Origin of the sequence: Pseudomonas sp. JDS08PS003 (assembly GCF_045013505.1) — a bacterium.
In the GTDB taxonomy this organism is placed as follows: domain Bacteria; phylum Pseudomonadota; class Gammaproteobacteria; order Pseudomonadales; family Pseudomonadaceae; genus Aquipseudomonas; species Aquipseudomonas protegens_B.
Genome location: NZ_CP120724.1, coordinates 6,329,217 through 6,525,000 on the forward strand (window position 1 = coordinate 6,329,217; position 195,784 = coordinate 6,525,000).

The following is a 195,784-nucleotide window of genomic DNA, read 5'->3' on the forward strand; positions in this document are numbered from 1 at the left end:
CCAGGCCGCTGCGGCGAACAGCAGCAAGGCGGCGCCCAGCGGACTCGATTGCAGGTTGGAACCGAGGTTGAGCATGCCGATACCGATCATCCCGAGGATGATCCCGGCCCACTCCAGACGCGTGTTGCGTGCGCCCCAGAAATAGCCGCAGAGCAAGGTGAACAAAGGCACCGTGGCCACCGCCAGCGCCGCCACTCCGGAGGTCACCCCGGAATGTTCGGCCAGCGTTACCGCACCGTTGCCGCAGCTCAGCAGCAACACGCCGATAATCCCCGCGGCCTTCCACTGCGCCCAGGTCGGTGCCGGGACGCCGCGCCAGCGCAGGAAGGCATACATCAGGCTGCCGGCGATGATGAAACGCACACCGCCGAGCATCAGCGGTGGCCAGTATTCGACGCCGATACGGATCACCAGATAGGTCGAACCCCAGATCACGTACAGAGCAAAAAAGGCGGCGATCAACGGCAACGGAAAACGGCTTTGGCCAGGCATGGGAGGCAGCTCGGAGACAGGCAGGGGGAGCACTATTCTAAAAAGCCGCCGCAGGGAATTTAAGTTACAAAACCTGTTTATAACGGCAGTACACTTTCCAAAACATGGAGTTCAGGGCTATATGCCGTGCTTTCGAAAGTCGTACCTAACAGAGGCCTTCCATGGACAAATATGATCGTATGCTCCTAGCCAGCTTGCTGGAAAACGGCCGAGCGAGTTATGCCGATCTGGCGCGCAAGGTCAACCTATCGGCGCCGGCGGTGGCCGAGCGCGTGGCCAAGCTCGAAGCCAGCGGGGTGATTACCGGCTATCAGGCCAAGGTCGACATGGCCAAGGTGGGGCTACCGATCCAGTGCGTGATCGAGTTGCGTCTGGCCCAGCACGGCAACCAGAAGAACTATGACGAACTGATCAAGATCCCCCAGCTCACCGAGTGTCATCGGGTGACGGGGGACCCTTGCGTGATCATGCAAGCTGCCGTGGGCTCGATGCCGGAGCTGGAGGAACTGATCAACCGCGTGGCCCAGTTCGGTTTCAGCAAGACCTCCATCGTGCTTTCCAGCGCCATCGAACGGCGTGTCCCCCTGGGGCAACTGGAAAACAATGGCAAGTGAGCCGGACCGGCCCCTCAGAAACCGCGCTGGCGCTTGAGGTGCTCGGGAATCTTGGCGGCTGGGACCTTCTGCAACTTGCAGAGGAAGTCGTGGGACAGTTCACGCAAGCCATGCTTGTGGCGTAGCTCGCCGGCCAGGTGCGCCACCAGGTTGGCGGCCATTTCCGCATCGGCCATGGCTCGGTGAGCCTGGCCGGTGTGGGGCAAGCCGGCAAACGAGGTCAGGGTGCCCAGCTTGTGGTTCGGAGCCGCGGGCATCAGGCGCCGGGCCAGCAGCAAGGAACAGGCAAAATTCTGCAGACGGGTACGCTTGATCCGCCCCAGCTCAAAATCCCAGAACTTCTGGTCGAACGCCGCGTTGTGCGCCAGCAACGGCGTGGTGCCGACGAACTCGTTGACCTCGTTCATCACCTGCTCCGCCGGCGGGGCGCTGCGCAGCATGGCATTGCTGATGCCCGTCAGTTGTTCGATAAAGCCCGGCACCCGCACGCCAGCGTTCATCAGGCTCTGGTAACGCTCGACGATGCGCCCCTGTTCTAGGATCACCACGGCGATTTCCGTGGCCCGGCAACTGCTGCTCGGGGAGATCCCGGTGGTTTCAAAGTCGATGACGGCAATACGTTCCAAACCTGTGCAGCTCCGTATAAAAATTGATCAGCTTTTCAGCAGCAAGGCGCCTTCGATCGGCACATAGCGCGTGGCCGCGCGAATCAGCGAATTGGCAGTCAGGCCCGGCACGCCATAGGCCACCGCGCTGACCCCGTGCTTGTGGATGATGCGCTCGAGCAGCAGGTCGAAGTCGCCGTCGCCGGAGGCCAGCACCACTTCGTCGACCTGGGCGGCGGCATCCATGATGTCGATGGTGATGCCCACGTCCCAGTCGCCCTTGGCCGAGCCGTCGCTGCGCTGAATGTAGGGTTTGAGTTTTACCGTGAAGCCCAGGTTGCGCAGGATCTGCTGAAACTGCTGCTGCTTGCTGTCACCGCGATCGATGGCATAGGCATAGGCTTCGACGATCTGCCCCTCCTTACTGATATCCGCCCACAGCGCCGCGTAGTTGAAGTGACAACCATAGGCTTGGCGGACGGTGTAATAGAGGTTCTGGACGTCGGCGAACACAGCGATTTTCTTCACCGCTAATCCTCATGGCGCAGCAGCGCAAGGGCTGGAACGGGGCTCAAGACCCGAAAAGTCGCCCAGTATGCCAGTCACAAGGAATGTTCCGCGAATAATCGGTCCTGGGCAGGCGCCTGCCCCGGACCGACGGAGCGTCAGACGAAGGAATCGTCGTCGGAGAAGAACGAGCTGTCGTCGTTGTCGTAGTCGGCGTTGCTGAAGCCGCCCTGGTCGTTGTTGCCCCAGGAGTCGTTGTTGGCCATCCGCTGATCGTCATTGCCCCAGCCGCTGTTGTCGCTCGCCGGCGCCGGTTCTTCCTTGATGACTTCGACGACTTCCTGAGGCTGCTGGTTGCTGTGGAACAGGCTGCTGATGCCCTGGGCCAGCATCACCCCGCCCGCCACGCCGGCTGCGGTTTTCAAGGCCCCACCGAGGAAGCTGCTGCCGGCCGCCGCCGGTGCCGGTTGCGGCGCATAGCTCTGCTGCGGGGCGCCGAAATTCTGCTGCGGGGGCGCGCCGAAGGACGAGCGGGATGGCTCACGCCAGCCACCGCCCGAGGACGGCGCCACACTCGGGGCCTGCGCGGGAGCCGGTTGCGGCTCGCGGCCCCCCCCGAAGATGCTCGACAGGAAGCCGCCACTCGCCGCCGGAGCTGGAGCCGCAGCGGCGGCCTGGGAACGGGCCTGTTGCAGTTCGGCCTGCAACTGCTGCACTTGCTGGCTCAGTTGTTTGTTCTGCTCGTCGAGGCTCTTGAGGGCAGCCTCCTGCACCAGGATCGCCTGGGTCATGAAATACCCGGCCGCAGGCTGGCGGATCAGATGTTCCTTGATCCGCGCTTCGGCCTGGGCGTCACGTGGAGCTGAGTCCGTCTCGGCTTGTTGCAACCGTGAAAACAGTCCATCGATCAGGGTTTGCTCTTCGCTGTTCATGGCGACCTCTTTAGATTGCCGGTAAAAATCTGGTCCGTGCCCCCATAGGGCCGCGGTACGCACCAGTTATGGGGCTGGGGCGACGAGTTTCAATGGTCTTTACTCAAGGTTTACGTTTGCTCCCGGGGGGCCTGCTTCGGTTAAAGTGTTCAACCGCTTCGTCAACTGCGATCCCCATCGATGAATCCGTTAGATGTTCTCCGCGACTCCCTGTATTTCTTCCAGCGCAACCTCGGCCGGATCGCACAGCTGTGCCTGCCCCTGGTGATTCTCGAAGCGCTGCTGCAACAGGGCGTCAGCAGCGCCCTGGGCGAGAATGCCTTTCCTGGCTCCAGCGTGGTGGTGGGACTGTTGCTGTATCCGTTGTATACCGGCGCACTGATCCTGTTTCTCGACGCCCGCACCCGGGGGGAATCGCCCCGCAACCGTGATCTTTGGGCCATGGCCCTGAGCCTGTGGCCGCGCTTCGCCCTGCTGACCGCGGTCAGCACGCTGTTGATTCTGCTGGGGCTGTCGCTGTATTTCCTGCCTGGGCTGTGGCTGATGGTGGTGCTGGCATTCGCCGAATACCTGCTGGTGCTCAAAGGCCAGGCGCCCCTGGCGGCCATCAAGGAAAGCCTGCGCCTGAGCCGCGGACACTTCCTGCGCATCCTGTTGTGCATCCTGGCGGTCATGGCACCTTTGTGGCTGCTCAAGGGGGCGAGCGAAGCCGCGTATCCCGAACCGCACAACCCGATCCTGTCCCTGGCCATCGACAGCGCCTACAGCTTCCTGCAGCTGTTCACCAGCGTGGTGCTGTTCCGCCTGTTCATGCTGATCAGCGAGCAGCCGGACAAACGCTGATTCACCTTGCGGCCGCTCTACCCCTTGGGTGACGGCCGCGCACTCGGTTATGCTCCGGCCCATCCTGCAACGCCATAAGCCGAGCCGATGACCCGTCTACTGCGCATCACCCTGTTGAGCCTGCTACTGATCGGCCTGGTGCTGACCGGCCTGATCTACAGCCTGACCTGGCGCCCACAGCCCAAGGAAACCCTGACGGTCAGTTGCAGTGCCCAGGCCACGCCGCTGGTGCCGGGCCAGGCACTCAAGGTCATGACCTGGAACCTGCAGTACCTGGCGGGCAAGCGTTACGTGTTCTGGAACGACCAGGCCCGGGGCGAAGACGAACGTCCGACCCTGGAAGACATGGCCTTCAGCCTCGACGAAGTGGCCCGAGTCATCCGCGACGAACAGCCGGATCTGGTGCTGCTGCAGGAAGTGGACAATGGCGCCAAGGCCAGCGCCTACCAGGATCAACTCAAACTGCTGCAGGAGCGGGTCGCCGATCTCTACCCCTGCAGCACCCAGGCTTACGACTGGAAGGCGGATTTCGTGCCCTCCCTGCACATCTTCGGCAGCGTCGGCCGGCAACTGGTGACCCTCAGCCGCTACCGCATCGATCACGCCGAACGCTTGCAACTGCCGGTTGCCCCGCGCCCGCTCATCAGCCGGCAGTTCCAGCCCAAGGACGCTCTGCTGCTGAGCTACCTGCCCCTGAGCGATGGCGGCCAGTTGGTGGTGCTGAACACCCATCTGGAACGTGCGCAGCGCGCCGATGACACTCAGCAGAAGCAGATGGTGGCCATTGCCAAGGTGCTGGACAAACTGGAGAGCCGCGGCACCCCGTGGCTGATTGGCGGCGATTTCAACCTGCTGCCCCTGGGCCAGTACCAACGCCTGAGCGAAGAACAGCGCGCGCCCTACAACGCTGACAGCCCACTGCACCTGCTGTGGGACAAGTACCCGATGATCCCCAGCAACACACAGGCCAGTGGCGTCGATCGTGCTCGCTGGCTGACCCACTACCCCAACGACCCGAGCCTCGACGGCCCGGATCGCACGGTGGACTACCTGTTCTACAGCCCACGGCTGAAACGGGTTGAATCCCGAGTACGTCAAGACGACACCCAACGCATCTCCGACCACCTGCCGGTGCTTGCACGCTTCCTGTTGCCGGCGTTGTAACCCCGCTCTACTTGCGGGGTTTGATCCGCGCCGTGGCCTCGGCGATCAGCGGATCGTCCGGCCAGTAATGCTTGGGGTAGCGGCCCTTGAGATCCTTCTTCACCTCGGCGTAAGTGCTGCGCCAGAAGTTCGCCAGATCCTGGGTGACCTGCACCGGACGCCGCGCCGGCGACAGCAAGTGCAGCTTGACCGCTTGGCGGCCACCGGCAATCCGCGGGGTGTCCGACAGACCAAACAGCTCCTGCAGGCGCACCGCCAGAATCGGCGGCTGCTCGCTGTAGTCCAGTCGGATCGAGGAACCCGAGGGCACTGTCAGATGATGCGGAGCCAGCTCGTCCAGACGCTGGGGCAGCGGCCAGGGCAACAGGTTGTGGACGATGCCGGCCAGCTCCAGGTTGGCAAAGTGGCTGAGTCGCGACACCTTGCCCAAGTAGGGCTGTAGCCACTGCTCCAGCCCTGCGAGCAAGGCGCCATCGCTGACATCCGGCCATTGGCTCTCGCCCTTGTCCGCCAGATCCAGCTGCCGCAGCAGGGTCACCCGAGCCTGCCACTGGCGCAGCTCCGGGGTCCAGGGCAGCAGTTCCAGGCCCTTGCGCCGCACCAGGTTGACCAGGGCCCGGCTACGGGCCGACTCGTCCAGGCCGGTGAGCGGTTCACGGCTGAGTACCAGCTCGCCGACCTTGCGTTGACGCTCGGCCCGCAGCACGCCTTCGCGCTCGTCCCAATCCAGCTGGTCGACGTTGCGCACCTGCTCTGCCAGCACCGTATCGAACAGGCTCGGATCAAAATCCGCTGCCAGGTAGATGCGCTCCTCACGCTGGCCCTGGCGGCTGCCCAGGTCGGCGATCACCAGCCAGGGCTGTTTCATCAGGTTGTCGGTTTCGCTGAACAGCGCCGCACGACCGTTGGCCAGTCGATACTCGGCGCCACCGGGACGGCGCTGCTGGGCTACCCGGTCGGGATAGGCCAGGGCCAGCAAGGCACCCAGCCAGCGCGGATGCTCGGGATCGGCGACGGCTGCCTCGGACTGCCCTCGCAGGTAGCCACGGTACTGCCGCGCCAGTTGCCGCGCACGCTGGACGCCACCCTGTGCACCACGGGCTGCGCGCTCCTCCCCGGAAAGCAGCACCAGGCGGCTGTGCAGGTCGGCGCCGGCCCCGCGCAAAATATCCCGTTCCCCCAGCAGGGCCGCGACGTCGCAGGCCATCTGCGCCAGCCCCAGGGACTGGCCGCGCAACAGCAAGTGGGCAATGCGCGGATGGGCCGGCAACTCGGCCATGGCCTGGCCATGGCGGGTCAGCGTGCCGTCGTCGTTGAGCGCTCCCAGGCGCAGTAACAGGTCCTGAGCCTGTGCATAAGCGGCGCTGGGAGGCGGGTCCAGCCAGGCCAGCTGATTCGGGGTCACGCCCCAGCGCGCCAGTTGCAGGGCCAGGCTGGCCAGGTCAGCCTGAAGGATCTCCGCGCCGGCATAGGCGGCCAGTTGTTCCTGCTGATCCGCCGACCACAAGCGATAGCACACGCCGGGCTCCAGGCGCCCTGCCCGCCCGGCGCGCTGGGTGGCACTGGCCCGGGAAATGCGCTGAGTGTCGAGACGGGTCATGCCGCTGCCGGGATCGAAGCGCGGCACTCTGGCCAGCCCGGCGTCCACCACCACCCGCACGCCATTGATGGTCAGGCTGGTTTCGGCAATGTTGGTGGCCAGCACCACTTTGCGCTGGCCCGCCGGTGCCGGGTCGATGGCGGCGCGCTGAGCGGCCAGGTCCAGCTCGCCGTGCAGTGGGCAGAGCAGGATCTCGCTGCGTTGCCCCAAGGACTCGGCCAACTGCTGATGCACTCGACGAATCTCGGCCTGCCCAGGGAGGAACACCAGCAGGCTGCCGCTTTCATCGTTGATGGCTTCAAGAATGGTCTGTACCACCCGCGGCTCGATGAACTCACCGGGCTGGAAAGGCCGGCCCCAGCGCTGGGTCACCGGGAACATGCGCCCCTCACTGCGCAGGATCGGCGCGTCGTCCAGCAACGCGGACAAGCGCTCGCCCTCCAGGGTCGCCGACATCAACAGAATCTTCAGGGGCTGTTCGTCACGAAACAGTTCCCGGCCATTGAGGCTCAGGGCCAGGGCCAGATCGGCATCCAGGCTGCGCTCGTGAAACTCGTCGAATATCAGCAGGCCAACCCCTTCCAGGGCTGGGTCGTCCTGCAGGCGTCGGGTGAGGATGCCTTCGGTGACCACTTCGATACGGGTACGCGGGCCGACCTTACTGTCCAGGCGGATGCGGTAACCCACGGTTTCACCGACTTTCTCCCCCAGTTCGCTGGCCAGGCGCTCTGCCGCAGCCCGGGCCGCCAAGCGCCGGGGCTCGAGCATGAGGATGGTCTGTCCGGCCAGCCAGTCCTGATCCAGAAGCGCCAGAGGCACGCGGGTGGTCTTGCCGGCACCGGGCGGGGCTTCGAGCACCGCTTCATGGCGCGCCGCCAAGGCTTCGCGCAGTGCAGGCAAAACTTCATCAATTGGCAAAGAATTCATGCTGGCTCCAAAACAGAGGCGCGAGTATAACGGCGAACTGCCTGGGGTTAATCATGGTCTGAGTGCTGATCGACAAGACTCAATGCCCCGCTCCATTTCGCTTTGTCTGCATATTTACCAGGAGATATCCATGCGTATTCCCCACCGTGTCATTGGCGGCGTTCTGGTGACCACCCTGCTGACCCAACTCACCGCCTGCGGCTCGATCTTCTTTCCCGACCGCCGCGGCCAGATCGACGGCAAGATCGATCCAGTGGTGGTGGTGCTCGATGCCGTGGGCCTGCTGTTCTATGTGATCCCTGGGCTGATCGCCTTTGGCGTCGACTTCGCCACCGGGGCGATTTACCTGGAGCCGGGCAAGACCGCACAAATCGCGCCGGAAAAACTCCAGCAGGCCATTGGCGCCGACGGTAAAGTCGACAACCGCAAACTGCAGGCCATTCTGGAAAGCGAACTGGGGGGCAGCTTCCCTCTGGATGACCCGCGCCTGATCCAGCACAAGGGCAGCGTGCAGCAATTGGCCTTGTACGGCCTGCAACCTGCGGCCTGATCCCCACACTCAAGGAACCCGCCGTCGATGATTGGCAACCCGGAACACGCTCGCCTCCTGCGCCTGGCCACCCGCGCCTCGGTCACGGTGGCAGGCATCCTGATTGTGACCAAGGCCATCGCCTGGTGGCTCAGCGGCTCGGTGAGCATGCTGGCGGGGCTGACCGACTCCGTGCTCGACGGCTTCACCTCGCTGCTCAACCTGCTGGCGGTGCACTACGCCCTGCGCCCGGCCGATGACGATCACCGCTACGGCCACGGCAAGGCGGAGTCTCTCGCGGGCATGGCCCAGGCGCTGTTCATCGCCGGCAGTGCGGTGCTGATTGCGTTTCAGGCATTCGAGCGGCTGCAGAATCCTGAACCTGTGGGCGCGCCCTGGCTGAGCATCGGGGTGATCGGGTTGTCATTGGTGCTGACCGTGGCGCTGCTGAGCCTGCAGCATCGGGTGATCCGCGAAACCGGTTCCAACGCGGTACGGGCCGATTCACTGCACTACCGCTCCGACCTGTTGCTCAACGGCAGCATCCTCCTGGCCCTGGTATTGGCGGCCTTCGGCTGGCATCAGGTGGACGCCTGGTTCGGCCTGGGGATCGCTGTCTACATTCTCTGGAGCGCGATCCAGATCGCCCGGGAAAGCTTCTCGGTGCTGATGGACGAGGAACTGCCCGCCGATGTCAGCCAGCACATGCTGGAACTGGCCTGCAGTGTGCCCGGCGTGCTGGGTGCCCACGACCTGCGCACGCGAATTTCCGGCAGCCACTGGTTCGTCCAACTGCATCTGGAACTGCCTGGCGACCTGACCCTCTCGGTAGCCCATGGCATCAGCGATCAGGCTGCCGAGGCGATCCAGCAGGCGTACCCGCGGGCCGAAGTGCTGGTACACGCCGACCCACAGGAAGTGGTCGAGGCCGCCAGGGCTCAGTAAGTGACCTGGTAGCCCCGCGAGCTCAGGCAGTTGCCCTGGGCCTGACGGTAGGCCTGAACCACTTCCGGGGCCGGCTGATAGGTCGCGCTGGCCGGATCGAAACCACTCTGCTGCACCGCCCAGCGATAGCAGTCGTAGCGATCCTGATCGATCTGCTGCGGCGACTGGCCGTTGACCGGGTACGCCAGCACATCATAGCCATTGCCACTGGGCTGACTGGGCGGCGGCGCCGCTACCGGCGGCTCCACCACGACATACTGCTGGGTGTTGGCTTCATAGGTGTAATAGGCCCCGGCGGCGAGGAAGAATAGCGCGCTGCCGATCCACACTTCCCGGGCATAGTCGGGCAGATAGGCCACTCGAATCCCATAAGGCGGGCGCACCACCACATACCGCGGACCTTGTGGGCGATACCAGTAGCCCCCCGAGAAAAAGTAATCCTGACCACGGTATGGCACCCGGTAGTTGCGCTCGGGGAAACGATCAATCACGTAGCCTGGGCGATATTGCGGACCAGGCCCCCAGCCGTTGCCATGCCCGTCGGGACGACCCGGCCAGCGATAGTCGTTGGGGCGACCATTGTCGGGGCGCGAGCCTGGACCACCGGCCTGCCAATGCTGGTTGTAATCGTTGCGCCGGGGAATGTCCTGGTAATAGCCGCGCTGGGGCTCCTGGGTCTGGCGCACGGTATCGGGCCGGCTCTGGATGGGCAGTCCTGGGGCAGGCTGCGGCTGCTGAGGAGCCGGTCGCCCCTGCTGATTGGGATCATGCTGGGGGCGGTTTTGCCACTGCCCACCCGGATTCTGGCCGTTGTGTTCGAACTGCCGGCTGTTATCGCCACGAATGATTTCATTCTGCCCACGCGGCTGCTGCGGGGCAGGTTGCGCACGTTCGGGCGAGTTCGCCGGACGGCCCTGATTACCCTCGCCACGCCCTTCGGGGGCATGCTCACGCTGCCCGCCCGAAGGCGCTCCCTGCTGGGGTGGGCGTCTCTCGTCTCGCTCATCGGCGAGCACTTGCGCGCTGACGCTCACGCACAACACACCAACACCTGCCAAACGCCAGATGCGCGACTTCATGCTATTCCTCACTGCGGATTGGGGCCTGTACATCAGACTGAAAAAGCCTGGAGCGGTTCTGCAGCAGATTATCAGTCACGAGACTTATTTCGCAGGCAATAAAAAAGGGCGGCCCGTCGGCCACCCTTTGAGATTTTGTCCGTGCTCGACGCTTTTGGCGCCGGCTCACCTCACTCCGTCTTCTGGACAGGGTGTAGCCCGGGGGCCGGATCAACCCTGTGGGGTTGGCGGCCGCGGCAGGCCTGATTCGGCGGGCCGCAGTGGACTCTATGTCCGGGCAGTGATTCTGGTGATAAGAATAGGCCTGGGCCGGCGACAGAGGATTGCGAAGATTGCTTGCAAAAACACCTCTTGCGCAATTTTTAACTCAAGATAGATAATTAAACGCAATACTTATGACAAAGGCCTGATTGATGAGCAAACTCGACCGCTATGACCTGAGTATTTTGGCCGAATTGCAACGCGATGCCCGCATCTCCAACCAGGAACTGGCCGAGCGCATCGGACTGTCGCCCTCGCCCTGCTCGCGCCGGGTCAAGCAACTGGAAGACGACGGTTATATTTCCCGCCAGGTCGCCCTGCTGGACCGCAAGATGCTCGGCCTGAGCCTCACCGCCTACGTACTGATCGGCATGGACCGGCACACACCGGAACGCTTCGAGAATTTCGAAGCGGCCATCCGCAGCCTGCCCCAGGTACTGGAGTGCAGCCTGGTGACCGGTGTGGACGCCGACTACCAGCTCAAGGTGGTGGTGCCGGACATGGATCACTACCAGAAGTTGCTGCTGGGCCACCTGACCCGCATCGACGGCGTGACCAGTGTGCGCTCCAGTTTCGTGCTCAATCAGGTGCTCAACAGCACTGAACTGCCCCTGACCCATCTGCGCAGCTGAAAAGCGGCTGTGGCGACGTAACGCAGGCAGATCAATGCTCGGCCAGTATCCCTTGGCGTATACTCGCCCGGCATTTTTTGCCCTGTCTGCAATGGAGATGATCGATGGACCCAGCAGTATTCGAAGAGTGGATGATGACCGGTCTGGTCAGCATCCTGATCATATTCATGGGTTTCATCGTCTGGGACCTGGCCAAGAAGTCCAAAGCCGGACGCTTTGGCTCCTTTATCCTGTTCTTCGTGCTGGGCCTGGGCGTAGCCGCCTTCATCATCAAGAGTGTGGTGATCGGCCTGATCGAGTCCGGCGCTCTATAAGCGCGCCGGCACCTCCTTCCACTGGCCCTGATCCAAGCCATCCAGGGTCCAGTCGCCAATCCTGACCCGCACCAGTCGCAAGGTCGGCAGGCCGACGGCCGCGGTCATGCGCCGCACCTGGCGATTGCGCCCTTCTCGAATCACCAACTCCAGCCAACTGGTGGGCACGCTCTTGCGAAAGCGCACTGGCGGATTGCGCGGCCACAGCTCTGGTTCTTCCAGCTGCCGTGCCTCGGCCGGCAGGGTCATGCCGTCGTTCAACTCCACCCCGTCACGCAGGCGCTGTAACTGCTCAGCGCAGGGTTCGCCTTCAACCTGCACCCAATACGTCTTGGCCAACTTGTGCTTGGGATCGGCGATTCGCGCCTGCAACTGCCCGTCATTGGTCAACAGCAGCAACCCTTCGCTATCGCGGTCCAGGCGCCCGGCCGGGTAGACCCCGGGAATGGCGATGAAATCCTTGAGCGTCGCTCGTCCCTCGCCATCACTGAACTGGGTCAGCACGTCGAAAGGCTTGTTGAACAGGATCAGCTTCGGCTCGGCCGGTGGCGCCTTGGCCACGCGCTTGGAGGGGGAAACGGAAAACGGCTTCGCGCCAGGGCGACGGGAAGCAGGACGGGACGGACGGGACATGGGATCAGGAACATTCAGCGATCAGGACCGACAATGCTAGTGGCCTGATCGCCAAATGGCCATGGATTAAACGCTTAGCGGAAAGGCGGCTCGTCGAAGCTGCGCAGTTTGCGCGAGTGCAGGGAGTTGAGCTCACTGCGCATCAGGTCCACGGCTTCGATACCGATCTTCAAATGCTGGCTGACCGCCCGCTCGTAGAAGGCATTGGCCGCCCCCGGCAACTTGATCTCGCTGTGCAGGGGTTTGTCCGAGACACACAGCAAGGTGCCGTAGGGCACCCGCAGGCGATAACCCTGGGCCGCGATAGTGCCGCTTTCCATGTCCACCGCCACGGCCCGGGACAGGTTGATCAACGGACGCTCCTCGGCCCAGCGCAGCTCCCAGTTGCGATCGTCGTAAGTCAGGACCGTGCCGGTGCGCAGGCGCTTCTTCAGTTGCTCGCCCTTCTCCCCGGTGACATTGGCCGCCGCTTGCTGCAACGCCAGCTGGACCTCGGCCAGGGCCGGGATCGGAATGTTCGGCGGCACTACGCGATCAAGAATGCCGTCGCGACGCATGTAGGCGTGAGCAAGGACGTAATCGCCGATGGTCTGGGACTGTCGCAGCCCGCCGCAGTGGCCAATCATCAGCCAGCAATGAGGGCGCAGCACCGCCAAGTGGTCGGTGATGTTCTTCGCATTGGACGGGCCGACGCCGATATTCACCAGGGTCACACCGTGGCCATCGCTGGCCTGCAGGTGATACGCCGGCATCTGGTAACGATGCCAGACCACACCGGCGGCGATTGCCGAAGCCTCGCCGTGATCCATGCTCTTTTCAATGATCACGTTGCCCGGCAGGACCATGCGCACAAAACGCGGATCGCTGCGCAGTTGCTCCAGGCCATGGACGATGAACTGGTCGACATAACGGTGATAGTTGGTCAACAGGATCCACGGCTGCACATGACGCCAGTCGCTGCCGGTGTAATGCACCAGGCGCCGCAGAGAGAAATCGACCCGCGCCGCATCGAACAGCGCCAACGGCAGCGGGTGAGTGTTTTCCCAGTCGTAGAGGCCATCGGCGATACCGTCGGTGGCAGCCGACAGGTCGGTGCTGGGGAACACCCGGGCCAGCGCCGCAGCCGTCACACCGGAACCGGCCAGCTCGTCGCCTTGCTCCACCACGTAGGGATAGGGGATGTTCTGTTCGCTGACGCCCACTTCCACCGTGACGGTGAAGTCGTGCATCAGGGGGACCAACTGCTCGAGCAGGTAGTTACGGAAGGCGGCGGGATGAGTGACGGTAATACTGTAGGTGCCCGGCAGCTGAACCTTGGCATAGGCTCGGGTGGTCTGCGGGACTTCGCCGTGGCACTGGTAGGTCAGGCGCAGTTCGGGGTAGCGAAACAGCGCTCTTTGCGCGGCATCCGGCTCGACCCGGTCCTTGAGGTAACGCTTGAGCGCCTGGCTCAGCGCCGTGGTGGCCCGCTCATGCAAAGCGGCAAGCCGATCCACGGCTTGCTCGGCGGTTTGAACGACAATAAAAGCTTCGGTCACGATAAGCATCCTGTGTTCTGATCTTGCAGGCGTTCATCTTGCCTGCAACACCGTCCCACGGGAACAGCGGAGTTGTAGGAGCCGGCGTGCCGACGATCGCGGCGGCAAGGCCTCTTCGCCGGCAAGCCGGCTCCTACAAAAGGTCAGAAGCCTTGAGGCGTGGAGCGGGCAACAATGGCGGCCACGTCCAACCCGCGAGGCAAGGTACCGTAGACCCGACCGCTCTGCCCCCCAAGACGGCTGGCGATAAAGGCGTCGCTGACCACCTCGTTACCAGCCTCCAGCAACAGCTTGGCCTGCAGACCCAGGGCAATGTCCTCGGTCAGTTGGCGGGCTCGGTACTGGATGTCGCCGGTGTCCTTGAAGCTGTCCTTGAGCGCCGCAATATGCGCCGCCAGACGCCGCTCGCCATGCCCATCCCCCAGCTCGGCAAACAACACATCCAGCACCCCGGGTTCTTTCGACAGGGCTCGCAACACATCCAGACATTGCACGTTACCGGAGCCCTCCCAGGTGGAGTTCACCGGCGCCTCGCGGTACAGCCGCGGCAGGATGCTGTCTTCGACATATCCGGCGCCACCCATGCATTCGGCGGCCTCGTTGATCATGGCCGGGGCGCGCTTGCAGATCCAATACTTGCCCACTGCCGTCACTAGCCGAGAGAACTTCGCTTCCTGGGCATCGTTCTGATGATCCAGGGCTCGTCCCATGCGCATGCTCAAGGCCAGGGCCGCTTCACTTTCCAAGGCCAGGTCGGCCAGCACGTTCTGCATCAGCGGCTGCTCACTAAGCACCCGCCCGCCGACGCTGCGATGGGCACAATGATGGCTGGCCTGGGTCAGAGCCTGGCGCATCAGCGAACTGGAGCCGACCATGCAGTCGAAGCGCGTCATGGCGACCATTTCGATAATGGTGGGTACGCCGCGCCCTTCTTCACCGATCATCCAGGCCAGCGCGCCACGGAACTCCACTTCGCTGGAAGCATTGGAGTGGTTGCCCAGCTTGTTCTTCAAGCGCTGGATATAGAACTGGTTGCGGCTGTCATCCGGGCGATGACGGGGCAGGAGGAAACAGGTCAGGCCCTTGTCGGTCTGAGCCAGGGTCAGGAAGGCATCGCACATTGGCGCCGAGCAGAACCACTTGTGTCCCACCAGTTCATAAGCCTGCCCCGGCCCCGGAGCCCCCACCGGATAGGCTCGGGTGGTGTTGGCGCGAACGTCAGTCCCGCCCTGCTTCTCGGTCATGGCCATGCCAATCGTCAGCCCGGTCTTGTGCTGCATGCCAACATTACGCGGGTCGTACTGGGTGGCGAGGATCTTCGGCAGCCACTGCTCGGCGATGTCCGGCTGCAGTTTCAGCGCCGGCACGCAGGCAAACGTCATGGTCAACGGGCAACCGCTGCCAGCCTCGGCCTGACTGTGCAGATAGGTCATGGCGGCGCGGGCTACATGAGCGCCCGCTTGTGCTTCGGTCCAGGGCAGCGAGGTCAGCCCACCCTCGATGGCCGCCTGCATCAACTGGTGATACGCCGGGTGAAACTCCACCAGATCGATCCGGTGACCAAAGCGGTCGTGACTGGAAAATACCGGCTTGTTCTGATTGGCCAGGAACCCCGCCTCCATCAACGGACCACCCGCCAGGGCGCCATAGGCGTCGACCCGGGATTCGGCCCAGCCGGCATCGAAGCGCCGCATCCATTGCTGCAGCGGCAGGTCGATCCGATAGAGGTTGGCGCCGTCCAGGGCGGGCGGCTGGTTGGTGACTTCGTGGGTTTCAGCGAACTGGTGGAGGTTCATTGCAGGACTCCTTCAGGGTGTGCCAAGACCCCAGTTAAGCACCCGCTCCACCCCGAACAAAGTGGCATATCCGCCTAAATGTCGGCACTTTCGCCCTGCTCAACACAAAATACCCACTTCAACAGCGCCGCTTGCAGTGCCTCGAATTTCACCGGTTTGCCAAGACAGTCGGCCCCTGCTGTCGCCGCACAACCTTCAGTACCAGGAACGCAGGCCAGCAAGATGGGCAGGTGGGCGTATCCGGGCATTGCCTGGGCCTGAAGACGAAATGCCCCCAGTTGCGCTGCAGTGATCTGGCCATCGATCAGCACCGCGCTGACGAGTTCACGCCCCAGCAGTTGCAGCGCATCCGTGGGGCTGCCAACGGTGCGCACTCGGTATCCCAGCTTGAGCAGCATGCCTCGTACCACAAGTTGATCAACGTCGTTATCGTCCATCAACAGCACGGTACAGTCCTGGGGCGCACGCCGATGAAGGGTTACCGGCGCCCGAGGAATCGGCTCCTGGGCATCGAACTCCACCAGCAAGCGGAAACAACTGCCCTGGCCAGGCGTGGACTCATGAGTCAACTGCCCGCCCAGCAAGTCCACCAATTGCCGGCAGATCGCCAGGCCGATGCCCAATCCGCCGTATTCACGCGTCATGGAGCCGTCAAGCTGGAAGAAACGCTGATACAGCGTTGCCTCGTCCAGATTGACGAAACCTATCCCGCTGTCGATCACCTCGAAGCTCAGACTCACCCGCTCGGTCGAAACAGACCGGGTGACCACCCGTAACACCACGCCACCGGAATGGGTGAACTTGACGGCGTTTTCCAGCAGGCACTCCAGGCAATGGCTGAGCTTGCAGCGATCCCCCTGCAAGCGGTCGGGCAACCCGGCGCTGAGGTCGACCTGAAAGGACAGGGACTTGGCCGCAGCGCTGGCGCCGAACTGGGTTTGCAGTGCACTCAGCAACGAACGCAGGCTGAACGGCTGGCGCTGGGCGCTGAGCTTGCCGGCTTGCAGTTCGGTCAGGGTGAGGATGCCGTTGACCATGCGCATCATGTCCCGCGCCGAGCCAGCGGCGGTCTGCTGGTACTGCTCCATCTCTGGGTCCAGTTCCAGGGTCTGCATCAGTTCAAGCGAGCCAATGACACCGTTCATCGGCGTGCGCAGCTCGTGGGTCAGGGTGGCCAGGAACTCGTCCTTGAGACGGTTGCTGTGAGCCAATTGCTGGTTCAGCACTTCAAGCTTCTGCCCGGCCTCAAGCAGAGTCTGGGCCTGTTGCTCGCGCATCGAATTGATCCGGTCGGCCAGAGCCAGGGACAGCAGCGCCACCTCGATCGCCGAGCCGATCTGGCTGGCGTACATGGTCAGGAATACGTTCGGCAGGTAACCCAGCACCATCAAAGTGTTGATCACCCCTCCAAACAAAAAAGCCGACCAGGCAATGATGAAGTAACGCGCCACCCGCAATCCGCGACACCAGGCGACGATCCCCGCCACATAGATCACCACGGTAAACAGCAGCGCCAGAGTGGTGGCCAGGCGCAAGGCCAGGGCGTAGCTGGTCATCAGTGACAAGGCCATGACCAGCGCCCCAAAAGCCATCAGCGCCAGCAACACGCGATCAACCCAGGGACTGTGCCGGGAGGTCTGCAGGAAACTGCGAGCGAACTGACTGCCGAACAGTCCTGCGGCGCCGATGAAGAAGGGTGTCGCCGCATTGGCCCACCATGGACTGTTGGGCCAGAAGTACTCCACTGCGGCACCGTTGACCGACAGTTGATAGAGACCGAACGATGCGATGTAGACGATGTAGTAGAGGTAGCTGGTGTCGCGCACGCTGAGGTAGATGAACAGGTTGTACACCAGCATGCCCAGCAACACCCCGTAGATCAGCCCCAGCACGTAGAGGCGCACTGGCTGCGCCTCGAGGTAGGCCGTGTTGGACCAGAGGCTCAGCGGTGCCTGGATCGAACCTTCACTGGCCAGGCGCAGATACAGGGTCTTGTGTTCATGGGGGGAGAAACTCAGGTTGAACAGGTAGTTGTTCTGGCGGATCTGCCGACTGTCGAACGGCAAGGCATCGCCGGTGCGCTCCGCCAGACGAAAACCACCGGTTTCATCGGGGACGTACAGGTCCAGGTGGTCCAGGGGCGGATAGGCCAGCTCCAGCAACCAGTTGCGCTGCGCCGTGGGATTGCCGGGGTGATATTGGAGGTCGATCTTCAGCCAGAAGGCCGAACGTGAATAGCCGGCATTGAGGGTATCTTTATCGTGGGGTTTGAAGTGCTCAGCCAGAGGCCCCGAACTGACATCGGCAATTGTCGCTTCGCCACCCACGTCTTCGAGTACTTGCATCACTCGGCCCAAGGGCAGGCGTTGAGTGAACTCGTCGAACTCGACGGCGCCAGCCAGCATCGGCAAGCTCAACAGCAACATCAGCAAATAGCGCATAAAGCCCCAGCGTGGCTTGTCCGGTGGTGTCAGGAAGTCCCCCATTTCCCTTGAGCAGACGCAAGACCGGCATGACCTGTTATTGGTTTGAATGCACTCTAGCATAGCCGCTGATGGCCAATGAACACCATTGAAAATTTTAGTCTAAAGGCTCTAGAACGGGCCTTTCAGCGCAATCCAGCGAGCTAGAGCTGTTGCATCGGTCAAGAAGATCGAACACGGCAAAGCGACAACTTGCATTGCGCGCCAGCCGCCGCGAAAAAAAGCTTTTGGTGGTAAGCTCGCCGCCCATGAATATCTACAGCTCTCGCCCCGTTGTCCTCTGTCTCTCCGGCCACGACCCTAGTGGTGGCGCCGGCTTGCAGGCAGATATCGAAGCCCTGCTGGCTCAGGGTTGTCACGCAGCTCCGGCTGTCACCGCCCTGACCGTGCAAGACACCGTCAACGTCAGCGATTTCCGCGTTCTGGATCGCGAGTGGGTATTGGCCCAAGCCAATGCCGTGCTCAACGACTCCACTGTCGCCGCGGTCAAGCTGGGCATGCTGGGCTCCCTGGAGATGGTCGACACCGTGGTCGAACTGCTCCAGGCGCACCCGCACCTGCCCCTGGTGTGCGATCCGGTGCTGCGCGCCGGCGGCGGCGGCCGACTGGGCAAGGATGAAGTGGGCTACGCCATGCGCGAACGCCTGCTGCCCCTGGCCACCATTGCCACTCCCAACCTTCCCGAAGCCCGAATTCTTGCGGAACTGCCCGAAGGCAGCGCCGACCAATGCGCCGAAAAACTCCTGCCGTTCGTCAAGCACCTGCTGATTACCGGCGGCCATGGCGATGAACACGAAGTGCACAATCGTCTGTACAGCCGCGACGGCCTGCGCGAGACGTACACCTGCCAGCGCCTGCCCGGCAGCTACCACGGCTCCGGTTGTACCCTGGCCAGTGCCCTGGCCGGGCGCCTGGCACAAGGCGAACACTTGGCCAGTGCGGTGAAGTCTGCCCTGGATTACACCTGGCGCACCCTGCGCGACGCCGAGCAACTGGGCCGTGGCCAGTTCGTGCCGCGCCGCTTGCCGTTGGATTTCTGCTCGTAATGTCATGAGGCCCGCTCAATGAAACTACGTGGTCTGTACGCCATCACCGACAGCCAGCTGTTGGCCGGCAAGTTCCTGAAGTACGTGGAGGCGGCGCTGGAAGGCGGCGTCACCCTGTTGCAGTACCGCGATAAAAGCGACGACCAGGCCCGCCGCCTGCGGGAAGCTGAAACCCTGCTGACCCTGTGCGAACGCTACAAGACCCGCCTGATCATCAACGATGACGCCGAGCTGGCGGCACGCATCGGTGCCGGCGTGCACCTGGGCCAGACCGACGGCCCCCTGACGCCGGCCCGCGCCCTGCTGGGGCGCCAGGCAATCATCGGCTCCACCTGCCATGACCAGTTGCCGCTGGCCGAGCAAGCGGCCAAGGAAGGCGCCAGTTATGTCGCCTTCGGCCGCTTCTTCAACTCAACCACCAAACCCGGCGCGCCCACTGCCAGCCTGGAGTTGCTGGATCAGGCCCGGGCCAGCCTGCATCTGCCGATTTGCGTGATTGGCGGCATCACCCTGGAAAACGCCGCCCCCCTGGTGAGCCACGGCGCTGATCTGCTGGCGGTGGTCCACGGCCTGTTCGGCGCCGAGAGCGCTGCAGAAGTGACACGCCGCGCCCGCGCCTTTAACGCCCTGTTTAATCTTTGAATAGCCCACTGCCGATTTTTGAGAGCCCGATCATGTCCCGTTCCGAAACCCTGTTTGCCAACGCCCAGAAACACATCCCTGGTGGCGTCAACTCGCCGGTCCGCGCCTTCAAGAGCGTGGGCGGCACCCCGCTGTTCTTCAAGCACGCCGAAGGTGCCTACGTCACTGACGAAGACGACAAGCGCTATGTCGACTATGTCGGCTCCTGGGGCCCGATGATTCTCGGCCACAGTCACCCGGACGTGCTGGACGCGGTACGTAAGCAACTGGAGCATGGCCTGTCCTACGGCGCCCCCACCGCCATGGAAACCGAAATGGCCGATCTGGTGTGCTCCATCGTTCCCTCCATGGAAATGGTGCGCATGGTCAGCTCCGGCACCGAAGCCACCATGAGCGCAATTCGCCTGGCCCGGGGCTTTACCGGCCGCGACAGCATCATCAAGTTCGAAGGCTGCTACCACGGCCACTCCGACAGCCTGCTGGTCAAGGCCGGTTCCGGCGCTCTGACTCAGGGCGTCCCCAGCTCTGCCGGTGTACCTGCGGCTTTCGCCAAACACACCCTGACCCTGCCCTTCAACGACATCGCCGCAGTGCAAAAGATGCTGGCTGAAGTAGGCCAGGAAGTGGCCTGCATCATCGTCGAGCCAGTGGCCGGCAACATGAATTGTGTACCACCGGCGCCAGGCTTCCTCGAGGGGCTGCGCTCCCTCTGCGACCAACACGGCGTAGTGCTGATCTTCGACGAAGTGATGACGGGGTTCCGTGTCGCTCTCGGCGGCGCCCAGGCCCATTACGGTGTGACTCCAGACTTGTCCACCTTCGGCAAGATCATCGGCGGCGGCATGCCGGTGGGCTGCTTCGGCGGCAAGCGCAAGATCATGGAGCATATCGCGCCCCTGGGTCCGGTCTACCAGGCAGGCACCCTCTCCGGCAACCCGCTGGCCATGGCTGCCGGCCTGACCACCCTGCGTCTGATCAGCCGCCCGGGCTTCCACGCCGAACTGAGCGACTACACCAGCCGCTTGCTCGAAGGCTTGCAGCAACGCGCCGATGCCGCGGGCATTCCGTTCGTCACCACTCAGGCCGGCGGCATGTTCGGCCTGTACTTCAGTGGCGCCGACGACATCGTCACCTTCGACGACGTGATGGCCAGCGATGCCAACCTGTTCAAGCGCTTCTTCCACCTGATGCTGGAAGGCGGTGTTTACCTGGCGCCAAGTGCCTTCGAAGCCGGTTTCACCTCGATCGCCCACGGCGAGGCCGAGCTGCAACTGACTTTGGATGCAGCAGAACGCGCATTTGCCGCCTTGAAGTAAGCGCTGTAAGGCTGGCGTGGTGATCAACCATGCCAGCTTCGTGCTTTACTCGAACTTTCCCTTGGCAAAGGGGGAAATACTCAGCAAACCGGCGGATATCGCGGCCACGCAGCAGAAAAACGAGTAAAGACTTTGTAAGGTTGGCCCTGCTTATTTCATAATGCGCGCTTATTGGACCCCTCGCCGGGTCCGCGCGCCCCTCAGAGGTAAGTCGATTCCCATGAACCGCACCGGCCGCGCCCTGACATTGGGCTGCCTGTTGCTCCTTCAGCCCCTGCTCGCGCACGCACAAGCAGGCGGCAACTCGTTGTTGATCCCAGCGATGGGTCGCTGCACCCTCGATCCCCAGGCACAGGAACAGGCCGAGGCGCTAGCCGCGTGCCAGAAAGCCGCCGATGAAGGGGATGCACAGGCGCAATACGAGTTGGGTGAGTTCTACTACGAGGGCAAAGGCACGCCGCGAGACCTCAATCAAGCCCTGAGCTATTTCGAAAAGGCCTCCTTGCAAGGCCACGCCCAGGCGCAGTTCAAGCTCGGCACCATGTTCTTCCACGGCGAAGGCGTGCCGGCCAACAACGTTCAAGCCTACATCGTGCTGAAGATGGCTGCGGTCAACGGTGCCGAAGACGCCCTGGACACCGCCGACGAAGTCGCCGAGCACATGCAGCGTGACGAACTGGAAGTCGCGACCCAGGTGCTGGGACAGATTTTCCGCAAGTACCTGATGGAACTGCAGAGCGCCGATGGGCGTTCGCCTTTCTCGCCACTGCCGTAACACCTTCGTGCCATTCGCCGGCAAGCCGGCTCCTACGCAAACCAGGCTTATTTTTCGGGCATTGGCATTGGGAACGGCATGACGTTGCTCACGCCACGGGCTTCGCTGATCTTCGGCGTGCCCAGGCGCTCCACTTCGTCGATACGCACAATCGAATGCATCGGCACAAAACTGCGCACAACGCCTTCGAACTGAGCCTTGAGCTTTTCTTCACTCGGATCGACGACCACTTGCGTGCGCTCGCCAAAGACGAACTCTTCCACTTCCAGGAAACCCCACAGATCACTTTGATAGATCTGCTTGGCGTACATTTCGAACACCTGGCCCTGGTTGAGGAAAATCACCTTATAGATTGGGGCTTCACGTTTGGTCATGGTGGGCGGGCAACACATCGGGGGACAAAAATAGGGCGCGAACTATAGCATAGCTACCCGATGCGCAACGCTAGGAACCTGTGGGCATGGACCCTATAATGCGCGGTTCTTTGAATCACGTGAGACCGAGGTCCATGGCCAAGAAGCTTTACATCGAAACCCACGGCTGCCAGATGAACGAGTACGACAGCTCGCGCATGGTGGATCTGCTGGGTGAACATCAGGCCCTGGAAGTCACCGCTCGTGCCGAAGACGCTGACGTCATCCTGCTCAATACCTGCTCCATTCGCGAACGCGCCCAGGACCGGGTGTACTCCCAACTGGGGCGCTGGCGCGAGCTGAAGCTGGCCAACCCGGACATGGTGATCGCCGTCGGGGGTTGCGTGGCCAGTCAGGAAGGCGCAGCCATCCGTGATCGGGCGCCCTATGTGGACGTGGTCTTCGGCCCGCAGACGCTGCACCGCCTGCCGGAAATGATCGACGTCGCCCGCGCCACCAAGCTGCCGCAAGTGGATGTCTCGTTCCCGGAAATCGAAAAATTCGACCACCTGCCCGAGCCGCGCATCGACGGCCCCAGCGCCTATGTTTCGGTGATGGAAGGCTGCAGCAAGTACTGCACCTTCTGCGTGGTGCCCTATACCCGCGGCGAAGAAGTCAGCCGCCCATTTGACGACGTGATCGCCGAGATCATCCACCTGGCGGAAAACGGTGTTCGTGAAGTCACCTTGCTGGGCCAGAACGTCAACGGCTACCGGGGTCAGACCCACGACGGACGTATGGCGGACCTGGCCGAGCTGATCCGCGTAGTCGCCGCGGTCGATGGTATCGAACGAATTCGCTACACCACATCGCACCCTCTGGAATTCTCCGACAGCCTGATCCAGGCTCATGCCGAAGTACCAGAGCTGGTGAAACACCTGCACCTGCCGGTGCAATCGGGCTCGGACCGCATTCTGGCGGCGATGAAACGCAACCACACGGCTCTGGAATACAAATCCAAACTGCGCAAGCTACGGGCGGCAGTTCCGGGCATCTGCATCAGTTCGGACTTCATCGTCGGCTTCCCGGGCGAGACAGAGAAAGACTTCCAGCAGACCATGAAGCTGATCGAGGACGTAGGTTTCGACTTCTCCTACTCCTTTGTCTACAGCCAGCGCCCAGGCACCCCCGCCGCCGACCTGGCCGACGACACACCGGAAGCGCTGAAGAAGGAGCGCCTGAATGCGCTGCAGCATCGCCTGAACCAGCAAGGGTTCGAGATCAGCCGACAAATGGTCGGCTCGACCCAACGTATTCTGGTCACCGATTACTCCAAGAAAGACCCTGGCGAATTGCAGGGCCGTACCGAGAACAACCGGATCGTCAACTTCCGTTGCGACAATCCCACACTGATCGGCCAGTTCGCCGACGTGCACATTGACTCGGCGCAGCCCCATTCGCTGCGCGGCTCGCTGTTATCGTAAGAACTGAACTTGTGTAGGCACTGGCTTGTGTAGGAGCCGGCTTGCCAGCGAAGAGCCCCTCAAGAGCACCTTCGCCGACAAGTCGGCTCCCACGAAGAAAGCACCACCGGCCATTGCTCCGTATAAGAGCTTTCGCACCCAGGCCGCTGGCGTTATCCTTGAATTCATCTTAATTGCCGTTGGGCGGCTAAAAAACGACCTTGAACGCACCCATAGAACCTCATCGTTTCATCCTCGAGCCATTCGAGGCTCGCCGCTTCGCCAATCTGTGCGGGCAATTCGACGAGCATTTGCGCTTGATCGAGCAGCGCCTGACGATCGAGATCCGCAACCGCGGCAATCAGTTCGAACTGATCGGCGAACCCAAGCACACCACCTCCGCGGAAAATCTTCTGCGCCGTCTCTACCGGGAAACCAAGGGCACCGAGCTATCGCCGGACCTGGTGCACCTGTTCCTCCAGGAATCCGCCGTGGAAGAGTTGGACAACCCATCGGTGGCCGATGCCGCCGTAGCCCTGCGCACCAAGAAGGGCATGATTCGCCCTCGCGGCCTGAATCAGCAGCGCTATGTGAAAGAAATTCTCGGCAATGACATCAACTTCGGCATTGGCCCGGCCGGTACCGGCAAGACCTACCTCGCCGTGGCCTGCGCCGTAGATGCCCTGGAGCGTGAGCAAGTGCGGCGCATCCTGTTGGTGCGGCCAGCCGTGGAAGCGGGCGAGAAGCTCGGCTTCCTGCCCGGCGATCTGGCACAAAAAATCGACCCGTACCTGCGCCCGCTATATGACGCGCTGTATGAAATGCTCGGTTTCGAACAAGTGGCCAAGTTGATCGAGCGCCAGGTCATCGAGATCGCGCCCCTGGCCTACATGCGCGGCCGGACCCTGAACAACAGTTTCATCATCCTCGACGAAAGTCAGAACACCACCGTGGAACAGATGAAAATGTTCCTCACCCGGATCGGTTTCGGCTCCACCGCAGTGATCACCGGCGACATCACCCAGGTCGACCTGCCCAAGGGCACCAAATCGGGCCTGGCCCAAGTGATCAACGTGCTCAAGGATGTACCCGGCATCAGCTTCACTCACTTCATGCCCAAGGACGTGGTGCGCCATCCACTGGTGCAACGCATTGTCGAAGCCTATGAGCGCTTCGAGCTGCGAGCCGACGATGAGGCCGCCAAGGCTTCCGCCGACAGGGGCAACCGCCGCGATGCTTGAGCTTGACCTGCAACGCGCCAGCCAGCAGCCGGCCCCCAGCGATGAAGAGTTCCGCCAGTGGTGCGAGCTGGCTCTGCGCCAGCGCACGGCCGACTCGGAACTGACCATCCGCCTGGTGGACGAAGACGAAGGCCGTGAGCTGAATCACACCTGGCGTCACAAAGATTACGCAACCAATGTGTTGTCATTTCCTGCCGACGTGCCAGATGAGCTGCTGGATATCCCTTTGCTGGGGGATTTAGTGATCTGCATTGCGGTGGTCGAACGCGAGGCCGCCGAACAAGGCAAGGAACTTAAGGCCCATTGGGCCCATCTGGTCATTCACGGCTGCTTGCATCTGTTGGGTTACGACCATATAGATGATGACGAAGCCGAAGAAATGGAAGCGCTGGAACGAACGTTGCTTGCTGAACTGGGTCATCCCGACCCTTATGCAGACGACGAAAGCTGATCAACAACATCCACCTGTAATAACCAAGGATTCAGAGCAATCGCTATGAGCGAAGATCGATCGAGCAACGGGCAAAAGTCATGGCTGGGCAAACTGACCCAGGCTTTTGCCCATGAGCCGAAAAACCGCCAGGAGCTGCTGGAGCTGCTGCGCGAAGCCCATCAGAACAAATTGCTGGACAGCGAAGCGCTGGCCATCGTCGAAGGCGCCATCCAGGTAGCTGACCTGCAAGTCCGGGACATCATGGTTCCGCGCTCGCAGATGATCAGCATCAAGGCGACCCAGACACCACGGGAGTTCCTGCCTGCGGTCATCGATTCGGCGCACTCGCGCTACCCGGTGATCGGTGAAAGCCATGACGACGTGATGGGCGTCCTGCTGGCCAAGGACCTGCTGCCGCTGATCCTCAAGGAGAACGGCGACAGCTTCAACATCAAGGATCTGCTGCGCCCGGCGACCTTCGTCCCCGAGTCCAAGCGCCTGAACGTGCTGCTGCGCGAGTTCCGCGCCAACCACAACCACATGGCCATCGTCATCGACGAATACGGCGGAGTGGCAGGCCTGGTGACCATCGAAGACGTGCTGGAACAGATCGTCGGCGACATCGAGGACGAGCACGACGTCGAGGAAGACAGTTACATCAAACCGCTTCCCAGCGGCGACTTCCTGATCAAGGCGCTGACGCCGATCGAGAACTTCAACGAGTTTTTCGACAGCGACTTCTCCGATGACGAATTCGATACCGTCGGCGGCCTGGTGATGAGTGCTTTCGGCCACTTGCCAAAACGCAACGAAATCACTGAAATCGGCGCCTATCGCTTCCGCGTGCTCAACGCCGACAGCCGGCGGATTCATCTGCTGCGCCTGACCCCCATCTCCCGCTAGGGACAAGGGTCATCAGCCCTCCCCCGCACAGAATCATCGTCCCAAGGCCAACCACCAGGCCCCGGGACGACAGATCTCGGGGGCGGACTGTCAAACAGCGCCGCAGGGTTCGCCACTCATCTGAATCCACCCACCCCATCTCCTCGCGCCCCGCCCGGTGCGAAACAGGAAAGAGCTGATGAAACGCCTCTTGCAGCGCTCAACCCGACCCGGCTGGCCCGGCAACCTGCTGGCCGTTGCAGCCGGCGCCATCACCACCCTGGCCTTGGCGCCCTACGACATCTGGCCCCTGGCGCTGCTGGCAGTGGGACTGTTCTATGCCGGTCTGCGGGAGCTCACGCCCCGCCAGGCTCTGGGCCGTGGCTGGTGCTTCGGTTTCGGTCTGTTCGGCGCCGGCACCAGCTGGATCTACGTCAGCATCCACACCTACGGCGGTGCGTCCGCGCTGCTTGCCGGCCTGCTGATGCTGGCCTTCATCGCCGCCATTGCCTGGTTTTTCGCCCTGCCTGCCTGGCTTTGGGCCCGCTGGCTGCGGCGCAACGAAGCCCCTCTGGCGGACGCTCTGGCATTCGCCGCCCTGTGGCTGGGACAGGAAGCGTTTCGCGGCTGGTTCCTCACCGGCTTCCCCTGGCTCTACTCCGGCTACAGCCAGCTCGACGGTCCCCTGGCAGGACTCGCACCTGTGGGCGGCATCTGGCTGATTTCCTTCTCCCTGGCGTTGACCGCTGCGTTGCTCTACAACCTGCCGCGCCTGATCAAGGCCGGACGCAAGGGGTTTATCGCCGCCGGCCTGTTGCTGCTGGCTGCGCCCTGGGTAGTTGGCCTGGCACTCAAAGGTCACGCCTGGACCAGCCCTTCGGGTGATCCGCTTTCGGTCGCCGCCATCCAGGGCAATATCGAACAAAGCATGAAATGGGACCCGGCCGAGCTCAATGCCCAGTTGGCCCTGTACCGCGACATGAGTTTCAGCAGCAAGCGCGTGGACTTGCTGGTCTGGCCGGAAACCGCCGTCCCGGTGCTCAAGGAGTCAGCCGAGGGCTACCTGACGATGATGGGCAACTTTGCCGCCGATCGTCATTCAGCGCTGATTACCGGAGTTCCGGTGCGCCAGTTGGTGCACCATGAAAAACGCTACTTCAACGGCATCACCGTAACCGGCGAAGGCGACGGCACCTACCTGAAACAGAAACTGGTGCCCTTTGGCGAGTACGTGCCCCTGCAAGAGCTGCTGCGCGGCCTGATCGACTTCTTCAACCTGCCGATGTCGGACTTTGCCCGCGGTCCGGCCGACCAGCCACTGCTGCAAGCCAAGGGGTATCGGATTGCGCCGTTCATTTGCTACGAAGTGGTCTACCCTGAGTTCGCCGCCGGCCTCTCGGCCCGCAGCGACCTACTGCTGACCATCAGCAACGACACCTGGTTCGGCACCTCCATCGGCCCTCTGCAGCATTTGCAGATGGCTCAGATGCGCGCCCTGGAAGCCGGGCGCTGGATGATCCGCGCCACCAATAACGGAGTCACCGGGCTGATCGATCCGTTCGGCAAGATCACCGTGCAGATTCCACAGTTCGAGCGTGGCATTCTCTATGGCGAAGTGGTGCCCATGCACAACCTGACGCCGTACTTGCAGTGGCGCTCATGGCCGCTGGCAGTGCTCTGCGCCCTGCTATTTGGCTGGGCCTTGCTGGCCAGCCGTATTGCCAAGACCGTCTAGAAACCGTCGCCCGCAAGCCGGCTCCTGTTGGAGTCGGCGCGGTGATCAGCGATAAAAGAGGCGATAGCCTAACTGGCCCACCGCCTCGTTCAGCAACTGGCCGCTCTGCCAGATCGACTTGAACTCCGGCATCCAGCCTCCCAACGGGCGGGCGTTGTCCACCCCCAGAAAACCTACCGGTGCCGGCACTACGACAAATCCTGCGCGCTCAAAACTCCAGACGGAACGGGGCATGTGCCAGGCCTGGGTCACTACCACCACGCGCTTGATACCCAATGGCTGCAAGACTTCGGCGCTGAACTGGGCGTTTTCCCATGTGGTGCGGCTGCGACCTTCCTGCCAACGCACGTGCACACCAAAGTCATTGAGCAGTGATTCGGCCATCAGTGCAGCCTCGGTGGGCGGCGTGCCGTAATGCAGGCCGCCACTGGTCAACAGGGGCAATTCGGAAGCCTTGGCCAGCCGAGCAGCATAACGCTCGCGCTCCAAACCCACGCCGGTGGGCTGGTCAGAACCCCAAGCCGGGTCACCCCGCTCACGGCCGGAACCCAGGACTACGATCGCATCCGCCTGCTCTGCCAGGCTGGCCCATTGACTCTGTGGCAAGGGCGGTAACCGTTCAAGCCCACGAGCTCCCCACTCCACCATTACCGGCAGGCTCATCAACCAGAAGCCACCCAACCCCAGAACAAAGCACCCTCGCGCCAATCGAGGCCTGGAACGACGCAGGCTCCAGGCGAGCAGAAGCAACAGCAAGAGAATGCCGGGCGGCAGCAGTAACTGTTTGATGAAATAGCGAAAAGGCATCGAGCATCTCCAAAAGATGCTCGAAGCCTAATGGGGATACCCATGCGGCAACAACCGCTGCCAGGCACTTTTGCTTTCGAGGTCCTCGGACACGACCTCGCTCAACCCAATAAAGGGCTCGGGACCTACTTGAACTGCTGGGACCGGACGTTTACCGAATCCCTGTGGGGCGCCTGATCCTTCAACCAAATGACCTTGGCCGAACGGGGCATTTCCTGGTGTTGCAGACTGCTCGATACATTGACCTGCATTTCATGCTGACTGCGGGCCAGGTAGACCCTGATCAATTCGAACTCAGCAGGGCTCAACCCCCGCAACTCCAACTCGGCCGGCCGTTCATTGCGCAATCGATCCGCAGTTTTTGCCGCATCCAGGGCCAGAGCCAGTCGATTCAGCAGCCTTTCATACACCTGCGGTTCTGTTACTTTTCGCTGCGATTCAAGCATCCGTTCACCTCATCGAAGATAAGAATCACTCCCCTTTTTGAGCTTAGTCGGACAGCTGAAAGCGACGCGCCGCCGCGACCAACGGCCCGCGCGAACAATCAGGGTTTCCCTCCGCAGAGTGCGGTCATGTATGCTACGGCGCTTCCTGTAACTCCACTTCCAGCTCCACCGGGCACTGAAAAACGCCGTATTTGGCGCCATCACCACCCGAGGTTGCGTTGAAGAGGATTAGGCCACCCCTATTCAGTACAAAAGTAGCCATGCACGAACACTATCAGCCCCGTGAAATCGAAGCCGCCGCCCAGTCGTTTTGGGATGAGCAAAAGTCCTTTGAAGTCAGTGAACAGCCAGGCAAGGAAACTTACTACTGCCTATCGATGTTCCCTTACCCCAGCGGCAAGCTACACATGGGGCACGTGCGCAACTACACCATCGGCGACGTGATTTCCCGCTACCAGCGCATGCAAGGCAAGAACGTCCTGCAACCCATGGGTTGGGACGCCTTCGGCATGCCGGCGGAAAACGCTGCGATGAAGAACAACGTCGCACCAGCCAAATGGACCTACGAAAACATCGCCTACATGAAGACCCAGCTGCGCAGCCTGGGCCTGGCGGTGGATTGGTCTCGTGAGGTCACCACCTGCAAGCCGGACTACTACCGCTGGGAACAGTGGCTGTTCACCCGCCTGTTCGAAAAAGGCGTGATCTACCGTAAGAACGGCACCGTGAACTGGGACCCGGTCGACCAGACCGTCCTGGCCAACGAACAGGTAATCGATGGCCGCGGCTGGCGCTCCGGCGCGCTGATCGAGAAGCGCGAAATTCCGATGTACTACTTCAAGATCACTGCTTACGCGGATGAGCTGCTGGAGAGTCTCGACGAGCTGCCGGGCTGGCCCGAGCAGGTCAAGACCATGCAACGCAACTGGATCGGCAAGTCCCGTGGCATGGAAGTGCAGTTCCCCTACGACCAGGCGTCGATCGGCGAAACCGGCACCCTGAAAGTCTTTACCACCCGTCCGGACACCCTGATGGGCGCGACTTACGTCGCCGTCGCGGCCGAACACCCGCTGGCCACCCTGGCCGCCCGGAACAACCCCGAGCTGCAGGCATTCATTGCCGAATGCAAAGGCGGCAGCGTTGCCGAAGCCGACATGGCCACCCAGGAGAAAAAAGGTCTGCCGACCTCGCTGTTCGTCGAGCACCCACTGACTGGCGAGAAGCTCCCGGTCTGGGTCGCCAACTACGTGCTGATGCACTATGGCGATGGCGCAGTAATGGCGGTGCCGGCCCACGATGAGCGCGACTTCGAATTCGCCAGCAAGTACAGCCTGCCGATCAAGGCCGTGGTGCGCACCAGTGCCGGCGATGAGACCCCTGCTCCATGGCAGGATGCTTACGGCGAACACGGTGAACTGATCAATTCCGGCGAATTCAACGGCCTGGACTTCCCTGGCGCGTTCGACGCAATCGAAGTGGCCCTGCTGAAGAAGAACCTCGGCCAATCGCGCACCCAGTTCCGCCTGCGGGACTGGGGCATCAGCCGTCAGCGTTACTGGGGCTGCCCGATCCCGATCATCCACTGCGACAGCTGCGGCGATGTGCCGGTGCCGGAAGACCAATTGCCGGTCGTGTTGCCGGAAGATGTGGTGCCGGACGGAGCCGGTTCGCCCCTGGCACGCATGCCCGAGTTCTACGAGTGCAGTTGCCCGAAATGCGGCGCACCGGCCAAGCGTGAAACCGACACCATGGACACCTTCGTCGAATCGTCGTGGTACTACGCCCGCTACGCCTCGCCGCACTATGAAGGCGGCCTGGTGGAAAAATCGGCTGCCGACCATTGGCTGCCAGTGGACCAGTACATCGGCGGTATCGAACACGCCATCCTGCACCTGCTCTACGCGCGCTTCTTCCACAAACTGATGCGTGACGAAGGCCTGGTGAGCTCCAACGAGCCATTCAAGAACCTGCTGACCCAAGGCATGGTGATCGCCGAGACCTACTACCGTCGCGAAGCCAACGGTGCCTACACCTGGTTCAACCCGGCGGACGTCGAACTCGAACGCGACAGCAAGGCCAAGGTCATCAGCGCCAAGCTGATCGCGGACGGCCTGCCGGTGGAAATCGGCGGCACCGAGAAGATGGCCAAGTCGAAGAACAACGGCGTCGACCCACAGTCGATGATTGACCAGTTCGGCGCAGACACCTGCCGCCTGTTCATGATGTTCGCTTCGCCACCTGACATGAGTGCCGAATGGTCGGACTCCGGCGTTGAAGGCTCGCACCGTTTCCTCAAGCGCGTCTGGCGTCTGGCTCAAGCCCACGTCACCCAGGGCCTGCCGGGCACACTGGATATCGCCAGCCTGAACGACGAGCAGAAAGCCATTCGCCGCTCGATCCACCAAGCCATCAAGCAGGCCAGCCACGACGTGGGCCAGAACCACAAATTCAACACCGCCATCGCCCAGGTGATGACGCTGATGAACGTGTTGGAAAAAGCCCCACAAGGTACCGAGCAGGATCGCGCACTGGTTCAGGAAGGTCTGGAAACCGTGACCTTGCTGCTGGCGCCGATCACTCCGCACATCAGCCACGAACTGTGGAATCGCCTGGGTCACGCCGACCCGGTGATCGACGCCGGCTGGCCGGTATTGGACGAAAGCGCACTGGTTCAGGACAGCCTGCAACTGGTCATCCAGGTCAACGGCAAGCTGCGCGGCCAGATCGACATGCCGGCCAGCGCCAGCCGTGAAGAAGTCGAGGCCGCGGCGCGCAGCAACGAGAACGTGCTGCGCTTCACCGAAGGTCTGACCATCCGCAAGGTCATCGTGGTGCCTGGCAAACTGGTCAACATCGTCGCCAGCTAATTGGATCAGGCGCCCGGTCCGGGACCGGGCGCCGAACAAAACCTTCAGGGCCACAAGGTTGGCCCATATGGTTTCAAGGGGAGCAATACATGATCAAACGTAACCTGCTGGTGATGGGCCTGGCTGTACTGCTGAGCGCCTGTGGCTTCCAGTTGCGCGGCACGGGAACCCAGGAGCTGACCATCAAGGAGCTCGACCTGAGTGCTCGTGACGCCTACGGCACCACCGTGAAAATGCTCCAGCAGCAACTGGAAAACAGTGGCGTACGGGTCCATGCCGGCGCGCCCTACAAGCTGGTGCTGCTGAATGAAGAAAACTCCCAGCGCACGCTCAGCTACACCGGCGGTGGCAGCTCGGCCGAATACGAGATCAGCACAACGCTCAGGTACGAGATCCTGACTCATGACAACCTGCGCCTGCTCAATGACAAGCTGGAAGTGCAGAAAGTCTTCCTGCACGACGGCAACAACATCACTGGCTCGGATCAGGAATCGTCTGAAACCCGCAAGGAAATGCGTCGCGACCTGATTCAGCGGATGCTGATCCGTCTGCAACTGCTGACCCCGGAACAGCTTGCTCAACTGCAGGCTACCGCCGAGGCCAAAGCCAAGGCAGAAGCCGAGGCCCTGGAAGCTGCACGCAAGGCTGAGGCGGAAACTCCGCAACAGTCTCCCTTGGAACTGCCGAACCAGTAAGCCTTGCGGGGCGCTCAGGCGCCCCTCTGGCCCCCGCCTATGAAACTCGCTCCCGCCCAACTCGGCAAACACCTGCAAGGCACTCTAGCGCCGGTCTACGTGATCAGCGGCGACGATCCCTTGCTGTGCCAGGAAGCCGCCGACGCCATTCGCTCTGCCGTACGCCAGCAGGGGTTCGACGAGCGCCAGGTCTTCAGCGCCGATGCCAGCTTCGACTGGGGCACCCTGCTGCAAGCAGGGGCCAGCATGTCGCTGTTCGCAGAAAAGCGCCTGCTGGAGTTGCGCTTGCCTTCGGGCAAGCCTGGGGACAAGGGCGCGGCAGCACTGATCGAATACTGCTCGCGTCCGGCCGAAGACACGGTACTGTTGATCAGCCTGCCCAAGCTCGATGGCAGCGCGCAGAAGACCAAGTGGGGCAAGGCCCTGGTCGAAGGTGCCCAGACTCAGTTCGTGCAGATCTGGCCAGTGGACGCCAACCAGCTTCCACAGTGGATTCGCCAGCGCCTGTCCCAGGCCGGCCTGTCCGCCAGCCAGGACGCCGTGGAGCTGATCGCCGCCCGGGTAGAAGGCAACCTGCTGGCGGCCGCCCAGGAAATCGAAAAGCTCAAGCTGATGGCCGAAGGCGGGCAGATCACCGTCGAAACGGTACAGGCCGCCGTGGCCGATAGTGCTCGCTTCGACGTGTTTGGGCTGGTGGATGCGATTCTCAACGGCGAGGCCGCTCATGCTTTACGCATGCTTGAAGGACTGCGAGGCGAAGGCGTCGAACCACCGGTCATTCTCTGGGCCCTGTCCCGGGAACTGCGACTGCTGGCCAACCTGGCACTGCAATTCAGTCAGGGCGTACCGCTGGACAAGGTCTTCAGTCAGGCTCGCCCTCCTGTCTGGGACAAGCGCAAACCCTTGATGAGCAAAGCCTTGCAGCGCTATTCGGCGCAACGTTGGGGCCAATTGCTCCTGGATGCCCAGCGTATCGATGCACAGATCAAGGGCCAAGCCAGCGGCTCGCCCTGGAGCAGCCTGAGCCGTCTGTCGCTGCTGATGGCCGGCCAACGCCTGGCATTGCCTGCCGAATAATCGCGCCACTAATCTTTTGCTTGCACTAGACAGCAGAGCCACTCTGGCCGATGATTCGCGCCGCAACACTTTTCCTCCTGAAAAAGCGAGCATTCACCATGAGCAAGCCATCCAAGCATGGCCCCAACAAGGCCAAGTCCATCATCGCCCAGCCACTGTTCCGCAGCCGTCAGGAACGCCCGGCCAAGGGCAAAGGCAGCTACCGCCGCGAAGCCTTCCAGTCTAAAAGCTGGGAGGCTTCTTACTTTCTGGCCGCCTGAAGCCCTGAACCCCGTTGGCATGATAAGGTCTGCACCTGATTGTTATTCTCTCTGGACCTGTGCATGCCCTTTTGTCTTTTTCGTCGTTGGCACATGCGCCAACTGATCGCTGCCTCCAGCCTTGTTCTGCTAGTCGCCTGCGCGGAGAAACCCACTGCCGCCGACGCCCAGCCGCTACCCAACCTCCAGGCAGCCCCCCTTGCCGCACCTGCTACTGTCGCGCCACTCGCCGTCGACAATCTGGACATCCAGCCCACTCAGACCTTCGATGAATGGTTGAACGCCTTCCGCGCCGAAGCCTTGGGCGCCGGAGTCCGCGCGGATGTATTCGACCGCGCCTTCGCTGGGGTCACCCCGGACATGAGCGTGATCAAGGCCGACCGCAGCCAGCCGGAGTTCACCCGCCCCGTCTGGGAATACCTGGATGGCGCACTGTCGCCGGTACGGGTACGCAAGGGCCAGGCACTGCTGGTCCAATACAGCGACATCCTGCAACGAATCGAACAGCGCTATGGCGTTGATCGCCAGGCCTTGGTGGCCGTCTGGGGCATGGAGAGTAATTTCGGCGACTTCCAGGGCAACAAGTCGGTGATCCGCTCCCTGGCCACCCTGGCGTATGAAGGACGACGCCCGGCCTTTGCCAACAGTCAGCTGATTGCTGCCTTGCAGATCATTCAACACGGCGACATTCAGCCAGAGAAGATGCTGGGCTCCTGGGCCGGCGCCATGGGCCAGACCCAGTTCATTCCGACCACCTACAACACTCACGCCGTGGACTTCGACGGCGATGGTCGTCGCGACATCTGGAACAGCCCGGCTGACGCCCTGGCTTCCACCGCTCACTATCTGCAGAGCTCAGGATGGCAAAAAGGCCAGCCCTGGGGTGTTGAAGTCCAGCTCAACAGCGGCTTCGACTATGCCCTGGCCGATGCTTCCACTCGCAAGACCGTGACCGAGTGGATGCGCCTGGGGATGACAACCGCCAATGGCAAGGCGCTGCCTTACGGCTCTGAGCAATTGTCCGCATCCTTACTGCTGCCTGCGGGTTATCGGGGGCCGGCGTTCCTGATCCTGGATAACTTCCGAGCGGTGCTCAAGTACAACAACTCATCGTCCTACGCCCTGGCAGTCAACCTGCTGTCCGAACGCTTCGGCGGCGCCGGTCTGATCAGTGGCAACTGGCCCAAGGACGACCTGCCTCTGAGCCGCTCCGAGCGCATCGAACTGCAGACCCTGCTCAGCACCAACAACTACGACGCCGGCAACCCCGACGGCATCATCGGAGCCAACACCCGCAAAGCCATTCGTAGCGCCCAGCAAGCACTGGGCTGGCCCGCAGACGGCTACCCGACTCACAAGTTGCTGGACAGACTGCGCAACCGCTAAGCCCAGAACTGGCGAAGTGGGTCTTCCTTCGCCAGGACCAGCCCTACTTGAACACCACGTCCTGCGCCAGGGTCAGCTCCCTGGCCCCTGCATCTAACCTGACCAGAGCACCCATGGGCAAAGTCAGGTTGGGGTCACAATGGCCACTGCGCCATCCCGCCAGCACCGGAATCCGCAGCGGCTCGAAAGTCTGCTTGAGCAGGCGGCACAAGGCGCTGAAGTCCACACCGGCCACATCCCCGACCAAGACGCCACGCAGGCTGTCCAACTTGCCGGCCAGCCGCAGGTGATTGAGCAGGCGATCTATGCGATACAGCGGTTCGTTGACGTCCTCAATGAACAGGATGATGCCGTCGGTATTGATCTCATACGGGGTGCCGAGGGTACTGGCGATCATCGACAGGTTCCCGCCCAGCAAAGAGCCTAAGGCGATACCCGGCTCGATGGTGGTCAAAGGGAACGCCACCGGATGGGGCAGCAGACTGCCCGCCTTCACCTGGCCCCGGAGCAGATTGAAAAAGCACGCCTCGGTTGGCGGTTGCTTGTCACCTAGCAGGTCGGCATTGAGCATCGGCCCGTGAAAGCTCACAAATCCTGCATAGCGGTTGATCGCCAGGTGCAGGGCAGTGATATCGCTGTAGCCGACAAAGGGTTTTGGATTGCGCCGCAGCAACTCAAAGTCGATTTTGTCCAGCAAACGCGGGCTGCCGTAACCCCCGCGCAGGCACAGAATGGCATCGATGTCGCTATCGGCAAACGCGCTGTGCAAGTCATCGAGACGCACCTCGTCGCTGCCGGCCAGGTATCCCTCTTGCTGCCCAACACCGGGAAAAATCCGCAGCGTATAACCCCGGGAACGCATCCATTGAAAGGCTTTTTCGGTATCCAGCGCTGCGGGACCGGCAGGGGCGATAAGGCCGATGACGCCTTCCGCAGCCAGTGCCGGCACCGGCAGGTGAGCATGAAGGGCAGCAGTCGGTTGGATGGGCATGCAGATTCTCCCTGTGTGAGTTCACTCAAGCACAGTAGCCATGAATCTCGTTAAACAGAAGAGGAGGAGGCGACCGGGTGGACGAAAAAACAACTGAGACGGAAGAGGTGCTCGAAAGAGCCGGGAAACTGCCCGCAAGACCCAAGCCTTGCGGGCAGCAAATCAGGAAACCAGGCCTTCTCGGGCCAGTTTCGCTTGTTCGTCGGCGTGATACGAGGAACGTACCAGCGGGCCCGAAGCGACATTCTTGAAGCCCATCTTGTAGCCTTCCTCGGCGAACCAGGCGAAGGTATCCGGGTGCACGAAGCGCTGAACCGGCAAGTGGTTGCGGGACGGCTGCAGGTACTGGCCAAGGGTCAGCATATCGATGTCGTGCTCACGCATGCGCTTCATGACTTCGATGACTTCGTCGTCGGTTTCGCCCAGGCCCAGCATCAAGCCAGACTTGGTCGGTACATGGGGCACCAGTTGCTTGAACTTCTGCAGCAAAGTCAGCGACCACTGGTAGTCCGAGCCCGGACGCGCAGCCTTGTACAGGCGCGGCACGGTTTCCAGGTTGTGGTTGAACACATCCGGAGGCGTGGCAGCGGTGATTTCCAGGGCTACATCCATGCGACCGCGGTAGTCGGGCACCAGGGTTTCCAACTGTACGTTCGGCGACAGCTTGCGGATCTCGCGAATGCAGTCGGCAAAGTGCTGAGCACCGCCGTCACGCAGGTCGTCGCGGTCCACCGAAGTGATCACCACATACTTCAGGCGCAGGTCGGCGATGGCCACTGCCAGATTCATCGGCTCGTCAACATCCAGAGGTTTCGGACGGCCGTGGCCAACGTCACAGAACGGGCAGCGACGGGTGCAGATGTCGCCCATGATCATGAAGGTCGCGGTACCGCCGGAGAAACATTCGCCCAGGTTCGGGCAGGATGCTTCTTCGCAGACGCTGTGCAGTTTGTGCTTGCGCAGCAGTTGCTTGATCCGGTCGACTTCCGGGGATACCGGAATCCGCACCCGGATCCAGTCCGGTTTCTTCGGCAGTTCGGTGGTCGGAATGATCTTCACCGGAATGCGCGCAACCTTTTCCGCACCGCGCAATTTGACGCCGGCTTCAACTTTCGGACGTGGCGCCCGCTCGGAGACATCCACCGTCGGGATCAGGGTTTGAACAGCGTCTTGCGCAGTAGTCATATCAGTCGATTCCGCCCGTTAGGGTCGTCTGCTCAGCATAGTCGAGGTGTTTGACGAGCTGCGCACGCAGCCGGGCACTTACCTCGGCAAATTCAATCGGCCCTGCATGGTCGCTTAGCTGGGTCATCGCCAACCCGGCATAACCACAGGGGTTAATCCGTCGAAACGGCTGCAAATCCATATCCACGTTCAAGGCCAGACCGTGAAAGGAGCATCCGTGACGGATACGCAGGCCCAGGGAAGCGATTTTCGCCCCATTGACGTAGACACCCGGTGCATCGGGCTTGGCCGCTGCCGCTACGCCATAACTGGCCAGCAGCTCCACCAGGCACTGTTCCATGCGACTGACCAGATCTCGTACACCGAATCCCAGCCTGCGCACGTCCAGCAACAGATAGGCGACCAATTGGCCCGGCCCGTGATAGGTCACCTGACCGCCACGATCCACCTGCACCACCGGGATATCCCCCGGAAGCAAAAGGTGCTCGGCCTTGCCCGCCTGGCCCTGAGTGAATACCTGTGGATGCTGCACCAGCCAGACCTCGTCCGGTGCACTGGTGCCGCGTTCATTGGTAAAACGCTGCATGGCATGCCAGACCGGCTCGTAAGCCATCAGGCCAAGCTCACGAAAGCCCAGCGTTTGCGGCATCACAGCACCATGTGGACGACACCGGTAGCACGCAGGGCACTATTGATATCACGCAGTTGGTCTTCACCGGTGGCGGTGATGTGCAGTTGTACCGTGGTGTACTTGCCGTTGCTACTCTGACGCTCGGCCAGGGACTTGATGTCCAGGGTGGCGTACTTGGCAAGGATCTCGATCACGGTGTCCTTGAAGCCGACAACCGTGTCACCGATCACCTTGATCGGATAGTCATCGACGGGGAATTCAATCTTGTGCGACTTAACGTCAGTGTCTGTCATGGCAGTAACGGCCTCGTAAGCCGTGGCGACGGACATGACCCCCACTCTACTTAAGAGCGAGGGCCACGCGGGTCGACAATATCAGTTGAACAAGCCGTAGAAGAATAGACGGATGCTATCCCACATGCGGCGGAAGATACCACCTTCGTCGACCGCTTCCAGGGCGATCAGGTCAGCGCTGTGCACCACCTTGTCGTCCAGTTTCACTTCGACTTTACCAATCACGTCGCCCTTGGCGATCGGCGCAACCAGTTGCGGGTTCATGGTCATGCTGGCGGCGAGCTTTTTCAACTGGCCTTTAGGCATGGTCATGGTCAGATCTTCAGCCAGACCGGCCTTGACCTGATGAGTGGTGCCCTTCCACACCGGCGCCTGAGCCAGCTCGGTGCCTTTCTGGTAGAAGGTCTGGGTTTCGAAGAAACGGAAACCGTAGGTCAGCAGCTTCTGGGTTTCGGCGGCACGAGCCTGTTCGCTGTTGGTGCCGAACACCACGGCGATCAGACGCATGCCATCACGTACTGCCGAAGACACCATGCAATAGCCGGCTTCATCGGTGTGACCGGTTTTCAGACCATCGACAGTCTTGTCGCGCCACAGCAGCAGGTTACGGTTAGGTTGCTTGATGCCGTTCCAGAAGAACTCCTTCTGCGAGTAGATCGCATAGTGGGCAGGGTCTTCGTGGATGATCGCGCGAGCCAGCACGGCCATGTCGTGGGCCGACGAGTAGTGCTCAGGGTTCGGCAGACCGGTCGGGTTCATGAAGTGGCTGTTGCTCATGCCCAGATCGGTAGCCGTCTTGTTCATCATGTCGGCAAACGCGTCTTCGCTGCCGGCAATGTGCTCGGAAACCGCAACGCTGGCGTCGTTACCGGACTGAATGATGATGCCGTGCAGCAAGTCGCTGACGGTGACTTGCGAACCCACCTTGATGAACATCCGCGACCCGCCGGTACGCCAGGCGTTCTCGCTGACGGTCACCGGATCGTTCTCGCCGATCTGGCCGCGACGGATTTCCAGGGTCGCGATGTAGGCTGTCATCAGCTTGGTCAGACTGGCCGGCGGCAGGCGCTGGTCACCATTGTTCTCCACCAGCACGTTACCGCTGCTGGCGTCCATGAGCACATAGGATTTGGCGGCCAGTTGCGGTGGCGACGGCATCGCTTCGACCGCCCAGGCGGCGGGCGTGATGATCAGCGGGACAAGCAGGCACAGGCGTTTGGCAAAGGTGGTGATGTTCATCCGTCTCTCGAAGTTGCTAATGGAAACTTGCCCGAGGGCAAAACTAATTCAGACAGCCTTCTAAAGGGCTGTCGCGTATTCAGTTGTTCACTCACTGACCCTTGCCGGGCTTTTGTTGTTCGACGAGCCAACAACCAGGGTCCGCCCCCCAAAACCGCAAGCGGACCTTCAATCTTCTTACTCGGCAGTGACCACGCTGGGCTGGCCAAGGTTAGCCAGCCGCACACTGTTCTGCGCTTGCTGAGCCTCACCCGGCGTGCCGAATGGCCCCAGTCGCACTCGATGCAGCGTCTGCTGATTACGTACGATCGAGCTGATGAACACCGGGGCGCTCACCATTCCGCTCAATTTCGACCGCAGCAACTCGGCAGCGTCCGGGTTGGCGAAAGCACCCACCTGCAGATACTGGCCAGAGGCCGCTGCAGCAGTGTTTTTCACTTGTACGGGAACCACTGCGGCAGCGTGTTGCTGGGGCGGCGGCGTCCATTGTTCGACAGTACCGGCCGAAGCCGTGATCACCGGCGCGCTATTCTGCGCCACTTGCGGCTCATTGAGCATCAACGGCGCCGGACGGCCACGCTGGGCCCACCATTGCTGCGGATCGATGCCTTCGACCTTGACCCGAGCGGTGCCTGTCTCGGCGTAGCCGAGCTTCTTTGCCGCAGCGTAGGACAGGTCGATGATGCGGTCGGAGTAGAACGGACCGCGATCGTTGACCCGCAGGATCACGCTACGATTGTTGTCCAGGTTGGTGACCTTCACGTAACTGGGCAACGGCAGGGTCTTGTGTGCAGCGCTCATGCCGTAAAGGTCATAGACCTCGCCATTGGCGGTATTCTGACCATGGAACTTGGTGCCGTACCAAGACGCCGTGCCAGAGGCCACGTAGTTCTTGGATTCCTGGATGGGGAAATAGGTCTTGCCCAGCACCGTATAGGGATTGGCCTTGTACGGGCCGGTGTGCAGGGTCGGGGTCGCATCGGGAATGCGCGAGACATCGACGTCCCACCAGGGTGCGCCATCCTTGTGGGCGCGATTGACGTCCAGGCCAGGCATGGAACGCACGCCACTCGAGGACTTCTGTTGCGGCGAGCGACTCGTCGAGCAACTGACCAACAACAAGGACAACGCGGCAAAAGCCAACAGCTTCAGGGGTTTGCGGATTGGCATTGCCAGCATTACTTGACGCCCCGTGCTTGGACCAGCTGTTCAGACAACTGATGTACGGCCATGGCATACATCACGCTGCGGTTATAGCGAGTGATCGCATAAAAGTTCTTCAGGCCCATCCAGTACTCCGGGCCACTGTCACCTTCCAGACGGAAAGCGGTGACCGGCATATCATCGCGCAGCGCATCATGACTCGACCAACCCAGGGCCCGCAACTCCCCGACCGTCTTGGTCGGCTCGATCCCTGTGGTCAATCCTTCGTCCACGCGATCGCCACGCACATCGGCACGACTCACCACCGGTTCACCGGCCACCCAGCCATGACGCTTGAAGTAACTGGCGACACTGCCAATGGCATCGTCCGGGTTGGTCCAGATATTGATGTGGCCATCACCGTCGAAATCCACCGCATAGGCGCGGAAACTGCTCGGCATGAACTGCGGCAGGCCCATGGCTCCTGCGTAGGAGCCCTTGAGGCTCAGCGGATCGAGCTGCTCTTCACGGGCCAGCAGCAGGAACTCGCGCAGCTCCTTGCGGAAGAATTCGGCACGGGGCGGATAATCGAAACCCAGGGTAGATAAAGCATCGATCACCCGGTAATTACCGGTATTACGCCCAAAAAAGGTCTCAACGCCGATAATCGACACGATGACCTGGGCCGGCACGCCATATTCCTGCTCGGCGCGAGCCAGAACCGCTTCATGCTGGCGCCAGAAATCCACACCGCGAGCAATGCGCGCGTCGGTAATGAACATCGGCCGGTATTCTTTCCACTGCTTGACCCGCTCGGCAGGCCGGGAGATGGCATCAAGAATCGATTGCTTGCGCTCGGCCTCGCGGAACACGCCCATCAGCTGTTCCCCGGCGAAACCATAGTCCCGAGTCATTTCGCCAACGAATTCGGCCACTTGCGGCGAACCTTCGTAATCACCGGCGAACGCGGGTTGCGCTGCACCAAGGATGCTTACCAGACCGACCCACGGCGCATGCCGAGCAGCCCAGCCACGCATTACTTGCATTGAATTCTTCACCTTAATCAAACCTGCGCGATCCACTTGCGATGGGTATGGATCGACATCAAAACCCCAAACGCTGACAGTAGCGTCACCAGCGAAGTTCCTCCGTAGCTAATGAACGGCAACGGAACCCCCACTACCGGCAACAAGCCACTGACCATACCGATGTTGACGAAAACGTAAACAAAAAACGTCATGGTCAGGCTGCCGGCGAGCAACTTGCCGAACAAGGTCTGCGCCTGGGCAGTGATCACCAACCCGCGCCCGATCAGCAGCAGGTAGATCAGCAACAGCGCGCAGATGCCCACCAGACCGAACTCCTCGCCCATGACCGCAATAATGAAGTCAGTGTGGCTCTCCGGCAAAAAGTCCAGGTGCGACTGCGTACCCAGCAGCCAGCCCTTGCCGAAAACCCCGCCGGAACCGATGGCCGCCTTGGACTGGATAATGTTCCAGCCCGTGCCCAGAGGATCGCTCTCGGGGTCGAGAAAAGTCAGGATTCGCTGTTTCTGGTAGTCATGCATGATGAAGAACCACATGGCGATCGCCACCGGTACTGCGGCTGCCAGCACACTCAGAATCCAGCGCCAGCGCAACCCGCCCATGAACAGCACGAAGGTGCCACCGGCCAGGATCAGCAGAGCGGTGCCCAGGTCCGGCTGGCGTACGATCAGGATGAATGGAATACCGATCAATACCAGGCTGATCCCCACATGCTTGAGATGGGGCGGCAAGGTGCGCTTGGACAGGTACCAGGCGATGGTCGCCGGCATGATGATCTTCATGAACTCCGACGGCTGGAAGCGAATCACCCCAGGAATGTTGATCCAGCGGGTCGCGCCCATGGCGTTGTGACCCATGACGTCCACCACCACCAGCAACACCACACCGAACACGTAGCCCAGGGGCACCCAGCGCGCCATGAAACGCGGTTCGAATTGAGCGATGACAATCATCGACACCAAGCCGATGCCGAAGGACGTGGCCTGCTTGGCCAGCAGGTCCCAACTCTTGCCACTGGCCGAATACAGCACGAACAGGCTGCCGGCGGCCAGGGTCAGCAATAGCACCAATAGCGGGCCGTCGATATGCAGGCGCTGCAACAGCGTCGCGCGACGGCGCATCACATCCTCACTGGAGAGGATGCGGTCAAAATTACTCTTCACGGGCCGTAGCCTCCGCGCTGATAGGGCTGGCGAACTCAGGCTTGAGCTGGCCGTCCTGGCCGAGAAGCCAGGCATCCATCACCTGACGCACCACGGGAGCCGCGACACCGGAGCCCGACTCACCGTTCTCGACCATGACCGAGACCACGATCTTCGGATTTTCCGCCGGGGCGAAGCCGACAAACAGGGCGTGGTCGCGATGCCGCTCTTGAACCTTGGAGCGGTCGTATTTCTCGCCCTGCTTGATCGCCACCACCTGGGCGGTACCGCTCTTGCCGGCGATCCGGTACTGCGAACCGACCGCGGCCTTGCGCGCAGTGCCTCGGGCGCCGTGCATCACCTGCTGCATGCCGTGATTGACCTTCATCCAGTCCGACGGGTCGCGCAGGACGATGTCCGGCATCGGGTTGTGATCCACCGGTTTCTCGCCTTCGATGCTCTTGGCCAAGTGCGGCCGGTTCCACTTACCTTTACTGGCAACCAGGGCGGTAGCCTGGGCCAGCTGCAACGGCGTCGACTGCATGTAACCCTGGCCGATCCCGAGAATCAGGGTTTCTCCAGGGAACCAGGCCTGACGCCGGGTGGCGCGCTTCCACTCGCGGGTCGGCATCAACCCGGGGGACTCCTCGAACATGTCCAGTGAGACCTTCTGGCCGATGCCGAACTTGGTCATGTAGGCCGAGAGCCGATCGATCCCCAGCTTGTGGGCCAGGTCATAGAAATAGGTGTCGTTGGACCGCATGATCGCGGTGTCCAGGTCGACATAACCGTCACCGGTACGGTTCCAGTTGCGGTACTTGTGATCGTAGTTGGGCAGTTGGTAGTAGCCCGGGTCGTAGACGCGAGACGAGGCCGTCACCACCCCGGCGTCCAACCCGGCAATCGCCACCGCCGGCTTGATGGTCGAACCCGGCGGATACAGGCCGCGCAGCACCCGGTTGAACAGCGGCCGATCAATGGAATCACGCAATTCGGCGTAAGCCTTGAAGCTGATACCGGTGACGAACAGGTTCGGATCGAAACTCGGCTGGCTGACCATCGCCAGGACTTCACCGGTGCTCGGGTCCAGCGCCACCACCGCACCGCGGCGGCCGCCCAGAGCCAGCTCCGCGGCCTCCTGCAACTTGATATCCAGGCTCAGGACAATGTCCTTGCCGGGAATCGGGTCGGTGCGCTTGAGCACCCGCAGCACTCGACCACGTGCGTTGGTTTCAACTTCTTCGTAACCCACCTGCCCATGCAGTTCCGGCTCATAGAAGCGTTCGATGCCAGTCTTGCCGATATGGTGGGTACCGCTGTAGTTCACCGGATCAAGGGACTTCAGCTCTTTCTCGTTGATCCGTCCCATATAGCCCACGGAGTGCGCAAAATGCGCTCCCTGAGGGTAATGCCGGACCAGTTGAGCAACCACCTCCACCCCGGGCAAACGGAACTGGTTCACCGCAATGCGGGCAATCTGCTCTTCCGTCAACTCGAAGAGGATCGGCACCGGCTCGAAGGGACGCCGCCCCTGCTTCATGCGCTTTTCGAACAGCACCCGGTCTTCAGGGGTCAGTTCCAGCACCTCGACAATCACATCGAGGACCTGCTGCCAGTCACCGGAACGTTCGCGGGTCATGCTCAGGCTGAAGCTGGGCCGGTTATCAGCCACTACCACGCCATTACGGTCGAAAATAAGTCCGCGAGTCGGGGGAATCGGCTGCACATGCACCCGATTGTTCTCCGACAGCGTGGAGTGATAGTCGTACTGGATCACCTGCAGGTAATACAGCCGGGCAATCAGCACGCCAATCAGGCAGACCACCATGATGGCGCCGAACACGACCCGGCCACGCACCAGACGGGCGTCTTTTTCGTGGTCCTTGATACGGATCGGCTGGGACATTAGGGGCGCGGGCTACTTGTGGTAAGGGTGCCCGGACAACACGGTCCAGGCGCGATACAGCTGTTCACCGATGAGAATCCGCACCAGCGGGTGCGGCAAGGTCAGCGGCGACAGCGACCAGCGCTGATCCGCTCGCGCGCAGACTTCCGGCGCCAGCCCTTCCGGGCCGCCGACCATGAAATTCACGGTGCGCGAATCGAGGCGCCAGCGATCCAGTTCCACCGCCAACTGCTCGGTGCTCCAGGGTTTGCCGTGCACCTCAAGAGTGACGATGCGCTCGTTATGCCCGACCTTGGCCAGCATGGCTTCGCCTTCCTGACGGATGAAGCGAGCCACGTCGGCGTTCTTGCCTCGGGTATTGAGCGGAATTTCCACCAGTTCCAGCGCCAGCTCGGATGGCAGACGCTTGGCATATTCGTGCCAACCCTCTTCCACCCACTTGGGCATGCGTGAACCGACAGCGATCAGACGCAGGCGCACAGCCGTCCCTTATTGCTGGTCTTTGTTGAGCTTGGTGAAGTGCTCGTGACCATGCTCCGGGCTGTGGTGCTTGCCGTCAGCCGCGCGGCTCTGCTCGGCGCCCTGCCACAGACGCTCCAGGTCGTAGAACTGGCGGGCCGAGGCGGTCATCATGTGCACGATCACGTCGTCCAGGTCCAGCAGCACCCAGTCGCTGTCGCCCTTGCCTTCTTCACCCAACGGGCGCACGCCCTGGGCCTTGACCATTTCGCGGACCTTTTCCAGCATCGCGCTGATCTGGCGATTGGAGGTACCGGTGGCGATGATCATGTAGTCAGTGATGCTCTGCTTGTCGCGAACATCGATCACCAGGATGTCCTGGGCTTTGACGTCTTCCAGCGCGGCAACAGCCACCTTGACCAGATCTTCGCCTTTCATTACTTGGTTAGTCATATAAAACTCGTTCAGCTCGTATGTTTGGAGCGCCGCTCAGCACAGGCCGGCAGCGTTCCTTCAGTTCGGCGCACGGTAAAGTCCGTGAGCATCGATATAGGCCAGGACCGCGTCAGGCACCAGGAAACGTACCGACTTACCGCTGGCCAGCAGTTGACGGATCTGGGTGGCGGACACCGCAAGCGGCGTCTGCCAGACGAATGCAATGTGTCCCCCCGGCCCTTGCAGGGCCAGCGGGTCGCTCACCGAGCGCGCCGCCAACAGGTTGCGCAAGGCATCCGGTGGCTCGCTGTCGGCATCCGGGCGTTGCAGCACCAGGATGTGGCAATGCTGGAGTAATTCTTCCCAACGATGCCAGGTGGGCAGGCCGCAAAACGCGTCCCAGCCCAGTAACAGAAACAACTGGTCATCCGCGGCCAGCTCGGCCCGCATCTGTTCCAGGGTGTCGATGGTGTAGGACGGCTTGTCCCGCTTCAGCTCACGGTCGTCCACCACCAGGGGGGAAACGCCCGCCACCGCACATTCGACCATTGCCAGACGATCGAGCGCCGACACTTGCGGTGTATCCCGATGAGGCGGCCTGGCACTGGGTGTCAGGCGCAACTCATCGAGTTGCATGGATTCCGCCACCTCCAGCGCACCACGCAAGTGGCCGATATGCACTGGATCGAAGGTGCCGCCCAGCAGACCGATACGTTTGCCCATCAAGTGCGCACGTGACCGTCGCCGAAAACCACATACTTCTCGCTGGTCAAGCCTTCCAGCCCAACCGGGCCACGGGCGTGCAGCTTGTCGGTGGAAATGCCGATCTCCGCCCCCAGGCCATATTCAAAACCGTCGGCAAAGCGCGTAGAGGCGTTGACCATGACCGAACTGGAATCCACTTCGTTGAGGAAGCGCCGAGCGTCACTGAAGTTCTCGGTGACGATGGAGTCGGTGTGGTGCGAACCGTAGGTATTGATGTGCTCGATCGCCTGCTCCAGGCTGTCCAGCACCCGGATCGAGAGGATCGGCGCGGTGTACTCGGTGCGCCAGTCTTCTTCAGTCGCTTGCAGCACATCGGCGCCGAGAATTCCTCGGGTTTGCTCGCAGCCACGCAGCTCGACGCCCTTGTCGCGATAGATCGCAGCCAATGGCGGCAGCACACGGTCAGCGATGGCGGCATGAACCAGCAGGGTTTCCATGGTGTTGCACGGCGCGTAGCGCTGGGTCTTGGCGTTATCGGCAATACGAATCGCCTTGTCCAGGTCCGCCGCCACGTCGATGAACACATGACAGACGCCGTCCAGGTGCTTGATCACCGGCACTTTGGCATCGCGGCTGACCCGCTCGATCAGGCTCTTGCCGCCACGAGGCACTATCACGTCGACAAACTCGGGCATGGTGATCAGCGCGCCCACCGCAGCACGATCGGTGGTTTCCACCACTTGCACCACATGAGGCGGCAGATCGGCAGCCGCCAATCCCTGCTGAATGCAGGTGGCAATGGCACGGTTGGAATGAATGGCCTCGGAACCGCCCCGCAGGATAGTGGCGTTGCCAGACTTCAGGCACAGGCTGGCAGCATCGATGGTCACGTTCGGACGGGACTCGTAGATGATGCCGATCACGCCCAGGGGCACGCGCATCTTGCCCACCTGAATGCCCGAAGGCAGGTAGCGCATATCGCGGATTTCACCGATGGGGTCGGGCAGTTTGGCCACCTGACGCAGGCCTTCGATCATTTCGTCGATGCGTGCGGGAGTCAGCGCCAGACGATCCAGCAGAGCGGGTTCCAGACCATTGGCCCGGCCGCTTGCCAGGTCCTGCTCGTTGGCTGCGGTCAGCTCCGGTCGCGCAGCGTCCAGGGCATCGGCAGCCGCCAGCAGCGCACGGTTCTTCTGCGCAGTGGTGGCACGGGCGATCACCCGGGAAGCTTGGCGGGCAGCGCGACCCAAACGGGTCATGTAGTCAAGAACGGACTCAGTCATGGTCTGGTGTGGTCTTGGCAAAGAGGAAAGCGGCTGATTATAGCTGTCGCGCCCGTTCACGGACAGCGGTCACAGGCGGATGGTCGAAATGGAGTGTAAATACTCGTGCTTCAGCCTGAATTAAGCCTGGAGTTGTTACCATTACGTCACTTTTTCCGCCATAACCCTCGCCACCATGTCCATCCTGACCTCTGCGAACCTGCCCAAAGCCTTGCCTGACGGCTTTTTCGACCGTGATGCTCAGCTCTTGGCCCGTGAGCTGCTGGGCAAAGTCATTCGCCATAAAGTCGGCGAGCTGTGGTTGTCCGCGCGCATTATCGAAACCGAAGCCTATTACTGCGAGGAAAAAGGCAGCCACGCCTCCCTCGGCTACACAGAAAAACGTAAGGCTTTGTTTCTCGATGGCGGGCACATCTATATGTACTACGCCCGCGGCGGCGACTCGCTTAACTTCAGCGCCCAGGGCCCTGGCAATGCGGTACTGATCAAGTCCGCCTATCCCTGGGTCGACGCCGTCTCCGGCCCGGCCAGCCTGGCGCAAATGCTGCTGAACAACCCGGACGCCCGTGGCCGCCCGCGCCCCTCGCAGAAGCTCTGCGCTGGCCAGACCCTGCTGTGCAAGGCCATGGGCTTGAAAGTCCCGATCTGGGATGCAAAACGCTTCGATCACGAAACCCTCTTCGTCGAGGACGTCGGCAGCGCCGTGCCGCACATCATCCAGACCACGCGCCTGGGCATCCCCCACGGTCGTGACGAACACCTGATGTACCGCTTCGTCGATGCCGCCTATGCACCCCACTGCACAAGGAACCCGCTGCGCCGTGGCCAAGTCGAAGGTCGCGACTACCTGATCCTCGACTGATTACCGCAGCCCGTACCCGCCAGACACTGACAATGGAGTTGAATTTATGGGCCCATGGCTCGACAGCGTGACCGCCTGGCTGACCAGCAACCCGCAATGGCTGGCCGCCGCCGTATTTATTGTGGCCTGCGTGGAGTGCCTGGCCATTGCCGGCCTGATCGTTCCGGGAACGGTGCTGCTGTTCGCGATTGCCGTGCTGGCCGGCAACGGCGCGCTGTCACTGGGAGAAACCCTGCTCCTGGGGTTGTTCGGCGGTTTGCTCGGGGACGTGGTGTCCTACCTGCTGGGGCGACACTTTCACCAGAGTATCCGTCGCCTGCCAGGACTGCGCCATCATCCGGAATGGATCAACGGCGCCGAAGCCTATTTCCAGCGTTACGGCATCGCCAGTCTGTTGGTAGGGCGCTTCATCGGCCCGTTGCGGCCGATGCTGCCAATGGTTGCCGGCATGTTCGACATGCCATTTGCACGATTTTTCGCCGTCAGCCTCTTGGCTGCAGCAGGCTGGTCAGTGGCTTACCTGCTGCCAGGCTGGGCCACTGGCGCGGCGATTCGCCTGCCGCTGCCCGAAGGCTTCTGGCCACAAGCCGGTGTCGTAGTCGGCAGCCTCGCGGTGCTGATCGGCTTGAGCGTCGCCAGCAGCCTGCGTCGTCATCGCCGGGCGACCCTGCTGATGTCCGGCCTGAGCCTGTTGATCCTGGCAGGGCTGTTCATCGGCTACCCCTATCTCACGCAGTTCGACCAGGGCCTGATCGCCCTGGTACAGGAACACCGGAACCCGACCCTGGACAAGATCATGGTGATGGTCACCCAGATCGGCGAATTTCGCGCCATGTTCATCATCAGCGCGGTACTGACCCTGCTACTCCTGGCCCTGCGCCAATGGCGCCAAGCCGTATTCGCCGGCGCGACCCTGATGTGCACTGCACTGGCCAACACCGGCAGCAAATGGTTTTTCGCACGGGTACGTCCCGAGGTTCTGACCGAGCCCCTCACCAGTTTCAGTATGCCTAGCGGCCACTCTTCTGGCTCCTTCGCCCTGTTCCTGACCCTGGCGGTACTGGCAGGCCGTGGCCAGCCACCACGAATGCGCCTGACCTGGCTGTTGCTGGGCTGCCTGCCGGCGGCGTCCATTGCCTTGTCCCGGGTCTACCTGGGTGCCCATTGGCCAACCGACATTCTCGCCGGTGCCATGCTCGCAACCTGTGTCTGTGCCGCCAGCCTGACCCTGATTCAATGGCAAGGCCCGCTCAAGCCGATGTCGGCCAAGGTCTGGTGGCTGCTACTGCCGGTCATGCTGTTGATGTGCGGGTTCATGGCGACACGGCATCTGCCTCACGCCCTGCTGCGATATGCCTATTAAGAGTGCAAGCGGCAAGCTGTAGCTGCCGCTAGAGGTTCAGGGCTCAGGCGAAGAGTTCGCCTTGCAGCTCATCCAGCAGTTGCTGGATGGCATCGAGACGCTGCTGCGGGTCATCCAGTTGCAGCAGGTCGATCTTGTCCTGTTCGGAAAAAGGCAGCAGGTAGGCCAGTTGATTAGCCAGGGACAACTGCCCCGCCGCCTCGCTGCCCATGTCCAGGGCCTCCACCATCGGATGCTCGGCCAGGGCCTTGAGCAGCGCGATCAGGTCTGCGTCCTCATCCTGCAGTGGTTGCTCCGCAGCCTCCGGCAGCCACTGGACCTGGGCCACCGTCAGTTGGTCTTTCTGCACTTCGCTCTCGAGCACGCGGAAACGCCGACCACCCTTGACCCTGATTCCCAGGAGCCCATTGTCCTGCTGGTGAAAGTCGGTAATCAGTGCCTCGCAGCCCACCAGGGCATAGCCCGACGCGGCACTACCGACCTCCTCACCCTCCAGGATGCACACCACCCCGAAGCCGCAGCCCTGCTTCATGCAGCGGCCAATCATGTCCAGGTAGCGCGCCTCGAAAATCTGCAGATCGAGGATGCAGTCAGGGAACAGCACGGTATTCAGGGGAAACAGCGCTAGGCTCATACATCAATCCTTAAACCAGCAAAGACACCGCCAACGGCAGCAGTACCGCCGTGGCCACGCCCATCAGACTCATGGCCAGCGCCGCGAAGGCGCCGCACTCCTCACTCTCCTGCAAGGCCACCGAGGTGCCCACCGCATGAGCGGTCATGCCCAAGGCCATGCCTCGCGCCTCAGGCCCATGAACGCCCAGGCGGTTGAGGATGCTCGGGCCGAAAATCGCCCCGATCACTCCGGTAATCAGCACGAACACCGCAGCCAGGGCCGCGACGCCACCAATCTGCTCGGCCACCAGCATGGCGATCGGCGAGGTCACCGACTTGGGCGCCATGGTCATGAGGATCATGTGCTCAGCACCGAACCACCATCCCAACAGCACCCCCAGACTGGTGGCCAGCACCCCGCCCACCACCAGCGTAGTCAATATCGGCCAGAACAATTGGCGGATGCGCCGCAGGTTGAGGTACAAGGGCACTGCCAGGGCCACAGTGGCCGGGCCCAGCAGAATGCTCAGAATCTCGGTGCTCTTGCGATACTCGGCATAACTCAAGCCACAGCCAAGCAACACACCAATCACCAGCAGCATGGACACCAGTACCGGCTGCAGGAACATCCAGCGAGTTTTCTCAAAAGCTGCCAACACCAGTTGATAGGCACCCAGGGTGATGCCGATACCGAACAGCGGATGGTGAATCACCGCCGCCCAGGCGCCCTGCCAATCGACATTCATTGGCTGTCCTCCCGGCGGGACTGGCGCTTGACCAGGCGCTGCATCAGCACGCCGACAAAAGCCATGGAGATCACCAGCGACAGCACCAGCGCTCCGGTGATTGCCCAGAAGTCCGCGGCGATATCCCGGGCATAGACCATCACCCCGACGGCAGGCGGCACCAACAGCAGTGGCAGGTAACGCAACAGACTGCTGGCCGCCAGGTTCAGCGGCTCGCCCACTTCGCCACGCACCACCAGAAAAACCAGCAGCAGCAACAGGCCGATGATCGGCCCTGGCAGTACGGGTAACAGCAGATGATTGAGCGCCGTGCCGAGCAATTGGAACAGCACCAACCATGTCAAACCGCGTAACAACATACCGCCTCTCCAGCCAGATCCCGTGGCGCATTATAAGCACGCAGGCGCTATGAACCGGCATTCGCCAAAAGCATGGATGTTTACCGGGAAGGATCGCCATGATGATCTAAAGTGGATACTTCAGACCACAAAGCACTGGGTCTAACACTAAAAAAATCGTTGAACCAAGGAGAGTCTCAATGCCCTATGTTCCTGTTGCAGAGCTCAAAGATTATGTCGGGAAGGAACTCGGACGTTCCGCGTGGCTCACCATTGACCAGGAGCGTATCAACCTGTTTGCCGAAGCCACTGGCGACTTCCAGTTCATTCACGTTGACCCGGCCAAGGCCGCGAAAACCCCGTTCGGCACCACCATCGCCCACGGGTTCCTGACCCTGTCGCTGATCCCCAAACTGATGGAAGACATCCTCGTGCTGCCCGAAGGCCTGAAGATGGTGGTCAACTATGGCCTGGACAGCGTGCGCTTCATCCAGCCGGTGAAAGTCGACTCCAAGGTGCGTCTCAAGGTCGAGCTGACCGACGTCACCGAGAAGAAACCCGGCCAGTGGCTGCTCAAGGCCACTGCCACCCTGGAGATCGACGGCGAGGAAAAACCTGCCTATATCGCTGAACCGCTGTCGCTCTGCTTCGTCTGAAATGCCCCTGATGCGAAACAGCTCACGCTGTTTCGCTCAACCTCTCTATATATAAGTCACACCGCTGCGGCATACTCGGTCCCCTAATTATCCGGAACCCGTTATGCGCCCACTTGTACCCCTGGTCTTGACCCTCTTGCTCAGCGCTTGCGGAGACGGCGAATCGCTGTTGCCGCCCGATGCCCGACTGCCCGACGGCGGGCGCTATCGCGGTGATCTGGTCAATGGCCTGCTCCAGGGACAGGGGCGCATCGATTACCCCAACGGCAGCTGGTACGCCGGCCAGTTCGACAAGGGCCAATGGCATGGCCAGGGCGAATGGCACGGCAGCAATGGCGAGGTCTACCGCGGCGAGTTCCAGCAAGGGCTGTTCCATGGCCAAGGCATCCTGACCACCAAGGACAGCAGCTACAGCGGCGGCTTCAAACTCGGGCGCCGGGACGGCGAAGGCACCCTCAAAGAAGACGGCATGACCTATCGCGGCGAGTTCAAGGCCGACCTGTACTCGGGTCTGGGCCGCCTGGAACTGGAGGACGGCAGCCAGTATCAGGGGCAATTCGCCAAGGGCAAGCCCAATGGCGAAGGCCAGCGCAGCGATGGCAGCGGCAACCAGTTCAGCGGTAACTTCGTCAACGGCCAACTGGAAGGCAACGGCACCTTCAACAGCGCCGAAGGCGACATCTATGTCGGTGGTTTCAAACACAACCAGCTCAATGGCAAGGGCCGCTACGAAAACTCCGACGGCGACGTCTGGATCGGCCAGTTCAAGGAAGGTGCCCTGGGTGGCAAGGGCGAGCTGATCGGCGCCGATGGCAGCCATTATGTCGGCACCTTCAGCGACTGGCGCTTCAGCGGCGAAGGACGACTGAACCTCAGTGACGGCAGCTTCTACATCGGCGGCTTCGACAGCGACAACTACCAGGGCCACGGTGTGCTGGTGCTGCGCGATGGCAGTGTGCAAAGCGGTGTCTGGAACAATGGCATGCGGGTTCGCGACGCCGACGGCAAACTACTGCCGGACCCATTGGAGACTGCCCTGCTGGTCCAGGGCCGCCTGCTCAAGGAGGCCCTCGATGCGGTGCCTGTCTCCACTCCGACCATCGAACTCTATAGCCTGACCCTGGCCGGCGACGGCAAGCAGAGCGTCTTCCTGCGTGAAGCCGACTACGTCAGCAACATGCTCGCGAGCCGCTTCGGCGCCTACGGTCAGATCCGTCTGGTCAACCACCGCGACCACCTGATGAATCGGCCGATGGCCACCCGGGAAAACCTGCGCCGCGCCGCACAGACCCTGGCCGAACGCAGCGGCCCCGAGGACCTGGTGTTCATCTACCTCACCAGCCATGGCACCAGCGAGCACGAACTGGTGCTGGATCAGCCGCGCCTGGAGTTGGCCGACCTGCCGGCCGATGAACTGGCCATCGCCTTGGCGCCCTTGAAAAACCGCGACAAGATCATCGTTATCTCGTCCTGCTACTCGGGTGGTTTCATCCCTGCGCTCAAGGACGAACGAACCCTGATCATGACCGCCTCCCAAGCCGACCGGGTGTCTTTCGGCTGCTCCGAAGAGGCCGACTTCACCTACTTCGGCGATGCTTTGTTCGCCCAGGCACTGAACCAGACCGACGACCTGGAACATGCCTTCAAACTGGCCAGGGCCACGGTGGCCGAGCGTGAACAGGCAGATGGCTTCGAAGCCTCAGAACCACAGATCTGGGCCCCCAAAGGCGTCATCGCGCATTGGCAACAATTGCGCAAACAGCAGGCACGAAAAGCGCTGCAAAGTGTCTCTATAGGCAGCAAGGAAGCACAGAGCAACTAAGCTGAAACAGTATCAAGGGGGAATGACTATGTACTTGACGCCTCAGCACATCCTGCTCGCCGGCGCCTCCGGACTGACCGGAGAGCAACTGCTCGATCGCCTGCTCAACGAGCCCACCATCATTCGTGTTCTGGCACCCAGCAGACGCCCGCTCAGCAAGCACCCACGCCTGGAAAACCCCGTCGGCGATCCAGCGGTGTTCCTGCCGCAACTGAGCGGCAAGGTGGAGATCGCCTTCTGCTGCCTGGGCACCACGATCAAACAGGCCGGCTCCGAAGCGGCCTTTCGCGCCGTGGACCTGGACATGGTGGTGGCCTTCGGCAAACGTGCCCTGGAAATTGGCGCGCGGCACCTGATAGTGATCAGCGCCCTGGGCGCTGATCCCAAGTCGTCGATTTTCTACAACCGGGTCAAAGGTGAAATGGAAGAGGCCCTGAAACAGCAGGGCTGGCCACAGTTGACCATTTGCCGGCCGTCACTGCTGCTGGGAGATCGGATCGAACCGCGTCTGACCGAACAACTGGCCGGCCCGTTGTCGCGACTGATCCCGGGCAAGTACCACGGTATCGAAGCCTGCCAGTTGGCTCGTGCAATGTGGCGGCTGGCCCTGGAAGAGCAAAGCGGCACCCGGGTCGTCGAGTCCGACGAACTACGCAAACTGGGTAAATGAAAAATTCGCCAACAAGCCGGTTCTTGCATACACCTGCAGGAGCCGGCTTGCCGGCGAAGTGCTACAACCCACCCGTAGCCTGAAACCCCACACCCAATACCGTCAGCACCGACAACGGCAGCAGCAGGGTATCGAGCAGGGCACTGGCCGGCAGATCCACCCCTGGGTAGCTCGGTGCCTCGGCGCCAAAGCGGTCCATGGCGCAGCACCCACCCTGCATCGCATACAAGTCCAGGCGCGTTCCCGAATACACCACCGGAGCCCCGGGCTGGGCGGCATTCAAGGTGCGGACCGTGGCGCAGCCGCCCAGTTGCAGGGCGGCCAGCATAATCAGCAGCAGCTTATTCATCGCTGCTCAAATGGTGCTCGCCCCAGCGCGGCAACATGTCCTGCGGGATATTCAACAGATTGAGAATCCGCGCCACGACGAAATCCACCAGGTCATCGATGGTTTGCGGCTGATGATAGAAGCCCGGCGACGCCGGCAGGATAGTCACGCCCATATTCGACAACTTGAGCATGTGTTCCAGATGAATGCTGGAATAGGGTGCCTCGCGAGGCACCAGAATCAACTGCCGGCGCTCCTTGAGGGTGACGTCCGCCGCCCGCTCGATCAGGTTGTTGCAGGCACCGGTGGCGATGGCCGACAAGGTGCCAGTGGAACACGGCACCACCACCATCGCCGCCGGCGAGCCGGAACCCGAGGCCACCGGCGACATCCAGTCTTCCTTGCCATAGACACGGATCTGCCCCGCCGCCGCGCCGGTGTACTCGGTGAGGAAGGCCTGCATCATCTGCGGTTTGGGCGGCAGGGTCACATCGGTTTCCGTGGCCATGACCAACTGCGCGGCCTTGGAGATCAGGAAGTGCACTTCCCGATCCTCACGCACCAGGCAATCCAGCAGGCGCAAACCGTACTGGGCGCCCGAGGCACCGGTCATGGCCAGGGTGATGCGTTCCGGGCCGTTGCTCATTGCAGTGCCTCGGCCAGTTTGCCGTGCAGGCCGCCGAAGCCGCCGTTGCTCATGATCACCACCTGGGTGCCCGGCTTGGCCTGGCTTTTCACCCGTTCGATGATGCCCTCAAGGGAGTCGCTGACAATCGACGGCACCGTACACAAGGCCGCCGTAGCCGCCAGATCCCAGCCCAGGTTGGCCGGTGCATACCAGATCACCTGATCGGCCTGATTGACGCTTTCCGGCAGCCCGTCACGGTGGGCGCCAAGCTTCATGGAGTTGGAGCGCGGCTCGATGATGGCGATCACCGGTGCGTCGCCGACCCGCTTGCGCAGACCGTCCAGGGTGGTGGCAATGGCCGTTGGGTGGTGGGCGAAGTCATCGTAGATGGTCACGCCATGCACTTCGGCAACCTTCTCCATGCGGCGCTTCACGCTCTTGAACGCACTCAGGCCGGCAATGCCCATGGACGGCACCACGCCGACATGACGAGCAGCGGCCAGAGTCGCCAGGGCGTTGGCCACGTTGTGCTGCCCGGTCAGCTCCCACTCCACCACGCCCTGGCTCACACCCTCGAACATCACTTCAAAGGCCGAACCGTCGGCACTGAGCAACTTGACCTGCCACTGGCCACCGGCGCCGGTGGTCTGCACCGGCGTCCAACAGCCCATCTCGATGACCCGCTGCAAGGCGGGCTCGGTGGTGGGATGAATCACCAGGCCTTCACTGGGGATGGTCCGCACCAGGTGGTGGAACTGCCGCTCGATGGCCGCCAGGTCAGGGAAGATATCCGCATGATCGAACTCAAGGTTATTGAGGATCGCCGTGCGCGGGCGGTAGTGGACAAACTTCGAGCGCTTGTCGAAGAACGCACTGTCGTACTCATCGGCCTCGATCACGAAGAACGGTGTGCCGCCCAGGCGGGCCGAAACGGCGAAATTCTGCGGCACCCCACCGATCAGGAAGCCCGGGCTCATGCCCGCATGCTCCAGTACCCAGGCCAGCATGCTGCTGGTGGTGGTCTTGCCATGGGTGCCGGCTACCGCCAAGACCCAGCGCCCTTGCAGGACATGGTCCGCCAGCCACTGCGGGCCGGAAACATAGGGCAGGCCTTTGTTCAGCACATATTCCACGGCCGGGTTGCCCCGGGACATGGCATTGCCGATGACCACCAGATCCGGAGCAGGGTCCAGCTGGGCCGTGTCATAGCCTTGAGTCAGCTCGATGCCCTGGGCTTGCAGCTGGGTGCTCATGGGGGGATAGACGTTAGCGTCGGAGCCGGTGACGTGATGGCCCAGTTCTTTAGCCAGAACCGCCATCGAGCCCATGAAAGTGCCGCAGATACCGAGAATATGGATGTGCATAGTCGACCTCATAAAACATCGGCGCAGGTTAGCCTAGAGGGCTGCAAATCGCACCCATTAGCTGACCGGGAGGCTGTTGCGTTTGCCGCCGCTGGCACAAGGCGCGTGGCCCTGCACAAGCGACTACAGAGGCGGCTTAACGCGCGATACCGTGTTTGCGCAGCTTTCTATAGAGGGTGTTGCGGCTGACCCCCAACTGTTCGGCGGTATGGGTCATGTGCCAGCGCTGTTGCTCCAGGGCTGCCAGTAGCGCAACCCGCTCGGCGTCCTCCAGGGGTCGCTCCTGCGCCTCGGCAACCGGCTCGCTAACCGGCGCCGGGCGGTTATTGCGGATCAACGGTGGCAGATCTTCCAGACCAATGCGGCCGTTTTCACACAAGGCCGCCAGGGTCCGCAGCACATTGCGCAATTGCCGCACGTTTCCCGGCCAGGAATAACTCAACAGGCTTTGACGCACCGCTTCGTCCAGCACCACCGGTTGCCCACCCGCTTCTTCGGCCAGGAGAAAGTCCAGCAACTGGGATTTGTCGCTGCGATCGCGCAGGGCCGGCAGCGCGATTTCCAGGCCATTGAGCCGGTAGTACAGATCCTCGCGAAAACTGCCGTCGCGTACCCGCTCCAGCAGATCCCGGTGGGTCGCGCTGATGATTCGCACGTTGACCGATTGCGGCTCACCGCCAATCGGCACCACCAGCCGATCCTCCAGCACCCGCAACAAACGCGTCTGCAGGGCCAGGGGCATATCGCCGATTTCATCGAGGAACAAGGTGCCGCCATCGGCCTGTTGCAACTTGCCGCGCATACCCTCCTTGCGAGCCCCGGTAAAGCTGCCGCCGCGATAACCGAAGAGCTCGCTCTCGATCAGGCTCTCCGGGATCGCCGCGCAATTGATGGCGACAAAGGTTTTATCAGAGCGGGCACTGCCCTGATGCACAGCCTTGGCGAAAGCCTCCTTGCCGGAGCCGGTTTCGCCATTGATCAACAGCGGCACATCACGCTCGAACACCCGAGAGGCCCGGCGAAAATCATTCTGCAGCCCTTCGTCCCCAAGGCAGATGCTTGAAGTGCGCGGCAGCGCAACGCCAGCCGGCACCCGCGGAGCTGGTTGCGATACCGGGTGGGGCTGACCACGCAACAAGGCGAACAGGCGACGCCCATCCCGGGTGCGCAAGGGCCAACTGGCGCTGGCATTGATGCTGGCGCGACTGAGCAATTCATCCAGGGAACAGTCGAAAAAGCTGTCCACCGGCTTGCCCAGCAAGCCACCGCGAATATGCCCCAGCAGATTCAGGGCGCTCTGGTTCACCGCACAGATCCGCCCCTCGCCGTCAAACGCCAGCAAGCCCTCACTGAACAGCCCCACAGACTCCGCCTGCAGATGAAAGCGCAGCAGCCACTGGTTCTCGAAATAACGCAGGAAATAGCAGCTCTCGATCATTTTCGCCGAGAGATTGACCAGGGCCATGGTGTGGAACTGACTCTGCCGGGAAACGTCCTGACGCGCCGAGGACACATCCAGTACCGCCAGCAATTCGCCATGGGGATCGAACACCGGGCTCGCCGAGCAGGTCAGGCCGGTGTGCCGGCCACGGAAGTGCTCGCCCTGGTGAATGGTCAGCGACTGGCGCTCCACCAGGCAGGTGCCGATGCCGTTGGTGCCTTCCCGAGCCTCGCTCCAGTCGGCGCCCAGCCAGAGACCGGCATGCTCGAAAATCTTGCGCTCGCTGGGGGCAGTGATGCAGTTGAGGATCACCCCCCGGGCATCGGTCAGCAGCACCGCATGACCCGCGCCGGACAATTGCTGATGCAGGTTGGCCATCTCGGTGCCGGCTATTTGCAGCACATCCTGCAGGCGTTCGCGACTTTCCAGCAGACGACCATGCTCCAGCACTGTGGGTGCCATGGCCAGGGCCGGATCCAGATGATAGTCCTCAAGGCAGCGCAGCCAGGAGCGGGCGATGGAAGGATCGCTGCCGGGCCCCTGCAAATGGGCTTTACCCTGGGCCACCGTCAGCACCTGCTGGGCATGTCGACTCAGATGATTACTACTGTGCATTTCTTATTATTCTCCTGATGCGCTGTCACGCTCAGACGGACCACTGGCGCCGCTGCCGGCTGCATCGGCCATAAAAGAAGGACAGACCATCAGATCTATCCGACAAAATTCGACACGCGAACCAGCATCCTCCAGCCGCTGTTTCATTGCAATGCCGGCTTGACCCATGAGTCACAGCCTGTGCCATTCAGGTTACAAACTGTCACTCGGGGTCGTACCAGATTTGTAACACCCTGCCGTTGGCACCGCTTCGAAACATCCTCAAACCCTTGATTCACATGGCTCGCACCCCACTGGCCCGACCTTTGCTCTACGCTTGGTATGCGCTATAGCGCGTCCTCCCCCATAAGCATAAAAGCCAGGAGATACCCACCATGCGTTACGCACACCCCGGTACTGAAGGCGCTATCGTTTCGTTCAAGAGCAAGTACGGTAACTACATCGGCGGCGAATTCGTCGCGCCTGTCAAAGGCCAGTACTTCACCAACACCTCGCCGGTCAACGGCCAGCCAATTGCCGAATTCCCCCGTTCCACCGCCGAAGACATCGACAAGGCGCTGGACGCTGCCCATGCCGCCGCCGACGCCTGGGGCGCCACCTCGGTGCAGGCCCGCTCGCTGATCCTGCTGAAGATCGCCGACCGTATCGAACAGAACCTGGAACTGCTGGCCATCACCGAAACCTGGGACAACGGCAAGGCGGTACGCGAAACCCTGAACGCCGACATTCCCCTGGCCGCCGACCACTTCCGCTACTTCGCCGGTTGCCTGCGGGCCCAGGAAGGCAGCGCCGCGGAAATCGACGGCAACACTGTGGCCTACCACATCCATGAACCCCTGGGCGTGGTCGGGCAGATCATCCCGTGGAACTTCCCGATCCTGATGGCCGCCTGGAAACTCGCCCCAGCCCTGGCCGCTGGCAACTGCGTGGTACTCAAGCCGGCCGAGCAGACCCCGCTGGGCATCACCGTGCTCATGGAAGTGATCGGCGACCTGCTGCCACCGGGCGTGCTCAACGTGGTGCAAGGTTTCGGCCGCGAAGCCGGCGAAGCCCTGGCCACCAGCAAGCGCATCGCCAAGATCGCCTTCACCGGCTCGACCCCGGTGGGCTCGCACATCATGAAATGCGCCGCCGAGAACATCATTCCGTCCACCGTGGAACTGGGCGGCAAGTCGCCGAACATCTTCTTCGAAGACATCATGCAGGCCGAGCCAAAATTCATCGAAAAGGCCGCCGAAGGCCTGGTGCTGGCGTTCTTCAACCAGGGTGAAGTCTGCACCTGCCCATCCCGTGCCCTGGTACAGGAATCGATCTACGACGAATTCATGCAAGTGGTGATGAAGAAGATCGAGCAGATCAAGCGCGGCGACCCGCTGGACACCGACACCATGGTCGGCGCCCAGGCTTCCGAGCAGCAGTTCGACAAGATCCTCTCCTACCTCGACATCGCCAAGAACGAAGGCGCGCAGCTGCTCACCGGCGGCAAGGTGGAGAAACTCGAAGGCGACCTGTCCAGCGGCTACTACATCCAGCCGACCCTGCTCAAGGGCACCAACAAGATGCGCGTGTTCCAGGAAGAAATCTTTGGCCCGGTGGTCAGCGTCACCACCTTCAAGGACGAAGCCGAAGCCCTGGCCATCGCCAACGACACCGAGTTCGGCCTGGGTGCCGGGGTCTGGACCCGCGACATCAACCGCGCCTATCGCATGGGCCGCGGGATCAAGGCCGGCCGCGTCTGGACCAACTGCTACCACCTGTACCCGGCTCACGCCGCGTTCGGTGGCTACAAGAAATCCGGCGTCGGCCGCGAGACCCACAAGATGATGCTCGACCACTACCAGCAGACCAAGAACCTGCTGGTGAGCTACGACATCAACCCTCTGGGCTTCTTCTGATCGACCCTCCCGGCGACCCAGGTCGCCGGGAGACCTTTTCGCGGCCTCGCCGCGCCAGTTCACCTGCTCTGATCCGGTGCCGAAGGCTTGCCGGACGGGACACTGCTGTCGGAAGTTCTGCGCCAAACCAGTCGTGCACAGACCCTGCTTGAAAAACAATAACAAGGGACAAACGCAATGGATCAGATCGGCAACTACGTGCTCTACCTCATCATGCTCTGCGCCGTACTCGGTGCCTTCGCCGCCATCTATGACAGCGAGCGAGGATTGGGCAAAGAATTCATGGAAGGCATCCATGCCACCGGTTACATCTTCGTGCCGGCCGCGGGGATCATGGCTTCCATCCCCTACCTGACCGTGGTCATCGAGACGGTCTTCGGCCCGTTCTTCAACTCCCTCGGAGCCGACCCGGCCCTGGCGGCGACCATGATCATTGCCTCGGACATGGGCGGCTATCAGCTGGCCTCGGCCCTGGCCGCCAGCAAGGAAGCCCTGGTGATGGCCCTGATCACCGGCTTCATGGGCGGTGCGACCATCGTCTTCTCGATTCCCATGGGCCTGGCAATGCTCGACAAGCGCGACCACAAGTACATGGCCCTGGGGATCATGTCCGGCATCCTGACCATCCCCGTCGGGGTGATGATCGCCAGCCTGATCCTGGCTTTCAGCAACCCGGTGGTACGCGAACTGGTCAGCACCAACGGTGAAGCCAGCTACCAACTGGCCCTGGGCCTGGGCAGCATCTTCGCCAACCTGCTGCCGATCCTGATCTTCGTCGTGGCCCTGGCCCTGGGCCTGCGCTTTTTGCCGGACATGATGATCAAGGGCTTCATCATCTTCGGCCGCGCCATGGACGCAGCCATCAAACTGGTGCTGGTGTTCTCCATCGTCGAATACTTCACCGGGGTCTTCTCCGCGGTATTTGGCGGCTGGGGCTTCCACCCGATCATCGCCGACGCCCAGGACCAGACCCGCGCCCTGGAAACCGCCGGCTACATCGGCATCATGCTGGCCGGCGCCTTCCCCATGGTCTATCTGCTGCGCAAATACCTGGGCAAGCCTCTGGAAAACCTCGGCGGCAAGATCGGCCTGAGTGCGGTAGGCAGCGCCGGCATGCTGGCAACCATCGCCAACATCCTCGCCATGTTCCGCCTGGTACGCCTCATGCCGCCCAAGGACAAAGTGGTCAATATCGCCTTTGGTGTCTGCGCCGCGTTCCTGCTGGGGGATCACCTGTCCTTCACCGCCAACTTCCAGCCCACCATCATCCTGCCGGTACTGATCGGCAAGATCAGCGCCGGCTTCGTCGCCGTCGGCCTGGCCTACTGGCTGTCGGTGCCCAAGGCGCTGCAACTGGAAGCCCAGGATCGGGCAGCGGGGATCATCGCCCCGGGCGAGTACCTGGGCGGCACCGCGCTGGACACTCCGGAACCTACAGGCCAGAAGGCCACCGCCTGACCCCGGCGCGGCGAGGAACGCCTGCATGCAAGCCATCACGGGCGGCGCATCGGTACTGTTGCTGGGGCTGGACTTCGGGTCCACCACCAGCAGCGCGCTGATCGCCCAGGCCAGCCTGAGCAGCCACTGCATCACTGGGCGCATGGCCCTCAACGAGCCCCGGGTGCTGTTTCGTGGCGAACCGGTGTTCACCCCGTTCAAGGACCAGGTCATCGATGAAGCCGCGATCCGGGCCCTGATCCAAACCTGGCTCGCACAGGCCGGGGTGACCCCGGAGCAGCTGTTCTCCGGTGGCGTGATCATCACCGGCCTGGCGGCGCGGCGGCACAACGCCCAGGCCCTGGCGCAACTGGTCGGCCAATTGATCGGTAACGCCCTGATCACTCGCGCCGACGACGGTGGACTGGAGTCCTGGCTGGCGTTCATGGGCAGTTGTTCGGCGCTGAGCCGCTTCCACGCTCGGCAACCGATACTCAACCTGGATATCGGCGGGGGCACCACCAACGCCGCCTGGGGCCTGGATGGCAATGTCCTGGCCAGCGGCTGCCATTTCATCGGTGCCCGGCACGTGCAGTTCGAACCGGGCAGTTATCGTCTCAGCGGCGTATCGGAGTTCGGCCAGGCACTGTTCGATCACCTGGCAATCCGCAAGAGTTCCGGACAGGTCCTCGACCGTTCCGAGCTGGACGCGGTGGTCAATTGGTACATCGATGCCCTGGTCGCCATTGCCGAAGGTGATCGCAACTTCTTTGCCAGCCGGCTGGGCCAACTGACCGAGCAACTGCCGCTGATCCTCCCTCACCACAATGCCGACCCGGCCCTGACTTTTTCCGGTGGCGTGGGCGAACTGCTCTATCGCCACCTGCAAGGCGAACCCATGCCCGGCACCACCTACTACGGCGATCTGGGCATCGATCTGGCCCTGGCCATTGCCCGCCACCCGCGACTGGTGCGGGCGGCCACCCGGCTGGTGCCGGAAAACCGCGGCCGAGCCACGGTCTACGGCCTGACCCTGCACAACACCGAGATTTCCGGCAGCACCCTGTTTCTGCCCCAGCCCGAGGTGCTGCCCCTCAAGGACCTGCCCATCGTCGCCCGGTTGCCCATGGGTGCCACCCAGCAGCAACTGGACGACGCCCTGGCCCTGGCACTGAGCAGCTGCGACGGCGCTTGCCTGCAATTGCTCGACAACGGCCAGGCGCCACGACTGGAAGACCTCCGCCAGCTGGGCGCACGCCTGGCCCGGGCCCTGGACCAGGCGCGCCCCGCCCCGCAGTGGCCGCTGGTGCTGCTGCTGGAAAGCAACGTCGGCAAGGTCCTGGGCAACTACGCCACGGATTGGGGGCGCAGTTCTTGCAACCTGATCGTCATCGATGAAGTACGCGAGCGTTCGGCACACTTCATCAACCTGGGAAAACCCCACCAGCACATCGTGCCCGTCGCCTTCTACGGCGTGCACTGAGCCGATGCCGGCCAAGGAGAGTCTTGCCATGTCACTCACCGCACTGCAGCACATCCGCCTTCCCGAAGTGCTTGCCGAACAGGCCTACAGCACCCGGGTGCTGGACCGCGAAATAGGCTTCGCCAGCCTCAAGGCGGTGCTCGGCGCCGCCGACATCAGCAAGGCCGGGGACCGGGTGGCGGGGCTCGCGGCTGCAGATGAAATCACCCGCGAGGCGGCGCGCAAGGTGCTCTCCGAGCTGACCCTGGATCACTATTTCCAGCATCCGCTGACAGACCGCCACGGCCGCATCGACAGTGTCATGCAGGTCAACTACGACATCGACCCCAGCGTCTTTGGCGAGATCGCCGACCTGACCCTGGGCGCCCTGAAAGATCGCCTGTTGCGCAGCCATGGCACCGAAATACGCCGCATCGGCACGGCCCTGACCGGGGTCATGGTGGCTGCCCTGGCCAAGCTGCTGGATGTCCACGAACTGATCCTGCTGTCGAAAAAGCTCAAGAGCGGCGCGGCGGCCAAGGCCAGGACCCTGGTGGGCCTGCCCGGTACTCTGTCGTCGCGGCTGCAGCCCAACCATCCCACCGACAACCTCAGCGGCATCACCCTACTGGTCTACACCGGCCTGAGCATGGGCTCGGGGGACGCGTTGATCGGCCTCAACCCGGCCATCGACACCGTGGACAACATCAGCGCCACCCTGCACCACCTGGACAAGTTACGCCGGGAAACCGGAGCACCGACGCAGATCTGCGTGCTCTCCCACATCAAGACCCAGTTGGCCTGCCTCGACCAGGGCGCCCCGGTGGAAATCATGTTCCAGAGCCTGGCCGGGACCGAGCGCACCCTGACCGACGAGTTCGACGTCACCGTGCAGCTGCTGGATCAGGCCTGGCAGACCATGACCGAACGTGGCCCGCTGCGCGATGTTGCGGAAAACTTCATGTACTTCGAGACCGGCCAGGGCAGCGAGCTGACCTACGGCAAGCACGAAGGCATCGACATGACCACGTGCGAAGCCCTGTGCTACGGGCTGGCCCGGCGCTATCGGCCATACATGGTGAATAACGTCACCGGTTTCATCGGCCCGGAAACCCACCTCGACAACTTCGAGATGACCTATTCCTGCCTGCAGGACCAGTTCATGGGCAAGCTGCTGGGCCTGCCCATGGGCATGGCGCCCTGCTACACCCTGCATTCCCAGGTGACCCTGGAAGGCCAGCAGATGGCCACTGAATTGCTGACTGCCGCAGGCGCCAACTTCTTCATGGACGTGTACCTGAGCACCGACCGCATGCTCGCCTACTTCGACACCAGCGCCCACGACAACCAGACCCTGCGAGAAGTCCACGACCTGGCGCCGGCCCCGGAATACTTGCGCTGGGCCCTGGGCAAGGGGATTTTCCAGGAGGACGCCCACGGCAACGTGGAGCGCGGGCCGAACTGGGGCAATCCGCGGATCTTCTGCGCATCGGACATCGACTTCCAGCGCCTGCTGGAATCCACCCCGGCCACCTACGGCTTCGACAATGCCGGCCCACGCCCGGCCAACACGGTGTCGCGGACCGTGCGCGCCAACCTCGCGGTGGCCCGAGAGGCGATCTACGTCGACCTGCGCCCCAGCGAAATCGGCGCCATTGCCCTGCGCGAGCTGCGTACCGCTGCCCCGGACAAGCTGGCTCACCTGCAAGACCCGGAGCTGGGCGCGCGACTGACCGAGGAAGTGCTGCGGCGCCTTAAACCGGAATACAACGACGTGCAGATCGTGATTTCCGACGGCCTCAGTGCCGAGGCCATCCACCACAACATTCCCGAGTTGCTGCCGGTGCTGATGGACGGCCTGCAGAGTCGCGAACTGCGCATCGGCCAGCCGATCCTCGCGCCCTATGGCCGGGTCAAGCTGGCGGAGTCGGTGGGCGAAGCCCTGCAACCGCAACTGATCATCGTGCTGATCGGCGAGCGTCCCGGCGGCGATGCCCTGGCCTCGCGCAGCATGTCCGCCTACCTGGGCTACCGCCTGCCGGACGACCAGGCCCGCCGCGCCGCCGCCCAGTTCAGCGGCAACCCGGACATTCGCTATGAATACACCGTGATCTCGAACATCTACAGCGGTGGCCTGCCACCGCTGGAAGGCGGCAGTCTGGTGGCGGAAAAGGCCTTTGCCATCCTCCACCACCGGGCTGCCGGAAACCGTCTGGAAAACCTGCTGAAGAAGGTGGCATCCTGATGATCCGCCAGCACTCGGCAACGCCCCTACATCGTTGAAACGGAGACTGAGATGGCCCAATTTTCCCACAGCGTAGGTTCTCAGACCTATCGCTTCGACAGCCTCAAGGAAGTCATGGCCAAGGCCAGCCCGGCCCGTTCCGGAGATTTTCTGGCCGGGGTCGCCGCCCTCAACGACGGCGAACGTGTCGCTGCCCAGATGACCCTGGCGGATATCCCCCTCAAGCACTTTCTCGAAGAAGTGCTGATTCCCTATGAGTCCGACGAAGTCACCCGACTGATCATCGACAGCCATGACAAGCAGGCTTTTGCCACCGTCAGCCACCTCACCGTTGGCGGTTTTCGCGACTGGCTGCTCAGTGACGCCGCCGACGAGCAGAGCCTGCGGGCACTGGCGCCGGGCCTGACCCCGGAAATGGCCGCCGCGGTGTCGAAGATCATGCGCGTGCAGGACCTGATCCTGGTGGCGCAGAAGATTCGCGTGGTGACAAAGTTTCGCGGCACCCTGGGCCTGCGCGGGCGCCTGTCCACCCGCCTGCAACCCAACCACCCCACCGACGAGCCGGCCGGCATCGCCGCGAGCATTCTCGACGGCCTGCTGTACGGCAACGGCGATGCGATGATCGGCATCAACCCGGCCACCGACAGCATCGCCTCGATCTGCGCCATGCTGGAAATGCTCGACGCCATCATCCAGCGCTACGAGATCCCCACCCAGGCCTGCGTGCTGACCCACGTCACCACCTCCATCGAAGCGATCAATCGCGGTGTCCCCCTGGATCTGGTGTTCCAGTCGATTGCCGGCACTGAAGCCGCCAACGCCAGCTTCGGTATCAACCTCAACGTGCTCCAGGAGGGCTATGAGGCAGGCCTGAGCCTGAACCGCGGCACCCTCGGGCAGAACCTGATGTACTTCGAGACCGGCCAGGGCAGCGCCTTGTCGGCCAACGCCCACTTCGGCATCGACCAGCAGACCTGTGAAACCCGCGCCTATGCCGTGGCCCGGCACTTCAAGCCGTTCCTGGTGAATACCGTGGTGGGGTTCATCGGTCCCGAGTACCTGTACAACGGCAAGCAGATCATCCGCGCCGGCCTTGAGGACCACTTCTGCGGCAAGTTGCTGGGCGTGCCCATGGGTTGCGACATCTGCTACACCAACCACGCCGAAGCCGATCAGGACGACATGGATAACCTGCTGACCCTGCTGGGCGTGGCCGGAATCAACTTCATCATGGGCATCCCCGGCTCCGACGACATCATGCTCAACTACCAGACCACGTCCTTCCACGACGCGCTCTATGCTCGCCAGACCCTGGGCCTGAAACCTGCACCCGAGTTCGAGCAATGGCTGGCCAAGACCGGCATCTTCACCCAGGCCGACGGCAAGGTGCATTTCGGCAACAACCTGCCACCGGCTTTCCGCCAGGCACTGGCCCAGTTGGGATAAGGAACAGGCTCATGCAAAAACATCCGACCGACTCGCAAAACCCCTGGCTGGAATTGCGTCGCCTGACCCCCGCGCGCATTGCCCTGGGCCGCACCGGCACCAGCCTGCCGACCGGCGCCCAGCTGGACTTCCAGTTCGCCCACGCTCAGGCCCGGGATGCCGTGCACCTGCCCTTCGACCACGCCGGCCTGAGCACCCAGTTGGCCGAGCGTGGACGTGACAGCCTGCTGGTCCACAGCGCCGCCACCGATCGCCACAGCTACCTGCAACGGCCCGACCTGGGACGTCGGCTCAGCGATGACTCGGCCCAGGCCCTGCGGGACTATGCCAGCGCTCATCCCGGCGGAGTCGACCTGGCGGTGGTGGTGGCCGATGGCCTGTCGGCCCTGGCGGTGCATCGCCACACCCTGCCCTTTCTGGCGCGCATGGAAGAACAGACCGCAGCCGAAGGCTGGTCGCTGTCGCCGGTAATCCTGGTGGAACAGGGTCGCGTAGCGGTAGCCGACGAGATTGGCGAGCTGCTGGGGGCGAAAATGACCGTGATCCTGATCGGTGAGCGTCCTGGGCTCAGTTCTCCCGACAGCCTGGGGCTGTACTTCACCTACCAGCCGAAAGTCGGGCTCACCGACGCCTATCGCAACTGCATCTCCAACGTGCGCCTGGAAGGCCTGAGTTATGGCATGGCCGCCCACCGCCTGCTGTACTTGATGCGTGAAGCCTGCCGCCGGCAATTGTCGGGGGTGAACCTCAAAGACGAAGCGCAAGTGCAGACCCTGGACAGCGACTCAACGGCGGACATGAAGGGCAACTTCCTTCTGGGACCACCCCAAGCGTGATTTTGCAAGACGATTGCGCTTTTTCGCCGCTTTGGGCAGCATCGGAACACGGCTGCCCGAGTCATCCAACCTGTGCCGTCACATCCACTTGAAGTTGAGAGCCACCATGCGGATTACTCAAGCAACCCTCGAGCACCTGGATCTGTTGACCCCGTTATTCGTCAAGTACCGCGAATTCTATGGCGCCCTGCCTTACCCGGACTCGTCCCGGGCCTTTCTGGAAAAGCGCCTGCGACGCAAGGAATCGGTGATCTACCTGGCCCTGGCCGATGATGACAGCAGCAAATTGCTGGGTTTTTGCCAGCTGTACCCGAGCTTTTCTTCCCTGTCTCTGAAGCGTGTATGGATTCTCAACGACATCTACGTCGCTGAAGATGCTCGGCGTCAGCTGGTGGCCGACAACCTGATGCGTACCGCGAAGAAGATGGCCAAGGAAACCAACGCTGTTCGCCTGCGAGTGTCCACCAGTAGCAACAACGCCGTGGCGCAGAAAACCTACGAGTCCATGGGCTTTCGCGAAGACAGCGAGTTCAAGAACTACATCCTGCCCCTCAGCGATAGCTGATCTCACTGACGGCGGCCTAAGGGCCGCCTTATCCCCTCAGGCCAGGGAAAATCCCAGGCAGCCTGCCACGCTGAGCGCGCCGAAACGCCCCGCTACAATCTGAACACGCATTTCACCTATCAGCCTTTATAATGCCGACCCTTTCGAGTCGTAAGAAAATCTACACATCCTTGTAGTCCCTTTCTCCGAGTCATCGCACAGGCCTGCCAAGCCAGGCTGTCACCACAGGTGCCCCCATGGATTTCAACCCGATCGACCTAATCCTTCATCTCGATGTTTATCTCGACATGCTGGTGACCAACTACGGGCCCTGGATCTACGCCATCCTGTTTCTGGTGATTTTCTGTGAAACCGGCCTGGTGGTGACCCCGTTCCTGCCCGGGGACTCCCTGCTGTTCATCGCCGGCGCAGTAGCCGCAGGCGGCGGCATGGACCCAGTGCTGCTGGGCGGCCTGCTGATGCTGGCGGCGATCCTCGGTGACAGCACCAACTATGTGATCGGGCGAACAGCGGGCGAACGGCTGTTCAGCAACCCCAATTCGAAGATCTTCCGTCGCGACTACCTGCAGAAAACCCACGATTTCTATGAAAAGCACGGTGGCAAGACCGTAACCCTGGCGCGCTTCCTGCCGATCATCCGTACCTTTGCCCCCTTCGTTGCCGGCGTGGCCCGCATGCCCTACCCACGATTCTTCGCTTTCAGCGTGATCGGCACCATTCTCTGGGTCGGCGGTCTGGTGACCCTGGGCTACTTCTTCGGCAATGTGCCGTTCATCAAGAAGAATCTGTCGTTGCTAGTGGTGGCCATCATCCTCCTGTCCCTGGTGCCGATGATCATTGGCGTGCTGCGCAGCCGCTTCGGCCGTAGCGCTGAAAAAGCCGAAACCCGCTAAACACCATGTGGTCCCTCAGTGCCTGGCGCCGCAAGCGCCGGCTGGCCAAGCACCCGGTCAGCGATGAAACCTGGCAGCGGGTGCGCCAGCACCTACCCTTCCTCGACGGCATCAGCGTCGCCGAGGACCAGTGGCTACGAGAGGCCAGCGTGCTGTTTCTCGACGACAAGCACCTCACCGCCTTGCCCGGGGTCGAACTGCACCAGGAACAGCGCCTGCTGCTGGCCGCCCAGGCGCAGCTACCGCTGCTGCACCTGGGCGACCTGAACTGGTATCAGGGCTTTCACGAAATCATTCTTTACCCCGACGATTTCCTCAGCCCTCAACGTCATCGCGACGCCAGCGGTATCGAGCACGAATGGGATGGCGAACACAGCGGTGAAGCCTGGCAGCAGGGCCCGATCATCCTCGCCTGGCCCGGGGTGCTGGCCAGTGGCGGTTGGGAAGCCTACAACCTGGTGATCCACGAACTGGCCCACAAGCTGGACATGCTCAACGGCGACGCCAATGGCCTGCCGCCGCTGCACAGCGACATGCGGGTCAGCGACTGGGCGCAGGTGATGCAAAGTGCCTACGACGATCTCAACCGTCAGCTCGACCATGACCCGGACACAGAAACCGCCATCGATCCCTACGCGGCGGAAAACCCTGCGGAGTTCTTCGCCGTCACCAGCGAATACTTCTTCAGTGCCCCGGATTTGCTCGTGGCGGCCTATCCAAAAGTCTATGAACAGTTGCAGCTGTTTTATCGGCAGAATCCATTGGCCCGACTGCAGCAACTTCAAGCTGAAGATCCGGTCTATCAAACGCACCATTAATGTCCTGTCGCGCTGATACGTTGTTCATCTGAAGGCCGGTTGAAAGACCACTGCCACGCCTGCCGACCGATGGCAAAACCGCCGGTCGCACGGTCCGCCCGAACACGTCTGCGAGACAGTACAACCAAGGTTCTACGACCCTTGGCACGTAGCAACGGTTGCGGAGTATGTCTATAATCGCCGCCACTTTTTGGTCAATCCGGCCAAGTCACTTGGTCAACTAACGGGGGCAACGCCCAATGAGCTACAGCAAGATTCCGGCGGGCAAAGACCTGCCGAACGACATCTACGTCGCTATCGAAATCCCGGCCAACCACGCGCCGATCAAGTACGAAATCGACAAAGACAGCGACTGCCTGTTCGTTGACCGTTTCATGGCCACCCCCATGTTCTACCCGGCCAACTACGGCTTCATCCCCAACACCCTGGCTGACGACGGCGACCCCCTCGACGTGCTGGTCGTGACCCCGTACCCAGTAGCGCCAGGCTCGGTGATCCGCGCCCGCCCAGTGGGCATCCTGAACATGACCGACGACGGCGGCGGCGACGCCAAGGTCATCGCAGTACCACACGACAAGCTGTCCCAGCTGTACGTCGATGTGAAGGAATACACCGACCTGCCAGCCCTGCTGCTGGAACAGATCAAGCACTTCTTCGAGAACTACAAAGACCTCGAAAAAGGCAAGTGGGTGAAGATCGACGGTTGGGGCAATGCCGATGCAGCCCGCGCCGAGATCCTGAAGTCGGTTGCCGCCTATAAAGGCTAAGAAGCCGCTGCAAGCTTCGAGCAACACGCCTCAAGAAAGAACCCCGGTTATCCGGGGTTTTTTTATGCCCGCACACCGCAGCATCGCCTGCAGGAGCCGGCTTGCCGGTGAAAAGCCTCTTCCGGCAACCACGCATCCAGCAACACATTCCCCACACTTTTTACCGCCTCAAGGCCTCTGGATAGCGCTTCGCACTGGGAATTGCCGACGAATATGCGTATGCTGCGCCCCACATTTGCGCATCGACCCCTCAGGCGGTCAGATCGCCCGACGAAGCGGATGACTTTCCTGCCCAGTCCCACAGCCAGCCGCAAGAGCTGGGTGTACGTTTTGAAGGCTGGTGCGGTTTACCAAAAATGAACCAAGCCAGTCCCCGAGAAGCCGGCCACAAGCCGGCTTTTTAATGCCTGAAACCCGGGGACGGGAAGGCTCGGCCACTTCGACAACAGGTGCAGGATGCACGACCTACGCAGCTTTGCCGCCCCCCTGGAATCCAAGCCCGAAGCACCGGCCATGAACCCCAGCCTGGTCCTCCAGCAGCCCGTGCGGCGGACCATGAAAAGCGCAATGGTTGCCACGTTTGCAGCCCTTGGCCTCAGCGGCTGCGTGGGCGCCTGGGTGGATATGCCCTACATGCAAGTGTCGAAAACCGAGGCTCACCAAAGGCTCATCGGCAACTCCATGAAGCCGGTTGTCACCCACACGCAAAAGAGCACGCCCGAACGCCAGTGGTGTGGCACCACCCTCTTGGTCGTGATCCTGCCAATTCCACTCAAGCTGCCAGTCTGCGAGTCCTACAGCGCCACCGCCTATGGCGACGATATCAATGGCGTCGAAGTGCCGCTGCTGTACACAAATCGGAAAATCAGTTCGGATTTCTACGCTTGTGGTCCGTTCATGTTTCTCGGACCGATCGCGCACGGCTACCAGGGCAACGCGGTCTGCGGCGTATTTCGCTAGACCGGGCACTTCCTGCAGCAACATCCACCAAGGCCCGGAAGTTCTCGCTACAATCGCGCCCACTGATGGCAATTCGCCCGCTTCCGGCCGCGGCTTTGCTTCCCCGCCCTTGAACGCGACATCACGAGAACCCCGGACATGGCCCTGCATATCCCCACCCTGCTGGTCGTCTCGGTGTTCATTTTCTTCCTCATGAGCCTGCTGACCTTCCACGCCTGGCGGCAGGAACCCCGCGAGCGCCCGCTGGCCTACCTCGGCGGCATGATGCTGCTGGCCGCGGCAGGGATGGTGCTGGTGAGCCTGCGCGACATGGGCATGGACTGCGTACCGAAAGTGCTCGGCAACGTGGTCCTGCTGCTGAGCGCCGGTCTCAACTGGACGGCGATGCGAGTGTTCGCCGGGCGTTCGCCCCATGCTCCGGGCATGCTCGCCGGGGCCGGCATCTGGCTGGTCCTGTGCATGGTGCCTGCGTTCTATCAGTCGATGACGGTTCGGGTGTCGGTGTATTCGCTGCTGACGGCCAGTTATGGCCTGCTGACCATGCTGGAGTTCTGGCGCAGCCGCCGGCAGTTGGAAGTCGCCTATATGCCTGCCCTGGCCCTGACCCTGCTGCACACCACGTTCTACAGCGTGCGTGCCGTCATTGACCAGGGCCTGGCGATGGATCAGGCGCTGAAAGGCTACGGCGCCGGAGTGCCACTGTTCTCGTTCATGTTGTTCGAGTCGATGCTGTATGTGATCGGCATTGCCTACGTCACCCTGTGCATGGTCAAGGAGCGGGTGGAGTTGCGCTTCAAGGCGGCGGCCTTCAGCGACGCCCTGACGGGCATTGGTAACCGCCGGGCGTTCATGGTCCATGGCGAGCAGATGCTGCTCGAATGCCAGCGCCGAGGCGCGCCAATGGCCTTGTTGCTGTGCGACCTTGATCATTTCAAGCGCCTGAACGACGCCTTCGGCCATCAGACCGGGGACCAGGCGCTGATCGCCTTCAGCCGGGTGCTCTCAGAAACCCTGCGCGAGAAAGACGTGTTTGCCCGCATCGGCGGTGAAGAGTTCGCTTGCCTCCTGGAGTCGACCGATGAGCAGTCCGCCGTGCTGGTGGCCGAACGGATTCGCCAAGCATTTGCACGATTGCCTCTGCTGAAGCCAGGGCTACTCAGTGTCAGCATCGGCGTGGTAACCAGTGAAACCCAGGGCTACGACCTGCCGCGCTTGCTCTCCCTGGCCGATGAAGCGCTGTATGGCGCCAAAGACCGAGGGCGCAACCGGGTGCAAACGGCATCGCGCAGCGCCCTTGAGTTACAGCCCGGCTGAATGGTTGAGGCCTCCTTTGCCGGCTTTGACTCAGCGCGGTTTTACCGGTCAGAACGATAACTGTGATGCGCTCCCCAAAGCCCGAAAATAAGGCACTTAGCCAGTATTTCCGGCGCCCCTGCGCAAGCATAAACTCGCCGCTCTCCAGGACTCTCGGATGACAAGGAATGTGGAATAAACAAGCCGCTATCAGTCACTTGAACGCGCACGCTCACGCCGGCAGTACCGGACGCTGCGCGGCCTACACCCGCCAGGCGATCGAAGCCGGTGGCGGTGGGGTGATTTTGCACAGGAAGCACTCGGCCAAGGATTTCGGCTCATCATTGACCTCCGCCGGGTTTATCGAGCAACCGGCCGGCCAGACGCCTGCAGCAGGCGACGTGGTCATCATCCAGCCCATTGCCGGGCATCCCCACGGCCACATGGCGATGTTCAACGGCAAGCTCTGGGTGTCAGACTTCAAGCAACTGCACGGTTTTTACCCGGGACATTCCTATCGGGTGCACAAGCCTGCCTACAAAATCTATCGCCATCCGTAAGGGGTTCCCCATGAGAATGCTGTTCTGCTCGCTGCTGGCAGCGGTCGCCATGCATCAGTCGGTCGCCCTGGCCGACTGCGCCAGCTCGCCAAAAACCGCCACTCAGGCGTTCTACAGCTGGTACCTGCAAACCTTCAGCGAAGACAAGGACCCTCTGACCGACAACGTCCCAGAGATGAAGAAGTACGTCTCTGACTCGCTGATCGCCAAGATCAAGAAACAGATGGCCAGCCCCGACGGCCTGGAAGAGGACTACTTCCTCAAGGCCCAGGACTACATGGACGAGTGGCTGACCCAGATCAAGGTCAGCGAACCGCAGATCCAGGGCTCCAGCGCCAAGGAGCAGGTAACGCTGGGCAGTACCCCGGATACCACACAGATCGTCGATGTACGGATGATCAAGGACAAGGGTTGCTGGAAGATTGATGAAGTGATTTCCACGACTGACCAGAGCGACTGATTCTGGTGAACGTACAGGCCGTGGAATTTCACGGCCTGGTATCCTAAACGGGCGAGTGCTTCAGGCAGCTAGTCATCATCCATCTATCACTCCACCGAGCAACTCAATTATCAGGGTTAATGGGCTACTCAGTATCACTTACAAAATAAATGCTCAGAACACCAACCCCCTTGGCCAGCTCATAGCATCTCAGTGTGTAGCGTCCCTGAAAACACTGGCATAAGCAGCCACCATCTCATTAAAAGTTGTCATCTGCGATATGATCTGCAAGGAGTTTTCGGCCATTCGCAAACGTTGCTTGTCATCATCTACTAACAGTTCGATTTGCTTTGCCAACAAACTCGTATCGCCCGGTGAATAGAACAGCGCATTTAGGCCCTCAACTACTTGTTCCAACACCCCGAATACGGGGGTAGTGATAATTGGCAACCCAAAAAGCATGGCTTCAAGCACCACACGAGGAAAACTTTCAACCCTTGAACTAAGAACAAAAATATCAGCCGCCGCGTAGAAAGAGTCTATCGACTCAGTCGCAGGAATAGTCAGAATACAACTACGAAGTCCGCTGGGAAGTGCATTGCAAGCGCTTTTAATAGCATCGGCATAGCCACCACGATCATCTCCGACTAACACTATCTTAACCCGGTTAGAAACTGTATCTGATAACTGGGAAAGAGCCTCGACCAAATCCATCTGGCCCTTCCTTTCGCACAATGTGCCCACACACAAAATCACTATAGAGTTGGCACTCAAACCTAAAGCATCACGGCAACGCGCTTTCTCAGCAAGATCCCTGCAACGATCAAAACGATTGGGATTTATTCCATTATGAATGACTGTAAAACTATTCTGCTCATCAAAATCCGACCAGACCTTTCGCGTGGCATGCGCAACAAATACGACGCGTCTAGGCAGTCCGATCGCAGCAATCGCACGCTGCGCAACCGGGTCAGGCAAAAAGCGGAAGTAACTGTTCCAAGGTTCACTCTCGCGAGGGTTCCATACTGAAGGTACGCCAGCATGTTCTGCGGCCAGAATCGCCGGAAAGTTTAAAAGAGTATTTACAAAAACCAAGTCAGTCTCGCGCTCACTGATAAGTAAAGCTAGGCGCTCGACTTCAACGTTCAACTTTTTAAACGTTGAAATTTTATGCAGTATTCCTGGAAGCACTGTTACCTTAATCCCGTGCGAAATATATTCAGCACGCAGCGGGCCGTCCTCGAAGGCAAAAACCTCTGGAATGATTTCTTGGCAATGAAACAAACCAATAACAAGTTCCTTTAAACTTATTGACGCTCCCTCATAGCAAAGATTATGAGAAAACACTATGACTTTTATTGGTACTTTTTGACCCGAAAACCTGCTATATCGCTGGCTAGCTGGCCGAACCTTCGTCACTAACATACTGGGGCGAGGGACTACTCCACGCCACCCTAGCGACAACTTTAAACGATGAATCAACCAAGTTATATCAGCGGAAATCAAACGCAGCATTAACCGAACTATCCGTGACTCGCTCAAGCGCAATACCTCAAAACGCCTATTTAGGGTGAACTACATAAATCACACAGGCGCTACCAAGAAATTTGGAAAGCACTTGCCGCAGGCTTAATGATAGCTTTGTCCCTAACACCATATGCCCAGTATAGAAAAGTCCCGCAGAAGTAGCCTCTTGAATTGAGAAACCTTGGCTCAGGAAATGCTTAACCCAGTGACTTGAACTAAAAGTTACTATTTCGCTAACAGCATTACCGGTCTCACCGTGACGCGGAACGATTGCATAGTGTTTCACTGTCCCGGCCATCAATCGTGCCACACTCATTGCATCAGAAAGTGCACGCCTTGAAAGGCCTCTGGGAAACAAACGAGGAGCCAAACAGCATAGCCGCTGAAAAAGCTCTATGTAGTGTGCAATATTAGTCCAAAAACGCCATGCGCCCGTTGGCATGAGATGCACACAAATACCATTAGGCTTCAAAACCCTCTTAATCTCTGCTTGGAGATATGGCAAATCAAGAACATGCTCTAGAACATTTGAAGAGAACACCACATCAAAGTTATTCTCTGGAAAAGGAATATTCCGACCATCGTAAGGCTGAACCGGAAACTCACCTTGGCCCGCATAGTTCGAGTCAGGTATATCAATTGAGTCAACGATAAAGCCATCCTCAGCCAAACGTTTTGCCTGATATCCCGTACCCCCGCCAATCTCGAGCACTCGACTCCCCGGAGGGAGTCGGGCGACAATCTTGTTATACTCGTATTCGCGTATTACATGTAAAAATTCAATGCTAAACATTAGCTAACAGCCTTTAAGTTATAGTTCAGCAGTATGTACTGCTACCTCAGCATATACACCAATACCAGAGCCCAACCAAGGCGACGACTTGAAAACACTGAAAAGCCCGATTCTCATATTTTTCGACCTACATAAACAATGGTCGTCTCTCGCCCAATACGCAAATTGATACCGTCTGGCGCATCAACCAATGGAGATTCGTCATTGTTCTCCAGTACCGTCCCGAGCACTCTAATTGTATCTGTAGATATTTCATTAAGACGATAGGACATGGCGTGTGCGATTGAATGTAATTCGGAAACTTTTTTTCGAAACTGAAACAATAGCTTTATACGAATTTTTATTTTCTGCCAAACACTTAGATTGACACGACTGCCCAAGAAATCATCAATCTTATCAAGCTCTTGCCGTTGTAGGTCGCACTCTTTAACAGCTAATTTAACAGCCTCATTCAATTGCGCTAATTGCGCCTTGGATACCACGCCAGCCTTTTGTAACTTTAAAGCTTCTGCGTCAGCTGAAAAATCTGCCAAAGCAATAAACTCCGAGGTAAACCCAAAACCAGCGAGGCATCCAGAAAGTTTATCCGGAGTAAAACTACGAACATGTTGCCAAGGATGAAAAAAAGTATCTGAGACAGGGCAATAGACACTTGCAGCCTCTAAATTTTCATTATTAGGAGTTGATACAATTAAACTCCCTCCTGGTTTGACAAACATTGCAACTCGCTCTAGCACCTGTTGAAAGTCATCGTCCAATATATGCTCAATAACTTCCATCAAGAGAACGACATCATATTGCTCGTTAGAGTCGGCACCTTGAACACCCAAAAAGTTCTGGTGCCCACCTATTTTATCTAACAACAGTGCTTGACGATCTGGTGATGGATCAAATCCAGCGGCATTTAGCCCACGATCCAAAAGAATTTGAAGTACATGACCACTACCTGCCCCAAAATCCAGGTGACGACCGCCTGGAACAAGAAACTTACTAATGAGCTCAATAAAGTCTGGTCCTGCAACTTTACCGAAAGACAGGTTATCAAGTTCTGTTTGCGCCACCCCATCCCAAAATGTGCTGACTAATTGGGGAGTCCAGTGAATTCTTTTAACCATACCCACCTCCTCAAAATTCGTTGAAACTGGTTCTGCATGCTCGCTTAATGAAATAGGCTCCAAAATTGTAGGGTAGCGATTTTATTCGATAAGGTAGATCATTACTTGATAGATAGTCGTGTGTGGCCCGCGCGCATCCATCCCAAGCATAATAATCATCAACAACGACAACACCCTGTTCAACTGTAATAGGGCAAAGATATCTCAATGCAACATCTGTGGAAGAATACCAATCTCCATCAAGCCTAAGAACAGCAAGACCTTGAGCTGAAAGCTCCGATGCAACAACTGGAATAGTATTATCAAACCAGCCTCTAACCACCTTATAATCAGCAGAAGAAAAATTATGCAATTGCAATAAGCTTTCAAGATCATTCTGTGCTGCTTTACAATTATCGAAGAATTTTTCCTTATCTGCACCTGCTTGCCATTCCGCCGCGAGAGGACCATCTCTATGATCAACACTAGGCAAACCTTCGAAACTGTCCAACATGTAGACAGGCTTTACTACTTTCCCGAACAGTTCACGCTGAATCAACAACATAGCAACCGAACATCCTCCCCTCCAAGTTCCGCATTCTAGAATCGCTCCTGGGAGCTTATTCTTTATTGCATAGACGACAGCCCCCATACTAAATACGATACCTGTCTCATGAACCATGCTATAGGGAGAAACAGCATCGAGAATTTTCTTTACAGCCGGATTAGTCATCTCATCAGCTATGCCAAGCTGCTGAAAAGTTATAAGATTATCCATTTTTAGAGCTCGCTATATTTGGTATCGTGCGGACCAGATCAAACCGAAACTTCGGGTTCAGGTTAACAATTGATGTGGTAAACAATACAGGTGTATTAATGACTACAAAATGCAGAGCGTCGATCCTACAGTCATATTGAACTCCGTCATCGCCAGCATTTGCCGCCTGCAAGAAATAATCACCCGCAGCCAACCATGTATCAATCTCAATGCTGACCAGTAAAGTCTGACCGGTTTCTATTGGGGAAAAATCCACACCCGCTGTTTTATTGGTCACTCCAAAAATATCAATCCCTCTTTTGTTTCTGATTATAAAACCGGAAGACAGATCAACAATGGGAGCATGAGCTATGATTGTTTGAGTAATTGTATAACGAGCACCAGAAACAAGGACTTCAGTCTGATTGCCATCCTGATCAAAAATAGCAATTTTTAGTATTTCAACCTTACGATTCCCGAAACGGTAATCATCCGATTGCTTTACTTTCCCATCCTCATCTTCAATAGCAGTTTGATCAGATGATTCGAAATCCAGAGTATTCTCGACGGATAGGTTTTCACTCACCTCATCTACACGGTTGGCTGGAGAGTCGCTGTATAAGGTTTCGATAAAAGCCTTTGAAACGTCGACAGGCTTGCCAGAACTAATCAATCGTCCAGACTCGAATAGTAGAGCACGGTCACAAAAACTGGTTACCGCGTTAATGTCATGGGAAACAAAAAGAATACTCGTACCATCATCTCTAAGGCTTCTGAGCTTACGAAAACACTTTTCCTGAAACTTTACGTCGCCAACAGATAAGGCCTCATCGACAATTAAAACATCTGGATCCAAAACTGTCTGGACAGCAAAAGCAAGCCGCATCATCATTCCGGAACTATACGTCTTTACCGGCTGCTCAATAAAACTGCCTATGTCTGCGAAGCTGGCTATATCATCAAAGCGAGTAACAACGTCTTCATTCGACATACCCAAGATCTGCGCATTAAGAAAGACATTCTCTCGCCCCGTAAACTCAGGATTGAAGCCACTACCCAATTCCAACAAAGCAGTTATCCGTCCCCTCGACTGCACCACACCCGAGGTAGGCTCCAAGGTCCCTGCTATGATCTGTAACAGAGTGCTCTTACCTGCACCATTACGACCAAGAATACCAACAGCCTCTCCCGCTTGAAGCTCAAAACTAACATCGCGTAATGCCCAGTGCTCACGATAAAGATAAGATGGGCTCTTTCTACCTAGCCCCCTCTGAAATCGATCGAGCAAAGCTTGTTTAAGTCTGTCTTTCGGATTCTTATAAATTCGATAACATTTACTGATAGAGTCAAGTTGAATCGGCCGTTCCATTGATGTGCTCATATCAAATTACATCCGCAAATACAGGGCGAACTTTCTGAAACACCCAAAGACCGGCTATAGCCACTAAAACAGAAACAGAAGAATACGCCACCCAAGAAATCCAGTCTGGTTGCTCTCCCAAAATCAACACTGCTCGAAATTGCTCGATCGGAAAAGTCAGTGGATTAAGATAGATTATTTTTTGTGCCAACGGTGGTGCGGCAGAGGATGCATAAAACACCGGACTTAGAAATAAAAGTACCGACATCATCACTCCAATCATTTGCCCAACATCACGAAAAAAGACACCTATCGCGGCGAGAAACCAGGCGAGACCCGCCGTGAGTAACAACAAAGGAAGAAACACCAACGGCACATATAAAGCCGTTAGCGAAATCGTTTTATGCTCGATAAGCAAGAACACGCCTAGCAATCCAATACCAATCAACGCATTGAATGCCGCCGATGCTAGATGGCAGACAGGTAATAATTCAAGAGGGAAAACCACCTTCTTAACATAACTAGGATTGGCGACAATTGCTGAAGGCGACCGCGTTAGGGTCTCGGAAAACACAGCATGTATGATTAAGCCGCAGTACAACATCAGCACAAAATCCTTCATGCCCCCACCGCTTGCCCATCGTGCATTAAATACTCCACCAAAAACAAAGGTGTAGACAGCAAGCATCATCAGTGGATAAACCACAGCCCACAGAAAACCAAGCATCGTACCGCGATATCGCGATGCGACATCGCGAGTAACGAGTGAGTGAAGCAAGCTACGGTTTGTATAGAGGCCTTTAATAGCTGAAGTAATGCTGTACCTACTCAAGTAATCACCTTTTTTCTGTAGGTGACCCTGTCACCGAGTTCAATACCAGCTCGCTTGGTAGAAAGCCATAGAGCTTGATAGTTTCTTCAATCATCCGCGCGACACCAAACTTTCGCTCAACAAAGATCGGTCCTTGTTTTTTTGAGTCGGCTCGCATAATCGGGCTTGTTAGATACTTTGCGACCAATGCTGCAATATCTTCTGCTGTTGCGTTAGTAGCTAATAATCCAGTCACACCATGTTCAAATGATTCACGAGCGCCACCTGCATCAGTTGAAACAATCGGAAGTCCCAACCACTGAGCCTCAAGAACTACATTAGGGGTTCCTTCGAACTCCGATGCCAAGACAAAAAAGTTCATGGCGGACAGCGGGGTCGAGACCTCCGGACGAGCTCCCGGAAGGTGTACACGGCCACGTAATCCATTGCTATTGATATATGACTCCATTTCTTGACGCATCGGACCTTCTCCGATAACTAAGAAATGCACATCGGGATAACGTCCTGCTAGTAACGCTGCCGCTTGCAACCAGAGCATCGGTCGCTTTTCCGCCCAAAACCGAAAAATAGAACCCACTACTAGAGCACTTTCAGGAATACCAAGAGATTGTCGATACTCCTGAACTGCTTCTGCTTCCGATTTCTTTAAGTAACCAAGATCCACGCCGTTACGAACAACTACAAATCGATCTTTAGGAAGCTCAAGCCATTTCGTATAGTCGACTGCACCGGCCTCACTATTATTTAGAAACGTTACACACTCCAGTGAGGCCAGAGCCCGATATGCTGGATGCATGTAATCTTGATAGTAACTAAAATTTACTGGCGTTATATTTCGACTGGCCAAAATAATACGCGGTACACCAGCAATGACTGCGGCAATACCTGCCTTGATACTGCTCGAGTCTTGCCAAGCATGGACAACTTCTGGTCGTCTAGAGCGAAACTCTTCGACGAGATTCAGTATTTCTTCGATCAATGCAGGTGCAATATCTGCTAGTAGCTCGGCCACCTCTGGGGTTACTGAGGAGAGGCCATCGTCACTTAATGATATGGCATGTCGTACCTGACTCACTTCAATTTTCGCTATTTGTAACTCATGCAAGAAGAAATCAAGGTTTGGTGCATATTCAATATATTCGGCGAGCAACGCAATCGATTCACATTGCCCTGAAGCCTTTAGACCAATTAGCGTATTTACAATCTGACGCTCGGCTCCTCCAGCAGCCAGCCCGGCATTAACGAGAATTACCCGCCGTGGAATGGCGGTGTAATCCATACGAGAAACGGACTCAACAGCGCGCTGTAGCAACTCCTGATAAAGCACATCTGAAGTAAGGCCACTATTATTCGATTGCTCATTACCCGACTTTGTCAACAGTAAGTCTTCACGTTTGAACGTTCTTCGCCAAACCGTTCGAAGCCCGGGAATTTTTTTCGCGACGGCTACAATCTTTCTCAATATATTATTTTCTGAGCTCTTATTAATACTCAGAATAAGTTTTTCTCCAGCGCGCCATATAAAAAATCGGCAAATAGATAGCCTATGATACACACCACTATTTTTGCATATAATGCTTACTCTGTGACTCTTAACAATTTGCATTGCCATCTGCCGAGTCAGCATAAGCTGAGAACCGATAAAAATAACTGGCGCCCGCACAGTAGGTAACTGCCAACTGTTATTTTCAAAAAAACCCAACTTTTCGCTAGTAACGCCTGCTGTTATTTCCGGCAAAGGTGTGCGTAGGACCACCCCTTTACACAGTGGATGATCGCACAACGCAAGTACATCTTTACTCTCGATAGTAAATGGTATCGCAAATATTGCACCGTTCGGCTCAAGCTCCTTAATATACTCAAGAGCCTCTACTACTTTCTTATTCATGCAGGCTTACTCGCCAAGACAAAAATGCCGGCTGTTTGAAAGTCACTCTCGGAAATAAGCCGAAAACGACTTGCTAACTGCTCACGGGCAATACCAAAATTTCCGGGTTGTTTTATTTCTGCACGCAGGCTAAATCCTGTCTGCTTAAGCAGACCAAGGTGAGCCGAGCACGGTTGCCGGTTAATGAACCAAGGCCGACCGCCACGCATCAAACGCCACGTAAGATCGGAATACTTCCAATGGCCATTCCATTCAGGTGCAGTATCGTGACAACGGAGGTCTATCTGGTGCGACATGAACCCACTGTGTTTCAAGCAACGAAAGCATTCGGAATAAGTATCTTGGAGTTGATCAACATGCTCCATTACAGCTTGCGAGATGATCATATCCACACTGTTATCCCGAAGTTCATTTGTTCGCCCCATTGGTGCCAGGTAGCGAATAGGTCCTTCGGTTAGCTCGCTTTCCAGGGCCAGGCGGAGTCTGCTCAAACGCTCGGGAGCAAGTGTTTGTGCAAGTTTGAATTCGTTGAGTATTTTATTTGGGAAACTATAGTCGTCCAGAGTCGGTAACACTTCTGCAAACTCACCACCCGATGGAATCGGCGATCGACTTTTAAGCAGCTTCACTAGCTCATCAAAAACTCGAATATTTTCCTCTCTTTTTGCATGACGAACTGCATCAAGGGCGTAATATTGTTCCGCTCCCGTGAGCATGCCCATAAGACCAATCCCGAGGGAGTCGCCTGGGCCAAGCTCAACAATGGTCTTAGGGCTCGTTGCTAGACCATGCTGATCTGCAATTACCATGTGGCGCAGATAGACTGAGTAGCAATACTCGGCTGAAACAGTCCCTCCTGTACCGACAGGCGGAGCAATAATTGATGATTTAATTCCGCGCAGAATGTGGCGCCAGACAGAAGTTGTCATATTGATATATTTGCGTTCACATTAATGTTGGTGTAGTGGGCGGCGATAACGGAACTATGGCAGGGTCAATCCACATCTGAAACCAAAGTTCTAACATTAGTAGTGCCCATAGACGAGTGTGATGCAGACGCTTGCCAGTACAGTGCTCATTTAGCATAGTTTCGACATACGCTGTTGAGATCAGACCTCTCTGGCGGGCTCGCGTACTCAGTAATGTGTCATAAGCGAACTCCTTCAGTTCGCCTTTAAGCCACTCATCAATCGGTACGCCAAAACCCATTTTGGGACGATAGAGTATCTCGTTAGGTAGAAAGGGTTCCAATGCTGACTTAAGAATGGATTTAGTCACCCCCCCTTTCATCTTTTGTGCAGGAGGGATACGCGCAGCCCACTCCATGAGTTTATGATCTAACAACGGTGACCTAGCCTCTAGACCATGCGCCATGCTGGCAACATCGACCTTTACCAGAAGGTCGTCCGGTAGATAAGTGTGAATATCAGCCCAAGCTGCGCCGCCGACATAAGACTTGGATTGCTGAAAATACGGCTCGAGCAAATCGAGCGTCGACCCCCCGAGAAATGGTCGAAGCTGATCGTCATAACTGGCGATCTTGTCATGCTCGTAAAAATACGCCATGGATGGAGCATAACGGCGAGAGTCTTTTTCACTGACGTAAGATAACCATCGACGCGCCACCCGTAAGGCCCGATAACGATCTACATGTGGCGGAATAGATTGAACTATACGTGAGGCCAATTGCCGCAATGACCGTGGCAAACTGCCAATCCACTCGGTCTGCAAACATTGTGAATAGCGACTGTATCCCAGAAAACTTTCGTCTCCCCCATCACCATTTAGCGCAACAGTGACATGTTGCCGTGCAATCTGTGCAACATAATAAGTCGGGATAGCTGATGGGTCAGCAAATGGCTCGTTATAATGCCATGCAAGTAGCGGTAGAATTGCTGTAGCGTTGGGACGGATAACCAACTCATGATGATCCGTATCGTAACGCTCTGCGACCATACGCGCATATGCACGCTCATCGTAGTTAGCTTCATCAAAACCAATGCAAAACGTTTTGACCCGCCCACTGGAGTGTCGCGCCATCATGGCTACTATGGCTGATGAATCGACGCCTCCCGAAAGAAATGCGCCGAGCGGAACATCGGAAATCATTCGTATTCGTACAGTTTCGTCAAGCAAACTGATAAGCTCTTCCTTCAACTCTATCAGCGGACGACTGCGTGTTTGTGACGGCTCAGGGAGGGCCCAATATTTTTGGATATCAGCCTTTCCATCGCGGCTAATGATCATATAACAGGCTTGCGGGAGTTTCTTCACACCTTTAAAAGCTGACCACGGCGCCGGGATGTATTGCAATGTCAAATAGTGATGAATAGCCTCATAATTGGGCTCTCGTTTGAATCCAGGCCAAGCAAGAATGGCTTTAATTTCTGATCCAAATAAAAACACATCATTGTGCCAGGCATAATATAAAGGCTTCTTCCCAACTCGATCTCGAGCAATGATCAAACTTTCACTGCGCTGGTCCCACAATGCAATGGCAAACATTCCTCGCAATCGTTGGAATATTTTTTCACCCCAGCAATGATACCCATTCAATACAACTTCAGTATCAGTGTTACTTTTAAATCTGTAACCCAATTCTTCGAGCTCAGAGCGCAACTCTAAGAAATTGTAAACCTCTCCATTGAAGGCTATTTGAATACAACCATCTTCACTGGACATGGGTTGATGTCCTGCAGCGCTTAGGTCGATGATTGACAGTCGCGCATGCCCCAACGCAACACCTGAACCTACCCAAGTACCTTGATCATCCGGCCCACGATGCTCTATGGCCCGTACCATCTTGCCAATCGTGACCGCAACATTCGTCGACGTCGATGCTCTAGTAGAAAATATGCCCGCTATTCCACACATATTAACCGACTCGCTTATTCAAAATGGTAGGTTCGTACCTGGAGCGATACCAAGCCACAAACTTTTCGATACCCTCTTGCAATGGCGTACTTGGTGTAAAACCCACCCACTCTTTAAGTTTCGTCGTGTCAGCATGAGTGGAGTGAACATCACCCGGCTGCATAGGAATAAAGTTTTTTATTGCTTCACGCCCCAGCGCCTTTTCCAGGGTTTCAATAAATTGCAAAAGTTCTATTGGCTCATGATTACCAATATTGAATATACAATGCGGGGGTTTATCCCCTCGTGCAACAGGCTTATCTAAAATACGAATAACACCTTCAACAATATCGTCAATATACGTAAAGTCACGCTGCAGTCGACCGTGATTGAACACATCAATCGGGCGCCCCTCGAGAATAGCTTTAGTAAAGCTAAAATAAGCCATGTCCGGCCTTCCCCAAGGGCCATAAACCGTGAAAAAACGAAGGCCTGTTGCAGGGAAGTCATAGAGATGACTATAGGCGTGCGCCATCAACTCGTTGGCTTTTTTAGTTGCTGCATAAAGACTGACCGGCTGATCGACATTATCATTTTCAGAGAACGGTGCCTTAGTAAGGCTGCCATAAACACTGGAACTCGAAGCGTAAACTAGGTGTTTAATCTTTGAACTACGACAGCCCTCAAGGATATTCACAAATCCAATCAGGTTACTGTCCGCATACGCATGGGGGTTCGTCAGCGAATATCGAACACCTGCTTGAGCAGCAAGGTGTACAACGCGCTCAAAGCGTTCTTCCTCAAACAAATCTGCCACTGCAACTCGATCAGCAATATCAATGCGAGCAAAACGAAAGCGTGCATGAGACCTGAGCTGAGCCAGCCGAGCCTCCTTCAAAGACACGTCGTAATAATTGTTGAGGTTATCGACGCCCAAGACATCTTCACCGCGAGCGAGCAGTCGCTGACACACACTCATCCCTATAAATCCCGCCGCACCGGTCACCAGAACCGTCATAAATCATCCCCAAACAGATCCCGACTGAAAACTTTAGCATCAACGTCGACCAAAGCTTCAGTGCGACGATTGGCGATAATGATGTCCGATTCCCGCTTAAAAGCAGCTAAATCCGTCACCACGCGTGAGTTATAGAACTCATCCCCCTTAAAGGTTGGCTCGTACACAATCACCTGAATACCTTTGGCCTTGATGCGCTTCATGATGCCTTGAATACTGGATGCTCGAAAATTATCTGATCCTGCCTTCATGATGAGTCGATAGATTCCCACTACCTTGGGTGCTTGACGAACGATACTGTCCGCAATGAAGTCCTTTCTCGTCGTATTCGACTCAACAATGGCATGGATTAGATTCTGTGGCACATCACGATAATTAGCGAGAAGCTGCTTAGTATCCTTAGGCAGGCAGTATCCTCCGTATCCAAAACTGGGATTGTTGTAGTGCGTTCCAATGCGTGGATCTAGACAGACACCATCAATTACTTGACGCGAATCGAGCCCATGTGTGGCTCCATAGGTATCCAGTTCATTAAAAAAAGCGACACGCATTGCCAAATACGTATTAGCGAAAAGCTTGATGGCCTCTGCTTCGGTAGAGTCAGTAAACAGAATGGAAACGTCTTGCTTTAATGCCCCCTGCTTCAGCAGATTGGCGAAGACATCTGCCCGCGCTGAGCGCTCACCAATAACGATACGCGAGGGATAGAGACTATCGTGAAGAGCTCTCCCCTCCCTAAGGAACTCAGGAGAAAAAATAAGATTTTCTGTACCGATCTCCGCCTTAATCCTTGATGTATAACCTACTGGCACCGTGGATTTTATTACCATCACAGCATCAGGCTGAATTGCTATAACCTCACGCACCACCGCTTCAATTGACTCGGTATTGAAGTGATTGGTTTCCGGATCATAATCGGTAGGTGTTGCAATAATGACAAAATCAGCTCCTAAATAAGCCTCATTCTTGTCAAGAGTAGCGCAAAAATTGAGAGACCTATTTTTTAGATAGTCTTCAATTTCGCTATCTTCAATTGGGGATTCCTTACGGCGAAGCATCGCCACTTTTTCCGGAACGATGTCGAGCGCAACGACTTCGTTATGCTGTGCCAGAAGAATGGCATTGGCAAGACCAACATAGCCAGTACCTACAACGGCAATTTTCATAAAAAAGTCCCAATAATATGTATTTTGATCACCAACTTCCTAATGGACGAATCATTGAAATCGACCCCCCATTCAACGTAAAGCTGACCGACTACATAACACATCGAAAACAGTATAATCGACCACTAAAAACCCAGATACTCAGATCTTTTTCAGGACAACTGCAACAACCAGCCCAAGATTCCCAAGCAAGGTCTGCCTATATATACCAGCACGCAATATGTTTATCGCCCGAAAAAGCAACGTCTGATTTCGAGCACCTTTAAAACGCTCTAACGTAATTTTATGCTCTGGACTCAGCCTGTGGTGCATCGACTCAAGCGCAATAATTGTACGCTGATTCCATTCAGCAAATCGCCCACGGAAGACCATGCGCATACGACTCCATCGGGCGGCCCAACCTGTGTTAGTTCCGACCAAATTACCTCCATGCTGGCGATACAGAACCTTTGGGCAAGGATCATAGTAAACAACTCCACCTGCGCCGGAAATTAATTGATAGGCCCACCAATCATGCGAAGGGACATCTACATCACCGCCCGCCTCCTTGAGTAGCGCCCTTGCAGCCTGGTTAAAAACCATGGTGTTTCCACCGCCAATATTTTGTACCAAGGCATTAGCGAAGTGTGGTGCACGGGAGAAGAGGGGGGAGTTTCCAGCATACGAGCCAGATTCACAGATCAACTCAGTCCGGCCACAATAAAGCGCTGGTATATGTTCAGGTATTGTATTCAACCAAGCTATTGCGACCTCAAGCTTATCGACACACCATATGTCATCTTGATCAGACCAGGCATAGAAATTTGCATTAATTTCAGAATTACACGCCAGCGACAAGAAGTTCGCAACGAACCCTCGCCCCGGACCATGCACCCATTTAACGCGCCCCCCTCCCCAACTATTCTGTGCTTCGCTCACTATAGCCAGAGTATCATCTTGCGAACCATCATCAGAAACAAATAAAGTCCATTGCCCATACTGTTGTCGCGCAATAGAATTCAGTTGCTCACCTAAGAAACAAGCGCCATTATAGGTAGCCATCAAAATAGCCACGTGCTGAAGCTTCTTGACTACCTCCGTATCGGATGTAGGAGCTACCAGCTTCTCTACACATCCATCCAATTCAAAAACCTCAAGTAAAATTCAAAGACGCCATTCTTGAAACTGCAAAAACCAATACAACCTTAGACAGTACTTCTCAAAAAAGCACGAAAGCCATATACAAAAACATCAAATAAAAGTCTTAACCTTGCAGACTGCAACCCAATTTTCAACATCTATCAAAATCGAGTGCCCTCGCAACCTTATCACCCCCTCTTACGATCGCACAACAAAACATCTTCCCCCTCCCGAAACGCAGCCCCCATGGCCCCAAACATATGAAGAACAGCAACACAGCAAGGTTAAACCCCATTCGTAGCTGATCAGACTCAGTGAACCCGCTCTTGCTCGGTAAATCCCAGTCAGCCCAGCCAACGATATCGAAAGAGAAGCTCGCACCCCTGCAAACCACGAGGCACATCACAAGCCAACTACCACGAAAAACTTCGAATCAGATAGAACTCCGCCAGTTTGATAAGACCCAATGTACGATTCCCCTCTGAGCTGAAATAAAACACCCTACTCGCAAAAGATAGTTAACCATTATTAATACACACTACTTAACGACCAATTCAATCCATCAACAAATCAACCTATAAAAATGCGACATCCAGAAACCAAGCCAAATGCCGTACCTATTATTCTCCCGGCCAACCGAAGGCCAAGCGAATAAAGAAATCTAGCATCCATCCATAAAACGCACCACAAGACAGATCCGTACTCAAACAAGGATAGGTCCTCCTCCCAAGGGGATAACGTCTTAACATGGCAACCGAATTACAACCGGAAAATAAAAAACATGCATTAAAAGCGCCATGTCACTTGCAAAGAGCTTGTAAAAACCGACGCCACAATTCGAATAGAAACGATCAGACCAATCCATCTCCACAAGACTAGCGTTCGGCAGAACGATCTTCCTCACAGCAAGTGCAACGGCAGCCAGATCAAATGCCCCGCCATGCTAAGCTGCGGCGCCGTTTCGGGCAGCAGCCCGGGACTTTCTTCACTGAAAAAGGACGTTCAGTCATGTCGTTGCCGGCTGCAGTACGCCTGTCCCTGTTATCCCTCTCTTTGTTCAGCGCTCTGAGCCTCAGCAGTTCCTGGGTCCATGCCGATGCGCAACAGGACGTCGCCAAAGGGCGCTGGCAAGGCCTGGCCGGTATGGCCAACCTGTACCTGGACGAGGCCACGCCAGCAGATTTCATCGAGGCTGGGGACAACGAAAAGAGCCAGCATGACAACTACGCTGGTGCTCTCGCCTACTACCTGACCGCCGCCCGTCTCGACCCGAAGAATGCCTACGCCTCTTACCAGGCCGCCGGTAGCCTGGCCGCCATGGACAAGAACAAGCGCGCCGCCGAGTTCCTCGATCAGGCCCGCGAGCGTGGCTTCTGGCAGTTGGTGATCCTCAAGGAGGACAACGAACTGCAATCCCTGCAGCAGACCCCGGCCTACAAGAAGCTGCTGCAAGCCGCGGAAAAGAACTACCCGGCCAAGGCCAAGGATGCCGGCCTTGCGGCCTTCAGTATTCCCCAGGGCAAGGCCCCGGCCGACGGCTGGCCGGTGGTGGTCTGGCTATCGGGATTCGGCACCGAGGGCAGCGACGGCGTCGATATGCGCACCGACCTTGTGGGCGAGCAGGCCGTGCTGGTGGGCATCAACGGCACCCTCAAGCGCGACGAGCATCAGTTCATGTGGCAGCAGCATTCGGTGGACACCACCCAGGAGGCGGTCAACGCCGCCCTGAAGAAGCTGGAAAAACAGACTCGCATCGATCGCTCGCGCATTGCCCTGATGGGCTTCTCCCAGGGTGCCGAGCACGCCTCGCACCTGATCGCCGAGTACCCGCAGCAATACAGCGGTGCGTTGCTGCTGTCCCCCGGCGGCTACCGGATTCCGTTCGGCGAAACCAAGGCCCGGGACAAGCGCATCGTCATCGTTCATGGCGCCAAGGAACACGAGAGCAACCAGAAGCTCACCACCACCACGCAACAGGCCCTGGAACCCGGCAACCAGGTCCAGAGCCATGAACATGCCGAAGGCCATACCTTCCAGGACGACTGGCGCCAGGTGTATCCGGGCTACCTGAAGTTCGCCCTGAACCTCTGATGCCAGGCAATGGCGCCGGGGCCTGAGCCCCGGCCGTTATCACTTGGCCGGAGTAATGGGCCCGGGGGCCTTTACCTGGGTCATCAGGTCGTCATCCCACTGGCCCTCGACCTTGACCTGAGCCAGGGCCCCCAGCTCCATGGCCTCGATCAGGTTGTGATTGAGGTACACGTAGGTGCCCGGCTGCTTGAAGGTGTAGAGCGCCGCCAGCGCCGAACCGCCAGGAATGAACCAGGTCTCCAGGTTGCGTTGCGCAGCGTTGGCGAACTTGCCGGTGGTCCAGACCCAATCGCCATGACCGCCGATCAGGTGCGGACGGCTGTCGCGGTTGGCCTGGGAATGGATGAACAGCACACTTTCGCCAACCTTGGCAGTCAGCGCGTTGGCCCCGGTCAGAGCGCCAACCCGACCGTTGAACACCACATGGCTCGGCGTCAGCGTACGCATCACTTCACGGGTGTCCTGATAGCTGGAGGCCAGGTCCGGGTAGCTCTTGTAATGCCCGTCCTTGTCCTTGGGGATATACAGGTCGAACTCGCCGATGGTGTAGGCACGGTCATAGCGCAGGGGGTTGCCGGCGGGGTCTTTCAAACCCTCTCGAGGCAGCACCATCAGGGTCCCGCTCATGCCCGAGACCACGTGCCAGGGCACCATGCCCGGCGGCGCACAGTGGTAGACAAAGGTGCCGCTGCGGTCAGCCTTGAAGCGCAGCACCACTTCCTGCCCCGGCAGTACCTGGGTCAGGGCCGCGCCGCCCAAGGCGCCGGTGGCTGCATGGAAGTCGATGTTGTGGGGCATGCTGTTGCTGGCCGGATTGCTCAAGGTCAACTCGACGTAGTCGCCCTCATGCACCACCAGAGTCGGGCCAGGCATGGAGCCGTTGAAGGTCATGGCCTGCAAGGTGGTGCCCTGGTCATCCACCTGCATCTTTTTCTCTTCCACATTCATGCGGAACTGCACGACCTTCGGCGGCCCGTTGACGGCCTGCTCATGGGCATGCACCTGGGGCGGTGCCACCAAGTCAACCTTAACCCGCTGCAACCCGTCGGCACCGGCGGCCAACACCAGGCCGGAGGCACAGCTTCCGGCCACTACACAGCACTTCAACCACGATTGAAACCTACCCATGCTCTGCATTTCCCTGCCAATGAATGGTGATTCATTGCAAGGCAAACGCCGGGCAATCGTATTGTCTCAGCGCAATGAACGAATGCCCGGGCAAGCGGATAGATTGAGCTCGATCATGGATAGCTGAAACTACGTACCAGGGTCAGCTCCCCGGGGGCCCGCATCGGCACGATGAAGGACTCCCTCTTCTCATCCGGCGTGCCTTCCTCGGTGATCACCGTGACCTGGGCCGTGGTCAGCGGCTGCACGGCGTTTTCCTGGCCGCCGTCTTCATCGTCATCACTGCGATAACCGCCACCGTAGTAGTTCACATAAACCAGGTACTGGCCCTTGAGCGGCGCCGGCATGGAGAAGATCTCCGGACCGTAGCCGGTGGTCACGTCCACATCCAGGGCGGCGCCGTTGGGAGCCACGCGGTCGCCGTACCAGATGTGCGCGCCGTCGGGGGTCACCAGATGCAGATCAAGGTCGGTGTTGTCGCTGTCCCAGGACAGCAGCACCCGCAACTTGGGCGGAGTCACGCCACCGCCGGTATTGAGGAACTGCACGCGCTTGCGCTGCTGGCCGTCCGGGCTGCGCACTTCGACGCTGTTGCTGCCATTGGGGAAGGAATACGGCCGATCGAAACCGCCTTGTTCATCGAACTTGAGCGGCATGCTGACGCCGTTGACGATCAGCTTGCCGGGCTCCTTGTTCGCCTTGGGCGCGCCTTTGATCTGCCCGCTGATACGCGCGGTATTGGCCTGGCCCTGGCGCGTGTTCACCGAAGAGGCCGGGTAGTTGACCTCCTGAATGTATTGCTCGCCATCGACGGCGCGGGTACGCCAGCCGCCTTTGGGGGTGTCGAGCTGGATGCCGCTGTCAGCCAGGGCCATGGGCAGGCTGAACATTCCGCAAAGGAACAGGAGGACCGGGGGAGCAGGAAGTTTCATGGCCTATTCCAATAAAAGATGACGGGCGAGCCCTTCGATGTAGGTTTCATCCTGGCCGTTGGGATGAGCTTCAAAGGCCAGGTGCAGGTATTCGTGAGTCAAGTCGAGGCGGTCTTGCAGCGAGAGCACGCCACGGACGTAGATGCGTTGCCGTTCGCGGTCAACGTAGGGCCGGCCGAAACTCAGGCGGCACACGGCGAACTGGCTGATTTCGTTGTAGCCAATCTCTTGCTCCAGCGGCTGGCGCCAGCGCCGACGCTGGTTCAACAGCCACTCCTGGGCCGCTGGCAAGGGCTCGCAGGATGCTACCGGGTTGTCCCAGCGACTGAGGCTGGCGCGGGGATAGGCATGCAACAGGATGGCGTCGTAGCGCTGGCCGGAGCGCGCCTGCTCCACGGCCTGCTGCCAGGACAGCTTGTCCGGCGCAATCAGGTCCGAGTGGTAGGTGACTTGCGTGCCGGCCAGCACCAGATCGCTGGTCCAGGCGGCAATGGCCCGGGCCTCGGCTGTCGCCGGGCGCGGCGCGACCCGCTGGCGATTACTGCTGTCATCGATACTCAGGCATTCGCCGCTGCGCCCAGCGTTCTGCAACAGGTAGGTGCGGATCGCCACGGCCAGGGCCTTGGCGGCCTCCACCGGTTCACTGCTGGCTTCGCGTTGCAGCACACGGGCCACATATTCTTCACGGTCCAGGCGCGCTACCAGTCGCTGGGCCGCCGGGTCTTGCTGCAGGAACAATTCGCCGGCGCTGTGAATATCCAGCCGGTTGCCGTTGGCAAACTCCACCCGGTAATCCCCTTGCAGAGCACCCGGCCTGGCTAGCTGACCCTTCTGGCTGACGCTTTTGAGCGGGTAGCGGGAAAACAGACTGACTTCCACGCAGCGGCCTTTATCCACAGGCGGATTGTCCGGCAGCACCTGATTCAGGGCCTGGGCGTAGTCCTTCAACACCCGCTGGCTGGTGCCGCGCCCGCCCACCCATAGCGGCGTGCCATCCACCAGCCAACCGGCAAAACCGCCCTGGCGCGACTGCGGGTCCTGATCCGCCAGCCAGCTCCAGGTCTTGACCCGCAGGCGCCCACCCACATCCCCCACCACAGCACCGTCACCGGCATTGAGCACCACGTCCAGCAGCACACGCCGCGCCGTATCCCGTGCCGGCAGCAGCGCCAGCACCTGCAACAGCTGCGCCACCGGAACCCGGGTCTGGGGTTGCAACTGGTCCAGGTCCTGCAGCCAGTTCGGAGCATTGCGCTCTTGCCAATAGGCGCGCCAGTCGGCGCTGGACAGTTGCAAGCGCTGAGGTTCGAAGTACAGACCACAGGAGCGAATCAGGGCCTGATCCCGGGCAATGCTGCCGCCTGCCGTGCAGCAATAGACCTCGTCCCTGGATTTGCCCTGACAGGCATAGGCCGGTTCTTGCGCACCGGTATCCACCAGCCAGGCGTAGACAAAGAGTTTCCAGACACTGCCCAGGGGCGCTTGCAGATCCTGCGGCAACGGCTCGCGAGCCAGCACCTGAGTCTTGCTCAAGCTCACCAGCTCGCTGTCCGGGGCGGCTTTCCAGGCCAGACGCAGAGGCTCATCCTGGGCTGTCACCAACCCAGGGAGTAGACACAGGCACAACCAGGCCCAACACCGCGTCATGTTATTTGACCGTGACCTGACCCAGTGCCGGCGTACGCTCCTGAGCCTGATGCTCCGGTGCATACACCTGGTAGAAACGTGCCGGAGGCAAGTTGAACTGGCCTTTCTGGGAGAAACGGATCAAATGCCGCAGACGCACTTCGCTGCTGTCGTTCAACGCATCCAGCGGCACTGCATAGCTCATCTGCCCGGGTTCGAAACGAGCCTTTTCCAGGGACGCCGCTTCAGTACCCGCAGGGCCGGCCAGCTTGATACCCCAGGTGGTGCGCTCGACATCGGCGCCCGGCGGCAACGGCACTTCCAGCATGCCGTACAGCAGCGGCCGGCTGCCCTCGTTGGCGATGATCACTTCGTCCAGGTACAGCCCGTCACTGGCGATCGGCTTGTTGCCCACCGGTTCCAGCTTGAAGGTGAAGGCCTCGTCGCCCGGAACCAGGCGCAACAGGCGACGGGTAATGTTCACCGGCGACGGCGTGCCCATGTCCAGCTTGCTCAGGTAGCTGACCGAGGCCCGCAGCGGACGCTCCGGCACCTTGTCCAGGGTCAGCACGGCAGGCACCTGCGGCCCTTGCCACTGCCAGTAGCGTTCGCCGCTGGCGCCCTGCTGCTGTTGCCAGCCCTGGCCCGGATTCAAAGCCTCGGCCGGTGCCGACTGGGCCACGCTGCGCTGCAGCCAGGTCAGGGCCAGAGCACGGTCCAGGGTCGGTTGCGATGGCAGCAGACGTTGCAGCAATGCGCGCGCCGTCGCTTGATCGAAAGGCTTCAAGGACAGATTCATTGCCTGAGCGAAAAGCTGCGAGCTGATGTCGACCTGCTGCTGTGCAGCCTCCAGCTGCGCCACGAAGGCAGGTGGCGGCGTGACCTTGGCGTCCCGCGCCAGGGCGGCTGTCAGCACCCGGGCGCTGGCCAGGCCGAGGGCCGAATCCGGGTCCACCATCACCAGGCTGTCACTGCTGTCGTCATCCATGCTGGCGGCCGGACCGGCTCCCACCTTGGCCAGGTCGTCCATCAGTCCCCTGACCAGGGTGTTGATCGGCAGGTTCATCTCACGGGCGAAGGACAGGATCAGTGCCCGTTGCAGCAATGGCGTGTTGCCGGCCTGCTTGGCGTAGACGTCCAGCACCCGCTGCCAGTGCTCCGGTGGCAGGTTCAGGTCCATGACCTTGCTGGCATGCCAATCGGCGTAGTAGGCGTAGGCGGTGAGGAAGGCGTCTGCATCGGCCTCTTCGCCCCACCAGGTGAATGCCGCTTCCGGCCCGGCCATGTGCACTAGGCGCAGGCGGCTGTTCTGCATGATCAGGCGCAACCGATCACGGATCTGCGGGTTGCTGGCCAGCGCCGGGTAGGCAACGCTCAACGGCAGCAACTGGCTGGCAGTCTGCTCGACGCCGCCATAGGGGTACTCCAGCAAGCTATCCAGGGCCGAACGGAACAGCGCTTGCGGGCTGTCGTCCAGGTGCAGGCGGATCTCTGCGGCATCGGCCGGCAGACCCAACGGCGTGCTGGTGCTGACCACGTCCAGGCTCTGGGTTTGCACCGTCTGCCAGCCGGCCGCACTGCTCACCAGGCGCACGGCCAGGGCATCCACGGTCTTGCCGCCCTGCACCAGCTCGGCACTCCACTCGCCGTTGCCCGGGGCAATGGCCGGCAGCGCCACATAGTTGATGCCGCTGTTGAGGGTCAGCGGCAAGCGCTGGGACTCACCGGCGTAATGGATAACCAGCTCGGCCTTGGCCGGTTGCTCGGACTGGCTGAAGGCAAACACCCCAAGATCCGGCTTGTCGCCACTGCGGAAGCGGGTCGGGCCACTCCACTTCAGGTACAGGGCCTTGTCGGAACGGACGAACTGTTTCTTCTGCCCCACTTGGCCGTCATCGGCGATGGCCCGAGCGGTAATGCGCCAGCGGGTCAGGGAATCCGGCATGCGGAAGGTGAAACGCGCCTTGCCACTGTCATCGGTCACCAGCTCCGGCTGCCAGGCGGCGGTGTCGACGTCTTCACGACGTGGTCGCTCCAGCACCTTGACCCCACGCTCGCTGCGATTGGCCTTGCCCGGGGCCGTCGGGCTACCCGGCAGCGCCACGTCGTAGCTGATGAACGACAGGCTGGCGCTGGTACGCACGTTATTGCGCCGTGGGTGGTAGAAGAACTGATCGATGCTCGGCGCCACTTCCGGCTGCAGCGCATAGACCATCTCGTCCACCACGCTGACGGTCAGGTGCGCCGGTACCGGCTTGCCAGCGAACTGCGTGGACAGGTCCACGGTGACCATGTCGCCCGGCTGGTACTTTTCCTTGTCGGTGTGGATGGCCACATCGATCTGCGGCGTCAGCACCTTGATCCCGGCATTCTGGAAGCTGTACTCGCCGCCCTTGGTGTAGAGCACCGAGAAGGTCAGGTTCGGCGCGAAGTTGTCCTTGACCGGCACCCGGGCGCGGTATTGGGTCGGGCTGAGCTTTTCCACTTTCAACCAGTCGCCGCCCTTGGACAGCAGCGCGGTGGCCTCAACCTTGTCGCGCTCCAGGGACAGCAGCGCGTCGTTGATCGGCTCAGGGAAGGTAATCAGCACCAGAGCTTCGTCGCCGGTCTTGTATTCGGGCTTGTCGAGGACGATTTCCACAGTACCCGGCACGGCCTTCACGCCTTCACCGGTGACCGCATGGCTGGTGCCGCCCAGCACTCGGTCGTGCTCGTCCTTCAGCGTCAGGTTGTAAGTGCCGGGACGCTCGAAGGCCAGGGCGAAGCCGTTGTCGGCGGCGGCCAGCTTGCCATTGCCGGTGGACTGGTCCTCCAGACGTACCCAGCTGTAGCCGCTGGGCTTGAGGTTCTTGCTTTGCTCGCTGGTGTTCTGATTGGCGTAGCTGAACTGCACCTTGTCGCCGACCGCACTGAAACGCTGCGGGGCGCTGAGGCTGAAGCTCGCGGCGCCACGCTCGATGAGGATTTCCTTGGTGGTCTTGACCCGGTACGCCGCACCGTCGCTGGCGAACACGGTGAGCATGTAGCGGCTCGGCTTGCTGGCCGCCGGCAGATCGAGGGTGGCACTGCCCTTGGAGTCAGTGGTCAGCTCGGCACTGGTCAGCTCCACCGGGAACTGGCCCATGTACTGCAGCTCGTTGTCCACCATGGACAGCTGCTGGGCCCGCAGGCTCAGTTGCAGGCGCGCATTGGCCACCGGCTTGCCGTCCGGATACAGCAGCACCAGGTTGCCCTTCACCGGCTCGCCGGTCTTGAAGTCCGGCTTGGCCAGGCTCAGGGCAATCTCGAAGTGCGGCTTGATGTACTCAGCCACGCGGAAGGCGCTGCTGTAGACCTGGTCCTTGTAGCCAAAACGCAGCTCATAACCACCGGCCACGGCGTTTTCCGGCAGTTGGAAGCGCCCCTGGGTGCCGGACTTGGAATCCAGGTTCAGGGTCAGGTTCTGCAATGCGGTACCGGCGGCATCCAGCACGCTGACATTGACCGTGCCGGCTCCTGGTTGCACCGAATCCCGGGCATTCTTGAACTCGCGGCCGACGATTTTCAGCGACACCCAGTCCCCCGGGCGATACAGCGGCCGGTCGGTGAACGCATAGAGCTTGGTGTCGTAGATCTCACTGTCGTAATAGAAGTTCTCGGAGACGAATACCCCGCCTTCCTGGTCCTCGCCAATCACGTAGGAACGCTCGGGGCTGACGTGTTTCAGGCGCACCAGGCCCTGCTCGTCGGTGGCGCCGCTGTTCATCACACCGAGGCCATCAGTCCACAGCACGTTGACCTTGGGCACCGAGTTGCCTTCGTGTTTGCCCGCAGCCCAGACCAGCAGCTCGTCGCCGGCAATCTTGCTCACCGCCACAGTGTTGGAGACGAAGACCATGGTGGTGGCGCGGTACTTGCCCACTAGGGCTTCCACCAGGTACAGGCCCGGTTTGAGTTGCCCCAACGGGATATAGACGTTGCCCGGAGCAACGTTGATGAACTGGCTGGAGGAACCCGACAGATCAACCCCGGCCGGCGGCTGGATCGGCTTGGCCTGCCACAGCGGATAGCGGAACTGGGTCACCAGCGGCAGCCCCGGGATCAGAGCGAACTGCGGCTGGGCCTCGTACGGCGTCGGCGCCAGCATCGAGTTACCCATCCTCAGTTCCGGCACCTCTTCGATGACCTGCTTGCGCGACTCGTAGGAGAAGGCGCGCTGCATGACCCGACGGGATTTGCGATACCAGTTGTCCCACAGGTAGGCCAGGGTGTTGGACAGACCCTCGCCCTTGAACTGACCGTCACTGACGACCCGGTGCAGGTTTTTCTGGCGCTTGAGGAAGTCCAGCGGCTGGTCGATCCGGTACACCCGGATGTCCGCGCCGCCGTAAGGCTCCATGCGGAAACGCCGGTAGTCACGCCCCGGGGCTTCGAGGCGCACCATGGCCTGTTCATCGCTGGCGAAGCTGCTGTCGGCCAGAAGGAAGAAACTCTCACCGGAGACCGCCGCGTAATCGCTGGACGGCACCGAGTCTTCGGCGTTGACCAGGGCCACGGGGGCCAGCAGGGTCAAGGCCAGGGTCAGGCGAAACAGAAAACGGGACATACGCGGTTCGCTCATTGGGTGAGGAAGTTCAGTCGATAGATGCCGATGAAGTTGGGGTTGGCGGGGTCGGGTATCCATCGGGTGTCCTTCCATGTCATCAGTTGCTGCACGCTAGCCGAGCGCATGCCGTTGTCGGTGGGAGTGGTGGTGCCGGTGTGATAGGCGATGTTGCGGCCCATCCAGATCATCAGGTGCTGGTCGTCGCCCTGATCGAAGAACAGCAGGTCGCCGGGACGCGCCTGACCCAGGTCACGGCTGACCAGGTGGCTGTTGAACTGGATCAGCTTGATGGCGTTGACGTAAGGCCCGGTCTGACCACCGCCCTGCTGCCACTGCTGGGCCAGGCCGCGCTGGCCTTCGCTCAGTTGCAGCTCCGGCGGCAGGTAGCGATTGGACATGCCGTTGGCCCGCAGCCATTTGCTGTCGTGGGCCTTGAGCGCTTCGTTGGCGGCAAAGCGCACCAGCCCGGCGCAATCCTGCTGGTACCAGCGCGGACTCGGCCCCTGACTCAGTTGCTCCTGGGCGATGCGCACGAACCAGGCGCGAAACACCTGGGACTGCTGCACGTCCAACGGCGGAGCCTGGGACGCGCCCACGGCATTGCTCAGCAGCAGGGCCAACAGGCCGAGGCTGCCCAGGCTTTTGCGCCATGTACTCACAGCGCGCGCCATTGCAGGGGCAGCCATTGCCAGTGACCGTTGGGCTCGCTGCCTTCGGGCAGGGTCAGGGCATATTTGCCATAACCGCCCAGGGTGCGCAGTTTGGGCACCAGGTAGGTTTGCGCGGCGTTGTTGAACACCGGTTCCATGTCCTGGGGCAGGCTGTCGAAGGTTTCCTGCTGAATCAGCTGCGCCAGGGATTGCGGGCCCAGGTAGACCGGCATCAGCGCGTCCGCAGGCACCACGTCGGCCAAGGGCGGGAAGCGCTTGTCCAGGGTGCCGAGGGCCTTGTTCACCAGTTTGTCATCCAGCGAGAACACCAGGGTCGAGCCATGGCGGGCCAGGCTGACCTGCATGAAGGCGCGGCCGGTGATGGTTTGCGGGGCCTTGGCGTCCTTGGCCGGGTACTGGCCGAAGTTGGAGCTGACCTGGCGCTGCCACAGGTGCATGTCACCGCTCTGTTGCTCCTCCACCGGGAAGATCCGCTCGGCCACCTTGCTCTCCCGGGAACCGACCATGGAGCCGAACAGCTTGCCCAGGTCGGCATCGAGTTTGGCGCTGTCCTGATCCTTGAGTCTGGCCACCAGCAGCGGCGTATACAGCCGCGAATCGGCGTACCAGCACAGGCCTGCGGTGCCGGCCATGTGCTCGGTCAGGGCCTGGGCCACCGACTCTTCGGCGCCCAGCTTGACCAGCAGCGGCTTCTGCTGCTCCGCCGCCAAAGGCAGCGCCACACAGGCGCTGGCGCCCATGGGCATGGCCTGCCAGATCGGTTTGAAGTCGAAGTCCGGCTGGTTGTCCTGCTCCTCCATGGCCAGGTAACTGTGCCAGCCCTTGGCGTCCATATCGAAGCGCAAGCCGGCGAAGTTGGGGATGAAACGCTGATACCCCATGGCCAGGACACTGGCGTTGACCGCCAGCCGCTGCTGCACTTCAGGCTTGCGCGCCTCCAGACCAAAAGCCTCGGGGAACAGCTTGTCACCGTTGAGCAGAGCCTCCAGGGCCGCGGTGGAGACCGCGCCGTGTTCATCATTGGCACCGGTGCCGAGGTCATACAGCTTGGCCGCGTTGGACAGCACCACCAGCTTGTCGCCATGGGAAGCGAACGCCAGAGATTTGCCGGCGTTGTAATTCAACTGATAGAGGGCCACCGCATCGCCGCCGACCTTGAGGTCCGCCAGCTTGCTCAGTTGGGTGTCATCCAGGGCGACCTTGGCCAAAGGCTCCAGCAGCTTGGCCAGGCCGCCACGGTCCATCACCAGCAAAAAGTCCTTGAGGCGCCCGTCGGCGCCACGCCACAGCGCCACATCCGCCGGCTGATCGAAGAGTTGCTCGATCAGGTTGTCCTGCAATTTCAGGTCATGCTCGTAGATGATCCGGCGCAGGCTGCCGATCAGGCCCAGGCGATCGACGTGGGCCTGGTAATAGAAGACGAAGTCCTCGGTCAGTGTTTCCTTGAGGAAAGGCACCGCCAGCAGGTCCTTGGGCAATTGGGTCAGGGAGTGGGTCTCCAGCAGCCCGTCGGGGCGGCTCAGGCCCAGCTTGTCGCCGGCCAGCTCAGCCACCGGAGTCTTGGGCTTGCAGCCCACCCCCGTAATGGCGGCCGCCACCAGGCACAGGCCCACGACCAGGGCCGGCCAGCGCCGCTTGCTGCCGGGTTGTTCAGTACCGGGGACGCCGGCCGCCGGGGATGCTGTGTTTTCGCTCATGATTCACAAAGCCCAATTCATCCGTGGTGCGGGATGTTCAATAGTTGAAAGACTTGACCAGCAACAGGTCGCCGATGGCCCGCATGGGCACGATAAAGGTCTCGCGTTTCTCATCGACGGTGTTTTCGTTAAGGATCAGGTTGATCTGCGAGGTGATCACCTCGTTCTGATTGCTGCCTTCGTCGAAGTTGTATCCGCCACTGCCGAAGTTGCCCCAGTAGTTGACGTAGATCAGATAGGTGCCCCGCAGCGGCGCGGTCATGGTGAACATTTCCGGGCCCGGCCCGTCGACCCCATCCGGGTCCAGGCCGCCGCCGTTGGTCAGGCCGGGATGACCGAAGAACGCGTGCTGACCGTCCGGGGTGATGATGTGCATGTCCAGCTCGGCCTTGGGATCGTCCCAGCCCAACACCACGCGAATGCGCGGGGGCGTCTTGTTCTGATTGGCCTCATAGAACTGCACGCGCTTGAGGGACTTGCCCTCGGAGCTGCGCACTTCGACGCTGTTGGAGCCGGCGCCAAAGGCATAAGGGCGAGCGAAGCGGCCCTGTTCGTCGGTGTAGAGGTTCAGCGGATTGCCGTTGACCGACAGACTGTGGGGCTGGCGCAGATGACCTATGGCCTTGAGCTGGCCCTCGATCAGGGTGCGATTGCGTTGAATGCCGCGGTCGATGGGCGGAGTCGGATAGGCCACTCGGTCCTGCTCGGTACGGTCCAGCAGTCCGGAATAGCGCCAGCCGCCCAGGGGTTCCTGAAGTTCGGCGGAAGGTTCGGCGAACGCCGCCCCGGCCACCAGCAAGGTCAGCAGAAGGGAGGATAAAACGCGCATGTAGTGCGTCCTGCCATGCATGGGAAAACCCTGGCGCCAGATCCTCGGCGCGGCTGCAAATATTCAGAAAGAATGCCCGGCGACAAAGGGCGTTGGAAAGGCCGCAGATTAGCGACTTGGCGCCTGTTGCACAATTGGCGAAAAGGGATTTTGCGAGGGAATTGGCAATGCCCTGAAACCCGCGCCACAAGTGCCATTACGGCGATATCACCGCGCTCAGTCCTGTGAGCTGCAAGTCTTGCCGGCGCCCCTCAATCCATCCTTGCGCAGCCCCCGTCAACAGCACGCCAGCGAGCGCTTCTCATTTGCCCGAAACCCCGGTGTCTGCTAGTGTCGCGCCGGTTTAACGTCAACCGGGATAGCCGCCATGGCCCGCAAAAAAGCTGCCTTAGATTTCGAACAATCCCTCGCCGACCTGCAAACCCTGGTCGAGCGTCTGGAGAACGGCGAGCTGTCGCTGGAAGACTCGTTGACCGCCTTTGAACAAGGCATTGGCCTGACCCGTGACTGCCAGGCTGCCCTGGCCCAGGCCGAGCAGAAGGTACAGATCCTCCTCGAGCGCGACGGCGAACTGGCGGAACAACCCTTCGATGCGGAACAAGCAGAATGATTACCGCCTATCAGGCCAGCAGTCAGGCCCGCGTCGACGCTGCAATGCATACCCTGTTCACCGCCCCAAGCCCCGAACTTGTCCGCCTTTATGAAGCCATGCGCTACAGCGTGATGAATGGCGGCAAGCGTGTGCGCCCGCTGCTGGCCTATGCCGCCTGCGAGGCCCTGGGCGGCCTGCCCGAGCAAGCCAACGGCGCCGCCTGCGCGGTGGAACTGATTCATGCCTACTCCCTGGTCCACGACGACCTGCCGGCCATGGACGATGACGATCTGCGTCGCGGCCAGCCCACCACCCACAAGGCCTTCGATGAAGCCTGCGCGATCCTCGCCGGTGACGGCCTGCAAAGTCTGGCCTTCAGCGCCCTGCTGGACCCGGGCCTGAGCGACGCCAGCGCCGAGATCCGCCTGCGCATGGTCACCACTTTGGCCCAGGCGGCGGGCCCGGCGGGCATGGTAGGCGGCCAGGCCATCGACCTGGGCTCGGTAGGACTCAAGCTCGACCAGCAAGCCCTGGAATACATGCACCGGCACAAGACCGGCGCGCTGATCGAGGCCAGTGTCATCCTCGGCGCACTGGCCAGTGGCCGGGCCGAGAAAGACGAACTGAAATCCTTGCAGACCTACGCCCAGGCCATCGGCCTGGCATTCCAGGTGCAGGACGACATCCTCGACGTCGAAAGTGATACCGCGACCCTGGGCAAACGCCAGGGCGCCGACATCGCTCGGGACAAACCGACCTACCCGGCACTGCTGGGCCTGGCCGCAGCCAAGGAGTACGCCCTGGAATTGCGGGACCAGGCGCTACACGCGCTGCGTCCGTTTGACGCAGCGGCCGAGCCTTTGCGCGAGCTGGCGCGGTATATCGTCGAGCGCCGCAGCTGATCGGCGCCCGATAGCCGGACCGCATATCGGCCAAGTTCGGCGCTCTGCGTGGGCAGCTTGCGATGCATAAGGTAAACTGCCGCCTCTTTCTATACCTATAACGATTCGCCTGATGCCCACGACGTTTCATGAGATTCCCCGCAAACGCCCGACCACGCCGCTGCTCGACCGTGCCCAGACGCCGGACGGCCTGCGCCGGTTAGGTGAAGCCGAGCTGGAAACCCTGGCCGATGAGTTGCGCCTGGAATTGCTCTACACGGTCGGCCAGACCGGCGGGCATTTCGGTGCCGGTCTTGGGGTCATCGAGCTGACCATCGCGTTGCATTACGTGTTCGACACCCCGGACGACCGGCTGGTGTGGGACGTGGGTCACCAGGCGTATCCGCACAAGATCCTCACCGGGCGCCGCGAGCAGATGGCCAGCCTGCGTCAGAAAGACGGCCTGGCCGCTTTCCCCCGGCGCTCCGAGAGCGAGTACGACACCTTCGGCGTCGGCCACTCCAGCACCTCCATCAGCGCTGCCCTGGGCATGGCCATCGCCGCCCGCCTGCAGAACAGCGAGCGCAAGGCCATTGCGGTGATCGGCGACGGCGCCCTGACTGCGGGCATGGCCTTCGAGGCCCTGAACCACGCGCCGGAAGTGGACGCCAATATGCTGGTGATCCTCAACGACAACGACATGTCGATCTCGCGCAATGTCGGCGGGCTGTCCAACTACCTGGCCAAGATCCTCTCCAGCCGCACCTACGCCAGCATGCGCGAAGGCAGCAAGAAAGTGCTGTCGCGCCTGCCCGGTGCCTGGGAAATCGCTCGCCGCACCGAAGAATATGCCAAGGGCATGCTGGTTCCCGGCACCCTGTTCGAAGAGCTGGGCTGGAACTACATCGGCCCTATCGATGGCCACGACCTGCCGACCCTGATCGCCACCCTGCGCAACATGCGTGACCTCAAGGGTCCGCAGTTCCTGCATGTGGTGACCAAGAAGGGCAAGGGCTTCGCCCCGGCGGAAGTCGATCCCATCGGCTACCACGCCATCACCAAGCTGGAGCCGCTGGACGCTCCGGCCGCTGCACCGAAGAAGACCGGCGGGCCCAAGTATTCCGCTGTATTCGGCGAATGGCTGTGCGACATGGCCGCTGCCGACCCACGCCTGGTGGGCATCACCCCGGCGATGAAGGAAGGTTCCGACCTGGTAGCCTTCAGCGAGCGATTCCCACTGCGCTACTTCGACGTGGCGATTGCCGAGCAGCACGCGGTGACCCTGGCGGCCGGCATGGCCTGCGAAGGCGCCAAGCCGGTGGTGGCGATCTATTCGACCTTCCTCCAGCGCGGCTATGACCAACTGATCCATGACGTGGCGGTACAGAACCTCGATGTGCTGTTCGCCATCGACCGCGCCGGCCTGGTGGGCGAAGACGGCCCGACTCATGCCGGCAGCTTCGACCTGTCCTACCTGCGCTGCATCCCCGGCATGGTGGTGATGACCCCAAGCGACGAGAACGAGCTGCGCAAGATGCTCAGCACCGGCCACCTGTACAACGGCCCGGCGGCGGTGCGTTATCCACGGGGCAGCGGCCCCAATGCGCCGATCGACAAGGACCTGGAACCGATCGAGATCGGCAAGGGTGTAATCCGTCGCCAAGGCAAACAGGTTGCGCTGCTGGTGTTTGGCGTACAACTGGCCGAAGCCCTGCAAGTGGCCGAGAAGCTCGATGCCAGCGTGATCGACATGCGCTTCGTCAAACCCCTGGACGAAGCCCTGGTCCGCGAAATTTCCGGCAGTCACGAACTGCTGGTGACCATCGAAGAGAACGCCATCATGGGCGGCGCCGGTGGTGCAGTCAGCGAGTTCCTGGCTCGCGAGAGCATCCTCAAGCCGATCCTGCACCTGGGCCTGCCGGATGCCTACGTCGAGCACGCCAAACCGGCGCAGATGCTCGCCGAATGCGGCCTCGACGAAGCCGGCATCGAAGCTTCGGTACGCCAGCGCCTGGAACTGCTGGGCCTGGCTTGATCCACAGCGGCTACCTGTAGCCGCTGCTGCACGCCCGCCATGCGGGCGGCGCTTTTGCTCCCTTCCTTATCCGGCTTCACACTCTGCGGCGAAGGCCGAGCCGCGCTAACGGAATAGCCATGAAACTTTCTCGCCTGGCCCTGCCGCTTTTCCTGCTGCCCTGTGCCGAACTCTTTGCCGACACCCCCGACCGCGATCAAGCGCTGAAACTGCCCGAGATGCTGATCAGCGCCAACCGCCAGGTGGAGGCGCGCAACGACAGCAGCGCCGCCAACACCGTGTTCACCCGGGAAGACATCGACCGCCTGCAGCCCAGTAGCCTGACCGACCTGCTGCAACGGGTGCCCGGTGTGCAGGTCGCGCGCAGCGGTGGTCGCGGCAGCCTGCTGGGCATCTATCTGCGCGGCACCGGATCGGCCCAGAGCCTGGTGTTGGTGGATGGCCAGCGCATCAGCAGCTCATCTTCCGGCGACAGCAATCTGCAGTACCTGAATGTCCAGCAGATCGAACGAGTGGAAGTGCTGCGCGGCTCACGCTCAGTGATCTATGGCAGCGACGCGATTGGTGGAGTGATCCAGATCTTCACCCGGCGTGGCGCCCAGCAAGGTCTGCAAGGACGCATGCATGTGGGATTCGGCAGCAACCAGACCTGGGAACGCAGCCTCGGCCTTTCCGGCGGCGATGAGCGTACCCGCTTCAGCCTCGGCGCCAGCCTGGATGAAACGGCGGGGATCGACTGGACCCATGAGTCGTTCCCCAGCGATACCGACCATGACGGCTACCGCAACAAGTCGTTGAGCTTCACCCTCAGCCACGCGCTGAACGATGATTTGGAGGTAGGCTTCAACCTGCTGGATAACCGTGGCCGCGCTCGCTACGACAACCCTTTCGGACGCTACGACTCAAGCTACAACGTCTTCGCCCAGGATCCTTACACCGACTTCAGTGTCAGCAGCGTCAGCGGCTATCTCGACGCGAACCTCAATGACTACTGGAAATCGCGGCTAGAACTCGGACATAGCGAAAACCGCGACCTCAAACGCGACAAGCTCAGCGACGAACGTAGCGTATTCAATACCTACCGGGACTCGCTGAACTGGCAGAACGATATGCGCCTGGACGAGGACAACAGTCTGATCCTCGGCGCAGACTGGTACGAAGACCGGCTCAATACCAGCCCGGCACAATTTGCCGAAGACAGCCGCTGGAACCGGGCAGCCTTCATCCAGCATCGTTTTCACAGTGAAAGCTTCTCCACCGAATTGGGTTTGCGCCGTGACCAAAACCAGCAATATGGCAGCCAGAACACTTGGAGCGGCACCTTCACCCTGCCGCTTAACCCGGACAATGACCTGCTGCTGTCCTACAGCGAAGGCTTCCGGGCGCCCAATTTCAGCGATCTGTATTACCCCGGTTTCAGCAATCCCGATCTCAAGCCGGAGCACTCCAAGAGCTATGAACTGCAATGGCGTAGCCAGCTGACGCAAAGCAGCCGCCTGGAAGCCTCGATCTACCGAACCGATATCAAAGACGCGATTATTTATGACCGTGTTGCGCAGCGCCCGGAAAACGTTGGCGCAGCAAGGATCAATGGTTTCGAGGCGGCCCTGAAACAGGAGCTGCTCGGCTGGCAAACCAGCATCGGTACCGCAATCATCGATCCACGCAACCGCAAGAATGGCCATCAACTGCCGCGCCGTGCCCGCCGCACCTTGAGCCTGGACCTGGACCGACAGTTCGACCTATTGGCGTTCGGTGCCAGCTGGCAACTGGTAAGCAAGAGTTATGAAGACCTGAGCGTAAAAAAGCAGGTGCCTGTGGGCGGCTACGGCCTGTTCGGTCTGCGCAGCAGCTGGGCGCTCAAACGGGAGCTAAAGCTGGACCTGAAACTCGACAATGTCTTCAACAAGTCCTATACCCGCGAGCTCTACGAATACAACCGCAACGGTTACGGCTACCGCGAAGAAGGCCGCACCTGGATGCTCGGCGTGACCTGGACGCCTGAGCTGTAAGGTCCGCCGCCTTCGCTGGCAAGCCAGCTCCTACACCGACCCCGTAGGAGCCGGCTCGCCGGCGAAGGGGCTCAGCGCTCGGGCGCGATCAAGGCACAGAGCTTGGCAGTCGCTGCAATCATCTGCCCACTGGGCCGCTCCAGGCCCTTGTCCCTCACCAGCAACAACCGCCCCTGCTGCACCGCCGCGATCTGCGGCCAGGCCATCCAGGCATCCAGCTGCCCCTGGACGGTGGCCAGGATCGCCTGCGGATTGCGCTGCAACACCGACTCGATACTGACCTGGGGCGCCGGCAGCGGCTGGTCGGCAAACACATTGCGCGCCCCGCAGACGCTCAAGGCTTCGCTGATGATCTGCCCACCGCCCACGGTGTACAGCGGCGAGTCCCAGACCTGATAGAACACCGGCAACGGCGGTTCACGGTGATAGCGGGCGCGTAATCCGGCCAGTTGCCGGTTCAACTCGGCGGCCAGTTCGCGGCCAGCCACCGGGCGACCCAGACGCTCGCCGATCTCGGCGATCTGCGCGGTCAGCTGCTGAAAGTCATGAGGTTCGGCGACAAAGGTAGGGATTCCCAGGCGCGCCAGTTGGTCGCGCTGAGCCGGACCAACACTGCCCGGCCAGAGCAACAGCAGGTCAGGTTTGAGGCTCAGTAAGCGCTCGATATCCAGTTGGCCGTAACGCCCCACCGAAGGCAGGTCCTTGAGCGACGCTGGCCGTTCACCAGCGTCCAGTACGCCCACCAGCAACTCGGCAGCCCCCAGCTCCACGACGATTTCCGAGAGCGACGGCGCCAGGCTGACCACTCGCTGCGCAGCCTGCACCGGAGCGCTGGCCAACAGGCAGAAGACCGCCAGCCAGCGCAGCATCAGCCCAGTTGACGCGGAATACGGTAGAGGTAGAACAGCACCGCAGTGGACAAAGCCAGGAGCATCAAGGGCACCGCTTCAAGGCCGACGAATACCGCCAGGGCACCGACCCAGGCCGGCAGCGAAGCCGCCAGAAAGGCCACCCGCCGGCTGGCCGCCAAGTGAATCCAGGCTGCCGGTTCCTCAGGCGTATCCAGGGCTTTCTGAGTAGCAATCAGCGCGTGCTTGTAGCCGCCGAAGAAACGCAGGCTGACGAACATCGACGCCACCCCGGCAATGAAGAACGGCATCGCCAGCACCGGCAGGATGGGTTCGCCCTGGCCGAACAGCGCGTTGATCACAAACAACGGCACCAGGCCCAGGGCCAGGTACTGCCACCAGCTTACGGTCAGGCGCCGCTTGACTTGACCCCGAGTCACGCGCGGTCGACCTCGCCCTGATGCTCATTGCCCATCATGTGATCAAGCTTGCTGGCCTTGGTCGCCAGGTACAGTTTGTTATGGGGGTTGTGGCCCGTGTGCAGCGGAACCCGCTCGGCGACCTGGATCCCCATGTCGGTCAGTGCCTTGACCTTGCGCGGGTTGTTGGTCATCAGCCGCAGGGACTTGACCCCCAGATGCTCAAGCATCGGCAGGCACATGGCGTAGTCACGCTGATCCGCAGCGAACCCCAGGCGCTCATTGGCTTCCACAGTATCGGCGCCACCATCTTGCAGCTCATAGGCACGGATCTTGTTCAGCAAGCCAATACCGCGCCCCTCCTGGCGCAGGTACAGCAGCACCCCGCGACCTTCCCGGGCGATGGCCCGCAGGGCAGCTTCCAGTTGCGAACCGCAGTCGCAACGCTGGCTGAACAGGGCGTCGCCGGTCAGGCATTCGGAGTGCAGGCGACCGAGAACCGGCGCGCCATCGGCGATGTCCCCCAGGCTGAGCACGACGTGCTCGCGACCGGTGGCTTCATCGAGAAAACCATGCATGGTGAATTGCGCAAAAGGCGTAGGCAGCTTGGAAGCGGCAACAAAAACGACGGGCACTGTTGTGCTCCTGATCTGTATGAGGACTGGAGATTCGCAGAGGCGGCATTGTAACAGCAGCCTCCACTGCACGCTTAGGCTGAATTATCGGAGATAAAGATCGATAAGTTTGATCAACGGACCGCCGGTTGCAGCCCACTATCAAAGGGATAAGGCTGCTTCCAGCGCAGGAAGATCGGCCGCAGGACACCGTCTTTCACCAATTGCTCCATGCGCCGGTCGTACAAGGAAAGCAGGGCCCGACCACGAGGATTGTCGGCAAAACCCAGGTACAGCGGCAGCTCGGCCAGGTGGGTACGCTTGAACCGGCTCGGCTCCGCAGCTTGTCCGAGTACGTAGTCGATCTCGGTCTGGGCATCGATGTAATAGTCGGCACGGCTGTACAGCAACATCGGCAGGATGCCGATGCGGCGACGAATTTCGTTGTAGCGGCGAACATTGGGCAGGTAGTCCTGGTACTTGTAGCCACGAACCCAGACCAACCGATAGCTGCCCAGGTTCGCCAGGGTCAGCTCGGGATTGCTGGCCAGGCCCAAGGCGTAGATATGGTCAGTGTCGTAGTTCCAGCGCGGATACAGCACACCCGCGGATTCACCACGATAGGCTCCTACCTGCGCATCCACTTCACCGCGCTGCACCAGCCCCACTGAACGGGTGTAGGGCACGCTGCTGCGTTCGACGAGGATGCCCTGGGGTTCGAATACCTCCCGCAGGATGTCCCAGGCCAAGCCCTTGCCATCGGCTTCGGTGTAGTCGTTCCATTCCTCGCTGGCGATGCGCACTTGTTGGGGCTGCGCCTGCAACTCGCCGGCCCGAACGCCAGAGCAGCTCCAGACCACCAGCAACACCAGCAGCGCGCGGCAGAACCCCATGCCTAATCCCTCAGCTGAAACACCACACCAGCCCTTGCATCGCCAACCAGGCAAACACCCCGGCCAGCACATCATCGAGCATGATGCCGACACCGCCATGGACATGCCGGTCGACCCAGCGAATCGGCCACGGTTTGAGAATGTCGAAGAAGCGAAATACCAGGAACCCCGCCAACAGCCAGTACCAACCCTCGGGCACCAGCCACAGGGTGATCCACATGCCGACCATCTCGTCCCAGACGATGCCTTCGTGGTCATGGACCCGCAGATCGTCGGCGACCTTGCCGCACAGCCAGAAGCCAAACAGCATGGTGACGCCGAGCATCAGCCAGTAGCCCCAGTCCGGCAACATCTGCCACAGCGGGATAAAGGGTAGCGCAACCAGCGAGCCCCAGGTGCCCGGCGCCTTGGGCAAAGTGCCGGAGCCAAAACCGAAGGCCAGGAAATGCCAGGGATTACGCCAGACCGACGGCGGCACGAACTCCGCCGGGACCTGCTTGGGATGATCTGTCACGGTGTCTCCGGAAAGTGTTGATAACCCCGGGTGCCGGGGGTGATGTCCTGGCCGCCGGCGTCCAGCAGGGTCACACCCTGCCCGGCCACCACTCGCCCCACCACCTGCACCGACCAACCGGCCGCCAACAGCGGCGCCAGTTCGGCAGGCGGCAAGGTAAAGGCCAGTACATAGTCGTCGCCGCCACTCAAGGCCGCCGCGCGGGCACCCTGTTCGCCAAGAAAGCTCAACAATGCCGGGGACAGTGGCAGTTTCTCCACCTCCACCTGCAAGGCGACCTTCGAAGCGGTCGCGATATGCCCGCAATCGGCCAGCAGGCCATCGGAGATATCCAGGGCCGAAGTGGCCTTGCCCCGCAGCGCCTGGCCCAGGGCCAATTGCGGCTGCGGTGACCAGTAGTGGGCCAACAAGGGGGTGGCGATGGTCGCATCAGCACTGCGCTGGCCCAGTACCAGTGGCAAGGCCCCGGCGGCATTGCCCAACTCACCGCCGACACACAGCAAATCGCCTGCTCGGGCACCACTGCGGGTCAGGGCAAGACCGGCAGGCACCCGCCCAAATACCGTCAGGGTCAAGGTCAGCGGGCCGCGAGTGGTGTCACCACCAATCAGGCGCACGCCGCAATTCTGGGCCATGGCGTTCAGACCGCAGGCATAGGCCTGCAGCCAATCGGTGCTTACCGTCGGCAGGGTCAGGGCAAGGGTAAAGGCCAGCGGGGTGGCGCCCATGGCAGCCAGATCGCTGACAGCCACCGCCAGTGAGCGTTGGCCTAAAAGATAGGGGTCGCAGGGATCGGCGAAATGCACACCGGCCACCAGGGTGTCGGTGGAAATCGCCAACTGCTCGCCAGGAGCAACCGCCAGCAAGGCGCAGTCGTCGCCGATCCCCAGGGCAACACCCTCGCCGCCTTGCGCACAAGGCGCGGCAGCGAAGAAGTTACGGATCAGCTCAAACTCGCCCATGGCAGCTGCAAGCGCGGTTCAGCGCTTGAACGCCTTCACTTCAGCTTCACGCAGGCGCGGGGCCAGCTTGTCGAGAACACCGTTGACGAACTTGTGGCCGTCGGTGGAACCGAAGACCTTGGCCAGTTCGATACCCTCGTTGATCACAACGCGGTACGGCACGTCGACGCGCTTGAGCAGCTCCCAGGTGGACAGCCGCAGGACCGCCAGTTCAACCGGGTCCAGCTCATCGATGGCCAGGTCCAGGCAAGGCACGAGCGCGGTGTCGATCTCGTTCTTGTTGGCCGGAACCCCGTGCAGGATTTCACGGAAGTAGGCGCCGTCGATGTCAGTGAAATCGTTGTCGACCCGAAACTGCGCTTCGATCTCGTTCAGCGAATGCTTGGCCATGTGCCACTGGTACAGCGCCTGGGTCGCGAGCTGACGGGCTTCGCGACGCTTGGCGCTCTTGGATGGCTTGCCGGCGTTTGCAGGCTTGGGATCGCGCGGGTTGAAACGATCGCTATCGTCGCTAATCACTTGGCCTCCAACTGCGCCAGCAGGCTGACCATTTCCAGGGCGGACAAGGCAGCTTCGGCCCCTTTGTTACCGGCCTTGGTGCCGGAACGTTCGATGGCTTGCTCGATCGAGTCAACGGTCAGTACGCCGAAGGCCACTGGCACGCCGAACTCCATGGACACCTGGGCCAGGCCCTTGGTGCACTCGCCGGCCACGTATTCGAAGTGCGGAGTACCGCCACGAATGACCGCGCCCAGGGCGATGATCGCCGCGAACTCACCTTTCTGTGCGACTTTCTGTGCAACCAACGGAATTTCGAAGGCGCCAGGAGCACGGATGATGGTGATGTCGCTTTCGCTCACGCCATGGCGAACCAGCGCGTCAACCGCGCCGCTGACCAGGCTTTCGACGACGAAGCTGTTGAAACGGCCGACCACCAGGGCATAGCGGCCTTTAGGGGCGATGAAGGTACCTTCGATGGTCTTCAGGGTCATTCGACAAATCTCTTAAAGAGCCAGAGCGTGTCTAGCACACGCTCTTCAGTGATATTTGAACCGCGAATTTCAAGCCAGAAACGACCAGCTTTTATTCGGAGGGCACGTATTCTACAACTTCCAGGTCGAAACCGGATATCGCATTAAACTTCATCGGCGCACTCATCAGACGCATTTTGCGTACGCCCAGGTCCCGGAGGATCTGCGAACCGGCACCGACGATGCTGTAGGTGGTCGGTTTCTTCACCGGCTGGTGATCGGCCGTTTCACGAATGTGTGCCAGCAGCACGTCGCCATCCAGCGGGTGACCGAGCAACAGCACCACGCCGCTGCCGGCCTCGGCCACGGTGGCCATGGCCGCCCGCAGGCTCCAGCGACCCGGTTGCTTGACCATCAGCAGGTCCCGCAGTGGGTCCATGTTGTGCACTCGCACCAGGGTCGGCTCTTCAGCGCAGATCTCGCCCAGAGTCAGAGCCATGTGCACATCGCCTTCAACCGAATCACGATAGGTCACCAGGTTGAACTGGCCCAGTTCGCTGTCCAGGGGCTGCTCGGCAATCCGCTGAACGGTACGTTCGTGGATCATCCGATAGTGAATCAGGTCGGCAATGGTGCCGATCTTGATGTTGTGTTCGGCGGCGAAAGCTTCCAGTTCGGTGCGACGGGACATGGTGCCGTCGTCGTTCATCACTTCGCAGATCACCCCGCTTGGCTCGAACCCGGCCATGCGCGCCAGGTCGCAGGCGGCTTCGGTGTGGCCGGCACGGGCCAGGGTACCGCCGGGCTGGGCCATCAGCGGGAAGATGTGACCCGGGCTGACGATGTCCTCGGCCTTGGCATCCTTGGCCGCTGCCGCTTGTACGGTACGCGCACGGTCAGCGGCAGAGATGCCGGTGGTCACGCCTTCGGTGGCCTCGATGGAGACGGTGAACTTGGTGCCGAAGCCAGAACCGTTGCGCGGTGCCATCAGCGGCAGCTTGAGCAGCTCGCAGCGCTCGCGGCTCATGGGCATGCAGATCAGGCCACGGGCGTGCTTGGCCATGAAGTTGATGTGTTCGGCCTTGCAGCACTCGGCGGCCATGATCAGGTCGCCTTCGTTCTCGCGGTCTTCGTCATCCATGAGGATGACCATCTTGCCTTGGCGGATGTCTTCAACCAGTTCTTCGATGCTGTTGAGCGCCACGCGGCACCCCCTTGAGTCAGGATTTGAGGTAGCCGTTAGCGGCCAGAAAACTTTCGGTAATGGTGCCGCCGGTGGTGGCTTGCGCCGCCTTGTCACCCAACAGCAGGCGCTCCAGGTAGCGCGCCAGCAGGTCGACCTCGAGGTTGACCTGCCGACCCGGCCGGTAGTCGGCCATGATGGTTTCCGCCAAGGTGTGGGGCACGATGGTCAGCTCGAACTCGGCGCCATTCACCGCGTTGACCGTCAGGCTGGTGCCATCGACGGTGATCGAGCCTTTATGGGCGATGTACTTGGCCAGTTCTTTCGGTGCGCGGATACGGAACTGGATGGCCCGAGCATTTTCCTCCCGCGCCACCACTTCGCCGACACCGTCGACATGGCCGCTGACCAGATGACCACCCAGGCGGGTGGTCGGGGTCAGGGCTTTCTCCAGGTTGACCCGGCTACCGGCTTTCAATTGGTGAAAGGCGGTGCAATCGAGGGTCTCGCGGCTGACATCGGCCCAGAAACCATCGCCCGGCAACTCGACTGCGGTCAGGCAGACGCCGTTCACCGCGATGCTGTCGCCCAGTTTGACGTCGGCCAGATCAAGCTTGCCGGTTTCTACATAGACCCGCACATCTCCGCCTTTTGGGGTCAATGCGCGAATGCTGCCGATGGATTCGATGATGCCGGTGAACATGGAGTCCTCCTCGAGAACAGGGCCGCCGGGTAGGCGAAAGTCGGGAATTATACGCTCGCTGGCGGGGCCGGGATGGCAGTGACTCGCCAGTCATCGCCCACCGCACGCATTTCAATGATCTTGAGCAATGGCGCCTCGTGCATGTGCGCCAGCGGCCAGTCCAGCAACGGCCGGGCGGAGGAGCCGAGGAACTTGCCGGCGACAAATATCTGGTACTCGTCCACCAAGCCCTGTTGGGCAAAGGCTCCCGCCAGCCGCGGGCCGGCTTCCACCAGCACCTCGTTGACGCCACGGGCGGCCAGTTCCAACAGCAGGCGGCGCAGGTCGACCTGGCCATCGGGGCCGGGAACGATCAGGCACTCCGGGCCGTTGGCGTACTGTTCTTCAACCGCTGCGCAAGTGGCAACCAACGCCGGGCCAGCCTTGAAGAACGGCGCATCCAGAGGCACTCGCAGGCGCCCATCGATCAACACCCGCAGCGGTGGACGGCTCATGGCCAGGGCAGTCTGCTCGGGGTCCAGGCCCAGTTCGGCGGCGCGTACGGTCAGCCGGGCGTCATCGGCCAGTACCGTGTCGGCACCGGTCAGCACCACCGAAGATTCGGCCCGCAAGCGCTGCACCGCGGAGCGGGCGGCAGGCCCGGTAATCCATTGGCTCTCGCCACTGGCCATGGCGGTGCGGCCATCGAGACTCATGGCCAGCTTGACCCGCACATAAGGCAGGCCGTGCTCCATGCGCTTCAGGAAGCCCTTGTTGATCGACCGGGCCTCGGCTTCCAGCACACCGCTGTAGGTGTCGATGCCGGCCTGGGCCAGACGCTGCAAGCCGCGACCGGCCACTTCCGGATTCGGGTCCTGCATCGCCGCGACCACCCGCACCACCCCGGCATTGACCAGGGCATCGGCGCAAGGCGGTGTGCGGCCGTGATGGCTGCAAGGCTCGAGCGTCACATAGGCAGTGGCGCCACGGGCCTGCTCCCCGGCGGCACGCAGGGCATGGACTTCGGCGTGGGGTTCACCGGCCCGCACATGCCAGCCTTCGCCGACCACCTGGCCATCGCGAACGACGACGCAGCCGACGCGGGGGTTGGGATGAGTGGAATACCGGCCCTTGCGCGCCAGTTCCAGGGCACGGGCCATGTAGTGGGCGTCAAGTACCGCTTGCTCCGGGGACAGGCTCATTGCTTGGCCGGCTCGCGGGCGAGACGGTCGATCTCTTCGCGGAATTCGTTGAGGTCCTGGAAACGTCGATAGACCGAAGCGAAACGGATATAGGCGACTTCATCGAGCTTCTGCAGCTCGGTCATCACCAGTTCACCCACGACCAGGGATTTGACTTCGCGCTCGCCGGTGGCCCGCAGCTTGTGCTTGATATGCACCAGCGCCGCCTCCAGACGCTCGACACTCACCGGGCGCTTTTCCAGGGCGCGCTGCATACCGGCGCGCAGTTTTTCTTCGTCGAAGGGCTGACGGCTGCCGTCAGTCTTGATCAGGCGCGGCATCACCAGTTCGGCAGTTTCGAAGGTGGTGAAACGTTCACCACAGGCCAGGCATTCACGCCGGCGGCGCACCTGTTCGCCCTCGGCGACCAGACGCGAGTCGATGACCTTGGTGTCGTTGGCACCGCAGAAGGGACAGTGCATGGTGGCAGGCAACAAAAAAAGGGAGGGCCATGGTAGCGCATCCCACTGGCAAGACAAGCCATAGCCTTTACGGTATACAGACCGACTATTATGTTTCGCACATGGACATTCGCCTTGTTGGAGCTTCAGATGCCGCTCAGACCGCTCGTTTTGCTCAGTCTTGTCAGCCTGCTGGTCGCTTGCAGCAGCGATGCCCCGAAACCTGCGGCACCCTCTTCTTCACAGCAACAGACCACGAAAAAAAATCAGCAGCCTGCCGATCTTGGGCCCTTGCCGGCCTACCAGCGCGAACTGAGCGGCACCCTCGACGGGGTGCCGGCCGGCGCCGACGTCGAGCTGGCGCTGCTGGTGATCGATGAGCGCGGCCGTCCGCAACGCTTGCTGGCCAGCAACAACCTGACCGGTACCAACCAGGCCCTGCCATTTCGCCTGCGTTTCGCTCCCGAGGCCTTCCCCGCTGGCGCCCGGGTCGAACTGCGCGGCCGCGCCAGCCAGTCCGGCCAGTTGATCCTGCACCTGCCGGCACAACGTATCGACCAACCCACCACCCAGGCCCTGGGACAACTGCAGTTCGTCAAAGCCCCATGAATGTACCGCTCGACCTGCAAGACGCCCTCAGCGAGCTGCTGGGAGACGCGCAATTGGTGGCCTGCGAGCTGCCCGACACTCGCCTGAAACTCTGGCTCATCGACGCCCAGAACATGGACCGCGCCTTCACCCCGGAAGAAACCCGGCGCATTCTCCACGAGCCGCCTTACTGGAGTTTCTGCTGGGCCAGCGGCCTGGCCCTGGCCCGTTACCTGGCCGAACACCCGCACTGGGTACAAGGCAAGCGGGTGCTGGATTTCGGCGCCGGTTCCGGTGTGGCGGCGATTGCCGCGGCCAAGGCCGGCGCCCTGGAAGTGGTGGCCTGCGACCTCGACCCGTTGGCCATTGCCGCCTGCCGGGCCAACGCCGAACTCAACGACGTCGCGCTGAACTATTCCACGGATTTTTTCGCCGAGGCCGATCGCTTCGACCTGATCCTGGTGGCAGACGTGCTCTATGACCGAGCCAACCTGCCGCTGCTGGATGAATTCCTCAGCCGCGGCCGTGAAGCCCTGGTGGCGGATTCCCGGGTCAGGGACTTCCAGCACCCGCTGTATCAGCGCTTGGAAATGCTCAACGCCCTGACCCTGCCGGACCTGGCCGAACCTTGGGAGTTTCGCAACGTGAGCCTGTATCACGCGCAGCGGCCATTTGCCGGCGAGCCGGCTGCCACGGGCGATAGCGATCTACCCCGCGCAACTTTATAGTGGTTCCATTCCCGCTTATTCGAGATACCCCATGAGTCAGGACACGCCGTATATCTTCGACGCCCGCACCGCTGATTTCGACCAGTCGGTGATCGAGAACTCCTTCCACAAACCGGTCCTGGTGGACTTCTGGGCAGAATGGTGTGCGCCCTGCAAAGCGCTGATGCCGATGCTGCAACAGATTGCCGAGAGCTATCAGGGCGAGCTGCTGCTGGCCAAGGTCAACTGCGATGTCGAGCAGGACATCGTCGCCCGCTTCGGCATCCGCAGCCTGCCGACCGTGGTGCTGTTCAAGGACGGCCAGCCGGTAGACGGTTTTGCCGGCGCACAACCGGAATCCGCAGTACGAGCCATGCTCGAACCCCATGTGCAGATGCCGCCTCCCCCTGCCGCCGACCCGCTGGAGCAGGCCGAAGCCTTGTTCAACGACGGTCGTATCGGCGACGCCGAGGCCATCCTCAAAGTGTTGCTGGGGGAAGACAACAGCAACGCCAAGGCGCTCATCCTTTATGCCCGCTGCCTGGCCGAGCGCGGCGAACTGGGCGAAGCCCAGACCGTGCTCGACGCGGTCAAGAGCGATGAGCACAAAGCCGCCCTGGCCGGAGCCAAGGCGCAGATCACCTTCCTCAAGCAGGCGGCGGACCTGCCGGATGCCGCCGACCTCAAAGCGCGCCTGGCCAAGGACCCGCTGGATGATGAGGCGGCGTACCAGCTGTCGATCCAGCAACTGGCCCGTCAGCAATACGAAGCGGCGCTGGAGGCCTTGCTCAAACTCTTCATGCGCAACCGCAGCTACAACGAAGGCATTGCCCACAAGACCCTGCTGCAGGTCTTCGACCTGTTGGGCAACGATCACCCATTGGTGACCGCGTATCGCCGCAAACTGTTCGCCGCGCTGTACTGAGACTGATCTGCCGTCTTGTGTAGGAGCTGGCTTGCCAGCGAAAGGGTTCTGACAGACAGAACCCTTTGGCCAGCAAGCTGGCTCCTACAGGATCATTGCACCCAGCTGTAGATCGGCGTATCGGCGCCGCTGATCACCTTGACCTCGGTGCAGTGGCGCAAGCGCACCAGCAAACGCTTGCCCGCTGCGGCGCTGCCGGTCAGCCCCTCCAACTGTTCCAGCAACTCGGGCCCGCTAATCTGGCCCGCCTTGCGCAACAGATCCTTGGCGGTCTGCCACAAGGCATCGTCCTGGTTCACCGGCCGGGCTGTTACCGCACCACTTTCCGGCTTGGCCGCCTGCAACTGCGCGCCCAGTTGCGCCCAGTCGCCCTCGTCCAGCTCCAGGGTCAAATCCACCGGCCAATCGCCGATGCTTCCACGAATCCGCAACATCGCTGTGCTCCCGAATATTTCTGACGAGCATGCTCCCACGCGTCTTGCGCAACGCCAAGCGGACGGTCAAACTCTGCAGCCAATTGTTATAAGATCACATAACATTTATTTCATCTTCGCCCTGGAGACTTGCTATGCGCCGTCTGCTACTCGCCCTGCCCTTCGCCCTGTTGCCGCTGGCCGTTGCCCAGGCCGCGCAAGCCCATGATCACGAGCATGAACACGGCAGCCTCGGCGCCCACGAACATGGCGTCGCCCGCTTGAATGCGGTGCTCGACGGCCAGGCCCTGGAGCTGGAGCTGGAAAGCCCGGCCATGAATCTGGTGGGTTTCGAACACGTGCCCAGCACCGACGCCGACAAGGCCAAGGTCGCAGCTGCCCGTACCCAACTGGAACAACCACTGGTGCTGTTCAGCCTGCCCAAGGCCGCCGCTTGCACGGTGGCCAAGCAGGAACTGGAAAGCCCGCTGTTCGGCGACAAGCCCGATGCCGATGACCACGATGACGACGACAAGGACGCCGCGGGTCATGAACATCACCACGAACACAGCGAGATCCACGCTCACTACCAGTTCACCTGCGCCAAGCCGGACGCCCTGAAGAACCTCGACCTGGGGCAAATCTTCAAGACCTTCCCCGCCACCCAGAAAATTCAGGTACAACTCATTTCGCCAAGTGGCCAGCAAGGTGTCGAGGCCACAGCCAAGGCTGCCACCCTGAAGTTCTAAGCGCTGCGCCTGTAGCCGCGGCCTCAGGCAGCGGCTACACCACTCTCTGCATGATCGGCCCAACATGACCCAAGCACTTATCGAACTGTCCGACCTGGGCTTCAGCTGGCCCGGTCACCCACAGTTGCTGGATATCCCGAGCTTCCGCCTGGAAGCCGGTGAAACACTGTTCCTCAAGGGCCCCAGCGGCAGCGGCAAGACCACGCTGCTGGGCTTGCTGGGCGGGGTGCAGAAACCCAACCAGGGCAGCATCCGCCTGCTGGGCCAGGAGCTGACCGAGCTGGCCGCCGGGGCCCGTGATCGCTTTCGCGTCGATCACACCGGTTACATCTTCCAGCAGTTCAACCTGCTGCCGTTTCTCTCGGTGCGCGAAAACGTCGAGCTGCCCTGCCACTTCTCCAAACTGCGGGCCAGCCGCGCCATCCAGCGCCACGGCAGCGTCGATCAAGCGGCCGCCACCTTGCTGGCCCATCTGGGTCTGAAAGACCCCGACCTGCTCGGCCGTCGGGCCGACTCGCTGTCCATCGGCCAGCAGCAACGGGTCGCCGCCGCCAGGGCATTGATCGGCCAGCCGGAGCTGGTGATCGCCGACGAACCCACCTCGGCGCTGGACTACGACGCCCGGGAAGCCTTCATCCAACTGCTCTTCGCCGAGTGCCGCGAGGCTGGAGCCAGCCTGCTGTTCGTCAGCCATGACCAGAGCCTGGCGCCGCTGTTCGATCGCAACCTGTCGTTGGCCGAACTCAATCGCGCCGCCACGCCCGCAGAGGTCTGAGATGTATCTGTTCCGTCTAGCCATGGCCAGCTTGGCTAACCGCCGCTTCACCGCGATCCTCACCGCCTTCGCCATTGCCCTTTCGGTCTGCCTGCTACTGGCGGTGGAACGGGTACGTACCGAAGCCCGGGCCAGTTTCGCCAGCACCATCAGCGGCACCGACCTGATCGTCGGCGCCCGTTCCGGCTCGGTGAACCTGCTGCTGTACTCGGTGTTCCGCATCGGCAATGCCACCAACAACATCCGCTGGGACAGCTTCGAGCACTTCGCCAACAACCCTAAGGTGAAATGGGCGATCCCGATTTCCCTCGGTGACTCCCATCGCGGCTACCGGGTCATGGGCACCACCGACGCCTACTTCCAGCATTACCAGTACGGTCATCAACAGAACCTGCAACTGGCGGTGGGCCGGGCCTTCGCCAGTGATCCTTTTGAGGTGGTACTGGGGGCCGAAGTCGCCGATGCCCTGCACTACAAACTTGGCGACAAGCTGGTGCTGGCCCATGGCGTGGCAGCCATCAGTCTGGTCAAACATGACGACAAGCCCTTCACCGTGGTGGGCGTCCTCAAGCGCACCGGCACGCCGGTAGACCGCACGCTGCACATCAGCCTGGGCGGTATGGAGGCGATCCACATCGATTGGCACAACGGCGTTCCGGCCCGAGGCGAGGGGCGCATCAGTGCCGAGCAGGCGCGCAACATGGACCTGACACCCCAGGCGATCACCGCCTTCATGCTGGGCCTCAACAGCAAGATTTCGACCTTCGCCCTGCAACGGGAGATCAACGAGTTCCGTGGCGAGCCGATGCTGGCGATCCTCCCCGGCGTGGCCTTGCAGGAGCTCTGGAGCCTGATGGGCACCGCCGAGAAAGCCTTGTTCGTGGTGTCCTTGTTCGTGGTCCTCACCGGCCTGATCGGCATGCTCACAGCGATCCTCACCAGCCTCAATGAACGTCGCCGGGAGATGGCTATCCTACGCTCGGTAGGCGCCCGTCCCTGGCACATCGCAACCCTGCTGGTGCTGGAAGCCTTTGCCCTGGCACTGTTCGGGGTCCTGGCCGGGCTGGGCCTGCTGTACCTGGGCATCGCCCTGGCCCAGGGCTACGTGCAATCGAACTACGGCCTGTACCTGCCACTGTCCTGGCCCAGCCAGTATGAGTGGACGTTGCTGGGCGGTATCCTGATCGCCGCGCTGCTGATGGGCAGCGTGCCGGCCTGGCGCGCCTACCGGCAATCCCTGGCCGATGGCCTGTCGATTCGTTTATGAGCACCGGTTTATGAAAGCCCAACGCCTGCTGCGCCCCCTGCTTGCCCTGTCGCTTCTGATCGCCTCGCCGTTGTGGGCGGCTGGAGCACCGCGGGACCTGACCTGGTCGGAAATGATCCCGGCGGATGCACCGCCGGAAGTGCCGAACATGAAGCCCTTGCACGACCTGTCGCAGATGAGCGACGCACTGTCCGCCGAATCGGCGCCCGCCGCCAAGCAGGATCTGCCCAATGCGCCGGTGGTCAAGGGCCTCGATGGCCAGTCGGTGCGCCTGCCCGGCTACATCGTGCCACTGGAAGTGAGCGAGGAAGGACGCACTACGGAGTTTCTCCTGGTGCCCTACTTCGGCGCCTGTATCCACGTGCCGCCGCCGCCGTCGAACCAGATCGTCCACGTCACCAGCGAAGTCGGGGTGAAACTCGATGAGCTGTACCAGCCCTACTGGATCGAGGGCGCCATGCAGGTCAAGGCGTCCACCAGTGAGCTGGCGGATGCCGGATATCAGATGGCAGCGCAGAAGATCTACGTCTACGAATTGCAGGAGTAAGGCAGGTCGTGGTGCCTGCTTCACCGGCAAGCCGGCTCCTACAGAGTCATGGGGGCGAGGGCCAAAAGAGTGCAGAACAAAAGAATAGTTCAGCCCTGCCACCGGGGTTCGTCATTTCATTGAGCTGAGTCAAGGCAGTCAACTTGACGATCCTTACCATTGGACATAGCCAATTTGAATCGTCCTTTGGAGCTCCCATGCACAAGTCTCTGCTTAGCGCCTCCCTGATCGCGCTCGCACTCGCCGCCCCGATTGCCAACGCCCACGAAGCCGGTGACATCATCGTTCGTGCCGGTGCGATTACCGTCAATCCAAAAGCCAACAGCTCCGACGTCAAAGTCGATCGCGGCCCTCTGGCCGGCACCAACCTCGGCGGCAAGGCGACCATGAGCAGCGACACTCAGCTGGGCTTGAACTTCGCCTACATGCTGACCAACAACATCGGTATCGAACTGCTGGCCGCAACCCCGTTCGAACACGATGTGAAGATCAAGAACACCGCCCTGGCTCCGGCCAACGGCAAGCTGGGTACCCTCAAGCACCTGCCGCCAACCCTGAGCGTGGTGTACTACCCGCTGGACAACAAATCGACGTTCCAGCCCTATGTCGGTGCCGGTATCAACTACACCTGGATCTACGACGAGCACGTCGGCAGCCGCGCCCAAGCCGCCGGTTTCGACAACTTCCGCGCCAAGAACTCCTGGGGCCTGGCTTGGCAGGTCGGTGCTGACTACATGCTGACCGACAACATCATGATCAACGCCCAAGTGCGTTACATCGATATCGACACCCGCGCCTATGTGGACAACAACGGCGTGGCTCCCGGCACCCGTGCCAAGGTCAATGTCGACGTCGACCCGATGGTCTACATGGTTGGCCTGGGCTACAAGTTCTAAGCCCGCCAGACATGAAAAAGGCGCCTGCAAGGCGCCTTTTTCATGTCTGCAATTTCGTTCAGCGGCCCATCAAGCGGGCCAGACCGACACTCATCGGCGTAGGCTTGGGGAAGCTAAAGCGCTGCAGCAGTCGCTGGTTGCCGGCCCGGGAGTGACGGATGTCCCCGGCACGGGCAGGACCGTAGCTGATGGCAGGCAACTCACCGACCACCTCGGCCAGGGCCGCAAGCATCTGCTTGAGGGTCGTGGCCTGATTCAAGCCAACGTTGACCGCCCCCACTTCCAGCTGCGGCGCCTCGATGGCCTGCACCAGCACCTCCACCAGATCACCGACGTAAACAAAGTCCCGAGTCTGCTCGCCATCGCCGAACACGGTAATGGGCAGCCCCTGTTGGGCCCGCTCGCTGAATATGCTGATGACCCCGGAATAGGGCGAGGACGGATCCTGGCGCGGGCCGAAGATATTGAAGAAACGAAAGATCGCCGGTTCCAGGCCATGCTGGCGCCGATAGAAATCAAAATAATGCTCGCTGGCCAGCTTGTCGGACGCATAAGGGGTCAACGGCGCCTTGGCCGTGTCCTCGTCGATGGACTGGCCTTCGCCGTTGTTGCCATAAACCGCCGCGCTAGAGGCGAACAACACCCGCTTGACGCCGCACTGGCGCATGGCCTCGCAAACATTCAGGGTGCCGATGAAATTGCTCTGGTGAGTCTGCACTGGATCGTCCACCGAGGCCTGCACCGAGGCCACCGCTGCCAGATGCGCCACGGCGCAGCAGCCTTGCATGGCACGGCTCACCAGACCCGCGTCGGCAACGTCGCCCTCGATCAGCTCCACCCGCGGGTTGTCCAGCGGCAGGTTGCTCGGTTTGCCGGTGGACAAGTCGTCCAGCACCCGCACCGAGTAGCCCTTGGCGAGCAAGGCATCGGTCAAGTGCGAGCCAATGAAACCGGCGCCGCCGGTGATCAATACAGGGCCATCAGCCATGACGATAAAACCTATCCAGTAAAGCCGGGAGCGCCGCACGCCAGGCACGCGGCTTGATCCCGAAGGTATGAAGAATCTTCTTGCAGGCCAGCACCGCGTGCTGCGGTTCTTCGGCAGCATCGGCACAGGCGGCATGGGCCTGGGCAGTGGGCGCCTCGATGGCCAGTGGGTGCAGTTGCCGTGCTTCCGTCAGCACCGCCTGGCCCAGGGCCAGGGGCGTGGTCGCTTCCTGACCGGCATAGTGATAGGTGCCCCACAGCGGCGCGGCACAATCGAGTTGTTTGAGCACCGAGATGATCACCCGTGCGGCGTCGTCCACCGGGGTCGGATTGCCCCGACGGTCGTCCGCCATCAACAGCTCTTCCGGGGACTCGGCCCGGGCCAGGAAACGCCCGAGAATGCCGTCGGCGCTGTCATCCAGCAACCAGCCGAAACGCAGCAACACGTGCTGCGGACAGGTGGCGCGAACGCTCTGCTCGATCCGCCACAGCGCCTGACCGCGCAGCCCCAGGGGCACCGGCTCGTCTTTCTCGCTGTAGGCAGTGGCCCGGGAACCGTCGAACACTCGATAGCTCGAAGGCTGCACAAGAATGATGTTGTGATGCTGGCAAAGCTCCGCCAGCCGTTCGACCGAGCGTTCCTGACCGCTCAGGCGCGCCTCGCTCACCGTCTCCGCCTGAAACCAGTCGAAGTAGTAAGCCAGGTTGATCAAGGCATCCGGGCGGGTGTCGTCGAGCAGTTGCGTAAGGCTCGCGGCATCCCAGCCCTCTTGCGGCGGACGGGGGGCGAGGAAACCGATGTCCTCCTCCGCACCCAGGCGAATCAGCGCCTGCCCAAGGGCATTTCCGCCGCCCAGTAACATAAGGCGCATTCGCATAGAGTCAGCAGGCCCAGTCTGTTCAGAACGATGGTTTGGATCGGCCAATCCCGTGGGTTCGACCGTCGAGAATTGCCAGAATCGTTGCATTTTGCGGGTTTGTGGCGCAAGCGTCACTGAGAAAGTGTCGAAGCGGCAGTGGAATCAACGGTGCTTGCAAGTTGCCGGAGGCGGCCGCATAAATCCATCCATGAACCTTGCCCAATCCGTGAACTCGGTGCTGGACGACTTCCATCCCGCCGTCAGCGCCTGGTTCAAGCGTACCTTCGCCGCCGTGACCACGGCCCAGGCCTGCGCCTGGCCGTTGATCGCCCAGCGCCGCTCGACCCTGATCGCCGCGCCCACCGGTTCAGGCAAGACCCTGACCGCTTTTCTCGCGGTGATCGATGACCTGGTACGCCAGGGGCTTGCGGCCGGCGGCCAACTGCCGGACGCCACCCTGGTGGTGTATATCTCGCCGCTCAAGGCCCTGAGCAACGATATCCAGATCAATCTGCAGGAGCCGCTGGCCGGCATCACCGAGCAGTTACGCCGGATGGGCTTGCCGGAACTGTCGATCAGCACCGCGGTGCGCACCGGCGACACCCCGCAAAAAGAACGCAACGCCATGCGCAAGAGCGCGCCGCAGATCCTCGTCACCACTCCGGAATCCCTCTACGTGCTGCTGGGTTCGGACTCCGGACGCAAGATGCTGGCCAGTACCCGCAGCGTGATCGTCGACGAGATCCACGCCCTGGCCGGCAGCAAGCGCGGCAGCCACCTGAGCCTGAGCCTGGAGCGCTTGCAAGCCCTGTGCAGCGAGCCCCTGCTGCGCATCGGTCTGTCCGCCACGCAGAAACCCATCGAGGCCGTTTCGCGTTTTCTGGTGGGGCATGAGCGCCCCTGCGAAATCGTCGACATCGGCCATGCCCGCCCCCGGGACCTGGACATCGAAGTGCCGCCGGTGCCGCTGTCGGCGGTCATGGCCAATGACGTCTGGGAGCTGGTGTACGAACGCCTCGCCGCCCTGGCCCGGGAACACCGCACCACGCTGATTTTCGTCAACACCCGACGTCTGGCCGAGCGGCTGGCCCGGCACCTGAGCGAACGCCTGGGCAAACAGGCGGTGGCTGCGCACCACGGCAGCCTGGCCAAGGAGCAGCGCCTGGAGGCCGAGCAGCGGCTCAAGGCCGGGGACCTGCAAGTGTTGATCGCCACCGCCTCCCTGGAGCTGGGCATCGATATCGGCGATGTCGACCTGGTGTGCCAGATCGGCTCACCCCGTTCTATCTCGGCCTTCCTGCAACGAGTCGGGCGCTCCGGCCACCAAATAGGCGGCACCCCGAAGGGCCGGTTGTTTGCCCTGACCCGGGACGACCTGATCGAATGCACCGCCCTGCTGGACTGCGTGCGCCGGGGCGAGCTGGACAGCTTGCTGATCCCCCATGCACCGCTCGACGTGCTGGCCCAGCAGATCGTTGCCGAAGTCAGCTGCCAGGAATGGTCGGAAGAGGCCTTGCTGGTCCTGCTGCGCCGGGCCACGCCTTACGCCGACCTGGATCAGGCCCACTACCAGGCCCTGCTACAGATGCTTGCCGAAGGCTTCAACGGGCGCCAGGGCCTGCGCAGCGCCTATCTGCATCGCGACGCCCTGACCCGCACCCTGCGCGGCCGTCGTGGGGCCAAGCTGACGGCAGTCACCAGCGGCGGCACCATTCCCGACAACGCCGACTACAGCGTGCTGCTGGAACCCCAGGGCCTGAACATCGGCAGCGTCAACGAAGACTTCGCCGTGGAAAGCATTGCCGGCGACGTGTTCCAGCTGGGCAACACGTCCTATCGCATCCTGCGGGTGGAAACCGGCAAGGTGCGGGTCGAGGATGCCCAGGGCCAGCCGCCGAACATTCCCTTCTGGCTTGGCGAAGCCCCAGGACGTAGCGCCGAGCTGTCCAGCGCCGTGGCGCGCCTGTTGGCCCAGCTGGACGAATTGCTCGGCGCCACGCCCGGGCAACTGCAACCGGCCATCCACTGGCTGCACCGCGAACTGGGCCTGAACCTGGCCAGCGCCGAGCAACTGGTGGATTACCTGGCACCCGCGCGCCTGGCCCTGGGCGCCCTGCCGTCCCAGGACACACTGATCATGGAGCGTTTCTTCGACGAATCCGGCGGCACCCAACTGGTGATCCACAGCCCCTTCGGCAGCCGCATCAACCGCGCCTGGGGCCTGGCCCTGCGCAAGCGCTTCTGTCGCACCTTCAACTTCGAACTGCAGGCTGCTGCCAGCGAGGACGCCATTGTCCTCTCGCTGTCCACCAGCCACAGCTTCGCCCTGGATGAAGTCTGGCGGTACCTGCACAGCAACAGCGCCGAACACATCCTGGTCCAGGCGCTGCTGGACGCCCCGCTGTTCGGCGTGCGCTGGCGCTGGAACGCCGGGGTGGCCCTGGCGCTGCCGCGCTACAGCGGCGGACGCAAAGTGGCGCCGCAGATCCAGCGAATGAAAAGCGAAGACTTGATCGCCAGTGTGTTTCCCGATCAGATCGCCTGCCTGGAAAACCTTGCCGGCGAACGGGAAATTCCCGATCACCCGCTGGTGGAACAAACCCTCGACGACTGCCTGCACGACGCCATGGACAGCGAAGGCTGGCTGCAGCTGTTGCGGCGCATGGAACAGGGCCAGGTGCGCCTGCTGAGCCGCGAGCTGCCCGCGCCCTCCCCCCTGGCGGCGGAAATTCTCAGCGCCAAGCCCTACACCTTTCTCGATGACGCGCCCCTTGAAGAACGCCGCACCCAGGCGGTATTGGCGCGACGCTGGAGTGACCCGCAAGCCACCGACGACCTCGGCGCACTGGATGCGGACGCCATAACCGCCGTAGCTCAAGAGGCGTGGCCAAACCCGGCCACGGCCGATGAAATGCACGAAGCCCTGATGAGCCTCGCCGCCATCAGCGAGACGGAAGCCCAAGCCAACCCCCAATGGCCGCAATGGCTGGCAACCCTGGCTGCCCAGGGTCGCGCCTGCCGCTTGCCGGCGGGCCCCAGTGAACATCTGTGGCTGGCACTGGAGCGCATCACCTGCCTGCAAGCCCTGTATCCCCACACCCCCTTGCAGCCGACCCTGAACCCCATTCCCGGCTTCGATCAGGCCTGGGACCCGGAGCTTGCGCGGGTGGAGCTGATTCGCGCGCGCCTCAGCGGTTTTGCCCCACAGACCCTGGCCCAGATCGCCGCCCCCCTGGGGTTGCCTCCCAGGCAAATCAACCAGGCCCTGGTCCAGCTGGAAAGCGAAGGCTATGTACTGCGGGGTCGCTTCAGCCCCGGCAGCCACGAAGAACAGTGGTGCGAACGCCACCTGCTGGCACGGATTCATCGCTACACGGTGAAGCGCCTGCGCAGGGAGATCGAACCGGTGGCCCTGCAGGACTTCATGCGTTTCCTGTTCGACTGGCAGCACCTGTCCCCAGGCACTCAGGGTCAGGGCAGCGCCATGCTCGCCGAGGTAGTCAGTCAGTTCGCAGGCTATCCGGCGGCGGCCTCAGCCTGGGACAGCGACCTGCTGCCGGCGCGGATCAAGGATTACTCCCCCAGTTGGCTGGATGAGCTGTGCCGCAGCGGCAAGGTGGTCTGGAGCCGGATCAACAGCACGGGCAAGACCGCCAGCAGCGCTCTGCGCAGCACACCGATCGTACTGCTGCCACGCTCCCAGGCCGCACTCTGGAGCGCATTGACCAGCCCGGCCGACAGCCAGGAACTGTCGCCCAGGGCACAGAAAGTCCACAGCGTACTGAGCCAGCAAGGCGCACTGTTTTTCGATGAACTGCTGCATGAAGCCCACCTGCTGCGCAGCGAACTGGAAAGCGTGCTCCAGGAACTGGTGGGCGCCGGCCTGGTGAACGCCGACAGTTTCGCCGGGCTGCGCGCCCTGATCACACCAGCGAGCAAACGCCAGAACCGCAGCAGCCGACGAGGTCGCGGGGCCTTTGTCGGCGGCATGGACGATGCCGGACGCTGGGCCTTGCTGCGTCGTTCAGCGACTCAGGACTCGACGGCCACCCTGGAACAGGTGGCCATGACCTTGTTACGCCGTTACGGCGTGGTGTTCTGGCGACTGCTGGAACGCGAGGCGGACTGGCTGCCCAGCTGGCGCGAACTGCTGCGCACCTTCCATCGGCTGGAAGCCCGCGGAGAAATCCGTGGCGGACGTTTTGTCAGCGGCCTGGCCGGCGAGCAATTCGCCTTGCCGGAGGCCATCCCACTGCTGCGGGAAGTACACCGCCGGCCCCATGACGGCAGCCTGATCGCCGTCTGCGGCGTGGACCCGCTGAACCTTGCCGGCACCCTGCTGCCCGGGCCCAAGGTGGCGGCCCTGAGCGGCAACCGCCTGGTGTATCGCGACGGCCTGCCAGCCGCTGCCGCCATCGCCGGCACCCAGCACCTGTGGCTGGAACTGGAGCCCCAGGCCGCCCAGGCCCTGCGCAACAAACTCATCCAGCACTGACCCGTAGGAACCGGCCTGCCGGCGAAAGGGCCCGAAAGCCCTGCACCAGATCCGGCGGCCTCTTCGCTGGAAAGCCCGCTCCTACACAGGCAGCAGGCCCCCCTTCCTGGCAAACCAACCAAATCCCGTAGGAGCCGGCTTGCCGGCGAAGGGGGTGACCATTGCACCAGATCCATCGGCCCCTTCGCTGGCAAGCCAGCTCCTACAGCTCAGTAGAATCACTGCGGGCGCGGGGACTCGGGGAGCAGCAGGGCCGAAGCATCTTGCTCGGGCTCGTCTTCGTGCATACGTCGCTCCGGCAGCACCACCGGCTGTGGATAAGTCTGGGCGAAGTGCACCCAGGGGCAGTTATCCACAAGCTTCTTCAGACGCTGGTTGAAGGCTCGGCTCACCGCGTACTGGCCACCGGAAACGGTGCGGAACTGCGCTGTCAGGACCACGCCGTTGAGGTCCATCTTGTCCACCCCGAAGACGTCCAGGCCACCTTGCAGGTTGTACTTGAGGAAGCTGTCTTCACTGATGGAGCGCCCGGTCTCGCGGATCAGCTCGATGGCTCGATCGACGTCTGTGTCGTAGGTGAACTGCACCGAGAAGAAGGCATAGGCGAACTGTCGCGACTGGTTGGTGACGGCCTTGATCTGGCCGAACGGCACCGAGTGCACGAAGCCCTTGCCGTCCCGCAGGCGCAGGGTGCGGATGGTCAGGCCTTCGACAGTGCCAGCGTGGCTGGAGTCGAGCACCACCCAATCGCCAATGGACAGCGTGTCTTCGATGATGATGAACAGGCCGGTGATCACGTCCTGCACCAGTTGCTGGGAGCCGAAGCCGATGGCCAGTCCCACCACGCCGGCACCGGCCAGCAGCGGCGCAACGTTGATCCCCAGGTTGGCCATGGTGGTGATTGCGCAGATCACCACCAGGATGATTTTGATCGCGTTGCGCAGCAGCGGCAGGATGGTCTTGACCCGGGTGCTGGGCTGACGCGCCGAGCGTTTGCTGAGAGACGGTTTCAGTGCCTCCTGGATCGCCGTATCCAGTACTACCCAGAGCAGCCAGGTCACCAGGAAGATCAGGCCGATGCTGCTCAGGGAGTCGCTAATGGCCCGGCCCACGGTATTGCGCTGGGCGAACTCCAGCAACGAGAGTCCCCAGATGCGGCCAAGGATCTCGATGAAGGCAATGGCCATGACGATCCGCAGCAAGGCGTGCAGCAGACTGAGAAAACGCTCCTTATAGGCACTGCTGCGCTGGATCGACTGGGGGCTACGGGACTTGAACAGGTGCTGCAGCACCGTGCTGAGGAACACCGTGGCGATCAGCAGCACGGTGGTCAGCAAGGCGCAACGCAAGGCTTTCTGGCTGTCCTCGCCGGCACCGATCAGGTTGACCGCCGAGACCAGCACCATCAGCAGGATCGGCCAGTTCCAAAGCCCGGAAAAGATCCGCAGCGACTCCTGCAACGCCGGTTGTTTGAGGCGCTGGGCCAGGGGACGGTTGCGGATCAGATGCGCCACTGGCCGGCGCAGGCGGATTACCAGCACGGCGAAGACCACCGAGGCCAGCAGACCGGTAAGCACCGCCACACTGCTGGTGATGTTGCCTCCCAGTTGACGGGCGATCTGCGGGCTGGTCAGAGCATCGCTGAGGGCAGCGAGAAAGCCGATCAGGAACAGCGGTTTGGGGCAGTAGTCACGGATGATGCGTACCGCCGGGCGCTTGTGCCCGAGGTTGAACATCACGATCAGGCACAGCAGCACCGAGGTGGAGACGATGCCGCTGCTGGTGGCATAGGCCAGGCACAGGGCCAGCGCCCGCCCCACCGAGCCAGGCAGCGAATGGCTGACATACAGGGTCAGCGGCAGGCAGATCAGCGCGGGCACGGTGTAGGGCAGCAAGTACTCCAGCAGCCCCTGGCCACGGGGCCGAGCCTGCAGCCAGGGTTGCCGGCTCAGGCGCCGCGCCAGCCATCCGCCCAGCAGAGTGAACAAGGCAAAGCTGGCGAGCCAGGTGCCGGACAGGGTGAGGAAATCCCCGGTTATGCTCCAGCCCGAGCGGTCCGAGGGCTGATTGACCAGACGCCCCACTTCGTCCGCTGCACGGTCGGCCCGCAAGCGCCAGGCATCGATCAGGCTTTCATTGAGGTCGAGTTTTTCCTGAACCTCATCGATGCTCGAACTGATAGCCCCAAGCAGGCCCCCCTCCACCAGCAGTTCCGGTTTCGCCGGTGCCGCAGCGGGGACGGACAAAGTGGCGGCATCCAGCTCGCGGCTGCCCAGAACGAGCAGCACCCCGAGCAAAATCGCGGTCTTGAAATTCAACACAACGCGGGGCTCCTTCAGCAGGGTCTGTAAGGAACTGATCAGCAAATGCCCGGCAAGTTCGCTGCAACTTCCGCCCTTGCCGGCGAAGGCGGCCCCGTCAATCCCTGCCCATTGCCCGGCCTGCGCAACAGCTAGGGGACCAGACTTAACCGGCGCCGGGCCTATTGCCCCCGATGGGTAGCACTGGGAGAAACACCGAAGCGGTTGCGGTATTCGCTGGGGGCCAGGCCGGTGATTTTCTTGAACAGGCTGCGAAAGGTCGCCGGATCCTGGTAACCCACGGTCCAGGCGATGTGATCGATGGTGCCGTTGGTGAACTCGAGCATTTCCCGCGCCTTGCCCACCCGCAGATGCTGGCAGTACTGGGTCGGTTTGAGGCCGGTGGCGGCACGGAAACGTCGCAGCAAGGTGCGCTCTTCAAGACCCGCCTGTTGCGCCATCGTCGGCAGCGACACATCCACCGCGCCATTGGCCTGCAGCCAGTGCTGCAACTTGAGGATCGCCCCATCGCCATGGTTGAGGATCGGCGCGAAATTGCTACCGCACTGGCTGGCGCTGTCGCTGTGCTCCATCACCAGAAAACGCGCAGTGGCACTGGCAATGCTCGGGCCCAGCAGGCGGTCCACCAGGCGCAGTCCCAGTTCGGCCCAGGCCATCAACCCTGCCGTGGTGATCAGGTCGCCATCGTCGACTATGGGTTGGTCGGCCTCCAGGCGCACCTGTGGATAACGGGCGGCGAACGTCTTGGCCGACGTCCAGTGAGTGGTGGCGCTGCGGCCATCGAGCAGGCCACTCTCGGCCAGCAGGATCGAGCCCACACAGACACCGCCAAGCGTGGCGCCGGCCGCATGCTGCTGGCGCAACCAGCTCACCAGAGCCGAGGACGACTGGCTCGCGGAAAAACCTGCCAGCGAAGGCGGTATCACCACTGCCAGCAGGCGGGCGCTCTCTCCCTCCAGGCTGTCGTAGACCCGCCTCGGGCCTTGCGCCTCAAGCGCTTGCCAATGGCTGACCCGCAACCGCGGCAGTTGCGCCTGTGGCTGTTCACTGGCAATTCGATTGGCCACTTCGAACAGATCGGTCAGACCATTCACCGCCGCCATCTGCACCCCGGGATAAAGCAGTACGCCCAGTTCGGCGACCGAGCCTTGAATGCCCACTGTCAGTTTTCCCCCTGTTAATGTCGATGCGGCCAATCCTCCAGGGAACAAGAGCCGCCGATACTGGGCCCCAGGTTATCCACTCACTTGGAGGCAACACCCATGGCCAAACAGGCGCTCATCGTAATCGATATCCAGAACGACTACTTCGCCCACGGCAAATGGCCCCTGGTCGGAGTCGACGCGGCGGCGGACAACGCGGCAAGGCTGATCCAGGCCTTTCGCCAAAAGGCGCAACCGGTGGTGCACATCCGCCACGAATTCACCTCCGACAGCGCACCCTTCTTCACCCCAGGCTCCGAGGGGGCGCACTTGCACCCCAAGGTGCTGAACCGCGCCGACGAACCCGTGGTGCTCAAGCACTTCGTCAACTCGTTCCGGGAAACCGAGCTACAGGCGATCCTCCAGCAACAAGGCATCAATGAACTGGTGATAGTGGGCAACATGAGCCACATGTGCGTAGAGGGCACCGCACGAGCCGCTGCCGACCTGGGCTATCCGGTACAGGTGATACACGACGCCTGCGCCACCCTCGACCTGGAGTTCAATGGCCAGCGAGTGCCGGCGGCGCAGGTCCAAAGCGCGGTGATGTCGGCCCTGGCATTCGCCTACGCCAATGTCCTATCCACCGAAGAGTTCCTCGCGGCCTGACAGCCCGTACTCTGCGTCGATGACCGCGGTGAGCTCAGCCTCACCGCCGTTTGTGTCGGGGCTGGCCCCCATGCCCTCGGACAGATATCCACAGGGCAAGGACGCCACACCGCGTGTTGTCGCAAGCAAGACAACTTTCCGGGTTACATACGAATGATTCTTGTTATTCAAACTAACTGTTAGTTGCGACCAAACTCGCGACCCAACAACTCGCCGCGGTCAAATAAATGGCGCCACTAACAAAAACGACATTCAATAGCTGACTAATGGAAATTATTTAACCCCCCCATTATTTCAAATCCTGCCTTGAGTTTTACCAAGAGCCGATTCGGCCTAATAACATCAACACTTATAAAGGCCAGCGCTTACTTCTTACGGTTACCTTTAATTCAATATAACCAAAGAAAATAACCCATATAGCAAAATCTTAAAAACTCCCTCCCGCAGGATTACGCCCCCGATTTCATTGCCCTGAAAGCCAAGCAACGAGATTGCAACACGCCCCTCGGAAAGCTGTTTTCAACAGTATCAATAGCCGAATTCGATACTTTCCCAACAGGCCAAAAAAGAGCCTTGCAAGCCACTTCACTCACCTTACTTGCAAATCCAGCGGCCTTGGCTAAGTTGATAGCTACTCGCCACTGAAGTGCTCTTCAGCCGCCAGAAAACCAATAAAAACTGTCGAGGAACTCAATAACCGGACGCCCCCGCCTGCCCCAGCTGACACTGACACGGAATTAGTCATATTAATCAAGAGGGATGCTTGATGAAGCGCAGTTCATTGCCTCGAGTTTTTTCATTCAAGGGTGCGGCCGAAAATTACTGGCTCTCGTTAGTGCTGTTTTCGATCCTGGTGGTCGCCAGCTTCCTGCTGTTTGAACAACAGATCCAACAGTTGCTGAATCACCTGGGCAGCTTCCTCCCTTCCGATCCCGTGCAACGCACCAGCCTCGCTCTGCTGCTGGTAACCCTGCTGGCCCTCGATGTGCTCTTGCCAGTGCCTTCCAGCCTGGTGGCGCTACTGGCCGTCGCGGTCCTGGGCGCCGTCGGCGGCTACTTGGTGATCTTTATCGGCCTGTGCCTGGGAGCCTGCCTGGGCTATTGGCTGGGGGCCGGCTACTTTCGCCTGCTATCCAACTGGCTGGGGCTCAGGAGCTGGCAGCCGGGACAACTGGCCTATCGCCTCAGCACCCTGTCGCTGATCTGCCTGCGTGGCGTCCCGGTGCTGGCAGAGACCTCGGTACTGGCCGCCGGCATGCAGCGCTATCCGTTGCGCCAGTTCCTGCTGGTCACCACCCTGGCCAATGCCGGGCTGGCCCTGGCCTATGCCGCCATCGGCAGTTTGCTGGTGGAGCAGAACGCGCTGTTGGCGACCATTCTCGCCAGCATGGTGCTGCCGGGATTGGTCCTGGGGGCCCGCAGCCTGCTCAAGCCTCGTGTTACGCAATCGCCGATGGAGCAAAGCCAGCCTCTGGAAGGGCGCTTCGAGGTGAGCTACCACTACCCGGTGCTGTTCACCGATCACATTTTCCAGGCCGACAATCCCTGCCTGCACCGACAACTGGCCCAAGCGCAACAGGGACGGACCACCGTGCTGGTGTTCATCGATGAACAATTGCTGCAGTGCTCCCCACAACTGCCGCAACAGATCGACGCCTATTTCAGCGCCCACGCCGCCGACCTGCATCTGCAGGCAGCACCGATTCCGGTACCGGCGGGCGAACTGAGCAAGACCCCGGACGTCCTCCAGCAGTTGTATGCCCACATGCTTGAGCACGGCCTGGACCGCCACTGCTATGTGCTGGCCTTGGGCGGTGGCGCGGTACTGGACGCCGTCGGCTATGCCTGCGCCACCTTCCACCGGGGCATGCGGCTGATCCGCATCCCGAGCACGGTGCTGGCCCAGAACGACGCCGGCATCGGGGTCAAGAACGGCATCAACGCTTTCGCCCAGAAGAACCTGTTGGGAGCCTTCTACCCGGCCACGGCGGTGATTAACGACTTCCAGCTGCTGCTCAGCCTGTCGCCCAGGGACCAGATCGCCGGGCTGGCCGAAGCGGTGAAAGTGGCAGTGATCAAGGACGCTGCATTCTTCCAGTGGATGGAGCAGCAGGCCGAGGCACTGGCGAGCTTTGAACACAGCGCCAGCCGCTACGCCATCTTCCGCTGCGCGCAATTGCATCTGGGCCATATCACCGGGGCCGGCGACCCCTTCGAACGGGGCAATGGCCGCCCCCTGGACTATGGGCACTGGGCCGCCCACAAACTGGAGAACCTCAGCCAGCATCGTTTGCGCCATGGTGAGGCGGTGGCGGTGGGCATGGCCCTGGACGCGCTCTATGCCAATGCCACCGGCCTGCTGAGCAATGCTGAAACCCAGCGCCTGTTGCAACTGCTGGACAAGCTCGGCTTCAACCTGTGCCCGCCGGAGTTGCGGTTGCAGGATGCCCAGGGCCGCTCCCTGGTGCTGCTGGGGCTGGAGGAGTTTCGCCAGCACCTGGGGGGCCAGTTGTCGATCCCGATGCTCAACCGCCTCGGCCAGTCCACCGATGTGCACCACATCGAACTGCCGGTGATGGAGCAGGCGCTGCTGCGCCTGAGCAGCTTCGGTGGGCCGGACTTCGCCTGGACCGAGGGCTGCGCCCAATGAGCCACTCCTCCCTGACCACCTGGCTGACCCTGGGCCGGGTATCCAACCTGCCGACGGTGTGGACCAACGCCCTGGCCGCCGCGCTGCTGGCCAGCAGCGCCACCACCCTGGCACCGCCCTCGCCGCTGGTCTGGACCCTGCTGCTGGTGGCGCTCTCGGCGCTGTACCTGGCCGGGATGCTGCTCAACGACCTGCTGGATGCCGATTGGGACCAGCAGCATCAAAACCCGCGGCCGATTGTCCTCGGTCTGGTCAGCCGCACCCAGGTCAGCCTGGCCACCGCCGCCCTGTTGTTGCTGGCGACCCTATCGGTCCTGGGCCTGAGCCACCTGATCGCGCAGCCCCATTGGCTGCTGGCCAGTGCCGGCTTGCTGCTGCTGTTCATCCTGGCCTACAACCTGCTGCACAAGAAATACCCCCACAGCGTCTGGCTCATGGGCGGCTGCCGCTCAGCCCTGTACCTGACCGCCGCCGCCAGCCTGGCCATGCCACCGCAACCGCTGTGGCTGTGCGCCGCGCTGCTGGGCACCTACATCGCCGGCCTGACCTACCTGGCCCGGTTGGAGCATCGCAACCAGCTGCTCAGCCGCCTGCCGCTGCTGCTGATGCTCAGCCCCCTGGCCCTCGCCGCTTACGCAGACAACGGGGTGTTCTGGCTGGTCCTGCTGCTGTGGCTGGGCTGGTTGGGCTGGCATTACCGGCGGCACCTGGCCAACCCGCGCCAGCGGCAGATTCGTGCCTTTATCGGTGCCGGCCTCGCCGCCCTGCCGCTGTTCGATGCCCTGGTGCTGGCTCTGGCCAATCAACCCCTGGGCAGCCTGCTGTGCGTGCTGGTGTTCTTCCTGCTGCCCCACCTTCAACGCTGGATCAAGCCGACATGACCATGGACGTCATTTTCCCCACCTCGCTCCCGCTCGCCATGCGCCATGAGGCCTTTGCCGAGCGCCGCCGCCAACTCGACAACCAGCTCGACGACGAGAACCGCCGCTGGTGGCACGCAGCCCTGGAGCAACTGGCCAGCCAACCGTCGGCCAACACCCTGGTGCTGCTCAGCAGCCAGTGCAAGCGGCGCCTTGGCAACACAGGGGTGAGCGCCAGCCCGGGCTGGAACCGGACCCAACTGGCCCGGGCCTTGCTCCTGGAGCAACTGCTGAAACAGCAGGCCGACGGCGATCAACTGGCACTGCTACGCCAGCTGTTTCTCTGGGGCGACGACCAGGAAAAAAGCGTGCTGCTCAGGGTCCTCGATGACCTCGACACAGAGGGTCGCAGCGTCGAACTGGCGCTCCAGGCCGGACGTACCAACAACCGTGAAGTGTTCGCCGCCATCGCCCTGGACAACCCCTTTCCCGCTCGCCACTACCACGACCGGGCCTTCCACCAGTTGGTGCTCAAGACCCTGGGCATGGGCCTGGACAGTGGGCGCATCGAAGGCCTGGCCCAGCGCCACAGCGTCGACCTCAACCAACTGGCCCTGGAGCATATGGAAGAGCAGTTGGCGGCGTTCCGCAGTGTCAGCGACGGACTGCCCCATGCGATCGCCTTCGAGTTGTTGAGCCAGGCCCAGCGCCAACGCTTGCGCAACCTGTGCCAGCAGCGACGACTGCCACCGCACTGGCTCCAGCACTTGCCACCCGACGCCTGAATCGACACCGGCGCACCCACCCAGGTTTCTCTACCACTACATCAGGGACTCACCATGCCGAAGTATTTCGACCCACACATTCATATGGTCAGCCGCACCACCGACGACTATCAGAACATGGCCGCCGCCGGTATCACCGGGGTGATCGAGCCGGCCTTCTGGCAAGGCCAGGCGCGCACCAGCGTCGGCAGTTTCATTGACTACTTCGACACCCTTCTGGGCTGGGAGCGCTTTCGCGCCAGCATGTTCGGCATTCACCACTTCTGCACCATCGGCCTCAATCCCAAGGAAGCCAATGACCTGTCGGTAGCCAACGAGGTACTGGAGATCCTGCCGCGCTATCTGGTCAAGGACGGCGTGGTGGCAGTCGGCGAGATTGGCTATGACGACATCACCCCCGAGGAGGACCGTTTTCTCGCCGCGCAACTGGAGCTGGCCAAGCAGTTCAACCTGCCGGTGCTGGTGCACACCCCGCATCGGGACAAGATCGGCGGCACCAAGCGCACCCTGGCCGTCATCCGGGAAGTGGCTATCGCCGAGCATCTGGTGATCATCGACCACCTCAACGAACTGACCCTGCCCCTGGTGCTGGACAGCGACTGCTGGCGCGGGCACTCCATCTACCCCAACACCAAGATGTCGGAGCAGCGCATGGTGGCCCTGCTCAAGGAGTACGGCACCGAGAAGATGGTGGTCAACAGCGCCGCCGACTGGGGCATCAGCGATCCGCTCAAGGTGCCCAAGACCGGCCAGGCCATGCTCGCGGCCGGATTCAGCGAAGCCCAGGTGGAACAGGTGCTGTTCCATAACCCGGTGGATTTCTTCGCCCAGAGCGGGCAGCTCGACAAGCAACTGGTGAGTACCCCGCTGCCCATCGACCAGCGTCGCCAGTGGCAGGACAACTCGGCCCTGAGGGGCCAGGAACCGGTGGTCAAATGAGTGCCCGGGCCGGCTGGTGCGCCGCGCAGATCGGTTACTGCAGCAACGTGCATCCGGCACGGGACGTGGCCGGCCTGGAGAGTTCGATCCGCCAGCACTTCCAGGGGGTACGCCGCCAGCGTGGCCTGGCGGTGCAGGACAGCGGCCTGTGGATCAGTGCCCAGGCGGCCGCCGAACTGCAGCAGCCCGCGGTGCGCGAAGCCTTCCTCGGGCTGTTGCACGACAGCGGGCTGCGCCTGACGTCCCTCAACGGTTTTCCCTATGGCCAGTTTCATCTGGGTGCGGTGAAGGCCGAAGTCTACCGACCGACCTGGGCCGAACCGCAACGCCTGGAATACAGCCTGCAACTGGCGGAGTTGCTCGCCGCCGCCCTGCCCCTGGACTGCCAGCAGGGCGTGATTTCCAGCGTGCCTCTAGGTTATGCGGCCCTTTGGGACGACGCCCAGCAACAACAGGCCGAGGCCCAGCTGTTGCAGTTGACCGCCGGGCTGGCCAGCCTGCATCGGCGCAGCGGCAAGAAGATCCTGCTGTGCCTGGAGATGGAGCCGGACTGCGTACTGGAAAACACCGATCAGGCCATCGCCTTCTTTCAGCGTTGGAAAGCCACCGATCCCCACCATCAATACCTGGCGCTGTGCTTCGACGTCTGCCACCAGGCGGTGGTCTTCGAGGACTGCTACCAATCGCTGCAACGGCTGCTGCAGGCGCGCATACCGGTGGGCAAGATCCAACTGTCCAACGCACTGATCTGTCACTTGCCCGCGACTGACCCGCAACGCCGCGAGCAGGTGCTGCAGGCCCTGGGCACCTTCGCCGAAGCCACCTACCTGCATCAGGTAAAGGCCCGTGACCTCAAAGGCCAACTGCTGGCCTGGGCCGACCTGCCCAAGGCATTGCAGGCGGTGGAAGCGGTGCAAGGCCACTGCCCCGAGTTGCGCATTCACTTTCACGTGCCCTTGTTCAGTGAGCAGTTCCTGCTGCCGGAGCTCAATGGCAGCCAGCAGGCCCTGATGCGCACCTTCGACTTTCTCGCCGCCCATCCGCAGTGCCAGCCGGTGCTGGAAGTCGAGACCTACAGCTGGAACGTACTGCCCGGCACCCTGCGCCCGGACACCGAACAAGCCCTGCTCCACGGCATTGCCGCAGAACTGCAATGGGTCGAAGAACAGTTGCGCCAGCGGCACTTGCTACGTGGGCAATCGTCTCCCATGGAGGCGCCGGCCCATGCCCTCTGAAGCGCTGCGCCAGCCCCTGCTGCTGGTCAACGTGGTCGGCCTGACCCCCAGCTTGCTGGGCCCGGCCACGCCGCGGATCAACGCCCTGCTGCAACGGGCCAAAATGGCTCGGCTGCGCCCGGTGTTCCCGGCCGTGACCTCGACGGTACAGGCCTCGATCCTTACCGGATTGCCGCCCTCGCAACACGGCATTGTCGGCAACGGCTGGTATTTCCGCGATCAGGCCGAAGTGCGCTTCTGGCTGCAGCCCAATGCGCTGATCCAGGGTGAAAAGGTCTGGCAGACCTTGCAACGTGAGATCCCCGGCCTGCGCTGCAGCCAGCTGTTCTGGTGGTTCAACATGTACGCCGAGGTGGATGCCGCGATTACGCCACGCCCCCACTACCCGGCCGACGGGCGCAAGATGTTCGGCCTCTATTCGTCACCGCCCGGGCTACACGAGCGCATCGAACGGCAGATCGGCGAGTTTCCCTTTCCGGGCTTCTGGGGCCCGGCGGCGGGCATCGCCTCCAGTCGCTGGATCGTCGATTGCGCCATCGCCGAGTTCCAGATCAGCCGCCCCGACCTGCAACTGATTTACCTGCCGCACCTGGACTACAGCCTGCAACGCCTGGGGCCCGAGCATCCGTCCATCAGCGATGAAGTGCAGGCCATCGACCATGAAGTCGGGCGCCTGCTGGACTTTGCCCAGCAACAAGGCGCGGCGGTGATGCTGGTTTCCGAATACGGCATCGAAGCGGTGCAGCAATCGATCTCCATCAACCGCGTGCTACGGGAACAGGGCCTGCTGCAAGTACGCCGGTCCCTGAGCTGGGAGTTGCTCGACCCCGGTGCCAGTGCCGCCTTTGCCGTGGCCGACCATCAGATCGCCCACGTCTACGTGCGCCAGCCCAGGGACATTGCTCGGGTCAAGGCCCTGCTGCAGCGCCAGCCGGGCATCGAACAGGTGCTGGATAAAACCGAACAGCGGGCCTGGCAGCTCGATCACCCGCGCAGCGGCGAGTTGGTGGCGGTGGCCGCCCCGGGCTTCTGGTTCGATTACTACTACTGGTTCGACGACCGCCTGGCCCCGGACTTCGCCCGCACCGTGGATATCCACCGCAAGCCGGGCTATGACCCGCTGGAGCTGTTCATCGATCCGGCGATTCGCTTTCCCAAGCTGCGGGTCGCCCGCCGCCTGCTGCAGAAGAAGCTCGGCTTTCGCTACTACATGGACCTGATTCCCCTGGATACCCGACTGATTCGCGGCAGCCACGGACGCTTGCCGAGCAACGATGAGGTGGGGCCGCTACTGATCACCGATTGCGATTTACCACTGCCGGAGCACCTGCCGGCCACTGCGGTAAAGCAACTGCTCCTAGAGCATTTCCTAGGGCGCCCCTATGACGACACGGCTCAGGCCAAGGAGATTCCATGCGGCGAACCATCCCTATAGCGGTGCTCAGTGTGTTGAGCGGCCTCGCTCAAGCACAGGGCCCGAACACCTTCGATTGCGGCAAGTTCCTCACATTCGCAGACGACCCCACGACCACCCTGGCCACGTTCAAGCAGAGCCCGGAAACCATGGCGTGGAACTGGTTTGTCTGCCTCAACCAGCCAGATGCCAGCCACAACAACAATCTGGTCTGGGAGACGTTCAAGCCTTCCGATCAGGTCTACCTGTTGAAGGGTGCCACCCCCCTGCCCTATTCCGACCACGAGAACCTGCCGAGCGAAGTGCCGGATCTGGCACAAAAGCAGGGCATGGACCCCAAAGGTCTGTTTCAGTTTCTCGGCAACGACATGGCTGGCAGCCCGCAGAACGGCATCCAGCAGGTGGATGGCCTGGCCTTGAAAATGCGCAGTGGCCCGCCGGTCCCGCCGTCGAAAAACGAACAGTTGGTGCGCTTTCACCTGTTGATGGGCGAGGACACCTTCAACTACATCGTCACCAACAAGATCTACAACCGCGATGGCCTGGCCAAGCTCACCAGCAACCTGGACTTCCCAGACACGGCCTGGGAGCTGAAAACCTCCTGGTTCTGGATCGGCACCGACCAGGACTTCAAGGCCCTGTTGACCCAGGACGGGTACTACATCTCCCAGGCCTATTACGTGGACAGCACGGGCCAGTATCAGGTGGGCTATGCCGCACTGAGCGGCATGCACGTGATCAACAAGCTGACCCCGGACTGGGTCTGGACCACCTTCGAGAACCGCAACAATCCCAAGTACACCGTCACCAACGACCCCAAGCCCCAGCCCATGACCAATACCACCGGCCCCACCGAGGCGGCCAAGCCGGTGAACAGCAGCTACCAGCAGCAGTACCCGAACCTGGCGCAGTACGAACTGATCGGCGTGCAGTTCGACCGCAACCAGGCCGAGCCCAAGTTGCTGGCCAACTCCCAGCTGGAGTCGGCGTTCCAGGGCACCTCATCGTGCCTGGCCTGCCACAACACGGCGGCCTATTCGACGAAGAAGAACACCTTCTTCTCGTTCAACATCGACCACACAGGCGGAATCCTCTACCCCACCAGCGTACTGCCGGACAAAGACTTCATCGGTTATCAAAAACTGGATTACGTCTGGTCGCTCAAACGCGCCCAGTGGAAACGCTAAGGAGAGCAGCTCATGAGCGTCTTGAACTTTCCACGGATCTACCTCAACGGTTTCATGTTCTGGAACCCGCCGACCTTCAACAACAACGATGTACTGCCGCTCTATGACGCGGTGAAGATGCAGATCAACTGGCCCTTTCTGAACTACTACGGGATCAACGACCGCAATGCTCCCGAGCGGCTGATGCCCTGGGCCATCACGCCCCTGGCCTACAGTAACGTCCCGGACTATGTGCTGCAGGTGCCCACCAACGGCAACGCAGGCGCTTACCCGATGATCCCGGCGGAGTGGGACCTGTTCGGCGACAACGCCTGCGGCACCGTGGATTACCAGCAACTGCGCTCGGTGATCATCGGCGGGGAATCCAAGGTCGACAGCTACATCGACAACGATCCACTGATCAACAAATCCTACCAACTGCAGGGCAACCCGTTCGGTAACCCAACCCCGACCGCCGCACGATTTGTCGACGTCAGCCCCTGGCAGAACACCTTCACCGCCTTGTACTTCGAGAAGCTGGTGCTGGGGGATACCACCTGTGGCCTGACCCTGAATCACAAGTACCGCATGCTCAACCGCTTTCTCGACTTCAACTGGGGAGCCTTTGGCGGCCTGGTCTACGTCACCACCACCTGGCAGACCTGTTTTCCCAAGGACCATCTGGAATGGTTCATCGGCGACTCGCAGTTGCTGAAGAACCTGCAGCAGGAAATGACCAACCAGAACGCCCTCGGGCTGATGCTCAGGTTCACCACCTACCTGACCGTCTACGACATGAATGGCATCTTCAACGACTTCAAGATCGTCGACAGCCATTCCCAGGCCCCCTGGGACATGTCCCGGCTGCAGATGCTGTATCAGATCGGCCTGGACAACCCGACCGAGACCTTCTTCAACCCGGCCTACAGCCGCACCTCCGGCACCCTGGGCCTGTGGTTCGCCAACGAGTTCCCCACCGCACCGGCCGGCCAGCGCCTCGTGCCCAATAGTTCGGTGCCTTTCTACAAAAAGGTTCCGGGAGATGCGCTGATCCATGCGGATGAACAGTTGGTCAATCTGGGCGTGATCAGCGCCGAGCTCAATGGCAACACGCTGTCTCTGGACCTGGGCAATACCTTTCCGATCTACCCGGACGTCCATGACGGCCCGGCCGCTCCCGATCTCGACGGGCGCAATAACGGTATTCCGGTCGCGGCCAAGTTCCACGTCGGCAACTATGAGCTAGGGGTCCAGCAGGGCAGCAACTTCGAGCCCCTGACCAGCGTGAGCTACGAGCAATATCAGCAGACCGCCTTTGACAAGCGCTCCGGCCTGCTGGACCTGCCCCTCGACGCCAGTGCCCAGGCCCTGTTGAAAAACGGCAACCTGGCACTGCGGCTGCAGGGCACGCAAACCATCGCCGCCCAACAGCAGATGTGGACCGCGGAAGTCATCGAGAGCGGCAGCTTCATCGACGTCGGTGACAGCCGGACGCTGAACATCATGGTGCAATACAACGGCAAGCCCGCTAAGGCCGGCGTCACCTTGTGGGTTGCCGAATACAACAACGCCTACATGCTGACCACCAGCAACTACTACCTGGCTTTCAGCAACCCCGCGGATTTCGTGTTGATCACTGACCATCCGGATGCGCGAGAGTTGAACAAGCCGGGAATGCCCCAGTTCGTCGACGGCTCGGAGCATCCCAGCCTGTTCAGGGAGGGCAGCGGCAGACGCCTGAAAGCAATGACCGTTGAGGATACCGATCCGCCGCCAGGCACTGCCATCACCTATCAGCAGTTCCTGAAGACCCCGTCCGCTATCGATCTGAGGCCATGCCTGAGGTTCGAAAACCCGCAAGCGATAAGCGGGAAACTGGACAATACCGCTGGCATGGGCTCCACCGTGACCTACAGCCTGACCCGCATCCAGACCAATGCCGACGGCATTGCCCAGTTGACGGTGCATGCCGTGGCGCCGGGCTTCCCCACTGTACGGTTTTTCATCCAGGACGATCCGACGGGCATCCCGTTCAGCTTCTCCTACACCGCCGCCTTCACCGACTTCCTTTCGCCGCTGCGGGTGCTGCCGCAAGAGCCGCAGATGCTCAAGGACTTCATCAACTACTGGAACGGCGTGTACAAGTTCGACGACGCCAACGTGCGGATCTGGAACGGCTTCATCTTTCCGCAAATCCTCCAGCCCTTCTATTACCTCTACCCGATCATGAACAAGTACATGCCGCTCAACTCCCTGCAACGCATCGAGGGCGCGATCGATCAGTTCATCAAACTGATCAGCAAGGACTATCAGGAGGCCAGCACCCTGGCCATGCCCATCACCCGAGACCTGCCCCAGAGCCGACGCCAGGTGCTGGAAATCTGGGCCAATGACCTGGTAAGCACCGGCTACCCGCCGACCCCGCTGAACCTCGACGACTATCAGCAAGGCTGAGCCGCAACGGCCACGCACTGGAACACCGGGCGACCTGGGTCGCCCGGCTTTGCAAAGGAGAGTCAGATGAACGCCAGTTTCTTCAAGCGCCTGCTGTTGGCCGCCACCCTGCTGTGCGCCAGCCAGACACTGTGGGCCCAGAAGTACCCCGACAACGTCTACTTCAACATGGGCGTGCACAACACCAAGGGCTGCGACGCCCTGAACAACAACTGCGTGATCAAGCGCAAGGCCGGCGAGCCGGCCGATCCGCTCTATCCGGCAACCTGGGTCAGTGACTGGACCATGTACCGGGTCACCGCCAACTACGAGAAGAACCCGCCGCCCTACAGCAGCCCGCCCAGCACCCTGCAACCTGCCGACTACACCGTGTCCCAGGGCAGCAGCTATTACGACAACGACTATGTCCCGGCCGACGGCGACGGCTCCGGGGCGATGATGGAGCACTACGAGAAATACTGCCTGCCGATCTTCCCGATCAAGGACAACAACTACACCTGCTCTTTCGTCTCCCTGGGCAACAAGGCCTACTTCCTTACCTACCCCGAGGACCGGCCCAAGGACATGCCGGCCTGCTGCATGTTCTCGCCCATGAACCATCCGCCGCGCCGGGACTTCATCAAGCACCTGCCCTACAGCGCCGCCCGCAGCCAGCACCTGGACGCCAGCGTGCAGGCCTACGCCTTGGAACTCAAACCCGGCAAAGGCAGCCCACCCATCCTGTTCGGCTATGCCTTCTACAAGCAGGCCACCAGCGACGGGCCAGGCCAACCGGCCTACCAACATCCGCAGTCGTTCTATTTCTCCGGTGATGCCAGCGTCGCCAACGCGCCCATCGTCAGCCAGAACTATCGCAACTGGAGCAATGCAAAGCCGGACCCGGCCAAGACCTGGGACCAGGTGGCGAAAATGTGCCCGGCCAACCCGCCTGACTGCCAGCTTTTCACGCCACCGCCATCGCTGAAGAACGGTGCGCGGCCGCAGTGGAACCAACTTTCACCCACCCCGCAGTGACAGGAGCAGCCTCATGAACCATTGGAGCCGTTTCACCGCCCTGTTGTTGCTTGGCCTGGGCAGCCAGCAAGCCAGCGCCCTGCAACCCAGCGCAGCGGCGCCGCAGACCAGCTGCCCGCCCACTGCCGCGGTGCCGGCTGCGGGCGCGTCGCAGCAGGCTTTCGATCAATACAGCTGGCAGATGTTCATCAACCTGAACTGGCCGGCCCAGGCGGGACAGCGCGGAGTGGCCGACTGCAGCAAGCCCCTGGGCAGCCCTGGCGATACCGTGTGGCAGACCTACAAGAGCGTCAGCGAGACCTTCCTCCCCGGGGCCAAGAACCCGGGCCTCTGGAACTCGCAACTGCCCCGCAGAAATCTCAGCCTGATCAACATCGCCGCGGTCAAGAACACTCAGGTGGTGCAAGCCGACAACCAGGCGGTGGGCGGCTGGCTGATTGACCAGCGCGGCAACCCGACCTACTACGACATCGCCGCCAACGAGATCTCCTACAACTACATCGTCGATAACGACTTCTACAACGCGGTGGTCGTCGACGCCGCGAAGAACATCAGCTTTCCCAACAACGCCGGCGAGATCAAGAGCAGCTGGCGCATCCTCAGCAGCGCCGACGACAGCAGCCGCTATCTGACCATGAAGGCCCTGGTCACCCAGTTCGACAGTCAGGGACAGCCCAACGGCACCACCGAGGCCACTTTGGGATTGGTGGGGTTGCATATCATCAGCAAGGTGGAGGGGTTCCCGCAGTGGATCTGGTCGACCTTCGAGCAGGTCGACAACGTGCCTCCCAAGACCCAGCTGGGGGGCCGTTGGGTGGACCAACCGGTCTCGGGGATTTTCTACTCCTACTTCAACGCCAAGGCGCCCGCCGAAAGCCTCAACCAATCCCCCTGCCTGTGGCAGCAACAAGCTGGACAAATGGTCTGTACCCCAAAACCCGGTAACAGCTTCAGCACCCCGGACCCACTCAACCGGGTCACCCCGATCACGGACGCCACCCAGCAGATCAATACCCAATACCAGGGCGATCCGCAGGTACAGCAAAGCGTGTTCAAGTACTACCAGTTGATCACCACCCAACGCCCACAGTCGCCGGACAACCCCGGCAACCCGTTGGGGCAACCAACGCCATCACTGTCGGCCAACGTCACCATGGAAAGTTACATCCAGACCAACAGTAGCTGCATGAACTGCCACTCCATGGCGGCACCGCTCAACAGTCAGTACAAGAGCGACTTCTCCTTCCTGTTCAGATTCGCCCAAGCCCCGGTCAGCAGCGTCACCAAGGATAAGGAATAGATCATGAGCATATTGAATGGACCCCGACTGAACTTCTGGGGCGGCATCTCTACCGACGTCAGCGTGCCGAACAACTCACCGACCTTGCCCAATGGCATCGCCACCTCCCTTGAGCTGTTCGACCTGACCACCTCGACCGTGGCGGACCAGGCCAAGACCTATAGCGATGAGCACCTGTACCAACTGATCAACGCCCCGGACCCGAGAATCGGCCCCAACAGCCGGTACACGGCCGGCGGCTGGAACCACTATGGCGAACACGTGGTGACGCTGCACAACGCGTTGATCAGTTCCCAAGGCACCCCGGGCAACATTGCGCTGGAAGGGGATATGGTCGGCCAGCCGGTTTACCTGCTCGGCTCCGTGCCCCCCGGCACCGGACAAGGTCCCTACTCCGGCCCGATGATGGTCGACCTGGACCCCACAGCAAGCACCACGACCCAGATCTTTGTCGGAGGCCTGCAGATCGGCAACGGCAACACGCCTCAGCTATTGATTCGCTGGGACACCGTGTGCAGCAGCTTCGACCTCAACACTCGGGTGCTGGAGCCTGCAACCATGGACTCGCCGGGCTCCTTCCACGCCAGCGGCACCTTTCAACTGACCTTTCCGCTGAGCAGCATCGTCAGCTACAACAAGGAAAGTGCCGGCCTCAGGGCCCTGATCGAAGCGCCCAACGCTACCGGGATCGTGCTGCGTTTTGTGATGTTCGAAATGTGTCCGACCCTGACCACCGAGCAACTGAATGCCGACTACGCCGCCAACCAGTTCAGCCCGAACCCGAGCATCGGCCGGGTCATCGGTACCCTGGCCACGGCGTTTACCGATGAGCCGCAGATCTGCCCGCCGGGCCGCCAAATCATCAATGCCGACAAAGATCTGAACATCAACAGCGTGGCCTATGCCGAAGTTGCCAACGGGCAACTGAGCATCGACATGGTCAACCTGATCCCCAAGCAGACGTTCAGGGCTGTACGCGACGACATCACCAGCCCCATCGGCCCCAACGCCGACTTCGGGACCGTGACCATTGCGGCCGGAACGACGCCCCTGGCGAGCTTTGAGCCCAGCGATCCGCTGCTGCAGGACTACTACCGGTACGGTGGCATCATCGACGTGCCGCTCAACTCGACCCAGATACAGTTGGTGCAGAACACGCCCTTGTGCATCAGCGCCCCAGGGAATGCCCGCAACCCGGCGCTGTCGGCCCCCGAATGCCCGTATCGGGTCTACAGCGATCAGCGCAACAACTATCTCGACCCCGACAGCACAGGCGTGCAGGTCACCTTGCAAGTCCGTTACCTGGGAGCGCCGGTGCAGAAGGCTACACCAATCAGCATCGATGCCTCGGCGACCGCCGTCTATCAAGCCAACCGCTACTGGAACTTCCTGGAGCTTCCAAATTCGCTAACGGTAGCGGCCGGTCAACCTTCGGTGAGTTTCAACGTCGTCCCCGTCGCCGGTTCCAATACCCAGGCAGGCTTCACCACACTGACCTACACCATCGACGGCAACCTGCTGACCCAGAGCTTCAGCAACTTCCGCAAGTACGCCTGGAGCGACTTCGGCGTTCCAACAGGCAGCATCGTCACCTGGGAACAGGCATTTCAAAACGTGCTGCGCTTTCATTACCTGGCCTTTCCCGCCATGTCGCGCTACATCCAGCTCAATCAGCCCGACGCGGTGATGGGTTACAAACAGGCGATCCTGGCCCGGATATCCCCCGAGTACCAGAACACCACCTTGTACATGTCCGTGGTGCGCTCGATGTCGCCGAGCCAACGCTCCCTGCTGACCGCCTATCTCAACGGCACGCCCTGGCAGCCTTGAACAAGGAGAAGACCATGCCCGTTGCTTTACACATTCCCGCCCAGCCGGAACAGTTGCTGCGCTCAGGCAGCATCATCGCCCAGGGGCTGCTCAACCCGCGTGGCGTCTGCGTGGAAAACGATGGCAGCCTGTTGCTGGTGGAGGCCGGCTCAGGCCTGCCGGACCAAGCGTTCAGCGGTCGCATCAGTCGCCTGCGACCAGACCCCCTCGCCCCCGGCACCTACCTGCCGCCAGAGGTTCTGGCCAAGGGTTTTCGCTCGATGAACATGCAGTCGCGGATGCTGCGCGACGAAATCATGGGGCTGTCGGACATTGCCTTCGGTGCCGGGCTCTACCTCGCCAGCCAGACCGATTACGTCGCCGGTTCCAAGCTTCTGGACCTGCAATACAGTCCACCCGAGCCACTGTTCAACAGCCGCGGCAACCTCAACTCGCTGTGCTATCACCCCTCGCGCCAGAGCTGGCTGGCGGTCAAGCCCGATACCAACCAGTTGGTGGAGTTCACCCAGGATGGGGAGCAGATCCTGGCCCAACTGCCCGATCTGGACCAAGGCCAGGAAGCCGTGCCCGTGACCCTGGTTCATGAACCACAGACCGACGCGGTGCTGATCAGCCTGTTCTCTGGCGAACTGCACCGTGATCCGGCGCGAAAGGGCATCGACTTCGCCGACAAGGCCGGCCAGGTGATCCGGGTCTGGCCCGAGAGCGGCAGGATCGAGGTGCTGATTCGCGGGTTGCAACTGCCCACCGGGCTGGCGCTGGACCCGCAAGAGCGGATTCTGGTGCTGGAACTGTGCGACCGGTTGTTGCAGCCCCTGCAGCCCGACTGGTCCGGCGAGGCCTTGCACGGCGGCTTTGCCCGCTTCAGTGGACGGCTGCTGCGCTGCGACCTGCAGCAACGCAGTGTGCAGGTGCTCGCCAACAACCTGGATACGCCGTCCAACCTGTGCTGCGTCGAGGGAGCGGTGCTGTTGAGCGAAGGCATGGGCCTCAGCGGACGGCCAATTCCCACGCCGGATCGCCAGGTGGTGGCACTGAGCGGTCGATTGCGCAGGCTGCAACTTTGAGCCCAATCCCAACGCCTGCAAGGAAACAACCCGGCATAAAAAAGGGGCCCTGTACGGGGCCCCTTTCTCATTGATGCTGAACGCTCGAGGGAGCGATCAGAACGGAATATCGTCATCGAAGCTGTCGAAATCCGGTGCCGGCTGCGGAGCGGCCTGCTGTGGCGCTGGGCGCGACTCACGCTGTGGCTGCGGAGCAGGACGGGACTGCTGAGGACGCGGTGCCGAGTTGGACATGCCGCCCTGGCCTTGCTGGTCACCCTGAGGACGGCCGCCCAGCAGTTGCATGGTGCCCTGCATGTCGACAATGATCTCGGTGGTGTAGCGCTTGATACCGTCTTTTTCCCACTCGCGGGTCTGCAATTTGCCCTCGATGTAGACCTGGGAACCCTTGCGCAGGTATTCACCCGCAATCTCCGCGACCTTGCCGAACATCGAAACACGGTGCCACTCGGTGCGCTCGACCTTCTGACCGGTCTGCTTGTCGGTCCACTGTTCGCTGGTGGCCAGACTCAGGTTGGTCACGGCGTTACCGTTAGGCAGATAGCGAACTTCGGGATCCTGGCCGCAAGTACCGACCAATATGACTTTGTTAACCCCACGGGCCATAACGTTCTCCTAGGCTTCGCGCGGCGACGGCGCTGAGTTGACCAGCTGCTCGAGCGTCGCGCGATCCAATAATTCGGTGTCCAATTTGATGTAAATGGCAGCCTCTTCGGCCACCACCACGGCATCTGTTACTCCAGCGACGGCTTTCAGGCGCTCGACCAGACCGGCTTCGCGGATCGCTTCAGGCGATAACGGCAAGCGCAGGCTCGTCACATATGGAGGCTCGCGCATGGTAACAGCAAAGCCCAGCCAGAGTGCAGCCAGACCTGCGCATCCAAGGAACACAACCGACAAACCGCCATGCTGGAACAACCAGCCGCCGAGGATGCCGCCCAGTGCCGAGCCGAGGAACTGGCTGGTGGAATACACCCCCATCGCCGTGCCCTTGCCGCCTGCCGGCGAGACCTTGCTGATCAGCGACGGCAACGACGCCTCTAGCAGGTTGAATGCGGTGAAGAACACCACGGTGCCAATCACCAGCGCCCGCAAACTGTCGCCGAACTCCCAGAAGAATAGCTCGGTGAGCAGCAGCGTACTGACCGCGCCGAGCAGAACTCGTTTCATCTTGCGTTTTTTCTCGCCATAGATGATGAACGGGATCATGGCGAAGAAGGAAATCAGCAACGCGGTGAGGTAGACCCACCAGTGCTGTTCCTTGGGCAGGCCGGCCTTTTCCACCAGCGCCAGGGGCAAGGCAACGAAGCTCGACATCAGCATCGCGTGCAACACGAAGATACCAAGATCCAGGCGCAGCAAATCAGGATGCTTGAGGGTCGGGATCAGTGCCTGGCGCGCCACGCCGGACTCGCGGTGCTGCAACGGCCCGGTGGAGCGCGGCACCATGAAGGCGATGATCAGGATGCCCACCAGCGCCATGGCACCCGTGGCCAGGAACAGCCCGGACAGCCCAAAGCTGCGGGTCAGCAGCGGGCCCACCACCATGGCCACGGCGAAGGACAGGCCGATGGTCATGCCGATCATGGCCATGGCCTTGGTCCGGTGCTGCTCGCGGGTCAGGTCTGAAAGCAGCGCCATCACGGCGGCGGAAATCGCCCCGGCACCTTGCAAGATACGTCCGGCGATCACGCCCCAGATCGAATCGGCATTGGCCGCCAGCACACTGCCCACGGCGAACACGATCAACCCCAGGTAAATCACTGGGCGACGACCGATACGGTCGGAAATGATGCCGAAGGGAATCTGGAAAACCGCCTGGGTCAGACCATAGGCACCAATCGCCAGGCCGATCAGAGTCGGGGTCGCTCCTGCGAGATCCATTCCATAGGTCGCCAGGACCGGCAGTACCATAAACATGCCAAGCATACGGAAGGCGAACACCAGGGCCAGACCGCTCGCTGCTCGGGTCTCGCTGCCACTCATGCGTTCGCTGTGGGGATCGTGCATGGATAAACCTCATGTGAACCGGCGGCGATTCTACCAGTCCGATCGATTGAGGGGGTATATGGCGACGCTTTGCCGCGCAGCCCCCACCAGCGAGCAAAAAAGCACCGCATGATAGTGTGCATCCATCCAGTGTTTGGTTTTATACTCCTGCCTTTACGCCCGCCGATCGAGGCCACTTTTGGACAAGATTCTGATTCGTGGGGCCCGCACCCACAACCTGAAGAACATCGACCTGACCCTGCCACGGGACAAGTTGATCGTCATCACCGGGCTGTCTGGGTCCGGCAAGTCGTCCCTGGCTTTCGACACGCTTTATGCCGAAGGCCAGCGCCGCTATGTCGAATCGTTGTCGGCTTACGCCCGACAGTTTCTGTCGATGATGGAAAAGCCCGATGTCGACACCATCGAAGGGCTGTCGCCGGCGATATCCATCGAACAGAAATCCACCTCTCACAACCCGCGCTCCACCGTCGGCACCATCACCGAAATCTACGATTACCTGCGCCTGCTCTACGCCCGCGTCGGCACCCCGCGCTGTCCGGATCACGACATTCCGCTGGAAGCCCAGACCGTCAGCCAGATGGTCGACCTGGTGCTGGCTCAGCCCGAAGGCAGCAAGCTGATGCTGCTGGCTCCGGTCATTCGTGAGCGCAAGGGCGAACACCTATCGGTCTTTGAAGAACTGCGGGCCCAGGGCTTCGTGCGGGCTCGGGTCAACGGCAAGCTGTTCGAACTGGACGAACTGCCGAAGCTGGATAAACAGAAGAAGCATTCCATCGATGTGGTGGTCGACCGCTTCAAGGTACGTGGCGATCTGCAACAGCGTCTGGCGGAGTCCTTTGAAACCGCGCTGAAACTGGCGGACGGGATTGCCCTGGTGGCGCCGATGGACGACGAGCCGGGGGAAGAGATGATCTTCTCCGCGCGCTTCGCCTGCCCGATTTGCGGTCATGCCATCAGCGAGCTGGAACCCAAGCTGTTCTCCTTCAACAACCCGGCGGGTGCCTGCCCTACCTGCGACGGTCTGGGGGTCAAGCAGTTCTTCGACATCAAGCGCCTGGTCAATGGCGAGCTGACCCTGGCCGAGGGGGCGATTCGCGGCTGGGACCGGCGCAACGTCTACTACTTCCAGATGCTCGGCTCACTGGCGGCACACTACGGATTCAGCCTGGAGGTCCCGTTCAATCAACTGCCCGCAGATCAGCAGAAAGTCATTCTGCATGGCAGCGGCAACCAGAACGTCGACTTCAAGTACCTCAACGACCGGGGCGACATCGTCAAGCGCTCCCACCCCTTCGAAGGCATAGTGCCAAACTTGGAGCGGCGCTACCGGGAGACCGAATCGGCCACTGTCCGTGAAGAACTGGCCAAGTTCCTCAGCACCCAGCCCTGCCCGGATTGTCGTGGTACGCGCCTGCGTCGCGAGGCTCGCCACGTCTGGGTCGGCGAAAAGACCCTGCCGGCGGTCACCAGCCTGCCCATCGGCGATGCCACGAACTACTTCGGTACGCTGAAACTCACCGGACGCCGCGGTGAAATTGCCGACAAGATCCTCAAGGAGATCCGCGAACGCCTGCAGTTCCTGGTGAACGTCGGGCTCGACTACCTCACCCTGGATCGCAGCGCCGATACCCTGTCCGGCGGCGAGGCCCAGCGTATTCGCCTGGCCAGCCAGATCGGTGCTGGTCTGGTGGGGGTCATGTACATCCTCGACGAGCCGTCCATTGGCCTGCACCAACGGGACAACGATCGGCTGCTGGGGACCCTGAAACACCTGCGGGATATCGGCAACACCGTAATCGTGGTTGAACACGACGAAGACGCCATCCGCCTGGCCGACTATGTAGTGGATATCGGCCCGGGCGCCGGTGTGCATGGTGGCCGTATCGTCGCCGAAGGCACGGCTGCGGAAGTCATGGCACATCCGGACTCGTTGACCGGCAAGTACTTGTCGGGGCGGGTGAAGATCGTGGTGCCGGCCAAACGTACGCCGCGCAACAAGAAACTGTCCCTGACACTCAAGGGCGCTCGCGGCAACAACCTGCGCAATGTCGACCTGGAAATTCCCATCGGCCTGCTGACCTGCGTGACCGGGGTTTCCGGCTCGGGCAAGTCGACGCTGATCAACAACACCCTGTTCCCCTTGAGTGCCACGGCGTTGAACGGCGCCACGACCCTGGAGGCGGCGCCTCACGACAGCATCAATGGTCTGCAGCACCTGGATAAAGTCGTGGATATCGATCAGAGCCCGATCGGTCGTACTCCGCGCTCCAACCCTGCCACTTACACCGGGCTGTTCACACCGATCCGTGAGCTGTTCGCCGGGGTTCCAGAGTCCCGCTCCCGGGGCTACGGGCCTGGACGCTTCTCTTTCAACGTCAAGGGTGGACGCTGTGAAGCCTGCCAGGGCGATGGCTTGATCAAGGTCGAGATGCACTTCCTGCCGGACATCTACGTGCCCTGCGATGTGTGCAAGAGCAAGCGCTACAACCGCGAAACTCTGGAGATCAAGTACAAGGGCAAGAGCATCCACGAGGTGCTGGAAATGACCATTGAGGAGGCGCGCGAGTTCTTCGCTCCCGTACCGGCCCTGGCGCGTAAGCTGCAGACCCTGATGGATGTCGGCCTGTCCTACATCAAGCTCGGCCAGTCGGCCACTACGCTGTCTGGCGGCGAGGCACAACGGGTCAAGCTGTCACGCGAGCTGTCCAAGCGCGACACTGGCAAGACCCTGTATATCCTCGATGAGCCGACTACTGGGCTGCATTTCGCGGATATCCAGCAATTGCTGGATGTTCTGCATCGCCTGCGCGATCACGGCAATACCGTGGTAGTGATCGAGCACAACCTGGATGTGATCAAAACTGCCGACTGGCTGGTGGACCTGGGGCCGGAAGGCGGCTCCAAAGGCGGCCAGATCATCGCCGTCGGCACCCCGGAACAGGTAGCAGAAATGCCGCAGTCCCACACCGGGCACTACCTCAAGCCGCTACTAACCCGCGATCGCGCCTGAGGCCCATGAAAAAGCCCCTGTCACCTCGCGGTGACAGGGGCTTTTTTACATCTCGGGCTTGACGCATCTACCGTAGGAGCGAGCTTGCTCGCGAACCGGCATCCACGCCTTGCGCAGTCAGAACTGCGACTGCAGGTAGTTCTCCAACCCGATGGATTTGATCAGGCCCAACTGCTTCTCCAGCCAGTAGGTGTGATCTTCCTCGGTGTCTGCCAACTGGATACGCAGAATATCGCGGCTGACGTAGTCCTTGTGCAGTTCGCACAGCTCGATGCCTTTGCACAGCGCAGCGCGGACCTTGTATTCAAGCCGCAAGTCGCTGGCCAGCATATCCGGAACCGTGGTCCCGGTGTCGAGATCGTCAGGACGCATGCGCGGCGTGCCTTCCAGCATCAGAATGCGGCGCATCAGGGCATCGGCGTGTTGCGCCTCTTCTTCCATCTCGTGGTTGATACGCTCGTAGAGCTTGGTAAAGCCCCAGTCTTCGTACATCCGCGAGTGGATGAAATATTGGTCGCGTGCTGCCAGTTCGCCCGTCAGCAACGTGTTGAGGTAATCGATTACGTCCGGGTGACCTTGCATCGCCCTACATCTCCCTACTTGAAAGTCGATAGTGTGAACCAAGCTGACTTGCAGGTCACTTAGAAATAACTGAAAAAGTGAAGATTATCTGAGAAAAATAGTATAAATAACGCAAAAACCGCCCAAATGAGGGCGGTTCTGCTTCTTATTTAGACTTACTTGAGCGATACGCCCAAAGCCTTGGCAATGCCTTCGCCATAAGCCGGATCGGCTTTGAAGAAGTGCTGCAACTGACGATCGACCACATCCTCTGACACTCCAGCCATGGCACCGGCGATGTTGTTGATCAGCAACGCCTTCTGCTCATTGCTCATCAGGCGGAACAGGGCACCGGCGTGGCTGTAATAGTCCGTGTCCTCGCGGTGATCGTAGCGATCTGCCGCTCCCTTGAGCGCCAATGGTGGTTCCGCGTAGCGTGGTGCCTGCTTTGGCGCGTCGCTGTAGCTATTGGGCTCGTAGTTCGGTGCAGCACCGCCGTTAGGACCAAAAGCCATGGAGCCGTCGCGCTGATAGCTGTTCACCGGGCTCAAAGGCGCATTCACTGGCAGTTGCTGGTGATTGGTACCGACGCGATAGCGGTGAGCATCAGCGTAAGCAAACACCCGGCCCTGCAGCATACGGTCTGGAGAAAGCCCGACCCCTGGCACCATGTTGCTGGGTCCGAAAGCGGCCTGTTCGACCTCGGCGAAGTAATTCAGCGGATTACGGTTCAATTCCAACTCGCCAACTTCAATCAGCGGGAACTCTTTCTGCGACCAGGTCTTGGTCACATCAAATGGATTCTCGTAGTGCGCTGCGGCTTGAGCCTCGCTCATGATCTGGATGCACACACTCCATTTCGGGAAATCCCCTCGCTCAATCGCAGTGAACAGATCGCGCTGAGCGTAATCCGGGTCGGTGCCCGCCAGACGAGCAGCCTCTGCTGGCGCCAGGTTCTTGATCCCCTGCTTGGTCTTGTAGTGCCACTTGACCCAGTGACGCTCGCCTTTGGCGTTGATCAGGCTGTAGGTGTGGCTGCCGAAGCCGTGCATGTGACGGTAGCCATCAGGAATGCCTCGGTCAGAGAACAGAATAGTGACCTGGTGCAGCGCCTCAGGCGAGTGCGACCAGAAATCCCACATCATCTGTGCACTCTTCAGATTGCTTTGCGGCAGACGCTTCTGAGTGTGGATAAAGTCAGGGAACTTCAGTGGATCGCGGATGAAGAAAACCGGGGTGTTATTACCCACGATGTCCCAGTTGCCTTCTTCGGTGTAGAACTTGAGGGCAAAACCACGCGGATCGCGCTCGGTGTCTGCCGAACCACGCTCGCCACCTACCGTAGAGAAACGCAGGAAGGTTGGTGTTTGCTTGCCTACCGACTCAAACAGCTTGGCACTGGTGTATTGCGTAATGTCGCGAGAGACGGTGAAGGTGCCATAGGCGCCCGATCCCTTGGCGTGCACGCGGCGCTCAGGAATATTCTCGCGGTTGAAATGAGCGAGCTTTTCGATCAGGTGAAAGTCATCGAGAAGCAACGGGCCACGAGGGCCGGCAGAACGAGAGTTCTGGTTATCAGCGACAGGAGCGCCACTTGCGGTAGTAAGAGTTTTAGTTTGGCTCATGCTCAATCTTCCTCTGTCAGTCTGTGAAACTGCCGGCTAATCGGCTGACAAAGAGTATTGACCACCAGTGTTACAACATCCAATGCATTACACATTAGCTAACGATAGAAATATCTAATACATGCAGACACAAAAAACCGGGCACTAGGCCCGGTTCTTTGTTTCAGACTGACGTCTTACTCAGCGGATACAGCTTCACCGCCGACAGCACGATCAACCAGTTCAACGTACGCCATAGGAGCGTTGTCGCCAGCGCGGAAACCGCACTTGAGGATGCGCAGGTAGCCACCCTCACGGGTAGCGTAACGCTTGCCCAGGTCGTTGAAGAGCTTACCAACGATAGCTTTCGAACGAGTACGGTCGAAAGCCAGACGGCGGTTAGCCAGGCTGTCTGTCTTGGCCAAAGTGATCAGCGGCTCGGCAACGCGGCGCAGTTCTTTAGCTTTCGGCAGTGTAGTTTTGATCAGCTCGTGCTCGAACAGCGACACCGCCATGTTCTGGAACATGGCCTTGCGGTGCGAGCTGGTGCGGCTCAGGTGACGCCCACTTTTACGATGACGCATGGTTCATTCCTTACCAAACACAACGTTCGGTGATTACGACGATCAGGCAGTCGCCTTGTCGTCCTTCTTAAGACTTGCAGGCGGCCAGTTGTCGAGGCGCATGCCGAGGGACAGACCGCGGGAGGCCAGAACGTCCTTGATTTCAGTCAAGGATTTCTTGCCCAGGTTCGGAGTCTTCAACAGTTCTACTTCGGTACGCTGAATCAGGTCGCCGATGTAGTAAATGTTTTCCGCCTTAAGGCAGTTAGCCGAACGTACAGTCAGTTCCAGATCGTCAACCGGGCGAAGCAGGATCGGATCGATCTCGTCTTCCTGCTCGACTACCACTGGCTCACTGTCACCTTTGAGGTCGACGAACGCAGCCAACTGCTGTTGCAGAATGGTTGCAGCACGACGGATAGCCTCTTCAGGATCCAGAGTACCGTTGGTTTCCAGATCAATAACCAGCTTGTCCAGGTTAGTACGCTGCTCGACACGGGCGTTTTCCACCACGTATGCGATACGGCGAACCGGGCTGAACGAAGAGTCAAGCTGCAAGCGACCAATGCTGCGGCTTTCGTCTTCATCGCTCTGACGCGAGTCGGCCGGTTCATAACCACGACCACGAGCTACTACGAGCTTCATGTTCAGGGCGCCGTTAGACGCCAGGTTAGCGATTACGTGATCGGGGTTAACGATCTCGACATCATGATCCAGCTGAATATCGGCAGCGGTAACCACCCCCGAACCCTTCTTCGACAAGGTCAGCGTAACTTCGTCACGGCCGTGCAGCTTGATAGCCAGACCTTTAAGGTTCAACAGGATTTCAATTACGTCTTCCTGTACACCTTCGATGGCGCTGTACTCGTGGAGCACACCGTCAATCTCGGCCTCGACTACTGCACAGCCGGGCATTGAGGACAACAGGATGCGGCGCAGCGCGTTGCCCAGGGTGTGGCCAAAACCACGCTCGAGAGGCTCGAGGGTGATCTTGGCGCGGGTTGGACTGACAACCTGCACATCAATGTGGCGGGGTGTCAGGAACTCATTTACCGAAATCTGCATGGATGCACCTATTTTCTAGCCCTTACTTGGAGTAGAGCTCGACAATCAGGCTTTCGTTGATGTCGGCGGACAGATCACTGCGAGCTGGAACGTTCTTGAAAACGCCCGACTTCTTCTCAGTGTCTACTTCTACCCATTCTACGCGGCCACGTTGAGCACACAGATCGAGAGCTTGGACAATGCGAAGTTGATTTTTTGCTTTCTCGCGAACAGCAACCACGTCACCAGCACGAACCTGGTAGGACGGAACGTTAACGGTCTGACCGTTTACGCTGATCGACTTGTGCGATACCAGCTGACGGGATTCGGCACGAGTAGAACCGAAGCCCATGCGGTATACAACGTTGTCCAGACGGCATTCGAGCAGTTGCAACAGGTTTTCGCCGGTTGCGCCCTTCTTGCCAGCTGCTTGTTTGTAGTAGCCGCTGAATTGACGCTCGAGTACGCCGTAGATACGACGAACTTTTTGCTTTTCACGCAGCTGAGTACCGTAGTCGGATTGACGACCACGACGCTGGCCGTGGATGCCAGGAGCTGCTTCGATGTTGCACTTGGATTCGATAGCGCGCACGCCGCTCTTCAGGAAGAGATCGGTGCCTTCGCGACGAGCCAGTTTGCATTTTGGACCAATGTAACGAGCCATTCTTTACAATCTCCTGGATTACACGCGGCGCTTCTTCGGCGGACGGCACCCGTTGTGCGGGATTGGCGTCACGTCGGTGATGCTGGCGATCTTGTAGCCACAGCCGTTCAAAGCGCGGACTGCGGATTCACGACCTGGACCTGGGCCCTTGACGTTAACGTCTAGGTTCTTCAGGCCATATTCCAGCGCAGCTTGACCAGCACGCTCAGCAGCTACTTGAGCAGCGAACGGGGTGGACTTGCGAGAACCGCGGAAACCCGAACCACCGGAGGTTGCCCAGGAAAGAGCGTTACCTTGACGGTCGGTAATGGTCACGATGGTGTTGTTGAAAGACGCGTGGATGTGGGCGATGCCATCAACCACTGTCTTTTTAATCTTTTTACGAGGACGAGCAGCAGGTTTTGCCATGACTAAATTCCTGTCGATTCGCTGGTGCGATTACTTGCGGATCGGCTTACGCGGACCTTTGCGAGTACGCGCGTTGGTCTTGGTACGCTGACCGCGCACTGGAAGACCACGACGATGGCGCAGACCGCGGTAGCAGCCCAGATCCATCAAGCGTTTGATTTTCATGTTGATTTCGCGACGCAGGTCACCTTCAGTGGTGAACTTCGCCACTTCGCCACGCAGCTGTTCAATTTGCTCGTCGCTCAGATCCTTGATCTTCGCAGCTGGGTTGACCCCAGTCACTGCACAGATTTTCTGCGCAGTAGTGCGACCAACACCATAGATGTAGGTCAGCGAGATAACAGTATGCTTGTTATCTGGAATGTTAACGCCTGCAATACGGGCCATTCAGTGGGACTCCAATTGACAGCTACCTACGCCCCGGAAGCCAAGAAATAGGGCGCGAGATAATATCGCTGTAATAACAAATAATCAACCCGGCAGCGCACTAGCTGCCGGGCTTGAAGCACAATCACACTCAGCCTTGGCGCTGTTTGTGACGCGGTTCCGCGCTGCAAATTACTCGAACAACACCTTCGCGGCGAATAATCTTGCAGTTACGGCACAGCTTTTTCACCGATGCACGAACTTTCATCACCAACTCCTCGAACCTTATGGATTAACGCAGCATGCCGCTGCCGTAACCCTTCAGGTTGGCTTTCTTCATCAGGGATTCGTACTGGTGGGAAACGAGGTGCGATTGTACTTGCGACATAAAGTCCATAACAACCACGACCACGATCAGCAACGAGGTCCCGCCAAGGTAGAACGGAACGTTTGCAGCAACCACCAGGAACTGGGGCAACAGACACACGGCCGTCATATATAGAGCACCGAACATGGTCAAGCGGGTCAGAACGCCATCAATGTAGCGCGCCGACTGCTCACCTGGACGGATGCCCGGAATAAAGGCACCGGACTTCTTCAGGTTTTCCGCTACGTCTTTCGGATTGAACATCAACGCCGTATAGAAGAAGCAGAAGAAAATAATCCCTGCACTAAACAGCAGAATATTCAACGGCTGACCAGGAGCGATCGACTGCGAGATGTCCTGCAACCAGCCCATACCTTCAGACTGACCGAACCAGGCACCCAACGAAGCCGGAAACAGCAAAATGCTGCTCGCGAAGATAGCAGGAATTACACCGGCCATATTCACTTTCAGCGGCAAGTGGCTGGTCTGCGCAGCAAACACCTTACGGCCCTGCTGACGCTTGGCGTAGTGAACAGCAATACGACGCTGACCACGCTCAATGAACACCACAAAACCGATAATCGCTACTGCCAGCAAACCGATCGCAACCAAGGCGAAAATATTGATATCACCCTGACGCGCAGACTCGAAAGACTGCCCGATCGCTCTCGGAAGACCGGCGACGATACCTGCGAAAATCAACATCGAGATACCGTTGCCAACACCACGCTCAGTAATCTGCTCACCCAGCCACATCATGAACATCGCACCAGCCACAAACGTGGATACTGCGACGAAATGGAAGCCAAAGTCACCAGTGAACGCAACGCCCTGCCCCGCCAGACCAACGGACATACCGATGGCCTGAACCAGAGCTAGGACGACAGTGCCGTAGCGGGTGTACTGGCTGATCTTGCGACGGCCAGCTTCACCTTCCTTCTTCAACTGCTCCAGCTGCGGACTGACGGCTGTCATCAACTGCATGATGATCGAAGCCGAGATGTACGGCATGATCCCCAGTGCAAAGATGCTCATCCGCTCCAGCGCGCCGCCGGAAAACATGTTGAACAAGCTAAGAATGGTCCCCTCATTCTGTCGAAACAGGTCTGCGAGTCGGTCCGGGTTGATACCTGGAACCGGGATGTGTGCGCCTATTCGGTAGACGATAATCGCCAGGAACAGAAAACGCAGACGAGCCCAGAGTTCAGACATACCGCCTTTGCCGAGCGCAGAGAGAGCACCTTGCTTAGCCATTTATTCCTCGAACTTGCCGCCAGCTGCTTCGATAGCCGCACGCGCACCTTTGGTGGCTGCGATGCCCTTGATAGTCACAGCGCGAGTAACTTCGCCGGACAGCATGATTTTCACACGCTGAACGTTTTGGTTAATCACGTTGGCATCTTTCAGGGACTGCACGGAGACGATGTCGCCTTCCACTTTGGCCAGTTCGGACAGACGCACTTCTGCGCGATCCATAGCCTTCAGGGAAACGAAACCGAACTTCGGCAGGCGACGATGCAGCGGCTGTTGACCGCCTTCAAAGCCTGGAGCAATGGTGCCACCGGAGCGGGAAGTCTGACCTTTGTGACCACGGCCACCAGTCTTACCCAAACCACTACCGATACCACGGCCCGGACGATGCTTTTCGCGACGGGAACCCGGCGCTGGACTCAGATCATTGAGTTTCATCGATTAACCCTCGACACGCAGCATGTAGTAAGCCTTGTTGATCATCCCGCGGTTCTCGGGAGTATCTTGGACTTCTACAGTGTGACCGATGCGACGCAGACCCAGACCCTTAACGCACAGTTTGTGGTTAGGGATACGGCCGGTCATGCTTTTGATCAGCGTTACTTTAACGGTAGCCATGATCAGATGATCTCCTGGACGCTTTTGCCACGCTTGGCGGCAATGGATTCAGGGGACTGCATAGCTTTCAAACCTTTGAAAGTGGCGTGAACCACGTTTACCGGGTTAGTCGAGCCGTAGCACTTGGCCAGAACGTTCTGAACGCCAGCAACTTCGAGAACGGCACGCATAGCGCCGCCAGCGATGATACCGGTACCTTCAGAAGCAGGCTGCATGTACACCTTGGAAGCGCCGTGAGCGGACTTCATAGCGTACTGCAGAGTGGTACCGTTCAGATCAACTTGGATCATGTTGCGGCGAGCAGCTTCCATTGCCTTCTGGATCGCAGCAGGCACTTCACGCGACTTGCCACGGCCGAAGCCAACACGGCCTTTACCATCACCAACCACGGTCAACGCGGTGAAGGTGAAGATACGGCCGCCTTTTACGGTTTTGGCTACGCGGTTAACTTGAACCAGCTTCTCAATGTAGCCTTCGTCGCGCTTTTGGTCGTTATTTGACATAACTTAGAACTCCAGCCCAGCTTCACGAGCAGCATCAGCCAGCGCCTTGACGCGGCCGTGGTACTTGAAGCCAGAGCGGTCGAAAGCCACCTGCGAGACGCCAGCGGCTTTTGCACGCGTAGCGACCAGCTGGCCAACCTTAGTGGCCGCGTCGATGTTGCCAGTGGCGCCATCACGCAGTTCTTTATCCAAAGTCGAAGCACTTGCCAGGACTTTGTTGCCGTCGGCCGAAATGACCTGGGCGTAGATGTGCTGCGAAGAGCGGAACACGCAGAGACGCACGACTTCGAGTTCGTGCATTTTCAGGCGTGCTTTGCGAGCGCGACGCAGTCGAGTAACTTTTTTGTCGGTCATTTGCTATGCCCTACTTCTTCTTGGCTTCTTTACGACGGACGACTTCGTCCGCGTAGCGCACACCTTTACCTTTGTAAGGCTCTGGTGGACGGAAGTCGCGGATCTCAGCGGCCACTTGACCTACCAGCTGCTTATCGATGCCCTTGATCAGGATATCGGTCTGGCTAGGAGTCTCAGCGGTGATGCCTTCCGGCAGTTCGTAATCCACTGGATGCGAGAAGCCGAGGGCCAGGTTCAGCACTGTGCCTTTTGCTTGTGCCTTGTAACCAACACCGACCAGCTGGAGCTTGCGCTCGAAGCCTTGGCTTACGCCTTGGACCATGTTGTTTACCAGAGCACGAGTGGTACCGGCCATTGCGCGAGTTTGTTGGTCGCCATTGCGAGCAGCAAAACGCAGCTCACCAGCTTCCTCAACAATTTCAACGGACGAGTGTACGTTCAGTTCGAGAGTGCCCTTGGCACCCTTCACCGAAAGCTGTTGGCCGGCGAATTTAACTTCGACACCAGCTGGCAGCTTAACGGGGTTCTTAGCGACGCGAGACATGCTTATCCCCCCTTAGAACACAGTGCAAAGAACTTCGCCGCCGACACCGGCAGCGCGCGCAGCACGATCAGTCATCACACCTTTGTTGGTGGAGACGATAGACACGCCAAGACCGCCACGTACTTTCGGCAGTTCTTCAACGGACTTGTACTGACGCAGGCCTGGACGGCTAACGCGCTTCACTTCTTCGATGACCGGACGGCCTTCGAAGTACTTCAGCTCGATGGACAGCAGAGGTTTGATTTCGCTGCTGATCTGATAACCCGCGATGTAACCTTCGTCCTTCAGGACTTTTGCTACAGCCACCTTCAGCGTGGAAGACGGCATGCTTACGACGGACTTTTCAGCCATCTGGGCATTACGGATTCGAGTTAGCATGTCCGCTAACGGGTCCTGCATACTCATGGGCTAGATGCTCCTGATACAAAAAGAATTAGCCTTGCGGCTACAACTGTCGCCGAGAAATTCCGGGCAAAAAACACGGGCTCAGGCGAGCCGGTCATTCTAGACACACCCCAGAAATGAATCAAGCCCCAAAAGGGGCTTGATTCACGTTCAAGGCCACCGGTGATCGGGATCTTGTGAGCCCGAACACCGCGACTTTGATAGCTATTACCAGCTGGCCTTAACCAGACCTGGTACGTCACCACGCATTGCAGCTTCACGCAGCTTGTTACGGCCAAGGCCGAACTTGCGGTAAACGCCGTGCGGACGACCAGTCAGGCGGCAGCGGTTACGCATGCGCGAGGCGCTTGCGTCACGTGGCTGCTTCTGCAGAGCTACGGTAGCTTCCCAACGAGCTTCTGGACTTGCGTTCAGATCCACGATGATAGCTTTCAGCGCTGCACGCTTGGTGGCGTACTTGGCAACGGTGAGCTGACGCTTCAGCTCACGGTTCTTCATGCTCTTCTTGGCCATTTTCCTACTCCAATCAGTTGCGGAACGGGAATTTGAAAGCACGCAGCAGAGCGCGGCCTTCATCATCGTTCTTGGCAGTGGTGGTCAGGGTAATGTCCAGACCGCGGAGAGCATCGATCTTGTCGTAATCGATTTCCGGGAAAATGATCTGCTCTTTCACGCCCATGCTGTAGTTACCACGACCATCGAAGGACTTGGCATTCAGGCCGCGGAAGTCGCGAACCCGAGGCAGGGAGATCGACAGCAGACGATCCAGGAACTCGTACATACGCTCACGGCGCAGGGTCACTTTGACGCCGATCGGCCATCCTTCGCGGACTTTGAAGCCAGCAATGGATTTACGAGCGTAGGTCACAACGACTTTCTGGCCGGTGATCTTTTCCAGGTCAGCAACAGCATGCTCGATGACTTTCTTGTCGCCGATAGCTTCGCCCAGACCCATGTTCAGGGTGATTTTGGTAACGCGCGGAACTTCCATCACGTTCGAAAGCTTAAGTTCTTCCTTAAGTTTCGGAGCGATTTCCTTCCGGTAAATCTCTTTTAGTCGTGCCATGGTCTTCTACCTAGCAGTGTTCAAGCATCAACCGCTTTTTGGGTCGACTTGAAGACACGAATTTTTTTGCCGTCTTCTACTTTGAAACCAACGCGGTCAGCCTTGTTGGTTTCGCCGTTGAAAATGGCGACGTTGGAAGCGTGCAGTGGCGCTTCTTTCTCGACGATACCGCCCTGTACGCCCGACATCGGGTTAGGCTTGGTATGACGCTTAACCAGATTCAGGCCACCGACAACCAGACGGTCATCAGCCAGAACCTTAAGCACCTTACCGCGCTTACCTTTGTCTTTGCCGGCGATCACGATGATCTCGTCGTCACGACGAATCTTTTGCATGTCGGATCTCCTTACAGCACTTCTGGGGCGAGCGAGACGATCTTCATGAACTTCTCAGTACGAAGTTCACGGGTCACTGGCCCAAAGATACGGGTGCCGATCGGCTCTTGCTTGTTGTTCAACAGAACAGCAGCGTTGCCATCAAAGCGGATGATGGAGCCGTCTGCACGACGAACACCATGGCGAGTGCGGACTACAACAGCAGTCATCACTTGACCTTTTTTCACCTTACCGCGAGGAATTGCTTCCTTGACGGTAACTTTGATGATGTCACCGATACCAGCGTAACGACGATGGGAGCCACCCAGCACCTTGATGCACATAACGCGGCGAGCGCCGCTGTTATCGGCCACATCGAGCATGGATTGAGTCTGAATCATATAATTTCTCCGACCCCTAGCCCTTAGACTTCCACAGCGCGTTCGAGAACATCAACCAGAGCCCAAGACTTGGTCTTGGCCATCGGACGAGTTTCACGAATAGTGACTTTGTCGCCGATGTGGCACTGATTGGTTTCGTCGTGCGCGTGCAGCTTAGTCGAACGCTTAACGTATTTACCGTAGATAGGGTGCTTAACGCGACGCTCGATCAGAACGGTGATGGTCTTGTCCATCTTGTCGCTGACAACACGGCCAGTCAGCGTACGGACAGTTTTTTCGGCTTCAGCCATGATTACTTACCTGCCTGCTGGTTGAGCACAGTCTTCACGCGAGCGATGTCACGCTTAACTTGCGAGAGCAGATGAGACTGCCCCAACTGGCCAGTTGCTTTCTGCATACGCAGATTGAACTGGTCGCGCAGCAGGCCGAGCAGTTGCTCGTTCAGCTGCTGTGCGGATTTTTCACGAAGTTCATTCGCTTTCATCACATCACCGTCCGTTTAACAAAGGAGGTGGCGAGCGGCAGCTTTGCAGCAGCCAGGGCGAAAGCCTCACGCGCCAGCTCTTCAGAAACACCCTCGATTTCATACAGGACTTTGCCTGGCTGAATCTGGGCAACCCAGTATTCGACGTTACCCTTACCTTTACCCATCCGAACTTCGAGTGGCTTCTTGGAAATAGGCTTGTCCGGGAATACACGGATCCAGATCTTGCCACCACGTTTTACGTGACGGGTCAGAGCACGACGCGCTGACTCGATCTGACGAGCGGTGAGACGACCACGAGCAACAGACTTCAGCGCGAACTCGCCGAAGCTGACTTTGCTACCGCGCAATGCCAGACCACGGTTGTGGCCGGTCATTTGCTTGCGGAACTTCGTACGCTTTGGTTGCAACATTTGGCGTACCCCTTACTTAGCAGCTTTTTTACGAGGCGCAGGTGCTTGCGGCTTCAGCTCTTCTTGGCGACCACCAATTACTTCGCCTTTGAAGATCCAAACCTTCACACCGATCACACCGTAAGTGGTGTGAGCTTCGTAGGTGGCATAGTCGATATCGGCACGCAGGGTGTGCAGTGGCACACGACCTTCGCGATACCATTCAGTACGTGCGATTTCAGCACCGCCGAGACGACCGCTCACTTGGATTTTGATGCCTTTGGCACCAATGCGCATGGCGTTCTGTACAGCGCGCTTCATAGCACGACGGAACATTACGCGACGCTCCAGCTGCTGAGCTACGCTCTGCGCAACCAGCATACCGTCGAGCTCCGGCTTGCGGATCTCTTCGATATTGATGTGCACAGGCACACCCATTTGCTTGGTCAGGTCCTGACGCAGCTTCTCAACATCTTCACCTTTCTTGCCGATCACGATGCCGGGACGAGCGGTGTGGATGGTGATGCGTGCAGTTTGAGCCGGACGATGGATATCGATACGGCTTACGGACGCGCTTTTTAGTTTGTCTTGGAGATACTCACGCACATTCAGATCTGCGAGCAAATAGTCCGCATAAGTCCGACCGTCTGCGTACCAGACGGAGGTGTGCTCCTTGACGATTCCCAGGCGAATGCCAATGGGATGTACTTTCTGACCCATCTCTTCGACTCCGTTACTTGTCAGCAACCTTGACAGTGATATGGCAAGACCGCTTGACGATGCGATCAGCACGGCCTTTGGCACGTGGCATGATGCGCTTCAGCGAACGCCCTTCGTTGACGAAAACGGTGGAGACCTTCAGGTCATCAACGTCTGCGCCTTCGTTATGCTCGGCGTTGGCTACGGCCGACTCCAGCACTTTCTTCATGATCTCGGCGGCTTTCTTACTGCTGAAAGCCAACAGGTTGAGCGCTTCGCCCACCTTCTTCCCGCGGATCTGGTCGGCGACCAAGCGGGCTTTCTGGGCGGAGATTCGAGCGCCCGACAACTTAGCGGCTACTTCCATCGTTCCTTACCCCTTAACGCTTGGCTTTCTTGTCTGCCACGTGCCCACGATAAGTGCGGGTACCGGCAAACTCGCCCAGTTTGTGGCCGACCATGTCTTCGTTCACGAGAACTGGAACATGTTGACGACCGTTATGCACAGCAATGGTCAGACCGACCATTTGTGGCAGGATCATGGAACGGCGCGACCAGGTCTTAACTGGTTTGCGATCGTTCTTTTCCGCCGCCACTTCGATCTTCTTCAGTAGGTGAAGATCAATAAAAGGACCTTTTTTCAGAGAACGTGGCACTGTCGTATCCCTCTATTTACTTGCGACGACGGACGATCATTTTGTCGGTACGCTTATTACCACGAGTCTTCGCGCCCTTAGTCGGGAAGCCCCATGGCGATACCGGATGACGACCACCAGAGGTACGACCTTCACCACCACCATGTGGGTGGTCAACCGGGTTCATGGCAACACCACGAACGGTTGGGCGAACGCCACGCCAGCGTTTGGCACCAGCTTTACCCAGCGAACGCAGGCTGTGCTCGGAGTTCGAGACTTCGCCCAGGGTCGCACGGCACTCAGCCAGCACTTTACGCATCTCACCAGAACGCAGACGCAGGGTCACGTAGACACCTTCACGAGCGACCAACTGAGCCGAAGCACCAGCCGAACGAGCGATTTGCGCGCCTTTACCTGGCTTCAGTTCGATGCCGTGTACGGTGCTACCAACTGGAATGTTGCGCAGTTGCAGAGCGTTGCCCGGCTTGATCGGTGCCAGAGCACCTGCGATCAGCTGGTCGCCAGCGCTCACGCCTTTAGGGGCGATGATGTAGCGACGCTCGCCATCTGCGTACAGCAGCAGAGCGATGTGAGCAGTACGGTTTGGATCGTATTCGATACGCTCGACAGTGGCAGCGATGCCATCTTTATCGTTGCGACGGAAGTCGACCAGACGGTAATGCTGCTTATGACCACCACCAACGTGACGAGTAGTGATGCGGCCATTGTTGTTACGACCACCAGACTTCGACTTCTTCTCGAGCAGCGGTGCGTGAGGAGCGCCTTTATGCAGCTCCTGGTTGACCACCTTGACCACAAAACGGCGGCCAGGGGAAGTCGGTTTGCATTTAACGATTGCCATGATGCACCCCTTCCTTACTCAGCACTGCTGCTGAAATCGAGATCTTGGCCTGGCTGAAGGGAGATAACTGCCTTCTTCCAGTCATTACGCTTGCCCAGACCGCGAGCGGTACGTTTGCTCTTACCCAGAACATTCAGGGTAGTAACACGTTCCACTTTCACGCTGAACAGGCTTTCGACGGCCTTCTTGATTTCCAGCTTGGTTGCATCAGTAGCAACCTTGAAAACGAACTGGCCTTTCTTGTCTGCCAGAACCGTAGCCTTCTCGGAAACGTGCGGGCCAAGCAGAACTTTAAATACGCGTTCCTGGTTCATCCCAGCAGCTCCTCGAATTTCTTCACGGCCGACACAGTGATCAACACTTTGTCGTATGCGATCAGACTAACTGGATCGGAACCTTGCACGTCACGAACATCAACGTGTGGCAGGTTACGAGCAGCCAGGTACAGGTTCTGATCAACAGCGTCCGACACGATCAGAACGTCGGTCAGGCTCATGTTGTTCAGTTTGCCCAGCAGATCTTTGGTCTTCGGAGTTTCAACAGCGAAATCCTGAACCACGACCAGACGATCAGTACGCACCAGCTCAGCAAGGATGGAACGCATTGCTGCGCGATACATCTTCTTGTTCAGCTTCTGGGAGTGATCCTGAGGACGAGCTGCAAAAGTGGTACCGCCGCCACGCCAGATTGGGCTACGGATGGTACCAGCACGAGCGCGGCCAGTACCTTTCTGACGCCATGGGCGCTTGCCGCCACCAGAAACGTCGGAACGGGTCTTTTGCTGCTTGCTACCTTGACGGCCGCCAGCCATGTAGGCCACGACTGCTTGGTGAACCAGCGTCTCGTTGAATTCGCCGCCAAATGTCAGTTCGGAAACTTCGATCGCTTGAGCGTCATTTACATTTAATTGCATGTCAGCTTCCCCTTAACCGCGAGCCTTGGCCGCCGGACGTACAACCAGGTTGCCGCCAGTAGCGCCAGGAACAGCACCCTTGACCAACAACAGATTGCGTTCAGCGTCGACGCGCACTACTTCCAGGGACTGCACGGTCACGCGCTCAGCGCCCATATGACCGGACATTTTTTTGCCCTTGAATACACGACCAGGAGTCTGGCACTGGCCAATAGAGCCCGGGACGCGGTGGGAAACGGAGTTACCGTGGGTGTTATCTTGACCGCGGAAATTCCAACGCTTGATGGTACCGGCGAAGCCTTTACCTTTCGACTGACCGGTAACATCTACCAGTTGGCCAGCTGCGAAGATTTCTGCATTGATCAGATCGCCAGCTTGGTACTCGCCTTCTTCAAGACGGAATTCCCAAACGCCACGACCGGCAGCAACGTTCGCTTTAGCGAAGTGACCTGCCTGAGCAGCAGTCACGCGCGAAGCACGACGCTCACCTACAGTGACTTGCACTGCACGATAGCCATCGGTTTCTTCAGTTTTGAACTGGGTGACGCGATTCGGTTCGATCTCAATGACCGTGACCGGAATGGAGACACCTTCTTCGGTGAAAATACGGGTCATACCGCATTTACGACCGACTACACCAATAGTCATGTTGTAAACCTCATGAGTGTACGGGGCTTTCACCCGCTATGGCCGCCCATTTCAGAGCGTTACACGACTAAGACCGAGTCTTAGCCGAGGCTGATCTGCACTTCCACACCTGCCGCAAGATCAAGCTTCATAAGAGCATCAACGGTTTTATCCGTTGGCTGGACGATGTCCAGTACGCGCTTATGAGTACGGATCTCGTACTGGTCACGCGCGTCTTTGTTGACGTGCGGGGAGACCAGAACGGTGAACCGCTCTTTACGGGTAGGCAGTGGAATTGGACCACGCACTTGAGCACCAGTACGTTTCGCGGTTTCCACGATTTCCTGGGTGGATTGGTCGATCAGGCGATGGTCGAAAGCCTTCAACCTGATACGGATTTGCTGATTTTGCATTGGATTTCAGACTCCAGGCTGCTATTCCCACCGGGCGCAATACGCCCGTTAAAAGGAGGCGCAATTCTATAGACGGCCCCACAGAGTGTCAACCCAATAAAAAAGCCCCCGCAAGCGGGGGCTTCTTCATGAGTCGTCGATTACTCGATAACTTTGGCTACGACGCCAGCGCCGACGGTACGACCGCCTTCACGGATAGCGAAACGCAGACCATCTTCCATCGCGATGGTTTTGATCAGAGTGACAGTCATCTGGATGTTGTCACCTGGCATTACCATTTCAACGCCTTCTGGCAGCTCGCAGTTACCAGTCACGTCAGTAGTACGGAAGTAGAACTGTGGACGGTAGCCTTTGAAGAACGGAGTATGACGGCCGCCTTCTTCTTTGCTCAGAACGTAAACTTCAGCAGTGAACTTGGTGTGCGGCTTAACAGTGCCTGGCTTAACCAGAACCTGACCACGCTCAACGTCGTCACGCTTGGTACCACGCAGCAGAACGCCGCAGTTCTCGCCAGCACGACCTTCGTCGAGCAGTTTGCGGAACATTTCAACGCCGGTGCAAGTGGTCTTCTGAGTGTCGCGCAGACCAACGATCTCAACTTCTTCCTGGATGCGAACGATACCACGCTCAACACGGCCAGTTACCACGGTGCCACGACCGGAGATCGAGAATACGTCTTCGATTGGCATCAGGAACGGCTTGTCGATTGCACGCTCTGGCTCTGGGATGTAGGTGTCCAGAGTTTCTACCAGACGCTTAACAGCGGTGGTACCCATTTCGTTGTCGTCTTGGCCGTTCAGAGCCATCAGAGCAGAACCGATGATGATCGGAGTGTCGTCGCCTGGGAAATCGTAAGTGCTCAGCAGATCGCGCACTTCCATTTCAACCAGTTCCAGCAGCTCAGCGTCGTCAACCATGTCAGCCTTGTTCAGGAAGACAACGATGTACGGAACGCCTACCTGACGGGACAGCAGGATGTGCTCACGAGTTTGTGGCATCGGACCATCGGCAGCCGAGCAAACCAGGATCGCGCCGTCCATCTGGGCAGCACCAGTGATCATGTTCTTGACGTAGTCGGCGTGACCCGGGCAGTCAACGTGCGCGTAGTGACGAATGTGCGAATCGTACTCTACGTGTGCAGTGTTGATGGTGATACCACGAGCTTTTTCTTCTGGGGCGCTGTCGATCTTGTCGAAGTCAACACGAGCCGAACCGAAAACTTCGGAGCAAACGCGAGTCAGAGCAGCGGTCAGAGTGGTTTTACCGTGGTCAACGTGACCGATGGTGCCAACGTTGACGTGCGGTTTGTTACGTTCAAATTTTTCTTTAGCCACGACAATTAACTCCTAGCCTAAAGGGGAGACTGAATCAGCCTTGTTTTTTAACGAGAGCTTCGACGATGTTCGACGGAGCTTCGGCGTATTTGGAGAATTCCATGGAGTAGCTCGCGCGACCCTGAGACATGGAACGAACGTCAGTTGCATAACCGAACATTTCACCCAGTGGCACTTCGGCACGGATAACCTTGCCGGACACCGAGTCATCCATACCCTGAATCAGACCACGACGACGGTTCAGGTCACCCATCACGTCACCCATGTAGTCCTCTGGGGTTACAACTTCAACCTTCATGATCGGCTCGAGCACAACACCGCCGCCCTTCTGGGCCAGCTGCTTGGTCGCCATGGAGGCCGCCACCTTGAACGCCATCTCGTTGGAGTCGACGTCGTGGTAGGAACCATCGAACACGGTAGCCTTCAGGCCGATCAGCGGATAACCGGCAACGACGCCGTTCTTCATCTGCTCTTCGATACCCTTCTGGATAGCCGGGATGTATTCCTTAGGAACCACACCACCAACAACTTCGTTGGTGAAGACCAGACCTTCGGTGATGTTGCCGTTCGCATCAACGTCCGGCTCCGAGAAACGGATCCAGCAGTGACCGAACTGACCGCGACCGCCGGATTGACGAACGAATTTGCCTTCGATCTCGACGTTGCTCTTGCTGATCTTCTCGCGGTACGAAACCTGCGGCTTGCCGATGTTGGCTTCGACGTTGAACTCGCGCTTCATGCGGTCAACGAGGATGTCCAGGTGCAGCTCACCCATACCGGAGATAATGGTCTGACCAGTCTCTTCGTCAGTCTTGACGCGGAACGACGGGTCTTCCTGAGCCAGCTTGCCCAGTGCAATACCCATCTTTTCCTGGTCCTGCTTGGTTTTCGGCTCTACCGCTACCGAAATCACAGGCTCAGGGAAGTCCATACGCTCAAGGATGATCTGCTTGTCGAGATCGCACAGAGTGTCACCAGTGGTGACGTCCTTCATGCCGATCAGGGCAGCGATGTCGCCTGCACGTACTTCTTTGATCTCTTCACGCTGGTTGGCATGCATCTGCACCATACGACCAACGCGCTCTTTCTTGCCCTTGACCGAGTTGATCACGGAGTCGCCCGAGCTCAGGAAGCCCGAGTAAACGCGCACGAAAGTCAGAGTACCAACGAACGGGTCAGTAGCGATCTTGAATGCCAGAGCCGAGAACGGTTCCGAATCGTCAGCATGACGCTCGTCGTAATCCGCTTCTACCAGCTCTTCCTTCGGCTTCTCGATGAGATCCGGGTGGATACCTTTGATCGCAGGGATCTCGGTAGGAGCAGGCAGGAAGTCGATAACGGCATCGAGAACCAGGGGAACACCCTTGTTCTTGAACGAAGAACCGCAGACAGCCGGAACGATCTCGCTAGCCAGGGTGCGCGCACGCAGGCCGGCCTTGATTTCTTCGACGGTCAGGTCACCTTCTTCAAGGTACTTGTTCATCAGCTCTTCGTTGGCTTCAGCAGCAGCTTCAACCATGTTGGAGCGCCACTCGTTAGCCAGGTCCAGCATATCAGCAGGAATTTCTTCCTCGCGATAGGTAGTACCCTTGTCGTCGTCGTTCCAGTAGATAGCCTTCATCTTGATCAGATCAACCTGACCTTCGAAGTTATCTTCAGCGCCGATAGCCAGCTGAACCGGAACCGGGGTGTGACCCAGGCGGTTTTTGATCTGACCAACAACGCGCAGGAAGTTAGCGCCTGCACGGTCCATCTTGTTCACGTAAACAACACGTGGAACGCCGTATTTGTTGGCTTGACGCCATACGGTTTCAGACTGAGGCTCAACACCGGAAGTACCGCAGAACACAACGACCGCGCCGTCGAGTACACGCAGAGAACGCTCTACTTCAATGGTGAAGTCAACGTGGCCTGGGGTATCGATAACGTTTACACGATAGTTATCGTATTGGCCGCGCGAACCTTTCCAGAAGGTAGTTACAGCAGCGGAGGTAATGGTGATACCCCGCTCCTGCTCCTGCACCATCCAGTCGGTGGTAGCAGCGCCGTCATGCACCTCACCCATCTTGTGGCTGAGACCTGTGTAAAACAGGATCCGCTCGGTAGTGGTAGTCTTACCCGCGTCAACGTGGGCACAGATACCAATGTTACGGTAGCGGTTGATTGCTGTAGTACGAGCCATAAAGCCCTCGCAAAATGAATGATGCTGAGATTAGAAGCGGTAGTGCGAGAAAGCCTTGTTGGCTTCAGCCATACGGTGAACGTCTTCACGCTTCTTAACTGCAGCACCTTTGCCTTCGGCAGCATCCAGCAGTTCGCCAGCCAAACGCAGAGCCATAGACTTCTCGCCGCGCTTGCGAGCGAAGTCTACCAACCAGCGCATTGCCAGAGCGTTACGACGGGACGGACGAACTTCGACCGGAACCTGGTAAGTAGCACCGCCTACACGGCGCGACTTCACTTCGACCAGCGGAGCGATGGCGTCGAGAGCTTTCTCGAAGATTTCCAGGGGATCGCTGTTCTTGCGCTCTTTAACTTTTTCCAGCGCACCATAAACGATACGTTCGGCAACGGCTTTCTTGCCGCTCTCCATTACGTGGTTCATGAATTTGGCGAGGATCTGGCTTCCGTATTTCGGATCGTCCAGAATCTCACGTTTGGCTGCTACGCGACGTCTTGGCATTGATAAGCCCTCAAACGGTCTTCAGGTTAGCTCGGGACAGCTGATCCAATGGACGCGTGCCCGACCTTACTCTTATCGACTCAATATAATTAAAAACTGCAAAACGACCGATTACTTCGGACGCTTGGTACCGTACTTCGAACGACCTTGGTTACGACCTTTAACGCCGGAGGTATCCAGGGAGCCGCGAACGGTGTGGTAACGAACACCTGGCAAGTCTTTTACACGGCCGCCGCGAATCAGTACGACGCTGTGCTCTTGCAGGTTGTGGCCTTCACCGCCGATGTACGAGGAAACCTCGAAACCGTTGGTCAGACGCACACGGCATACTTTACGCAGTGCCGAGTTAGGTTTTTTCGGCGTAGTGGTATACACGCGAGTGCACACGCCACGACGTTGCGGGCAGTTCTGCAGCGCAGGCACGTCGGATTTCTCGACGATACGCTTACGCGGCTGACGTACCAGCTGGTTGATAGTTGCCATCTACTAGCTCCACTGTTGTCTTTCGACATAAACAAAATGGCAGAGCAGGAGCTCCACCAAATTTAGGGGTACAAGAGTCTAAAGAGGATCTCGCCCCCAGTCAAGGCAAGGCCCCGGCCTCTCCGATCAGCGAACCTCGACAAAAAGTGTCTCGATTCTCAGTCGGAAAAACCGGGGCCCCATCTCAATCTACTACAGACCTCAGTTACCGCTGGAGTTCAGCGCTTCTGTCAGTGCTGCTTCGACTTCGCTCGCGCTCACGCGCAGTGGCTTGTCTGCATCACGACGACGCTTACGCTCGCTGTGGTAAGCCAGGCCGGTACCGGCCGGGATCAGACGACCCACAACCACGTTTTCCTTCAGGCCACGCAAGTAGTCGCGCTTGCCGGTCACTGCTGCCTCGGTCAGTACACGAGTGGTCTCTTGGAAAGAGGCCGCCGAGATGAACGACTCAGTGGACAAGGACGCCTTAGTAATACCCAGCAATACGCGGGTGAACTTGGAGATGAACTTGTCTTCAGCGCTCAGACGCTCGTTTTCTACCAGTACGTGAGTCAGTTCCATCTGGTCGCCCTTGATGAAGCTGGAGTCGCCAGACTCGGCAATCTCAACCTTACGCAGCATCTGACGCAGAATGGTCTCGATGTGCTTATCGTTGATCTTCACGCCCTGCAGACGGTAAACGTCCTGGATCTCGTTAACGATGTACTTAGCCAACGCACTCACACCCAGCAAACGCAGGATGTCGTGCGGATCGCTCGGACCGTCGGAGATAACTTCGCCGCGGTTCACTTGTTCGCCTTCGAAGACGTTCAGGTGACGCCACTTAGGAATCAGCTCCTCATACGGATCACTACCGTCGTTCGGGGTAATGACCAGACGGCGCTTGCCCTTGGTCTCTTTACCGAACGCGATGGTGCCGCTGACTTCAGCCAGAATCGACGCTTCTTTCGGACGACGAGCTTCGAACAAGTCGGCAACACGCGGCAGACCACCGGTGATGTCACGGGTCTTCGAAGTTTCTTGCGGAATACGAGCGATAACATCACCGATCGCAATCTGCGCACCGTCGGCAACACCTACAAGGGCGTTAGCCGGCAGGAAGTACTGGGCCGGTACGTCGGTACCTGGCAGCAGCAGATCCTTGCCATCCATACCAACCATCTTCACCGCAGGACGGATGTCCTTACCGGCAGCTGGACGGTCTTTGACGTCAAGCACTTCAATATTGGTCATACCGGTCAATTCGTCAGTCTGACGCTTGATCGTGATGCCTTCTTCCATGCCCACGTAGGTCACGGTACCTTTCATTTCGGTAACAATTGGGTGAGTGTGCGGGTCCCACTTGGCCACGATGGCACCAGCGTCGACCTTATCGCCTTCCTTCACCGAAATCACAGCACCGTACGGCAGCTTGTAGCGCTCGCGCTCGCGACCGAAGTCATCGGCAATTGCCAGCTCGCCGGAACGGGATACGGCTACCAGGTGACCATCAACACGCTCAACGTGCTTCAGGTTATGCAGACGGACAGTACCGCCATTCTTCACCTGTACGCTGTCCGCTGCCGAGGTCCGGCTTGCCGCACCACCGATGTGGAACGTACGCATGGTCAGCTGGGTACCCGGCTCACCGATGGACTGGGCAGCAATTACGCCGACCGCTTCACCGATGTTCACCAGGTGACCGCGAGCCAGGTCACGGCCGTAGCACTTGGCGCAGATGCCATAACGAGTTTCGCAGCTGATCGGCGAACGCACGATCACTTCGTCGATGCTGTTCAGCTCGATGAACTCGACCCACTTCTCGTCTACCAGAGTGCCAGCAGGAACGATGACGTCCTCGGTACCCGGCTTGAATACGTCACGGGCGATAACACGACCCAATACGCGCTCACCCAGCGGCTCTACAACGTCACCGCCTTCAATGTGCGGAGTCATCAGCAGACCATGCTCGGTGCCGCAATCGATCTCGGTCACAACCAGATCCTGCGCCACGTCTACCAGACGACGAGTCAGGTAACCGGAGTTCGCTGTTTTCAACGCGGTATCCGCCAGACCTTTACGAGCACCGTGAGTCGAGATGAAGTACTGGAGTACGCTCAGACCTTCACGGAAGTTCGCAGTAATCGGCGTTTCGATGATGGAGCCATCCGGCTTGGCCATCAGACCACGCATACCGGCCAGCTGACGGATCTGTGCAGCGGAACCCCGCGCACCCGAGTCAGCCATCATGTACATCGAGTTGAACGACTCTTGCTCAACTTCGTCGCCATGACGGTCGATTACCTTCTCTTTCGAGAGGTTAGCCATCATCGCCTTGGACACTTCGTCGTTGGCTTTCGACCAAAGGTCGATCACCTTGTTGTACTTCTCGCCCTGGGTTACCAGGCCGGAGGCGTACTGGCTCTCGATTTCCTTAACTTCATCGGTGGCAGCACCGATGATGCGGGCTTTTTCATCCGGGATAACGAAGTCGTTAACACCGATGGAAACGCCGGAAATGGTCGAGTAAGCGAAACCGGTGTACATCAACTGGTCAGCGAAGATCACGGTCTCTTTCAGACCAACCACGCGGTAGCACTGGTTGATCAGCTTGGAGATCGCCTTCTTCTTCATCGGCAAGTTGACGACGTCGAACGACAGACCTTTTGGCACGACCTGGAACAGCAGCGCACGACCAACAGTGGTGTCGACGATACGGGTAGCGCTCACGCTGCCGCCATCACGATCGTTAACGGTTTCGTTGATACGAACCTTGATCTTGGCGTGCAAAGCCGCTTCGCCGGCGCGGAATACGCGATCGACTTCCTGCAGGTCCGCGAACACACGACCTTCGCCCTTGGCGTTGATCGCTTCACGAGTCATGTAGTACAGACCCAATACAACGTCCTGCGACGGAACGATGATTGGCTCACCGTTGGCTGGCGACAGAATGTTGTTGGTCGACATCATCAACGCACGCGCTTCCAGCTGGGCTTCCAGCGTGAGCGGTACGTGCACGGCCATTTGGTCGCCGTCGAAGTCGGCGTTGTACGCGGCACAGACCAGAGGGTGCAGCTGGATAGCCTTACCTTCGATCAATACTGGCTCAAACGCCTGGATGCCCAGACGGTGAAGGGTCGGTGCACGGTTGAGCAGCACGGGGTGTTCGCGAATCACTTCAGCGAGAACGTCCCAAACTTCCGGCAGCTCGCGCTCAACCATCTTCTTGGCGGCTTTGATGGTGGTAGCCAGGCCACGCATTTCCAACTTGCCGAAAATGAACGGTTTGAACAGCTCGAGAGCCATCTTCTTCGGCAGACCGCACTGGTGCAGACGCAGGGTCGGACCTACGGTAATTACCGAACGACCGGAGTAGTCAACACGCTTACCGAGCAAGTTCTGACGGAAACGACCTTGCTTACCCTTGATCATGTCGGCCAGGGATTTCAGAGGACGCTTGTTGGAACCGGTGATAGCGCGGCCACGACGGCCGTTGTCGAGCAGTGCGTCGACAGCTTCCTGCAACATACGCTTTTCGTTGCGCACGATGATGTCCGGAGCGGACAGATCCAGCAGGCGCTTCAAACGGTTGTTACGGTTGATCACTCGACGATACAGGTCGTTGAGGTCAGAAGTCGCGAAGCGACCGCCATCCAGCGGGACCAGTGGACGCAGATCTGGCGGCAGAACCGGCAGAACGGTCAGCACCATCCACTCTGGAAGGTTACCGGAACCCTGGAAGGCCTCCATCAACTTCAGACGCTTGGACAGCTTCTTGATCTTGGTTTCCGAGTTGGTTTGCGGAATCTCTTCGCGCAGACGGCCAATCTCGTGCTCCAGGTCGATAGCGTGCAGCAGTTCGCGGACAGCCTCGGCCCCCATACGGGCGTCGAAGTCATCACCAAACTCTTCCAGCGCTTCGAAGTACTGTTCATCGTTCAGCAGCTGACCTTTTTCAAGGGTGGTCATGCCTGGATCGATAACGACATAGCTCTCAAAGTAGAGAACGCGCTCGATATCACGCAGGGTCATGTCCATCAGCAGGCCGATACGGGACGGCAGCGATTTCAGGAACCAGATGTGGGCAACCGGCGAAGCCAGTTCGATGTGCGCCATACGCTCACGACGAACCTTGGCCAGTGCAACTTCAACGCCGCACTTCTCGCAGATCACGCCGCGATGCTTCAAGCGCTTGTACTTACCGCACAGGCACTCGTAATCCTTTACCGGGCCAAAGATTTTGGCGCAGAACAGGCCGTCACGCTCAGGTTTGAACGTACGGTAGTTGATGGTTTCCGGCTTTTTAACTTCACCGAACGACCACGAACGGATCATCTCAGGCGATGCCAATCCGATACGGATGGCGTCGAACTCTTCGACTTGACCCTGGTTTTTCAGCAAATTCAGTAGGTCTTTCAAGGCCTTTCCTCCTGGCGGAGCAGAGAGCGGGCAATCCTGCCCCGCTCTCGATTCGCGTCACGTGTTATTCGGTTTCCAGATCGATATCGATGCCGAGGGAACGAATTTCTTTGATCAACACGTTGAAGGACTCGGGCATGCCCGGCTCCATACGGTGATCGCCGTCCACGATGTTTTTGTACATCTTGGTACGACCGTTCACATCGTCCGACTTCACTGTGAGCATTTCTTGCAGAGTGTATGCAGCACCGTATGCTTCCAGTGCCCAGACCTCCATCTCCCCGAAACGCTGACCACCGAACTGCGCCTTACCACCCAGCGGCTGCTGGGTAACCAGGCTGTACGAACCGGTAGAACGAGCGTGCATCTTGTCGTCTACCAAGTGGTTCAGTTTCAGCATGTACATGTAGCCAACGGTAACTGGACGCTCGAACTTGTTGCCGGTACGGCCGTCGGTCAGTTGCATCTGGCCGCTTTCTGGCAGGTCAGCCAGTTTCAGCATGGCCTTGATTTCACTTTCCTTGGCGCCGTCGAACACCGGAGTGGCCATAGGCACACCGCCACGCAGGTTGTTCGCCAGATCCAGGATCTCCTGATCGGAGAAGCTGTCCAGGTCTTCGTTGCGACCACCGATCTGGTTATAGATCTCGTCCAGGAAGGTACGCAGCTCTGCAACCTTACGCTGCTCTTCGACCATCCGGTTGATCTTCTCGCCCAGACCTTTGGCCGCGAGGCCCAGGTGAGTTTCGAGAATCTGACCAACGTTCATACGCGAAGGTACGCCCAACGGGTTGAGGACTACGTCAACCGGGGTGCCATTGGCATCGTGCGGCATGTCTTCAACCGGCATGATCACGGAGACCACACCCTTGTTACCGTGACGACCGGCCATCTTGTCGCCCGGTTGGATGCGACGACGGATTGCCAGGTAGACCTTGACGATTTTCAGCACGCCTGGAGCCAGGTCATCGCCCTGCTGCAGTTTGCGCTTCTTGTCTTCGAACTTGTCGTCCAGCAGACGGCGGCGATCAACGATGTAGGCCTGAGCCTTCTCGAGCTGCTCGTTCAGAGCATCTTCAGCCATGCGCAGCTTGAACCACTGACCATGCTCAAGACCGTCGAGAACTTCGTCGGTGATCTCCTGCCCCTTCTTCAGACCGGCGCCGCCTTCGGCTTTGTGGCCGACCAGAGCGGAACGCAGACGTTCGAAAGTCGCGCCTTCAACGATACGGAACTCTTCGTTCAGATCCTTACGAATCTCGTCGAGCTGGCTCTTCTCGATGGACAGAGCACGAGCATCGCGCTCTACGCCATCACGAGTGAAGACCTGCACGTCGATGACAGTACCCTTGGTACCGGTAGGTACGCGCAGGGAAGTGTCTTTAACGTCGCTGGCTTTTTCACCGAAGATTGCACGCAGCAGTTTTTCTTCCGGAGTCAGCTGGGTCTCGCCTTTCGGAGTGACCTTGCCCACCAGAATGTCGCCTGCGCCAACTTCAGCACCCACATAAACAATACCGGCTTCGTCCAGCTTGTTCAGTGCAGCCTCACCCACGTTCGGGATGTCCGCAGTGATTTCCTCTGGACCAAGCTTGGTGTCACGGGCCACACAGGTCAGTTCCTGGATGTGGATCGTAGTGAAGCGGTCTTCCTGAACCACACGCTCGGACAGGCAGATGGAGTCTTCGAAGTTGAAGCCGTTCCATGCCATGAACGCGATACGCATGTTCTGACCCAGAGCTAGTTCACCCATGTCGGTGGACGGGCCGTCGGCCATAATATCGCTGCGCTGAACCCGATCACCCTTGCTCACCAGCGGACGCTGGTTGATGCAAGTGTTCTGGTTGGAGCGGGTGTATTTGGTCAGGTTGTAGATGTCGACACCGGCTTCGCCAGTTTCAACTTCGTCATCGGCAACACGAACCACAATACGGCTGGCATCAACAGAGTCGATCACGCCGCCACGACGAGCCACGACGCAAACGCCGGAGTCACGGGCAACGTTGCGCTCCATGCCGGTACCTACCAGCGGCTTATCAGCACGCAGGGTCGGTACAGCCTGACGCTGCATGTTGGAACCCATCAACGCACGGTTGGCGTCGTCGTGCTCGAGGAACGGAATCAACGACGCAGCAACCGAAACTACCTGCTTCGGCGAAACGTCCATCAAGGTGACATCTTCTGGCGCCTTGACGGTGAATTCGTTCAAGTGACGAACAGCTACCAGCTCATCGATCAGATGACCTTTGTCGTTCATGGTCGCCGAAGCCTGGGCGATCACGTGATCGGCCTCTTCGATAGCGGACAGGAACACGATCTCATCGGTTACCAGCGCATCTTTCACCACACGGTACGGGCTTTCGAGGAAGCCGTACTGGTTGGTGCGGGCATAGGCAGCCAAGGAGTTGATCAGACCAATGTTCGGACCTTCCGGCGTTTCAATCGGACATACACGACCGTAGTGAGTCGGGTGCACGTCACGAACTTCAAAGCCTGCACGCTCACGAGTCAGACCACCCGGGCCGAGTGCAGACACACGACGCTTGTGGGTAATCTCGGACAGCGGGTTGTTCTGGTCCATGAACTGCGACAGCTGGCTGGAACCGAAGAACTCTTTCACTGCCGCAGCTACTGGCTTGGCATTGATCAGGTCTTGCGGCATCAGGCCTTCGCTTTCAGCCATCGACAGACGCTCTTTGACCGCGCGTTCTACACGCACCAGGCCAACGCGGAACTGGTTCTCGGCCATTTCGCCTACGCAGCGAACACGACGGTTACCCAGGTGGTCGATGTCGTCGACGATGCCTTTACCGTTACGGATGTCGACCAGAGTCTTCAGTACAGCAACGATGTCTTCCTTGCACAGCACGCCCGAACCTTCGATCTCGGTACGACCGATACGACGGTTGAACTTCATCCGGCCAACGGCGGACAAGTCATAGCGCTCTGGACTGAAGAACAGGTTATTGAACAGAGTCTCGGCAGCATCTTTGGTCGGCGGCTCGCCTGGACGCATCATGCGATAGATCTCGACCAGCGCTTCCAATTGGTTGCTGGTGGAGTCGATCTTCAGAGTGTCGGAAACGAACGGACCGCAATCGATGTCGTTGGTGTACAGAGTTTCGATGCGAACAACCTGCGACTTGGCGATTTTTGCCAGGATCTCGGTGTTCAGCTCGGTGTTGCACTCTGCCAGGATCTCGCCGGTAGCCGGGTGCACAATGGCCTTGGCAGTGGTACGGCCCAGGACGTAGTCCAGAGGCACATCCAGTTCCTTGATGCCGGCTTTTTCCAGCTGGTTGATATGGCGAGCGGTAATACGACGACCTTGCTCGACAATAACCTTGCCCTTGTCGTCCTGGATATCCAGAACAGCGATTTCACCACGCAGACGCTGAGGCACCAACTCCAGGCTCAGGCTCTCGCCTTTCACATGGAATACGTTGGTGGTGTAGAACGCGTCCAGCACTTCTTCAGTGGTGTAACCCAGCGCGCGCAGCAGAACCGACGCTGGCAGCTTGCGACGACGGTCGATACGGACGAACACGCAGTCTTTCGGATCGAACTCGAAGTCCAGCCACGAGCCGCGATAAGGAATGATCCGCGCCGAGTACAGCAGCTTACCGGAGCTGTGCGTCTTGCCACGGTCGTGGTCGAAGAATACGCCAGGGGAACGGTGCAGCTGGGAAACGATTACACGCTCGGTACCGTTGATTACGAAGGTACCGTTCTCAGTCATCAGGGGAATTTCCCCCATGTAGACTTCTTGCTCTTTGATGTCCTTGATCGCTTTGTTCGACGATTCTTTGTCGAAAATGATCAGACGAACTTTTACCCGCAAAGGTACGGCGTAAGTCACACCACGCAACACGCATTCTTTAACATCAAACGCCGGTTCGCCCAGGCGATAACCGACATACTCCAACGCAGCATTGCCGGAGTAGCTGATGATCGGGAAAACGGATTTGAAGGCCGCATGCAGGCCCACGTCGCGGAACTGATCTTTAGTCGCTCCCGCTTGCAAGAATTCACGATACGAATCCAGCTGGATGGCCAGGAGGTAAGGCACATCCATGACGTCCGGCAACTTGCTAAAGTCCTTGCGGATACGTTTTTTCTCAGTATATGAGTAAGCCATCAGCGTTCCCCAGCTTGGTCACCTGCTTATTCGGCTCCTCCCGACGGGAGCAGCCAGAAAATCGTGCAAACCCTTTGGTTTGCGCCACCGCACAGGGTGGGTTACAGCACGTTAAAGGCACCGACCCAGTCGGCCGCCAATAACGGAAAAAGGCCGGTGGCAAAAGCCACCAGCCATCAGCCGTTCGCTTAACGCTTGGGCTGGAGACACAAAGTCGATGCTTACTTGAGCTCGACTTTAGCGCCTGCTTCTTCCAGAGCTGCTTTGGCTTTTTCAGCTGCTTCTTTAGCAACAGCTTCCAGAACCATGGCAGGAGCGCCGTCAACTACAGCCTTGGCTTCTTTCAGGCCCAGACCGGTCAGTTCACGTACAGCCTTGATCACGTTAACTTTCTTCTCGCCAGCTTCGGTCAGCATGACGTTGAATTCAGTTTGCTCTTCAACAACAGCGGCAGCAGCAGCTGGGCCAGCAGCGGCAACAGCAGCGGTAACGCCGAAGGTTTCTTCCATTGCTTTGATCAGCTCAACAACTTCCAGAACGGTTTTCTGGCCGATTGCTTCGATGATTTGCTCGTTAGTCAGAGACATGACTATAAATTCCTGTATTGGGGTGACAGCCTACGCAGCCATCAAATTAAACATATGATTTTGAAAGGGCTTGCAGTGCCTTAGGCAGCAGCAGCTTCTTTCTGGTCGCGAATAGCCGCCAGAGTACGAGCCAGCTTGCTGGTAGCGCCTTGGATCACGCTCATCAGCTTCGCAATAGCTTCGTCGCGAGTTGGCAGCGAAGCCAACACGTCGATCTCGTTTGCTGCGAGGTACTTGCCCTCGAACGCAGCTGCCTTGATCTCGAACTTGTCCTGACCCTTTGCGAACTCTTTGAAAATACGGGCAGCAGCGCCCGGATGTTCCTTGGAGAATGCAATCAGGGTAGGGCCGACGAACGCGTCGTTGAGCACGTCATATTGAGTGCCTTCAACAGCGCGCTTGAGCAGGGTGTTACGTACGACACGTACATAAACACCAGCTTCGCGGGCCTCTTTACGGAGTCCGGTCATAGCGCCTACTGTCACACCACGGGCATCAGCCACGACAGCGGACAGAGCGGCTTTGGCAGCCTCGTTGACTTCAGCGACGATGGCCTTCTTGTCTTCGAGTTTAATTGCCACGGGTTTAACTCCTGCTTGTTACCGTTTCATCCAACCGGAGCTGGATGTCGTTTTGGTGTCTGATTCGGTAAGGAACCGGGAGCACCATCTGCGTAGGCTTGTGGTTTAAGACTTGCGCCGCCTACGGTCTTGGATAGCCCCCGCCAGGCAGGGACCCCAATTTTTCAACTGACGCAATCGCTTGCGCTAGTTTATGTCTTATACGTCCAGCGAACCCTGGTCGATAACCAGACCTGGGCCCATAGTGGTGCTCAAGGTAACGCGCTTGACGTAGATACCTTTCGAAGAAGCTGGCTTGATACGCTTCAGGTCGGCGATCAGGGCTTCAACGTTTTCCTTCAGCTTGACGGCGTCGAAGCCGACCTTGCCAACGGAGGTGTGGATAATGCCGTTTTTGTCGGTACGGTAGCGAACCTGACCAGCCTTGGCGTTCTTAACTGCCGAAGCTACGTCTGGAGTTACGGTACCAACTTTCGGGTTAGGCATCAGGCCACGAGGACCCAGAACCTGACCCAACTGACCTACAACGCGCATTGCATCCGGGGAAGCAATAACTACGTCATAGTTCAGGTCGCCAGCTTTCATTTCGGCAGCCAGATCATCCATACCTACGCGGTCTGCACCGGCAGCCAGAGCTGCTTCAGCAGCTGGACCTTGGGTGAAGACAGCAACACGTACAGTCTTGCCAGTGCCGTGTGGCAGCACGGTAGCGCTACGAACAACCTGGTCAGATTTACGTGGGTCTACGCCCAGGTTCACAGCTACGTCTACAGACTCGCTGAACTTAACGGTCGACAGCTCGGTCAGGAGAGCGGCGGCCTCTACGAAGTTGTAGGCCTTGCCTGCTTCAATCTTGCCGGCGATAGCCTTTTGGCGCTTGGTCAGCTTAGCCATTACACACCCTCCACGTTAAGGCCCATGCTACGAGCAGAACCGGCGATAGTACGCACGGCTGCATCCATATCAGCTGCAGTCAGATCGGCGTTTTTGGTTTTCGCGATCTCTTCCAGCTGAGCACGGGTAACAGTGCCAACCTTAACGGTGTTTGGACGAGCAGAACCGCTGGTCAAACCAGCAGCTTTCTTCAGCAGAACCGAAGCAGGGGTGCTCTTAGTTTCGAAAGTGAAGCTGCGGTCACTGTAAACAGTGATGATCACAGGAGTCGGCAGACCTGGTTCAAGACCCTGAGTACGGGCGTTGAAAGCCTTGCAGAATTCCATGATGTTCACGCCGTGCTGACCCAGAGCTGGACCAACGGGCGGGCTTGGGTTGGCCTGAGCGGCCTTAACTTGCAGCTTGATGTAAGCAGTAATCTTCTTAGCCATGAGGCACTCCAATTACGGGTTCAGACGCCTAGAAAGGCTCCCCGGTTACTTGCGCGTTTATCCCAGTGACGAAAAAACCCCACAGCCTAAGGCTGCGGGGTATGGGATTCTCGTTCAGTTATGCCTTCTCGACCTGACTGAACTCTAGCTCTACCGGAGTAGAGCGACCGAAAATGAGCACCGCCACTTGGATCCGGCTCTTTTCGTAGTTAACTTCTTCGACCGTACCATTAAAGTCAGCGAATGGACCGTCAGTAACACGGACCACCTCACCCGGCTCGAATAGGGTCTTCGGTTTGGGTTTGTCGCTACCATCGGCGACACGACGCAGAATAGCTTCTGCCTCTTTATCAGTGATAGGCGCAGGCTTATCAGCGGTACCACCAATGAAACCCATGACACGAGGAGTATCCTTGACCAAGTGCCAAGTCCCCTCATTCATGTCCATCTGAACCAGCACATAGCCTGGAAAAAACTTACGCTCGCTCTTGCGCTTCTGGCCATTACGCATCTCAACCACTTCTTCAGTGGGGACCAGAATTTCGCCGAAGCCATCTTCCATGCCAGCCAGCTTTACACGCTCGATCAACGAACGCATTACATGCTTCTCGTAACCCGAGTAAGCATGCACAACGTACCAACGCTTAGCCACGGGACACCCTTAGCCAACAATCAAGGAAACAAGCCAGCCGAGCAGGGAATCTAGCCCCCACAACAGCAACGCCATAACCAGAACCACAGCCACTACAATCAGAGTGGTCTGCGTGGTCTCTTGGCGAGTTGGCCACACGACTTTACGAATCTCAGTGCGCGCTTCCTTAACCAGTACAAAGAACGACTTGCCCTTCGCAGTTTGCAGACCAACAAAGGCAGCAACAGCGGCAATGACAAGCAGCGCAAGGACGCGGTACAGGATCGGCGAAGCAGAATAGTACTGATTGCCAACAACACCAACAATCACCAAAGCAACCACAACGAGCCACTTTAGCAGATCGAAGCGAGAGCCTTGAGCTTCAGCCTTAGGAGTCATCTATGAAGATCCTGTGAAAAGAAAGCCAGACACATTGAGTGAATCTGGCAGGTCAGGAGGGAATCGAACCCCCAACCTACGGTTTTGGAGACCGTCGCTCTGCCAATTGAGCTACTGACCTAAAAACAAAATCAGGCCGACCATTATGTCGGCCCGATGGAGATATTTCAAGAACTTATTCGATGACTTTGGCTACGACACCAGCGCCGACGGTACGACCGCCTTCACGGATAGCGAAACGCAGACCATCTTCCATCGCGATGGTTTTGATCAGAGTGACAGTCATCTGGATGTTGTCACCTGGCATTACCATTTCAACGCCTTCTGGCAGCTCGCAGTTACCAGTCACATCAGTAGTACGGAAGTAGAACTGTGGACGGTAGCCTTTGAAGAACGGAGTATGACGGCCGCCCTCTTCTTTGCTCAGAACGTAAACTTCAGCAGTGAACTTGGTGTGCGGCTTAACAGTGCCTGGCTTAACCAGAACCTGACCACGCTCAACGTCGTCACGCTTGGTACCACGCAGCAGAACGCCGCAGTTCTCACCAGCACGACCTTCGTCGAGCAGTTTGCGGAACATTTCAACGCCAGTGCAGGTGGTCTTCTGAGTGTCGCGCAGGCCAACGATCTCAACTTCTTCCTGGATGCGAACGATACCACGCTCAACACGGCCAGTTACCACGGTGCCACGACCGGAGATCGAGAATACGTCTTCGATTGGCATCAGGAACGGCTTGTCGATTGCACGCTCTGGCTCTGGGATGTAGGTGTCCAGAGTTTCTACCAGACGCTTAACAGCGGTGGTACCCATTTCGTTGTCGTCTTGGCCGTTCAGAGCCATCAGAGCCGAACCGATGATGATCGGAGTGTCGTCACCTGGGAAATCGTAAGTGCTCAGCAGATCGCGCACTTCCATTTCAACCAGTTCCAGCAGCTCAGCATCGTCAACCATGTCAGCCTTGTTCAGGAAGACAACGATGTACGGAACGCCTACCTGACGGGACAGCAGGATGTGCTCACGAGTTTGTGGCATCGGACCATCGGCAGCCGAGCAAACCAGGATCGCGCCGTCCATCTGGGCAGCACCAGTGATCATGTTCTTGACGTAGTCGGCGTGACCCGGACAGTCAACGTGCGCGTAGTGACGAATGTGCGAATCGTACTCTACGTGTGCAGTGTTGATGGTGATACCACGAGCTTTTTCTTCTGGGGCGCTGTCGATCTTGTCGAAGTCAACACGAGCCGAACCGAAAACTTCGGAGCAAACGCGAGTCAGAGCAGCAGTCAGAGTGGTTTTACCGTGGTCAACGTGACCGATAGTACCCACGTTAACGTGCGGCTTATTACGTTCGAACTTTTCCTTAGCCATCGAAATCACCCCTAGGAGAAGAATTGAGCAAGTCACACAAGCCATTAAAACAAAGGCAGATATTTTCATATCTGCCTTGTTATATGGAGCTCTTGAGCGGATTTGAACCGCTGACCTCACCCTTACCAAGGGTGTGCTCTACCAACTGAGCTACAAGAGCGTAACAATTTGCAAAACCTGCAAACTTGGAGCGGGTAGCGGGAATCGAACCCGCATCATCAGCTTGGAAGGCTGAGGTTCTACCACTAAACTATACCCGCGGAGCCTGCAGCTCTCGCTAAATCTGGTGGAGGGGGAAGGATTCGAACCTTCGAAGTCGTAGACGTCAGATTTACAGTCTGATCCCTTTGGCCGCTCGGGAACCCCTCCTAAGCGAGGCAGCATTTTATACCATGCCACCCTTCTGTCAAGCATTTTCTCAATAAAATCTTGAGGTTAGCTGCGTTGACCTAGCCCTGCTGCTCTAACCTCAAGAGGTCTTCACTGCGGAGCGGGCGCCATTCTATGCAACCTATTCGACAGTTGCAACCCCCTCACAAGGCATTATTTTATGTTTTAACTCATTGAATTCCTTAGCAAGGTTCTGCAGCTGCAGATCATCCAACAAATGCTTGCTCTCAGGAGTCACACGCAACCAGAAACCAGAAGAACCAGCAACACTCAAGGACAGTAGCCTGACATCTACCCCCAGGCCCACCAGGCGCTGCTCAAGCATCTGAGCCATATCTCGACGAGCAAAGCCCCCCAGATAGAGACAGCTTGCATCAACCTCCCCCATCTTGCCCTTATCCCGCCGCTCGACCGAATCTGCAGACTCACTCAACAAGCGGATATCTTGCTGAGATCCTCGATAGAGCGATAGAGGCATAACCTCTTTCGCACGAAGAGGTGCTTCCTGCTGATGCCAGATGTAATAGAAACCATTGAGGACCAATAACAACAGAAACAGCCAGCGCATAAAAACCTCGAGACGGAGGACAAGCCTTAGTCAACTCGAAAAAACAGATCACGAACAAACTGATCTTGCGGAACCAACACAACACCCAGAACTTCCACCCCCACCTCCTCGCCCAAGGTCGCGCGGGCGCATTTCATGGAGCTATTTCGCGGTCAAACTCAAGGCTCATCACGCAACCTTAGACTGAGCTCCCCACCACTATACGTTTTCTCCTCACCTTCAACGCTCAACCGCAAAGCCCCTTGGCGATCAATACCCAGCACGACACCATCAACCTTATTTACGCCCGCTATCAGAGACACTGCACGCCCCTGCCAGAGATGACCTTGCTCCCACTCGCCCTGGATCGCGGAGAAACCATTCAGTCGATGACGCTCAAGATAGGCCACAAGGATCTCACTCAATCGAGCGACCAGCTGATTGCGATCAATAACCTTGCCGGACTCCAACCTTACCGAAGTCCACTCCTGATCGACCTCCTCAGCGCTCCGCATATTCACATTGATCCCAATCCCCAGGACCACATGACACACATCCGCAGGATCGCCCACCAACTCCAAAAGTATTCCCGCGACCTTCTTCTGACCAACCAAAACATCATTTGGCCACTTCAAACCTGCACCAGGAATTCCATACTCACGAAGGGTGTGCATAACCGCCAGCCCTACGACCAGACTGAGCCCCTCCAATTGCCGGAGACCTCCGTCTATGCGCAAGACCAGGCTGTAATAGATATTCTCGGCAAAAGGGCTTACCCACTTGCGACCACGCCGCCCCCGACCGGCGGTCTGACGCTCAGCCAGCACAAGAAAAGGAGCCACCACCCCCCCCTCAATGGATCGCAGCGCCTCCGCATTCGTGGAGTCAATAGAGTCAAAAATTCGGACATCCCATGCATCACTGGAAGAAGAGCGCCGACTTATCTCAGCACTGTCCAGCAAAGTGATTGGCGTGGCCAACTGGTACCCACGACCTCGTACTTTATGGATGACCAGCCCCAATTCCGCTTCAAGAAGCTGTAACTGCTTCCATATAGCACTACGGCTAACACCCAGCGCCTCCCCGAGCGCCTGCCCCGAGTGAAAGTGCCCATCCTTCAGAAGCTCTAACAACGTCGACATGCAGTTTCCGCCTTACAATGAACCAAGCATGATAGCCACGCCCAAAGCCATTGCATAGGAAGCACCACCCGACGAGCAAGTCGATCGGGACAGCTAAAAAATATAAACCGCTTTTCTGTCGCGCAAAAACAAAACCCCAATTGCTTTCGCAATTGGGGTTTCGGAATTTAATCTTGACGATGACCTACTCTCACATGGGGAAACCCCACACTACCATCGGCGATGCATCGTTTCACTTCTGAGTTCGGGATGGGATCAGGTGGTTCCAACGCTCTATGGTCGTCAAGAAATTCGGTAGCCAGACCGTCGCTTATGCAACGTGCCAGCAAATGGGTATGTAATAGATTTGTGTGCTTTGTGAGCGGTGCAAACTTTCGGTTTGTTTCGTCTTCACACACCGCAACTCGCTTCTTAAGCAAATTGCTTGGGTGTTATATGGTCAAGCCTCACGGGCAATTAGTATTGGTTAGCTCAACGCCTCACAGCGCTTACACACCCAACCTATCAACGTCGTAGTCTTCGACGGCCCTTTAGGGAACTCAAGGTTCCAGTGAGATCTCATCTTGAGGCAAGTTTCCCGCTTAGATGCTTTCAGCGGTTATCTTTTCCGAACATAGCTACCCGGCAATGCCACTGGCGTGACAACCGGAACACCAGAGGTTCGTCCACTCCGGTCCTCTCGTACTAGGAGCAGCCCCTCTCAAATCTCAAACGTCCACGGCAGATAGGGACCGAACTGTCTCACGACGTTCTAAACCCAGCTCGCGTACCACTTTAAATGGCGAACAGCCATACCCTTGGGACCGGCTTCAGCCCCAGGATGTGATGAGCCGACATCGAGGTGCCAAACACCGCCGTCGATATGAACTCTTGGGCGGTATCAGCCTGTTATCCCCGGAGTACCTTTTATCCGTTGAGCGATGGCCCTTCCATACAGAACCACCGGATCACTAAGACCTACTTTCGTACCTGCTCGACGTGTCTGTCTCGCAGTCAAGCGCGCTTTTGCCTTTATACTCTACGACCGATTTCCGACCGGTCTGAGCGCACCTTCGTACTCCTCCGTTACTCTTTAGGAGGAGACCGCCCCAGTCAAACTACCCACCATACACTGTCCTCGATCCGGATAACGGACCTGAGTTAGAACCTCAAAGTTGCCAGGGTGGTATTTCAAGGATGGCTCCACGCAAACTGGCGTTCACGCTTCAAAGCCTCCCACCTATCCTACACAAGCAAATTCAAAGTCCAGTGCAAAGCTATAGTAAAGGTTCACGGGGTCTTTCCGTCTAGCCGCGGATACACTGCATCTTCACAGCGATTTCAATTTCACTGAGTCTCGGGTGGAGACAGCGCCGCCATCGTTACGCCATTCGTGCAGGTCGGAACTTACCCGACAAGGAATTTCGCTACCTTAGGACCGTTATAGTTACGGCCGCCGTTTACCGGGGCTTCGATCAAGAGCTTCGCGTTAGCTAACCCCATCAATTAACCTTCCGGCACCGGGCAGGCGTCACACCCTATACGTCCACTTTCGTGTTTGCAGAGTGCTGTGTTTTTAATAAACAGTCGCAGCGGCCTGGTATCTTCGACCGGCATGAGCTTACGGAGCAAGTCCTTCACCCTCACCGGCGCACCTTCTCCCGAAGTTACGGTGCCATTTTGCCTAGTTCCTTCACCCGAGTTCTCTCAAGCGCCTTGGTATTCTCTACCCAACCACCTGTGTCGGTTTGGGGTACGGTTCCTAGTTATCTGAAGCTTAGAAGCTTTTCTTGGAAGCATGGCATCAACCACTTCGTCACCTAAAAGGTAACTCGTCATCAGCTCTCGGCCTTAGAATCCCGGATTTACCTAAGATTCCAGCCTACCACCTTAAACTTGGACAACCAACGCCAAGCTGGCCTAGCCTTCTCCGTCCCTCCATCGCAATAACTAGAAGTACAGGAATATTAACCTGTTTTCCATCGACTACGCTTTTCAGCCTCGCCTTAGGGACCGACTAACCCTGCGTCGATTAACGTTGCGCAGGAAACCTTGGTCTTTCGGCGTGGGTGTTTTTCACACCCATTGTCGTTACTCATGTCAGCATTCGCACTTCTGATACCTCCAGCAAGCTTCTCAACTCACCTTCACAGGCTTACAGAACGCTCCTCTACCGCATCACTTACGTGATACCCGTAGCTTCGGTGTATGGTTTGAGCCCCGTTACATCTTCCGCGCAGGCCGACTCGACTAGTGAGCTATTACGCTTTCTTTAAAGGGTGGCTGCTTCTAAGCCAACCTCCTAGCTGTCTAAGCCTTCCCACATCGTTTCCCACTTAACCATAACTTTGGGACCTTAGCTGACGGTCTGGGTTGTTTCCCTTTTCACGACGGACGTTAGCACCCGCCGTGTGTCTCCCATGCTCGGCACTTGTAGGTATTCGGAGTTTGCATCGGTTTGGTAAGTCGGGATGACCCCCTAGCCGAAACAGTGCTCTACCCCCTACAGTGATACATGAGGCGCTACCTAAATAGCTTTCGAGGAGAACCAGCTATCTCCGAGCTTGATTAGCCTTTCACTCCGATCCACAGGTCATCCGCTAACTTTTCAACGGTAGTCGGTTCGGTCCTCCAGTCAGTGTTACCTAACCTTCAACCTGCCCATGGATAGATCGCCCGGTTTCGGGTCTATTCCCAGCGACTAGACGCCCTATTAAGACTCGCTTTCGCTACGCCTCCCCTATTCGGTTAAGCTCGCCACTGAAAATAAGTCGCTGACCCATTATACAAAAGGTACGCAGTCACAGAACAAAGTCTGCTCCCACTGCTTGTACGCATACGGTTTCAGGATCTATTTCACTCCCCTCTCCGGGGTTCTTTTCGCCTTTCCCTCACGGTACTAGTTCACTATCGGTCAGTCAGTAGTATTTAGCCTTGGAGGATGGTCCCCCCATATTCAGACAAGGTTTCTCGTGCCCCGTCCTACTCGATTTCATGACTAAGAGATTTTCGCGTACAGGGCTATCACCCACTATGGCCGCACTTTCCAGAGCGTTCCGCTAATCTCAAAGCCACTTAAGGGCTAGTCCCCGTTCGCTCGCCACTACTAAGGGAATCTCGGTTGATTTCTTTTCCTCAGGGTACTTAGATGTTTCAGTTCCCCTGGTTCGCCTCTTGCACCTATGTATTCAGTACAAGATAACCATCTTATGATGGCTGGGTTCCCCCATTCAGACATCTCCGGATCAAAGTCTGTTTGCCGACTCCCCGAAGCTTTTCGCAGGCTACCACGTCTTTCATCGCCTCTGACTGCCAAGGCATCCACCGTATGCGCTTCTTCACTTGACCATATAACCCCAAGCAATCTGGTTATACTATGAAGACGACATTCGCCGAAAATTTGCAATTGCTGCTCAATTAAGAGCCTCACAAATTTTACCTTAGCCTGATCCGTTACCAGTGAAAGTAACGTTCAGTCTATCTTTCTATCACATACCCAAATTTTTAAAGAACGATCTAATCAAAAGACTAGAAATCAACATTCAAAGTGAATGCTCATTTCTAAGCTTTCAGAAGCAGTTTATGGTGGAGCCAAGCGGGATCGA

The 195,784-nt window shown here is 59.6% G+C and carries 184 protein-coding genes, 5 tRNA genes and 2 rRNA genes (2 of these 191 only partly in view); 68 read left to right on the forward strand and 123 right to left on the reverse strand.

The genetic code is table 11. From position 1 onward, the window contains the following. A protein-coding gene (gene yedA, locus P7C00_RS28245) for a drug/metabolite exporter YedA (RefSeq protein WP_404937730.1) crosses the window boundary here: on the reverse strand, window positions 1-492 show its 5' portion. Its footprint begins 417 nt before the window's first position; only the first 492 of its 909 coding nucleotides appear in the window; the start codon lies at window positions 490-492; its stop codon lies off the left edge, out of view. Window positions 493-653: 161 nt separating this feature from the next. Here yedA and P7C00_RS28250 point away from each other — a divergent pair, with 161 nt between their 5' ends. Next, on the forward strand, window positions 654-1,106 hold the full coding sequence (locus P7C00_RS28250) for an Lrp/AsnC family transcriptional regulator (RefSeq protein WP_346635688.1): 453 nt from the start codon (window positions 654-656) through the stop codon (window positions 1,104-1,106). Window positions 1,107-1,120: 14 nt separating this feature from the next. Here the strand turns inward: P7C00_RS28250 and P7C00_RS28255 are convergent, their stop codons facing one another. The 3 genes from P7C00_RS28255 to P7C00_RS28265 all read right to left on the reverse strand — a co-directional run bounded on the left by P7C00_RS28255 (window position 1,121) and on the right by P7C00_RS28265 (window position 3,150). Continuing rightward, window positions 1,121-1,732 (reverse strand): PolC-type DNA polymerase III, encoded by a 612-nt coding sequence (locus P7C00_RS28255; RefSeq protein WP_110596235.1) that lies wholly within the window; start codon window positions 1,730-1,732, stop codon window positions 1,121-1,123. A 27-nt stretch (window positions 1,733-1,759) separates the two neighbouring features. Then, a complete protein-coding gene (locus P7C00_RS28260; RefSeq protein WP_102882313.1) occupies window positions 1,760-2,239 on the reverse strand; it encodes an NYN domain-containing protein in 480 nt (159 codons plus the stop codon). A gap of 137 nt (window positions 2,240-2,376) precedes the next feature. Then, on the reverse strand, window positions 2,377-3,150 hold the full coding sequence (locus P7C00_RS28265; protein WP_404937731.1) for a DUF2076 domain-containing protein: 774 nt from the start codon (window positions 3,148-3,150) through the stop codon (window positions 2,377-2,379). A 180-nt stretch (window positions 3,151-3,330) separates the two neighbouring features. On the opposite strand from P7C00_RS28265, the gene P7C00_RS28270 reads away from it, so the two are divergent. Then, the gene (locus P7C00_RS28270; RefSeq protein ID WP_346635686.1) at window positions 3,331-3,993 is read left to right on the forward strand and encodes a YciC family protein; all 663 of its coding nucleotides are present in this window, start codon (window positions 3,331-3,333) and stop codon (window positions 3,991-3,993) included. An 87-nt stretch (window positions 3,994-4,080) separates the two neighbouring features. After that, window positions 4,081-5,157 carry an endonuclease/exonuclease/phosphatase family protein gene (locus tag P7C00_RS28275; protein ID WP_404937732.1) on the forward strand — a complete coding sequence of 359 codons (1,077 nt, stop codon included), beginning with the start codon at window positions 4,081-4,083 and terminating at the stop codon, window positions 5,155-5,157. Between the two features lie 7 nt (window positions 5,158-5,164). Here P7C00_RS28275 and hrpB read toward each other — a convergent pair whose 3' ends face one another. Continuing rightward, a complete protein-coding gene (gene hrpB, locus P7C00_RS28280; RefSeq protein ID WP_404937733.1) occupies window positions 5,165-7,684 on the reverse strand; it encodes an ATP-dependent helicase HrpB in 2,520 nt (839 codons plus the stop codon). Between the two features lie 130 nt (window positions 7,685-7,814). Between hrpB and P7C00_RS28285 the strand changes: the two genes are divergently transcribed. Both P7C00_RS28285 and P7C00_RS28290 read left to right on the forward strand, forming a co-directional pair. Next, window positions 7,815-8,234, forward strand: coding sequence for a polyribonucleotide nucleotidyltransferase (locus P7C00_RS28285; RefSeq protein ID WP_102865373.1), 420 nt, complete (start codon window positions 7,815-7,817; stop codon window positions 8,232-8,234). A 27-nt stretch (window positions 8,235-8,261) separates the two neighbouring features. Continuing rightward, window positions 8,262-9,158, forward strand: coding sequence for a cation diffusion facilitator family transporter (locus P7C00_RS28290; protein ID WP_346635683.1), 897 nt, complete (start codon window positions 8,262-8,264; stop codon window positions 9,156-9,158). Here P7C00_RS28290 and P7C00_RS28295 read toward each other — a convergent pair. Further along, window positions 9,152-10,237, reverse strand: a complete 1,086-nt coding sequence (locus P7C00_RS28295; RefSeq protein WP_346635682.1) for a DUF6515 family protein — start codon at window positions 10,235-10,237, stop codon at window positions 9,152-9,154. The genes P7C00_RS28290 and P7C00_RS28295 overlap by 7 nt on opposite strands. A 413-nt stretch (window positions 10,238-10,650) precedes the next feature. Between P7C00_RS28295 and P7C00_RS28300 the strand changes: the two genes are divergently transcribed. Then, window positions 10,651-11,130, forward strand: a complete 480-nt coding sequence (locus P7C00_RS28300) for an Lrp/AsnC family transcriptional regulator (protein WP_102865370.1) — start codon at window positions 10,651-10,653, stop codon at window positions 11,128-11,130. Window positions 11,131-11,234: 104 nt separating this feature from the next. Then, entirely contained in the window at window positions 11,235-11,444 is a 210-nt protein-coding gene (locus P7C00_RS28305; protein WP_003228500.1) for a DUF2788 domain-containing protein, read from the forward strand. On the opposite strand, the gene P7C00_RS28310 is transcribed toward P7C00_RS28305, so the two are convergent. The 4 genes from P7C00_RS28310 to P7C00_RS28325 all read right to left on the reverse strand — a co-directional run bounded on the left by P7C00_RS28310 (window position 11,439) and on the right by P7C00_RS28325 (window position 17,852). Then, complete coding sequence (locus P7C00_RS28310; protein ID WP_346635696.1) at window positions 11,439-12,005, reverse strand: pseudouridine synthase; 567 nt, start codon at window positions 12,003-12,005, stop codon at window positions 11,439-11,441. The genes P7C00_RS28305 and P7C00_RS28310 overlap by 6 nt on opposite strands. A gap of 146 nt (window positions 12,006-12,151) precedes the next feature. Continuing rightward, complete coding sequence (gene amn, locus P7C00_RS28315; protein WP_346635681.1) at window positions 12,152-13,624, reverse strand: AMP nucleosidase; 1,473 nt, start codon at window positions 13,622-13,624, stop codon at window positions 12,152-12,154. 134 nt (window positions 13,625-13,758) lie between these two features. Then, window positions 13,759-15,411 (reverse strand): acyl-CoA dehydrogenase family protein, encoded by a 1,653-nt coding sequence (locus P7C00_RS28320; protein ID WP_346635680.1) that lies wholly within the window; start codon window positions 15,409-15,411, stop codon window positions 13,759-13,761. 74 nt (window positions 15,412-15,485) lie between these two features. Beyond that, the gene (locus P7C00_RS28325; protein WP_404940108.1) at window positions 15,486-17,852 is read right to left on the reverse strand and encodes a hybrid sensor histidine kinase/response regulator; all 2,367 of its coding nucleotides are present in this window, start codon (window positions 17,850-17,852) and stop codon (window positions 15,486-15,488) included. A 290-nt stretch (window positions 17,853-18,142) separates the two neighbouring features. Here P7C00_RS28325 and P7C00_RS28330 point away from each other — a divergent pair, with 290 nt between their 5' ends. From P7C00_RS28330 to P7C00_RS28345, 4 genes are all read left to right on the forward strand, one after another. Then, window positions 18,143-18,940 (forward strand): hydroxymethylpyrimidine/phosphomethylpyrimidine kinase, encoded by a 798-nt coding sequence (locus P7C00_RS28330; protein ID WP_042941299.1) that lies wholly within the window; start codon window positions 18,143-18,145, stop codon window positions 18,938-18,940. Between the two features lie 18 nt (window positions 18,941-18,958). Beyond that, window positions 18,959-19,582: a thiamine phosphate synthase gene (gene thiE, locus P7C00_RS28335; protein ID WP_346635679.1), complete on the forward strand. Its 624-nt coding sequence runs from the start codon at window positions 18,959-18,961 to the stop codon at window positions 19,580-19,582. A gap of 32 nt (window positions 19,583-19,614) precedes the next feature. Then, a complete protein-coding gene (gene hemL, locus P7C00_RS28340; RefSeq protein ID WP_404937734.1) occupies window positions 19,615-20,898 on the forward strand; it encodes a glutamate-1-semialdehyde 2,1-aminomutase in 1,284 nt (427 codons plus the stop codon). Between the two features lie 220 nt (window positions 20,899-21,118). After that, window positions 21,119-21,673, forward strand: a complete 555-nt coding sequence (locus tag P7C00_RS28345; RefSeq protein ID WP_404937735.1) for a tetratricopeptide repeat protein — start codon at window positions 21,119-21,121, stop codon at window positions 21,671-21,673. A 47-nt stretch (window positions 21,674-21,720) separates the two neighbouring features. On the opposite strand, the gene P7C00_RS28350 is transcribed toward P7C00_RS28345, so the two are convergent. After that, window positions 21,721-22,047 (reverse strand): DUF1820 family protein, encoded by a 327-nt coding sequence (locus P7C00_RS28350; RefSeq protein WP_007927079.1) that lies wholly within the window; start codon window positions 22,045-22,047, stop codon window positions 21,721-21,723. 134 nt (window positions 22,048-22,181) lie between these two features. Between P7C00_RS28350 and miaB the strand changes: the two genes are divergently transcribed. The 5 genes from miaB (at window position 22,182) to lnt (ending at window position 27,780) form a co-directional block, all read left to right on the forward strand. Then, window positions 22,182-23,510 (forward strand): tRNA (N6-isopentenyl adenosine(37)-C2)-methylthiotransferase MiaB, encoded by a 1,329-nt coding sequence (miaB, locus tag P7C00_RS28355; protein WP_221810687.1) that lies wholly within the window; start codon window positions 22,182-22,184, stop codon window positions 23,508-23,510. A 200-nt stretch (window positions 23,511-23,710) separates the two neighbouring features. Continuing rightward, entirely contained in the window at window positions 23,711-24,730 is a 1,020-nt protein-coding gene (locus P7C00_RS28360; protein ID WP_346635677.1) for a PhoH family protein, read from the forward strand. After that, window positions 24,723-25,181: an rRNA maturation RNase YbeY gene (gene ybeY / locus P7C00_RS28365; protein ID WP_102865360.1), complete on the forward strand. Its 459-nt coding sequence runs from the start codon at window positions 24,723-24,725 to the stop codon at window positions 25,179-25,181. The genes P7C00_RS28360 and ybeY overlap by 8 nt, the downstream gene beginning before the upstream one ends. 45 nt (window positions 25,182-25,226) lie before the next feature. Beyond that, window positions 25,227-26,066, forward strand: coding sequence for an HlyC/CorC family transporter (locus tag P7C00_RS28370; protein ID WP_011063653.1), 840 nt, complete (start codon window positions 25,227-25,229; stop codon window positions 26,064-26,066). Window positions 26,067-26,256: 190 nt separating this feature from the next. After that, a complete protein-coding gene (lnt, locus tag P7C00_RS28375) occupies window positions 26,257-27,780 on the forward strand; it encodes an apolipoprotein N-acyltransferase (protein WP_404940110.1) in 1,524 nt (507 codons plus the stop codon). 45 nt (window positions 27,781-27,825) lie between these two features. On the opposite strand, the gene P7C00_RS28380 is transcribed toward lnt, so the two are convergent. Together P7C00_RS28380 and P7C00_RS28385 are read right to left on the reverse strand one after the other, a co-directional pair. Continuing rightward, on the reverse strand, window positions 27,826-28,587 hold the full coding sequence (locus P7C00_RS28380) for a YdcF family protein (protein ID WP_404937736.1): 762 nt from the start codon (window positions 28,585-28,587) through the stop codon (window positions 27,826-27,828). A 125-nt stretch (window positions 28,588-28,712) separates the two neighbouring features. Further along, window positions 28,713-29,033 (reverse strand): hypothetical protein, encoded by a 321-nt coding sequence (locus tag P7C00_RS28385; RefSeq protein ID WP_346635675.1) that lies wholly within the window; start codon window positions 29,031-29,033, stop codon window positions 28,713-28,715. A gap of 260 nt (window positions 29,034-29,293) precedes the next feature. Here P7C00_RS28385 and leuS point away from each other — a divergent pair, with 260 nt between their 5' ends. From leuS to P7C00_RS28410, 5 genes are all read left to right on the forward strand, one after another. Then, on the forward strand, window positions 29,294-31,900 hold the full coding sequence (gene leuS, locus P7C00_RS28390; RefSeq protein WP_346635674.1) for a leucine--tRNA ligase: 2,607 nt from the start codon (window positions 29,294-29,296) through the stop codon (window positions 31,898-31,900). An 89-nt stretch (window positions 31,901-31,989) separates the two neighbouring features. Continuing rightward, a complete protein-coding gene (gene lptE / locus P7C00_RS28395; RefSeq protein WP_346635673.1) occupies window positions 31,990-32,595 on the forward strand; it encodes an LPS assembly lipoprotein LptE in 606 nt (201 codons plus the stop codon). Window positions 32,596-32,634: 39 nt separating this feature from the next. After that, on the forward strand, window positions 32,635-33,672 hold the full coding sequence (gene holA / locus P7C00_RS28400) for a DNA polymerase III subunit delta (RefSeq protein WP_115581007.1): 1,038 nt from the start codon (window positions 32,635-32,637) through the stop codon (window positions 33,670-33,672). 98 nt (window positions 33,673-33,770) lie between these two features. After that, a complete protein-coding gene (arfA, locus tag P7C00_RS28405; RefSeq protein ID WP_007927093.1) occupies window positions 33,771-33,932 on the forward strand; it encodes an alternative ribosome rescue factor ArfA in 162 nt (53 codons plus the stop codon). A 63-nt stretch (window positions 33,933-33,995) separates the two neighbouring features. Beyond that, window positions 33,996-35,318 (forward strand): lytic murein transglycosylase, encoded by a 1,323-nt coding sequence (locus P7C00_RS28410; protein WP_404937737.1) that lies wholly within the window; start codon window positions 33,996-33,998, stop codon window positions 35,316-35,318. A gap of 43 nt (window positions 35,319-35,361) precedes the next feature. Here P7C00_RS28410 and P7C00_RS28415 read toward each other — a convergent pair whose 3' ends face one another. From P7C00_RS28415 to P7C00_RS28475, 13 genes are all read right to left on the reverse strand, one after another. Next, the gene (locus tag P7C00_RS28415) at window positions 35,362-36,309 is read right to left on the reverse strand and encodes an LD-carboxypeptidase (RefSeq protein ID WP_346635671.1); all 948 of its coding nucleotides are present in this window, start codon (window positions 36,307-36,309) and stop codon (window positions 35,362-35,364) included. Between the two features lie 162 nt (window positions 36,310-36,471). Beyond that, window positions 36,472-37,494, reverse strand: coding sequence for a lipoyl synthase (gene lipA / locus P7C00_RS28420; protein WP_102865352.1), 1,023 nt, complete (start codon window positions 37,492-37,494; stop codon window positions 36,472-36,474). Between the two features lies 1 nt (window position 37,495). Beyond that, a complete protein-coding gene (lipB, locus tag P7C00_RS28425; RefSeq protein WP_123724387.1) occupies window positions 37,496-38,143 on the reverse strand; it encodes a lipoyl(octanoyl) transferase LipB in 648 nt (215 codons plus the stop codon). Continuing rightward, entirely contained in the window at window positions 38,143-38,418 is a 276-nt protein-coding gene (locus P7C00_RS28430; protein WP_025129297.1) for a DUF493 domain-containing protein, read from the reverse strand. The genes lipB and P7C00_RS28430 overlap by 1 nt, the downstream gene beginning before the upstream one ends. 81 nt (window positions 38,419-38,499) lie before the next feature. Then, complete coding sequence (locus P7C00_RS28435; protein ID WP_025129298.1) at window positions 38,500-39,657, reverse strand: D-alanyl-D-alanine carboxypeptidase family protein; 1,158 nt, start codon at window positions 39,655-39,657, stop codon at window positions 38,500-38,502. 177 nt (window positions 39,658-39,834) lie between these two features. Next, window positions 39,835-40,836: a septal ring lytic transglycosylase RlpA family protein gene (locus tag P7C00_RS28440; RefSeq protein WP_404937738.1), complete on the reverse strand. Its 1,002-nt coding sequence runs from the start codon at window positions 40,834-40,836 to the stop codon at window positions 39,835-39,837. Further along, complete coding sequence (mltB, locus tag P7C00_RS28445) at window positions 40,836-41,858, reverse strand: lytic murein transglycosylase B (RefSeq protein WP_185073441.1); 1,023 nt, start codon at window positions 41,856-41,858, stop codon at window positions 40,836-40,838. The genes P7C00_RS28440 and mltB overlap by 1 nt, the downstream gene beginning before the upstream one ends. Window positions 41,859-41,863: 5 nt before the next feature. Next, window positions 41,864-42,967, reverse strand: coding sequence for a rod shape-determining protein RodA (gene rodA / locus P7C00_RS28450; protein ID WP_015637169.1), 1,104 nt, complete (start codon window positions 42,965-42,967; stop codon window positions 41,864-41,866). Window positions 42,968-42,998: 31 nt separating this feature from the next. Next, a complete protein-coding gene (gene mrdA / locus P7C00_RS28455) occupies window positions 42,999-44,894 on the reverse strand; it encodes a penicillin-binding protein 2 (RefSeq protein ID WP_346635669.1) in 1,896 nt (631 codons plus the stop codon). Between the two features lie 12 nt (window positions 44,895-44,906). Beyond that, window positions 44,907-45,374: a 23S rRNA (pseudouridine(1915)-N(3))-methyltransferase RlmH gene (rlmH, locus tag P7C00_RS28460; protein WP_011063671.1), complete on the reverse strand. Its 468-nt coding sequence runs from the start codon at window positions 45,372-45,374 to the stop codon at window positions 44,907-44,909. 9 nt (window positions 45,375-45,383) lie between these two features. Then, window positions 45,384-45,806: a ribosome silencing factor gene (gene rsfS / locus P7C00_RS28465; RefSeq protein WP_404937739.1), complete on the reverse strand. Its 423-nt coding sequence runs from the start codon at window positions 45,804-45,806 to the stop codon at window positions 45,384-45,386. 60 nt (window positions 45,807-45,866) lie between these two features. Then, on the reverse strand, window positions 45,867-46,511 hold the full coding sequence (gene nadD / locus P7C00_RS28470) for a nicotinate-nucleotide adenylyltransferase (protein WP_092309649.1): 645 nt from the start codon (window positions 46,509-46,511) through the stop codon (window positions 45,867-45,869). Further along, window positions 46,511-47,776 carry a glutamate-5-semialdehyde dehydrogenase gene (locus P7C00_RS28475; protein WP_346635668.1) on the reverse strand — a complete coding sequence of 422 codons (1,266 nt, stop codon included), beginning with the start codon at window positions 47,774-47,776 and terminating at the stop codon, window positions 46,511-46,513. The genes nadD and P7C00_RS28475 overlap by 1 nt, the downstream gene beginning before the upstream one ends. Before the next feature lie 175 nt (window positions 47,777-47,951). Between P7C00_RS28475 and P7C00_RS28480 the strand changes: the two genes are divergently transcribed. Continuing rightward, a complete protein-coding gene (locus P7C00_RS28480) occupies window positions 47,952-48,638 on the forward strand; it encodes a DNA-3-methyladenine glycosylase (RefSeq protein WP_346635667.1) in 687 nt (228 codons plus the stop codon). A 46-nt stretch (window positions 48,639-48,684) separates the two neighbouring features. After that, the gene (locus tag P7C00_RS28485) at window positions 48,685-50,001 is read left to right on the forward strand and encodes a bifunctional DedA family/phosphatase PAP2 family protein (RefSeq protein WP_346635666.1); all 1,317 of its coding nucleotides are present in this window, start codon (window positions 48,685-48,687) and stop codon (window positions 49,999-50,001) included. Window positions 50,002-50,044: 43 nt separating this feature from the next. Here P7C00_RS28485 and P7C00_RS28490 read toward each other — a convergent pair whose 3' ends face one another. From P7C00_RS28490 to P7C00_RS28500, 3 genes are read right to left on the reverse strand one after another with little or no spacing between them, the layout of a single operon-like run. Beyond that, the gene (locus P7C00_RS28490; protein WP_346635665.1) at window positions 50,045-50,635 is read right to left on the reverse strand and encodes an LON peptidase substrate-binding domain-containing protein; all 591 of its coding nucleotides are present in this window, start codon (window positions 50,633-50,635) and stop codon (window positions 50,045-50,047) included. Window positions 50,636-50,645: 10 nt separating this feature from the next. Continuing rightward, window positions 50,646-51,362 carry an LrgB family protein gene (locus P7C00_RS28495; protein WP_346635664.1) on the reverse strand — a complete coding sequence of 239 codons (717 nt, stop codon included), beginning with the start codon at window positions 51,360-51,362 and terminating at the stop codon, window positions 50,646-50,648. Continuing rightward, the gene (locus P7C00_RS28500) at window positions 51,359-51,721 is read right to left on the reverse strand and encodes a CidA/LrgA family protein (RefSeq protein WP_346635663.1); all 363 of its coding nucleotides are present in this window, start codon (window positions 51,719-51,721) and stop codon (window positions 51,359-51,361) included. Before P7C00_RS28500 ends, P7C00_RS28495 begins: the two co-directional genes overlap by 4 nt. A 179-nt stretch (window positions 51,722-51,900) precedes the next feature. Here P7C00_RS28500 and P7C00_RS28505 point away from each other — a divergent pair, with 179 nt between their 5' ends. The 3 genes from P7C00_RS28505 (at window position 51,901) to P7C00_RS28515 (ending at window position 54,848) form a co-directional block, all read left to right on the forward strand. Beyond that, window positions 51,901-52,356, forward strand: coding sequence for a MaoC family dehydratase (locus P7C00_RS28505; RefSeq protein WP_346635662.1), 456 nt, complete (start codon window positions 51,901-51,903; stop codon window positions 52,354-52,356). A gap of 103 nt (window positions 52,357-52,459) precedes the next feature. Continuing rightward, the gene (locus P7C00_RS28510; RefSeq protein WP_346635661.1) at window positions 52,460-54,178 is read left to right on the forward strand and encodes a C13 family peptidase; all 1,719 of its coding nucleotides are present in this window, start codon (window positions 52,460-52,462) and stop codon (window positions 54,176-54,178) included. A gap of 28 nt (window positions 54,179-54,206) precedes the next feature. Then, a complete protein-coding gene (locus P7C00_RS28515) occupies window positions 54,207-54,848 on the forward strand; it encodes an oxidoreductase (RefSeq protein ID WP_404937740.1) in 642 nt (213 codons plus the stop codon). A gap of 61 nt (window positions 54,849-54,909) precedes the next feature. Here P7C00_RS28515 and P7C00_RS28520 read toward each other — a convergent pair whose 3' ends face one another. From P7C00_RS28520 to P7C00_RS28535, 4 genes are all read right to left on the reverse strand, one after another. Then, window positions 54,910-55,197: a YceK/YidQ family lipoprotein gene (locus tag P7C00_RS28520; protein ID WP_404937741.1), complete on the reverse strand. Its 288-nt coding sequence runs from the start codon at window positions 55,195-55,197 to the stop codon at window positions 54,910-54,912. Continuing rightward, window positions 55,190-55,822, reverse strand: coding sequence for a flavin prenyltransferase UbiX (ubiX, locus tag P7C00_RS28525; protein ID WP_102865334.1), 633 nt, complete (start codon window positions 55,820-55,822; stop codon window positions 55,190-55,192). Before ubiX ends, P7C00_RS28520 begins: the two co-directional genes overlap by 8 nt. After that, window positions 55,819-57,168, reverse strand: a complete 1,350-nt coding sequence (mpl, locus tag P7C00_RS28530) for a UDP-N-acetylmuramate:L-alanyl-gamma-D-glutamyl-meso-diaminopimelate ligase (protein ID WP_404937742.1) — start codon at window positions 57,166-57,168, stop codon at window positions 55,819-55,821. Before mpl ends, ubiX begins: the two co-directional genes overlap by 4 nt. Window positions 57,169-57,304: 136 nt before the next feature. After that, window positions 57,305-59,224, reverse strand: coding sequence for a sigma-54-dependent Fis family transcriptional regulator (locus tag P7C00_RS28535; protein WP_404937743.1), 1,920 nt, complete (start codon window positions 59,222-59,224; stop codon window positions 57,305-57,307). A gap of 374 nt (window positions 59,225-59,598) precedes the next feature. On the opposite strand from P7C00_RS28535, the gene P7C00_RS28540 reads away from it, so the two are divergent. The 14 genes from P7C00_RS28540 to P7C00_RS28605 all read left to right on the forward strand — a co-directional run bounded on the left by P7C00_RS28540 (window position 59,599) and on the right by P7C00_RS28605 (window position 74,861). After that, window positions 59,599-61,119 (forward strand): aldehyde dehydrogenase family protein, encoded by a 1,521-nt coding sequence (locus P7C00_RS28540; RefSeq protein WP_011063687.1) that lies wholly within the window; start codon window positions 59,599-59,601, stop codon window positions 61,117-61,119. A gap of 177 nt (window positions 61,120-61,296) precedes the next feature. After that, on the forward strand, window positions 61,297-62,577 hold the full coding sequence (gene eutH / locus P7C00_RS28545) for an ethanolamine utilization protein EutH (RefSeq protein WP_404937744.1): 1,281 nt from the start codon (window positions 61,297-61,299) through the stop codon (window positions 62,575-62,577). A 25-nt stretch (window positions 62,578-62,602) separates the two neighbouring features. Continuing rightward, complete coding sequence (locus P7C00_RS28550) at window positions 62,603-64,039, forward strand: ethanolamine ammonia-lyase reactivating factor EutA (RefSeq protein WP_404937745.1); 1,437 nt, start codon at window positions 62,603-62,605, stop codon at window positions 64,037-64,039. A gap of 28 nt (window positions 64,040-64,067) precedes the next feature. Beyond that, window positions 64,068-66,263, forward strand: a complete 2,196-nt coding sequence (locus tag P7C00_RS28555) for an ethanolamine ammonia-lyase (RefSeq protein WP_404937746.1) — start codon at window positions 64,068-64,070, stop codon at window positions 66,261-66,263. Window positions 66,264-66,314: 51 nt separating this feature from the next. Next, complete coding sequence (locus tag P7C00_RS28560) at window positions 66,315-67,709, forward strand: ethanolamine ammonia-lyase subunit EutB (protein WP_404937747.1); 1,395 nt, start codon at window positions 66,315-66,317, stop codon at window positions 67,707-67,709. Window positions 67,710-67,720: 11 nt separating this feature from the next. Then, complete coding sequence (gene eutC / locus P7C00_RS28565; protein ID WP_123724370.1) at window positions 67,721-68,545, forward strand: ethanolamine ammonia-lyase subunit EutC; 825 nt, start codon at window positions 67,721-67,723, stop codon at window positions 68,543-68,545. 106 nt (window positions 68,546-68,651) lie between these two features. After that, window positions 68,652-69,110, forward strand: coding sequence for a GNAT family N-acetyltransferase (locus P7C00_RS28570; RefSeq protein ID WP_346635655.1), 459 nt, complete (start codon window positions 68,652-68,654; stop codon window positions 69,108-69,110). 236 nt (window positions 69,111-69,346) lie between these two features. Next, complete coding sequence (locus P7C00_RS28575; protein WP_402893361.1) at window positions 69,347-70,003, forward strand: DedA family protein; 657 nt, start codon at window positions 69,347-69,349, stop codon at window positions 70,001-70,003. Window positions 70,004-70,008: 5 nt separating this feature from the next. Beyond that, entirely contained in the window at window positions 70,009-70,821 is an 813-nt protein-coding gene (locus tag P7C00_RS28580; RefSeq protein ID WP_346635652.1) for a M90 family metallopeptidase, read from the forward strand. A 239-nt stretch (window positions 70,822-71,060) separates the two neighbouring features. Further along, the gene (gene ppa, locus P7C00_RS28585) at window positions 71,061-71,588 is read left to right on the forward strand and encodes an inorganic diphosphatase (RefSeq protein ID WP_011063696.1); all 528 of its coding nucleotides are present in this window, start codon (window positions 71,061-71,063) and stop codon (window positions 71,586-71,588) included. Between the two features lie 456 nt (window positions 71,589-72,044). Beyond that, a complete protein-coding gene (locus P7C00_RS28590) occupies window positions 72,045-72,548 on the forward strand; it encodes a hypothetical protein (RefSeq protein WP_404937748.1) in 504 nt (167 codons plus the stop codon). A 138-nt stretch (window positions 72,549-72,686) separates the two neighbouring features. Then, window positions 72,687-73,862 (forward strand): GGDEF domain-containing protein, encoded by a 1,176-nt coding sequence (locus tag P7C00_RS28595; protein ID WP_346635649.1) that lies wholly within the window; start codon window positions 72,687-72,689, stop codon window positions 73,860-73,862. A gap of 167 nt (window positions 73,863-74,029) precedes the next feature. Continuing rightward, entirely contained in the window at window positions 74,030-74,401 is a 372-nt protein-coding gene (locus tag P7C00_RS28600) for a CHAP domain-containing protein (RefSeq protein WP_346635648.1), read from the forward strand. Between the two features lie 10 nt (window positions 74,402-74,411). Continuing rightward, window positions 74,412-74,861: a DUF3828 domain-containing protein gene (locus tag P7C00_RS28605; protein WP_404937749.1), complete on the forward strand. Its 450-nt coding sequence runs from the start codon at window positions 74,412-74,414 to the stop codon at window positions 74,859-74,861. Window positions 74,862-75,050: 189 nt separating this feature from the next. Here P7C00_RS28605 and P7C00_RS28610 read toward each other — a convergent pair whose 3' ends face one another. The 12 genes from P7C00_RS28610 to P7C00_RS28665 all read right to left on the reverse strand — a co-directional run bounded on the left by P7C00_RS28610 (window position 75,051) and on the right by P7C00_RS28665 (window position 89,181). Continuing rightward, on the reverse strand, window positions 75,051-76,355 hold the full coding sequence (locus tag P7C00_RS28610; protein WP_404937750.1) for a glycosyltransferase family 4 protein: 1,305 nt from the start codon (window positions 76,353-76,355) through the stop codon (window positions 75,051-75,053). Window positions 76,356-76,401: 46 nt separating this feature from the next. Then, complete coding sequence (locus P7C00_RS28615; RefSeq protein ID WP_404937751.1) at window positions 76,402-77,160, reverse strand: class I SAM-dependent methyltransferase; 759 nt, start codon at window positions 77,158-77,160, stop codon at window positions 76,402-76,404. A 113-nt stretch (window positions 77,161-77,273) separates the two neighbouring features. Beyond that, the gene (locus P7C00_RS28620; protein ID WP_404937752.1) at window positions 77,274-78,275 is read right to left on the reverse strand and encodes a class I SAM-dependent methyltransferase; all 1,002 of its coding nucleotides are present in this window, start codon (window positions 78,273-78,275) and stop codon (window positions 77,274-77,276) included. A gap of 10 nt (window positions 78,276-78,285) precedes the next feature. Then, the gene (locus P7C00_RS28625; RefSeq protein ID WP_346635642.1) at window positions 78,286-79,032 is read right to left on the reverse strand and encodes a TylF/MycF/NovP-related O-methyltransferase; all 747 of its coding nucleotides are present in this window, start codon (window positions 79,030-79,032) and stop codon (window positions 78,286-78,288) included. After that, a complete protein-coding gene (locus tag P7C00_RS28630; RefSeq protein ID WP_404937753.1) occupies window positions 79,025-80,380 on the reverse strand; it encodes an ABC transporter ATP-binding protein in 1,356 nt (451 codons plus the stop codon). Before P7C00_RS28630 ends, P7C00_RS28625 begins: the two co-directional genes overlap by 8 nt. 13 nt (window positions 80,381-80,393) lie before the next feature. Beyond that, window positions 80,394-81,203, reverse strand: a complete 810-nt coding sequence (locus P7C00_RS28635) for an ABC transporter permease (protein WP_346635640.1) — start codon at window positions 81,201-81,203, stop codon at window positions 80,394-80,396. A gap of 4 nt (window positions 81,204-81,207) precedes the next feature. Continuing rightward, window positions 81,208-83,091: a glycosyltransferase gene (locus P7C00_RS28640; protein ID WP_404937754.1), complete on the reverse strand. Its 1,884-nt coding sequence runs from the start codon at window positions 83,089-83,091 to the stop codon at window positions 81,208-81,210. Continuing rightward, a complete protein-coding gene (locus P7C00_RS28645; RefSeq protein ID WP_346635638.1) occupies window positions 83,088-84,020 on the reverse strand; it encodes a methyltransferase domain-containing protein in 933 nt (310 codons plus the stop codon). Before P7C00_RS28645 ends, P7C00_RS28640 begins: the two co-directional genes overlap by 4 nt. A 16-nt stretch (window positions 84,021-84,036) precedes the next feature. Continuing rightward, window positions 84,037-85,965, reverse strand: coding sequence for an asparagine synthase (glutamine-hydrolyzing) (asnB, locus tag P7C00_RS28650; RefSeq protein ID WP_346635637.1), 1,929 nt, complete (start codon window positions 85,963-85,965; stop codon window positions 84,037-84,039). Window position 85,966: 1 nt separating this feature from the next. Beyond that, a complete protein-coding gene (locus tag P7C00_RS28655; protein WP_346635636.1) occupies window positions 85,967-86,962 on the reverse strand; it encodes an NAD-dependent epimerase in 996 nt (331 codons plus the stop codon). Then, window positions 86,959-88,128: a nucleotide sugar dehydrogenase gene (locus P7C00_RS28660; RefSeq protein ID WP_346635635.1), complete on the reverse strand. Its 1,170-nt coding sequence runs from the start codon at window positions 88,126-88,128 to the stop codon at window positions 86,959-86,961. Before P7C00_RS28660 ends, P7C00_RS28655 begins: the two co-directional genes overlap by 4 nt. A 141-nt stretch (window positions 88,129-88,269) precedes the next feature. After that, complete coding sequence (locus P7C00_RS28665; RefSeq protein WP_346635634.1) at window positions 88,270-89,181, reverse strand: glycosyltransferase family 2 protein; 912 nt, start codon at window positions 89,179-89,181, stop codon at window positions 88,270-88,272. A gap of 1,074 nt (window positions 89,182-90,255) precedes the next feature. On the opposite strand from P7C00_RS28665, the gene P7C00_RS28670 reads away from it, so the two are divergent. After that, on the forward strand, window positions 90,256-91,338 hold the full coding sequence (locus tag P7C00_RS28670) for a dienelactone hydrolase family protein (RefSeq protein ID WP_404937755.1): 1,083 nt from the start codon (window positions 90,256-90,258) through the stop codon (window positions 91,336-91,338). Between the two features lie 39 nt (window positions 91,339-91,377). Here the strand turns inward: P7C00_RS28670 and nirK are convergent, their stop codons facing one another. From nirK to P7C00_RS28705, 7 genes are all read right to left on the reverse strand, one after another. Then, window positions 91,378-92,466 (reverse strand): copper-containing nitrite reductase, encoded by a 1,089-nt coding sequence (gene nirK / locus P7C00_RS28675; protein WP_346635632.1) that lies wholly within the window; start codon window positions 92,464-92,466, stop codon window positions 91,378-91,380. Window positions 92,467-92,579: 113 nt separating this feature from the next. Further along, a complete protein-coding gene (locus tag P7C00_RS28680; RefSeq protein WP_404937756.1) occupies window positions 92,580-93,398 on the reverse strand; it encodes a YfaP family protein in 819 nt (272 codons plus the stop codon). 3 nt (window positions 93,399-93,401) lie between these two features. Further along, window positions 93,402-95,045, reverse strand: coding sequence for a DUF2300 domain-containing protein (locus P7C00_RS28685; RefSeq protein ID WP_402893339.1), 1,644 nt, complete (start codon window positions 95,043-95,045; stop codon window positions 93,402-93,404). Window position 95,046: 1 nt separating this feature from the next. Continuing rightward, complete coding sequence (locus P7C00_RS28690) at window positions 95,047-99,624, reverse strand: alpha-2-macroglobulin family protein (RefSeq protein WP_404937757.1); 4,578 nt, start codon at window positions 99,622-99,624, stop codon at window positions 95,047-95,049. Next, window positions 99,621-100,280 carry a DUF1175 domain-containing protein gene (locus P7C00_RS28695; protein WP_404937758.1) on the reverse strand — a complete coding sequence of 220 codons (660 nt, stop codon included), beginning with the start codon at window positions 100,278-100,280 and terminating at the stop codon, window positions 99,621-99,623. The genes P7C00_RS28690 and P7C00_RS28695 overlap by 4 nt, the downstream gene beginning before the upstream one ends. Next, on the reverse strand, window positions 100,265-101,977 hold the full coding sequence (locus P7C00_RS28700) for a DUF2138 domain-containing protein (RefSeq protein ID WP_346635626.1): 1,713 nt from the start codon (window positions 101,975-101,977) through the stop codon (window positions 100,265-100,267). The genes P7C00_RS28695 and P7C00_RS28700 overlap by 16 nt, the downstream gene beginning before the upstream one ends. Window positions 101,978-102,014: 37 nt before the next feature. Continuing rightward, complete coding sequence (locus tag P7C00_RS28705) at window positions 102,015-102,806, reverse strand: YfaP family protein (protein ID WP_402893330.1); 792 nt, start codon at window positions 102,804-102,806, stop codon at window positions 102,015-102,017. 367 nt (window positions 102,807-103,173) lie between these two features. Here P7C00_RS28705 and P7C00_RS28710 point away from each other — a divergent pair, with 367 nt between their 5' ends. The 4 genes from P7C00_RS28710 (at window position 103,174) to P7C00_RS28725 (ending at window position 108,326) form a co-directional block, all read left to right on the forward strand. Continuing rightward, a complete protein-coding gene (locus tag P7C00_RS28710; RefSeq protein WP_025129353.1) occupies window positions 103,174-103,416 on the forward strand; it encodes an exodeoxyribonuclease VII small subunit in 243 nt (80 codons plus the stop codon). Then, window positions 103,413-104,300, forward strand: coding sequence for a (2E,6E)-farnesyl diphosphate synthase (gene ispA / locus P7C00_RS28715; protein WP_404937759.1), 888 nt, complete (start codon window positions 103,413-103,415; stop codon window positions 104,298-104,300). Before P7C00_RS28710 ends, ispA begins: the two co-directional genes overlap by 4 nt. A 112-nt stretch (window positions 104,301-104,412) precedes the next feature. After that, the gene (gene dxs / locus P7C00_RS28720; RefSeq protein ID WP_404937760.1) at window positions 104,413-106,314 is read left to right on the forward strand and encodes a 1-deoxy-D-xylulose-5-phosphate synthase; all 1,902 of its coding nucleotides are present in this window, start codon (window positions 104,413-104,415) and stop codon (window positions 106,312-106,314) included. A 119-nt stretch (window positions 106,315-106,433) separates the two neighbouring features. Next, a complete protein-coding gene (locus tag P7C00_RS28725; protein ID WP_404937761.1) occupies window positions 106,434-108,326 on the forward strand; it encodes a TonB-dependent receptor plug domain-containing protein in 1,893 nt (630 codons plus the stop codon). A gap of 71 nt (window positions 108,327-108,397) precedes the next feature. Here P7C00_RS28725 and P7C00_RS28730 read toward each other — a convergent pair whose 3' ends face one another. The 12 genes from P7C00_RS28730 to nrdR all read right to left on the reverse strand — a co-directional run bounded on the left by P7C00_RS28730 (window position 108,398) and on the right by nrdR (window position 117,075). Further along, window positions 108,398-109,195: a cobalamin-binding protein gene (locus P7C00_RS28730; RefSeq protein WP_404937762.1), complete on the reverse strand. Its 798-nt coding sequence runs from the start codon at window positions 109,193-109,195 to the stop codon at window positions 108,398-108,400. Continuing rightward, window positions 109,195-109,614, reverse strand: coding sequence for an MFS transporter (locus P7C00_RS28735; RefSeq protein ID WP_123724334.1), 420 nt, complete (start codon window positions 109,612-109,614; stop codon window positions 109,195-109,197). The genes P7C00_RS28730 and P7C00_RS28735 overlap by 1 nt, the downstream gene beginning before the upstream one ends. Further along, window positions 109,611-110,228, reverse strand: a complete 618-nt coding sequence (gene ribA, locus P7C00_RS28740; RefSeq protein WP_060841299.1) for a GTP cyclohydrolase II — start codon at window positions 110,226-110,228, stop codon at window positions 109,611-109,613. The genes P7C00_RS28735 and ribA overlap by 4 nt, the downstream gene beginning before the upstream one ends. A 113-nt stretch (window positions 110,229-110,341) precedes the next feature. After that, on the reverse strand, window positions 110,342-111,100 hold the full coding sequence (locus P7C00_RS28745) for an ABC transporter substrate-binding protein (RefSeq protein WP_346635620.1): 759 nt from the start codon (window positions 111,098-111,100) through the stop codon (window positions 110,342-110,344). Between the two features lie 10 nt (window positions 111,101-111,110). After that, window positions 111,111-111,614, reverse strand: a complete 504-nt coding sequence (locus P7C00_RS28750; RefSeq protein ID WP_123724332.1) for a phosphatidylglycerophosphatase A — start codon at window positions 111,612-111,614, stop codon at window positions 111,111-111,113. Then, entirely contained in the window at window positions 111,611-112,576 is a 966-nt protein-coding gene (gene thiL, locus P7C00_RS28755) for a thiamine-phosphate kinase (RefSeq protein ID WP_346635619.1), read from the reverse strand. Before thiL ends, P7C00_RS28750 begins: the two co-directional genes overlap by 4 nt. 18 nt (window positions 112,577-112,594) lie before the next feature. After that, window positions 112,595-113,095 (reverse strand): transcription antitermination factor NusB, encoded by a 501-nt coding sequence (gene nusB, locus P7C00_RS28760; protein WP_011063734.1) that lies wholly within the window; start codon window positions 113,093-113,095, stop codon window positions 112,595-112,597. Then, window positions 113,092-113,568: a 6,7-dimethyl-8-ribityllumazine synthase gene (ribE, locus tag P7C00_RS28765; protein WP_003228649.1), complete on the reverse strand. Its 477-nt coding sequence runs from the start codon at window positions 113,566-113,568 to the stop codon at window positions 113,092-113,094. The genes nusB and ribE overlap by 4 nt, the downstream gene beginning before the upstream one ends. Before the next feature lie 91 nt (window positions 113,569-113,659). Continuing rightward, complete coding sequence (gene ribBA, locus P7C00_RS28770; protein ID WP_123724330.1) at window positions 113,660-114,751, reverse strand: bifunctional 3,4-dihydroxy-2-butanone-4-phosphate synthase/GTP cyclohydrolase II; 1,092 nt, start codon at window positions 114,749-114,751, stop codon at window positions 113,660-113,662. Between the two features lie 16 nt (window positions 114,752-114,767). Beyond that, complete coding sequence (locus P7C00_RS28775) at window positions 114,768-115,433, reverse strand: riboflavin synthase (RefSeq protein WP_041120021.1); 666 nt, start codon at window positions 115,431-115,433, stop codon at window positions 114,768-114,770. Between the two features lie 47 nt (window positions 115,434-115,480). Then, entirely contained in the window at window positions 115,481-116,614 is a 1,134-nt protein-coding gene (gene ribD, locus P7C00_RS28780) for a bifunctional diaminohydroxyphosphoribosylaminopyrimidine deaminase/5-amino-6-(5-phosphoribosylamino)uracil reductase RibD (RefSeq protein WP_404937763.1), read from the reverse strand. Continuing rightward, complete coding sequence (nrdR, locus tag P7C00_RS28785) at window positions 116,611-117,075, reverse strand: transcriptional regulator NrdR (RefSeq protein WP_019095943.1); 465 nt, start codon at window positions 117,073-117,075, stop codon at window positions 116,611-116,613. The genes ribD and nrdR overlap by 4 nt, the downstream gene beginning before the upstream one ends. A gap of 129 nt (window positions 117,076-117,204) precedes the next feature. Here nrdR and P7C00_RS28790 point away from each other — a divergent pair, with 129 nt between their 5' ends. Genes P7C00_RS28790 through trxA form a run of 3 tightly spaced genes read left to right on the forward strand, consistent with a single transcriptional unit; the run spans window position 117,205 to window position 119,274 of the window. After that, entirely contained in the window at window positions 117,205-117,663 is a 459-nt protein-coding gene (locus P7C00_RS28790) for a hypothetical protein (RefSeq protein WP_346635617.1), read from the forward strand. Then, complete coding sequence (locus P7C00_RS28795; protein WP_346635616.1) at window positions 117,660-118,370, forward strand: 50S ribosomal protein L11 methyltransferase; 711 nt, start codon at window positions 117,660-117,662, stop codon at window positions 118,368-118,370. The genes P7C00_RS28790 and P7C00_RS28795 overlap by 4 nt, the downstream gene beginning before the upstream one ends. 31 nt (window positions 118,371-118,401) lie before the next feature. Further along, window positions 118,402-119,274: a thioredoxin gene (gene trxA, locus P7C00_RS28800; RefSeq protein ID WP_346635615.1), complete on the forward strand. Its 873-nt coding sequence runs from the start codon at window positions 118,402-118,404 to the stop codon at window positions 119,272-119,274. 92 nt (window positions 119,275-119,366) lie between these two features. Here trxA and P7C00_RS28805 read toward each other — a convergent pair whose 3' ends face one another. Next, entirely contained in the window at window positions 119,367-119,708 is a 342-nt protein-coding gene (locus P7C00_RS28805) for a hypothetical protein (RefSeq protein WP_346635614.1), read from the reverse strand. 134 nt (window positions 119,709-119,842) lie between these two features. Here P7C00_RS28805 and P7C00_RS28810 point away from each other — a divergent pair, with 134 nt between their 5' ends. From P7C00_RS28810 to P7C00_RS28830, 5 genes are all read left to right on the forward strand, one after another. Then, the gene (locus tag P7C00_RS28810; protein WP_346635613.1) at window positions 119,843-120,436 is read left to right on the forward strand and encodes a DUF2796 domain-containing protein; all 594 of its coding nucleotides are present in this window, start codon (window positions 119,843-119,845) and stop codon (window positions 120,434-120,436) included. Window positions 120,437-120,500: 64 nt separating this feature from the next. Beyond that, on the forward strand, window positions 120,501-121,211 hold the full coding sequence (locus P7C00_RS28815; RefSeq protein WP_110596268.1) for an ABC transporter ATP-binding protein: 711 nt from the start codon (window positions 120,501-120,503) through the stop codon (window positions 121,209-121,211). A gap of 1 nt (window position 121,212) precedes the next feature. After that, on the forward strand, window positions 121,213-122,478 hold the full coding sequence (locus P7C00_RS28820; RefSeq protein ID WP_346635612.1) for an ABC transporter permease: 1,266 nt from the start codon (window positions 121,213-121,215) through the stop codon (window positions 122,476-122,478). Between the two features lie 10 nt (window positions 122,479-122,488). Continuing rightward, on the forward strand, window positions 122,489-123,025 hold the full coding sequence (locus P7C00_RS28825) for a DUF3299 domain-containing protein (protein ID WP_404937764.1): 537 nt from the start codon (window positions 122,489-122,491) through the stop codon (window positions 123,023-123,025). 197 nt (window positions 123,026-123,222) lie between these two features. Next, window positions 123,223-123,921 (forward strand): OmpW/AlkL family protein, encoded by a 699-nt coding sequence (locus P7C00_RS28830; protein WP_404937765.1) that lies wholly within the window; start codon window positions 123,223-123,225, stop codon window positions 123,919-123,921. A gap of 58 nt (window positions 123,922-123,979) precedes the next feature. Here the strand turns inward: P7C00_RS28830 and P7C00_RS28835 are convergent, their stop codons facing one another. Both P7C00_RS28835 and P7C00_RS28840 read right to left on the reverse strand, forming a co-directional pair. Further along, complete coding sequence (locus tag P7C00_RS28835) at window positions 123,980-124,909, reverse strand: NAD-dependent epimerase/dehydratase family protein (protein WP_404937766.1); 930 nt, start codon at window positions 124,907-124,909, stop codon at window positions 123,980-123,982. After that, entirely contained in the window at window positions 124,902-125,786 is an 885-nt protein-coding gene (locus P7C00_RS28840) for a sugar nucleotide-binding protein (protein WP_346635608.1), read from the reverse strand. Before P7C00_RS28840 ends, P7C00_RS28835 begins: the two co-directional genes overlap by 8 nt. A gap of 190 nt (window positions 125,787-125,976) precedes the next feature. Here P7C00_RS28840 and P7C00_RS28845 point away from each other — a divergent pair, with 190 nt between their 5' ends. Beyond that, a complete protein-coding gene (locus tag P7C00_RS28845; protein ID WP_404937767.1) occupies window positions 125,977-130,263 on the forward strand; it encodes a DEAD/DEAH box helicase in 4,287 nt (1,428 codons plus the stop codon). 218 nt (window positions 130,264-130,481) lie between these two features. Here P7C00_RS28845 and P7C00_RS28850 read toward each other — a convergent pair whose 3' ends face one another. Together P7C00_RS28850 and P7C00_RS28855 are read right to left on the reverse strand one after the other, a co-directional pair. Beyond that, window positions 130,482-132,584: a mechanosensitive ion channel family protein gene (locus tag P7C00_RS28850; RefSeq protein ID WP_404937768.1), complete on the reverse strand. Its 2,103-nt coding sequence runs from the start codon at window positions 132,582-132,584 to the stop codon at window positions 130,482-130,484. 161 nt (window positions 132,585-132,745) lie between these two features. Then, entirely contained in the window at window positions 132,746-133,687 is a 942-nt protein-coding gene (locus P7C00_RS28855) for a GlxA family transcriptional regulator (protein ID WP_404940112.1), read from the reverse strand. Window positions 133,688-133,846: 159 nt separating this feature from the next. On the opposite strand from P7C00_RS28855, the gene P7C00_RS28860 reads away from it, so the two are divergent. The 13 genes from P7C00_RS28860 (at window position 133,847) to P7C00_RS28920 (ending at window position 151,109) form a co-directional block, all read left to right on the forward strand. Continuing rightward, window positions 133,847-134,395 carry a cysteine hydrolase family protein gene (locus tag P7C00_RS28860; RefSeq protein WP_404937769.1) on the forward strand — a complete coding sequence of 183 codons (549 nt, stop codon included), beginning with the start codon at window positions 133,847-133,849 and terminating at the stop codon, window positions 134,393-134,395. A gap of 766 nt (window positions 134,396-135,161) precedes the next feature. After that, window positions 135,162-137,045, forward strand: a complete 1,884-nt coding sequence (locus P7C00_RS28865) for a 3-dehydroquinate synthase (protein ID WP_404937770.1) — start codon at window positions 135,162-135,164, stop codon at window positions 137,043-137,045. Next, entirely contained in the window at window positions 137,042-137,926 is an 885-nt protein-coding gene (locus tag P7C00_RS28870; RefSeq protein WP_346635601.1) for a UbiA family prenyltransferase, read from the forward strand. Before P7C00_RS28865 ends, P7C00_RS28870 begins: the two co-directional genes overlap by 4 nt. Next, complete coding sequence (locus tag P7C00_RS28875) at window positions 137,923-138,690, forward strand: EboA domain-containing protein (protein WP_346635600.1); 768 nt, start codon at window positions 137,923-137,925, stop codon at window positions 138,688-138,690. Before P7C00_RS28870 ends, P7C00_RS28875 begins: the two co-directional genes overlap by 4 nt. 54 nt (window positions 138,691-138,744) lie before the next feature. After that, entirely contained in the window at window positions 138,745-139,629 is an 885-nt protein-coding gene (locus P7C00_RS28880; protein ID WP_346635599.1) for a TatD family hydrolase, read from the forward strand. Then, window positions 139,626-140,864 carry a metabolite traffic protein EboE gene (eboE, locus tag P7C00_RS28885; protein ID WP_404937771.1) on the forward strand — a complete coding sequence of 413 codons (1,239 nt, stop codon included), beginning with the start codon at window positions 139,626-139,628 and terminating at the stop codon, window positions 140,862-140,864. The genes P7C00_RS28880 and eboE overlap by 4 nt, the downstream gene beginning before the upstream one ends. Then, window positions 140,854-142,299, forward strand: coding sequence for an alkaline phosphatase family protein (locus P7C00_RS28890; RefSeq protein WP_404937772.1), 1,446 nt, complete (start codon window positions 140,854-140,856; stop codon window positions 142,297-142,299). Before eboE ends, P7C00_RS28890 begins: the two co-directional genes overlap by 11 nt. Further along, window positions 142,278-143,465 (forward strand): hypothetical protein, encoded by a 1,188-nt coding sequence (locus P7C00_RS28895; RefSeq protein WP_404937773.1) that lies wholly within the window; start codon window positions 142,278-142,280, stop codon window positions 143,463-143,465. Before P7C00_RS28890 ends, P7C00_RS28895 begins: the two co-directional genes overlap by 22 nt. 12 nt (window positions 143,466-143,477) lie before the next feature. Further along, a complete protein-coding gene (locus P7C00_RS28900; protein WP_404937774.1) occupies window positions 143,478-145,898 on the forward strand; it encodes a hypothetical protein in 2,421 nt (806 codons plus the stop codon). A 66-nt stretch (window positions 145,899-145,964) separates the two neighbouring features. Beyond that, window positions 145,965-146,912: a hypothetical protein gene (locus tag P7C00_RS28905; RefSeq protein ID WP_346635594.1), complete on the forward strand. Its 948-nt coding sequence runs from the start codon at window positions 145,965-145,967 to the stop codon at window positions 146,910-146,912. A 13-nt stretch (window positions 146,913-146,925) separates the two neighbouring features. Continuing rightward, a complete protein-coding gene (locus P7C00_RS28910; RefSeq protein ID WP_346635593.1) occupies window positions 146,926-148,212 on the forward strand; it encodes a hypothetical protein in 1,287 nt (428 codons plus the stop codon). Window positions 148,213-148,215: 3 nt separating this feature from the next. Beyond that, a complete protein-coding gene (locus P7C00_RS28915) occupies window positions 148,216-150,042 on the forward strand; it encodes a hypothetical protein (RefSeq protein ID WP_404937775.1) in 1,827 nt (608 codons plus the stop codon). Between the two features lie 14 nt (window positions 150,043-150,056). After that, window positions 150,057-151,109: a hypothetical protein gene (locus P7C00_RS28920; RefSeq protein WP_404937776.1), complete on the forward strand. Its 1,053-nt coding sequence runs from the start codon at window positions 150,057-150,059 to the stop codon at window positions 151,107-151,109. A 96-nt stretch (window positions 151,110-151,205) separates the two neighbouring features. Here P7C00_RS28920 and P7C00_RS28925 read toward each other — a convergent pair whose 3' ends face one another. Both P7C00_RS28925 and P7C00_RS28930 read right to left on the reverse strand, forming a co-directional pair. After that, the gene (locus P7C00_RS28925) at window positions 151,206-151,715 is read right to left on the reverse strand and encodes a single-stranded DNA-binding protein (RefSeq protein ID WP_011063767.1); all 510 of its coding nucleotides are present in this window, start codon (window positions 151,713-151,715) and stop codon (window positions 151,206-151,208) included. Between the two features lie 9 nt (window positions 151,716-151,724). Continuing rightward, window positions 151,725-153,119 carry an MFS transporter gene (locus tag P7C00_RS28930; protein WP_346635590.1) on the reverse strand — a complete coding sequence of 465 codons (1,395 nt, stop codon included), beginning with the start codon at window positions 153,117-153,119 and terminating at the stop codon, window positions 151,725-151,727. A 178-nt stretch (window positions 153,120-153,297) separates the two neighbouring features. On the opposite strand from P7C00_RS28930, the gene uvrA reads away from it, so the two are divergent. Continuing rightward, a complete protein-coding gene (uvrA, locus tag P7C00_RS28935; protein ID WP_346635589.1) occupies window positions 153,298-156,132 on the forward strand; it encodes an excinuclease ABC subunit UvrA in 2,835 nt (944 codons plus the stop codon). 117 nt (window positions 156,133-156,249) lie between these two features. Here uvrA and bfr read toward each other — a convergent pair whose 3' ends face one another. From bfr to P7C00_RS29195, 52 genes are all read right to left on the reverse strand, one after another. Next, entirely contained in the window at window positions 156,250-156,714 is a 465-nt protein-coding gene (gene bfr / locus P7C00_RS28940; RefSeq protein ID WP_025129396.1) for a bacterioferritin, read from the reverse strand. 155 nt (window positions 156,715-156,869) lie between these two features. Next, the gene (locus P7C00_RS28945) at window positions 156,870-158,318 is read right to left on the reverse strand and encodes a catalase (RefSeq protein ID WP_346635588.1); all 1,449 of its coding nucleotides are present in this window, start codon (window positions 158,316-158,318) and stop codon (window positions 156,870-156,872) included. Window positions 158,319-158,494: 176 nt separating this feature from the next. Further along, window positions 158,495-158,881: a 50S ribosomal protein L17 gene (gene rplQ, locus P7C00_RS28950; RefSeq protein WP_007924175.1), complete on the reverse strand. Its 387-nt coding sequence runs from the start codon at window positions 158,879-158,881 to the stop codon at window positions 158,495-158,497. A 42-nt stretch (window positions 158,882-158,923) separates the two neighbouring features. Further along, complete coding sequence (locus tag P7C00_RS28955) at window positions 158,924-159,925, reverse strand: DNA-directed RNA polymerase subunit alpha (protein ID WP_007970428.1); 1,002 nt, start codon at window positions 159,923-159,925, stop codon at window positions 158,924-158,926. A 22-nt stretch (window positions 159,926-159,947) separates the two neighbouring features. After that, complete coding sequence (gene rpsD / locus P7C00_RS28960; RefSeq protein ID WP_011063772.1) at window positions 159,948-160,568, reverse strand: 30S ribosomal protein S4; 621 nt, start codon at window positions 160,566-160,568, stop codon at window positions 159,948-159,950. Between the two features lie 18 nt (window positions 160,569-160,586). Then, window positions 160,587-160,976, reverse strand: coding sequence for a 30S ribosomal protein S11 (rpsK, locus tag P7C00_RS28965; protein WP_007924177.1), 390 nt, complete (start codon window positions 160,974-160,976; stop codon window positions 160,587-160,589). Window positions 160,977-161,006: 30 nt separating this feature from the next. Beyond that, window positions 161,007-161,363, reverse strand: coding sequence for a 30S ribosomal protein S13 (gene rpsM, locus P7C00_RS28970; protein WP_003186020.1), 357 nt, complete (start codon window positions 161,361-161,363; stop codon window positions 161,007-161,009). A 130-nt stretch (window positions 161,364-161,493) separates the two neighbouring features. Continuing rightward, window positions 161,494-161,610 (reverse strand): 50S ribosomal protein L36, encoded by a 117-nt coding sequence (gene rpmJ, locus P7C00_RS28975; RefSeq protein WP_002555468.1) that lies wholly within the window; start codon window positions 161,608-161,610, stop codon window positions 161,494-161,496. A 24-nt stretch (window positions 161,611-161,634) separates the two neighbouring features. After that, the gene (gene secY / locus P7C00_RS28980; protein ID WP_007924182.1) at window positions 161,635-162,963 is read right to left on the reverse strand and encodes a preprotein translocase subunit SecY; all 1,329 of its coding nucleotides are present in this window, start codon (window positions 162,961-162,963) and stop codon (window positions 161,635-161,637) included. Then, on the reverse strand, window positions 162,964-163,398 hold the full coding sequence (rplO, locus tag P7C00_RS28985) for a 50S ribosomal protein L15 (RefSeq protein ID WP_043192539.1): 435 nt from the start codon (window positions 163,396-163,398) through the stop codon (window positions 162,964-162,966). It lies immediately after the preceding gene. Window positions 163,399-163,401: 3 nt separating this feature from the next. After that, window positions 163,402-163,578: a 50S ribosomal protein L30 gene (gene rpmD / locus P7C00_RS28990; RefSeq protein ID WP_003176408.1), complete on the reverse strand. Its 177-nt coding sequence runs from the start codon at window positions 163,576-163,578 to the stop codon at window positions 163,402-163,404. A 2-nt stretch (window positions 163,579-163,580) separates the two neighbouring features. Next, window positions 163,581-164,081 carry a 30S ribosomal protein S5 gene (rpsE, locus tag P7C00_RS28995; RefSeq protein WP_007924184.1) on the reverse strand — a complete coding sequence of 167 codons (501 nt, stop codon included), beginning with the start codon at window positions 164,079-164,081 and terminating at the stop codon, window positions 163,581-163,583. A gap of 3 nt (window positions 164,082-164,084) precedes the next feature. Beyond that, window positions 164,085-164,435, reverse strand: coding sequence for a 50S ribosomal protein L18 (rplR, locus tag P7C00_RS29000; RefSeq protein ID WP_003186037.1), 351 nt, complete (start codon window positions 164,433-164,435; stop codon window positions 164,085-164,087). 10 nt (window positions 164,436-164,445) lie between these two features. Next, window positions 164,446-164,979 (reverse strand): 50S ribosomal protein L6, encoded by a 534-nt coding sequence (gene rplF / locus P7C00_RS29005; protein ID WP_025129400.1) that lies wholly within the window; start codon window positions 164,977-164,979, stop codon window positions 164,446-164,448. 12 nt (window positions 164,980-164,991) lie between these two features. Further along, a complete protein-coding gene (gene rpsH / locus P7C00_RS29010; RefSeq protein ID WP_011063773.1) occupies window positions 164,992-165,384 on the reverse strand; it encodes a 30S ribosomal protein S8 in 393 nt (130 codons plus the stop codon). Window positions 165,385-165,591: 207 nt separating this feature from the next. Next, window positions 165,592-165,897, reverse strand: coding sequence for a 30S ribosomal protein S14 (gene rpsN, locus P7C00_RS29015; protein ID WP_003228726.1), 306 nt, complete (start codon window positions 165,895-165,897; stop codon window positions 165,592-165,594). A gap of 13 nt (window positions 165,898-165,910) precedes the next feature. Then, on the reverse strand, window positions 165,911-166,450 hold the full coding sequence (rplE, locus tag P7C00_RS29020) for a 50S ribosomal protein L5 (protein WP_003210069.1): 540 nt from the start codon (window positions 166,448-166,450) through the stop codon (window positions 165,911-165,913). A 20-nt stretch (window positions 166,451-166,470) separates the two neighbouring features. Continuing rightward, window positions 166,471-166,785, reverse strand: coding sequence for a 50S ribosomal protein L24 (rplX, locus tag P7C00_RS29025; protein WP_007896770.1), 315 nt, complete (start codon window positions 166,783-166,785; stop codon window positions 166,471-166,473). 11 nt (window positions 166,786-166,796) lie between these two features. Then, window positions 166,797-167,165, reverse strand: a complete 369-nt coding sequence (gene rplN / locus P7C00_RS29030) for a 50S ribosomal protein L14 (protein WP_002555479.1) — start codon at window positions 167,163-167,165, stop codon at window positions 166,797-166,799. A 23-nt stretch (window positions 167,166-167,188) separates the two neighbouring features. After that, window positions 167,189-167,455: a 30S ribosomal protein S17 gene (rpsQ, locus tag P7C00_RS29035; RefSeq protein WP_003194644.1), complete on the reverse strand. Its 267-nt coding sequence runs from the start codon at window positions 167,453-167,455 to the stop codon at window positions 167,189-167,191. A 2-nt stretch (window positions 167,456-167,457) separates the two neighbouring features. Next, window positions 167,458-167,649: a 50S ribosomal protein L29 gene (rpmC, locus tag P7C00_RS29040; RefSeq protein ID WP_002555481.1), complete on the reverse strand. Its 192-nt coding sequence runs from the start codon at window positions 167,647-167,649 to the stop codon at window positions 167,458-167,460. Then, complete coding sequence (gene rplP / locus P7C00_RS29045; RefSeq protein WP_003228729.1) at window positions 167,649-168,062, reverse strand: 50S ribosomal protein L16; 414 nt, start codon at window positions 168,060-168,062, stop codon at window positions 167,649-167,651. The genes rpmC and rplP overlap by 1 nt, the downstream gene beginning before the upstream one ends. Before the next feature lie 12 nt (window positions 168,063-168,074). Further along, complete coding sequence (rpsC, locus tag P7C00_RS29050; protein ID WP_007924192.1) at window positions 168,075-168,761, reverse strand: 30S ribosomal protein S3; 687 nt, start codon at window positions 168,759-168,761, stop codon at window positions 168,075-168,077. Window positions 168,762-168,774: 13 nt separating this feature from the next. Further along, window positions 168,775-169,107, reverse strand: a complete 333-nt coding sequence (gene rplV, locus P7C00_RS29055) for a 50S ribosomal protein L22 (RefSeq protein ID WP_003103908.1) — start codon at window positions 169,105-169,107, stop codon at window positions 168,775-168,777. Window positions 169,108-169,120: 13 nt separating this feature from the next. Next, on the reverse strand, window positions 169,121-169,396 hold the full coding sequence (rpsS, locus tag P7C00_RS29060; RefSeq protein ID WP_002555486.1) for a 30S ribosomal protein S19: 276 nt from the start codon (window positions 169,394-169,396) through the stop codon (window positions 169,121-169,123). Between the two features lie 16 nt (window positions 169,397-169,412). Beyond that, a complete protein-coding gene (rplB, locus tag P7C00_RS29065) occupies window positions 169,413-170,237 on the reverse strand; it encodes a 50S ribosomal protein L2 (protein ID WP_011063775.1) in 825 nt (274 codons plus the stop codon). 14 nt (window positions 170,238-170,251) lie between these two features. After that, the gene (rplW, locus tag P7C00_RS29070; protein WP_002555488.1) at window positions 170,252-170,551 is read right to left on the reverse strand and encodes a 50S ribosomal protein L23; all 300 of its coding nucleotides are present in this window, start codon (window positions 170,549-170,551) and stop codon (window positions 170,252-170,254) included. After that, window positions 170,548-171,150, reverse strand: a complete 603-nt coding sequence (gene rplD / locus P7C00_RS29075) for a 50S ribosomal protein L4 (protein WP_007924200.1) — start codon at window positions 171,148-171,150, stop codon at window positions 170,548-170,550. The genes rplW and rplD overlap by 4 nt, the downstream gene beginning before the upstream one ends. A gap of 12 nt (window positions 171,151-171,162) precedes the next feature. After that, window positions 171,163-171,798: a 50S ribosomal protein L3 gene (rplC, locus tag P7C00_RS29080; RefSeq protein ID WP_007924205.1), complete on the reverse strand. Its 636-nt coding sequence runs from the start codon at window positions 171,796-171,798 to the stop codon at window positions 171,163-171,165. An 80-nt stretch (window positions 171,799-171,878) separates the two neighbouring features. Further along, window positions 171,879-172,190, reverse strand: coding sequence for a 30S ribosomal protein S10 (rpsJ, locus tag P7C00_RS29085; RefSeq protein WP_003186070.1), 312 nt, complete (start codon window positions 172,188-172,190; stop codon window positions 171,879-171,881). A 140-nt stretch (window positions 172,191-172,330) separates the two neighbouring features. Beyond that, entirely contained in the window at window positions 172,331-173,524 is a 1,194-nt protein-coding gene (tuf, locus tag P7C00_RS29090; protein ID WP_060841339.1) for an elongation factor Tu, read from the reverse strand. Between the two features lie 34 nt (window positions 173,525-173,558). Next, window positions 173,559-175,706, reverse strand: coding sequence for an elongation factor G (gene fusA / locus P7C00_RS29095; RefSeq protein ID WP_025132366.1), 2,148 nt, complete (start codon window positions 175,704-175,706; stop codon window positions 173,559-173,561). A gap of 30 nt (window positions 175,707-175,736) precedes the next feature. Continuing rightward, complete coding sequence (gene rpsG, locus P7C00_RS29100; RefSeq protein WP_007925959.1) at window positions 175,737-176,207, reverse strand: 30S ribosomal protein S7; 471 nt, start codon at window positions 176,205-176,207, stop codon at window positions 175,737-175,739. Between the two features lie 111 nt (window positions 176,208-176,318). After that, window positions 176,319-176,690, reverse strand: coding sequence for a 30S ribosomal protein S12 (rpsL, locus tag P7C00_RS29105; protein WP_003186084.1), 372 nt, complete (start codon window positions 176,688-176,690; stop codon window positions 176,319-176,321). 201 nt (window positions 176,691-176,891) lie between these two features. Then, entirely contained in the window at window positions 176,892-181,091 is a 4,200-nt protein-coding gene (gene rpoC, locus P7C00_RS29110; RefSeq protein WP_346635586.1) for a DNA-directed RNA polymerase subunit beta', read from the reverse strand. A 64-nt stretch (window positions 181,092-181,155) separates the two neighbouring features. After that, entirely contained in the window at window positions 181,156-185,229 is a 4,074-nt protein-coding gene (rpoB, locus tag P7C00_RS29115; protein WP_346635585.1) for a DNA-directed RNA polymerase subunit beta, read from the reverse strand. A gap of 221 nt (window positions 185,230-185,450) precedes the next feature. Then, entirely contained in the window at window positions 185,451-185,816 is a 366-nt protein-coding gene (rplL, locus tag P7C00_RS29120) for a 50S ribosomal protein L7/L12 (RefSeq protein WP_060841342.1), read from the reverse strand. Between the two features lie 80 nt (window positions 185,817-185,896). After that, complete coding sequence (rplJ, locus tag P7C00_RS29125) at window positions 185,897-186,397, reverse strand: 50S ribosomal protein L10 (RefSeq protein ID WP_025132369.1); 501 nt, start codon at window positions 186,395-186,397, stop codon at window positions 185,897-185,899. A 198-nt stretch (window positions 186,398-186,595) separates the two neighbouring features. Continuing rightward, a complete protein-coding gene (gene rplA / locus P7C00_RS29130) occupies window positions 186,596-187,291 on the reverse strand; it encodes a 50S ribosomal protein L1 (protein WP_123723271.1) in 696 nt (231 codons plus the stop codon). Next, complete coding sequence (gene rplK / locus P7C00_RS29135) at window positions 187,291-187,722, reverse strand: 50S ribosomal protein L11 (protein ID WP_003176435.1); 432 nt, start codon at window positions 187,720-187,722, stop codon at window positions 187,291-187,293. Before rplK ends, rplA begins: the two co-directional genes overlap by 1 nt. Before the next feature lie 118 nt (window positions 187,723-187,840). Further along, complete coding sequence (gene nusG, locus P7C00_RS29140) at window positions 187,841-188,374, reverse strand: transcription termination/antitermination protein NusG (RefSeq protein ID WP_002555501.1); 534 nt, start codon at window positions 188,372-188,374, stop codon at window positions 187,841-187,843. Window positions 188,375-188,383: 9 nt separating this feature from the next. Then, a complete protein-coding gene (gene secE, locus P7C00_RS29145; RefSeq protein WP_011063783.1) occupies window positions 188,384-188,752 on the reverse strand; it encodes a preprotein translocase subunit SecE in 369 nt (122 codons plus the stop codon). A gap of 45 nt (window positions 188,753-188,797) precedes the next feature. After that, window positions 188,798-188,873 (reverse strand) — tRNA-Trp (locus tag P7C00_RS29150). Between the two features lie 54 nt (window positions 188,874-188,927). Further along, window positions 188,928-190,121 carry an elongation factor Tu gene (tuf, locus tag P7C00_RS29155; RefSeq protein ID WP_060841339.1) on the reverse strand — a complete coding sequence of 398 codons (1,194 nt, stop codon included), beginning with the start codon at window positions 190,119-190,121 and terminating at the stop codon, window positions 188,928-188,930. Between the two features lie 84 nt (window positions 190,122-190,205). Continuing rightward, window positions 190,206-190,281 (reverse strand) — tRNA-Thr (locus P7C00_RS29160). Between the two features lie 26 nt (window positions 190,282-190,307). Beyond that, window positions 190,308-190,381: transfer RNA gene (locus P7C00_RS29165), tRNA-Gly, on the reverse strand. 24 nt (window positions 190,382-190,405) lie between these two features. Beyond that, window positions 190,406-190,490: transfer RNA gene (locus tag P7C00_RS29170), tRNA-Tyr, on the reverse strand. Between the two features lie 142 nt (window positions 190,491-190,632). Then, window positions 190,633-191,079, reverse strand: a complete 447-nt coding sequence (locus tag P7C00_RS29175) for a hypothetical protein (protein WP_404937777.1) — start codon at window positions 191,077-191,079, stop codon at window positions 190,633-190,635. Window positions 191,080-191,237: 158 nt separating this feature from the next. Then, window positions 191,238-192,200 (reverse strand): bifunctional biotin--[acetyl-CoA-carboxylase] ligase/biotin operon repressor BirA, encoded by a 963-nt coding sequence (gene birA / locus P7C00_RS29180; protein ID WP_346635583.1) that lies wholly within the window; start codon window positions 192,198-192,200, stop codon window positions 191,238-191,240. A 171-nt stretch (window positions 192,201-192,371) separates the two neighbouring features. Next, a 5S ribosomal RNA gene (gene rrf / locus P7C00_RS29185) occupies window positions 192,372-192,487 on the reverse strand. A gap of 148 nt (window positions 192,488-192,635) precedes the next feature. Then, window positions 192,636-195,527, reverse strand: a 23S ribosomal RNA gene (locus P7C00_RS29190). A 235-nt stretch (window positions 195,528-195,762) separates the two neighbouring features. Continuing rightward, a tRNA-Ala gene (locus P7C00_RS29195) sits at window positions 195,763-195,784 on the reverse strand (it continues 54 nt past the right edge of the window).

Bases quoted from the DNA above. Each gene is read 5' to 3' on its own strand.
- P7C00_RS28300 (WP_102865370.1), top strand. From the start codon at position 10,651: ATGAGCAAACTCGACCGCTATGACCTGAGTATTTTGGCCGAATTGCAA.
- rpoB (WP_346635585.1), bottom strand. From the start codon at position 185,229: ATGGCTTACTCATATACTGAGAAAAAACGTATCCGCAAGGACTTTAGC.
- P7C00_RS28385 (WP_346635675.1), bottom strand. From the start codon at position 29,033: ATGCTTGAATCGCAGCGAAAAGTAACAGAACCGCAGGTGTATGAAAGG.
- P7C00_RS28305 (WP_003228500.1), top strand. From the start codon at position 11,235: ATGGACCCAGCAGTATTCGAAGAGTGGATGATGACCGGTCTGGTCAGC.
- P7C00_RS28625 (WP_346635642.1), bottom strand. From the start codon at position 79,032: ATGGATAATCTTATAACTTTTCAGCAGCTTGGCATAGCTGATGAGATG.
- P7C00_RS28350 (WP_007927079.1), bottom strand. From the start codon at position 22,047: ATGACCAAACGTGAAGCCCCAATCTATAAGGTGATTTTCCTCAACCAG.
- secE (WP_011063783.1), bottom strand. From the start codon at position 188,752: ATGACTCCTAAGGCTGAAGCTCAAGGCTCTCGCTTCGATCTGCTAAAG.
- P7C00_RS28880 (WP_346635599.1), top strand. From the start codon at position 138,745: ATGCCGAAGTATTTCGACCCACACATTCATATGGTCAGCCGCACCACC.
- P7C00_RS28410 (WP_404937737.1), top strand. From the start codon at position 33,996: ATGCCCTTTTGTCTTTTTCGTCGTTGGCACATGCGCCAACTGATCGCT.
- P7C00_RS28440 (WP_404937738.1), bottom strand. From the start codon at position 40,836: ATGCTGGCAATGCCAATCCGCAAACCCCTGAAGCTGTTGGCTTTTGCC.
- P7C00_RS28695 (WP_404937758.1), bottom strand. From the start codon at position 100,280: ATGGCGCGCGCTGTGAGTACATGGCGCAAAAGCCTGGGCAGCCTCGGC.
- P7C00_RS28890 (WP_404937772.1), top strand. From the start codon at position 140,854: ATGCCCTCTGAAGCGCTGCGCCAGCCCCTGCTGCTGGTCAACGTGGTC.
- P7C00_RS28775 (WP_041120021.1), bottom strand. From the start codon at position 115,433: ATGTTCACCGGCATCATCGAATCCATCGGCAGCATTCGCGCATTGACC.
- rpsE (WP_007924184.1), bottom strand. From the start codon at position 164,081: ATGTCAAATAACGACCAAAAGCGCGACGAAGGCTACATTGAGAAGCTG.
- P7C00_RS28745 (WP_346635620.1), bottom strand. From the start codon at position 111,100: ATGGGGTTCTGCCGCGCGCTGCTGGTGTTGCTGGTGGTCTGGAGCTGC.
- rpsK (WP_007924177.1), bottom strand. From the start codon at position 160,976: ATGGCAAAACCTGCTGCTCGTCCTCGTAAAAAGATTAAAAAGACAGTG.
- lipB (WP_123724387.1), bottom strand. From the start codon at position 38,143: ATGCCGCAAACGCTGGGCTTTCGTGAGCTTGGCCTGATGGCTTACGAG.
- P7C00_RS28590 (WP_404937748.1), top strand. From the start codon at position 72,045: ATGCACGACCTACGCAGCTTTGCCGCCCCCCTGGAATCCAAGCCCGAA.
- rpmJ (WP_002555468.1), bottom strand. From the start codon at position 161,610: ATGAAAGTTCGTGCATCGGTGAAAAAGCTGTGCCGTAACTGCAAGATT.
- nadD (WP_092309649.1), bottom strand. From the start codon at position 46,511: ATGGGCAAACGTATCGGTCTGCTGGGCGGCACCTTCGATCCAGTGCAT.
- ybeY (WP_102865360.1), top strand. From the start codon at position 24,723: ATGCTTGAGCTTGACCTGCAACGCGCCAGCCAGCAGCCGGCCCCCAGC.
- P7C00_RS28435 (WP_025129298.1), bottom strand. From the start codon at position 39,657: ATGAACATCACCACCTTTGCCAAACGCCTGTGCCTGCTTGTCCCGCTG.
- P7C00_RS28430 (WP_025129297.1), bottom strand. From the start codon at position 38,418: ATGACAGACACTGACGTTAAGTCGCACAAGATTGAATTCCCCGTCGAT.
- asnB (WP_346635637.1), bottom strand. From the start codon at position 85,965: ATGTGTGGAATAGCGGGCATATTTTCTACTAGAGCATCGACGTCGACG.
- P7C00_RS28910 (WP_346635593.1), top strand. From the start codon at position 146,926: ATGAACCATTGGAGCCGTTTCACCGCCCTGTTGTTGCTTGGCCTGGGC.
- P7C00_RS28415 (WP_346635671.1), bottom strand. From the start codon at position 36,309: ATGCCCATCCAACCGACTGCTGCCCTTCATGCTCACCTGCCGGTGCCG.
- P7C00_RS28700 (WP_346635626.1), bottom strand. From the start codon at position 101,977: ATGAGCGAAAACACAGCATCCCCGGCGGCCGGCGTCCCCGGTACTGAA.
- P7C00_RS28660 (WP_346635635.1), bottom strand. From the start codon at position 88,128: ATGAAAATTGCCGTTGTAGGTACTGGCTATGTTGGTCTTGCCAATGCC.
- P7C00_RS28550 (WP_404937745.1), top strand. From the start codon at position 62,603: ATGCAAGCCATCACGGGCGGCGCATCGGTACTGTTGCTGGGGCTGGAC.
- ppa (WP_011063696.1), top strand. From the start codon at position 71,061: ATGAGCTACAGCAAGATTCCGGCGGGCAAAGACCTGCCGAACGACATC.
- P7C00_RS28705 (WP_402893330.1), bottom strand. From the start codon at position 102,806: ATGCGCGTTTTATCCTCCCTTCTGCTGACCTTGCTGGTGGCCGGGGCG.
- P7C00_RS28685 (WP_402893339.1), bottom strand. From the start codon at position 95,045: ATGACGCGGTGTTGGGCCTGGTTGTGCCTGTGTCTACTCCCTGGGTTG.
- P7C00_RS28495 (WP_346635664.1), bottom strand. From the start codon at position 51,362: ATGAATGTCGATTGGCAGGGCGCCTGGGCGGCGGTGATTCACCATCCG.
- P7C00_RS28790 (WP_346635617.1), top strand. From the start codon at position 117,205: ATGCCGCTCAGACCGCTCGTTTTGCTCAGTCTTGTCAGCCTGCTGGTC.
- P7C00_RS28570 (WP_346635655.1), top strand. From the start codon at position 68,652: ATGCGGATTACTCAAGCAACCCTCGAGCACCTGGATCTGTTGACCCCG.
- nrdR (WP_019095943.1), bottom strand. From the start codon at position 117,075: ATGCACTGTCCCTTCTGCGGTGCCAACGACACCAAGGTCATCGACTCG.
- rplL (WP_060841342.1), bottom strand. From the start codon at position 185,816: ATGTCTCTGACTAACGAGCAAATCATCGAAGCAATCGGCCAGAAAACC.
- P7C00_RS28330 (WP_042941299.1), top strand. From the start codon at position 18,143: ATGAATATCTACAGCTCTCGCCCCGTTGTCCTCTGTCTCTCCGGCCAC.
- P7C00_RS28825 (WP_404937764.1), top strand. From the start codon at position 122,489: ATGAAAGCCCAACGCCTGCTGCGCCCCCTGCTTGCCCTGTCGCTTCTG.
- P7C00_RS28480 (WP_346635667.1), top strand. From the start codon at position 47,952: ATGTCCATCCTGACCTCTGCGAACCTGCCCAAAGCCTTGCCTGACGGC.
- nirK (WP_346635632.1), bottom strand. From the start codon at position 92,466: ATGGGTAGGTTTCAATCGTGGTTGAAGTGCTGTGTAGTGGCCGGAAGC.
- rpmC (WP_002555481.1), bottom strand. From the start codon at position 167,649: ATGAAAGCGAATGAACTTCGTGAAAAATCCGCACAGCAGCTGAACGAG.
- P7C00_RS28620 (WP_404937752.1), bottom strand. From the start codon at position 78,275: ATGGTTAAAAGAATTCACTGGACTCCCCAATTAGTCAGCACATTTTGG.
- P7C00_RS28285 (WP_102865373.1), top strand. From the start codon at position 7,815: ATGCGTATTCCCCACCGTGTCATTGGCGGCGTTCTGGTGACCACCCTG.
- P7C00_RS28730 (WP_404937762.1), bottom strand. From the start codon at position 109,195: ATGCTGCGCTGGCTGGCGGTCTTCTGCCTGTTGGCCAGCGCTCCGGTG.
- P7C00_RS29175 (WP_404937777.1), bottom strand. From the start codon at position 191,079: ATGCGCTGGCTGTTTCTGTTGTTATTGGTCCTCAATGGTTTCTATTAC.
- P7C00_RS28250 (WP_346635688.1), top strand. From the start codon at position 654: ATGGACAAATATGATCGTATGCTCCTAGCCAGCTTGCTGGAAAACGGC.
- P7C00_RS28895 (WP_404937773.1), top strand. From the start codon at position 142,278: ATGCGGCGAACCATCCCTATAGCGGTGCTCAGTGTGTTGAGCGGCCTC.
- P7C00_RS28370 (WP_011063653.1), top strand. From the start codon at position 25,227: ATGAGCGAAGATCGATCGAGCAACGGGCAAAAGTCATGGCTGGGCAAA.
- rplX (WP_007896770.1), bottom strand. From the start codon at position 166,785: ATGCAAAAGATTCGTCGTGACGACGAGATCATCGTGATCGCCGGCAAA.
- P7C00_RS28640 (WP_404937754.1), bottom strand. From the start codon at position 83,091: ATGAATAAGAAAGTAGTAGAGGCTCTTGAGTATATTAAGGAGCTTGAG.
- rplA (WP_123723271.1), bottom strand. From the start codon at position 187,291: ATGGCTAAGCTGACCAAGCGCCAAAAGGCTATCGCCGGCAAGATTGAA.
- P7C00_RS28510 (WP_346635661.1), top strand. From the start codon at position 52,460: ATGCGCCCACTTGTACCCCTGGTCTTGACCCTCTTGCTCAGCGCTTGC.
- P7C00_RS28870 (WP_346635601.1), top strand. From the start codon at position 137,042: ATGAGCCACTCCTCCCTGACCACCTGGCTGACCCTGGGCCGGGTATCC.
- P7C00_RS28795 (WP_346635616.1), top strand. From the start codon at position 117,660: ATGAATGTACCGCTCGACCTGCAAGACGCCCTCAGCGAGCTGCTGGGA.
- P7C00_RS28485 (WP_346635666.1), top strand. From the start codon at position 48,685: ATGGGCCCATGGCTCGACAGCGTGACCGCCTGGCTGACCAGCAACCCG.
- P7C00_RS28655 (WP_346635636.1), bottom strand. From the start codon at position 86,962: ATGACGGTTCTGGTGACCGGTGCGGCGGGATTTATAGGGATGAGTGTG.
- P7C00_RS28930 (WP_346635590.1), bottom strand. From the start codon at position 153,119: ATGCACGATCCCCACAGCGAACGCATGAGTGGCAGCGAGACCCGAGCA.
- lipA (WP_102865352.1), bottom strand. From the start codon at position 37,494: ATGACTACTGCGCAAGACGCTGTTCAAACCCTGATCCCGACGGTGGAT.
- thiE (WP_346635679.1), top strand. From the start codon at position 18,959: ATGAAACTACGTGGTCTGTACGCCATCACCGACAGCCAGCTGTTGGCC.
- ispA (WP_404937759.1), top strand. From the start codon at position 103,413: ATGATTACCGCCTATCAGGCCAGCAGTCAGGCCCGCGTCGACGCTGCA.
- rpsD (WP_011063772.1), bottom strand. From the start codon at position 160,568: ATGGCTCGTTACATTGGTCCAAAATGCAAACTGGCTCGTCGCGAAGGC.
- P7C00_RS28630 (WP_404937753.1), bottom strand. From the start codon at position 80,380: ATGGAACGGCCGATTCAACTTGACTCTATCAGTAAATGTTATCGAATT.
- lptE (WP_346635673.1), top strand. From the start codon at position 31,990: ATGATCAAACGTAACCTGCTGGTGATGGGCCTGGCTGTACTGCTGAGC.
- rplE (WP_003210069.1), bottom strand. From the start codon at position 166,450: ATGGCACGACTAAAAGAGATTTACCGGAAGGAAATCGCTCCGAAACTT.
- P7C00_RS28580 (WP_346635652.1), top strand. From the start codon at position 70,009: ATGTGGTCCCTCAGTGCCTGGCGCCGCAAGCGCCGGCTGGCCAAGCAC.
- dxs (WP_404937760.1), top strand. From the start codon at position 104,413: ATGCCCACGACGTTTCATGAGATTCCCCGCAAACGCCCGACCACGCCG.
- P7C00_RS28710 (WP_025129353.1), top strand. From the start codon at position 103,174: ATGGCCCGCAAAAAAGCTGCCTTAGATTTCGAACAATCCCTCGCCGAC.
- P7C00_RS28520 (WP_404937741.1), bottom strand. From the start codon at position 55,197: ATGAATAAGCTGCTGCTGATTATGCTGGCCGCCCTGCAACTGGGCGGC.
- P7C00_RS28500 (WP_346635663.1), bottom strand. From the start codon at position 51,721: ATGTTGTTACGCGGTTTGACATGGTTGGTGCTGTTCCAATTGCTCGGC.
- rpmD (WP_003176408.1), bottom strand. From the start codon at position 163,578: ATGGCTACCGTTAAAGTAACGCTGATCAAAAGCATGACCGGCCGTATC.
- rodA (WP_015637169.1), bottom strand. From the start codon at position 42,967: ATGCGCCGTCGCGCGACGCTGTTGCAGCGCCTGCATATCGACGGCCCG.
- P7C00_RS28955 (WP_007970428.1), bottom strand. From the start codon at position 159,925: ATGCAGATTTCGGTAAATGAGTTCCTGACACCCCGCCACATTGATGTG.
- tuf (WP_060841339.1), bottom strand. From the start codon at position 190,121: ATGGCTAAGGAAAAGTTCGAACGTAATAAGCCGCACGTTAACGTGGGT.
- P7C00_RS28615 (WP_404937751.1), bottom strand. From the start codon at position 77,160: ATGTTTAGCATTGAATTTTTACATGTAATACGCGAATACGAGTATAAC.
- rplQ (WP_007924175.1), bottom strand. From the start codon at position 158,881: ATGCGTCATCGTAAAAGTGGGCGTCACCTGAGCCGCACCAGCTCGCAC.
- P7C00_RS28815 (WP_110596268.1), top strand. From the start codon at position 120,501: ATGACCCAAGCACTTATCGAACTGTCCGACCTGGGCTTCAGCTGGCCC.
- rpsG (WP_007925959.1), bottom strand. From the start codon at position 176,207: ATGCCAAGACGTCGCGTAGCAGCCAAACGTGAGATTCTGGACGATCCG.
- P7C00_RS28920 (WP_404937776.1), top strand. From the start codon at position 150,057: ATGCCCGTTGCTTTACACATTCCCGCCCAGCCGGAACAGTTGCTGCGC.
- P7C00_RS28840 (WP_346635608.1), bottom strand. From the start codon at position 125,786: ATGCGAATGCGCCTTATGTTACTGGGCGGCGGAAATGCCCTTGGGCAG.
- rplO (WP_043192539.1), bottom strand. From the start codon at position 163,398: ATGAAACTCAATGATCTGAGTCCAGCGCCGGGTTCCCGTCGCGAAAAG.
- fusA (WP_025132366.1), bottom strand. From the start codon at position 175,706: ATGGCTCGTACTACAGCAATCAACCGCTACCGTAACATTGGTATCTGT.
- amn (WP_346635681.1), bottom strand. From the start codon at position 13,624: ATGCTTATCGTGACCGAAGCTTTTATTGTCGTTCAAACCGCCGAGCAA.
- rplV (WP_003103908.1), bottom strand. From the start codon at position 169,107: ATGGAAGTAGCCGCTAAGTTGTCGGGCGCTCGAATCTCCGCCCAGAAA.
- arfA (WP_007927093.1), top strand. From the start codon at position 33,771: ATGAGCAAGCCATCCAAGCATGGCCCCAACAAGGCCAAGTCCATCATC.
- P7C00_RS28725 (WP_404937761.1), top strand. From the start codon at position 106,434: ATGAAACTTTCTCGCCTGGCCCTGCCGCTTTTCCTGCTGCCCTGTGCC.
- P7C00_RS28600 (WP_346635648.1), top strand. From the start codon at position 74,030: ATGTGGAATAAACAAGCCGCTATCAGTCACTTGAACGCGCACGCTCAC.
- P7C00_RS28605 (WP_404937749.1), top strand. From the start codon at position 74,412: ATGAGAATGCTGTTCTGCTCGCTGCTGGCAGCGGTCGCCATGCATCAG.
- P7C00_RS28805 (WP_346635614.1), bottom strand. From the start codon at position 119,708: ATGTTGCGGATTCGTGGAAGCATCGGCGATTGGCCGGTGGATTTGACC.
- rplB (WP_011063775.1), bottom strand. From the start codon at position 170,237: ATGGCAATCGTTAAATGCAAACCGACTTCCCCTGGCCGCCGTTTTGTG.
- leuS (WP_346635674.1), top strand. From the start codon at position 29,294: ATGCACGAACACTATCAGCCCCGTGAAATCGAAGCCGCCGCCCAGTCG.
- rplN (WP_002555479.1), bottom strand. From the start codon at position 167,165: ATGATTCAGACTCAATCCATGCTCGATGTGGCCGATAACAGCGGCGCT.
- rplP (WP_003228729.1), bottom strand. From the start codon at position 168,062: ATGTTGCAACCAAAGCGTACGAAGTTCCGCAAGCAAATGACCGGCCAC.
- birA (WP_346635583.1), bottom strand. From the start codon at position 192,200: ATGTCGACGTTGTTAGAGCTTCTGAAGGATGGGCACTTTCACTCGGGG.
- rpsM (WP_003186020.1), bottom strand. From the start codon at position 161,363: ATGGCCCGTATTGCAGGCGTTAACATTCCAGATAACAAGCATACTGTT.
- P7C00_RS28475 (WP_346635668.1), bottom strand. From the start codon at position 47,776: ATGACTGAGTCCGTTCTTGACTACATGACCCGTTTGGGTCGCGCTGCC.
- P7C00_RS28680 (WP_404937756.1), bottom strand. From the start codon at position 93,398: ATGAAACTTCCTGCTCCCCCGGTCCTCCTGTTCCTTTGCGGAATGTTC.
- P7C00_RS28270 (WP_346635686.1), top strand. From the start codon at position 3,331: ATGAATCCGTTAGATGTTCTCCGCGACTCCCTGTATTTCTTCCAGCGC.
- P7C00_RS28290 (WP_346635683.1), top strand. From the start codon at position 8,262: ATGATTGGCAACCCGGAACACGCTCGCCTCCTGCGCCTGGCCACCCGC.
- P7C00_RS28915 (WP_404937775.1), top strand. From the start codon at position 148,216: ATGAGCATATTGAATGGACCCCGACTGAACTTCTGGGGCGGCATCTCT.
- holA (WP_115581007.1), top strand. From the start codon at position 32,635: ATGAAACTCGCTCCCGCCCAACTCGGCAAACACCTGCAAGGCACTCTA.
- P7C00_RS28345 (WP_404937735.1), top strand. From the start codon at position 21,119: ATGAACCGCACCGGCCGCGCCCTGACATTGGGCTGCCTGTTGCTCCTT.
- rplF (WP_025129400.1), bottom strand. From the start codon at position 164,979: ATGTCTCGCGTCGCTAAGAACCCCGTTAAGCTGCCAGCTGGTGTCGAA.
- eboE (WP_404937771.1), top strand. From the start codon at position 139,626: ATGAGTGCCCGGGCCGGCTGGTGCGCCGCGCAGATCGGTTACTGCAGC.
- rpsJ (WP_003186070.1), bottom strand. From the start codon at position 172,190: ATGCAAAATCAGCAAATCCGTATCAGGTTGAAGGCTTTCGACCATCGC.
- P7C00_RS28670 (WP_404937755.1), top strand. From the start codon at position 90,256: ATGTCGTTGCCGGCTGCAGTACGCCTGTCCCTGTTATCCCTCTCTTTG.
- P7C00_RS28810 (WP_346635613.1), top strand. From the start codon at position 119,843: ATGCGCCGTCTGCTACTCGCCCTGCCCTTCGCCCTGTTGCCGCTGGCC.
- hrpB (WP_404937733.1), bottom strand. From the start codon at position 7,684: ATGAATTCTTTGCCAATTGATGAAGTTTTGCCTGCACTGCGCGAAGCC.
- P7C00_RS28925 (WP_011063767.1), bottom strand. From the start codon at position 151,715: ATGGCCCGTGGGGTTAACAAAGTCATATTGGTCGGTACTTGCGGCCAG.
- P7C00_RS28855 (WP_404940112.1), bottom strand. From the start codon at position 133,687: ATGGCGGCGGTGAATGGTCTGACCGATCTGTTCGAAGTGGCCAATCGA.
- hemL (WP_404937734.1), top strand. From the start codon at position 19,615: ATGTCCCGTTCCGAAACCCTGTTTGCCAACGCCCAGAAACACATCCCT.
- rpsC (WP_007924192.1), bottom strand. From the start codon at position 168,761: ATGGGTCAGAAAGTACATCCCATTGGCATTCGCCTGGGAATCGTCAAG.
- P7C00_RS28380 (WP_404937736.1), bottom strand. From the start codon at position 28,587: ATGCCTTTTCGCTATTTCATCAAACAGTTACTGCTGCCGCCCGGCATT.
- P7C00_RS28610 (WP_404937750.1), bottom strand. From the start codon at position 76,355: ATGCTGCGTTTGATTTCCGCTGATATAACTTGGTTGATTCATCGTTTA.
- rpsL (WP_003186084.1), bottom strand. From the start codon at position 176,690: ATGGCAACTATCAACCAGCTGGTACGTCAGCCGCGTAAGCGTATCGTC.
- P7C00_RS28555 (WP_404937746.1), top strand. From the start codon at position 64,068: ATGTCACTCACCGCACTGCAGCACATCCGCCTTCCCGAAGTGCTTGCC.
- P7C00_RS28875 (WP_346635600.1), top strand. From the start codon at position 137,923: ATGACCATGGACGTCATTTTCCCCACCTCGCTCCCGCTCGCCATGCGC.
- thiL (WP_346635619.1), bottom strand. From the start codon at position 112,576: ATGGGCGAGTTTGAGCTGATCCGTAACTTCTTCGCTGCCGCGCCTTGT.
- P7C00_RS28295 (WP_346635682.1), bottom strand. From the start codon at position 10,237: ATGAAGTCGCGCATCTGGCGTTTGGCAGGTGTTGGTGTGTTGTGCGTG.
- P7C00_RS28265 (WP_404937731.1), bottom strand. From the start codon at position 3,150: ATGAACAGCGAAGAGCAAACCCTGATCGATGGACTGTTTTCACGGTTG.
- bfr (WP_025129396.1), bottom strand. From the start codon at position 156,714: ATGCAAGGTCACCCGGACGTAATCGATTACCTCAACACGTTGCTGACG.
- P7C00_RS28505 (WP_346635662.1), top strand. From the start codon at position 51,901: ATGCCCTATGTTCCTGTTGCAGAGCTCAAAGATTATGTCGGGAAGGAA.
- P7C00_RS28560 (WP_404937747.1), top strand. From the start codon at position 66,315: ATGGCCCAATTTTCCCACAGCGTAGGTTCTCAGACCTATCGCTTCGAC.
- P7C00_RS28515 (WP_404937740.1), top strand. From the start codon at position 54,207: ATGTACTTGACGCCTCAGCACATCCTGCTCGCCGGCGCCTCCGGACTG.
- P7C00_RS28820 (WP_346635612.1), top strand. From the start codon at position 121,213: ATGTATCTGTTCCGTCTAGCCATGGCCAGCTTGGCTAACCGCCGCTTC.
- rplW (WP_002555488.1), bottom strand. From the start codon at position 170,551: ATGAACCAGGAACGCGTATTTAAAGTTCTGCTTGGCCCGCACGTTTCC.
- mpl (WP_404937742.1), bottom strand. From the start codon at position 57,168: ATGCACATCCATATTCTCGGTATCTGCGGCACTTTCATGGGCTCGATG.
- P7C00_RS28860 (WP_404937769.1), top strand. From the start codon at position 133,847: ATGGCCAAACAGGCGCTCATCGTAATCGATATCCAGAACGACTACTTC.
- P7C00_RS28320 (WP_346635680.1), bottom strand. From the start codon at position 15,411: ATGAACCTCCACCAGTTCGCTGAAACCCACGAAGTCACCAACCAGCCG.
- P7C00_RS28690 (WP_404937757.1), bottom strand. From the start codon at position 99,624: ATGAGCGAACCGCGTATGTCCCGTTTTCTGTTTCGCCTGACCCTGGCC.
- trxA (WP_346635615.1), top strand. From the start codon at position 118,402: ATGAGTCAGGACACGCCGTATATCTTCGACGCCCGCACCGCTGATTTC.
- P7C00_RS28275 (WP_404937732.1), top strand. From the start codon at position 4,081: ATGACCCGTCTACTGCGCATCACCCTGTTGAGCCTGCTACTGATCGGC.
- ribD (WP_404937763.1), bottom strand. From the start codon at position 116,614: ATGAGCCTGTCCCCGGAGCAAGCGGTACTTGACGCCCACTACATGGCC.
- mrdA (WP_346635669.1), bottom strand. From the start codon at position 44,894: ATGTCCCAGCCGATCCGTATCAAGGACCACGAAAAAGACGCCCGTCTG.
- P7C00_RS28905 (WP_346635594.1), top strand. From the start codon at position 145,965: ATGAACGCCAGTTTCTTCAAGCGCCTGCTGTTGGCCGCCACCCTGCTG.
- P7C00_RS28645 (WP_346635638.1), bottom strand. From the start codon at position 84,020: ATGACAACTTCTGTCTGGCGCCACATTCTGCGCGGAATTAAATCATCA.
- ribE (WP_003228649.1), bottom strand. From the start codon at position 113,568: ATGACCCTGAAGACCATCGAAGGTACCTTCATCGCCCCTAAAGGCCGC.
- P7C00_RS28945 (WP_346635588.1), bottom strand. From the start codon at position 158,318: ATGAGCCAAACTAAAACTCTTACTACCGCAAGTGGCGCTCCTGTCGCT.
- miaB (WP_221810687.1), top strand. From the start codon at position 22,182: ATGGCCAAGAAGCTTTACATCGAAACCCACGGCTGCCAGATGAACGAG.
- rplR (WP_003186037.1), bottom strand. From the start codon at position 164,435: ATGACCGACAAAAAAGTTACTCGACTGCGTCGCGCTCGCAAAGCACGC.
- ubiX (WP_102865334.1), bottom strand. From the start codon at position 55,822: ATGAGCAACGGCCCGGAACGCATCACCCTGGCCATGACCGGTGCCTCG.
- P7C00_RS28325 (WP_404940108.1), bottom strand. From the start codon at position 17,852: ATGCGCTATTTGCTGATGTTGCTGTTGAGCTTGCCGATGCTGGCTGGC.
- P7C00_RS28595 (WP_346635649.1), top strand. From the start codon at position 72,687: ATGGCCCTGCATATCCCCACCCTGCTGGTCGTCTCGGTGTTCATTTTC.
- P7C00_RS28490 (WP_346635665.1), bottom strand. From the start codon at position 50,635: ATGAGCCTAGCGCTGTTTCCCCTGAATACCGTGCTGTTCCCTGACTGC.
- rsfS (WP_404937739.1), bottom strand. From the start codon at position 45,806: ATGACTAACCAAGTAATGAAAGGCGAAGATCTGGTCAAGGTGGCTGTT.
- P7C00_RS28865 (WP_404937770.1), top strand. From the start codon at position 135,162: ATGAAGCGCAGTTCATTGCCTCGAGTTTTTTCATTCAAGGGTGCGGCC.
- rpsQ (WP_003194644.1), bottom strand. From the start codon at position 167,455: ATGGCTGAAGCCGAAAAAACTGTCCGTACGCTGACTGGCCGTGTTGTC.
- P7C00_RS28900 (WP_404937774.1), top strand. From the start codon at position 143,478: ATGAGCGTCTTGAACTTTCCACGGATCTACCTCAACGGTTTCATGTTC.
- rpsN (WP_003228726.1), bottom strand. From the start codon at position 165,897: ATGGCCAAGAAGAGCATGAAGAACCGTGAGCTGAAGCGTCAGCTCACC.
- eutH (WP_404937744.1), top strand. From the start codon at position 61,297: ATGGATCAGATCGGCAACTACGTGCTCTACCTCATCATGCTCTGCGCC.
- P7C00_RS28535 (WP_404937743.1), bottom strand. From the start codon at position 59,224: ATGCACAGTAGTAATCATCTGAGTCGACATGCCCAGCAGGTGCTGACG.
- rplK (WP_003176435.1), bottom strand. From the start codon at position 187,722: ATGGCTAAGAAGATTACTGCTTACATCAAGCTGCAAGTTAAGGCCGCT.
- P7C00_RS28845 (WP_404937767.1), top strand. From the start codon at position 125,977: ATGAACCTTGCCCAATCCGTGAACTCGGTGCTGGACGACTTCCATCCC.
- secY (WP_007924182.1), bottom strand. From the start codon at position 162,963: ATGGCTAAGCAAGGTGCTCTCTCTGCGCTCGGCAAAGGCGGTATGTCT.
- P7C00_RS28575 (WP_402893361.1), top strand. From the start codon at position 69,347: ATGGATTTCAACCCGATCGACCTAATCCTTCATCTCGATGTTTATCTC.
- rplC (WP_007924205.1), bottom strand. From the start codon at position 171,798: ATGACTATTGGTGTAGTCGGTCGTAAATGCGGTATGACCCGTATTTTC.
- P7C00_RS28830 (WP_404937765.1), top strand. From the start codon at position 123,223: ATGCACAAGTCTCTGCTTAGCGCCTCCCTGATCGCGCTCGCACTCGCC.
- rpsH (WP_011063773.1), bottom strand. From the start codon at position 165,384: ATGAGTATGCAGGACCCGTTAGCGGACATGCTAACTCGAATCCGTAAT.
- rplD (WP_007924200.1), bottom strand. From the start codon at position 171,150: ATGCAATTAAATGTAAATGACGCTCAAGCGATCGAAGTTTCCGAACTG.
- eutC (WP_123724370.1), top strand. From the start codon at position 67,721: ATGCAAAAACATCCGACCGACTCGCAAAACCCCTGGCTGGAATTGCGT.
- P7C00_RS28540 (WP_011063687.1), top strand. From the start codon at position 59,599: ATGCGTTACGCACACCCCGGTACTGAAGGCGCTATCGTTTCGTTCAAG.
- P7C00_RS28835 (WP_404937766.1), bottom strand. From the start codon at position 124,909: ATGGCTGATGGCCCTGTATTGATCACCGGCGGCGCCGGTTTCATTGGC.